Source organism: Pseudomonas chaetocerotis, assembly GCF_015712105.2.
GTDB classification, from domain to species: Bacteria; Pseudomonadota; Gammaproteobacteria; order Pseudomonadales; family Pseudomonadaceae; genus Aquipseudomonas; species Aquipseudomonas chaetocerotis.
On sequence record NZ_JACFYX020000001.1, the window covers coordinates 630,385 to 861,070 of the forward strand.

At 63.3% G+C, this 230,686-nt stretch carries 210 protein-coding genes, 1 pseudogene and 1 riboswitch (2 of these 212 running past the window's edge); of the genes and pseudogenes, 116 read left to right on the forward strand and 95 right to left on the reverse strand.

Going from position 1 to position 230,686, the window contains the following annotated elements; all coding sequences use genetic code 11:
- From H3221_RS02850 to H3221_RS02955, 22 genes are all read left to right on the forward strand, one after another.
- Positions 1-436, forward strand: the 3' portion of a protein-coding gene (locus H3221_RS02850) for a lysophospholipid acyltransferase family protein (RefSeq protein ID WP_196476345.1). 374 nt of this gene lie to the left of the window's left edge; the window shows 436 of its 810 coding nt (coding positions 375-810); its start codon lies off the left edge, out of view; it ends in the stop codon at positions 434-436.
- Entirely contained in the window at positions 417-677 is a 261-nt protein-coding gene (locus tag H3221_RS02855) for a phosphopantetheine-binding protein (protein ID WP_017678587.1), read from the forward strand. The genes H3221_RS02850 and H3221_RS02855 overlap by 20 nt, the downstream gene beginning before the upstream one ends.
- A gap of 11 nt (positions 678-688) precedes the next feature.
- On the forward strand, positions 689-955 hold the full coding sequence (locus H3221_RS02860) for an acyl carrier protein (RefSeq protein ID WP_192980248.1): 267 nt from the start codon (positions 689-691) through the stop codon (positions 953-955).
- A 4-nt stretch (positions 956-959) separates the two neighbouring features.
- Complete coding sequence (locus tag H3221_RS02865; protein WP_192980249.1) at positions 960-1,505, forward strand: COG4648 family protein; 546 nt, start codon at positions 960-962, stop codon at positions 1,503-1,505.
- Complete coding sequence (locus tag H3221_RS02870) at positions 1,502-3,166, forward strand: acyl-CoA synthetase family protein (RefSeq protein WP_196476346.1); 1,665 nt, start codon at positions 1,502-1,504, stop codon at positions 3,164-3,166. The genes H3221_RS02865 and H3221_RS02870 overlap by 4 nt, the downstream gene beginning before the upstream one ends.
- Positions 3,159-3,905: a glycosyltransferase family 2 protein gene (locus tag H3221_RS02875; protein WP_192980251.1), complete on the forward strand. Its 747-nt coding sequence runs from the start codon at positions 3,159-3,161 to the stop codon at positions 3,903-3,905. Before H3221_RS02870 ends, H3221_RS02875 begins: the two co-directional genes overlap by 8 nt.
- The gene (locus H3221_RS02880) at positions 3,902-4,849 is read left to right on the forward strand and encodes an LpxL/LpxP family acyltransferase (protein ID WP_397427944.1); all 948 of its coding nucleotides are present in this window, start codon (positions 3,902-3,904) and stop codon (positions 4,847-4,849) included. The genes H3221_RS02875 and H3221_RS02880 overlap by 4 nt, the downstream gene beginning before the upstream one ends.
- Positions 4,830-6,371 (forward strand): HAL/PAL/TAL family ammonia-lyase, encoded by a 1,542-nt coding sequence (locus tag H3221_RS02885; protein ID WP_196476348.1) that lies wholly within the window; start codon positions 4,830-4,832, stop codon positions 6,369-6,371. The genes H3221_RS02880 and H3221_RS02885 overlap by 20 nt, the downstream gene beginning before the upstream one ends.
- A gap of 83 nt (positions 6,372-6,454) precedes the next feature.
- Entirely contained in the window at positions 6,455-6,880 is a 426-nt protein-coding gene (locus H3221_RS02890; RefSeq protein WP_074913745.1) for an acyl-CoA thioesterase, read from the forward strand.
- 38 nt (positions 6,881-6,918) lie between these two features.
- Entirely contained in the window at positions 6,919-7,545 is a 627-nt protein-coding gene (locus tag H3221_RS02895) for an outer membrane lipoprotein carrier protein LolA (RefSeq protein ID WP_397427954.1), read from the forward strand.
- Positions 7,529-9,856, forward strand: a complete 2,328-nt coding sequence (locus tag H3221_RS02900; protein ID WP_196476349.1) for an MMPL family transporter — start codon at positions 7,529-7,531, stop codon at positions 9,854-9,856. The genes H3221_RS02895 and H3221_RS02900 overlap by 17 nt, the downstream gene beginning before the upstream one ends.
- Positions 9,853-11,001 (forward strand): cation:proton antiporter, encoded by a 1,149-nt coding sequence (locus tag H3221_RS02905; protein ID WP_196476350.1) that lies wholly within the window; start codon positions 9,853-9,855, stop codon positions 10,999-11,001. Before H3221_RS02900 ends, H3221_RS02905 begins: the two co-directional genes overlap by 4 nt.
- Positions 10,988-12,235, forward strand: a complete 1,248-nt coding sequence (locus H3221_RS02910; protein ID WP_160019135.1) for an NAD(P)/FAD-dependent oxidoreductase — start codon at positions 10,988-10,990, stop codon at positions 12,233-12,235. The genes H3221_RS02905 and H3221_RS02910 overlap by 14 nt, the downstream gene beginning before the upstream one ends.
- 12 nt (positions 12,236-12,247) lie before the next feature.
- Positions 12,248-12,967, forward strand: a complete 720-nt coding sequence (locus H3221_RS02915) for a class I SAM-dependent methyltransferase (protein ID WP_178094695.1) — start codon at positions 12,248-12,250, stop codon at positions 12,965-12,967.
- On the forward strand, positions 12,967-13,461 hold the full coding sequence (locus H3221_RS02920) for a hypothetical protein (RefSeq protein WP_196476351.1): 495 nt from the start codon (positions 12,967-12,969) through the stop codon (positions 13,459-13,461). The genes H3221_RS02915 and H3221_RS02920 overlap by 1 nt, the downstream gene beginning before the upstream one ends.
- Entirely contained in the window at positions 13,461-14,663 is a 1,203-nt protein-coding gene (locus H3221_RS02925; protein ID WP_196476352.1) for a beta-ketoacyl-[acyl-carrier-protein] synthase family protein, read from the forward strand. Before H3221_RS02920 ends, H3221_RS02925 begins: the two co-directional genes overlap by 1 nt.
- A complete protein-coding gene (locus H3221_RS02930) occupies positions 14,660-15,124 on the forward strand; it encodes an ApeP family dehydratase (RefSeq protein ID WP_196476353.1) in 465 nt (154 codons plus the stop codon). Before H3221_RS02925 ends, H3221_RS02930 begins: the two co-directional genes overlap by 4 nt.
- Positions 15,117-15,860 (forward strand): 3-oxoacyl-ACP reductase FabG, encoded by a 744-nt coding sequence (gene fabG / locus H3221_RS02935; protein WP_160019131.1) that lies wholly within the window; start codon positions 15,117-15,119, stop codon positions 15,858-15,860. The genes H3221_RS02930 and fabG overlap by 8 nt, the downstream gene beginning before the upstream one ends.
- Positions 15,860-17,086 (forward strand): beta-ketoacyl-ACP synthase, encoded by a 1,227-nt coding sequence (locus tag H3221_RS02940; protein ID WP_196476354.1) that lies wholly within the window; start codon positions 15,860-15,862, stop codon positions 17,084-17,086. The genes fabG and H3221_RS02940 overlap by 1 nt, the downstream gene beginning before the upstream one ends.
- 26 nt (positions 17,087-17,112) lie before the next feature.
- Positions 17,113-17,502: a hypothetical protein gene (locus H3221_RS02945; RefSeq protein WP_196476355.1), complete on the forward strand. Its 390-nt coding sequence runs from the start codon at positions 17,113-17,115 to the stop codon at positions 17,500-17,502.
- 101 nt (positions 17,503-17,603) lie between these two features.
- Entirely contained in the window at positions 17,604-18,044 is a 441-nt protein-coding gene (locus H3221_RS02950; RefSeq protein ID WP_074676402.1) for an excinuclease, read from the forward strand.
- Between the two features lie 65 nt (positions 18,045-18,109).
- Positions 18,110-18,703: an Sbal_3080 family lipoprotein gene (locus H3221_RS02955; RefSeq protein ID WP_196476356.1), complete on the forward strand. Its 594-nt coding sequence runs from the start codon at positions 18,110-18,112 to the stop codon at positions 18,701-18,703.
- A gap of 15 nt (positions 18,704-18,718) precedes the next feature.
- Here H3221_RS02955 and H3221_RS02960 read toward each other — a convergent pair whose 3' ends face one another.
- The gene (locus H3221_RS02960; RefSeq protein ID WP_196476357.1) at positions 18,719-19,273 is read right to left on the reverse strand and encodes a methyltransferase family protein; all 555 of its coding nucleotides are present in this window, start codon (positions 19,271-19,273) and stop codon (positions 18,719-18,721) included.
- Between the two features lie 63 nt (positions 19,274-19,336).
- On the opposite strand from H3221_RS02960, the gene H3221_RS02965 reads away from it, so the two are divergent.
- From H3221_RS02965 to H3221_RS02990, 6 genes are read left to right on the forward strand one after another with little or no spacing between them, the layout of a single operon-like run.
- A complete protein-coding gene (locus H3221_RS02965; RefSeq protein ID WP_196476358.1) occupies positions 19,337-19,741 on the forward strand; it encodes a hotdog family protein in 405 nt (134 codons plus the stop codon).
- Entirely contained in the window at positions 19,734-20,618 is an 885-nt protein-coding gene (locus H3221_RS02970; RefSeq protein WP_196476359.1) for an ABC transporter ATP-binding protein, read from the forward strand. The genes H3221_RS02965 and H3221_RS02970 overlap by 8 nt, the downstream gene beginning before the upstream one ends.
- A complete protein-coding gene (locus H3221_RS02975; RefSeq protein WP_192980262.1) occupies positions 20,615-21,805 on the forward strand; it encodes an ABC transporter permease in 1,191 nt (396 codons plus the stop codon). The genes H3221_RS02970 and H3221_RS02975 overlap by 4 nt, the downstream gene beginning before the upstream one ends.
- A complete protein-coding gene (locus tag H3221_RS02980; RefSeq protein WP_074676408.1) occupies positions 21,787-22,053 on the forward strand; it encodes an acyl carrier protein in 267 nt (88 codons plus the stop codon). The genes H3221_RS02975 and H3221_RS02980 overlap by 19 nt, the downstream gene beginning before the upstream one ends.
- Positions 22,050-23,159 (forward strand): beta-ketoacyl synthase N-terminal-like domain-containing protein, encoded by a 1,110-nt coding sequence (locus H3221_RS02985; protein ID WP_196476360.1) that lies wholly within the window; start codon positions 22,050-22,052, stop codon positions 23,157-23,159. Before H3221_RS02980 ends, H3221_RS02985 begins: the two co-directional genes overlap by 4 nt.
- On the forward strand, positions 23,156-23,707 hold the full coding sequence (locus tag H3221_RS02990; protein ID WP_196476361.1) for a hypothetical protein: 552 nt from the start codon (positions 23,156-23,158) through the stop codon (positions 23,705-23,707). The genes H3221_RS02985 and H3221_RS02990 overlap by 4 nt, the downstream gene beginning before the upstream one ends.
- Positions 23,708-23,968: 261 nt before the next feature.
- Here H3221_RS02990 and H3221_RS02995 read toward each other — a convergent pair whose 3' ends face one another.
- From H3221_RS02995 to H3221_RS03010, 4 genes are read right to left on the reverse strand one after another with little or no spacing between them, the layout of a single operon-like run.
- Positions 23,969-24,970, reverse strand: a complete 1,002-nt coding sequence (locus tag H3221_RS02995) for a BtrH N-terminal domain-containing protein (protein ID WP_196476821.1) — start codon at positions 24,968-24,970, stop codon at positions 23,969-23,971.
- A complete protein-coding gene (locus H3221_RS03000; protein ID WP_196476822.1) occupies positions 24,967-25,374 on the reverse strand; it encodes a hypothetical protein in 408 nt (135 codons plus the stop codon). Before H3221_RS03000 ends, H3221_RS02995 begins: the two co-directional genes overlap by 4 nt.
- Positions 25,364-26,521, reverse strand: coding sequence for a beta-ketoacyl-ACP synthase III (locus H3221_RS03005; RefSeq protein ID WP_196476823.1), 1,158 nt, complete (start codon positions 26,519-26,521; stop codon positions 25,364-25,366). Before H3221_RS03005 ends, H3221_RS03000 begins: the two co-directional genes overlap by 11 nt.
- Before the next feature lie 19 nt (positions 26,522-26,540).
- The gene (locus H3221_RS03010; protein ID WP_196476824.1) at positions 26,541-27,458 is read right to left on the reverse strand and encodes a dialkylrecorsinol condensing enzyme; all 918 of its coding nucleotides are present in this window, start codon (positions 27,456-27,458) and stop codon (positions 26,541-26,543) included.
- 83 nt (positions 27,459-27,541) lie between these two features.
- Here H3221_RS03010 and H3221_RS03015 point away from each other — a divergent pair, with 83 nt between their 5' ends.
- On the forward strand, positions 27,542-27,976 hold the full coding sequence (locus H3221_RS03015) for a DUF2141 domain-containing protein (RefSeq protein ID WP_196476825.1): 435 nt from the start codon (positions 27,542-27,544) through the stop codon (positions 27,974-27,976).
- 101 nt (positions 27,977-28,077) lie between these two features.
- On the opposite strand, the gene hemE is transcribed toward H3221_RS03015, so the two are convergent.
- From hemE to H3221_RS03040, 5 genes are all read right to left on the reverse strand, one after another.
- Complete coding sequence (gene hemE / locus H3221_RS03020; RefSeq protein ID WP_196476826.1) at positions 28,078-29,145, reverse strand: uroporphyrinogen decarboxylase; 1,068 nt, start codon at positions 29,143-29,145, stop codon at positions 28,078-28,080.
- 104 nt (positions 29,146-29,249) lie between these two features.
- Positions 29,250-29,690, reverse strand: a complete 441-nt coding sequence (cynS, locus tag H3221_RS03025; protein WP_196476827.1) for a cyanase — start codon at positions 29,688-29,690, stop codon at positions 29,250-29,252.
- Positions 29,683-30,591 carry an ABC transporter ATP-binding protein gene (locus H3221_RS03030; RefSeq protein ID WP_196476828.1) on the reverse strand — a complete coding sequence of 303 codons (909 nt, stop codon included), beginning with the start codon at positions 30,589-30,591 and terminating at the stop codon, positions 29,683-29,685. The genes cynS and H3221_RS03030 overlap by 8 nt, the downstream gene beginning before the upstream one ends.
- Before the next feature lie 4 nt (positions 30,592-30,595).
- A complete protein-coding gene (gene ntrB / locus H3221_RS03035; protein WP_196476829.1) occupies positions 30,596-31,432 on the reverse strand; it encodes a nitrate ABC transporter permease in 837 nt (278 codons plus the stop codon).
- Positions 31,432-32,799, reverse strand: a complete 1,368-nt coding sequence (locus tag H3221_RS03040) for a CmpA/NrtA family ABC transporter substrate-binding protein (protein ID WP_196476830.1) — start codon at positions 32,797-32,799, stop codon at positions 31,432-31,434. Before H3221_RS03040 ends, ntrB begins: the two co-directional genes overlap by 1 nt.
- Positions 32,800-33,067: 268 nt before the next feature.
- Here H3221_RS03040 and H3221_RS03045 point away from each other — a divergent pair, with 268 nt between their 5' ends.
- Entirely contained in the window at positions 33,068-34,999 is a 1,932-nt protein-coding gene (locus tag H3221_RS03045; RefSeq protein ID WP_196476831.1) for a sigma 54-interacting transcriptional regulator, read from the forward strand.
- Here H3221_RS03045 and H3221_RS03050 read toward each other — a convergent pair.
- The 10 genes from H3221_RS03050 to H3221_RS03095 form a co-directional block, all read right to left on the reverse strand.
- Positions 34,984-36,402: an FAD-dependent oxidoreductase gene (locus tag H3221_RS03050; protein WP_003246669.1), complete on the reverse strand. Its 1,419-nt coding sequence runs from the start codon at positions 36,400-36,402 to the stop codon at positions 34,984-34,986. The two genes, H3221_RS03045 and H3221_RS03050, sit on opposite strands and share 16 nt — an antisense overlap.
- 34 nt (positions 36,403-36,436) lie before the next feature.
- Positions 36,437-40,885, reverse strand: a complete 4,449-nt coding sequence (gene gltB / locus H3221_RS03055) for a glutamate synthase large subunit (RefSeq protein ID WP_196476832.1) — start codon at positions 40,883-40,885, stop codon at positions 36,437-36,439.
- A gap of 238 nt (positions 40,886-41,123) precedes the next feature.
- Positions 41,124-42,671: an SPOR domain-containing protein gene (locus H3221_RS03060; RefSeq protein WP_196476833.1), complete on the reverse strand. Its 1,548-nt coding sequence runs from the start codon at positions 42,669-42,671 to the stop codon at positions 41,124-41,126.
- Between the two features lie 10 nt (positions 42,672-42,681).
- Positions 42,682-43,785, reverse strand: coding sequence for a 3-dehydroquinate synthase (aroB, locus tag H3221_RS03065; RefSeq protein ID WP_192980275.1), 1,104 nt, complete (start codon positions 43,783-43,785; stop codon positions 42,682-42,684).
- Between the two features lie 51 nt (positions 43,786-43,836).
- A complete protein-coding gene (gene aroK / locus H3221_RS03070) occupies positions 43,837-44,355 on the reverse strand; it encodes a shikimate kinase AroK (RefSeq protein WP_026088727.1) in 519 nt (172 codons plus the stop codon).
- 5 nt (positions 44,356-44,360) lie between these two features.
- The gene (pilQ, locus tag H3221_RS03075) at positions 44,361-46,478 is read right to left on the reverse strand and encodes a type IV pilus secretin PilQ (RefSeq protein ID WP_196476834.1); all 2,118 of its coding nucleotides are present in this window, start codon (positions 46,476-46,478) and stop codon (positions 44,361-44,363) included.
- Positions 46,479-46,533: 55 nt separating this feature from the next.
- Positions 46,534-47,058 (reverse strand): type 4a pilus biogenesis lipoprotein PilP, encoded by a 525-nt coding sequence (gene pilP / locus H3221_RS03080; protein WP_017678542.1) that lies wholly within the window; start codon positions 47,056-47,058, stop codon positions 46,534-46,536.
- Positions 47,058-47,678, reverse strand: a complete 621-nt coding sequence (gene pilO / locus H3221_RS03085) for a type 4a pilus biogenesis protein PilO (protein ID WP_196476835.1) — start codon at positions 47,676-47,678, stop codon at positions 47,058-47,060. Before pilO ends, pilP begins: the two co-directional genes overlap by 1 nt.
- The gene (gene pilN, locus H3221_RS03090; RefSeq protein ID WP_196476836.1) at positions 47,675-48,247 is read right to left on the reverse strand and encodes a type 4a pilus biogenesis protein PilN; all 573 of its coding nucleotides are present in this window, start codon (positions 48,245-48,247) and stop codon (positions 47,675-47,677) included. The genes pilO and pilN overlap by 4 nt, the downstream gene beginning before the upstream one ends.
- A complete protein-coding gene (locus H3221_RS03095) occupies positions 48,247-49,311 on the reverse strand; it encodes a pilus assembly protein PilM (protein ID WP_017678539.1) in 1,065 nt (354 codons plus the stop codon). The genes pilN and H3221_RS03095 overlap by 1 nt, the downstream gene beginning before the upstream one ends.
- A 184-nt stretch (positions 49,312-49,495) precedes the next feature.
- Here H3221_RS03095 and H3221_RS03100 point away from each other — a divergent pair, with 184 nt between their 5' ends.
- Positions 49,496-51,904 carry a penicillin-binding protein 1A gene (locus H3221_RS03100; protein ID WP_397427955.1) on the forward strand — a complete coding sequence of 803 codons (2,409 nt, stop codon included), beginning with the start codon at positions 49,496-49,498 and terminating at the stop codon, positions 51,902-51,904.
- 90 nt (positions 51,905-51,994) lie between these two features.
- Here H3221_RS03100 and H3221_RS03105 read toward each other — a convergent pair whose 3' ends face one another.
- The 4 genes from H3221_RS03105 to rpmE form a co-directional block, all read right to left on the reverse strand.
- Complete coding sequence (locus tag H3221_RS03105) at positions 51,995-53,263, reverse strand: malic enzyme-like NAD(P)-binding protein (RefSeq protein WP_160019100.1); 1,269 nt, start codon at positions 53,261-53,263, stop codon at positions 51,995-51,997.
- A 104-nt stretch (positions 53,264-53,367) separates the two neighbouring features.
- Positions 53,368-54,804: a M48 family metalloprotease gene (locus H3221_RS03110; protein ID WP_196476838.1), complete on the reverse strand. Its 1,437-nt coding sequence runs from the start codon at positions 54,802-54,804 to the stop codon at positions 53,368-53,370.
- Positions 54,801-55,601, reverse strand: coding sequence for a thermonuclease family protein (locus tag H3221_RS03115; RefSeq protein ID WP_196476839.1), 801 nt, complete (start codon positions 55,599-55,601; stop codon positions 54,801-54,803). Before H3221_RS03115 ends, H3221_RS03110 begins: the two co-directional genes overlap by 4 nt.
- Positions 55,602-55,627: 26 nt before the next feature.
- The gene (gene rpmE, locus H3221_RS03120; protein WP_003459015.1) at positions 55,628-55,840 is read right to left on the reverse strand and encodes a 50S ribosomal protein L31; all 213 of its coding nucleotides are present in this window, start codon (positions 55,838-55,840) and stop codon (positions 55,628-55,630) included.
- 158 nt (positions 55,841-55,998) lie between these two features.
- Here rpmE and H3221_RS03125 point away from each other — a divergent pair, with 158 nt between their 5' ends.
- The 9 genes from H3221_RS03125 to phaC (H3221_RS03165) all read left to right on the forward strand — a co-directional run bounded on the left by H3221_RS03125 (position 55,999) and on the right by phaC (H3221_RS03165) (position 68,313).
- Positions 55,999-58,218: a primosomal protein N' gene (locus H3221_RS03125; protein WP_196476840.1), complete on the forward strand. Its 2,220-nt coding sequence runs from the start codon at positions 55,999-56,001 to the stop codon at positions 58,216-58,218.
- Positions 58,219-58,390: 172 nt separating this feature from the next.
- On the forward strand, positions 58,391-60,130 hold the full coding sequence (gene argS / locus H3221_RS03130) for an arginine--tRNA ligase (RefSeq protein ID WP_196476841.1): 1,740 nt from the start codon (positions 58,391-58,393) through the stop codon (positions 60,128-60,130).
- Positions 60,131-60,805, forward strand: coding sequence for an SPOR domain-containing protein (locus H3221_RS03135; protein ID WP_196476842.1), 675 nt, complete (start codon positions 60,131-60,133; stop codon positions 60,803-60,805).
- Between the two features lie 96 nt (positions 60,806-60,901).
- Positions 60,902-61,432 (forward strand): ATP-dependent protease subunit HslV, encoded by a 531-nt coding sequence (hslV, locus tag H3221_RS03140; protein WP_003459006.1) that lies wholly within the window; start codon positions 60,902-60,904, stop codon positions 61,430-61,432.
- Between the two features lie 225 nt (positions 61,433-61,657).
- Positions 61,658-62,998, forward strand: a complete 1,341-nt coding sequence (hslU, locus tag H3221_RS03145) for an HslU--HslV peptidase ATPase subunit (RefSeq protein WP_196476843.1) — start codon at positions 61,658-61,660, stop codon at positions 62,996-62,998.
- An 82-nt stretch (positions 62,999-63,080) separates the two neighbouring features.
- Complete coding sequence (locus H3221_RS03150) at positions 63,081-63,452, forward strand: gamma-butyrobetaine hydroxylase-like domain-containing protein (protein ID WP_196476844.1); 372 nt, start codon at positions 63,081-63,083, stop codon at positions 63,450-63,452.
- Between the two features lie 296 nt (positions 63,453-63,748).
- Positions 63,749-65,428, forward strand: coding sequence for a class II poly(R)-hydroxyalkanoic acid synthase (phaC, locus tag H3221_RS03155; protein WP_196476845.1), 1,680 nt, complete (start codon positions 63,749-63,751; stop codon positions 65,426-65,428).
- 141 nt (positions 65,429-65,569) lie between these two features.
- Positions 65,570-66,427, forward strand: coding sequence for a poly(3-hydroxyalkanoate) depolymerase (gene phaZ / locus H3221_RS03160; RefSeq protein ID WP_160019091.1), 858 nt, complete (start codon positions 65,570-65,572; stop codon positions 66,425-66,427).
- Positions 66,428-66,630: 203 nt separating this feature from the next.
- Complete coding sequence (gene phaC, locus H3221_RS03165; RefSeq protein ID WP_196476846.1) at positions 66,631-68,313, forward strand: class II poly(R)-hydroxyalkanoic acid synthase; 1,683 nt, start codon at positions 66,631-66,633, stop codon at positions 68,311-68,313.
- Positions 68,314-68,380: 67 nt separating this feature from the next.
- On the opposite strand, the gene H3221_RS03170 is transcribed toward phaC (H3221_RS03165), so the two are convergent.
- Positions 68,381-69,223: a helix-turn-helix transcriptional regulator gene (locus tag H3221_RS03170; protein WP_224490460.1), complete on the reverse strand. Its 843-nt coding sequence runs from the start codon at positions 69,221-69,223 to the stop codon at positions 68,381-68,383.
- 93 nt (positions 69,224-69,316) lie between these two features.
- Here H3221_RS03170 and H3221_RS03175 point away from each other — a divergent pair, with 93 nt between their 5' ends.
- Entirely contained in the window at positions 69,317-70,888 is a 1,572-nt protein-coding gene (locus tag H3221_RS03175; protein ID WP_196476847.1) for an MFS transporter, read from the forward strand.
- A 157-nt stretch (positions 70,889-71,045) separates the two neighbouring features.
- On the forward strand, positions 71,046-71,660 hold the full coding sequence (locus tag H3221_RS03180) for a TetR/AcrR family transcriptional regulator (protein ID WP_196476848.1): 615 nt from the start codon (positions 71,046-71,048) through the stop codon (positions 71,658-71,660).
- An 89-nt stretch (positions 71,661-71,749) separates the two neighbouring features.
- Here H3221_RS03180 and H3221_RS03185 read toward each other — a convergent pair whose 3' ends face one another.
- The 3 genes from H3221_RS03185 to H3221_RS03195 all read right to left on the reverse strand — a co-directional run bounded on the left by H3221_RS03185 (position 71,750) and on the right by H3221_RS03195 (position 73,520).
- Positions 71,750-72,604 (reverse strand): phasin family protein, encoded by an 855-nt coding sequence (locus tag H3221_RS03185; RefSeq protein WP_196476849.1) that lies wholly within the window; start codon positions 72,602-72,604, stop codon positions 71,750-71,752.
- Positions 72,605-72,614: 10 nt separating this feature from the next.
- Complete coding sequence (locus tag H3221_RS03190; protein WP_074676438.1) at positions 72,615-73,061, reverse strand: phasin family protein; 447 nt, start codon at positions 73,059-73,061, stop codon at positions 72,615-72,617.
- Positions 73,062-73,244: 183 nt separating this feature from the next.
- Entirely contained in the window at positions 73,245-73,520 is a 276-nt protein-coding gene (locus tag H3221_RS03195) for a polyhydroxyalkanoic acid system family protein (protein ID WP_017678522.1), read from the reverse strand.
- Between the two features lie 146 nt (positions 73,521-73,666).
- On the opposite strand from H3221_RS03195, the gene ubiE reads away from it, so the two are divergent.
- The 9 genes from ubiE to H3221_RS03240 all read left to right on the forward strand — a co-directional run bounded on the left by ubiE (position 73,667) and on the right by H3221_RS03240 (position 79,537).
- On the forward strand, positions 73,667-74,437 hold the full coding sequence (ubiE, locus tag H3221_RS03200) for a bifunctional demethylmenaquinone methyltransferase/2-methoxy-6-polyprenyl-1,4-benzoquinol methylase UbiE (protein ID WP_196476850.1): 771 nt from the start codon (positions 73,667-73,669) through the stop codon (positions 74,435-74,437).
- Positions 74,437-75,054 carry a ubiquinone biosynthesis accessory factor UbiJ gene (locus tag H3221_RS03205; protein WP_196476851.1) on the forward strand — a complete coding sequence of 206 codons (618 nt, stop codon included), beginning with the start codon at positions 74,437-74,439 and terminating at the stop codon, positions 75,052-75,054. The genes ubiE and H3221_RS03205 overlap by 1 nt, the downstream gene beginning before the upstream one ends.
- The gene (gene ubiB, locus H3221_RS03210) at positions 75,051-76,634 is read left to right on the forward strand and encodes a ubiquinone biosynthesis regulatory protein kinase UbiB (protein WP_224490461.1); all 1,584 of its coding nucleotides are present in this window, start codon (positions 75,051-75,053) and stop codon (positions 76,632-76,634) included. The genes H3221_RS03205 and ubiB overlap by 4 nt, the downstream gene beginning before the upstream one ends.
- Positions 76,635-76,707: 73 nt before the next feature.
- The gene (gene hisI, locus H3221_RS03215) at positions 76,708-77,106 is read left to right on the forward strand and encodes a phosphoribosyl-AMP cyclohydrolase (RefSeq protein WP_160019082.1); all 399 of its coding nucleotides are present in this window, start codon (positions 76,708-76,710) and stop codon (positions 77,104-77,106) included.
- A complete protein-coding gene (locus tag H3221_RS03220; protein WP_196475551.1) occupies positions 77,099-77,434 on the forward strand; it encodes a phosphoribosyl-ATP diphosphatase in 336 nt (111 codons plus the stop codon). Before hisI ends, H3221_RS03220 begins: the two co-directional genes overlap by 8 nt.
- Before the next feature lie 23 nt (positions 77,435-77,457).
- Positions 77,458-77,691 (forward strand): twin-arginine translocase TatA/TatE family subunit, encoded by a 234-nt coding sequence (tatA, locus tag H3221_RS03225; protein WP_011920744.1) that lies wholly within the window; start codon positions 77,458-77,460, stop codon positions 77,689-77,691.
- A gap of 3 nt (positions 77,692-77,694) precedes the next feature.
- Positions 77,695-78,039 carry a Sec-independent protein translocase protein TatB gene (gene tatB / locus H3221_RS03230; RefSeq protein WP_196475550.1) on the forward strand — a complete coding sequence of 115 codons (345 nt, stop codon included), beginning with the start codon at positions 77,695-77,697 and terminating at the stop codon, positions 78,037-78,039.
- The gene (gene tatC / locus H3221_RS03235; protein ID WP_196475549.1) at positions 78,036-78,830 is read left to right on the forward strand and encodes a twin-arginine translocase subunit TatC; all 795 of its coding nucleotides are present in this window, start codon (positions 78,036-78,038) and stop codon (positions 78,828-78,830) included. Before tatB ends, tatC begins: the two co-directional genes overlap by 4 nt.
- Positions 78,827-79,537 (forward strand): 16S rRNA (uracil(1498)-N(3))-methyltransferase, encoded by a 711-nt coding sequence (locus H3221_RS03240; protein WP_196475548.1) that lies wholly within the window; start codon positions 78,827-78,829, stop codon positions 79,535-79,537. Before tatC ends, H3221_RS03240 begins: the two co-directional genes overlap by 4 nt.
- Before the next feature lie 185 nt (positions 79,538-79,722).
- On the opposite strand, the gene dtd is transcribed toward H3221_RS03240, so the two are convergent.
- Together dtd and pip are read right to left on the reverse strand one after the other, a co-directional pair.
- Complete coding sequence (gene dtd / locus H3221_RS03245; protein WP_196475547.1) at positions 79,723-80,160, reverse strand: D-aminoacyl-tRNA deacylase; 438 nt, start codon at positions 80,158-80,160, stop codon at positions 79,723-79,725.
- On the reverse strand, positions 80,157-81,128 hold the full coding sequence (pip, locus tag H3221_RS03250; protein ID WP_196475546.1) for a prolyl aminopeptidase: 972 nt from the start codon (positions 81,126-81,128) through the stop codon (positions 80,157-80,159). Before pip ends, dtd begins: the two co-directional genes overlap by 4 nt.
- A gap of 78 nt (positions 81,129-81,206) precedes the next feature.
- Here pip and H3221_RS03255 point away from each other — a divergent pair, with 78 nt between their 5' ends.
- Positions 81,207-81,644 carry a hypothetical protein gene (locus H3221_RS03255; protein WP_196475545.1) on the forward strand — a complete coding sequence of 146 codons (438 nt, stop codon included), beginning with the start codon at positions 81,207-81,209 and terminating at the stop codon, positions 81,642-81,644.
- Between the two features lie 71 nt (positions 81,645-81,715).
- Here H3221_RS03255 and H3221_RS03260 read toward each other — a convergent pair whose 3' ends face one another.
- The 7 genes from H3221_RS03260 to H3221_RS03290 all read right to left on the reverse strand — a co-directional run bounded on the left by H3221_RS03260 (position 81,716) and on the right by H3221_RS03290 (position 91,040).
- Positions 81,716-82,258 (reverse strand): lipocalin family protein, encoded by a 543-nt coding sequence (locus H3221_RS03260; RefSeq protein WP_196475544.1) that lies wholly within the window; start codon positions 82,256-82,258, stop codon positions 81,716-81,718.
- Positions 82,259-82,270: 12 nt separating this feature from the next.
- Positions 82,271-82,522 carry an outer membrane protein assembly factor BamE domain-containing protein gene (gene bamE, locus H3221_RS03265; RefSeq protein WP_196475543.1) on the reverse strand — a complete coding sequence of 84 codons (252 nt, stop codon included), beginning with the start codon at positions 82,520-82,522 and terminating at the stop codon, positions 82,271-82,273.
- Positions 82,523-82,591: 69 nt separating this feature from the next.
- Entirely contained in the window at positions 82,592-83,191 is a 600-nt protein-coding gene (locus H3221_RS03270) for a DUF924 family protein (RefSeq protein ID WP_196475542.1), read from the reverse strand.
- Entirely contained in the window at positions 83,191-84,198 is a 1,008-nt protein-coding gene (locus H3221_RS03275; protein ID WP_192980300.1) for a class 1 fructose-bisphosphatase, read from the reverse strand. Before H3221_RS03275 ends, H3221_RS03270 begins: the two co-directional genes overlap by 1 nt.
- A 35-nt stretch (positions 84,199-84,233) precedes the next feature.
- Entirely contained in the window at positions 84,234-85,934 is a 1,701-nt protein-coding gene (locus H3221_RS03280) for a histidine kinase N-terminal 7TM domain-containing diguanylate cyclase (protein WP_196475541.1), read from the reverse strand.
- A 178-nt stretch (positions 85,935-86,112) separates the two neighbouring features.
- Complete coding sequence (locus tag H3221_RS03285; RefSeq protein ID WP_196475540.1) at positions 86,113-87,456, reverse strand: DUF3999 domain-containing protein; 1,344 nt, start codon at positions 87,454-87,456, stop codon at positions 86,113-86,115.
- On the reverse strand, positions 87,453-91,040 hold the full coding sequence (locus tag H3221_RS03290) for a DUF2339 domain-containing protein (protein WP_196475539.1): 3,588 nt from the start codon (positions 91,038-91,040) through the stop codon (positions 87,453-87,455). Before H3221_RS03290 ends, H3221_RS03285 begins: the two co-directional genes overlap by 4 nt.
- A 223-nt stretch (positions 91,041-91,263) precedes the next feature.
- On the opposite strand from H3221_RS03290, the gene H3221_RS03295 reads away from it, so the two are divergent.
- The gene (locus tag H3221_RS03295) at positions 91,264-91,659 is read left to right on the forward strand and encodes a YkgJ family cysteine cluster protein (protein WP_192980304.1); all 396 of its coding nucleotides are present in this window, start codon (positions 91,264-91,266) and stop codon (positions 91,657-91,659) included.
- A gap of 42 nt (positions 91,660-91,701) precedes the next feature.
- On the opposite strand, the gene H3221_RS03300 is transcribed toward H3221_RS03295, so the two are convergent.
- The 4 genes from H3221_RS03300 to choX all read right to left on the reverse strand — a co-directional run bounded on the left by H3221_RS03300 (position 91,702) and on the right by choX (position 95,331).
- Entirely contained in the window at positions 91,702-92,184 is a 483-nt protein-coding gene (locus tag H3221_RS03300; RefSeq protein ID WP_196475538.1) for a thioesterase family protein, read from the reverse strand.
- Positions 92,185-92,298: 114 nt separating this feature from the next.
- Positions 92,299-93,264 (reverse strand): L-carnitine dehydrogenase, encoded by a 966-nt coding sequence (locus H3221_RS03305; RefSeq protein ID WP_196475537.1) that lies wholly within the window; start codon positions 93,262-93,264, stop codon positions 92,299-92,301.
- A 148-nt stretch (positions 93,265-93,412) separates the two neighbouring features.
- Entirely contained in the window at positions 93,413-94,300 is an 888-nt protein-coding gene (locus H3221_RS03310; protein WP_196475536.1) for a BKACE family enzyme, read from the reverse strand.
- Positions 94,301-94,398: 98 nt separating this feature from the next.
- Positions 94,399-95,331, reverse strand: a complete 933-nt coding sequence (gene choX, locus H3221_RS03315; protein WP_196475535.1) for a choline ABC transporter substrate-binding protein — start codon at positions 95,329-95,331, stop codon at positions 94,399-94,401.
- A gap of 302 nt (positions 95,332-95,633) precedes the next feature.
- Between choX and H3221_RS03320 the strand changes: the two genes are divergently transcribed.
- From H3221_RS03320 to H3221_RS03355, 8 genes are all read left to right on the forward strand, one after another.
- Complete coding sequence (locus tag H3221_RS03320) at positions 95,634-96,581, forward strand: GlxA family transcriptional regulator (protein WP_196475534.1); 948 nt, start codon at positions 95,634-95,636, stop codon at positions 96,579-96,581.
- Between the two features lie 412 nt (positions 96,582-96,993).
- Positions 96,994-97,971: a dipeptidase gene (locus H3221_RS03325; RefSeq protein WP_196475533.1), complete on the forward strand. Its 978-nt coding sequence runs from the start codon at positions 96,994-96,996 to the stop codon at positions 97,969-97,971.
- A gap of 170 nt (positions 97,972-98,141) precedes the next feature.
- Positions 98,142-98,672: a DUF5943 domain-containing protein gene (locus H3221_RS03330; RefSeq protein WP_196475532.1), complete on the forward strand. Its 531-nt coding sequence runs from the start codon at positions 98,142-98,144 to the stop codon at positions 98,670-98,672.
- A gap of 74 nt (positions 98,673-98,746) precedes the next feature.
- Positions 98,747-100,807 (forward strand): dimethylglycine demethylation protein DgcA, encoded by a 2,061-nt coding sequence (gene dgcA, locus H3221_RS03335; RefSeq protein ID WP_196475531.1) that lies wholly within the window; start codon positions 98,747-98,749, stop codon positions 100,805-100,807.
- Positions 100,808-100,966: 159 nt separating this feature from the next.
- Positions 100,967-102,928: a dimethylglycine demethylation protein DgcB gene (dgcB, locus tag H3221_RS03340; protein WP_196475530.1), complete on the forward strand. Its 1,962-nt coding sequence runs from the start codon at positions 100,967-100,969 to the stop codon at positions 102,926-102,928.
- Positions 102,929-103,079: 151 nt separating this feature from the next.
- Complete coding sequence (gene etfA / locus H3221_RS03345) at positions 103,080-104,312, forward strand: electron transfer flavoprotein subunit alpha (protein WP_196475529.1); 1,233 nt, start codon at positions 103,080-103,082, stop codon at positions 104,310-104,312.
- A 62-nt stretch (positions 104,313-104,374) separates the two neighbouring features.
- On the forward strand, positions 104,375-105,163 hold the full coding sequence (gene etfB, locus H3221_RS03350; protein ID WP_196475528.1) for an electron transfer flavoprotein subunit beta: 789 nt from the start codon (positions 104,375-104,377) through the stop codon (positions 105,161-105,163).
- A gap of 54 nt (positions 105,164-105,217) precedes the next feature.
- Entirely contained in the window at positions 105,218-105,469 is a 252-nt protein-coding gene (locus H3221_RS03355) for a hypothetical protein (protein WP_196475527.1), read from the forward strand.
- Positions 105,470-105,619: 150 nt separating this feature from the next.
- On the opposite strand, the gene gbdR is transcribed toward H3221_RS03355, so the two are convergent.
- Positions 105,620-106,714, reverse strand: coding sequence for a choline metabolism transcriptional regulator GbdR (gbdR, locus tag H3221_RS03360; RefSeq protein ID WP_100547499.1), 1,095 nt, complete (start codon positions 106,712-106,714; stop codon positions 105,620-105,622).
- 637 nt (positions 106,715-107,351) lie between these two features.
- Between gbdR and H3221_RS03365 the strand changes: the two genes are divergently transcribed.
- The 8 genes from H3221_RS03365 (at position 107,352) to betA (ending at position 117,202) form a co-directional block, all read left to right on the forward strand.
- Positions 107,352-107,717, forward strand: coding sequence for a glycine betaine ABC transporter substrate-binding protein (locus tag H3221_RS03365; RefSeq protein ID WP_224490463.1), 366 nt, complete (start codon positions 107,352-107,354; stop codon positions 107,715-107,717).
- Between the two features lie 973 nt (positions 107,718-108,690).
- Positions 108,691-109,896 (forward strand): quaternary amine ABC transporter ATP-binding protein, encoded by a 1,206-nt coding sequence (locus H3221_RS03370; RefSeq protein WP_100547500.1) that lies wholly within the window; start codon positions 108,691-108,693, stop codon positions 109,894-109,896.
- Entirely contained in the window at positions 109,889-110,767 is an 879-nt protein-coding gene (locus H3221_RS03375) for an ABC transporter permease (protein WP_100547501.1), read from the forward strand. The genes H3221_RS03370 and H3221_RS03375 overlap by 8 nt, the downstream gene beginning before the upstream one ends.
- A 29-nt stretch (positions 110,768-110,796) precedes the next feature.
- A complete protein-coding gene (locus tag H3221_RS03380) occupies positions 110,797-111,741 on the forward strand; it encodes a choline ABC transporter substrate-binding protein (protein WP_074855226.1) in 945 nt (314 codons plus the stop codon).
- A gap of 208 nt (positions 111,742-111,949) precedes the next feature.
- Positions 111,950-112,801 carry a glycine betaine ABC transporter substrate-binding protein gene (locus H3221_RS03385; RefSeq protein WP_196475526.1) on the forward strand — a complete coding sequence of 284 codons (852 nt, stop codon included), beginning with the start codon at positions 111,950-111,952 and terminating at the stop codon, positions 112,799-112,801.
- Positions 112,802-112,985: 184 nt separating this feature from the next.
- Positions 112,986-113,582 carry a transcriptional regulator BetI gene (gene betI / locus H3221_RS03390; protein WP_196475525.1) on the forward strand — a complete coding sequence of 199 codons (597 nt, stop codon included), beginning with the start codon at positions 112,986-112,988 and terminating at the stop codon, positions 113,580-113,582.
- Between the two features lie 278 nt (positions 113,583-113,860).
- On the forward strand, positions 113,861-115,333 hold the full coding sequence (betB, locus tag H3221_RS03395; protein ID WP_196475524.1) for a betaine-aldehyde dehydrogenase: 1,473 nt from the start codon (positions 113,861-113,863) through the stop codon (positions 115,331-115,333).
- A 162-nt stretch (positions 115,334-115,495) separates the two neighbouring features.
- The gene (gene betA / locus H3221_RS03400; protein WP_196475523.1) at positions 115,496-117,202 is read left to right on the forward strand and encodes a choline dehydrogenase; all 1,707 of its coding nucleotides are present in this window, start codon (positions 115,496-115,498) and stop codon (positions 117,200-117,202) included.
- Here betA and torT read toward each other — a convergent pair.
- Entirely contained in the window at positions 117,191-118,210 is a 1,020-nt protein-coding gene (gene torT, locus H3221_RS03405; protein ID WP_196475522.1) for a TMAO reductase system periplasmic protein TorT, read from the reverse strand. The two genes, betA and torT, sit on opposite strands and share 12 nt — an antisense overlap.
- Positions 118,211-118,354: 144 nt before the next feature.
- On the opposite strand from torT, the gene mdtD reads away from it, so the two are divergent.
- From mdtD to H3221_RS03420, 3 genes are read left to right on the forward strand one after another with little or no spacing between them, the layout of a single operon-like run.
- Positions 118,355-119,776 (forward strand): multidrug transporter subunit MdtD, encoded by a 1,422-nt coding sequence (mdtD, locus tag H3221_RS03410; protein WP_196475521.1) that lies wholly within the window; start codon positions 118,355-118,357, stop codon positions 119,774-119,776.
- A 49-nt stretch (positions 119,777-119,825) separates the two neighbouring features.
- The gene (gene dbpA, locus H3221_RS03415) at positions 119,826-121,202 is read left to right on the forward strand and encodes an ATP-dependent RNA helicase DbpA (protein WP_196475520.1); all 1,377 of its coding nucleotides are present in this window, start codon (positions 119,826-119,828) and stop codon (positions 121,200-121,202) included.
- A gap of 41 nt (positions 121,203-121,243) precedes the next feature.
- Positions 121,244-122,479: a GGDEF domain-containing response regulator gene (locus H3221_RS03420; protein WP_196475519.1), complete on the forward strand. Its 1,236-nt coding sequence runs from the start codon at positions 121,244-121,246 to the stop codon at positions 122,477-122,479.
- Here the strand turns inward: H3221_RS03420 and H3221_RS03425 are convergent, their stop codons facing one another.
- On the reverse strand, positions 122,480-123,211 hold the full coding sequence (locus H3221_RS03425; protein ID WP_196475518.1) for a substrate-binding periplasmic protein: 732 nt from the start codon (positions 123,209-123,211) through the stop codon (positions 122,480-122,482). It lies immediately after the preceding gene.
- Between the two features lie 207 nt (positions 123,212-123,418).
- Here H3221_RS03425 and H3221_RS03430 point away from each other — a divergent pair, with 207 nt between their 5' ends.
- Together H3221_RS03430 and H3221_RS03435 are read left to right on the forward strand one after the other, a co-directional pair.
- Complete coding sequence (locus tag H3221_RS03430; RefSeq protein ID WP_196475517.1) at positions 123,419-124,603, forward strand: BaiN/RdsA family NAD(P)/FAD-dependent oxidoreductase; 1,185 nt, start codon at positions 123,419-123,421, stop codon at positions 124,601-124,603.
- Between the two features lie 112 nt (positions 124,604-124,715).
- On the forward strand, positions 124,716-126,530 hold the full coding sequence (locus H3221_RS03435; protein ID WP_196475516.1) for an SLC13 family permease: 1,815 nt from the start codon (positions 124,716-124,718) through the stop codon (positions 126,528-126,530).
- An 8-nt stretch (positions 126,531-126,538) separates the two neighbouring features.
- On the opposite strand, the gene H3221_RS03440 is transcribed toward H3221_RS03435, so the two are convergent.
- The 7 genes from H3221_RS03440 to H3221_RS03470 form a co-directional block, all read right to left on the reverse strand.
- Complete coding sequence (locus H3221_RS03440; protein WP_196475515.1) at positions 126,539-127,174, reverse strand: dioxygenase family protein; 636 nt, start codon at positions 127,172-127,174, stop codon at positions 126,539-126,541.
- A 46-nt stretch (positions 127,175-127,220) separates the two neighbouring features.
- A complete protein-coding gene (gene ald, locus H3221_RS03445; RefSeq protein WP_196475514.1) occupies positions 127,221-128,345 on the reverse strand; it encodes an alanine dehydrogenase in 1,125 nt (374 codons plus the stop codon).
- Between the two features lie 92 nt (positions 128,346-128,437).
- Complete coding sequence (locus tag H3221_RS03450; protein WP_196475513.1) at positions 128,438-129,121, reverse strand: glutathione S-transferase N-terminal domain-containing protein; 684 nt, start codon at positions 129,119-129,121, stop codon at positions 128,438-128,440.
- Complete coding sequence (locus H3221_RS03455; protein WP_196475512.1) at positions 129,118-129,819, reverse strand: glutathione S-transferase family protein; 702 nt, start codon at positions 129,817-129,819, stop codon at positions 129,118-129,120. Before H3221_RS03455 ends, H3221_RS03450 begins: the two co-directional genes overlap by 4 nt.
- A gap of 63 nt (positions 129,820-129,882) precedes the next feature.
- Positions 129,883-130,479, reverse strand: coding sequence for a TetR/AcrR family transcriptional regulator (locus tag H3221_RS03460; RefSeq protein WP_224490466.1), 597 nt, complete (start codon positions 130,477-130,479; stop codon positions 129,883-129,885).
- Between the two features lie 31 nt (positions 130,480-130,510).
- Positions 130,511-131,272, reverse strand: a complete 762-nt coding sequence (locus H3221_RS03465) for a slipin family protein (protein WP_196475511.1) — start codon at positions 131,270-131,272, stop codon at positions 130,511-130,513.
- Positions 131,272-132,717 carry an NfeD family protein gene (locus H3221_RS03470; RefSeq protein ID WP_224490468.1) on the reverse strand — a complete coding sequence of 482 codons (1,446 nt, stop codon included), beginning with the start codon at positions 132,715-132,717 and terminating at the stop codon, positions 131,272-131,274. The genes H3221_RS03465 and H3221_RS03470 overlap by 1 nt, the downstream gene beginning before the upstream one ends.
- A 217-nt stretch (positions 132,718-132,934) precedes the next feature.
- Here H3221_RS03470 and yccS point away from each other — a divergent pair, with 217 nt between their 5' ends.
- From yccS to H3221_RS03490, 4 genes are all read left to right on the forward strand, one after another.
- Positions 132,935-135,106 carry a YccS family putative transporter gene (gene yccS / locus H3221_RS03475; RefSeq protein ID WP_196475510.1) on the forward strand — a complete coding sequence of 724 codons (2,172 nt, stop codon included), beginning with the start codon at positions 132,935-132,937 and terminating at the stop codon, positions 135,104-135,106.
- A 57-nt stretch (positions 135,107-135,163) separates the two neighbouring features.
- Complete coding sequence (locus H3221_RS03480) at positions 135,164-136,963, forward strand: diguanylate cyclase (RefSeq protein ID WP_196475509.1); 1,800 nt, start codon at positions 135,164-135,166, stop codon at positions 136,961-136,963.
- A 52-nt stretch (positions 136,964-137,015) separates the two neighbouring features.
- Positions 137,016-137,498 carry a GreA/GreB family elongation factor gene (locus H3221_RS03485; RefSeq protein ID WP_196475508.1) on the forward strand — a complete coding sequence of 161 codons (483 nt, stop codon included), beginning with the start codon at positions 137,016-137,018 and terminating at the stop codon, positions 137,496-137,498.
- A gap of 65 nt (positions 137,499-137,563) precedes the next feature.
- Positions 137,564-137,797 carry a DUF2789 domain-containing protein gene (locus H3221_RS03490; protein ID WP_196475507.1) on the forward strand — a complete coding sequence of 78 codons (234 nt, stop codon included), beginning with the start codon at positions 137,564-137,566 and terminating at the stop codon, positions 137,795-137,797.
- A 65-nt stretch (positions 137,798-137,862) separates the two neighbouring features.
- Here the strand turns inward: H3221_RS03490 and H3221_RS03495 are convergent, their stop codons facing one another.
- Genes H3221_RS03495 through H3221_RS03505 form a run of 3 tightly spaced genes read right to left on the reverse strand, consistent with a single transcriptional unit; the run spans position 137,863 to position 139,993 of the window.
- Positions 137,863-138,363, reverse strand: coding sequence for a YgjP-like metallopeptidase domain-containing protein (locus H3221_RS03495; protein WP_178094749.1), 501 nt, complete (start codon positions 138,361-138,363; stop codon positions 137,863-137,865).
- 39 nt (positions 138,364-138,402) lie between these two features.
- Positions 138,403-139,503, reverse strand: coding sequence for a PQQ-dependent sugar dehydrogenase (locus tag H3221_RS03500; protein ID WP_196475506.1), 1,101 nt, complete (start codon positions 139,501-139,503; stop codon positions 138,403-138,405).
- Positions 139,504-139,516: 13 nt separating this feature from the next.
- A complete protein-coding gene (locus tag H3221_RS03505) occupies positions 139,517-139,993 on the reverse strand; it encodes a hypothetical protein (RefSeq protein WP_196475505.1) in 477 nt (158 codons plus the stop codon).
- Between the two features lie 364 nt (positions 139,994-140,357).
- On the opposite strand from H3221_RS03505, the gene H3221_RS03510 reads away from it, so the two are divergent.
- Positions 140,358-141,041, forward strand: a complete 684-nt coding sequence (locus tag H3221_RS03510; RefSeq protein WP_196475504.1) for a polysaccharide lyase family 7 protein — start codon at positions 140,358-140,360, stop codon at positions 141,039-141,041.
- An 89-nt stretch (positions 141,042-141,130) separates the two neighbouring features.
- Here the strand turns inward: H3221_RS03510 and fba are convergent, their stop codons facing one another.
- The 7 genes from fba to H3221_RS03545 form a co-directional block, all read right to left on the reverse strand.
- Entirely contained in the window at positions 141,131-142,195 is a 1,065-nt protein-coding gene (gene fba / locus H3221_RS03515; RefSeq protein ID WP_084341275.1) for a class II fructose-bisphosphate aldolase, read from the reverse strand.
- A 123-nt stretch (positions 142,196-142,318) separates the two neighbouring features.
- Positions 142,319-142,645, reverse strand: a complete 327-nt coding sequence (locus H3221_RS03520; RefSeq protein ID WP_196475503.1) for an MliC family protein — start codon at positions 142,643-142,645, stop codon at positions 142,319-142,321.
- Between the two features lie 12 nt (positions 142,646-142,657).
- Entirely contained in the window at positions 142,658-142,843 is a 186-nt protein-coding gene (locus tag H3221_RS03525; RefSeq protein ID WP_196475502.1) for a hypothetical protein, read from the reverse strand.
- Between the two features lie 103 nt (positions 142,844-142,946).
- Positions 142,947-144,107: a phosphoglycerate kinase gene (locus H3221_RS03530; RefSeq protein WP_196475501.1), complete on the reverse strand. Its 1,161-nt coding sequence runs from the start codon at positions 144,105-144,107 to the stop codon at positions 142,947-142,949.
- Positions 144,108-144,110: 3 nt separating this feature from the next.
- The gene (gene epd / locus H3221_RS03535; protein WP_196475500.1) at positions 144,111-145,178 is read right to left on the reverse strand and encodes an erythrose-4-phosphate dehydrogenase; all 1,068 of its coding nucleotides are present in this window, start codon (positions 145,176-145,178) and stop codon (positions 144,111-144,113) included.
- Positions 145,179-145,297: 119 nt separating this feature from the next.
- A complete protein-coding gene (gene tkt / locus H3221_RS03540; RefSeq protein ID WP_196475499.1) occupies positions 145,298-147,298 on the reverse strand; it encodes a transketolase in 2,001 nt (666 codons plus the stop codon).
- 109 nt (positions 147,299-147,407) lie between these two features.
- Positions 147,408-148,562, reverse strand: a complete 1,155-nt coding sequence (locus H3221_RS03545) for a TDT family transporter (RefSeq protein ID WP_196475498.1) — start codon at positions 148,560-148,562, stop codon at positions 147,408-147,410.
- A gap of 110 nt (positions 148,563-148,672) precedes the next feature.
- Between H3221_RS03545 and H3221_RS03550 the strand changes: the two genes are divergently transcribed.
- The 3 genes from H3221_RS03550 (at position 148,673) to metK (ending at position 151,820) form a co-directional block, all read left to right on the forward strand.
- Positions 148,673-149,554, forward strand: coding sequence for a LysR family transcriptional regulator (locus tag H3221_RS03550; protein WP_196475497.1), 882 nt, complete (start codon positions 148,673-148,675; stop codon positions 149,552-149,554).
- A 73-nt stretch (positions 149,555-149,627) separates the two neighbouring features.
- Positions 149,628-150,629, forward strand: coding sequence for an ArsR/SmtB family transcription factor (locus H3221_RS03555; protein WP_196475496.1), 1,002 nt, complete (start codon positions 149,628-149,630; stop codon positions 150,627-150,629).
- Positions 150,630-151,820, forward strand: a complete 1,191-nt coding sequence (gene metK, locus H3221_RS03560; RefSeq protein ID WP_160019017.1) for a methionine adenosyltransferase — start codon at positions 150,630-150,632, stop codon at positions 151,818-151,820.
- 62 nt (positions 151,821-151,882) lie between these two features.
- Here metK and H3221_RS03565 read toward each other — a convergent pair whose 3' ends face one another.
- Positions 151,883-152,194 carry a hypothetical protein gene (locus H3221_RS03565; protein ID WP_196475495.1) on the reverse strand — a complete coding sequence of 104 codons (312 nt, stop codon included), beginning with the start codon at positions 152,192-152,194 and terminating at the stop codon, positions 151,883-151,885.
- A 216-nt stretch (positions 152,195-152,410) separates the two neighbouring features.
- Between H3221_RS03565 and ligB the strand changes: the two genes are divergently transcribed.
- Together ligB and H3221_RS03575 are read left to right on the forward strand one after the other, a co-directional pair.
- Positions 152,411-154,102 (forward strand): NAD-dependent DNA ligase LigB, encoded by a 1,692-nt coding sequence (gene ligB, locus H3221_RS03570; protein WP_196475494.1) that lies wholly within the window; start codon positions 152,411-152,413, stop codon positions 154,100-154,102.
- A gap of 84 nt (positions 154,103-154,186) precedes the next feature.
- Positions 154,187-154,582, forward strand: coding sequence for a DUF1090 domain-containing protein (locus H3221_RS03575; protein ID WP_196475493.1), 396 nt, complete (start codon positions 154,187-154,189; stop codon positions 154,580-154,582).
- On the opposite strand, the gene H3221_RS03580 is transcribed toward H3221_RS03575, so the two are convergent.
- From H3221_RS03580 to H3221_RS03600, 6 genes and pseudogenes are all read right to left on the reverse strand, one after another.
- The gene (locus H3221_RS03580; RefSeq protein ID WP_196475492.1) at positions 154,576-155,025 is read right to left on the reverse strand and encodes a c-type cytochrome; all 450 of its coding nucleotides are present in this window, start codon (positions 155,023-155,025) and stop codon (positions 154,576-154,578) included. The genes H3221_RS03575 and H3221_RS03580 overlap by 7 nt on opposite strands.
- Before the next feature lie 111 nt (positions 155,026-155,136).
- Positions 155,137-156,000, reverse strand: coding sequence for a methyl-accepting chemotaxis protein (locus H3221_RS25750; RefSeq protein WP_397427956.1), 864 nt, complete (start codon positions 155,998-156,000; stop codon positions 155,137-155,139).
- Positions 155,995-156,726, reverse strand: a pseudogene (locus H3221_RS25755) (type IV pili methyl-accepting chemotaxis transducer N-terminal domain-containing protein); the annotation flags it as partial. The pseudogene H3221_RS25755 and the gene H3221_RS25750, both read right to left, overlap by 6 nt.
- A 180-nt stretch (positions 156,727-156,906) precedes the next feature.
- The gene (locus H3221_RS03590; protein WP_196475490.1) at positions 156,907-157,293 is read right to left on the reverse strand and encodes an MAPEG family protein; all 387 of its coding nucleotides are present in this window, start codon (positions 157,291-157,293) and stop codon (positions 156,907-156,909) included.
- A 97-nt stretch (positions 157,294-157,390) separates the two neighbouring features.
- The gene (locus H3221_RS03595) at positions 157,391-158,674 is read right to left on the reverse strand and encodes a Zn-dependent hydrolase (RefSeq protein WP_196475489.1); all 1,284 of its coding nucleotides are present in this window, start codon (positions 158,672-158,674) and stop codon (positions 157,391-157,393) included.
- A gap of 81 nt (positions 158,675-158,755) precedes the next feature.
- The gene (locus H3221_RS03600; protein ID WP_160019009.1) at positions 158,756-160,243 is read right to left on the reverse strand and encodes an NCS1 family nucleobase:cation symporter-1; all 1,488 of its coding nucleotides are present in this window, start codon (positions 160,241-160,243) and stop codon (positions 158,756-158,758) included.
- 576 nt (positions 160,244-160,819) lie between these two features.
- Between H3221_RS03600 and hydA the strand changes: the two genes are divergently transcribed.
- The 3 genes from hydA (at position 160,820) to preA (ending at position 165,113) form a co-directional block, all read left to right on the forward strand.
- Entirely contained in the window at positions 160,820-162,259 is a 1,440-nt protein-coding gene (hydA, locus tag H3221_RS03605; RefSeq protein WP_196475488.1) for a dihydropyrimidinase, read from the forward strand.
- A gap of 211 nt (positions 162,260-162,470) precedes the next feature.
- Complete coding sequence (locus H3221_RS03610; RefSeq protein WP_196475487.1) at positions 162,471-163,838, forward strand: NAD(P)-dependent oxidoreductase; 1,368 nt, start codon at positions 162,471-162,473, stop codon at positions 163,836-163,838.
- The gene (preA, locus tag H3221_RS03615) at positions 163,839-165,113 is read left to right on the forward strand and encodes an NAD-dependent dihydropyrimidine dehydrogenase subunit PreA (protein WP_196475486.1); all 1,275 of its coding nucleotides are present in this window, start codon (positions 163,839-163,841) and stop codon (positions 165,111-165,113) included.
- A 157-nt stretch (positions 165,114-165,270) separates the two neighbouring features.
- Here preA and H3221_RS03620 read toward each other — a convergent pair whose 3' ends face one another.
- Positions 165,271-165,891 (reverse strand): TetR/AcrR family transcriptional regulator, encoded by a 621-nt coding sequence (locus H3221_RS03620; protein WP_196475485.1) that lies wholly within the window; start codon positions 165,889-165,891, stop codon positions 165,271-165,273.
- 141 nt (positions 165,892-166,032) lie between these two features.
- Positions 166,033-166,124, forward strand: a riboswitch (S-adenosyl-L-homocysteine riboswitch).
- A 21-nt stretch (positions 166,125-166,145) separates the two neighbouring features.
- Between H3221_RS03620 and ahcY the strand changes: the two genes are divergently transcribed.
- The 5 genes from ahcY to H3221_RS03645 all read left to right on the forward strand — a co-directional run bounded on the left by ahcY (position 166,146) and on the right by H3221_RS03645 (position 172,832).
- The gene (gene ahcY, locus H3221_RS03625) at positions 166,146-167,540 is read left to right on the forward strand and encodes an adenosylhomocysteinase (RefSeq protein ID WP_196475484.1); all 1,395 of its coding nucleotides are present in this window, start codon (positions 166,146-166,148) and stop codon (positions 167,538-167,540) included.
- Between the two features lie 99 nt (positions 167,541-167,639).
- Positions 167,640-168,485, forward strand: a complete 846-nt coding sequence (metF, locus tag H3221_RS03630; RefSeq protein WP_196475483.1) for a methylenetetrahydrofolate reductase [NAD(P)H] — start codon at positions 167,640-167,642, stop codon at positions 168,483-168,485.
- Positions 168,486-168,567: 82 nt separating this feature from the next.
- Complete coding sequence (ppnN, locus tag H3221_RS03635; protein ID WP_196475482.1) at positions 168,568-169,941, forward strand: nucleotide 5'-monophosphate nucleosidase PpnN; 1,374 nt, start codon at positions 168,568-168,570, stop codon at positions 169,939-169,941.
- Between the two features lie 52 nt (positions 169,942-169,993).
- Entirely contained in the window at positions 169,994-170,752 is a 759-nt protein-coding gene (locus H3221_RS03640; RefSeq protein WP_196475481.1) for a substrate-binding periplasmic protein, read from the forward strand.
- 187 nt (positions 170,753-170,939) lie between these two features.
- Positions 170,940-172,832, forward strand: a complete 1,893-nt coding sequence (locus H3221_RS03645; RefSeq protein ID WP_196475480.1) for a DEAD/DEAH box helicase — start codon at positions 170,940-170,942, stop codon at positions 172,830-172,832.
- 111 nt (positions 172,833-172,943) lie between these two features.
- Here the strand turns inward: H3221_RS03645 and H3221_RS03650 are convergent, their stop codons facing one another.
- Together H3221_RS03650 and H3221_RS03655 are read right to left on the reverse strand one after the other, a co-directional pair.
- Entirely contained in the window at positions 172,944-173,519 is a 576-nt protein-coding gene (locus H3221_RS03650) for a YceI family protein (RefSeq protein WP_090336017.1), read from the reverse strand.
- Positions 173,520-173,578: 59 nt separating this feature from the next.
- The gene (locus H3221_RS03655) at positions 173,579-174,124 is read right to left on the reverse strand and encodes a cytochrome b (RefSeq protein WP_196475479.1); all 546 of its coding nucleotides are present in this window, start codon (positions 174,122-174,124) and stop codon (positions 173,579-173,581) included.
- Positions 174,125-174,380: 256 nt separating this feature from the next.
- Between H3221_RS03655 and H3221_RS03660 the strand changes: the two genes are divergently transcribed.
- The 3 genes from H3221_RS03660 to H3221_RS03670 all read left to right on the forward strand — a co-directional run bounded on the left by H3221_RS03660 (position 174,381) and on the right by H3221_RS03670 (position 178,327).
- Positions 174,381-175,784 (forward strand): adenosylmethionine--8-amino-7-oxononanoate transaminase, encoded by a 1,404-nt coding sequence (locus tag H3221_RS03660; RefSeq protein ID WP_196475478.1) that lies wholly within the window; start codon positions 174,381-174,383, stop codon positions 175,782-175,784.
- 129 nt (positions 175,785-175,913) lie between these two features.
- Positions 175,914-176,639: a 16S rRNA (uracil(1498)-N(3))-methyltransferase gene (locus H3221_RS03665; RefSeq protein ID WP_192980356.1), complete on the forward strand. Its 726-nt coding sequence runs from the start codon at positions 175,914-175,916 to the stop codon at positions 176,637-176,639.
- Positions 176,640-176,845: 206 nt separating this feature from the next.
- A complete protein-coding gene (locus H3221_RS03670) occupies positions 176,846-178,327 on the forward strand; it encodes an alanine/glycine:cation symporter family protein (RefSeq protein ID WP_196475477.1) in 1,482 nt (493 codons plus the stop codon).
- A 78-nt stretch (positions 178,328-178,405) separates the two neighbouring features.
- On the opposite strand, the gene H3221_RS03675 is transcribed toward H3221_RS03670, so the two are convergent.
- The 8 genes from H3221_RS03675 to pilG all read right to left on the reverse strand — a co-directional run bounded on the left by H3221_RS03675 (position 178,406) and on the right by pilG (position 191,813).
- Positions 178,406-178,876 (reverse strand): chemotaxis protein CheW, encoded by a 471-nt coding sequence (locus tag H3221_RS03675; RefSeq protein ID WP_075744938.1) that lies wholly within the window; start codon positions 178,874-178,876, stop codon positions 178,406-178,408.
- A 10-nt stretch (positions 178,877-178,886) separates the two neighbouring features.
- Positions 178,887-179,906, reverse strand: a complete 1,020-nt coding sequence (locus H3221_RS03680) for a chemotaxis protein CheB (protein WP_196475476.1) — start codon at positions 179,904-179,906, stop codon at positions 178,887-178,889.
- Positions 179,903-187,159 carry an Hpt domain-containing protein gene (locus H3221_RS03685; protein ID WP_196475475.1) on the reverse strand — a complete coding sequence of 2,419 codons (7,257 nt, stop codon included), beginning with the start codon at positions 187,157-187,159 and terminating at the stop codon, positions 179,903-179,905. The genes H3221_RS03680 and H3221_RS03685 overlap by 4 nt, the downstream gene beginning before the upstream one ends.
- Positions 187,160-187,184: 25 nt before the next feature.
- On the reverse strand, positions 187,185-188,045 hold the full coding sequence (locus H3221_RS03690) for a protein-glutamate O-methyltransferase (protein WP_160018992.1): 861 nt from the start codon (positions 188,043-188,045) through the stop codon (positions 187,185-187,187).
- 60 nt (positions 188,046-188,105) lie between these two features.
- Complete coding sequence (locus tag H3221_RS03695; protein ID WP_196475474.1) at positions 188,106-190,142, reverse strand: methyl-accepting chemotaxis protein; 2,037 nt, start codon at positions 190,140-190,142, stop codon at positions 188,106-188,108.
- Between the two features lie 272 nt (positions 190,143-190,414).
- Positions 190,415-190,948 (reverse strand): chemotaxis protein CheW, encoded by a 534-nt coding sequence (locus H3221_RS03700; protein ID WP_196475473.1) that lies wholly within the window; start codon positions 190,946-190,948, stop codon positions 190,415-190,417.
- Between the two features lie 45 nt (positions 190,949-190,993).
- A complete protein-coding gene (gene pilH / locus H3221_RS03705; protein ID WP_160018989.1) occupies positions 190,994-191,359 on the reverse strand; it encodes a twitching motility response regulator PilH in 366 nt (121 codons plus the stop codon).
- Positions 191,360-191,405: 46 nt separating this feature from the next.
- On the reverse strand, positions 191,406-191,813 hold the full coding sequence (gene pilG / locus H3221_RS03710; protein WP_017678433.1) for a twitching motility response regulator PilG: 408 nt from the start codon (positions 191,811-191,813) through the stop codon (positions 191,406-191,408).
- Positions 191,814-192,053: 240 nt separating this feature from the next.
- On the opposite strand from pilG, the gene gshB reads away from it, so the two are divergent.
- The 8 genes from gshB (at position 192,054) to H3221_RS03750 (ending at position 200,233) form a co-directional block, all read left to right on the forward strand.
- Complete coding sequence (gene gshB, locus H3221_RS03715) at positions 192,054-193,010, forward strand: glutathione synthase (protein WP_196475472.1); 957 nt, start codon at positions 192,054-192,056, stop codon at positions 193,008-193,010.
- A gap of 88 nt (positions 193,011-193,098) precedes the next feature.
- Positions 193,099-193,995, forward strand: a complete 897-nt coding sequence (locus H3221_RS03720; protein ID WP_196475471.1) for an energy transducer TonB — start codon at positions 193,099-193,101, stop codon at positions 193,993-193,995.
- A 188-nt stretch (positions 193,996-194,183) separates the two neighbouring features.
- A complete protein-coding gene (locus H3221_RS03725; protein ID WP_196475470.1) occupies positions 194,184-194,753 on the forward strand; it encodes a YqgE/AlgH family protein in 570 nt (189 codons plus the stop codon).
- Positions 194,750-195,187 (forward strand): Holliday junction resolvase RuvX, encoded by a 438-nt coding sequence (ruvX, locus tag H3221_RS03730; protein WP_196475554.1) that lies wholly within the window; start codon positions 194,750-194,752, stop codon positions 195,185-195,187. The genes H3221_RS03725 and ruvX overlap by 4 nt, the downstream gene beginning before the upstream one ends.
- Before the next feature lie 30 nt (positions 195,188-195,217).
- Positions 195,218-195,721: a bifunctional pyr operon transcriptional regulator/uracil phosphoribosyltransferase PyrR gene (gene pyrR, locus H3221_RS03735; protein WP_196475469.1), complete on the forward strand. Its 504-nt coding sequence runs from the start codon at positions 195,218-195,220 to the stop codon at positions 195,719-195,721.
- An 11-nt stretch (positions 195,722-195,732) separates the two neighbouring features.
- Entirely contained in the window at positions 195,733-196,740 is a 1,008-nt protein-coding gene (locus H3221_RS03740) for an aspartate carbamoyltransferase catalytic subunit (protein WP_196475468.1), read from the forward strand.
- A complete protein-coding gene (locus tag H3221_RS03745; RefSeq protein ID WP_196475467.1) occupies positions 196,740-198,011 on the forward strand; it encodes a dihydroorotase in 1,272 nt (423 codons plus the stop codon). Before H3221_RS03740 ends, H3221_RS03745 begins: the two co-directional genes overlap by 1 nt.
- A gap of 314 nt (positions 198,012-198,325) precedes the next feature.
- A complete protein-coding gene (locus tag H3221_RS03750) occupies positions 198,326-200,233 on the forward strand; it encodes a beta-ketoacyl synthase (protein WP_196475466.1) in 1,908 nt (635 codons plus the stop codon).
- Positions 200,234-200,291: 58 nt separating this feature from the next.
- Here H3221_RS03750 and cysQ read toward each other — a convergent pair whose 3' ends face one another.
- Together cysQ and nudE are read right to left on the reverse strand one after the other, a co-directional pair.
- Positions 200,292-201,116, reverse strand: coding sequence for a 3'(2'),5'-bisphosphate nucleotidase CysQ (cysQ, locus tag H3221_RS03755; RefSeq protein WP_196475465.1), 825 nt, complete (start codon positions 201,114-201,116; stop codon positions 200,292-200,294).
- A complete protein-coding gene (nudE, locus tag H3221_RS03760; RefSeq protein WP_196475464.1) occupies positions 201,113-201,679 on the reverse strand; it encodes an ADP compounds hydrolase NudE in 567 nt (188 codons plus the stop codon). The genes cysQ and nudE overlap by 4 nt, the downstream gene beginning before the upstream one ends.
- A gap of 109 nt (positions 201,680-201,788) precedes the next feature.
- On the opposite strand from nudE, the gene yrfG reads away from it, so the two are divergent.
- The 7 genes from yrfG (at position 201,789) to H3221_RS03795 (ending at position 208,493) form a co-directional block, all read left to right on the forward strand.
- Positions 201,789-202,460, forward strand: coding sequence for a GMP/IMP nucleotidase (gene yrfG / locus H3221_RS03765; RefSeq protein ID WP_196475463.1), 672 nt, complete (start codon positions 201,789-201,791; stop codon positions 202,458-202,460).
- Positions 202,460-203,083: a biosynthetic peptidoglycan transglycosylase gene (locus H3221_RS03770; RefSeq protein WP_196475462.1), complete on the forward strand. Its 624-nt coding sequence runs from the start codon at positions 202,460-202,462 to the stop codon at positions 203,081-203,083. Before yrfG ends, H3221_RS03770 begins: the two co-directional genes overlap by 1 nt.
- Positions 203,070-203,804: a hypothetical protein gene (locus H3221_RS03775; RefSeq protein WP_196475461.1), complete on the forward strand. Its 735-nt coding sequence runs from the start codon at positions 203,070-203,072 to the stop codon at positions 203,802-203,804. Before H3221_RS03770 ends, H3221_RS03775 begins: the two co-directional genes overlap by 14 nt.
- 19 nt (positions 203,805-203,823) lie before the next feature.
- A complete protein-coding gene (locus H3221_RS03780; RefSeq protein ID WP_045733798.1) occupies positions 203,824-204,711 on the forward strand; it encodes a LysR family transcriptional regulator in 888 nt (295 codons plus the stop codon).
- 97 nt (positions 204,712-204,808) lie between these two features.
- Positions 204,809-205,624, forward strand: a complete 816-nt coding sequence (gene fdhD, locus H3221_RS03785) for a formate dehydrogenase accessory sulfurtransferase FdhD (protein ID WP_196475460.1) — start codon at positions 204,809-204,811, stop codon at positions 205,622-205,624.
- Complete coding sequence (locus H3221_RS03790; RefSeq protein ID WP_196475459.1) at positions 205,621-207,960, forward strand: FdhF/YdeP family oxidoreductase; 2,340 nt, start codon at positions 205,621-205,623, stop codon at positions 207,958-207,960. The genes fdhD and H3221_RS03790 overlap by 4 nt, the downstream gene beginning before the upstream one ends.
- Positions 207,961-208,046: 86 nt before the next feature.
- Positions 208,047-208,493, forward strand: coding sequence for a glycine zipper domain-containing protein (locus H3221_RS03795; protein WP_196475458.1), 447 nt, complete (start codon positions 208,047-208,049; stop codon positions 208,491-208,493).
- Here H3221_RS03795 and H3221_RS03800 read toward each other — a convergent pair.
- From H3221_RS03800 to H3221_RS03825, 6 genes are all read right to left on the reverse strand, one after another.
- Positions 208,487-209,248 (reverse strand): DUF4824 family protein, encoded by a 762-nt coding sequence (locus tag H3221_RS03800; protein WP_196475457.1) that lies wholly within the window; start codon positions 209,246-209,248, stop codon positions 208,487-208,489. The two genes, H3221_RS03795 and H3221_RS03800, sit on opposite strands and share 7 nt — an antisense overlap.
- Positions 209,245-210,309 carry a DUF2157 domain-containing protein gene (locus H3221_RS03805; RefSeq protein WP_196475456.1) on the reverse strand — a complete coding sequence of 355 codons (1,065 nt, stop codon included), beginning with the start codon at positions 210,307-210,309 and terminating at the stop codon, positions 209,245-209,247. The genes H3221_RS03800 and H3221_RS03805 overlap by 4 nt, the downstream gene beginning before the upstream one ends.
- A 114-nt stretch (positions 210,310-210,423) precedes the next feature.
- Positions 210,424-210,858 carry an acyl-CoA thioesterase gene (locus tag H3221_RS03810; RefSeq protein WP_196475455.1) on the reverse strand — a complete coding sequence of 145 codons (435 nt, stop codon included), beginning with the start codon at positions 210,856-210,858 and terminating at the stop codon, positions 210,424-210,426.
- Positions 210,859-210,957: 99 nt separating this feature from the next.
- Positions 210,958-212,121, reverse strand: coding sequence for an iron-containing alcohol dehydrogenase (locus H3221_RS03815; protein ID WP_196475454.1), 1,164 nt, complete (start codon positions 212,119-212,121; stop codon positions 210,958-210,960).
- Positions 212,122-212,222: 101 nt separating this feature from the next.
- The gene (locus tag H3221_RS03820) at positions 212,223-214,013 is read right to left on the reverse strand and encodes an acyl-CoA dehydrogenase C-terminal domain-containing protein (RefSeq protein ID WP_196475453.1); all 1,791 of its coding nucleotides are present in this window, start codon (positions 214,011-214,013) and stop codon (positions 212,223-212,225) included.
- Complete coding sequence (locus tag H3221_RS03825; RefSeq protein ID WP_196475452.1) at positions 214,010-215,251, reverse strand: 3-hydroxyacyl-CoA dehydrogenase; 1,242 nt, start codon at positions 215,249-215,251, stop codon at positions 214,010-214,012. Before H3221_RS03825 ends, H3221_RS03820 begins: the two co-directional genes overlap by 4 nt.
- Before the next feature lie 98 nt (positions 215,252-215,349).
- Here H3221_RS03825 and H3221_RS03830 point away from each other — a divergent pair, with 98 nt between their 5' ends.
- On the forward strand, positions 215,350-216,252 hold the full coding sequence (locus H3221_RS03830) for a LysR family transcriptional regulator (protein WP_196475451.1): 903 nt from the start codon (positions 215,350-215,352) through the stop codon (positions 216,250-216,252).
- A gap of 83 nt (positions 216,253-216,335) precedes the next feature.
- Here H3221_RS03830 and H3221_RS03835 read toward each other — a convergent pair whose 3' ends face one another.
- The 4 genes from H3221_RS03835 to H3221_RS03850 all read right to left on the reverse strand — a co-directional run bounded on the left by H3221_RS03835 (position 216,336) and on the right by H3221_RS03850 (position 220,578).
- Complete coding sequence (locus H3221_RS03835) at positions 216,336-217,619, reverse strand: NTP/NDP exchange transporter (RefSeq protein WP_196475450.1); 1,284 nt, start codon at positions 217,617-217,619, stop codon at positions 216,336-216,338.
- A gap of 1 nt (position 217,620) precedes the next feature.
- Positions 217,621-218,541 carry an aldo/keto reductase gene (locus H3221_RS03840; RefSeq protein ID WP_196475449.1) on the reverse strand — a complete coding sequence of 307 codons (921 nt, stop codon included), beginning with the start codon at positions 218,539-218,541 and terminating at the stop codon, positions 217,621-217,623.
- A 236-nt stretch (positions 218,542-218,777) separates the two neighbouring features.
- Positions 218,778-218,945 carry a hypothetical protein gene (locus H3221_RS03845; protein WP_017678407.1) on the reverse strand — a complete coding sequence of 56 codons (168 nt, stop codon included), beginning with the start codon at positions 218,943-218,945 and terminating at the stop codon, positions 218,778-218,780.
- 145 nt (positions 218,946-219,090) lie between these two features.
- A complete protein-coding gene (locus H3221_RS03850; RefSeq protein ID WP_196475448.1) occupies positions 219,091-220,578 on the reverse strand; it encodes a flavin-containing monooxygenase in 1,488 nt (495 codons plus the stop codon).
- Between the two features lie 157 nt (positions 220,579-220,735).
- Between H3221_RS03850 and H3221_RS03855 the strand changes: the two genes are divergently transcribed.
- Genes H3221_RS03855 through H3221_RS03870 form a run of 4 tightly spaced genes read left to right on the forward strand, consistent with a single transcriptional unit; the run spans position 220,736 to position 224,171 of the window.
- Positions 220,736-221,875 carry an ABC transporter permease gene (locus tag H3221_RS03855; protein ID WP_196475447.1) on the forward strand — a complete coding sequence of 380 codons (1,140 nt, stop codon included), beginning with the start codon at positions 220,736-220,738 and terminating at the stop codon, positions 221,873-221,875.
- On the forward strand, positions 221,872-222,657 hold the full coding sequence (locus tag H3221_RS03860) for an ABC transporter ATP-binding protein (protein WP_196475446.1): 786 nt from the start codon (positions 221,872-221,874) through the stop codon (positions 222,655-222,657). The genes H3221_RS03855 and H3221_RS03860 overlap by 4 nt, the downstream gene beginning before the upstream one ends.
- Positions 222,658-223,575 carry an MlaD family protein gene (locus H3221_RS03865; RefSeq protein WP_196475445.1) on the forward strand — a complete coding sequence of 306 codons (918 nt, stop codon included), beginning with the start codon at positions 222,658-222,660 and terminating at the stop codon, positions 223,573-223,575. It begins immediately after the preceding gene.
- On the forward strand, positions 223,572-224,171 hold the full coding sequence (locus H3221_RS03870) for an ABC-type transport auxiliary lipoprotein family protein (protein WP_196475444.1): 600 nt from the start codon (positions 223,572-223,574) through the stop codon (positions 224,169-224,171). Before H3221_RS03865 ends, H3221_RS03870 begins: the two co-directional genes overlap by 4 nt.
- A gap of 141 nt (positions 224,172-224,312) precedes the next feature.
- Here H3221_RS03870 and H3221_RS03875 read toward each other — a convergent pair whose 3' ends face one another.
- The 3 genes from H3221_RS03875 to hslO form a co-directional block, all read right to left on the reverse strand.
- Positions 224,313-226,241 (reverse strand): RecQ family ATP-dependent DNA helicase, encoded by a 1,929-nt coding sequence (locus H3221_RS03875; protein WP_196475443.1) that lies wholly within the window; start codon positions 226,239-226,241, stop codon positions 224,313-224,315.
- A gap of 275 nt (positions 226,242-226,516) precedes the next feature.
- Positions 226,517-228,058, reverse strand: a complete 1,542-nt coding sequence (locus H3221_RS03880) for a phosphoenolpyruvate carboxykinase (RefSeq protein ID WP_196475442.1) — start codon at positions 228,056-228,058, stop codon at positions 226,517-226,519.
- 157 nt (positions 228,059-228,215) lie between these two features.
- Entirely contained in the window at positions 228,216-229,103 is an 888-nt protein-coding gene (gene hslO / locus H3221_RS03885) for an Hsp33 family molecular chaperone HslO (RefSeq protein ID WP_196475441.1), read from the reverse strand.
- Between the two features lie 216 nt (positions 229,104-229,319).
- On the opposite strand from hslO, the gene H3221_RS03890 reads away from it, so the two are divergent.
- Positions 229,320-230,114, forward strand: coding sequence for a phosphatase PAP2 family protein (locus tag H3221_RS03890; RefSeq protein ID WP_196475440.1), 795 nt, complete (start codon positions 229,320-229,322; stop codon positions 230,112-230,114).
- Between the two features lie 150 nt (positions 230,115-230,264).
- Here the strand turns inward: H3221_RS03890 and H3221_RS03895 are convergent, their stop codons facing one another.
- Positions 230,265-230,686, reverse strand: partial view of an RNA-binding S4 domain-containing protein gene (locus H3221_RS03895; protein ID WP_192980389.1) — the 3' portion only. It continues 10 nt past the right edge of the window; the window shows 422 of its 432 coding nt (coding positions 11-432); the start codon falls outside the window, past its right edge; it ends in the stop codon at positions 230,265-230,267.

Sequence of the window (230,686 nt, forward strand, 5' to 3'; positions counted from 1 at the left end):
GTGGGAAAACCCCTGCATGCGCGGGCCGATTCGTGCCGCCCGGTACATCAGCAACAGCGGCAGCATGGACATGCTCGACGAAGCTGCCGGTGCCCTGCAGAACGGCGAAACCCTCATCATTTTCCCCGAGGGCACCCGCACCGTACCCGGCACCAACCCGGAATTTCATCGTGGTGCCGCCGCGATTGCCGTGCGCGGCGCCAGTGTGGTGACCCCGGTGGTCATCAGCGTGACACCTACGACGCTGACCAAGGCCGAACCCTGGTACAGCATTCCATCGCGCCGCTTTCACTTTCGGCTGCGGGTCGGGGAGGATATCGACCCGCGGCAATTCACCGAGCAGGCGCCATTGCCGATTGCCTCGCGCAAGCTCAACGACCATCTGCACCAACACTTTATGAAGGAGCTCGCCTCAGATGAGCGATCTGCAACTTGAAATCAAGAACCTGATCATCGATGCCCTCGGCCTCGAGGACATGAGCGCCGATGACATTGGCGCGGAGCAGACTCTGTTTGGCGAAGGGCTCGGCCTGGACTCGGTGGACGCGCTCGAGCTGGGGCTGGCGATCCAGAAGCGCTTCGGCATCAAGATCGACGCTGAAGCCAAGGACACGCGCAAGCACTTCGCCAACGTCGCGAGCCTGGCTGCGTTCGTTTCCGCCCAGAAAGCTGCCTGAGGTTTTCACCGATGCAAAGCCGTGAAGAAATCTTCGTCACCCTGCGTAGCGCCCTGGTGGAGCTGTTCGAGCTGGATGCCGAGCGCGTGACCCTCGACGCCAGCCTGTATGAAGACCTGGAGATCGACAGCATCGATGCGGTCGACCTGATCGACCATATCAAGCGCCAGACCGGGCGCAAGCTCGCCGCTGAAGAGTTCAAGAGCGTGCGCAGCGTGGGCGACGTGGTCGAAGCCGTCTATCGCCTGATCAATGACACGCCTCAGGCCCAAGACTGACTCCATGGCTCGCCTGTTTGGCCTGCTCTTGCTGATAGCCGGCGTGCTCTATCCGTTCGCCGTCTATTACGGCCTGGAGCATTGGTCGCCACGTGTGTTCGCCGCATTGCTGGGCGGACTCTGGCTTGCCCGCGCACTGACGGCACGACGCCGACCGGGCGGCCTGTGGCTGGCCGTGGCGGCGTTGGTGTTCTGCCTGCTGCTCGGAGTCGCGAACGAACCGGCGCTGCTGCGCTGGTACCCGGTACTGCTCAACCTGATGCTGCTGGCGCTGTTTGGCCTCAGCCTGAAATTCGGCCCGCCACTGGTGGAACGCATGGCGCGCCTGCGTGAACCGGAGCTGCCGGACGTCGCCGTGCGCTACACGCGCACCGTCACCAAGGTCTGGGCGCTGTTCTTCCTCGGCAACACGCTCCTGCTGATGGCGCTGGCGATGTGGGCGCCGCTTTCCTGGTGGACGCTCTACACCGGATTCATCTCTTACGGCCTGATTGGCCTGTTGTTCGCTGGCGAATGGTTGATCCGCCAGCAGGTAAGGAAATACGAATGACCTGGCTGCCCATCACCGATCTGTTGCTGAAGGCTCAGCCCGAGCGTCAGGTTGCTCTGGAACCCGCGCTGCATCATCCAGAGCTGCGTGAGCGCGCCTTGCGCCTGGCCGCAGCCCTGCAGGCGCGCGGTGTACAACGCGTGGCGCTGTATCTGGAAGATGCTGCCGAGCTGGCCATCGCTCTGCTCGGCGCCTGGCGCGTCGGGGTGCAGGTACTGCTGCCCGCCGATGCCCAGACGCAAACCCGGCAGCGCCTGTCCGCCCAGATCGACCTGTGGCTGGACGACCTGAGCGAGCTGGATGCCGAGCCACTGCCTGGTGCACGCCTGCTGCCCGAGCATTGCCGCCTGACCCTGTGCACCTCGGGCTCCAGTGGCGAACCCAAGCTGATCGACAAGAGCCTTGCGCAACTGGCCAACGAGGTCGAAGCACTGGAGCGGTTGTGGGGCCAGAACCTCGGCCAGGCCAGCATCCTCGGCAGTGTCGCCTGCCAGCATATCTATGGCCTGCTGTTTCGCCTGCTGTGGCCACTGTGCGCAGGCCGCCCCCTGTACCGCCGCGCCGTGCCCTTCCCCGAGGATCTGCAGCGCATCAGCCTGGATCAGGGCGACTTTGCCTGGATAGCCAGCCCGGCCTTGCTCAAGCGCATGGGCGACAACCTCGACTGGTCGGCGCTGAGCCGCGTGAAACAGGTATTTTCCTCCGGCGGCGCGCTGCCCGGCGAAGCGGCCGAATCCCTGCACGAACGCCTGGGCCAGTGGCCGACGGAAATCTACGGCAGCTCGGAAACCGGCGGCATTGGCTGGCGTCAGGGCGATACGGCCTGGCAGCCGTTCCCAGGCGTCGAGCTGAGCCTCGATGAAACCGGCGCCCTGCGCATCGCTTCGCCGTACTTGCCAGCTGGGCATATCGAACAGAGCGCAGATGCCGCCGAGATCGGCACTGACGGCCGTTTCGTCCTGCGTGGGCGCCTCGACCGCATCGTCAAGCTGGAAGAGAAGCGCATCTCCCTGCCCATGCTCGAGCAGGCGCTGATGAGTCATGACTGGGTGACCGATGCCCGCCTTGGCGTGATTCAGGAAGGTCGAGCCTTCCTCGGTGCCGTGCTGGCCCTGAGCACGAACGGCGTGCATGCCCTGCGCAACCAGGGGCGTCGCACCGTCACCGAAACCCTGCGCCGGCACCTGGCCGAACATTGCGAGGCCATCGCCCTGCCGCGCCGCTGGCGCCTGCTCCTGGAGTTGCCCTACAGCAGCCAGGGCAAGCTGGCGCAGAGCCAGATCGACGCCCTGCTGGCCGCGCCACGTCCAACGCGGGTGGAGCCTCTCAGTAGCGAAGAACTCGACGGCGAATGGCTGCTGCAATTGCAGGTACCAGTGGATCTCGCCCACTTCACCGGCCATTTCCCGCAAACGCCGGTACTGCCGGGCGTGGTACAGGTCGACTGGGCCCAACAACTGGCCCGCCAGTTGATCGCACATCTGCCACCGCGCTTCGCCGGCATGGAAGTGCTGAAATTCCAGCAACTGGTGCGCCCCGGCGACACCCTGCAGTTGTCCCTGCGTTTCGATGCCGAACGCGGCAAGCTGTATTTCGCTTATCGCAATGGCGAGGCTGCCTGTTCTTCCGGGCGCATTCTGCTGGAGCAGGCCCATGGCTGAGCCAGGCTTCAATCCCTGCGCGGTGATCCCAGTGTATGACCACGAGCGGCCATTGCCCGGTGTGGTCGGGCAACTGCGCAGCGCCGGCTTGCCGTGCCTGCTGGTGGACGACGGCTCGAACGCAACCTGCGCTGCGGTAATCGACGAACTGGCGCAGCAGCCGAACATTCACCTGCTACGCCTGCCGAGCAACCAGGGCAAGGGCGGCGCAGTGATGGCCGGCCTGCGCGAAGCAGCGCGCCTCGGCTACAGCCATGCCCTGCAGGTAGACGCTGATGGTCAGCACGACCTGAGCACCCTGGATCAGTTCATCGCCGCCGCTCGCGCTCATCCGCAAACCTTGGTCTGTGGCTATCCGCAATACGATGCGAGCGTGCCCAGGTCGCGCCTTTACGCCCGCTACCTGACCCACGTCTGGGTCTGGATCAACTGCCTGTCATTGCAGATTCGCGACTCCATGTGCGGCTTTCGCATCTACCCGCTGCCGGCCACCCTGGCCCTGCTCGATACGGTGCAACTCGGTCGGCGCATGGATTTCGACACCGAGATACTGGTGCGCATGGCCTGGCGTGAACAACCGATGCACTGGCTGCCGACCCGCGTGCACTACCCGGCCGATGGCCTTTCGCATTTTCGCCTGTGGCACGACAACCTCCTGATCTCGGGCATGCATGCCCGGTTGTTCTTCGGCATGCTGCTGCGCGCGCCGAGGATTCTATGGCGCAGGCTGGTCGCATGAACGCTGCCGAGCACAACGACCACTGGGCACGGCAGAAGGAGCGCGGCAGTTTTCTGCTGATGCGCTTTACCGTCGTAGCGGCGCGCCTGCTTGGCCGTCGTCCCCTGGTGCCGCTGCTGTACCTGATCGTCTTGTATTTCTACATCTTCGGCCGCAGCGCGCGGACCAGCATCCATCAGTACCAGAACAACCTGGCGAGCTGGGGCGCACGTCCCGATCTGCGCCCGAGCCGCCGTTCGGTACTGCGTCAGTTCCTGGCATTCGCCGATAGTCTGCTGGACAAGCTCGATGTGTGGAACGGCCGCCTGCCTTTGCAGGAACTACAACTGGTCGACCCCGGCAACCTGCGCGACACGCTGCACGATGGCGGCCGTGGACGGCTGCTGGTAGGCGCCCACCTGGGCAACCTGGAGGTCTGTCGGGCACTGGCCGAACTCGGCGAGCGGGTACGCATGAACGTACTGGTGCACACCAAGCACGCCGAGCGCTTCAACCGCCTGCTGGGCGAATCCGGCGCCAGCCACCTGCGCCTGATTCAGGTCAGCGAACTGGACCCGGCGATCATGCTGCAACTGGCCGAGCGCCTGGAACGCGGCGAGTGGCTGGCTATCGCTGGGGACCGCGTGCCGCTGCATGGCGGACGCAATGTCACGGTCGACTTTCTTGGCCAACCCGCAGCATTCCCTCAAGGTCCCTGGCTGCTGGCAGGCCTGTTGCAATGCCCGGTCGGGCTGATGCACTGCCTGAAGATCGACGGGCGCTACCAGGTGCGCCTGGAACACTTTGCCGATGTGGTGAGCTGGAAGCGCAGCGAGCGCGACCAAGTGGTTCACAGCTGGGCACAACGTTACGCGCAGCGCCTGGGCGAACACTGCCTGGACGCACCGCTGCAATGGTTCAACTTCTACCCTTTCTGGAAGCGAGATGACGACATACCAGCCTGAGCCGGTGATCTTCGGCGAGCGCGCCCTGACCATCGAGAACATCGTAGCCCTGTCGCAGCGCCAGGCCCGCGCCCAGCTGCAGGATGATACCGCCTACCGGGAAAAGATCGCCAAGGGGGCACGCTTCCTCGACACCCTGCTGGACAAGGAAGGCGTGATCTACGGCGTGACCACCGGCTACGGCGACTCCTGCGTGGTAGCGGTGCCGCTGCATCAGGTCGAGGCGCTGCCCAAGCACCTGTTTACCTTCCACGGTTGCGGCCTGGGCAAACTGCTCGACGCGCCGAGCAGCCGCGCCGTTCTGGCTGCCCGACTGCAGTCGCTTTGCCACGGTGTTTCCGGCGTGCGCGTGGAACTGCTGGAGCGCATCCAGGCCTTCATCGATCACGACGTGCTGCCCCTGATCCCGGAAGAAGGCTCGGTCGGTGCCAGCGGCGATCTCACTCCGCTGTCCTACGTCGCCGCCACCCTCAGCGGTGAGCGCGACGTGCTGTACAAGGGCGAACGTCGCAGCGCCGCCGAGGTGCATGAAGAACTCGGCTGGACGCCGCTGACCCTGCGCCCGAAAGAAGCCCTGGCACTGATGAACGGCACCGCCGTGATGACCGCCCTGGCCTGCCTGGCCTATGCCCGCGCCGACTACCTGCTGAAGCTGGCGACGCGCATCACCGCGCTCAACGTGATCGCTCTGGAGGGCAACCCGGAGCACTTCGACGAGCGCCTGTTCGCCGCCAAGCCGCACCCGGGCCAGACCCAGGTCGCCGCCTGGATTCGTCAGGATCTGGCCGTCGAGGCGCCGCTGCCACCACTGCATCGCCTGCAGGATCGCTACTCGATCCGTTGTGCGCCGCACGTACTTGGCGTACTGGCCGACAGCCTGGGCCTGCTGCGTCAGTTCATCGAGATCGAACTCAATAGCGCCAACGACAACCCGTTGTTCGACGCCGAGACCGAGCGCACCCTGCACGGCGGCCACTTCTATGGCGGGCATATTGCCTTCGCCATGGACAGCCTGAAGAACCTGGTCGGCAACGTCGCCGACCTGCTCGACCGTCAGCTCGCCCTGCTAGTGGACTCTCGCTACAACCACGGCCTGCCGAGCAACCTGTCCGGCGCGCCGGCCGAAACGGCGATGATCAACCACGGTTTCAAGGCCGTGCAGATCGGCGCCAGCGCCTGGACCGCCGAAGCGCTGAAGAACACCATGCCGGCCAGCGTGTTCTCGCGCTCCACCGAATGCCATAACCAGGACAAGGTGAGCATGGGCACCATCGCCGCGCGCGATGCCCTGCGCAGCCTGGAACTGACCGAGCAGGTCGCTGCCGCCACGCTGCTGGCCGCCAACCAGGGCGTGTGGCTGCGCGAGCGCGCCGGCAAGCAGGACATCCCCGCGCCACTGGCTGCCATGCGCGAGCAGTTGGCCAACGACTTCCCGCCGGTGATCGAAGACCGCGCCCTTGAAGGCGAACTGCGCCTGTGCCTGGAACGCATCCGCACCCAGCACTGGAGGCTGTATGCCTGAGCCTGTTCTGGTGCGCATGGCGCACCCGATGCCCCACTACCAAGTAGGGTGCGCCATGCGCACCATCGGCTCAGGAGCAATCCATGCGTAAGTCAGGCGTCTTGCAGGCGGAAATCGAACTGCAGGTGCAGTTCTACGATGTCGACATGATGGAAATCGTCTGGCATGGCCATTACGTCAAATACTTCGAGCAGGCGCGCTGCGCCCTGCTCGACAAGCTCGACCACAACTACCGGCAGATGCGCGACTCCGGCTACGCCTGGCCGGTGATCGATCTGCAAGTGCGCTACGTGCGCGGCGCGCAATTCGGCCAGCGCATCATCGTGCGCGCCGATCTGGTGGAGTGGGAAAGCCGCCTGAAGATCAATTACCTGATCAGCGATGCCGAGACGGGCGAGCGCATGACCCGCGGCAGCACCGTGCAAGTCGCCGTGGAAATCGCCACGCGGGAAATGCAGTTCGCCTCACCACAGGTCTTCATCGATGCCGTGCAGAGGGCCATCGCGTGAACCGCCTGCTCAGCGCCGCCCTGGCTGGCGTAGCCCGGATGCAATCCGGGAAAAACCTCATTGCCAGGTGCATCGCCCGGATTATCTCCGGGCTACTGCTGGCGGGCCTTGCCCAGCAGGCCATGGCCTTCGACCTCGAGCAGCTCAGCGCACAACTCGGCGAGCCCGAGGTGGTGCGCGGCAGTTTCATCCAGGAAAAACACCTGCGCGCCCTGCCGCAACCGCTCACCAGCCGTGGCCACTTCGTCCTGGCCAAGGATCACGGCCTGCTCTGGCTGCTCGAACGCCCGCTGCAGCAGGATTATCGTATCGACGTCCAAGGCATCGCCCGACGCAGTGAGCAGGGTTGGCAGTTCGTCGCCCAGCAAAGCGCCACCGCTCAGCAGAATCGCCTGTTCCTCGCCGTGCTCAAGGGCGACAGCAGCGGCCTGCGTCAGGATTTCGAGCTCAGCCTGAGCGGCACAGCCGAGGCCTGGCAGCTCGATCTGACGCCTCGCAGCGTTCTGCTCAAGCAGGTCTTCAAGGCCATCGTCATCAATGGCGGTGAGCTGGTACAGCGCATCGAGCTACAGGAAACCCAGGGCGACAGCACCGTGCTGCGCCTTGAGGACAGTCAGGCCGATCAGTCCCTGAGCGATGCGGAGCAACATGACTTCCAGAGTTGAATACTGGGGTTCACGGCTGTTCCCGCTCGCCCTGCTTCTGCTCATTATCGTTGCAGCCTGGCAGTGGCGCGGCGGCGCGCCCATCACGGCCAACCTGCTGGAGCTGGTACCCAACGGCAAGCCGGACGCGCTCGAGCAGCAGGCCGTGCAACGCATGCAGGAGCCGCTCAACCGCGAGCTGCTGGTGCTGATCAGCCACCCGCAGCGCGAACAAGCCCTGGCGCTTGCAGCCGCACTGGGCACGCGCTGGCAGCAGCAGGCGCTGTTCGAGAAGGTACAGTGGGAGCCGCAAGCCGACCTGTCTGGCATACGTCAGCAATTGCAGGATCAGCGCCTGGCGCTGTTGCCGGCTGCCGACCGCCAATTGCTGATCGACAACCCGGCCGCCTTCGTCGAACGACGTGTTCAGGATCTGTTCGACCCCTTCCGCAGCCAGGGCGTGGTTGCCACCAACGATGACCTGCTCGGCCTCAGCACCCTGGTGGAGAAAGGCCTTCCCCACCACCACAATGTCCAGGTCGATCTCAGCGGCGCGCTGATCGCCGAAAGCGAGGGAATCACCTGGGCCCTGCTACGCGCCCGCACCAATGCCGACGCCTTCGACGGCAACCTGGCGCTGGCGGTGGACGATCTGGTCATTCAGGCCCGCGACGAGGTGCAGGCACGCGGCGGCCAATTGCTCGCCAGCAGCGGGTTGCTGTACTCCGCCCACGGCCAGCGCGAGGCCACACGCGAAATCAGCCTGATGGGCAGCATCGCCAGTGCCGGCGTCCTGTTGATGCTGCTGCTGGTGTTTCGCCGGGTACGCGTGTTGCTCGCCTTCATCCCCGCTGCCATTGGCGTATTCGCCGGGCTCACGGCTTGCGTCGCGGTGTTCGGCCACATCCACGTGATGACCCTGGTGCTGGGCGCCAGCCTGATCGGCGTGGCCATCGACTACCCCCTGCACCTGCTGTCGAAGAGCTGGACGCTGCAACCCTGGGATAGCTGGCGTGCCTTGCGCGCCACGCTGCTCGGTCTGAGTCTCGGTCTGCTGACCAACGTCATCGGCTATCTGGCCCTGGCCTTCACGCCGTTCCCGGCACTCAAGCAGGTAGCGATCTTTTCCGCAGCCGGCCTGCTCGGCGCCTACCTGAGCACCCTGTTCCTGCTGCCAACGCTGCTCGGCAAAGCCGAGATCCGCCCCTGGCAGCCGCCGCATGTCCTGGCACAGCGTCTGCTCGACTGGCGCGAAGCCTTGCTGCGTAAACTGCCCACACCCTGGCTGCTGTTGATCTTCGCCCTGTTCTGCGCTGGTGGCCTGCTGCAGCTCTCGCACGAGGACGACCTGCGCCAGTGGGCCAGCGTGCCGCCGCAATTGCTGGAGCAATCGAAAACCATCAGCCAGATCGTCGGCATGCAACCGACCAGTCAGTTCTTTCTGGTGCGCGGCGACGATGAAGAGCAATTGCTGCAACGCCAGCAGTCGTTGAGCCAGCGCCTGGACAGGCTGGTCGAGCAGGGTCAGTTGAAGAGCTATCTGGCGTTGAGCCAACTGATCGCGCCGGCCACACAGCAGGAAAAACTGCGTCAGGCCGTGGCACAACTCCCGAGCCACAGCACCGCACTCAGCGAACTGGGCATCCCCGCCGCTGCCATCGAACAGGAAGCACAACAGCTGCAAGCCCTGCCGACGCTGAGTATCGAGCAGGTGCTCGCCGCGCCGCTGAGTGAGCCCTGGCGACCACTCTGGCTGGGCAACGCCGATGACGACCGGGTCGCCGGGCTGATCAGCCTGCAAGGATTGACCGACAGCGACCTGCTCGACGCCCAGGCCGAAGGACTCGACGGGGTAAAACTGGTCGACCGTCTCGGCGAGCTCAATCGCCTGTTCGCCGCCACGCAAGTCAGCGCCGCCGAACTGAAGCTGGCCTCCTGCCTGCTGATCTTCGCCGTACTCTGCACCTTCTTCGGCGTACGCGGCGCCGCTCGCGTACTGGCGGTTTCTCTGTTGGCCGCGCTGGCCAGCCTGGCCAGTCTCGGCTGGCTTGGCCAGCCCTTGACCCTGTTCAGCCTGTTCGGTCTGCTGCTGGTCACCGCCATCGGCGTGGACTACGCCATCCTCATTCGCGAGCGGGTCGGCGGTGCGGCCACCAGCCTGCTCGGCACACTGCTGTCGGCGCTGACCACCTGGTTGTCGTTCGGCCTGCTGGCCGTTTCCAGTACACCTGCGGTGAGCAACTTCGGCCTGGCCATCAGCATCGGCCTGGCGTTCAGCTTCCTCCTCGCCCCCTGGGCGGGTGACGCACACGCAAAGGAAAAGCAGCCATGACGGTCGCCCTGTTCTGGTTGCTGGCCCTGGCCATCTATGCACTGGTCGCGGTCGTCGGCGGGCGCCGCTTGATTCCCATCGTCGGCCAGTTGCTGGTAGCGGCGCTGGTCATTCCTGCGCTGCTGTTGCTGTGGGCCGAGCCGCACTGGCAGTTGAGCGCCAACGAGCTGCTGGCGCCCGACTGGCTGAGTGTTGCCTATGGCCTGTGTTTCGCGCTGCTGCTCGGCTACATCCTCAGCGACGTGATCGACCTCGATGTCAGCCCGGCCTGCGTGAAGATCGCCCTGCCGAGTTTTCTCGTGCCCATGCTGGCGGGCCTGGTCTGTTCGCTCTGGCTACTGCCCGGCGAGCGCGGCTGGCTGAGCGCGGTGGGCATTGGCCTGCTGTTCTCCATCACCGCCATCCCGGTGCTCTATCTGTTTCTGCAGAGCGTCGGTTACCCGGCCGCCGACACCAAGCGTCTGCTGCATGCGGCAATCCTGATGGACTTCATGTGCTGGTGCCTGTTCGGCCTGGCCCAGGGCAGCAGCCAACCGGCGACGCTGCTCTGGCCGCTATTGGCGGCATTGCTGCCGCTGCTCGCGCGCGCGTTCAAGTGGCGCCACCCGTCGTGCTATAGCCTGCCGTTCTTCGCCCTGATGCTGCTGTTTCAACAGCTTGGACTGAATGCGCTGGTGTTCGGCATCGCCTACATGTTGTGTCTGGCCTATCTGAAGCAACCCTTCGTCCTGCCGTTGTCGCAGCGCCACTGGAAGCTGCTGATGAATGGTATCGCGGTCCCGCTGATTCTCACTTATGGCGTGCTGCGTGTGGATTTCCATGGCCTGGATCAACACATGTCCTGGCTGGTGATAGGTACCCTGCTGGCACTGCCGGTCATCAGTAAGGTGCTTGGCAGTTGGCTGGGCCTGCATTGGGCAGACCCGGCTGCGTCGGCGCGGATCAAGTGGCGTGAAAGCCTGCTGCTGAACATCCGTGGCCTGACCGAAATCGTGTTCCTAAACCTGCTCCTGCAGCTCCAGCTGATTGATTCAACGGTGTACTTCGGCCTGCTGCTGATGAGTCTGTTCTCTACTCTGTTGCCTGCCCTGCTGGGCCGGCACACCGTCAATCATGAAGCGAAAGCCCGCTATGAAATCTCCTGAACTCGAACAGCGTCAGATCGTCGTCATCGGTGCCGGCCCCTCCGGCGCCATCGCCGCCGCCATTCTCAAGCGCCAGGGCCATGACGTACTGGTGCTGGAGCGCCAGCGCTTCCCGCGTTTTTCCATCGGCGAGAGCCTGCTGTCGCATTGCCTGGACTTCGTCGAAGAGGCCGGCATGCTCGAAGCGGTTCAGGCCGCCGGTTTCCAGACCAAGCACGGCGCCGCATTCGCCTGGGGCGAGCGCTATACCAGCTTCGACTTTCGCGACAAGTTCACCGAGGGCAAGGGCTCGACCTATCAGGTGATCCGCGCCGACTTCGACAAGCTGCTGGCCGACGAGGCCGAGCGTCAGGGCGTAGAAATCCGCTACGAAGAGGAAATCTTCGCTGCCGACTTCAGCGGCGACTGCCCGCGCCTGTCGGTACGCCGCCTGGCCGACGGCCATGAATACCAAGTCGAGTGCGCCTTCGTCCTCGACGGCAGCGGTTATGGCCGCGTACTGCCGCGCCTGCTCGATCTCGACACGCCGTCGGCCTTCCCGGTCCGCCGCGCGGTGTTCACCCACATCGAGGACAACATCGATCCAGCCTCGGGTTTCAACCGCGAGATGATCCTCATCACCACTCACCCGACCCTGCGTGACGTGTGGTTCTGGACCATTCCATTCAGCAACGGCCGCTGCTCGCTGGGCGTGGTCGCCGCGGCCGAGCACTATCAGAACTCCCCGAAAGATCTCGATGCCTGCCTCAAGCAGTTCGTCGCCGAAACACCGTCGCTGAGCAAGGTGCTGGGTAACGCCGTGTGGGACACCCCGGCGCGCGAGATCAACGGTTACTCGGCCAACGTCAAGAGCCTGCACGGCCCGGGCTTCGCGCTGCTGGGCAACGCCGCCGAGTTCCTCGATCCGGTGTTCAGCTCGGGCGTGACCATCGCCATGCGCTCGGCGAGCATGGCCGCCGGGCTGCTGCATCGGCAATTGAACGGCGAAGCGGTGGACTGGGAAAACGAGTTCGCCATCCCGCTCAAACGCGGCGTCGATACCTTCCGCGTTTACGTCGAGGGCTGGTACGAGGGCTCCTTCCAGGACGTGATCTATTACGAGAACGCCTCCCCAGAAATTCGCCGCATGATCAGTTCGATCCTTGCCGGCTACGCCTGGGACGGTAAAAATCCCTATGTTTCTGAACCACGCCGGCGCCTGCGAGTACTCGCAGAGCTTTGCTCCCCAAACTGACAAGGATAGTCGATGAACGCCCTGCGCCCCGTCTCGCCCACCTACGTCGAAGAAACCCGCTTCGGCTTCTGGTTCCTGCAGAGCCATGTGTGGCAACACCATGTGTTGCGGGTCGCGATCAACGACCTGGTGCGCCTGACCGGCAGCCCGCTGCCGCAAGCACCCGTGCTGCTCGATGCCGGCTGCGGTCAGGGCCGTTCCTTCGGCCTGCTCAACGCCGCCTTCGCACCGACACGGATGATCGGTCTCGACGCCGACCCGCACAGCCTCGAGTGCTCGCGTCGCGAGGCCGAGCGCCTGGGCCTGGAGGTCGAACTGATCGCCAGCGACTGCGCCTCCATCGACCTGCCCGACGCCAGCGTCGACCTGCTGTTCTGCCATCAGACCCTGCACCATCTGGTGGAGCAGGAACAGGCGCTCGCCGAATTCTGGCGCGTGCTCAAGCCCGGTGGCCGACTGCTGCTGGCCGAGTCGACCAAGTTCTATATCGATACCTGGGTGATCCGCTGGCTGTTCCGCCATCCGATGCACGTGCAACGTAGCGCCGAGCAGTACCTGGACATGCTGCGTGCACAGGGCTTCCAATTCGACGATACCCGCGTTTCCTACCCCTACCTGTGGTGGAGCCGGGCCAAGGACTTCGGCCTGCTGGAACGTTGGGGCCTGATGCGGCCCAAGCCGGTCGGCCAACGCGACGAAACGCTGCTCAACGTGGTGGCGCGCAAACCGTGATGCCACGCATACTCCTGCTCGTCGCCAGCCTGCTGCTGGGCGCCTGCACCGCACGCACACCCGTGCCGCAAGTGGCCCCGGCACTGGTCGCGCCCTTGCCGCTCACCTTGCAGATCCGGCGTGAACAGGCGGACGCGCTTCAGGACTGGTTGCTGGTGATCCAGCAGGAAGGTTCGCTCCTGCGCTGGTCGCTGCTGGATCCGCTCGGCATTCCCCTGGCCCGCCAGCTGCTGGATGCCGGGAAGTGGCACAACGACGGCTTGCTGCCACCCAATAGCGAAGCGCGCGAGCTGTTCGCCACGCTGCTGTTCGCCCTGGCTCGCGCCGACGCACTGCATGCTTACCCGCCCGGCAGCTGGCAGCAGGTGAATGATGAGCGGCGCCGACTCGAGCCGGACTGGGTCATCGATTACCACGGCCCACTGGATTTCACCCTTGGCAAGACCGGTTTGAACTACCGGATACGCGTACTGAACCTGGAAGAAAGCGACTGATGCACCGTTCCCCCACTCCCGGCTACCTCAATGCACTCGGCCTGCTCTGCGCCCTCGGCGAAGGCAAGCAGGCCGTGGCCAATGCGCTGTTTGCCGGCGACGCGTCGGGCATGCGTGCCGAAGCGGGCTGGGTCAGCGACCGCAGCCTGACGGTAGGCGCCGTGCATGTCGATCTGCCCGACATGCCTGCAGGTTTCGAGGCATTCCACAGCCGCAACAACCAGTTGCTGCTGGCCGCTGCGCAGCAGATCGAGCCCGAGCTGCGCGCAGCCATCACCCGCTTTGGCGCGCAGCGCGTCGGCCTGGTGCTGGGCACCAGCACCTCGGGCATCCGTGAAGCGGGTGAGCATATCGCGCGTCACTTCAACGAAGGCGTGCTACCCGCCGAATACGACTACGCCCAACAGGAAATGGCTGCACCGGCCAACTTCCTCGCCGACTGGCTGGGCCTGACGGGCCCGGTGTACTGCCAGTCCACGGCCTGTACCTCCAGCGCCCGCGCCATGCTCAGCGCTCATCGCCTGCTCAGCCAGGGTATGTGCGATGCGGTGATCTGCGGTGGCGTCGACAGCCTGTGCCGCCTCACCCTGAATGGCTTCTCGTCGCTGGAAGCCGTCTGCGCCGAACCCTGCAATCCGTTCTCGGTGAACCGCCACGGCATCAATATCGGTGAGGCGGCGGCGTTGTTCCTGATGACCCGCGAGCATGGCCCCATCGCCTTCTTCGGCGGAGGCGCCACCTCGGACGCCCACCATATCTCCGCACCGCACCCGGAAGGTCTCGGCGCCCGAGCAGCCATGGAGAAGGCGCTGATCCAGGCCGGCGTCGGCGCCAGCGAAATCGACTATCTCAACCTGCACGGCACCGCTACCCGACATAACGACGTGATGGAGAGCAAGGCCGTGCACGCGCTGTTCCCCGACAGCCTGCCCTGCTCTTCGAGCAAACCCATGACCGGCCACACCCTGGGCGCTGCCGGCGCGCTGGAAGCGGCCTTCTGCTGGCTCACCCTGAGCGAATACAACCGCGACGGTCTGCTTCCGCCACACCTCTGGGATGGCCAGCACGACCCCGAACTGGCGCCCCTCGAGCTCGTCCAGCCTGGCGCACGCCTGGCCCGCGACAAGGGTCGCTACCTGATGAGCAACTCCTTCGCCTTCGGCGGCAACAATGTCGCGCTGATCCTGGGAGATGCGTCATGAGCCTGTGGCCAGTCGCCGAACTGGTACCCCATGCGGGCAACATGGTGCTGCTCGATGAAGTACTGAGCTGCGATAGCGAAGCGATCGAGGTACGCCTCACAGTGCGCCCCGGCGGCCTGCTCAGCGATGCTGACGGCAGCCTGCCGGCCTGGACCGGCATCGAGCTGATGGCACAGGCCATTGCCGCCTTTGCCGGTATCCAGGCCAAGCGAGCTGGTTTGCCGGTGGAGCTGGGCTTTCTCCTCGGCACCCGCAAGTACACCTGCAACGTCGAGAGCTTTCCGGCCGCAAGCGAATTGCGTATCCGCGCCCTGTGCTCGCTACAGGACGACAATGGCATGGGTGTGTTCGAATGCCACCTGCAAGGCCCCGGCATCCAGGCCGAAGCCCGCCTCAACGTGTTCCGCCCGCCGCAACCGGCGGTCTATCTACAAGAGCAGCAAGAACAATCCCATGACTGAAAGCACTTCTGCCGCCACCGTTCTGGTCACCGGCTCCAGCCGTGGTATCGGCCGCGCCATTGCATTGCGCCTGGCGCGCTCGGGCCATGACATCGTCCTGCACTGCCGCTCGCGCCGCGATGAGGCCGAAGCCGTGCAGGCGCAGATCGCCGAACTGGGTCGCCAGGCGCGCATCCTGCAATTCGACGTGTCCGACCGCGCAGCCTGCCGCGAGGCGCTGGAGGCCGATGTCGAGCAACACGGCGCCTACTATGGCGTGGTGTGCAACGCCGGCCTGACCCGCGATGGCGCCTTTCCGGCGCTGTCCGAGGACGACTGGGATCAGGTCATGCGTACCAACCTGGACGGTTTCTTCAACGTGCTGCACCCGCTGACCATGCCGATGATTCGTCGCCGCGCGCCAGGCCGCATCGTCTGCATCACCTCGGTATCGGGTCTGGTCGGCAACCGCGGTCAGGTCAACTACAGCGCGTCCAAGGCCGGCGTGATCGGCGCCGCCAAGGCCCTGGCGATCGAGCTGGCCAAGCGCAAGATCACCGTCAACTGCGTAGCGCCCGGCCTGATCGATACCGAGATCCTCGACGAGCTGGTACCGGTGGACGAGATTCTCAAGATGATCCCGGCCGCCCGTATGGGCACCCCCGAAGAGGTGGCCGGTGCGGTGAACTTTCTGATGTCCGACGAGGCGGCGTACATTACGCGCCAGGTTCTCGCGGTGAATGGTGGTTTGTGTTGATGAAACGTGTAGTCATCACCGGCATGGCCGGTATCACCTCGCTGGGCAGTGACTGGCCAACCATCTCGGCCGCGTTCAAGGCTGGCAAGAGTGGTATCCGCCGCATGGACGAATGGGACCGCTTCACCGAGCTGAACACCCGTCTGGGTGGGCCGGTGGACGATTTCGTCCAGCCCAAGCACTGGAACCGCAAGCAGACGCGCAGCATGGGCCGGGTGTCCAAGCTGGCCGTGTATGCCGCCGAACGCGCCCTGGAGCACGCCGGGCTGCTCGGCGACCCATGCATCGCCGACGGGCGCATGGGTGTAGCCTGTGGTTCGTCCACCGGCAGCACCGAGGAGGTCAAGGCCTTCGGCAACATGCTGCTGAACTCGGTGGCGGACGGCCTCAACGCCAATTCCTATATCCGCATGATGCCGCACACCACGGCGGCCAATATCAGCATCTTCTTCGGTCTCAAGGGCCGCCTGATCCCCACGTCCAGCGCCTGCACCAGTGGCAGCCAGGGCATCGGCTATGCCTACGAGGCGATCAAGTTCGGCCGCCTGAAGATGATGGTCGCCGGCGGCGCCGAAGAGCTGTGCCCCACCGAAGCCATGGTCTTCGACGCGCTCTACGCCACCAGCCTGAAAAACGACGCGCCGCACACCAGCCCGCGCCCCTACGACAGCGGCCGTGACGGCCTGGTGATCGGTGAAGGCGCCGGCATCCTGGTGCTCGAAGAGCTGGAGCACGCCCTCGCCCGTGGCGCCACCATCCATGCCGAGATCGTCGGCTTCGGCTGCAACTCCGACGGCCAGCACGCCACCAAGCCGGTGCAGGAAACCATGCGCGGGGCGATGCAACTGGCGCTGGACGACGCGGGCCTGGCGCCGGAGGCCATCGGTTACGTTAACGGCCACGGCACTGCCACCGAACAGGGCGACGTCGCCGAGACCCTGGCCACCAGCAGCCTGTTCGGCGCGCGGATGCCGATCAGCTCGCAGAAGAGCTACCTCGGCCATACCCTGGGCGCCTGCGGGGCGCTGGAGTCCTGGTTCAGCATCGAAATGATGAACTCGGACAGCTACGTCTACACCCTGAACCTGGACGAGATCGACCCGGCCTGCGGTGAGCTGGACTATCTGCGCGGCGAGTTCCGCCAGATGAGCCATGAGTACGTGATGAACAACAACTTCGCCTTTGGTGGCGTCAACACCTCGCTGATCTTCAAGCGCTGGCACTGACCTTCAACTGACAAGGAACAAGGATGATGTCTCATTTCACTCGATCTGCTCTGATCGTTGCGCTGCTGCTGGGCGTCGCAGCCTGTACGTCAAAACCGGTGATGAACATTGAGAACCGTACACCCACTTCGGCGGTCAGGAATGAGGATGATATGCGCCGCGCTATTCTCAGCGCCCTGCAAAACCGCCAGTGGACGGTCGAGCGTGCCGACCGGGGCAATATCATGGCGTTGATCCAGCGTCGCAGCCACCAGGCCGAGATCACCATTCCCTATAGCGTGTCAAGCTATTCGATCCGCTATCGCGACAGCCAGAACCTTGGCTACAAGAACGGCAAGATCCATCGCAATTACAACAACTGGATCCATAATCTGGATCGCAGCATCCAGCAGGAACTGAACAGGGCTTCCTTCTAGCAGGTGCCTGGTTGGTAACGGCCTGCTCATCAGTGCGACAGGCCCACGCGCAGCAGACGTTGAACGCGCTCTTACACACAGTGATATTCAAGGAGATACCCATGCAAGCCAAAATCTGGACCACTGCCGCTCTTCTCTCCGTCGCCCTGCTGCCCGGCCTCAGCCAGGCGCGCGACACCGCTCACTTCCTCGACTTCCAGTCGGTGGTCAACGAAGCCACCCAGGCCGGTCGTCTCGACGGTTCGGTGAAGTTCTACCTGAACAAGACTCCGGCTGGCGCACAGATCATCAACGCCAACGTCACCACCAGCCAGAAGACCAACGCTTTCAACAAGAGTGATGAAGAAGCCTGCAGCTGGGTTCTACAATCGGCCCTGATCAAACTGCAGAACGCCGCCAAGGCTGCCGGTGCCAACGCCGTGGTCGACCTGGCCAGCAACTACAAGAACAAGGAATACCGCGACGACAGCAAATACGAATGCCATGCCGGCGCCATCATGGCCGGTGTCGCGCTGAAGGCCAAATACGCCAAGGTGAAGTGACACCAGCGGCACTCACGCAAAGGCCGCCTTCGAGGTGGCCTTTTCACGCAAGGAAGCCCTCGCCCATGTCGAAACTACGCATAACCCTGCCCTTGCTCGCAGCGATAACCCTACTCAGCGGTTGCACTGCTACCCGGGTCACGCCACTAAAGGCGGCGGCCGACCAGATGTGTATCGAAGAGAACCCAAAAGTTCAGGTCAGCGACTTCGTGTCCGTACTGCAGGAAGGCTTCGCACGGCATGGAATCCAGACGCAGATCTACTCGAAGATTCCCAGAGCAGACTGCCCTTATGTGGTGACATACACCGCCCGCCGCTCCTGGGACATGGCGCCCTATCTGTCCACCGCCGAAATCACCATCCTTGGCCCCCGTCGTCAGACACTGGCCAAGGCCAACTATCACCTGCGCGGCAAAGGCGGTTTGTCGCTGATGAAATGGCAAGGCACCAAAAGCAAAATCGACCCGGTCATCGACGAGTTGCTGGCCAGCGCTCAGTTGAGCAGCACAATCCCACCTGCCACACAGGCCACCTCGACACCCGGGCCACGCAAAAGCCTGGATGAACGAGTGCGCGACCTGCAACAGCAGAACCTCGGCTATGAAGACTATCAGCGCGCCTATCGACAGTTGCTGCTGGAGCACCAGAGCGCGCAATAGCAACCCTGCGTGAGATCAGAGCACGAGCGGCACGAACATCCAGCTTCGCCCCATGTACTCGCGGTAGGCCTCGCCGAAATAGGCCAGGCACTCGCGCTCTTCGCAGCGCGCCGAACACCACAGCAGCGCACTGGAAAGCACAGCCAGCAGGACGATCAGCGCATCGATGCGCTTGAAAGCGATGCCCCAGGCCAGCAGCAGCAACGAGCAGTACATCGGATGGCGGATGTAGCGGAAGATACCGCCCGTCACCAGTCGCGACGTGCGCTCGAAGGCGAATAGCTCATCATCCTGGCGCTGCGTACCCGCCTGACCAAAACGGCGCATCTGGTACACGCCCGCAAACAGCACCGCCAGCGAAAGACTCAGTAGCCCCCAGGATATGCGCTGATGCAGTTCACCCCGGTCGCCAAACCAGGACGGCGCATTGAGCACCAGCATCAGCGCCATCGCCTCCCAGGCGAGGAATCGATAGAAGCCGTGACTGCGCGGATTGCCCAAGGTGCGCCAGGAAATGCCTACCAGCACTGCGCTGAGCATCACAAAAGCCGCCAACTGCCAGATTGTCACTGCATCCTCCCTCTATCCCTGCCTCTGTTACACTGCGTCACCCGTACGTACCGACCGCCTGCCATGGATCGCACCCAACTGCACACACTGCTGCCGCACCAGGGCGACGCGCTATGGCTGGATGCATTGGTCGATCATGACAGCCTCAATATCCGCGGCCTCAGTGCCTGGCATCACCTCGACAAGCTTGGCGAAAATGCCTCGCCGTGCCTGCTGTTCGAAGCCGCAGCCCAGCTTTGCGCCGCACATGGTGCCCTATACGGCGAAGCGGATGCCATCGAAATGGCCCTGGTCGGCAAACTTTCCCAGCTCCATCTGCACCCGGTCACACGCAGTGCAGAGCCACTGGTGGTGAGCGCCCAGCAGGAGGCGCTGAGCCCGGCCGGCGCCCTCTATGCCTTTGCCATCCATGCCGGCGCGCAACCGCTGCTGGACGGCAAACTGCTGCTGGTACTCGTCCGTGCTTGAACTAAGCAACGTCAGCTTTCGCTACCCAGGCGCAGACACTTCGGCGCTGCAAGGCATCGATCTGCAACTGGAGGAAGGTCAGTGCCTGGGCCTGCTCGGCAGCAACGGCGCCGGCAAAACCACACTGCTGGCCTTGCTCAGCGATACGCTGGCCCTGCAACAGGGCGAAATCCGCTGGCACGGCCCGCGCAGCCTGGGTCTGGTGCCGCAGCAGCTGGCGTTCTACGCCGAACTCACAGTGGCCGAGAACCTCGCCCTGTTCGCCGATCTCTATCGCCTGCAGGGCACCCAGCGCCGCCAGCGCCTGGAGCTGTGCATCGCCAGCAGTGCCCTGGAAGACAAGCTGCCGCGCCGAGCAGCGCGCCTGTCCGGTGGCGAGCAACGTCGCCTGAACTTCGCCATCGGCCTGCTCCAACCCGCGCGTCTGTACCTGTTCGACGAAGCCACAGTCGGCGTCGACGCCGGCAGCCGCCAGTTGCTGCTCGATGCCGTAGAGCGACTCGCTGCGCAAGGCCATGGGGTGATCTACACCAGTCACTATCTGGACGAAGTCGAGCGCGTGGCCGGGCGCATCCTGCTTCTTCATGAGGGTAAGGTGCGCCTCGATGTGGACAAGAATCAACTGCTCGATGCCGGCCACGGCCTGCTGCTGGAATGGCCGGAGCAGGTACCGGCCGGTTTTCAAGCGCTGCTTGACCAACTGCAGCTGAGCGCCGAGGCGCTGCCGGATGGTCTGCGCATCAGTAATCTGGATAGCCAGCAACTGCTCGCCATCACCCAGTACCTTGCCGCGCAGCCGACCCCACCGAGCCTGCTGCGCTTTGGCCGGCCATCACTGGAACAGCTCTACCTGAGCCTTAACGGAGGCCGCCTGTGAGCCCGTTGCTGGCGCTGGTGCGCAAGGAATGCCTGCTGCTGCTGCGCGACCCGCACGCGCTGGCCGTGCTGTTCATCATGCCGATCCTGTTTCTCGTGCTGATGGCCGCCGCGCTGTCCAACTACCTGCGCGACCAGCCGCCACCGCTGAGCGTGGTGCTGGAGGTGCCACGCAGCAGCGAGGCCAGCCAGTTCTTCCATGAGGCGCTGATGGCCCAGCTGCCAGGCAGCCTGCTGCTGGCCAGCAGCGATGAAGCACTGCCGCGAATCAGCCTTGCCAGCGACTTCTCCGAGACCCTGCTAAACATTCCCCACAAGGGTCCGGTACTGAGCTTTCCCGCGCGCTTCGACAGTCAGAGCCGTCAGCGCCTGCGCGCGGCGCTGAACATCGCCCTGGCGCAGACGCGCCTGCTCGCCTACCTCGAAGACAGCGAAGCGCTGCCAGCAGAGATGACGGCAGACGAACGCTGGCAACTTATCCGCCAGCGTACGCAGAGCGAAGTCGTTGAATTCCAGGTACTGGCCAGCGGCGAACTCAGCGGCAAGGCCAACGCCAGCCAGCTGAGCGTGCCAGCCTGGCTGATCTTCGGCATGTTCTTCGTCGCCCTGCCGATGGCCGGCGGCTTCCAGCGCGAACAACAGAGCGGCGCACTCCTTCGTTTTCGTGCGCTGGGCGTGAGCCCTGCCACCCTGGTTCTGAGCAAGTTGCTGCCCTACCTGGCGATCAATCTGCTGCAGTTCGCCCTGCTGCTGGCCATCGGCATCCATATCCTGCCGCTGCTCGGCCTGAGCGGCCTGAACCTGCCAGGCTCGCCACTGGCCTATGTACTGCTGGCCCTGAGCCTGAGCCTGGCGGCCTGCAGCCTGGGCCTGCTGCTGGCCGCACTGGCACGTAGCGGCGAACAGGCGTTGCTGCTGGGCGGTGGCCTCAATATCATCCTCGCCGCAATCGGCGGCATCATGGTGCCCAAGAGCGTGATGCCAGAAGCGATGAGCCAACTGGCGGAAATCTCGCCGATGAGCTGGGCACTGGACGCCTTCCTGACCCTGCTGGTGGGCCAGGGAACGCTTGCCGACATCGCCCCTGACTGTGCCCGTCTTCTGCTGTTCGCCATCCTGCTGGGCGGCACCGGGCTTTTCCTGTTCCGCAAACGAGTGCAGCAAACGCAATGGACGACACACTACTAGAACAAGAACTCAAGCAATTGCTGATCCGTGAGTGCGACAAGGAAGACGACATCGACTGGCAGAGCATCGCCGATGACGAGCCGCTGTTCGGTCAGCAAAGCCGCATCGCCATGGATAGCCTCGATGCCCTGCAGGTGTCCCTGGCGCTGCAGCAGCACTATGGCGTACGCATCGAAGGAGCCAAGGACGGACGGCGCATTCTCAACAGCATCGCCAGCATCGCGGCCTTCATCAGGCAGAAAAAGTGACGCCCATCTACCTCCAGCGCGGCGCCCTGCACAGCGCCCTTGGCGCCGACCTGCGCGCCGCTGGCGCGGCCCTTCAAGGCGGCCAGCGGCCTGTGTCCGGCTCGTTTCTGCTGCATGAGCTGCAGCAGCCGCGCCCCTATCTGGCAGTCGGCGGCTGCGCTGAAAACCGCCTGCAGCGCTGTGACCGACTGCTCGGCGAAACCCTGGGCGAACAGCCGGGGGGGCTGGATGACTGCCTGCTGATCATCGCCAGCACCAGCCTGGATATCGACGACCTCGAACAATTGATCGCCGCAGAAGGCGGTTTTCACCCGGAGCATTCGACCCCGCTCGACCGGCTGGCCGAAGACCTTCGCCAGCGGTGGGGCTTCGCCGACGCCTTCACCCTCAACACCGCCTGCACCAGCGCTGCCAATGGCCTGCTGTATGGAGCGCGAATGCTCGCGTCCGGCCTCTACGAACGCGTGCTGGTACTGGCCTTCGAGACGCCCAGCGCCATCGCCCAACAAGGCTTCGGTGCACTCGAGCTGATCAGCCCAAGTGGCGTCTACCGGCCCTTTCACCCGGAACGCGACGGCCTGATTCTCGGCGAAGCCTATGCCGCCACGCTGCTGGCAAAGGAGCCCGGCGACGCGCCACTGGCGAAGCTGCTCGGCGGTTTCAGCGCCTGCGACACCAGCAACCTGACCACCACCCGCGAAGACGGCAGCCATATCGACTGGGTAATGCGTGAAGCCCTGCGCAGTGCCGGTGTCGACATCGGACAGATCGGTTTGGTGAAACTGCACGGCACCGCCACCGGCGCCAATGACCGCGCCGAGAGCAATGGTGTGCGCCTGCTGTTCGGCGATGCGCTGCCACCGCTGTGTGTGCTCAAACCCTGGCTCGGCCATACCCTGGGCGCCTGCGGCCTCAGCGAAACCCTGCTGCTGGTGGAAAATCTAGCCAGCCTGCCAGGCGTGGACTATGCGGCCGAGGCGCTGCTGCCACTCATTGCCCAGCCGACCAGCATCGCGGCAGACAGCCTGCTGCTGGCCAACTTCTTCGGTTTCGGTGGTAACAATGCCAGCCTGATATTGCAGCGCTGCAAGGGAGACCAGGCATGAAGCCGGTCATCGCCGCGTGCAGCCTTCGCGGAGAGGCGCGCTGCTCCGACAAGGATCTCAAGGCCGCGCTGAGCCAGTGGCTGGCTACCCCGCCACGGCGCATCGACCGCATGATCCTGCAGGCACTGCTATGCAGCGCGCCACTCAAGGCGCGGGTACGTAGCGACTGCGGTCTCTATCTGGCCTCGCGTCACCCGGCACGCGCCACCATGGGCGCACTGCTCGATGCCGTGTGCGTCCACCAGCGCCAGCCCAAGCCCTTTGAGTTCGTCAACAGCGTCAGCAACGCTGCCGGCTTCCACGTCGCCGCTCAATTGGGGCTGGAGGGGCCAAACCTATTTATAGGAGCCGGGACGAATGTATGGAAACAGCTGCAAGCACTGGCTGCCCTGGATCTTTCCGATGGCGTAATCACCCAGGCGCTGCTGGTGGTGATCGACGAGAATGGCGATTTTCAGGCACAGGCGGTGTTGATCGAGGCGCCAACGAACGCACAGGATTTTGCCGAGCTGACAGCAGGCATCGAAGTGCTGCAGCTGCAGCTCTAATCTGGTTTGTTGGCGGCGTTGGTGGGCTGAAGCCCACCCTACGATTACGGAGCCGCATCTGCAGTTGTTCTGATGGTTCCCACGCTTCTGCGTGGGAACTAAGGCCAGAGCGCTCCGCGCCCGTTCTTGCTCAGGCGCTCGATAACGGACGCAGAGGCATTCCCACGCGAAGCGTGGGGAACGATCAGCTGACTGGCAGTTGTAGGGTGGGCCGGGCGGTGATCCGCTTCAGCCCACCACAACCAGCCTCTCAGAAAGCAATCAGCCCTTGCGCTTGGCCCAGGCACCCAGCTCTTTCATCAACACCCGCTCCTGCCCGGCGATACCTCGAAGCATCTCGGCGATCGGCCTGAAGTCCGGCGCCTCGCCCTTGCTGCGGCTGGCCCGCACACAGGCCGAGGCGAACTGGCGCCAGTCATCGCCCACCGCCGTCAGGCGCGACGAAGCCTCCTGCAGCCTGGCATCACCGATCTTCTCGCCGGCCTCCTGCAGGAAGCTGGCGTACATAAAACGAAAGCCTGCACCGCCAGTGCCGATCTCTTCCTGCATGCGCACGATATGAGTGAGGTACAGGCGGTTGTACTTGACCTGCGCCGGGTCGAGCGATTCGACGCATTTAGCCAGGTGCTGGATGCCACGAATGCCGATCCACGGCAGCGGCATGCCGTCGAGGATACGCGAGGTGGACAGCACGCTCTGGCGGATCAGGCGCTCCCAATCCTGATCCGGCGACACGTCGTCGAGGTAGTACATCAGGCCCTTGGCCGCCAGCGCGCCCTTGGCGAAGCGCGCCTTCTGCAGATCGGCGCTGGCGCAGCGCACCGGCTCCTCGAATACCGGATCGCTGAGCAGGTACTCGTCACCCTCGCGCCCATAGGCCAGCAGGTTGTGCGCGTTGAAATGAAAGCGCATCTCCGGTGGGAAATACGGCAGCCAGAACACCGAGCTCTGCAGGCCAGCCAGGCGACCGCTGTCGAGCACCGAATCCAATGCCGCCTGGCCCTGCTCGGGGCTGGAGAACGTGCGACTGCTCAGGCGCACCCCAAGGCGTTTGCTCAGAGTTTTGATCAGGTGGCGCGGCGGCATGCGATAGGCAATCAACGGCATACCACCGAGCTTGACGATCGGCAGATAGGCGAAGGCCAGACCCGATGCGAGGCCGAAAGCCATCGGCTCGCTCATGGGCAGGCCGGCGTGGGTCAGCAGACTGGCCATGACGCCACTTTCGCAGTGGGCGCTCTGGCGGTGTTCGAACGCAGTCATGGCAACTCTCTCTGGTAGCGACGCAACTCGTCGACGGTCAGGCCAAAGGCCTCGGCGTAGCGCGCCAGCAGCGAAGTGCTCAAGCGGCGATAGATGTTTGGACGGAAATGCCGACGCACGCGCCATTGCCACAGGCCGGTGATTTGCGACAGGGCCGATTCATCCATGCGGTAGCGGTACATCAGGCATTTCAGCGGTGACAGCTCGCCGCGCTGCCAAGCCTCTCTGGCCTCGGCCTCCTGGGCCTCGAGCTCGGCTACGGCGAGCAATGTGCTATAGGCCTCTGGCTCCCAGCCATCGCTTTGGGTCCCCTGGTAATGGCCGCTGGCATCCACTGCGTAAACCAGCTTGCTGTGGCCACCATAGGTGGAGCTGTGATCCTGGGGAACCTCATCAAGCTTCATCGCCGACCACCGTCAGGTGCATGAACGCACTGGAGAAACGCCCGCTCTCGGGCACGTAGCAAAGCAGCCGCTGGCCACTGCGCAAGCGACCACCATTGAACAGTTCTTCGAGGATGATGAAGATCGACGCCGCGCCGGTATTGCCCTTGCTGGTCAGGTTGGTGAACCAGCGCTCCATCGGGATCGGCAGGTCGACATTGGCCAGGCCCACGGCCAGCGGCTCGCGGAAGAACTCCGAGGAGTAGTGCGGCAGGAACCAGTCGATGTCCGCCACCCGCAGTTCGCGGCGCGCCATGATGCGGCGCAGCGCTTCGATCACGGTGTACTTGACGATGTTCTCGTTGAGCAGTTTGACGTTCTGCTTGATCGCCATCACCGACTGCTTCGCGCGCTCGTCGGCGTCGTAGCGGCTCCAGCCGCGCAGGGTGTCATCCTGCATGTCGGCACCGGCATACATGCAGGGCGGCATCTGATCGGCGAAGGAGTAGATATCAAGCCAGTCGATGCGCAGGCTCAGGCCTTTCTGATTGGGGCGATCCTGCAACAGCACGGCACCAGCACCATCGGAAAGCATCCAGCGCAGGAAATCCTTCTCGAAGGCGATCTCCGGGTGTTTTTCCAACTCGTCGACGCGGCTTTCGTATTCAGCGTTGAAGTTGCGTGCCTGCATCAGCGTCGAGGCGACCTCCGAGCCACAGGCCACGGCATGGCGACTCTCGCCACTGGCCACGCTCATCCAGGCGTATTTCAGCGCCGTCATCCCACACAGGCAGATACCTGCCGTGGTCACCACCTCGCAAGACGGGTTGCCCAACTCGCCATGCACCATCACGGCGTGCCCCGGCATCACCTGATCCGGCGACGAGGTGCTGGCCACCAGGCAGTCGAGCTGGTTCAGTTCGAAGCCGTCACCTTGTAAACCGCGAATGGCTTCGGCGCTGAGCTGTGCGTTGCTCATGCTCGGCTCGCCGGTATTCGGGTCGATCACGTAGTGACGCTGCTCAATACCATTGCGGCGCAGCACCAGTTTGCGCGCGCGCGATGGTTTGCCACCGACCATGCCGAGGCGCGTCTCCATCTGCTCGTTGCCCACAGGATCGTGCGGCAGGCAGGCGCTGATGCGATTGATGAATACGGGATGAGCCACTGCAATACCTCAGGTCACATCACTCGCCGGACGGGCCGGCAAAGTAGGCCTTCTCTCGCTGGATACGCGCCTTGAACAACGGAGCCAGCAACTTTTTCAACACCGCCGTGATCGGCACCACAGTCAGAATCAGGCAAATCAGGAACACGATGTACAGCACCAGCCCGGCGCCGCGTCGGCGGCTCTGCTGCGGGCCAAGCGCCGACAGCAGACGACTCCACAAGGTGAAACTGCGATTGCCGACCTTTTCGCTGGCGATCAGCTTTTCATCCACTTTCACCGCGCCCAGGCCAGCAAGCATCGGCGTCTCGATGGGTAGTTCGTCAGCAAGCAGCCGACGGGCCATAGCGTCGCCGAAGCGGCTGGCCGCCGCCAGTTCCCGCTCGTCGATACCGGCACGCGGCACCCAGCTGTAGGGCTTCTGCCGGCCGGTGAACATCCACAGCGGCGTAGCCAGGAAGCTGGCGGCCGTACCGCAGGCGTCGGTAAGCACCACGTTATCCACCAACTTCGCACCCAGCGTCTGCAGGCGTGCCTTGACCTTCTCTTGTGCCATGAGCCACATGTTGCGGCAACCAATCAGGGTCACCACTGGCGTGTTCTTCAGCAGATGGGCGGCGTCGGGCGAGGCGAGAAAGCTGGTGCACGGCAGCGAGGGCGAGAGAAACCAGACCTGATAGGCCAGAATCACCAGGTCGTAGCGCTTGTCGGCGTCTACAGCGAGCGGCAGCAACGGCTGCGGCTTCATCAGCACGGTTTCCGGGAAGATGCGGAAGAAGTCGAGAAATGGCCAGGGAAAGGGGAACGGCTCAGCCGGTTGCAGCGCCAAGAAGTCCACCTGGATGCCGCCACACTCGCGCAAGGGCGCACAGACCGATTGCGCCAAACGGTCTAATTGGCCAGTCTGAGAAAAGTGGACGACTAAAACATGACGCATTCGCGGCGCATTCCCTGCAAAATATGCAAATTATGCCACAGAGAATTCTTCAAACCGTAACCCGCCCGTGCCAACTTTGCCTATTGGTTCCGCTACTCGCTTGCCAGTCGCTCCGGGCAGGCGACCTGCTGATCGAAGTGGAAGGCGTACAGGATCGGGCAAACCTGTACCTGGCGCTGGTGCCAGCAGATCAGCAGGACTGGCAGCCCAGCCAGCGCGAACTTCAGGGTACGGAAACACCGCTGCGCCTGAGTGATCTCCCCCCAGGTCGCTATGCCGTGCAGGTGTTCCAGGACAGCAACGGTAACGGTCAACTGGATCTCAGCCCCCGAGGCATCCCGCTGGAGCCGGTGGGTTTTTCCGGAAATCCTGCGCTTTTCGGCGGCAAACCCACACCCAGCGAAAGCCTGTTCGAGCATGGCGATACGGACAGCATAATCGGCGTGCGCCTGATTCATCCGCGCAAGAAAAAGGAACGCGTGGCGCCAAGGGAAGCGCCAGGAAGGCCGCTGAAATAGCCGTCATTGTGCTTCGGTTGGCATCCTGATAGCACGCAGCACCGACGCTCCCGCCTTCGCGGGAGTGACAGGGAATGGGGTCTTGGCGTCCTGGAGACGCCTTATCGGTGATACTGCGCGGACAGCTCGTGCACGGCCTCGAAAAAGGCGCCCGCGTGGGCCGGGTCGACTTCCGGGGTGATGCCATGGCCGAGGTTGAACACATGGCCACTGCCAGCACCGTAGGCGTCCAGGATGCGCGCCACCTCGGCACGAATCGCCGCCGGCTTGGCATAGAGCACCGCCGGGTCCATGTTGCCTTGCAGGGCGACCTTGGCACCGACACGGGCGCGAGCGCTGCCGATGTCGCAGGTCCAGTCCAGACCCAGCGCTTCTGCGCCGGTGTCTGCCAGGGATTCGAGCCACAGGCCACCGCCCTTGGTGAACAGAATCACCGGTACACGGCGGCCATCATGCTCGCGAATCAGGCCATCGACGATCTTCTTCATGTAGGCCAGGGAGAATTCCTGATAGGCCGCCGCCGACAGCGCACCGCCCCAGGAATCGAAGATCTGCACCGCCTGCGCACCGGCAAGGATCTGGCCGTTCAGATAAGCGGTGACTGACTGCGCCAGCTTGTCGAGCAACGCATGCAAGGCTTGCGGGTTGTCGTAGAGCATCGCCTTGGTCTTGCGAAAATCCTTCGACGAACCGCCTTCGACCATGTAGGTGGCCAGCGTCCACGGACTGCCGGAGAAGCCGATCAGCGGCACACGGCCATTGAGTTCACGGCGGATGGTGCGCACGGCGTCCATCACATAGCCAAGATCCTTCTCCGGGTCCGGCACCGGCAGCGCCTCGATATCGGCCAGGTTGCTAACCACCTTCTTGAAGCGCGGGCCTTCGCCGGTCTCGAAGTACAGACCCTGCCCCATGGCATCGGGAATGGTGAGGATGTCGGAGAAGAGGATCGCCGCATCCAGTTGCGGGTAGCGATCCAGCGGCTGGATGGTGACCTCGCAGGCCAGCTCCGGGTTCTTCATCAGGCTCACGAAGTCGCCGGCCTTGGCCCGGGTCGCGCGGTATTCCGGCAGATAGCGGCCGGCCTGGCGCATCATCCAGATCGGCGTGACATCCACGGGTTGCTTGAGCAGGGCACGCAGGAAACGGTCGTTCTTCAGGGCGGTCATGGCGGCATCCGACGAAAAAAGTATGGGCATTTTCGCAGAGCGCATAACAAAAGGCACGGCGGGTGCCGTGCCTTTTGTCCATCGCGACGATATGCCGCGACGACTCACCAGCTGCGATAGGGCAGAAACTTGCCGTTGAGCACAATCTGTACACGGTCACCCTTGGGGTCGGCGACGCGGGAAATGTCCATGCTGAAGTCGATGGCGCTCATGATGCCGTCGCCGAACTCCTCGTGGATCAGCTCCTTGATGGTCTCACCGTAGACGTTGATCATCTCGTAAAAGCGGTAGATCAGCGGGTCGGTGGGGATGGCCTTGTCCCAATGTTTGTGCGGGAACGCCTGCAGCGCGGCGGAGACTTCCGCCGGCAATTCGAGCATCTCGCACAGGGCGTCGGCCTGCGCCTTGGCCATGCTGTTCATGCCCAGGCAGGCGGAGGTCGTCCATACCGGCGACATGCCGATGCCCTGGCCAAGCGCGGCCCAGTCCAGGCCCAGGCGCTCCTTGGCGGCGGTGATGGTGGTGCGCATCTGTTGCTTATCCATGGTGAAACTCCTTCACGGGGGTCAGAGGTACGACCCTGGCGGACGCTGCCGGCTCGTCCAGGGCGGGGTTGATATCGGGTGGGAAGCCTTGCTCGTCGGCCACGGTGCGGCCGCGCAGCTCGTGCGAGCGGTTCACCAGAAAGTCCACGAGGTGGTTGCGGATGCGGTAGTACGCCGGGTGGTGAATCACCTGGTCGCGCTGGCGCGGCCGTGGCAGGTCGATGCGCACCGACTCGGCGATGCGCGCCTGCGGGCCGTTGGTCATCAGCAGGATGCGATCGGAGAGCAGGATCGCCTCGTCGACGTCATGGGTGATCATGAACACCGTCTGCTTGGTGGCGCTCCAGATCTTGATCAGCTCGTCCTGGATCACCCCACGGGTCAGGGCGTCCAGTGCGCCAAAGGGCTCATCGAGCAACAGCAACTGCGGCTGAGTGGCGAAGGCGCGGGCAATGCTCACGCGCTGACGCATGCCGCCAGACAGCTGCGCCGGCTTGCGCGCCTCGGAGCCGCCCAGGCCGACCATTTCCAGGTACTTGCGGCTATGCGCGCGGCGCTGCTCCTTCGACCACTGCGGGAAACGCGCACGCACGCCGAACTCGACGTTCTCCAGCGCACTGAGCCAGGGCAGCAGGCTGTAGTTCTGGAACACCACGCCGCGCTCGAGGCTGGGCCCGGCGACTTCCTTGCCGGCCATTTCCAGCGTGCCTTCGCTGAAACTGTCGAGCCCGGCCAGAGCATTGAGAATGGTCGACTTGCCGCAGCCGGAGTGGCCGATGATGCAGACGAACTCGCCCTGGTCGAGACCGAAGCTGACGTCTTCGAAGACTGTCAGCGGCTCACTGCCGGGTTGCGGGAAGCGCTTGGCCAGGCGGCGGGCATCGAGAAAATAGCGGGACATGACATCACTCCTGGTAGCTGACGAGACGGGCGACGCTGCCCAGCAGAAGGTCGAGCAGCATGCCGACCACGCCGATCATCAGAATCGAGAAGATCACACTGGCCAGGTTGAGGTTGTTCCACTCGTTCCACACGTAGTAGCCAATGCCGGTGCCACCGACGAGCATCTCGGCGGCGACGATCACCAGCCAGGCGATGCCAACCGAGATGCGCATACCGGTAAGGATGGTCGGCATCGCCGCAGGCAGGATCACGCTGAACGCCGTGCGCAGCGGGCTCAGCTCATGGGTGCGAGCGACGTTGATCCAGTCGCGGCGTACGCCCGCCACTCCGAAGGCGGTGTTGAGCAGCATCGGCCACACCGAGCAGATGAAGATCACGAAGATCGCCGAAGTCTGCGAATCCTTGATCACGAACAGCGCCAGCGGCATCCAGGCCAGCGGCGAGATCGGCCGCAGGATCTGGATGAAGGGGTTGAGCGCGCGGTACATCAGCGGCGACATGCCGATGACGAAGCCGACCGGGATCGCCACCAGCGCCGCCAGCAGGTAGCCGGTCAGCACTCGGTACAGCGAATGCGCGAGCTGGATGCCGATGCCCTTGTCGTTCGGCCCGTTGTCATAGAACGGCTGGCTCAGCTCGGTGTAGGCATGCGCCAGCACCACCGAGGGCGGCGGCACGCGCGCCTCCTGCTCAGCCTCGCCCATGAGCAGAGCGTATTCGTCATCGGCACTGACTGCGGCGCTAGCGGGCACGCGGCAGAGCACCTCCCAGACCACCAGCAACAGAACCAGCAGCACAACGGAAAGAATCGCCGCGCGCAGGGAAATGGACGCTTTCATCACGACCTCCGCATGGCGAAGCTGGCCAGGTAACCGTCCGGATCGGCCGGGTCGAAAGGTTTGCCCATCACGCTGAAGGATTTGTAGGCATCGGCTGGTACCGGCAGGCCGAGGTCGTTCATCACCTTGCCGGCGTCGGCCGCGAGGAACACCCGTTCGGCAATGGAACGGTAATCGACATCCCCCTGCAGATAGCCCCAGCGCTTCATCTGGGTGAGGATCCACACGGCCATCGACTGCCAGGGGAACGGATCGAAGTCGATGCGCTGCGGCTCGTCATGGATGTTGCCCAGGCCATCGGCATAGCGTCCGCTGAGCACCTGCTGCACCACCGGCACCGGCTGGTTGAGGTAGTTGCGGGTGGAGATCGCCTCGGCCACCGCCTTGCGGTTCTCGGCCTTGGAGGAGTATTGCGTGGCATCGATCAGCGCATGCAGCAGTGCGCCGTAGGTGTTGGGGTTCTCGCTGGCGAAGCGCTGGCTGCAGGCGAAGGCGCAGCATGGATGGCCCGGCCACAGCTCCTTGGTCAGCAGGTGGATGAAACCGACCTTCTCCCACACCGCGCGCTGGTTGAACGGGTCCGGCGAGAGGAAGCCATCGAGGTTGCCGGCGCGCAGGTTGGCGACCATCTCCGGTGGCGGCACCACGCGAATCTGGATGTCGCGATCCGGGTCCAGGCCGTGCTCGGCGACGTAATAACGCAGCAGGAAGTTGTGCATCGAGTATTCGAACGGCACACCGAAGCGCATGCCTTTCCACAGCTTCGGATCGCGTTTGTCCTGGTGCTGCATGCCGAGCACGATGGCCTGGCCGTTGACGTTTTCCAGCGCCGGCATGACGAAGGGCGTCTGCGTCGAACCCAGCCCCAGGCTGATGGCCAGCGGCATCGGCGAGAGCATGTGCGAGGCGTCGTATTCGCCGGCCAGCGACTTGTCGCGCGCCACCGCCCAGCCGGCGGTCTTCACCGTTTCCACCTCCAGCCCGTATTTGGCGTAGAAGCCCATCGGCTCGGCCATGATGATCGGCGTGGCGCAGGTGATGGGCACGAAGCCGATCTTCAGCTTGGTCTTCTCCAACGGACCAAGGCTGTCCTTGACCGCCGCCTTGACCGCATCCAGCGGGATCAAGCTGCCCAGAATCGCCGCCGCGAGACCGCCACCGATCATTCCCATGAAACTGCGCCGGGAAAAATCGTTATGGCCGAACACACCGCGCACGATGGCGTTCTCAACCGCGCGATCGAGCATGGCCTCGCTGCTATCGGGCAGCGCAGCGGCGCTCGGCGTGCAGCGCTGGCAAGCACACCCGGCGGCATGGGAAAGCTCGCTGTCGGGGCTGAATGGATCGTCCAGGCTATTGACGCTCATCGTGATCACTCCTGCGATGGCCTGCCCCAGATTGGTGAGGCGGGCGCTGACTGGGCTGGGCCATTGCTGGCCGGTTCATGTCAGCTATTGCAGGAGCTGTACCAGCTCAAAAAACATAGTAAGCAATTGAAAAATAAAGACTTTAAATCTAAAACTTAAAAACGAAATATCGTCATTAACGATATTTCGTCAGCGTTAGAAACGATATTTCGTCAAATGGCACGGCCTTTGGATAACAAGACAAAAGCTCAATCCCGCGAGGCCCGAGATGCCCGAACCAAATGCCGCCAGCCAATTGCTGCTACAGCGCATGCAGAGCGCCAGCCTGGTCATCGACCCGACCCACGACCGTATCCTGCATGCCAATCCAGCCTGCTGCGCCCTGCTAGGCTGGCCGCAGGAAGAGCTGCTCACACTGCGCGCCAGCCGTCTCTGGGCGCATGACCTTGGAGCACTGGTTACCTTCACCGAGGAAGCGCAGGTGCGTGGCAATGCCTGGCGCGACGGCCTCGGACTGCTGCGCCGCGACGGCGAGCGCCTGGAGGTGGAAATCGATGGCAGCCGACTGGAGCATGATGGCACCACCCTGCTCGGCCTGCTGATCCAACAGCGCCGCCGCCTCGACGCCCTGCGCGGGCTCGCTGAAGCCGAGCGCTATCAACGTCAGGGTCTGCTCGAATGGCAGGGCGTGGAACGCATCTTCCGCCAGTTCGAGCGGCAGAATCAGCTGATCCTCGGCGCCGCAGGCGAGGGCATCTACGGCGTCAACCGTAATGGCGAGACCACCTTCGTCAACCCGGCGGCCGAGCGTATTCTCGGCTGGCGTGCCGACGACTTGATCGGCCACAACATTCACGACCTGATTCACCACCATCATCCCGACGGCAGCACCTACGACGGACACACTTGCCCGATCTACGCCGCCTTCAACGACGGCGAAGTGCATCAGGTGGCCGACGAGGTGTTCTGGAACAAGGACGGCAAGCCGATCCCGGTGGATTACACCAGCACGCCGCTGCGCGATGACGGCGAACTGGTCGGCGCCGTGGTGGTGTTTCGCGACATCAGCGAGCGCCTGGAAACCGAGCGCCGCCTGCGCCAGGCACTGAGCGAGGTTCAACAGCTCAAGCAACGCCTGGAGCTGGAGAATGCCTACCTGCAGGAGGAAATTCGTGGCGAGTACGCCCAGCACGACCTGGTCGGGCGCAGCGCCGCCATGCAGCAGGTAATCCACCAGATCGAACTGGTCGCCCCCACCGGCGCCAACGTACTGATCACCGGCGAGTCAGGCACCGGCAAGGAGCTGATCGCGCGCGCCATTCACGACAACAGCGGGCGCAGTCGCCGCCCGTTGATCCGGGTGAACTGCGCAGCGGTGCCGCGCGAACTGTTCGAGAGCGAATTCTTCGGCCATATCCGCGGCGCCTTCACCGGCGCGCTGAATGACCGCGTCGGGCGCTTCGAGCTGGCCGACGGCGGCACGCTGTTTCTCGACGAGGTCGGCGAAATTCCCCTGGAGCTGCAGAGCAAGTTGTTACGCGTGCTGCAGGAACAGCAGCTGGAACGGGTCGGCGACAACCGTACCCGCCAGGTGGATGTACGCGTGATCGCCGCCACCAACCGCGACCTGCGCCAGGAAGTACGCGCCGGCCGCTTCCGTGAAGACCTGTACTTTCGCCTCAACGTCTTCCCTATCGAGTCGGCGCCCCTGCGCCAGCGCCCGGAAGACATTCCGCCCCTGGCCCAGCACTTTCTCAGCCGCGCCTGTCGCCAGCTCAACCGCCCTGAGCCCAGCCTGCGCCTGGCCGACATCCAACGCCTGCAGGCCTATTCCTGGCCAGGCAACATTCGTGAGCTGGAGAACCTGATCGAGCGCGCGGTGATCATTTCACCCGGCACCCGGCTGCGCCTGGACTTGCCCAACGACAACGGCAACGACGTGCCGTCACAGCCACCAGTCGAACAGGAGGTGCGAATTTTCACTCAAGGCGAGCAACGCCGGCAGATGCGCGAAAACCTGATCGCGGCGCTGACGGCCTGCGCAGGCAGGATATCGGGGAAGGACGGCGCGGCGCGGTTGCTGGAGCTGAAGCCAACGACCCTGCGCTCACGCCTGGAGAGCTTCGCCATCGACCCGCGCGACTACCGACCGGGTAGGTCGCAGCCGCGCAGGTACGAGACGAATCAGACGCCGAGGTAGTCGAGGATGCCTTCGGCGGCGTTGCGGCCTTCGAAGATCGCCGTCACCACCAGGTCGGAACCACGCACCATGTCGCCACCGGCGAAGATCTTCGGGTTGCTGGTCTGGTGCTTGAACTGCGACTGCTCGGGCGCCACGACGCGGCCCTGGCTGTCGGTCTGGATCTCGAACTGCTCGAACCAGGGCGCCGGGCTCGGACGGAAACCGAAGGCGATCAGTACGGCTTCGGCCGGAATGATCTCCTCGGAGCCCGGGATCGGCTCGGGGCTGCGACGACCACGGGCATCTGGCTCACCGAGACGGGTCTCGACCACCTTGATGCCTTCCACCTTGTCTTCGCCAACGATGGCAATGGGCTGGCGGTTGAAGAGGAACTTCACGCCCTCTTCCTTGGCGTTCTTCACTTCCTTGCGCGAGCCCGGCATGTTCTCTTCGTCACGGCGGTAAGCGCAGGTCACGGCCTTGGCGCCCTGACGAATCGAGGTGCGGTTGCAGTCCATCGCGGTGTCGCCACCGCCCAGTACCACCACGCGCTTGCCCTTCATGTCGATGAAGTCCTCCGGCGACTTCTCGAAACCGAGGTTGCGGTTGACGTTGGCGATGAGGAAGTCCAGCGCGTCGTAGACGCCCGGCAGGTCCTCGCCCGGGAAGCCACCCTTCATGTAGGTGTAGGTGCCCATGCCCATGAATACGGCATCGAATTCGGCGAGCAACTCATCCATGCCGATGTCCTTGCCGATCTCGGTATTCAGGCGGAACTCGATGCCCATGCCGGTGAAGACTTCACGACGGCGGCTGAGCACGGTCTTTTCCAGCTTGAACTCGGGAATGCCGAAGGTTAGCAGGCCACCAATTTCCGGGTTCTTGTCGAACACCACCGGAGTCACACCGTTACGCACCAGCACGTCGGCACAGCCCAGGCCGGCCGGGCCGGCCCCGATCACCGCGACACGCTTGCCGGTCGGCTTGACCTTGGACATGTCCGGGCGCCAGCCCATGGCGAACGCCGTGTCAGTGATGTACTTCTCCACCGAACCGATGGTCACCGCGCCGAAGCCGTCATTGAGGGTGCAGGCACCTTCGCAGAGGCGATCCTGCGGGCACACGCGCCCGCACACTTCCGGCAGGGTGTTGGTCTGGTGACTCAGTTCGGCGGCGGCGAGGATATTGCCTTCCGAGACCAGCTTGAGCCAGTTGGGAATGAAGTTGTGCACCGGGCACTTCCACTCGCAATACGGGTTGCCGCAGCCCAGGCAGCGATGCGCCTGGTCTGCAGCTTGCGCCGGCTTGAAGTTGTCGTAGATTTCGACGAACTCCTTCTTGCGCTGACGCAGCAGTTTCTTCTTCGGGTCTTTGCGCCCGACTTCGATGAACTGGAAGTCGTTATTCAGACGTTCAGTCATTGCATTACCTCATCAAACCACTTCAGGCGCATTCTTATTGCGGGTTGGCACGGGTGCTGGACAGCAGAGACTTCAGGCTGGCCGCTTTCGGTTTCACCAGCCAGAACTTGCGCAGGTAATCGTCCAGGTTTTCCAGCAGGTTCTGACCCCACTCGCTGCCGGTTTCCTCGACGTACTCGGCGAGCACGCTTTCGAGGTGGCTGCGGTAGGCCTCCATCGCTTCGTTGTTGATGCGCTGGATTTCCACCAGTTCGTGGTTGACGCGGTCGTAGAAGCCGTTGTCCATGTCGAGCACATAGGCGAAGCCGCCGGTCATGCCCGAGCCGAAGTTGTAACCGGTCTTGCCCAGGACGCAGACGAAACCGCCGGTCATGTACTCGCAGCAGTGATCGCCAGTGCCTTCCACCACGGCATGGGCACCGGAGTTACGCACGGCGAAACGCTCGCCCGCAGTACCGGTAGCGAACAGCTTGCCGCCAGTGGCGCCATACAGGCAGGTGTTGCCGATGATGGCGCTGTCCTCGGTGGCGAACGGACTGCCGGCAGGCGGCGTGATGACGATCTTGCCTGCGGTCATGCCTTTGCCGACGTAGTCGTTGGCGTCGCCTTCCAGGCGCAGGTGCAGACCACCGGCGTTCCACACGCCGAAGCTCTGACCGGCAGTGCCCTTGAAGCGGAAGGTGATCGGCGCGCCGCTCATGCCCTGGTTGCCATGCACGCGCGCGATCTCGCCGGAAATGCGCGCACCGATGGAGCGGTCGCAGTTGCCGATGTTCAGCTCGAACTCACCACCGGTCTTGCCGGCGATGGCGTCCTTGGCCATTTCCACCATCTTCTCGGCCAGCAGGCCTTCGTCGAACGGCGGGTTCTTCGGCACCTGGCAGAACTGCGGCTTGTCAGCCGGGATATGCGCACTGGCCAGCAGCGGCGACAGATCCAGGTTGCCCTGTTTGGCGGTTTCGCCCGGCAGCATCTCGAGCAGGTCGGTACGCCCGATCAGCTCTTCCAGGCTGCGCACGCCCAGCTTGGCCAGCCACTCGCGGGTTTCCTCGGCGACGTAGGTGAAGAAATTCATCACCATCTCGACGGTGCCGATGAAGTGATCCTTGCGCAGCTTGTCGTTCTGCGTGGCCACGCCAGTGGCGCAGTTGTTCAGGTGGCAGATGCGCAGGTACTTGCAGCCCAGGGCAACCATCGGCGCGGTGCCGAAGCCGAAGCTCTCGGCGCCGAGGATGGCCGCCTTGATCACGTCCAAGCCGGTTTTCAGGCCACCGTCGGTCTGTACCCGCACCTTGCCGCGCAGGTCGTTGCCGCGCAGGGTCTGGTGAGTTTCGGCCAGGCCAAGTTCCCAGGGCGCGCCCGCATAGCGGATGGAGGTCAGTGGCGATGCGCCGGTACCACCGTCGTAACCGGAAATGGTGATCAGGTCGGCATAGGCCTTGGCCACGCCGGCGGCGATGGTGCCGACACCGGCTTCCGCCACCAGCTTGACCGACACCAGCGCCTTGGGGTTGACCTGCTTGAGGTCATAGATCAGCTGCGCCAGGTCCTCGATCGAGTAGATGTCGTGGTGCGGCGGCGGCGAGATCAGGGTCACGCCCGGCACCGCGTAGCGCAGCTTGGCGATCAGACCGTTGACCTTGCCACCCGGCAGTTGGCCGCCCTCGCCAGGCTTGGCGCCCTGGGCCACCTTGATCTGCAGCACTTCGGCGTTGACCAGGTATTCCGGGGTCACGCCAAAGCGGCCGGTGGCCACCTGCTTGATCTTCGAACTCTTGATGGTGCCGTAGCGGGCCGGGTCTTCGCCGCCCTCGCCGGAGTTGGAGCGACCACCGAGGCGGTTCATCGCCTCGGCCAGCGCTTCATGCGCCTCCGGCGAAAGCGCGCCAAGGGAGATGCCGGCAGCGTCGAAGCGCTTGAAGATCGACTGCAGCGGCTCGACTTCGTCCAGGGAAATCGGTGTGGCGGATTCCTTGACCTTGAGCAGGTCGCGAATCATCGACACCGGGCGGGTGTCGACCAGCTTCGAGTATTCCTTGTACTTCTCGTAGTTGCCCTGCTGCACGGCCTCCTGCAGCGTCCGCACCACGTCCGGGTTGTAGGCGTGGTACTCGCCGCCGTAGACGAACTTGAGCAGGCCGCCCTGCTGGATCGACTTGCGGTTGTTCCAGGCCTCCAGGGACAGCAGCTTCTGCTCGCTTTCGATGTCGACGAAACGCGCACCCTGGATACGGCTGGCCACGCCACGGAAGCACAGCTCGGTGACTTCGTCAGCCAGACCAACAGCCTCGAACAGTTGCGCACCGCGATAGGACGCGACCGTGGAAATGCCCATCTTCGACAGGATCTTCAGCAGGCCCTTGGAGATGCCCTTGCGGTAGTACTTGAACACTTCGTACAGATCGCCCAGCACTTCGCCGGTGCGGATCAGGTCGCCCAGCACTTCGTAAGCCAGGAACGGATAGACCGCCGAGGCGCCGAAACCCAGCAGCACAGCGTAGTGGTGCGGGTCACGGGCAGTGGCAGTTTCCACCAGGATGTTGCAGTCGCAGCGCAAGCCTTTCTCGGTCAGGCGGTGATGCACGGCGCCAGTGACCAGCGCGGCATGCGCCGGCAGCTTGCCCGGCGCGATGTGACGGTCGGTCAGCACCAGCAGCACCTTACCGGCACGCACGGCTTCCTCGGCCTGGTCGGCCATGTTGCGCACGGCCGCTTCCAGCCCCAGCGACTCGTCGTAGTTCATGTCGATGACATGACGGTCGAAGCCCGGGCGATCCAGGTTCATCAGCGCACGCCACTTGGCTGGCGAAATCACCGGGCTGCTGAGGATCACGCGAGTGGCGTGCTCCGGCGACTCGCTGAAGATGTTGCGCTCGGCGCCCAGGCAGATTTCCAGGGACATGACGATCGCTTCGCGCAGCGGGTCGATCGGCGGGTTGGTGACCTGCGCGAACTGCTGGCGGAAATAATCATATGGCGAACGCACGCGCTGGCTGAGCACTGCCATCGGCGTGTCGTCACCCATCGAGCCGACGGCTTCCTGGCCCTGCTCGCCGAGCGGGCGCAGCACCTGGTCACGCTCTTCGAAGGTGACCTGGAACATCTTCATGTACTGCTTGAGCTGATCCGGGTCGTAGAAGGCCGAACCGTGGTCGCGGTCTTCCAGCGTCGCCTTGATGCGCTGGGCATGCTTGCGCAGCCACAGTTTGTAAGGGTGGCGCGACTTCAGGCGGCTGTCGATGGACTCAGTGTCCAGCACTTGGCCAGTTTCGGTGTCGACGGCGAGGATCTGCCCCGGGCCGACACGCCCCTTGGCGATGACGTCCTCGGGCTGGTAATCCCACACGCCGATTTCCGACGCCAGAGTGATGTAGCCGTTCTTGGTGGTCACCCAACGCGCCGGGCGCAGACCGTTACGGTCGAGCAGGCACACGGCATGGCGACCATCGGTCAGCACCACGCCGGCCGGGCCATCCCAGGGCTCCATGTGCATCGAGTTGTATTCGTAGAACGCGCGCAGATCGGCGTCCATGGTCTCGACGTTCTGCCAGGCCGGCGGAATGATCATGCGCAGGCCGCGGAACAGGTCGATGCCGCCGGTGACCATCAGCTCGAGCATGTTGTCCATGCTTGAGGAGTCGGAACCGACACGGTTGACCAGCGGCCCCAGCTCGTCGAGATCAGGGATCAGCTCGTTGGCGAACTTGGTACGACGGGCCTGCGCCCAGTTGCGGTTGCCGGTGATGGTGTTGATCTCGCCGTTGTGCGCGAGATAACGGAACGGCTGCGCCAGCGGCCACTTCGGCAGTGTATTGGTGGAGAAGCGCTGGTGGAAAACCGCAATAGCGGTCTGCAGGCGCTCGTCACCCAGATCCGGGTAGAACTGCTGCAGGTCCGCCGGCATCATCAGGCCTTTGTAGATGATGGTCTTATGCGAGAAGCTGCAGATGTAGTGATCGCTGTCGTCGGCGTTGGCCACCGAGGAACGACGGCGGGCGCTGAACAGCTTGATGGCAAATTCCTGGTCGGACAGACCTTCGCCGCCGATGAACACCTGCTCGATCTGCGGCAGTCGCTCCAGCGCCAGCCTACCGAGCACGCTGGTGTCGATCGGCACCTTGCGCCAGCCCACCAGTTGCAGGCCGGCAGCCTGAATTTCGCGGTTCATGTTCTCGCGCGCAGCCTCGGCCTTGGCCGAGTCCTGATTGAAGAACACCATGCCCACGGCATATTGCGCAGGCAGTTCGACGCCGAATTGCTCCTGGGCAATGGCGCGCAGGAATTGATCGGGCTTCTGGATCAGCAGGCCACAGCCATCACCGGTCTTGCCGTCGGCGTTGATACCGCCGCGGTGAGTCATGCAGGTGAGGGCCTCAATAGCGGTATTGAGCAGGTGATGACTAGGCTCACCTTGCATGTGGGCGATCAAGCCGAAGCCGCAGTTATCCTTGAACTCATCAGGACGGTACAAACCTGCTTTCATAGGGGAAACTCTCACCAGGCTGCCTAGACCTCAGGCAAATTACTTTCTAATTCAATTGCTTAAACCCGAAAAGCGGGCACGGGCCAGCTTTGCATAGGCAAAAGGGAGGTCATTGTACATATCCACCCATGGCGTCACAAATTTTCGTGACGAGGGGGTGAATATTTATGTCGCAAAAACGAAGGATAAGACTGCAAGGTCGTGCTAACGACCAAGCAGTCATCTTGAGGCAAAGCGCTTAGCGGCTCATTTCCTGCTGGATGCTGCCCAGGGTGCGAGGCCAGGGCTTACCGGCCTGCAGCTTGGCAGGCAGGGTTTTCACGGCGGCCTGAGCGGCGTCGCGACTGGAGAAACTACCATAGGTCAGCACATACAGCGGCTGCCCCTGGTGGATCTTCTTGAAGTAACGGTATTCGCTACCGCCCTCACGCACCAGCGTCTGAATATTGGCCTCCGAACGCGACCCGACTACCTGCAAGGCATAGCGGGACGCCGGCTGCTGCGCGTACCAGCCACTCGTCGCTCCACCCGAAGGCGTAGCCTGAACGGGCGCAGGCTTGGGAACAGGGACCGGCGCTGGTGGTTTCGGAGCAACGGGCTCAGGCTGCTTGGCCGGTGCCGGTGCCGGTGCCGGTGCCGGTGCCGGTGCCGCAGCGATTGGCGCTGACGGCGGCGCAACTGTCGAGGGCTCAGGCGAAGCAGGCGGCTCGAAGTTATCCAACTCTTCGCCTGCTGCCTCAGCCAACGGCTGGCGAATAACGGCCTGCGACTCGCCCACCAATGGCAACGGCAGCGGCTGACTGGCACCCGCGAACTCGATAGCTGGCGCGCGACTTTCCGCAGCAGGCGTTTGCACCGGCTCCTCAGCTTTTACAGCTGGCGCGGAAGACTGCAAAGGTAGCGACGTGTTGCTGGCCACCGGCGCAGGCGGGGCAGATTCGCGCCCCTGCATGAACCAAGCAGCGGCGACACCCAACAACACGACAGCCAGCGCCAGCAGATGCTTCTTCGGCAGGGCAAAACCGCCGCCCGCGCCACGCCCAGCCGAGCGCTGCGCGAGCATCTGCTCGACCAGCAGCTCACGCGCCTCCTGATTGATTGCCCCAGGCCAACCCTGAGCGCGGACATGGATGTCCTCGATCTGCTCTTCGCTCAACAGATCAATACCCTGACCAGCCCCCTCGAGCCGCTGCGCCAGGTAGTCACGCGTTTCCTCTTCGGCGTACGGCTGAAGTTCGATCGCGTGATAACACTCTTCGCCACCTGCCAGCGCCTCCAGCCGCGCCAGCAGATCATGCTCGGCAAACAGGAAGATGTGCGGACGCCCCTCGGCATTACCCGCCGCAAGCGCCAGGACGCCCTTCAGTGCCGCGTCATCCAGTTGATCGGCGTCGTCGACCAACAGATAAACCTCCTGCCCGGTCAATGCCAACTGCCCAACCTGCGCCAGAATCGAACGCACATCGGCCTGAGCAATGGACAACCCCTGAGCGACCTGACGCAGCAGCGCCTCGCTACCCGTGACCCCCTGCGCAACGACAATGCTTTGCACTGCCTGCTTGTTGGTACTGGCGACCAATGCCTGACGCAGCAGAGTCTTACCACTACCTTCAGGACCAACCACTGCCAGCAACAGCTGGCTATAACGCGCAAGATGATGCAACTGCCCCAGCACCGGCTTTCTCTGTGCCGGGAAGAACTTGAAGCCAGGCACTCGTGGCGCAAAGGGGTCGTGACTGAACTGGTAATGCGCCAGGAAAGCTTCGTCAGCATGCAAACTGGTCATGGATCACTCTTCAAGAGTTGGACGACTGAGCCAGCGCTGCGTAATCGCTACGCAGCGTGGCGTCGAGAATTTCACGCGGGTAGTCGGCAGTCACTACAGCCTCACCCAAACGCTTGAGCAACACGAGACGCAGCTGACCATCGAGCACTTTCTTGTCCACCGCCATATGCTCGAGGAACTGCTCAGGCGTCATATCCCGCGGCGGTACCACTGGCAGCCCAGCAGCCTGCAACAGGCGCACACCTCGGTCTCGGTCCGCCGCTGATAGCCAGCCCAGACGATGGGACATCTCCAACGCCATCACCGTTCCAGCGGCAACGGCTTCGCCATGCAGCCAAACGCCATAACCCTGCTCGGTCTCGATGGCGTGCCCAAAAGTGTGGCCAAGATTGAGCGTGGCACGCACTCCCGACTCACGCTCATCCGCACCGACGACACGCGCCTTGGCCGCACAGGATCGCTCGATAGCCTCGGTAAGCGCCCGCTGATCGAGCACACGCAAGGCCGGCATATTCTGCTCCAGCCATGACAGGAAAGGCTCATCGCAGATCAGGCCATACTTGATGACCTCGGCAAGGCCAGCCGACAATTCACGAGCGGGCAAGGTATTCAGGCTGCTCGTATCGATCAGGACGGCCTTGGGCTGGTAGAAGGCGCCAACCATGTTCTTGCCCAGTGGATGATTGATGCCAGTCTTGCCGCCCACCGACGAATCGACTTGAGAAAGCAGGGTCGTCGGGACCTGGATGAAATCGACACCACGCTGGTAACAGGCCGCTGCAAAGCCCGCCATATCACCGATCACACCCCCACCAAGTGCCACGACAGTGGTGCGGCGGTCGTGTCGAGCACTCAGCAGACCATCGAAGATCAGTTGCAAGGTTTCCCAGTTCTTGAACGCCTCACCGTCAGGCAGCACTACAGAGGTGACGCTGTAGCCTTCGAGAGCCTGCTGCAGCGTTTGCAGATATAGCGGCGCGACGGTGTCGTTGGTCACGATCGCCACCTGCCGCCCTGCTATGTGCTGCGCGAGCAGTTCAGGGCGGGACAGCAGCCCCTGACCGATATAAATGGGATAGCTGCGTTCGGCGAGATCGACGCGAAGAGTCTGCATGAGGCCCCCAGAATAAAAAGGCCACTAGGATAGCGCAGTTCGCCCCGCGCTTTAACGGGGCGACAAGGCTTCCAGACGCGAGAGAATTTCCTGAACCACCATGCGCGGCGGCCGCTCGTCCGTCTCGATGATGATATCAGCGACCTCTCGATACAGAGGATCACGCATGGCCATCAGATCCCTGAGTACCTGAGCCGGATTGGCCGTGCGCAATAACGGACGATTGCGATCACGTGACGTGCGATCGATCTGCTGTTCCACCGAAGTATGCAGGTAGACGACTCGCCCGCCAGCATGCAGAGCCTGGCGATTCTCCGGGCGCATGACCGCTCCGCCGCCAGTCGCCAGCACAAGACCGTCCTGCATCGAAAGCTCGGCGATCACCGCCCGCTCCCGCTCACGAAAGCCCTGCTCACCCTCGACATCGAAGATCCAGGGTATATCGGCACCGGTACGCTGCTCGATCTCCTTGTCGGAGTCCTTGAAAGACAAACGCAGTTCTTTTGCAAGCAAACGCCCGATGGTGCTCTTTCCAGCTCCCATCGGGCCCACGAGGATTACATTCCGCACTTAGGTCATCGGTTCACGGCAATGGCTTGGTTGTTCATGATGCGCGGAGTGATGAAAACCAGCAACTCGGCTTTGTTGTCCCGAACGATGTCTCGACGGAACACACGCCCCACGAACGGCAGATCACCCAAAAATGGCACCTTCTCGACCGCACTGGTCTGAGTATTGGAGAACACGCCACCGATGACGATGGTTTCACCATCATTGACCAGTACCTTGGCGTTGACCTCGTTCTTGTTGAGCGGAGGGACACCGTTGACCAGATTCGCGAAATCAGGAGCATCTTTCGTGACCTTGACCTCCATGATGATCCGATTATCCGGGGTGATCTGCGGAGTGACCTCCAGAGCCAGCGCCGCCTCCTTGAATGACGTAGTGGTCGCGCCACTCGAACTGGCCTCCTGATAAGGAACTTCCTGCCCCTTCAGGATCTTTGCCGTTTCCTTGTCAGAGGTGACCACTTTCGGCTGGGAAACGATCTCGCCGTTACCGGTTTTTTCCATGGCAGACAGCTGAAGATCAAGAACGATGTTGCTACCCAAATAGCCTATGGCAATACCAGATGTGCTGTTCTGCACCCCCATGTCGACGAAGGGCAAGTTGGCAAGGCCATCGTCCACAGTGGTATTACCAATGGTGTCGGTGCCCAGGAACTTACGCTGCCCAGTGTCCTCATCGAAAATCTGCGCGCCGTCTTTACCACTGACGTCCCAGCGTCCATTACGCACCGACCCACCCCAGCGCACGCCAAGCGCCTTGTCATAATCGACGTTGGCTTCGACGATACGCGCCTCGATCATGACCTGCCTGACCGGGATATCGAGTTGAGCGACGATGCGACGCAACTCGTCCAGTCGCTCCTGAGTCTGGTACGCGATGATGCTGTTGGTACGGTCATCGACGGTGATGGAGCCACGGCTATCAGGCGTACCATCGGCACTGGTGACCGACTGAAAGAGCTTGGCCATGTCGGTGGCCTTGGCGTAGTTCACCTGGATCAGCTCGCGACGAAGGGGCGCCAGCTCAGCAATCTGCTTCTGCGACTCCAGTTCCTGACGTTCACGGGCAGCAATTTCGTCTGCCGGGGCCACCAGCAAGACGTTACCAACCTGGCGCTTATCCAGGCCCTTGGTCTTCAGTACCAGGTCCAGCGCCTGATCCCAGGGCACATTCTGCAGACGCAGAGTGATGTTGCCAGCAACAGTGTCACTCGCCACCAGGTTCAGGTCGGTAAAATCGGCAATCAACTGCAGGACGGAACGCACGTCGATGTCCTGAAAGTTGAGCGATAACTTCTCGCCGGTGTAGGCGAATCGCTCAGCATTGCGACGCTCGACATCATCCTGGCTGAGCGGCTTTACGCTCAGGGTCAGTTTGTTCTCCGTCTGATAAGCCAGGTAGTCGTACAAACCGACGGGCTCGATCACGATACTGGTCTTGTCTGCACTACCCGTGGCGCTGACGAACTGCACCGGCGTCGCGAAATCCTTCACATCCAGGCGTACGCGCAGGGATTCAGGCAGCTCAGTTTTGGCAAAGTCCAGACGAATCTTCCCACCCTGCTCCTGGATATCAGGGTTGATCGAAGCGTCGGAAAGCGTAATGACGATATTGCCCTCACCCTGCTCGCCACGCTGAAAATCGATGTTGCTGATTGCTTTCGGTTGCGGCCCGTAGGTTTTCTTGGGCGTAACCGCCGCCACGGATGCAGGCGTCGAGGCAGAGGAGCGCGCTGCAGCGGCAGAGGAATCGCCAACCAGGACATACAGGTCATTGCCCTCGACTCGGGTGCTGTATGGCGCCAGATTGGTGAGATTGACTATCAGACGGGTACGGTCCTTAGCCTCGACGATGGTGACACTGCGCGCATTGCCGACGCCCAGCTCACGATTCTTGGAACCCAGCTTGTTCGATACTCCCGGCAGGTCCAGAGCGATACGCGCAGGCTGCTCGATGGTATAGCCGCGAGGAGCCGTTACTGGCTCATCGAAGGAGAGCTTCAGCTCAACTCGATCGCCAGGCAAACTGGCGACATTCAAATCCTGAAGATTGGCCGCCAGTACCGCGGGCGACAGCAGCGCCGCCAGCAGAGCGACGCTAAGACGCGAAAGAGAGCTGTTCATTTTCGTATCCCGTATGGCAGACAGATTATTTATATTCATTTCTCACCCCGCCCCGTCAGGAGCGCTCCTTCAAGGAAAGGCTGCGTGGTCGCTCAAGCCAGCCACCTTCGCCATCTGGAACAATTTCCATCACATCGATCTTGGAGTCATCGATCACGAGAATCTTGCCGTGGTTACGTCCAAGAAAGTCGCCTACTTTTACACGATGAACACCGCCCGCACCGTTAACCAGAGCGAATAACTGGTGATCATTTCTCAGCGTGCCAACCATCTCGAACGTTTCAATGTTGAACCCTTCGAGGAATTGCTTGACACGGCTTTCATCAGGCTTGATCTCTGGCGCCCCTTTCTGACGAGTGACGACATCGATTTTGACCGGGGGCTGAAAAGGACTGCGCAAAGACGCCGCACGATAGGTGAAACTTTCATAAGGTTGAAAAGTTGGCAGCGGCTCGATAGCACCTTTGGGCTTTGCGCGCACTTCATCCATATAGATACGCAAATCGGAAAAGTCACCACCAACACCGCACCCGGCCAGAAGAGAGAACCCCGCAACCAGAACCAAACGAGAGAAACTCATCATTGAGCCCCCTTATCATTGTAGCGATAGGTCTTGGCCATGATCTGCATATTCAGGCGACTGGAACTTTCAGCACTGACGGGTGCCAACTGGAAGTCATGTAAGGTGACGATACGCGGCAGGCTGGCAACACCACTGACGAAGGTCGCAAGGTCGTGATAACCGCCGGTAACTTTGATCTGAATCGGTAATTCGATATAGAACTGCTGAGCCACTTCCGGCAACAGCTTGATCTCTTCAAACTCCAAGCCACTGCCCAAACCGGTACGGGTAATATCTTCCAGCAAACCCGGAACTTCGGTATCGCTTGGCAACTGACGCAAAAGAGCGCCAAAGGATACCTCCATCTCCTGCATCTGCTCCTTGTAGGCCTCAAGGTTCGCCGCCTGAAAAGCCTTGCTGGAGAATTGCTCCTTCAGCGTCACCTCTTCTCGCTGACGCTGCTCCAGCATGCTTTGCAAATCCTTGAGGTGAAAGTTGTAGCCCAACCCCAGAACGACAATAAACAGTAGCAGGCCGGCAATGAATTTGACGGCACCAGGCCACGCCCCGACATTGTTCAGGTCAAGGTCATTGATATCAATGCTGCGCAGGCTGTCCAGGGAATTCTTAATACTCATTGCACCCCCTCCGCTTTTTCCTGATCAGGCTGCGTCTGCTGGACCGTCAGCTGAAACACATTCGCCTGATCCAAAGCTCCTGCTGTAACAGCTTTGACCTCGGTCAGATTGGGAGCTGTCAACCACTCGGAACCATCCAGGTTACGCATCAGATTCGAGACGCGATTATTCGATTCAGCAGCACCGATGATGGCAATGCTCTTACCCGCCATTTTCACATCGGTGAAATACACACCGTCCGGCAGCGTTCTCACCAACTGGTCGAATACCCGACCGATAATGGGTCGATTACCCTGCAGATCCTGAATAATCTTCATGCGCTCCAACAATTGCTGGCGACGCGTTCTAAGCTCACTGATTTCCTTGATACGCGCATCGAGAACTGCGATCTCCTTCTTTATGAAGTCATTTCGCGCATTCTGATTACTGATCGCTGCACTGAGAAATTGATCACCCAGAAACACCAAACCAGCAGCCACAATGAGGACACCGACAAGGCTCACCAGAAACCGCTGCTTGCGTTCCTCACGCAGCTGTTCACGCCAGGGAAGTAGGTTAATCCGCGCCATCAGTCGAAACTCCTCATCGCCAGACCACAGGCAATCATCAGTGCCGGCGCATCGCTGGCCAGCGCACCGGCGTTGACCTTGCTGCTCAGCGCCATATCGGCAAAGGGATTGGCCACTAGCGTCTGCGTACCGATCTTCTGCTGGATCAGCCGATCGAGATCAGGAATGGACGCGGTGCCGCCAGCCAGGAGGATGTAGTCGACATCATTGAACTGCCCGGCGGCGAAGAAGAACTGCAGCGAACGCGAAACCTGCTGAACGACAGCTTCCTTGAACGGCTGCAAAACCTCACTGTCATAGTCATCTGGAAGACCGCCTTGCTTCTTGGCAAGACCAGCTTCCTCGACCGACAGCCCGTAGCGACGCTGGATTTCCTCGGTCAGCTGCTTGCCGCCGAAAAGCTGCTCGCGGGTGTAGATGGTGCGGCCATTGTGCAGAACACTGAGCGTGGTCATCGTCGCGCCAATGTCCACCACCGCGACGGTCAGCTCATCATGACCGCCACCCAACTGCGCTTCCAGCAGACCGTAGGCGCGCTCGAGGGCATATGCCTCGACGTCGACCACTTTCGCGGTAAGCCCGGCAAGCGCCAGGGCTGCCTCGCGAACCTCCACGTTCTCCTTGCGGCATGCAGCCAGCAGCACCTCGACCCGCTCGGGGTTACGTGGCGCCGGCCCCTGCACTTCGAAATCGATGGCGACTTCTTCCAACGGGTAGGGAATGTATTGATCAGCCTCGATCTTCAGCTGGTTTTCCAAGTCGTCCTCGGAAAGACCGGCTTCCATTTCGATGGTCTTGGTGATGACAGCCGAACCCGCCACAGCAACTGCAGCCGTCTTGACGCCGCTCTTGGCCTTGGCCAGCACGCGAGAGAGCGCCTGACCGACCCCCTCCAGCTCGGCGATGTTCTTCTCTACCACTGCGTTAGGTGGAAGCGGCTCGACTGAATAAGCCTCTACCTTGTAGCGGCTTCCCGAGCGACTCAGTTCGAGGAGCTTGACCGAAGTCGAGCTGATATCAATCCCCAGCAGCGTATTCGCTTTCTTAGTGAAGAGCCCTAGCACGACCGTTTTCCTATTGGCATCCGCGACTTACGGACTATTTATGTTTTTCCACATTAAATATCAGTCTTGACAGAAGCGCAAATGGCTCCCCGGGAAAAAAAACGCTTATAATGTGATCAGCTTTTCCCTTTTTGCCTCGACTCCTGCTTAACTCATTCTTTTACTTGGAATTCCGAACATTTTGATACGCCTGCTGAAGTTCATCTGGTGGTCTTGCGTTGCCGTTTTTTGTGGGCTGTTGCTCAGTTTCAGCGGCGCGTTTCTTTATCTTAGCCCGACCCTTCCGTCCGTCGAATCGCTGCGTCAGGTACAGCTACAGATTCCTCTGCGCGTCTACAGCAGCGACGCCAAGCTGATCGCCGAGTTCGGCGAGATGCGCCGCTCGCCCATTCGCTTCGACGAGATCCCCAAAGCATTCATCAGCGCCCTGCTGGCTGCTGAAGACGATAATTTCGCCAATCATTATGGCGTCGATGTGACCAGCCTGATGCGCGCTGCCACGCAATTATTGAAAAGCGGCCAGATTCAGAGCGGTGGTAGCACCATCACCATGCAAGTGGCGAAGAATTTCTTCCTCACCAGTGAGCGCAGCTTCTCACGCAAGGCGACCGAAATTCTCCTGGCGCTGCAGATCGAGCGCGAGCTGAGCAAGGACGAAATCCTCGAGCTCTACGTCAACAAGATCTACCTCGGCCACCGCGCCTATGGCATCGAAGCGGCCGCACAGGTGTACTACGGCAAATCGATCCGCGAGCTCAACCTGGCGCAGATGGCGATGATTGCCGGCCTGCCGAAAGCACCATCGCGCTACAACCCGCTGGTCAACCCGACACGAGCCAAGGAGCGCCGCGACTGGATTCTCGGCCGTCTTTACCGCCTCGGCCGCATCGACCAGGCCAGCTACGAGCAAGCACTGGCCGAAGAGGTCGACGCCCGTTATCACGTTCCAACTCCGGAACTGAGCGCTCCCTATATAGCCGAGATGGCGCGTGCGGAAATGGTCGGACGCTATGGAAGCGAGGCTTATACCGAAGGCTTCAATGTCACCACCACCGTACCCAGCCATCTGCAGGAAGCGGCCAATACCGCGCTACGTGACGGACTGATCGCCTACGACCAACGTCACGGCTACCGTGGCCCTGAGAGTCGCTTGCCGGGCATGGCCCGCGAAACTTGGCAGGCCGAGCTGGGCAAGTACCGCAGCATCGGCGGCCTGGAACCAGCGGTGGTTACCCAGGTCGAGAAAAGCGGCATCCTGGTATTGACCCGTAACGGTGAAGAGCAAGCTGTCTCGTGGGACAGCATGAAATGGGCACGCCCGTTCCTCAACACCAACAGCCTGGGGCCGCGACCACAGCAACCTGGCGATGTCGCCCAGGTCGGCGATATCGTTCGCGTGCAGCGCCAGGAAGATGGCAGCCTGCGTTTCACTCAGGTTCCAGCGGCGCAGAGCGCGCTGGTTTCCCTCGACCCATACAGCGGCGCCATTCAGTCGCTGGTCGGCGGCTTCTCATTCGACCAGAGCAACTACAACCGCGCAGTGCAGGCCAAGCGCCAGCCGGGCTCGAGCTTCAAGCCCTTCATCTATAGCGCGGCACTGGATAGCGGCTACACCGCAGCAACGCTGGTCAACGATGCACCAATCATCCTCTCCGACGATTACCTGTCGCAGAAATGGCGCCCGAAGAACGACAACAACACCTTCCTCGGCCCGATTCGGATGCGTGAAGCGCTGTACAAGTCGCGCAACCTGGTTTCCATCCGCCTGCTGCAGGACATGGGTATCGACCGCAGCCTTCGTTACATCGAGCGCTTCGGCTTCGAGCCACAAGATCTGCCGCGCAACCTGTCGCTGGCACTCGGTACCGCCAGCCTGACACCCATGGAAATTGCAGAGGGCTGGGCCACCTTCGCCAATGGTGGTTACAAGGTCGAGCCCTACCTGATCGAACGCATCGACGATCGCGATGGCAAACCGCTGTTCCGTGCCAACCCGGCACGCGTGCCAGGCAGCGCACCGACCGAGGAAAACGCCAGTCTCACCGTCAACGCAACCGATGAGTTGCCGCTGGAAGAACCCAAGGTCGCCGAGCAGATCATCGACGAACGTACCGCCTACATCATGACCAGCATGCTGCAGGACGTGATCAAGCGCGGTACCGGCCGACGCGCTCTCGCCCTTGGCCGCAATGACCTGGCGGGCAAGACCGGCACTACCAATGAGTCCAAGGACAGCTGGTTTTCCGGCTATAACGCCGATTACGTGACCACCGTCTGGGCAGGCTTCGACCAGCCCGAAAGCCTGGGCCGCCACGAGTACGGCGGTACTGTCGCGCTGCCGATCTGGATGAATTACATGGGCGCGGTACTCAAGGATCGCCCCAACCACCCACCCAAGGAACCCAAGGGCCTGCTGACGCTGCGAGTCGACCCGATCAGCGGCCGCGCTGCAGCACCAGGCACGCCGGACGCCTACTTTGAATTGTTCAAAAGCGAAGACTCGCCTCCTCCGATGAGCGAATTCGAACCTGGCATGGGCGCTCCTGGTAGCCCGCTGCCGGCCGACGAGATGGCGCCGATCGACTTGTTCTAGGGCTAGGCTCAGGCGACGGCACGCGTTGCCTCGAGCCGAATCACAGGCAATAAAAAACCCGCCGAAGCGGGTTTTTTAGTGCTCGGCTGATCAGCCGTTGAACACTTCATCCACCGACTTCAACGGATAGTGCTTCGGATACGGCAGAGTCGCCACACCGGATTCGATGGCAGCCTTGGCCACGGCATCGCAAACCACGGTGATCAGACGCTGATCCATCGGCTTCGGAATGATGTACTCACGACCGAACGACAGCGCGATACCACCGTAGGCGTCACAGACGTCCTGCGGTACCGGCAGCTTGGCCAGGTCGCGCAGTGCCAGCGCTGCGGCGATCTTCATCTCTTCGTTGATGCGGGTGGCGCGTACGTCCAGAGCACCGCGGAAGATGAAGGGGAAACCCAGAACGTTGTTGACCTGGTTCGGGTAGTCGGAACGACCAGTGGCCATGATCACGTCGTTGCGCGTCTCGTGCGCCAGCTCCGGCTTGATTTCCGGGTCAGGATTGGAGCAGGCGAAGACGATCGGGTTGGCCGCCATACGCTTGAGATCTTCCGGGCTCAGCAGGTTGGCGCCAGACAGACCGACGAACACATCTGCGCCGTCGAGCGCATCGGACAGGGTGCGACGATCGGTTTCATGGGCGAACACCGCCTTGTACTGGTTCAGATCATCGCGACCAGCGTGCACCACGCCCTTGCGGTCGATCATGAAGATGTTCTCGACCTTGGCGCCCATGCTCACCAGCAGCTTCATGCAGGAGATGGCGGCAGCACCGGCACCCAGGCAGACGATCTTCGCCTCTTCAAGGGTCTTGCCGGCGATTTCCAGGGCGTTGAGCATGCCGGCAGCGGTGACGATCGCGGTGCCATGCTGGTCATCGTGGAATACCGGGATGTCGCACTGCTCGATCAGCGCGCGCTCGATCTCGAAACATTCGGGGGCCTTGATATCTTCCAAGTTGATGCCGCCGAAGGTAATGGAGATGCGTTTTACGGTGTCGATGAAGGCCTGCGGGCTTTCCGAATCGACTTCGATATCGAACACATCGATACCAGCGAAACGCTTGAACAGCACGCCTTTACCTTCCATGACCGGCTTGGAGGCCAGCGGACCAAGGTTACCCAGGCCGAGGATGGCGGTGCCATCGGAAATAACGGCTACCAGGTTGCCTTTACCGGTGTAACGGTAGGCCAGCTCGGCATCACGAGCGATTTCGCGAACCGGCTCAGCGACACCCGGGCTGTAGGCCAGCGACAGGTCGCGGGCAGTAGCAGTGGCTTTGGTCAACTCGACGCTCAGCTTACCGGGGCGGGGCTGGGCGTGATATTCGAGAGCGGCAGTTTTTAGATCTGACATAGTGGCATTTCCGCTTTTGTTGGCTGTTGAACGGGCAGGCGGCCGAGGATACGCAAGTTGTATACACCTGCACAAGACCGTTCGGTCGCGATTGAGGCACCGCGCTAGCGCAGCGTTTTCAGCCACTGACCGGGGCGCGGCTCACCACTCGGATAGAGCCCGTTAAGCAGCCTCAGCTGCGCCTCGCCATCAACCGCCAACGGCGAATCCTTGGCCAAAGCAGAGATGCCCTGCCCCGTCTTGACCCGCACCAGACGCAAGCGCACTGGCTCGGCCAGCTTGCGCTCAGCCGTCTTGAGCGGCCGGTAACTGCGGATGACATCGAGGAAGCGCTGATCCTCGGTTTCCAGCGAGGCACGCCCCCGTAGCCCAGCCACGAACAGATAGGCATTGTCGTCTCGATAGATCACCGCAACGCGCCGCGCCGATTGGCCCTGCAACACCGCCGTATAGCCCTGCAGCGCACCAAGCCGCAACTCCTCGCCCGCCACCAGACGCTGATTGCCGGCACGCTTGCGCAGGAACTCGGCAGGCGAAAGACCTTTTTCCACCGCCTCCAGGGTCATTGCAATGAAGGCTTGCTCATCCGGGGTGTGGCCGATCAACACATCTGGGCGATTGACCAGTTGCCAGCCCTGCGGGTAGGTCAGGGCGAAGTCCAGCTCGCCGTGATAGAAATTGCGCCCACGGCGAATACCGCTGGCAGCCGAATCGCCGAACACCAGGCCGTCGAGCATCTGCAGGAAATTGTCACGCCCCACTTCCTGATTGCCGCCCACCAATGCACGCGCAGGGCCAATGACTTCCTGCAGACGCCGATCATTGTCCGGGTGCGTGTCGAACAAGCCGTGGTAGCCACCCGCTGCAGGTGCCTCGCCCCGCTTGGCAGCCTGCTCGCGAGCGAAGTCCTCCTGCCCCTTGAGCACCTTGACCACTTCGATCATCGCCTGCGGATCGTAGCCACCACGCGCCAGGTATTGCGCGCCCAGGCCATCAGCCTCCAGCTCCATGTCGCGCCCGTAGCCGCGCACGAAGGCATTGCCCATGGCACTGGTCAGATCCCCCACCGCTCCGACACCGGTACCGATGGCCGCAGCCTGACCGAGCAAGCCCCAGGCCGTGGACTGACTTTGCTGGCGCACGCTATGGCGCGCGGTCACGTGGCCGACCTCATGGCCCAGCACGGCCGCCAGCTCCGCCTCGGAGTTGAGGTAAGCGAGCAGCCCACGATGGATATAGATGTACCCCCCCGGCAGGGCGAAGGCGTTGACGTCCGGACTGTCCACCAGAGTGAAGACGTAGTTGAGCTGATTACGATGGCTGCTGCGCGCCACACGCTCACCCACGCGCTGGATATAGGCCTGCAGTTTGGCATCTTCGTAACGCGGGTATTGCTTGAGGATTTCCTGGTTGTAACGTGCGCCAAGATCCAGTTCCTGGCGCTCGCTCATCATCACGAAATCGGTGCGGCCCGTGGCGGGATTGACCGCACAACCCGCCAACCAGCCGCAGACAAGACACAGCGTCAATGCACGTATCATGGCAACACCTCCAGCATCGCCGAATGGGTAAGCGGCAGCATCCAGCGCGCCTGCCCGGATTTCAAGCCGCCGAGACTCTGACGATCGATGACCCAGCCCCGCGCCTCCACCCGTCGCCCTTCGAGCTGCTGCAACGCGCGCACGTCGAACTCGCCGAGCAGCTCTGGCGCCACGCGCAATACCCGACCGCCATCGAGATCGAGCCAGAGGCCACCGCGATTGCGTTGCACGCCTGCAACCCGCCCGCCGAGCAAGGCGAAGCCGCCACTCTTTAGTTGGCCAGCCGTCTTCACTTGCTCGGTGCGCCACACACCCAGACGCTGACGCCGTGCCTGGCGCTCCGCCTCTGCCTGACAACTCACGAGTGCGCTATTGGGCGCCACGGCGACCATGAACCCAAGGCCTTCACCCAGCAACTGCGCTTCCAGATTACGCCCCTGGCGGTCGTAGAGATGGGCCAGGGTACGCCCGTAGCGATCCTTGCGCTGCGCGCCGTAGAGCAGACCGACCCGACCATCGCTGGCATCGACCAGCGCCTGCAAGCGGCGCTTGGCCTGCACCGCATAAGGCTCGTCGCTACGCCCCTTGCGTCCCAGCTCGGGCGCGTTGATGCCGATCAGGCGGATGCTGCGCCCGTCAGCCAGGCGCACCGTGTCGCCATCGACCACCTGGCGCACCGCGACCTGCGCCAGATCGGCGCGCTGCGGGCAGAAGGCCTGGACCAGATCGGCGCCAAGCAGAGAAACGAAAAAGGCGCCCACCAGGGACGCCTTTTTCAGATTCACGGACAGGTGCATGGCACGTTCCGTAATCGTTCGGTCGCTTACTTGGCGCCGAATACGCCGAAGCGCTGCTTGAAGCGATCGATACGGCCGCCGGTGTCCAGCACTTTCTGCTTACCGGTGTAGAACGGGTGGCACTCGGAGCAAACGTCGAGGCTCAGGTTCTTGCCCAGGGTGGAGCGGGTCTTGATCACGTTACCGCAGGAGCAGGTAGCGTCGATTTCGACGTAGTTCGGATGGATATCGGCTTTCATCGTGCTTTCCTCGGGGTAGTCGTGCCGCCACCCGACCAATGTCAGGCACCGCACAGAAATAGGCCGCGCATCTTACCAGAGACGCAGACCGATGCAAGCCACGCAAGGCGCCGGTCGTCGCGTGTTAAGATCGCCGGCCTGTCAATGGAGCTTCTGGCTTGCCCAACCTGATCCTGCGCCTCGCCCTACCCTCGCCACTGCGCCGCCTGTTCGACTACCTCGCCCCCGCCGGCGTGTCGCGCAGCGCCTTGCAGCCCGGCGTACGCCTGCGCGTGCCTTTCGGCCGGCGCGAAATGATCGGTGTGCTGGTGGAGGTCGACAGTCAGAGCGACGTCCCCACCGACAAACTCAAGCCCGCCCTGGAACTGCTCGACGCCCGCCCACCGCTGCCAGCGTCGCTGTTCAAGCTGTGCCTGTGGACTGCGCAGTACTATCAGCACAGCCTTGGCGACACCCTGAGCTGGGCCCTGCCGGTATTGCTACGCCAGGGCGAGCCGGCCGAAACCCGCCAGGAGCGCTACTGGCTGGTCAATAAAGACGCCAGCGTCGACGACCCACGCCTGGCCCGCGCCCCACGCCAGCGCGACGCACTCAAGGCGCTGGCGCAACATCCACACGGCGTGGCCCACAGCCTGCTCAGCCAACTGCAACTCAACCGCGACAGCCTGCAGTTACTGCATGAGAAGGGACTGGTGCGGGTCGAGGTGCGCCGCACCCAGCCTCATGCCAAGCCGGCGCACTGGCTGGCACAACCGGAATTGCCGCTCAACGCAGAGCAGCGCGCAGCAGTGAATGCCGTGGCGTCGAACTGGGATCAGTTCAATGCCTTTCTGCTCGCTGGCGTCACCGGCAGCGGCAAGACCGAGGTCTATCTGCAACTGATCCACCAGTGCCTGGAGGCCGGCAAGCAGGCACTGGTACTGATCCCGGAGATCAACCTCGGTCCACAGACCTTCGACCGTTTTTCCCGCCGCTTCAACGCGCGCATCGCCTTGCTGCATTCGGCGGTGAATGATCGCGAGCGCCTGGATGCCTGGCTGGCCGCTCGCGACGGCGAGGCCGACATCATCATCGGTACGCGCTCGGCACTGTTCACGCCAATGAAGAACCCAGGACTGATCATCGTCGACGAAGAACACGACGCCTCCTATAAACAGCAGGAAGGCCTGCGCTACCACGCCCGCGACCTGGCGCTGGTTCGCGCCCGCCAGGAAGACGTGCCCATCGTGCTCGGTTCGGCGACGCCCTCGCTGGAAAGCCTGCACAACGCCCACAGCGGCCGCTACGCCCTGCTCAAGCTGACCCAGCGCGCTGGCGGCGCCAGCCAGCCACGCTTCCTGCGCCTTGACGTGAAGAGCCGGCCACTGGACTCGGGCATCTCCGGGCCAATGCAGCAGGCCATCGCCCAGACCCTGGCGGCCGGACAGCAGGTGCTGGTGTTTCTCAACCGCCGCGGCTTCGCCCCGACCCTGCTCTGCCACGACTGCGGCTGGCTGTCGGAATGTCCGCGCTGCGATGCGCGCATGACCGTGCACCAGCGCTACCAGGAACTGCGCTGCCATCACTGCGGGCATGTCGAGAAGCAACCGAGCAACTGCCCGAAATGCCAGCACGTCGATCTGCGCCCGGTCGGCGCCGGCACCGAGCGCGCCGAGGAGCGCCTGGCGGTGCTGTTTCCCGACTACCCGGTGCTGCGCATCGACCGCGACAGCACCTCGCGCAAGGGCGCGATGGACCGGCTGTTCGCCACCATCAACAAGGGCGAGCCGTGCATCCTGGTCGGCACCCAGATGCTCGCCAAGGGTCACCACTTCCCGCGGGTGACACTGGTGTCGATCCTCGACGCCGACGGCGGCCTGTTTTCGGCGGACTTTCGCGCCAGCGAGCGCATGGCGCAGTTGATCGTGCAGGTCGCCGGGCGCGCTGGTCGCGCCGAGGAACCGGGCAAAGTGATTATCCAGAGCCACCTGGCCGACCATCCGCTGCTGGTGCAACTGACCGAGCAAGGCTACTTCGCCTTCGCCGAACAGGCGCTGAGCGAACGGCGCAGTGCCGGTCTGCCACCGTTCTGCCACCTGGCATTGCTGCGCGCCGAAGCGCACAAGCCTGGCCAGGCCGAGAGTTTTCTCGATGAGGCCTGCAGCGAGGCCGAACATTTGCTGGGCGAACTGGGTCTGACCGGCATCGAACTGCTCGGACCGGTGCCCGCACCGATGGAACGCCGCGCCGGGCGCTTCCGCGCGCAACTGCTGCTGCAGGGCAATGCCCGCGCGCCACTGCACCGGCTGCTCAACCGCTGGTTGCATGCACTGGAACAAATACCCAGCGGTCGTGCGGTACGCTGGTCGCTGGATGTCGACCCGATCGACCTGTTTTGACGCACCAGCGCTTCGCCGAACTGTAGGGTGCGCTGTGCGCACCAGCTTCTCGATTCGTAACCAGGCAACCCTTGGTGCGCATAGAGCAACCTACAAGTTATGGCCTGCAGCCTGTCGCTACTTCTATAATGCGCAGTTTTCGATCAAAGCCCCAAGGCAACCCGAGCCGACCATGAAAGACAGCATTCGCCACCTGATCCAGCAAGCCCTCGACCGCCTGACCGCCGAAGGCGTGTTGCCTGCGGGCCTGACGCCGGCCATCCAGGTGGAGAACACCAAGGACAAGAGCCACGGCGACTTCGCCAGCAACATCGCCATGATGCTGGCCAAACCCGCCGGCATGAAGCCGCGCGACCTGGCCGAGAAGCTGATCGCAGCATTGCCAGCCGACGAGCAGATCACCAAGGTGGAAATCGCCGGCCCCGGCTTCCTCAATTTCTTCCAGAACAGCGATGCCCTGGCTCAACGCCTGGAAGCCGCGCTGGCTGACGCCAAGCTCGGCGTACACAAGAACGGTCCGGCGCAACGCGTGGTGGTCGACCTGTCCGCGCCCAACCTGGCCAAGGAAATGCACGTCGGCCACCTGCGCTCGACCATCATCGGCGACGGCGTGGCACGTGTACTGGAATTCCTCGGCGACACGGTGATCCGCCAGAACCATGTCGGCGACTGGGGCACCCAGTTCGGCATGCTGCTGGCCTACATGCAGGAGAACCCGGCCGCCGCCGAAAGCGAGCTGGCAGACCTGGAAGGTTTCTACCGCGCCGCCAAGAAGCGCTTCGACGAATCCCCTGAGTTCGCCGACCGCGCCCGCGAGCTGGTGGTGCAGCTGCAGGCCGGTGACGCCGAGTGCCTGCGCCTGTGGCACCGTTTCAACGACATTTCCCTGTCGCACTGCCAGGCGCTGTATGACCGTCTCGGCGTCAAGCTGAGCATGGCCGACGTCAGGGGCGAGAGTGCCTACAACGACGACCTGCCACAGGTAGTCGCCGACCTCACCGCCAAGGGCCTGCTGACCGAAGACAACGGCGCGCAGTGCGTATTCATGGACGAGTTCAAGAATGCCGAAGGCAACCCACTGCCGCTGATCGTGCAGAAGGCCGGCGGCGGCTACCTGTACGCCACCACGGACCTCGCTGCGACCCGCTACCGCGCTGGCATGCTCAAGGCCGACCGCGTGCTGTACTTCGTCGACCAGCGCCAGGCCTTGCACTTCCAGATGGTCTTCGCCTGCGCACGCCTGGCCGGTTTCGTACCTGCCAACATGGAAATGGAGCACATGGGCTTCGGCACCATGAACGGCCCGGACGGCCGCCCGTTCAAGACCCGCGACGGCGGCACCGTGAAGCTGGTGCACCTGCTCGACGAAGCCGAACAGCGCGCCTACAGCCTGGTCAAGGACAAGAACCCGGACCTGGCCGAAGACGAGCTGCGCAGAATCGCCCGCGTGGTGGGCATCGCTTCGGTGAAATACGCCGACCTGTCCAAGCACCGCAGCAGCGACTACAGCTTCAACTTCGACCTGATGCTCAGCTTCGAGGGCAACACCGCGCCCTACTTGCTGTACGCCTATACCCGCGTGGCCGGCGTGTTCCGCAAGTTGGGCAAGGGCGTGGACGAGATTGGCGGGCAGATCACCCTGGTCGCCGAACAGGAGCAAGCCCTGGCTGCCAAGCTGGCGCAGTTCAACGAACTGCTCGGCAACGTCGCCGACAAGGGTACGCCGCACATGCTCTGCAGCTATCTGTACGACCTCGCCGGCCTGTTCTCCAGCTTCTACGAAAACTGCCCGATCCTGAGTGCCGAGGACGAAGCCACGCGCGACAGCCGCCTGCGCCTGGCCGCCCTGACCGGTCGCACGCTCAAGCAAGGTCTGGAGCTGCTCGGCCTGGAAACTCTGGAGCGGATGTAAATGGCAGCGCGCAAGAAGCCGGCGCCGAAACGCGGCGCCAGTCGCTATCAGGCCCCGGCGAAGAAGCCCGTACCGGGCTGGATCTGGCTGGCTTGCGGCCTGGTGGTCGGCGGTTTCTTCATGTTCCTGTTCAGCCTCGAACCGGGCCGTGACGAGATCAAGCGCGACAAGGGCGAACAGGTGCGCAGCACCAAACCTGAGCCGAAGCCGACGCAACTCGAGCCATCCAGGCCCAAGTACGATTTCTACACCCTGCTGCCAGAGTCGGAAGTGATCCTGCCGCAAGCCCTGGAAGAAACGCCACCACCCGTGCCTGAGCAAAAGCCGGTCACCCCGGAAGAAGCTGCGAAGATCGACACTGCTCGCGCCGAAGCCGCGCTCAACGGTCAGGTGCCGCCGCCCCCACCACCCGTCCTGGCCAGCGCGCCGGTCACCACGCAGTTCTTCCTGCAGGCCGGCTCGTTCCGCAAACGCGATGACGCCGACGGCCTGCGCGCTCAGATCATCCTGCTCGGCCAGAACGTACGGGTGGAAACCGGCAAGGTGCGTGAGGAAACCTGGCACCGCGTCCTGGTCGGCCCCTTTGCCAGCCGCGAGCAACTGGCCAGCGCGCAGAAGACCCTGGCAGCCGGCGGCTTCAGCAACCTGCTGTTACAGCAGCGCCAGGTCCGCTGATCGCCGTTTGATCCGCCGCCGGTTGAAAAGCTGCGGCGGGCACCCCATCTGAGTTTCCATCCGGGCAAGTTCGCCCCGCAGCGTGGAGATTCACCCTTGACCACCATCGTTTCAGTGCGCCGCCACGGCAAGGTCGTGATGGCTGGCGACGGCCAGGTTTCCCTCGGCAACACCGTCATGAAGGGCAACGCCAAGAAGGTGCGCCGCCTCTACCACGGCCAGGTGCTGGCCGGCTTCGCTGGTGCCACCGCCGACGCCTTCACCCTGTTCGAACGTTTCGAAGGCCAACTGGAAAAACACCAGGGCCATCTGGTCCGCGCCGCCGTCGAGCTGGCCAAGGACTGGCGTACCGACCGCAGCCTGAGCCGCCTGGAAGCCATGCTGGCGGTAGCCAACAAGGACGCCTCGCTGATCATCACCGGCAACGGCGACGTCGTCGAACCCGAGGAAGGCCTGATCGCAATGGGCTCTGGCGGCAACTTCGCCCAGGCCGCCGCGCGCGCCCTGCTGATGAAGACCGACCTGTCCGCCCTTGAGGTAGCGCAGACCGCACTCGGCATCGCCGGCGACATCTGCGTGTTCACCAATCATCACCAGACGATAGAGGAACTGGACGCCCCCGAGTGAGGCCTATCTAAAAACTACCTGCGCTGTCATCGCCGCGTTGAAAACAGGCTGGAACGCCAGCCCGGTCAAATGCTCATTTACAAGAGTAAAGTCGACCGCGACTCCGACCGTTCCTCGCCTGTTTTTACGGGGCCGCCATCGGTATTGCGCTGAATGCATCGCCTACGTTTTTAGAGAGCCCCAAGCGTCCATTTTTTTCATAGATTCGATAGCGAGCCAAACTCCATGTCCATGACGCCCCGCGAGATCGTCCACGAACTCAACCGCCACATCATCGGCCAGGACGACGCCAAGCGCGCCGTGGCCATCGCCCTGCGCAACCGCTGGCGGCGCATGCAGCTGCCGGCCGAACTGCGCCAGGAAGTCACGCCGAAGAACATCCTGATGATCGGCCCCACCGGCGTCGGCAAGACCGAGATCGCCCGTCGTCTGGCCAAGCTGGCCAATGCGCCGTTCCTGAAAGTGGAAGCCACCAAGTTCACCGAGGTCGGCTATGTCGGCCGCGATGTCGAATCGATCATCCGCGACCTGGCCGATGCAGCGGTGAAAATGCTCCGTGAGCAGGAAATCACCAAGGTCCGCCATCGCGCCGAAGATGCGGCCGAGGAACGCATCCTCGACGCCCTGCTGCCACCCGCGCGCCAGGGCTTCGGCGACGAGCCGGTGCGCAGCGAGGATTCCAACACCCGTCAGCTGTTCCGCAAGCGCCTGCGCGAAGGTCAGTTGAACGACAAGGAAATCGACATCGAAGTGGCCGACTCGCCCATGGGCGTGGAGATCATGACCCCACCGGGCATGGAAGAAATGACCAACCAGCTGCAGAACCTGTTCTCCAGCATGGGCAAGGGCAAGAAGAAGAGCCGCAAGCTCAAGGTCGCCGACGCGCTGAAACTGGTGCGCGACGAGGAGGCCGCGCGCCTGGTCAACGAGGAAGAACTCAAGGCCCGCGCGCTGGAAGCCGTCGAGCAGCACGGCATCGTCTTCATCGACGAGATCGACAAGGTCGCCAAGCGCGGCAACACCGGCGGCGCCGATGTGTCGCGTGAAGGGGTGCAGCGCGATCTGCTGCCGTTGATCGAGGGCTGCACGGTCAACACCAAGCTGGGCATGGTCAAGACCGACCACATCCTGTTCATCACCAGTGGCGCCTTCCACCTGAGCAAACCCAGCGATCTGGTGCCCGAACTGCAGGGTCGCCTGCCGATTCGCGTCGAGCTCAAGGCGCTGAGCCCGCAGGACTTCGAGCGCATCCTCAGCGAGCCGCATGCCTCGCTCACCGAGCAGTACAGTGCACTGCTGCAGACCGAGGGTTTGAACATCGAGTTCGCCGAAGACGGCATCAAGCGTCTGGCCGAGATCGCCTGGCAGGTCAACGAGAAGACCGAAAACATCGGCGCCCGTCGCCTGCACACCCTGCTCGAGCGCCTGCTGGAGGAGGTATCCTTCAGTGCCGGCGACCTGGCGGGCCAGCAAAACGGCGAGGCTATCCGTATCGACGCGGCTTACGTCAACGGTCACCTCGGCGAGCTGGCACAGGACGAAGACCTGTCGCGTTATATTCTGTAAGCCCGTAGCCCGGATGAGATCCGGGGACGTTCACCACAGCGTCCCGGATTGCATCCGGGCTACATCGTTTCAGGAGCCGAGCATGCCCATCCCCAGCGCGATCAAACTGCACAAGGCATCGAAAACTCTGGAGCTGCGCTACGGCGAGCAGCGCTATCAGCTCAGCGCCGAGTTCCTGCGCGTGCATTCGCCCTCGGCCGAGGTGCAGGGACATGGCAAGCCGATTCTGCAGACCGGCAAACTCAACGTCGGCCTGGAGCGCATCGAACCGGCCGGCAACTATGCACTGAAACTGTGCTTCGACGACGGCCATGACAGCGGCCTGTTCACCTGGGAATACCTGCACGAACTGGCCACCCGTCATGACCAGCTCTGGGCCGACTATCTGGCGCAGCTCAGCGCCGCCGGGAAATCCCGCGACCCCAGCGAATCGGTCGTGCGCCTGATGCTCTGAGGTAATAGGAAAACCCTTGCCGCAGAGCGCTCGGCGCATCCGCCAACGACCACGTTAACGACAGTTAGGGCGAGTTTTCTAATCTATCGCGGCATACTCCTGCGCCATCGAGCAGCTTGCTTAACTTCACAAACTCGGGTAACCAAGGAACTGGCAGGTTCCCTGCATTTGGCAGTGCCAGGTGCAACGAAATACGCGGACTCGATCCGCCCCCGGTAACCCGAGCAGTACCTGGCCCTGTGTCGCCGTGCGCCCTCGCAGGCCGGTATTCGTCTCAGGACAATGGAGCGTCGTAGATGAGTGATAAGAATAACGAAGACCTGAAACGCCAGGCCTCGGAAAACACCCTGGGACTCAACCCGGTGATTGGTATCCGCGGCAAGGATCTCCTGACCTCTGCCCGCATGGTGCTCTCCCAGGCACTCAAGCAACCCTTCCACAGCGCCAAGCACGTCGCCCATTTCGGCCTCGAACTGAAGAACGTCATGCTCGGCCAGTCCGCGCTCAAGCCCGAAGAGGGTGACCGCCGTTTCGCCGACCCGGCCTGGAGCCAGAACCCGCTGTATCGCCGCTACCTGCAGACCTACCTGGCCTGGCGCAAGGAACTGCACGACTGGATCGAGCACAGCTCGCTGTCCGAGCAGGATGCCAGTCGCGGCCACTTCGTCATCAACCTGATGACCGAAGCCATGGCCCCATCCAACAGCATGGCCAACCCGGCCGCCGTCAAACGCTTCTTCGAAACCGGCGGCAAGAGCCTGCTCGACGGTCTATCGCATCTGGCCAAGGACATGGTGCACAACGGCGGCATGCCCAGCCAGGTGAACATGGAAGCCTTCGAGGTCGGCAAGAACCTGGCCACCACTGAGGGTGCCGTGGTGTTCCGCAACGACGTGCTGGAGCTGATCCAGTACAAGCCGATCACCGAAAGCGTGCACGAGCGTCCGCTACTGGTGGTGCCTCCGCAAATCAACAAGTTCTATGTATTCGACCTGTCGCCGGACAAGAGCCTGGCGCGCTTCCTGCTGCGCAGCCAGGTACAGACCTTCGTGGTCAGCTGGCGCAACCCGACCAAGGCGCAGCGCGAGTGGGGCCTGTCCACCTACATCGAGGCGCTCAAGGAAGCCATCGACGTGATCTGCGCCATCACCGGCAGCAAGGACGTCAACATGCTTGGCGCCTGTTCCGGCGGCTTGACCACCGCTTCCCTGCTCGGCCACTACGCTGCGCTTGGCCAGCAGAAGGTCAACGCCCTGACCCTGCTGGTCAGCGTGCTCGACACCCAGCTCGACACCCAGGTTGCCCTGTTCGCCGACGAGAAGACCCTGGAAGCCGCCAAGCGCCGCTCCTACCAGGCTGGCGTGCTGGAAGGCAGCGACATGGCCAAGGTATTCGCCTGGATGCGCCCCAACGACCTGATCTGGAACTACTGGGTCAACAACTACCTGCTCGGCAACGAGCCACCGGTGTTCGACATCCTTTACTGGAACAACGACACCACGCGGCTGCCGGCTGCACTGCACGGCGAGTTCATCGACATGTTCCAGACCAACCCACTGACCCGTCCGGGCGCGCTGGAAGTCTGCGGCACACCGATCGACCTGAAACAGGTCACCTGTGATTTCTTCGTCGTCGCCGGCACCACCGACCACATCACGCCGTGGGATTCCTGCTACAAGTCGGCGCACCTGTTCGGTGGCAAGTGCGAGTTCGTACTGTCCAACAGCGGCCACATCCAGAGCATTCTCAACCCGCCGGGCAACCCCAAGGCACGCTACATGACCAATAGTGAGATGCCGCTGGACCCGAAGGCCTGGCAAGAAAGCTCGACCAAGCACGCAGACTCCTGGTGGCTACATTGGCAGACGTGGCTGAGCGAACGCTCGGGCGCAACCAAGAATGCTCCACGGGCGCTGGGCAACAAGAAATTCCCGGCCGGCGAAGCCGCTCCGGGCACCTATGTACACGAACGCTGATTTTCAGTTTCAACCGCAGCGGCACCGGGAAGTGCCGCATGCCACGACGGTCTGACCGGCGTGGCACCAGGTAACCCCTGGTAACCCTGGAGGCGGCCCGGACGGCCCTCTCCAGCGCTCAACTCCACAGGGGCTGCGCCTATGCCGCAACCATTCGTATTCCGCACCATCGATCTCGATGGGCAGACCATCCGTACCGCGGTGCGGCCAGGCAACAGCCAGTTGGTGCCGCTGCTGATCTTCAACGGCATCGGCGCCAACCTGGAGCTGGTGATGCCCTTCGTCGCCGCCCTGGACCCGGAGCTGGAGATCATCGCCTTCGACGTACCCGGTGTCGGCGGCTCCTCCACCCCGGCTACGCCCTACCGCTTCCCTGGCCTGGCCAAGCTGGCGGCGCGCATGCTCGATTACCTCGACTACGGTCAGGTCAATGCCATCGGCGTGTCCTGGGGTGGCGCCCTGGCGCAACAGTTCGCGCATGATTATCCCGAGCGCTGCAAGAAGCTGATCCTCGCCGCCACCTCGGCCGGCGCGGTGATGGTGCCGGGCAAGCCCAAGGTGCTCTGGCGCATGGCCAGCCCGCGACGTTATGTGCAGCCGTCCTATGGCGTGCGCATCGCCCCGGACATCTACGGCGGTGCCTTCCGCCGTGATCCCAAGCTGGCCATGGCGCATGCCAGCAAGGTGCGCTCGGGCGGCAAGATGGGCTACTACTGGCAGTTGTTCGCCGGCCTCGGCTGGACCAGCATCCACTGGCTGCACAAGATCCGCCAACCGACCCTGGTGATGGCCGGCGACGACGACCCGCTGATTCCGCTGATCAACATGCGTCTGCTGGCCTGGCGCATTCCCAACGCCGAATTGCACGTGATCGACGACGGCCACCTGTTCCTGGTGACCCGCGCCGAAGCGGTGGCGCCGATCATCATGAAGTTTCTCGAGGAGGAACGGCACCGCGCGGTAATGCACCCGCAACCCGCGCCCGTACGCCAGCACTGATCGCACCAGCATGGTGCGCAATGTTCTGTGTGCTCGACAAAGGGGCCGTTCAAGGCCTCATGTTTTTCGACGCGGCGCTCTGGAATGCAGTTCCCGCGTGCCTGGTACAGGGCTTGCTGCACACTGTGCACAAGTACAAGGTGCGTGTCAGGCAGTCCGCGCCATGAAAGTCTCTAGACGGTTTGACGATGGAGTGTTGCCCCATGCGAGACAAGTCGAACCCGGCTTCACTGCCGGCACCTGCCAGTTTCATGAACGCCCAGAGCGCGGTGGTGGGCGTGCGCGGTCGCGATCTGTTGTCCACCATGCGCCTGCTGGCCGCCCAGGGCCTGAAGAATCCGGTGCGCAGCGGACGTCATCTGCTGGCCTTCGGCGGCCAGCTTGGCCGCGTGCTGCTCGGCGACACCCTGCACAAGGTCAATCCGCAGGACGCGCGTTTCGCTGATCCGACCTGGCACCTCAACCCTTTCTACCGGCGCAGCCTGCAGGCCTATCTGGCATGGCAGAAACAACTGGCTGCGTGGATCGACGACAGCGACCTGTCGGCCGATGACCGAGCCCGTGCGCGCTTTCTCGCATCGCTGATGAGCGACGCCCTGTCGCCCTCCAACAGCCCGCTCAACCCACAGGCGCTCAAGGAGCTGTTCAACACCGGAGGTAGCAGTGCATTCAAGGGGTTGCGCCACCTGCTCGACGACCTGCTGAACAACGACGGTCTGCCTAGCCAGGTCAGCAAACATGCCTTCGAGGTCGGCCGTAATCTGGCCTGCACGCCAGGCGCCGTGGTGTTTCGCAACGAGCTGCTGGAACTGATCCAGTACAGGCCGATGAGCGAGAAGCAGTACCTGCGCCCACTGCTGATCGTGCCGCCACAGATCAACAAGTACTACATATTCGACCTGTCCAACGACAAGAGCTTCGTCCAGTACGCGCTGAAGAACGGCCTGCAGACTTTCATGATCAGCTGGCGCAACCCCGACCCGCGCCACCGCGAATGGGGCCTGTCGAGCTATGTGCAAGCCGTCGAGGAGGCCGTCGATGCCTGCCGCGCCATCACCGGCAGCAAGGACGTCAATCTGCTCGGTGCCTGCGCCGGCGGCCTGACCATCGCCGCCATGCAAGGCCACCTGCAGGCACGCCGCCAACTACGCAAGATTTTCAGCGCCACTTACATGGTCAGCCTGCTCGATAGTCAGATCGACAGTCCGGCAATGCTCTTTGCCGACGAGGAAACCCTCGAGTCGGCCAAGCGCCGCTCCTACCAGCAAGGCGTGCTGGACGGTCGCGACATGGCCAGGGTATTCGCCTGGATGCGCCCCAACGACCTGATCTGGAACTACTGGGTCAACAACTACCTGCTCGGCAAGCAGCCGCCAGCCTTCGACATCCTCTACTGGAACAACGACAACACCCGCCTGCCTGCGGCGCTGCATGGCGACCTGATCGATTTCTTCAAGCACAACCCGCTCAGCCGTCCAGGTGCGCTGGAGGTCTGCGGTACGCCGGTGGATCTGGCCAAGGTCAACGTCGACAGCTTCAGCGTGGCCGGCATCAACGATCACATCACGCCCTGGGATGCGGTCTATCGCTCGACCCTGCTGCTTGGTGGCAACCGCCGTTTCATCCTGTCCAACAGCGGGCATATCCAGAGCATTCTCAACCCGCCGGGCAACCCCAAGGCCAACTATTACGAGAACACCAAGCTTACCTCCGACCCGCGCGCCTGGTATCACGACGCCCAACACCAGCAAGGCAGCTGGTGGCCCCAGTGGCTGGAGTGGATGCAGGCGCGCTCCGGCGAGCAACGGGAAACGCTGATGGCGCTGGGCAACCAGAACCATCCGCCGATGGAGGCCGCGCCCGGCACCTACGTGCATATCCGCTGAGCCCCCCAGCTCAGGAACAGCCCGTCACTGCCCAAGGCTTGGTGGCCCGCCTGGCGCTGTTGCCGCCCTATGACAGCACATCAGTTGCTGCCGATCCCGTCGCGGGCAGGCCGGCGGGAAAATAGACGACCATGCGTAGATGGCGATGCTCATCCACGGTAAGTATCTCGTGCTGGAATTCCAGGCGAAGCGGATCGTCGACGCCGCTGATAGTGCGCACTCCGCGACTGTATTCGCCCGCACCCGGCGTTTCCCACCAACGGCGAAAGTCCGCCGACAGCCTCTGCAACTCCTCAATCAGCGCCAGTATGGCCGGGTCGTCCCGCGGCGCCGCGGCAAGATCACAGCGAAAGTGCGACAGTAGGTGCTGCGCATCCTCGCGCCATTCTGGCAGGCGTTTGCGCAGGTCCGGGGCGGTGAAAACCATACGGATGAAGTTGCGCTCCGCCAGGGTCCTGCCGGCGAAGCCGAACAGCTGGTCTGCCGCCCCGTTCCAGGCGATGACGTCCCAGCGCAGGTTGATGACGTAGGCCGGCCGCGCAACCAAGTCGTCCATCAGTTGCTGAATCAGCGGGGTGACCGATGGCCACTGATGGACTTCGGCAGGTGGCGGACGACGATGCGCCAGCAGAAAGAGATGGCAGCACTCGGCGTCATCCAGCTTGAGGGCACGCGCGACGTTGAGCAGAAAGCTCTCGGACACACCAATGTCGCGCCCTTGCTCGAACCAGGTGTACCAGGTGAGGCCGACCCCGGCGAGAGCGGCCACTTCCTCGCGCCTGAGACCCGGGGTTCGCCGGCGACCGGTGGCGGGCAGGCCGACATCGGCAGGCCCGAGCTTGCGTCGATGGTAGAGCAAGAACTCGGAAAGCTCCTGGCGGGTACGGTCGAGGGTGCGAACGGGGGTCAAGGTATTGCCTCGAGTAATAGGATAAATTGCTAAATTGTAATACAAAAATAGCCTTCCAATAATGCCCTCTCCCATCATGGAGGAGAAGGCAACATGAGCCTCGACTGCAATCGAAACCTATCGCCGCCCCACTCGCCTGCCAGCCACGCAGCCACACCCCATGCAGGAGTCCGCGAGTGGCTGGGACTGGCAGTGCTGGCCTTACCCACCATGCTGCTCGGCCTCGATGTCACTCTTTTGTACCTGGCGCTTCCGGCCCTGGCAGCGGACCTCGACTCCAGCAGCACCCAGGCACTCTGGATCATGGATATCTACGGCTTCATGATTGCCGGTTTCCTGATCACCATGGGCACGCTGGGCGACCGTGTCGGCCGCCGACGGTTGCTGATGATAGGCGGCGCAGCGTTCGCCGGCGCTTCGCTGCTGGCGGCCTATTCCACCAGTGCCGAGATGTTGATCATCGCGCGCGCCGCCCTGGGCGTGGCCGGGGCTACCCTGATGCCTTCCACCCTGGCGTTGATCAGCAACATGTTCTCCGATGCTCGCCAGCGCGCCCAGGCTATCGGCGTGTGGGCAACCATGTTCGCGCTGGGCATGGCCGTGGGGCCACTGGTAGGCGGTGTGCTGCTGGAGCGTTTCTGGTGGGGCGCCTCGTTTCTCCTGGCGCTACCGGTGATTGCCCTGTTGCTGGCATTGGCCCCGGTACTGCTCCCGGAGTACCGCTCGGCGCACAGCGGCCACTTCGATCTACTCAGCGTTGCGCTATCGCTCGCTGCCATCCTGCCGGCGATCTACGGTGTGAAGGAACTCGGCAAGGTTGGCGTGGAACTCGGCCCCTTGCTGAGCATGGCTGCCGGGGTGTTTTTTGCAGTGCTGTTCGTCCATCGGCAGCTGCGCCTCGCCGAACCGTTTCTGGACATGGCACTGTTCGCCAGCCGTACATTCAGCGCCGCGCTGATCGTCCTGCTGGTCGGCCTGATAGCTGTCGGTGGCACCATGTTGCTGGTCACCCAGTATCTGCAGCTGGTACTGGGGCTCTCGCCTCTGGCCGCCGGTATATGGATGGCGCCACCGGCTCTGGCCATGGTTGCGGCCGGGATCGTGGCACCGCTAATCGCCCAGCACATCCGCCCGGGTCTGGTCGTCGCCGTAGCCCTGGCACTGTCAACACTCGGCTACCTGTTGCTCGCGCAAGTGCGGGACGCATCCGGCATCGGTCTGCTGGTGGGCGGCTTTGCCCTGGTCTACTTCGGCCTGGGCACCATCGCAGCACTGGGCACCGACCTGGTGGTGGGGGCAGCGCCAGCGGACAAGGCCGGCGCCGCCTCGGCGATGTCCGAGATGGTCCAGGAGCTGGGTGTAGCGCTGGGAGTGGCGACCCTCGGGAGCCTGGCCGCCACGGTCTATCGCCTGCGCATCCTCGAGCATATTCCCGCGGCGCTACCGCAAGAGCTTGCCAGGGCAGTCGGCGACAGCCTCTGGGCATCCTTGGCGGTGGCGCAGCACTTGCCCGCAGGCTTGCTCGAGCAAGCCAGGACCGCCTTCATCCAGGGCCTGAGCCTGTCTACCAGCCTCAGCGCTCTGGGTATCGCGATCCTGGCGATCCTCGCCGCGCTGGCGTTGCGGCATATCGGTACGATTGGCGCTCACGGCAAAGACACATGACGCACCTTCGCGAGTTCCAGCGGTGCGTCACTGCAGGGCGTTGGCCGAGCACACCGAACACAACGCCGCTGAGCCCAGGCACAGTAAACCAGGGGCTGGTCGAGGGCGCGCCGGACGGTTATCGTCACCGCTTTCGCGCCACAAACAAGAAGACCGGATGAAAACCCGCGAGCGCATTTTGCAAGCCGCCCTGCAGTTGTTCAACGAACAGGGCGAGCCCAACGTTTCTACCCTGGAGATTGCCAACGAGCTGGACATCAGCCCGGGCAATCTCTACTACCACTTCCATGGCAAGGAGCCGCTGGTACTGGAGCTGTTCGAACGCTTCCAGAGCGAGATGGCGCCTTTGCTCGACCCGCCCGCAGAAGCCCGACTGGATGTCGAAGACTACTGGCTGTTCCTGCACCTGATCGTCGAGCGACTGTCGCAGTACCGTTTTCTCTTTCAGGATCTGTCCAATCTGGCCGGGCGCCTGCCAAAACTGGCGCGCGGCATTCGCCACTGGCTGAACGCGCTGAAACGCACGCTGGCCTCCCTGCTTGCTCGCCTGATGGCCGACGGTCAAGTGAACAGCGGCACCCAGGCGCTCGGCCAACTGGTCGAGCAGATCACCCTGACGCTGCTGTTCTCCCTCGACTATCAGCGCATCCTCGACCAGGAAGGTGAAGTGCGCCTGGTGGTGTACCAGATCATGATGCTGGTGGCGCCACACCTGAACCACCCCTCACGCGGCACCGTGGAGCACCTCGCGCAGCGTTATCTGGAGGCCTGACACGCATCCTGGGTTGGTACGCATGACACCCCTGCGGCCTGAAACGAAAACGCCCGGCACTAGGCCGGGCGTTTTTGATCCTGAAACACTCAGGACGAAGTGGCTGGGGTTGCCGCAGTGGCAGCCGGAGCCGGTGCAGCGGCCGGGGTCGCAGCGGCGGCAGGCGCCGGAGCTGGTGCAGCTGGTTTCGGCGCGGCGGCCTTGGGCGCTGCCGGTTTCTTCGCAACCGGCTTCTTCGCGGCAGCAGGCTTGGCTGCTGGCTTAGCTGCAGGCTTGGCGGCCGCCGCTGGCTTGGCAGCGGGTTTCGCTGCGGCCTTGGCTGCCGGTTTCGCCGCAGATTTAGCTGGCGGCTTGGCGGCTGCAGGTTTCGCGGCGGCCGGTTTGGCAGCGGGCTTGGCTGCAGCTTTGGCAGCAGGCTTGGCGGCCGGCTTCGTAGCAGGTTTGGCAGCTGCTTTCGCAGCCGGCTTGGCGGCAGCCTTCACGGCAGGTTTGGCAGCAGGCTTGGCGACCGACTTGGCTGATACGCCAGTGATCTTCTCCAGCTGCTTGGTCAGGCTGTCGACCTTGTCATTCAACGCCTTGACCTCATTGCGGCTGGGTACCCCCAGACGCGAGATGGCATTGTTCAGACGCTTGTCAAAAGCCTCTTCCAGCTCACCCCACTTGCCGATCGCCTTGCCCCGGACTTCATCGACCTTGGACCTGGCAGAGCCAACCTTGGAGCCGACACCGGCTTTCACTGCATCGACCTGCTTGTCGACTTCGCTCTTGGCCTGCTTTTCAGCCTTCTCGCCGTCCTTGACCAGCGTGTCGAACAGCTTGGTGCCGTCCTTGCTGACCTTGGAATAAGCGCCCAAGCCTGCCAACCAGATCTGACGCGAGTATTTCTCGACCTCGCCGATCCAGGAGCTGGTCTGTTTCTCGGTTTTCTTCTTAACAGCCATCCTGATCTCCTTATTTGGTACGCGCGACATGCTCGAGCAACGCGCTCAGCTCATCCAGCTTAGCAGAGAGTGCTTCAACATCCTGCTTGGACGGAATGCCGATACGGTTCAGAGCGGAAGCCACACGAGTATCGAAAGCCTTCTCGATCTTGTCGAGTTGAACTTCGACCTTGCCTTTAACGCTGGTGACATTGCTGTTGACCGACTGCTTGACCGATTCGATCTGGCTGTTGGCGGCTTCTACCTGCTCGTCGACCAGCTTCTTGCCTTTGCTTTCGACGCCTTCACCGGTCTTGACCAGCTCCTTGAAGTATTCGGCCCCTTCGCTACCCGCCTTGGCGTAAGCGCCCAGGCCAGCGAGGTAGATCTTGCGGGCATAGCCCTTCACGTCGTCGAACAGACCGGCTTTGTCTTCGACAACGGCTTCTACTTTTTTCTTCACGGCAACTTTCGACATGGTGCACCTCACGCGCTTTTACAGTTAGCGGAAACGCCCACGGAATGCAGGCTTGGGTACACCCTATGGAGAAAAATTAGAAATCGCATACTAAGAGCGGCTGCAAGCTTCAGCGCGGTGGATCACGCCTCATCGATCCACCAACCTGGTGGATGTAAAAAGCGACATCCACCGCCTGCAGGCTCAGGCCAGCGACTTGTCCAATACCTGCTCGATTTCGCGCTGGATCATGCCGCCCATGGGCGACAGCAGCAGCCCTAGCTTGAGCTCGACACGCACGGTGTCCTCACCCACCGCGATGCTGCCGTCGGCACCGCTGCGCTTGAACTCCAGGGTGTCGCCGTTCCAGCGATAGCGCACGTCGTACTCGCTGGCCAGGCGTTCGGCCAGGCGCTCGGCTTTCTCCCGCGCGGCCTCGCGGCCAAGGGAATGGGATCGTTCGACACGAATGCGGGACATGACAGCTCCTCGATCAGACAGACGCCGCAGCACTGCGGCATGAAGTCACAGCACTCTAACAGCCCGCCAACCCACCTGGTACCCAGGCAAGACAAAGGCAGCAGGCGGCTTTAGAATGGACAGGTTTTTTACCTGGTGAGAGCGACATGAGCGATCCACGCAAGGCCCACGAGCAGGAACCCACCACCCACTTCGGTTTTCAGGATGTGCCGGAAAGCCAGAAGGCGGAGAAGGTAGCCGAAGTCTTCCACTCGGTGGCAGCCAAGTACGACCTGATGAACGACGTGCTGTCCGGTGGCCTGCATCGCCTGTGGAAGCGCTTCACCATCGAGCTGTCCGGCGTGCGCACCGGCAACCGCGTGCTGGACATCGCTGGCGGCACCGGAGACCTGACCCGCAAGTTCGCCAGCATCGTCGGCCCGACCGGCCAGGTGGTGCTGGCCGATATCAACGACTCCATGCTCAAGGTCGGTCGTGATCGTCTGCTGGACAAGGGCGTGGCCGGCAACGTGCAGTTCGTCCAGGCCGACGCCGAGAAGCTGCCGTTCCCCGACAACCATTTCGACGTGGTCACCATCGCCTTCGGCCTGCGCAACGTCACCCACAAGGAAGACGCCCTGCGCTCGATGCTGCGCGTGCTCAAACCCGGCGGGCGCCTGCTGGTGCTGGAGTTCTCCAAACCTGGCAACCCGCTGCTGGCCAAGGTCTACGACACCTACTCGTTCAGCTTCATGCCGCTGGCCGGCAAGTTGATCACAAACGATTCGGAAAGCTACCGCTACCTGGCCGAGTCGATCCGCATGCATCCGGATCAGGAAACGCTCAAGGCGATGATGATCGACGCCGGCTTTGAGCGCGTCACCTACCACAACATGACTGGCGGCATCGTCGCCCTGCATCGCGGCATCAAACCTTAATGCTCATCACGGGCCTGCTGGCAGGCGTCGAGACTGGCCTCAACCGCGTCCTGCGCCTAGACGGCACAGCCTTGCCGCGTCTGCAGGCACTCAGTGGCAAGGTCATCGCCGTGCAGTGCCAGAACCCGGTGCTGGAGTTGTTCATCCTGCCCAGCGGCGACGGCCTGCAACTCGCCGCACAGTGGCACGCCCCGGCCGACTGCACCCTGACGGCCCCCGCAGCCAGCCTGGCGCGACTGGCCCTGAGCCGCGACAAAACCGCCATCCTGCACCGCCCGGAAGTGTCGCTCGATGGCGACAGCGCGGTGCTGCTGCAACTGGCCGGCATCCTTCAGGATCTGGAGCTGGACTGGGAATACGAAATCTCTCGCTGGCTCGGCCCGGTGGCCACTACCCTGCTCGCCGGTCACCTGCGCAGCCGGGTCAATCTCGCCAGCCACGGCGCTGCCAGCCTCAAGCAGAATCTGGCCGATTACCTGGCCGAAGAATCACGCACGCTGGTGGGCCAGCGCGAAGCCGATGCGCGTTTCGCCGAGCTGGATCAACTCAAAATCGCCCTCGACCGCCTGGAAGCACGCATCGAGCGCCTCACTTCTGCCAATAAGTCCGACGCATGAAGCTGCTTGCCGTTCGCCGCCTGTTACGCATCCAGCGCGTAGTCATTCGCTATCAACTGGACAAGATGCTCCTCGAGCTACCGCTGCCGTTCTGGCTGCGCGCGCTGTCCTGCCTGCTGCCCTGGCGCTGGCTACCACGCAAGCCGCTGGAGCTGTCACGCGGCGCACGCCTGCGTCTGGCGCTCGAAGACCTGGGGCCGATCTTCATCAAGTTCGGCCAACTGCTGTCCACCCGCCGCGACCTGCTGCCACCGGATATCGCCGATGAGCTGGCGCGCCTGCAGGATCAGGTGCCGCCCTTTCCGGAAGATCAGGCCATCGCCCTGATCGAGCGCCAGCTGGGCGCCCCGGTGAGCGAGCTGTTTGCGCGTTTCGACAGCCAGCCGCTGGCCTCGGCCTCGGTAGCTCAGGTGCATGCCGCGCAGCTGAAAAGCGGTGAGCAGGTGGTGGTCAAGGTGGTGCGCCCCGGTCTCAAACCGGTCATCCGCCAGGACCTGGCCTGGTTGTTCCTGATCGCCCGCATCGCCGAAAAAGCCTCGGCTGATGCGCGCCGCCTGCGCCCGGTGGAAGTGGTCAGCGACTACGAGAAAACCATCTACGACGAACTCGACCTGCTGCGCGAAGCAGCGAACGCCAGTCAGTTGCGGCGTAACTTCGACGGCTCCCCCCTGCTCTACGTGCCGCAAGTGCACTGGGACCTGTGCCGCCACCAGGTGCTGGTGATGGAGCGCATCTACGGCATCCCGGTCACCGACCTGGCCACACTGGCCGACCAGCGTACCGACATGAAGCTGTTGGCCGAACGTGGTGTGGAGATCTTCTTCACTCAGGTGTTCCGCGACAGCTTCTTCCACGCCGACATGCACCCCGGCAACATCTTCGTCAGCCCCCGCACGCCCTGGAGCCCGCAGTACATCGCCATTGACTGCGGCATCATCGGCAGCCTCACCGACGAGGACCAGGATTACCTGGCGCGCAACCTGATCGCCTTCTTCAAGCGCGACTATCGCAAGGTCGCGCAATTGCACATCGACTCGGGCTGGGTCCCGGCCGACACCAAGGTCAACGAGTTCGAGGCGGCTATCCGCACCGTCTGCGAGCCGATCTTCGAGAGGCCACTGAAGGACATTTCCTTCGGCCAGTTGCTGCTGCGCCTGTTCCAGACCGCCCGGCGTTTCAATATGGAAGTGCAGCCACAACTGGTACTGCTGCAGAAGACCCTGCTCAACATCGAAGGCCTGGGCCGCCAGCTCTACCCCGATCTGGATCTGTGGAGCACCGCGCAGCCCTTCCTCGAACGCTGGATGCGTGAACGCATCAGTCCGCTGCATCTGCTGCGTAACCTGCAGCAACAAGCCGAGCAGGTGCCGCACCTGTCACAGATCGCCCGCGACACTCTGGAGCGTCTGCAACAGCCAGTACAGGTCCGGACCAGCACACCGCGCGACCACTGGACGCTGCGCCTGCTTGGTGCGGCACTGATCGGCGCCGGGGCCATGCAAGGCCTGGCCCCCCTGCTGGCCACCTGGCCAGCCTGGCTGATGGTCGGCGGCGGACTCTATCTGGTGCTGCGCCGATAGCCAGTTGGCTGCGGCACTGGCACACTTGGTGAATTCACGGGCCGCGACCCGGCGAAACAGACACGGAATACCGATGAACGATTGGCTCGATGAAATCCACTGGAACGAAGACGGCCTGGTGCCGGCCATCGCCCAGGACCACCAGAGCGGCCGCATCCTGATGATGGCCTGGATGAACCGCGAATCCCTCGCCCTCACCGCCCGCGAACAACGCGCCATCTACTGGTCGCGCTCGCGTGGCAAGCTATGGCGCAAGGGTGAGGAATCCGGCCATGTGCAAAAACTGCACGAGCTGCGGCTGGATTGCGACGCCGATGTCATCGTGCTGATGGTCGAACAGCTGGGCGGCATCGCTTGCCACACCGGTCGCGAAAGCTGCTTCTATCGGGTATACGAGAATGGCGGCTGGAAAACCGTCGACGCGGTGCTGAAAGATCCGCACGCCATCTATGCAGGACACAGCCATGAGTGACACCCTGAGTCGCCTGGCCGAGGTGCTGGAATCGCGCAAGGGCGCAGCAGCCGACACCTCCTACGTCGCCAGCCTGTATCACAAGGGTCTGAACAAGATTCTGGAAAAGGTCGGCGAGGAATCGGTGGAAACCATCCTCGCCGCCAAGGACGCCGCCGCCAGCGGTGACTGCAAGGACCTGATCTACGAAACCGCCGACCTGTGGTTCCATAGCCTGGTCATGCTCGCCGCCCTCGGCCAGCATCCCCAGGCTGTACTGGATGAACTGGATCGCCGTTTCGGCCTCTCCGGGCACGCGGAAAAAGCCGCGCGACCGCAATCCGAATAAACCTTCATTACGGAGTACATATCATGGGTTTTGGCGGTATCAGCATCTGGCAACTCCTGATCATCCTGCTCATCGTGGTCATGTTGTTCGGCACCAAGCGCCTGAAGAGCCTGGGTTCGGATCTGGGCGACGCGATCAAGGGCTTCCGTAAATCGATGGACAATGGCGAAGCCGAGAAACCGGCAGTCGAAGAGCCCAAGGGCCAGACCATCGACGCCCAGGCACGCAAGGTCGAAGAGCCAGCGAAGAAAGACTAAGCCATGTTCGACATCGGTTTTACCGAACTGCTGCTGGTCGGTCTGGTGGCCTTGGTGGTGCTCGGCCCTGAGCGCCTGCCAGGCGCCGTGCGTACGGCCAGCCTGTGGATCGGCCGGATCAAGCGCAGCTTCAACTCGATCAAGGCCGAGGTAGAGCGCGAGATCGGCGCAGACGAGATTCGCCGTCAGTTGCATAACGAGCGGATTCTCGAACTCGAGCGGGAAATGCAGGCGATGAAGCAGGACATTCTCGGCACCGGCAAAAGCGACGATCCGCCAGCTGAGAACAGCGCCAAACCGAATGCCGACACGGCCCCGAGTGTTCAGGACAAGAATCCCCAGCCATGAGCAATAACCCACAAGCCGACCAGGAAATGCCTCTGGTTTCGCACCTGGCCGAGCTGCGTACTCGCCTGTTGCGCTGCGTAGTGATCATCCTGCTGATCTTCGCCGGCCTGTTCTACTTCGCTCAGGATATCTACGCTCTGGTCGCTGCGCCGTTACGCGCCTATCTGCCAGAAGGCGCGACGATGATCGCCACAGGGGTCGCCTCGCCCTTCCTGACGCCCTTCAAGCTGACCCTGATGTGTGCGTTGTTTCTCGGCATGCCGGTGATCCTGCACCAGATCTGGGGTTTCATCGCGCCGGGGCTATACACCCATGAGCGGCGTATCGCGGTGCCGCTGCTGATTTCGAGTATTTTCCTGTTCTATGCCGGTATGGCCTTCGCCTACTTCGTGGTGTTCCCGATCATGTTCGGCTTCTTCGCCAGCGTGACCCCGGAAGGCGTGGCGATGATGACCGACATCGGTCAGTACCTGGATTTCGTCCTGACGCTGTTCTTCGCCTTTGGCGTGGCCTTCGAAATCCCTATCGCTACCTTCCTGGTTATCTGGGTCGGCATTGTCGATGTCGCCACCCTGCGCAAGAGCCGACCCTATGTGATAGTCGGTTGCTTCGTGGTCGGCATGGTGCTGACGCCGCCAGACGTGTTCTCGCAGACCCTGTTGGCCGTACCGATGTGGCTACTGTTCGAAACAGGCGTGCTGGCTGGCGCGCTGGTCAAGCGCACGCGCGATCAGGAACAGAGCGAAGAAGAAGCCAAGCCCGAAGACCAACCTCCCGCACCCCTGCCGTGAACCTGCTGCTGCTGGAGGACGCCGACTTCGTCGACGGCGATCGGGTACACCTCAGTGACAGGCGCCTGAAACATCTGCATGAAGTGCATCGCGCCGAAACCGGTGACCGCCTGCGCGTCGGTCATCTTGGCGGCCTGATGGGCGAAGGTCGACTGATTGCCCTGGATGCCGAACATGCCGAACTGCATGTCAGTCTCGACCAGCCGCCACCTGCCAAGCTACCGCTGACACTGATACTCGCCCTGCCCCGGCCAAAGATGCTCAAGCGCGTGCTGCAGACGGTCAGCGCCATGGGCGTAGCGCGCCTGGTATTGGTCAACAGCTACCGGGTGGAGAAGAGTTTCTGGCAGACACCGTTTCTCGGGGCCGAGGCGATTCGTGAGCAGCTGATCCTCGGGCTGGAACAGGCGCGGGACACGGTGCTGCCCGAAGTGAGCATAGAGAAGCGCTTCAAGCCCTTCGTCGAGGATCGCCTACCGGCCCTGGCGGCCGGCACGCTTGGCCTGACCGGCCACCCCGGTGATTACCCGGCCTGCCCGCGTGCCGTCGGGCAGCCGGTGACCCTGGCAATCGGTCCGGAAGGCGGCTGGATTCCCTACGAAGTCGAGCTGCTGCGCGAAGCCGCAGGCCTGCAACCGGTGCAGCTTGGCGAGCGCATTCTGCGGGTGGAGACGGCAGTGCCGGCGTTACTGGCCAGGCTGTTCTGATGCCTCCTTGGGCGGTGGACAAGCTTCGCGTTGTCCACCCTACGCACTGACTGGTAGTTGCGGCTAAAGCCTCTCCCGCAAGAACGTGGATGCGCCGGAGAAAGCAGGCATGCCACAACACTGTGGGAGGGGCTTCAGCCGCGATAGCCGTGAACACAGGACTGGCCGCGCCCTCAACGCCAGACTCACACCTCCAATAGGAAGGTAACCGGCCCGTCGTTGACCAGGTGCACCTGCATATTGGCGCCGAAGCGTCCGGTGGCGACCTGCGGATGCTGGGCCTTGGCCATTTCGACCAGCGCATCGAACAGCGCAGCGCCCTGGGCAGGTGGCGCGGCACTGGAGAAGCTGGGGCGCATACCGCTTTTGGTGTCGGCTGCCAGGGTGAATTGCGAGACCAGCAATAGCCCGCCTTGCACGTCCGTCAGCGAGCGGTTCATCTTGCCCGCTTCGTCGCTGAATACGCGGTAGTTCAACAACTTGTGCAAGGCACGGGACAGGCTGGCCTGATCGTCCTGCGGCTCGATGCCGACCAGCGCCAGCAGGCCCTGATCGACGCTGCCTACCACCTCACCCTCGACCTCCACCCTTGCTGCGCTGACGCGCTGGAGCAGCAGCTTCATGCATCCTCCGGCGGCAGGTCGAGCAGGCGCCGGGCCATCTGTTCGGCTGCGCGGATCAGCGCGTCGGTGATACCGGGTTCCGCTGCAGAGTGCCCGGCGTCACGGATGATCTGCAGCTCGCTGTTGGGCCAGGCCTGATGCAGCGCCCAGGCATTGTCCAGCGGGCAGATGGCATCGTAGCGGCCATGCACGATGATGCCCGGCAAGTGAGCGATCTTCGGTATGTCACGAAGCAGCTGGTTGGGTTCAAGGAAGGCATCGTTGACGAAGTAGTGGCACTCGATACGGGCAATGGACAGCGCCCGATGCGCCTCGCTGAAACGATCGACTACCTGGGTATTGGGACGCAGGGTGGCGGTGCGACCTTCCCAGGTCGACCAGGCCTTGGCCGCATGCATCTGGGCGATCTGGTCGGTGCCCGTCAGGCGTTTGTAGAAGGCCTGCATCAGGTCACCACGCTCCTCGACCGGGATGGGCGCCACGTAATCTTCCCAGTAATCGGGGAACAGACGACTGGCGCCCTCCTGATAGAACCAGCTGAACTCCTGCGGCCGGCACAGGAAAATGCCACGCAGGATCAGTCCATGCACGCGCTGCGGATGCGCCTGTGCATAGGCCAACGCCAGGGTCGAGCCCCAGGAGCCACCGAAGAGCACGAACTTGTCGATGCCCAGATGTTCGCGAATACGTTCGATATCGGCGATCAGCGCCTGGGTGGTGTTGTTCTCCAGGCTCGCGTGCGGCGTCGAACGACCGCAACCACGCTGGTCGAAGGTGACGATACGATACAGGGCGGGGTCGAAATAGCGGCGGCTGGCTGAATCGCAGCCTGCGCCAGGACCTCCATGAATGAACAGTACCGGCAACCCGTCCGCAGAGCCGCTCTCGTCGATGTACAGTACGTGCGGCTGCTCGACCGCCAGTTCGTGGCGAGCGTAGGGTTTGATCTCCGGGTACAAAGTCTGCATGGTTGGCTCCTGTTGGCTGGGCTACAACTGCCGTGTTCCACTCTGCCCGGCATCATAACCATGAAAAGGAAGTTCAGCATGTCGATGCGTCATCTGGCTTGGTCGCTGCTCATGTCCTTCACCCTCCTGCTCGCCGGCTGCGGCGGTCGCGACGACCCACAGGCAGCTCTGGAGGCGGCTGTTCAGCAGTTGCAGGACAACATCGAGGCCAAGAGCACCGGTGCGGTGCTGGAGCAGTTGCATGGCGACTTCCTGGCCCGCCAGGAACTCGACCGTGAGTGGGCCAAGCGCACCATGACCCTGCTTTTCCTGCGCCACAAGAACATCAAGGTCATCGCACTGGGCAAGAACAGCTGGATCGACGCGGCGATCAGCAGCAAGGGCTATACCGAAGCCCAGGTCGGCCTGAGTGGCGCCGAGGGGTTGATCCCCGACAGCGCGCGGCACTACTCGGTAAAGCTGGAATGGTGGCTCGACGGTGACGAATGGAAGCTGGCGCGCCTGGACTGGGAGTGACGACGTAGCCCGGATGCAATCCGGGATATCCAGGGCAGATATCCCCGGACTGCATCCGAGCTAGAGCTGGATCACTCGGCCTGGCGCCAGATCAGGTCGGACGTGACGTAGCCCTGCTCGCGCGCGACGCTGAGCAGCTTGTCGCGGGTTTCCTGATCCACCTCCGGGGTGCGTGACAGCAGCCACAGGTACTTGTGCTCCGGGTGACCGACCAGCGCCACGCGATAGTCCTCGTCGTGGTAGATCACCCAGTAGTCGCCCTTGATCGGCAGCAGCTTGCTGGCCCAATTGTCGAAGCGCACCCACAGCTTGTCGGTTTGCCCTTCGACCTGAGGCTCGGCCACACCCTTGGCCTCGATCCACTCACCGTCCCTGTCGCGACAGCGGTTGGTCACGTCGATGCGACCATCGTCACGCAGGCCGTAGTGTGCCTCCGATTGCACGCAGTGGCGCTGGAAGAACATGGGCAGACGTGCCAGTTCGTACCAGGTGCCCTGGTAGCGCTGCAGGTCGACCTGCATGGTCTGCGGTGGCGGTTTGGAGATGCTGCCGGTGCCAGAGTTGGCACAGCCCGCAAGGGCGAGAATGGCGCTGGCGATTAGGATCGAACGCATGGAAGCTCCTGTTTACTTGAGTCCCTTGCCGGAGAACAGCATGACCTTGTCCCCGGCGTACTGGACACTGATATAGGCCTTGTCGTCACCCCAGGTGCAGCTGCTCACCCCCAGTGCGCCCGCACACTCGCCCGGGGCACCGAGCAGGCTTTCCACTTCCTGCTTGCTCATGCCCGCCTTGAGCTTGGAATAGTTGTCCTGATTGACCTTGCTGCAGGCGGCGAGCAGACAACAGGCGAGCAACGCGACGATACGCATCGACATGGATGAAACTCCTGATGGGAAGGTGCCAGCAAGCTTGGCATAGCCGGCGATGACTTGCCCGCTTGGAGTTCAGAAACGCGAGCCGGGTTCCCGCAGGAAGGCTTGCTCTTCGTCAGTGGAGGTACGCCCCAGAATCACGTTGCGATGAGGAAAGCGACCGAAACGGGCAATCACCCGCTGATGACGCTCGGCGAAATCGAGGAAGCTGGCGAACAAAGGCCGCTCAGCGGCAGTGGCTTCGTTCAGCAGATCAGCAAACAGCTCGACCGCGCGGTCCTGCAACGACAGATCTTCCGCGTGCTCGAAGACCAGATAGGCAAAGACGCGCTGGATCGGCGTCAGCCTGCGATCCCAGCCACGATCCAGGCCACTACGCAATAGCGGCCGAGCCAGACTGTCGCCGGCAAAGGCCCGCGGCGTATCGCGAAAGATCATGCGCGGCAGCTGATCGAGCAGGATCAGCTGCGCCAGCCAGCCTTGCGGATCGTCCGCCCAGCCGTGCAGCTCGCCAGCCAGTGCCTGCTCGACCAGGGCGCCGAAGCGCACCTCGGCCTCACGATCCTGGCTGTCACGCTTGCCGAACCACAACCCATGGCGCGCGGCCGACACCTCGGTAGCGCTGCCGTCGGCACCGAACCACCAATCGAGCAGCGGTTGCCAGACGTGCATCAGCTGCGGTGGTAGGCGGTGATACGCAGCACTTCTTCCTTGGAGCCAAGGTAGACCGGCACGCGCTGGTGCAGGGAAGTGGGCTGGATATCGAGAATACGCTGGCTGCCGTCGGTGGCTGCACCACCGGCCTGTTCGATGATCATCGACATCGGGTTGGCCTCGTACATCAGACGCAGCTTGCCCGGCTTGTCCGGCTCACGGGCATCACGCGGGTACATGAACACGCCACCACGGGTAAGAATGCGGTGCACATCGGCCACCATCGAAGCGATCCAGCGCATGTTGTAGTTGCGCCCCAGCGGTCCGGTTTCACCGGCCAGCAACTCGGAGACATAGCGCTGTACCGGGGCTTCCCAGTGGCGCTGGTTGGACATGTTGATGGCGAATTCCTTGGTGGACTCCGGCACCTTGATGTTGTCATGGGTGAGCACGAAGCTGCCCAGCTCACGATCCAGGGTGAAGCCCTTCACGCCATCGCCAAGGGTCAGCATCAGCATGGTTTGCGGGCCATAGATGGCGTAGCCGGCCGCGACCTGCTGAGTACCCGGCTGGAGGAAGGCCTCTTCGCCCAGATCACCGGTTTCACCGTTACGTTCAGGGCTGCGCAGCACCGAGAAGATGGTGCCGACCGAGACGTTGACGTCGATATTGCTGGAGCCATCCAGCGGGTCGAATACCAAGAGATAAGCGCCTTTCGGATACTTGCCGGGGATCTGGTAGGCGTTGTCCATTTCCTCGGACGCCATGCCGGCCAGGTGACCGCCCCACTCGTTGGCTTCGAGCAGGATCTCGTTGGAGATCACGTCGAGTTTCTTCTGCACTTCGCCCTGCACGTTTTCGCTGTCCAGGCTGCCCAGCACGCCGCCAAGGGCGCCCTTGGAGACCTGGTGGCTGATCGCCTTACAGGCCCGCGCCACGACTTCGATAAGGAAGCGCAGGTCGGCCGGGGTATTGTGGCTGCGAGTCTGCTCGATCAGGTAGCGGCTCAGGGTGACGCGGGACATGGACGGCTCCGGAAAGGGGAAAAATCGCGCGCAGTTTAACCCGAGTCGCCGCGCAATGCTGCCTGCCGGGATGGATGGCTGAGATCGGCGCCTGCCAGCGGCCCGCAAACGCGATTGCGCCCGTCGCGCTTGGCCTGGTAAAGCGCAGCGTCAGCCGCCTGCAGCAGCTCATCGAGTGCCTGCCCCTGCTCAGGCCAATGGGCCAGGCCGGCAGACAGGGTCACACGCTGGTCGCCGCCACGGGTGGCGACATCCTGAGTCGCCAGTTGCGCGCAGATGCTTTGCAGACGTTCGCTGGCCTCGCGCGGATCGGCGCCCGGCAAGATCAGCAGAAACTCTTCGCCGCCGATACGAAACACCGCATCGGTGCTGCGCAGGTTATCCAGCAGGTGCTGCGCGACGGCCTTGAGTACGTCGTCGCCGACCAGGTGGCCGCATTCGTCGTTGAGGCGCTTGAAGTGATCGAGATCGATCAGGGCCAGCGCCAATGGCAGGTTCTCGCGCTGCGTCCTGGCCAGTTCGCGCTCGAAGAACTCATCCAGATAACGGCGGTTGTACAACCCGGTCAGCGGATCACACAAAGCCTGCTCGCGCAGTTGCTCGTGCAGGCTGGAGATGGTGCGCAGACGCTCCTCACTCAGCGCCAGCGCTTCAGCCAGCTTGAGTTCACTGAGGTGGCGCTGGGTCACGTCACGGATGTAGAGCATATGGCCCAGCAGGGTCGGACCATGGCGGCTGGCGCGCTGGATGGCGCGCACACGCACCTCGTAGTAGCGCGCGGCGCTGGTCAGCGTCAACGGCAGGTCCTGCTCGGAGCCCTTGTGCTCTTGCAGCAACTGCTGCAGATCGGCGCCGAAAACCGGCCAATGCCCCAACTCGGTGCCTTGCCATCCCGATTGCAGGCCTGCCAGTTTCAGTGCCGCCGGGTTGGCCTCGATCACACGCCCACGCGGGTCGATCACCAGCACCGGATCGAGCAAGGCTTCGAGCAGCAGATGACGGGCCACCGGCAACAGGTCGAACAGGCGCACCCCGACGATCAACCAGGAGAACGCCACCAGGGTGAATGCGAAACTGAAGGGCGTCGGGTCGAAGCCGAACAGCGTCCAGCCGACCCCCACATAACCGACATTGGCCACCCAGGGCACTGCGGTGACCAGCACGAAGCCCAGATAATGGCGGCGATGCAGTCCCTGGCTCAGCGCCGCGGCGCGCGTCACCACGCCCATGCAGAAGGCCATGAACAGGTAGACGTAGACGGCAGTCGCGTAGAACAGCGGGCCATGCTCGTAGCGCACCGGCGCACCCAGGCTGGCGTCGACCGGCGCACTACCGGCCCCGTAGAACAGACCATGCCAGGGGTTGCTCAGCGCCAGTCCCCAGACCAGCAGCGGCACCAGGCTCAACCCGAGGATGCTGCTGCGTGCCAGAGGCGCGCGCATGCTGTTGACGTATTGCCAGAGGAAGACGGCCCAGAACGTGGGCGTGGAAACGATGCCGGGCCAGGCCATGCTGGCCCAGAACATCTTGCAGTCGGCACTGAGGAAGGTCATTTCCAGCGCCGCAGCCACCATCCACCAGAGGCTGGCCAGATGCAGCAGGATGAAACTGTCACGTCCGGGAAAGTCGCGCTGGCGGGTCACCCAGTGCGCCAGCAGGATCACGCCGAGGCACACCAGCAGCGTCACCAGCACCGGCGCCGAGAAACTCCAGCCGGAAGCCATGCAGGCCTGCATCAGCGACGCCTCCGCATTCCCGACGAAGCAGTGCGTGAGTCGCATGCGCAAGCGACGCGAGGCGGCTGGACAATGACGCGAATCGAAATACGCAAGGGCCTTCCTGACCTTCCATGCTGGATTGGCGCGGGGTGCCTAAGATACTGCAAAAGCCCTGCCGCTTGTTGGTCCATGCCGCTCAGGCGTCTGGCGGGCGACGCAGCACACTGGCGGCCATCGCGGCCAGCAACCCAACGCCCACCAGCAGTACAGCCCAGAGTCCCCAACGCTGCCAGTCCTGACTGGGGCCGGCTTGGGATTCGACCGAAGCAGCAAGCGGCTCGGCCAACTCGGCACGACCAAGAATGGCGAGTCTTTCCGCTTGATAGCCGGGGATCAGGGTGTGCAGCGGCAATGCTGCCGACGGTGCATTCGGGTTACCCAGCGCCAGCCGATAAGGCGGCTCGCCACGGGCGAGAAATACCAACTGCGTCGCGCGGAGTGCGACCTGCATGCGCGGCATATCCCCGCCCAGGCCGCCGCCACGCGCATCCACCTGCATACGCAGCTGTCGCACTGGCCAACCGGGCAGCGTCAACGCATCGTTCACCACTTCGCGGCCGGCCTCGGGCAGGCGGTAGAGAACCCCGCTGACCAGCTGTCGCCAGGCGCCCTGATCACTGCTGCGCGCCTCGAAGCGCAGTGGCGCCAGCGTGTTGCTCTGTTCCAGCTCGACGCGCAGTCGCTCCAGAGGCAGGGACAGGGGCAACTGCCACTGATACTGCCCCTCAACACTGGTCTGCGCCGACAGGGGCTCTGACCACACCAGAGGCGCCGCCTGATGAGTCAGCCGCTGACTGCGCAGGGTAACGGCCTGCAGTTGCGGGGCCTGTAAGGGGTTGCTCCACAGCAGGCGCAGATAACGGGCACGCTGGCCGGGCAGTTCGACCCGGCGCTGATCGATGCGCTCGTCGGCGAAGCTCAGGCGCGCCATCTGCCCTTCCCCCCAACTGCGCCAGTGCTGCAGATCGTCACTGGCCTCGATACTGAAGCGCTGAAACCCGTCCTCTGCCCCGCTCCAGTCCAGGTTCAGACGCACCAACGGCGCGTCGATGGCACTGGCATCGAGCAACCAGCCCCGCAGTTGCTGCTCGCTTTCGGCCGGCGCCTCGCCGCGCAGCTCGATCAGCGTGCCAGTGGTGCTGCGCTCGACACGTAGCGCGGGCATTTCCTGGGCATCGACGCGGCCCCTCAACGGGAACCAACGCACGCCATGCTCCTGTTCCTGCTGCACGCTCTCGCTGCGACCCGGAATCAGCGCATAGGCCTGCATCTGGCCGTTGCTGTCGAATACGCGCAGATCACGCAAATCACCATGCCCGGCGGCGAGGTGAGCGGCGAAGGGCAACTCCAGGCGATACCAGGGGCCCTCGCCGGCGAGTTGCAGGGCAGCGCTGTGCCGATAGTCCTGAGGTTTCTCGCTGGCCTGGCTGAGCATACTCAGCGAGAGGCCCAGGAGCAGGCCCCAACGGATAAGGTTCATACGGCAGACTCCTGTTCGTCAGCAGCCCGTTCTTCGTCCTTGCGCGGCGGTAGCGGGGCGAAATAGCCCACCACCAACAGCAGCACACCGACGCCGATGAACGAGACGATGCGTTCCAGGCCGCCCCGGTTGCCCAGCTCGACGAAGAACAACTTGGCCACTACCAGGGCGATCAGTGCGGCGCCGACCAGCCACAGTTCACGACGCCCGCGCAAATGGCCGAACAGCATCAGCGCCAGGGCGATCAGCGTCCAGACGATGGACCAGCCAGCCTGCACCAGCATCGAGTCGAACAATGCCGACGTCTGCCAGGGCACGCCGCCCCAGTGGTGCACGGTACGCATCACCATCACCGTCAGCAGGGCGAACAGCGAAACACCTGCCACGCCCTGCACCACCGGCATCGCCCGCACCGGCGCCAGGCCGAAGCGCGGCAGGGCATCGCGCGCCCAGACGAACAGCGCGCCCAGGCACAGCAGCAAACCCAACTCCAGTGGGTTGAACAGCGGCAGATACGGCAGCGGATCACTGTCGCCGGCGCTATTGGCGTTGGCCAGCCAGAACCAGGCGAGCATCAATACGGCCAGGGGCGCCGCCGCCCACAGCCGGTACTCGCGCTCGAAGCTGGCCACCGGCCAGGGCAGGCGGCGACCCTGCGCCATCAACCATAGATAGGCGGTCGGCAGCAGCGCCCAACCCAGCCAGCGCCAGGCGTTGTAGTGATCGGACAGGCTCAGCAGCAGATAACGCAGCTCCAGCGCCAGCACGCCGAGCAGCAGCCAGCAACCGAGCACATGGGCGACGCTGACTGCTCTACGCGGCAGCAGATCGACCAGGGACCGCAGAATAAGCAGATGCACTGCGATCACGGCAGCCCAGCCCACCCAGCCGAAGTGCGCAGCTGGATGGTAGAAGGAATGCCAGGCATGGATCAGGATCAACCCTGCCACCGGCGCCAGCAGGCTGCACAGCGTGGCCAACTCGCTCCAGCGGGTGCGCAACGCCAGCAGCATCCAGATCAGAGCCGACAGCGCTGCCATTACCAGCAACACGCTGGCCTGCCTATCTACAGTCACGAAGCGCATCACTTCACAGGCCAGTGCCAGGGCCCACCAGGCGGCGCCCCAGGCCAGCAGCAACTGGCCCAGACGCTGCAGACTGACGCCATCGAGGCCGGTGTCCCGTCCGCTGCGCGCCAGGCTGTGCAGGCGCCAGGCGCCAACCTGCGCAGCCAGACCAAGTACGGCGGGCGTCCAGAAGCCCGTGTGCGCCAGCGGCGACAGGCCTTCGCCACTGATGCCCGACAGCAGTAACGGCCCGGCCGCGAGGAAAGCCAGGCCGGCGAATACCTGCAGCGTCAGGCTGAACAGGAAAGCCGCGCGCTGCCGCAGATACAGCGCCAGCCACAGAATCAGCAACCCCGTCCCGCCCCACACTGCCGCAGCCGCCACCCAGGGCAGCACGAACAGCACCGCCAGATTGATGAACACCAGCCCAACCAGCATGACCATCGACAATACGCCGAGCAGCCGACGGTTCTCGCGGATCTGCGGATCACGTGCCGCCAGCAGCATGCCGGCGATCAGCCCCAGACCGACCATCGACGCCGCCAGCAGGCCGAACCAACCGGTGCTGAAACCACCACGCCCGAACAGCGAATCCAGCGCCATCTGCCCGAGGAACAGCAAGCCGCCGAGCAACTGGATGGCGAAGGCGCTGTAGACGAAGCTTGGCGCGGCGATACGCAGGCCGACGAACAGGGTCGCCAGCCCGGCCAGCGCCCAGGCGATGGCCGTACCCGGCGCAGCGAACAGCAGCGGCGCAATCAGATAGATGAACGCCAACCCGGCCAGGCCCAGCCAAGGCAGCAGGCGATTCTCCCTGGCGTTCGCCGCTTCGGGCATCGAGCGCAATTGCCAGTAGCTGAACAGCAGCGCTACGCCGAGCATCAACGCGCCCAGGGGCGCACCGTCAAGCAGGCTGCCGTCGCCATGATCCAGACCACTGACGAACGCCAACGCCGCGCCCACCTGTAGCAACAACGCGAACGCACGCGCCAGCGGCCGCCCCTGACGCAGGCCCAACCAGAAGATGCCGGCGCCTTCCACGGCCCAGGCCGCTGCCGTCCAGCGCGCATCCAGGCCGAGCGGAATGGCCAGGCTGGCGAACACCACGCCGAGCGCCAGGCAGGTTTCCACCAGCAACAGTGCGCGGTCGCCAGCACGCGCCTTGAGCACCCGTACCAGCAGCAGATAGAACAGGCCCAGCCCCAGGGCGCTGAACGCCGCGGCGAACTCGATATGTCGAACCAATGCGACTTGCAGACCGAACCCGATCAGCGGCGGACCGAACAACGTGGTGGCATCGACGTAGTCGCCACGGCGCAGGGACCAACGCAGCAATTCGTCACGCGCCTCAGGCGCATCCGCTGCGTCGCGCAGGGTGCGGCGAGCGAAAAGCAGGCCGATGGCCACGTACATCAGGAAGAACAGGATCAGGAATGGCTGAGTGCTGCCCAGCAGTTCCGGCGTGTAGGAACGCAGCCCCCACGCGAAACCGATGCCGAAGGTGCCGACGAAGCCGATCAGGTTGAGCAGCCGCCAGGCCTTGAACCAGGCGATGGCGAAGATGCCGGCATTGAGCAGAGCGAAGTAGGAAAACAGCGCGACATGATTGCCGCTACCGGTGGAGGTGAGGATTGGCGCAGCGAAGCCGCCCAGCGCCGCAGCAGCCGCCAGGCCAAGCGCGTTCTGCTGCACGGCAAGGATGGCCGAGAACAGCGTCACCGCCACCAGCAGGCCGAGGGCCATGCCAGGGTCCAACAACGGATGCAGGCGCATGGCAGCGAACACCGTCAGATACAGCACGGCGATGCCGGTGCCCTGCAGCACCAGAGCATAGCTGCGGTTGCGCCGGCGCAGCCACCAGCCAAGGCCAAGCAACGCCAGTGCACTGGCCGCAACGCCCATGTAGCGCAGCTCCACCGGCACCTCGACACCTTCGGTGGCGTAACGCAGGAGGAAGGCCAGACCAAGGAACAGCAGCACCACGCCAACCCGCAGTACGGTGTTACCGCCAAACAACCAGGCCTTGGCGGCAGCGATACCACGCTCAATCAGATTCGGCTCGCGCGGTGGTTGCTCACGCCAGGGGCTTTGTTGTGGTGCCGGTTGGGGCTGGTGAGCGACCTGTGCGGCCAGTGGCGCAGGTTCATCGACAGGCTGCGATGTTTCGACGTCCGGCAGCGGATCAAGCGTCCAGTCCAGTTCGGGCTGCGGCTGCTGCGGCTCTTCAGCAACGGACGGCTCAGACACTGGGCTAGAGACGGGTTCGACAGGGACAGATTCCGGCTCGCCATGCTCGACCTTGACCAGGCGTTCGTGGATGGCGCGAGTTCCGCGATCAAAACGTTCAGCGAAGTCCTTGAGCTGCGCAGCCAATTGCGCGTTACGCGTCTCCAGACCCTGCAGACGTAGCGCCTGGCCCAGACTGAGGCCGATCAGACCGCCCAGAAGCGCACCCGTGACCGATTCGCTGGCGCCCACACCGAGCACCAAACCGACCAGCATGAAGATCCATTGCATGCGTTATGTCCCAACCTTGAGAAAGAGGTCGCCTCGCGTTCCTAGCAGGCCGCCCGAGACGAGCCACAGTATAGGAGTCGTCCCCAGAGAGACGACTGCCAAGCTGTTCACAGGCACAACGGAAAACGATCAGCCGCCAGCCGGTGCTTCACAAACGCCCCGCGCCCGCTATTATCGCCGCCCCCGTGACAGCAGCGGCGCAGACCGCACGATAGCCAAAACCATGATGAAGCCCCGCCTGATAGCCGCTGCAGAAATCGACCGCCTGGAAACCTGGGCCAAATACACCAGCGACATGTGCCACAGCTGCATGTCCACCTGCTGCACCATGCCGGTTGAGGTGCGCCTGAACGACCTGATCCGCCTGGAGCTGGTGGACGAGTTCGAGCGCAGCGAGCCGCCGAAGAATATCGCCAAGCGCTTGCAGAAGGACGGCATCGTCGAGCGCTTCAACCAGAAGTCGGGCATTTTCACCCTGATCCGCATGTCCAATAACGACTGCCTGTTCCTCGACCGCAAGACACGCCTGTGCACGGTCTACGAGAAGCGCCCGGACACCTGCCGCCACCACCCCAAGGTCGGTCCACGGCCTGGGTATTGCGCGTACAAGCCGAAGTAAGGCTGGTCACGCGGGCACTGGCTCTGGTGCACACAGCGCATTCTACGAAGCCCGGCGCAGGCCGATAACACGCCCGACGCAGGCTGGGCGTTGCAGGTTCTGCTGTTCGGCAGCCAGGTGCGCCACCCGCTCGGCCACCTGTTGGTCGAACAGCGCCGCACGGCCAACGGCACTGTCGATATTCATCAGCATCTGCTCGCTTTCCGCCAGGCTGGCGTCTTCGCCCGGCCGATAAAGGCCATGGTGGATATGCAGGCGCTTGGCGTCATGCGCCAGCAACTGAGTGCGTACCTCGACCTCTTCGCCCTCCTTCACCTCCGCCAGGAAGTTGAGATGGCACTCCAGGGTGTACAGGGAGTTCCCGGTGCGGGCGCGACCCGCTTCGTCGAGGCCCAGCACGTCCATCAGCGCATCGGTGGCGTGGCTGAAGATCAGCAAATAGAAGGCATCGCGCAGGTGGCCGTTGTAGTCGACCCAGTCGCGGGAGATAGTGGTTTGGTAGCTGGTCATCGGCTTGACTGGCATGCATGCGACTCCTGAAGTGCCCCTCTCCCCCAGCCCCTCCCCCGCAAGTGGGAGAGGGGAGCCAGACAGACGGTTGGCCGTAGGGTGCGCCGTGCGCACCGGGAATGACTCGGTTTACTCGGCGAACGCGAACCCATGCTTGGCCTTGGTCTGGCGGATCGCCTCCAGCACCGCCAGCAGGCAATCATCGCGATAGCGCTCCAGGGCATCCAGGCTGCGTTCGCCTTGCTGCTCGGCGGTGCCTTCGACCACGGCATCGATCAACCCTTCGGTCAGTTCCGGCGCCTCCAGATAGGTCCAGGGCAGCTTCAGCGCCGGGCCGAACTGAGCCATGAAGTGGCGCATGCCGGCCGGGCCGCCGGCCAGGGTGTAGGTCAGAAAGCTGCCCATGAACGACCAGCGCAGGCCGGCACCGAAGCGGATCGCATCGTCGATTTCGCCGGTAGTGGCCACCCCGTCGTTGACCAGGTGCAGCGCCTCGCGCCACAGCGCTTCGAGCAGGCGGTCGGCGATAAAGCCCGGCACTTCCTTGCGTACGTGCAGCGGGCGCATGCCCAGCGACTCGTACACCTTGATCGCTGCCTGCACCGCGTCGGGCGCCGTCTTCGCACCGCCCACCACTTCCACCAACGGCAGTAGATACACCGGATTGAACGGATGACCGACCACGCAGCGCTCAGGGTGCGCGGCGTCTGCATAGAACTCACTGGGCAACAGGCCCGAGGTGCTGGAACCGATCAGTACATCCGGACGTGCCGCAGCGCTGATCTGCGCGTGCAGCTCGCACTTGAGGTCGAGGCGTTCGGGCGCACTTTCCTGGATGAAATCGGCATCGCACACGCAGTCTTCGATGCTATCGACGAAACGCAGACGATTCAGCGAAGCGCCAGGTGCCAGGCCCTGCTTTTCCAGCGCCGGCCAGGCGTTGGCCAGACGCGTGCGCAGCGCAGCCTCGGCGCCAGGCGCCGGGTCCCAGGCGATCACGTCGAGGCCGTGGGCCAGGGCGCGGGCGATCCAGCCGGCGCCGATGACGCCGGTGCCAAGGGCGGCGAAGGTCTTGATATCGGTGACGAAGGTCATGGTTGAACTCCGGTAGCCCGGATGCAATCCGGGAAATTGGCGTTAGGGAATGCTCCCGGGTTGAATCCGGGCTACGGGACTGTCGCGGCTAAAGCCCCTCCCACAAGAGCAGCGCAAACCTGTGGGACGCGGCGGGCGGCGTTCCGCTTTAGTCGCGACGCTTGAGCTTCATCTTTTCCCGCCCTTCGGCCGGGCTCAGGGCACGGCCGCCGAGGCGTTCGATGATCTCGATGGCGCGTTCGACCAGTTGGCCGTTGCTCGCATGCACGCCACGGTCCAGCCAGATGTTGTCCTCCAGCCCTACCCGCACGTGGCCGCCGAGCAGCATGGCCTGGGCGACCATGGGCATCTGCATGCGACCGATACCGAAGCCGGCCCAGGTGATGCCCGGCGGCAGGTTGTCGGCCATGGCCTTCATGGTCGTGGTGTCGGCCGGCGCGCCCCAGGGAATGCCCAGGCACAGCTGGATCAGCGGGTCGTCCAGCAGCCCTTCCTTGATCATCTGCTTGGCAAACCACAGGTGGCCGGTATCGAAGATTTCCAGCTCGGCCTTCACGCCCAGCTCGGTGATGCGCTTGGCGCCGGCACGCAGTTGCGCCGGAGTGGAGACGTAGATGAAGTCACCGTCGCCGAAATTCAGGGTGCCGCAGTCCAGGGTGCAGATTTCCGGCAGCAACTCCTCGACATGCGCCAGGCGGGTGATCGGCCCGACCAGATCGGTACCGGCACCGAACTCCAGCGGCTGCTCGCCCCGGCCGATCTCCAGGTCGCCCCCCATGCCAGCGGTGAGGTTGATGATCACGTCGGTGTCGCTTTCGCGGATGCGCTCGACCAGCTCGCGGTACAGCGCCACGTCACGGCTTGGCTTGCCGGTCTGTGGGTCGCGCACATGGCAATGGGCGACGGTGGCGCCGGCCTTGGCCGCCTCGATGGCGGCGGCAGCGATCTCCTTGGGGGTGACCGGGATCGCCGGGTGCTTGCCGACGGTGTCGCCAGCGCCGGTCACCGCGCAGGTGACGATAACCTCGTAGTTCATTTTTGACTGTCCTTTCCAGGGGCGAACGAGTGCCGACGGCAGGGCCGCAGACGTTTTGCAAAAAGGGAATCGGCGCCGGCTCACCCGGCGCCCAGGTATCAGTTGCCGGCGACCAGCGCGGCGTTGGCGGGTTTGCCGTCCAGCGTGGTAACGCCCTCGAGCCAGGCCTCGACCACCTGCGGATTGGCCTTGATCCAGTCACGCGCTACCTGTGCAGGCTGCTTGCGATCCATGATCGGCTGCATCAGCTCGGCTTCCTGCGCACTGGTGAAGCGCAGGCTGGTCAGCAGACGGTTGGCGTTGGGGCAGCGTTCGGCGTAATCCGGCGCGGTAACGGTGGACACCGTGGCGGCACCGTCATTGGGGCCGAACACGTCCTCGGTGCCGGTGAGGTAGGTGATCTGCATCGACAGGTTCATCGGGTGCGGTTTCCAGCCGAAGAACACCACCGGTTTCTCGTTACGCGCCGCGCGGCCGACGGCAGCGAGCATGCCAGCCTCGCTGGACTCCACCAGCTTGAAACCGCCCAGGCCGAACTGGTTGGAGTCGATCATTTTCTGGATCGCCGTATTGGCGCCGGAGCCGGCCTCGATGCCGTAGATCTTGCTATCCAGCTCGTCCTTGAATTTAGCAATGTCGGCCAGGGTCTTGAGTCCCTTGTCAGCGGTGTAGCTGGGCACGGCGAGCACGGCCACGGCGTCATCCAGCGACGGCTCTGCCGCGACCTTGACCGCACCGGCATCGAGGAAGGGCTTGATGTTGTCGTCCATGATCGGCTTCCAGTAACCGAGGAATGCGTCGATCTGTCCCTTCTGGATACCGGCGAAAATGATCTGTTGCGACGCCTGGGTCTGCTTGGTTTCGTAGCCGAGGCCGTGCAGCAGTTCGCTGGCGACGGCAGTGGTGGCGACCACGTCGGTCCAGCCGACGGCGCCGATGCGAACATTCTTGCAACTGGCGTCGTCGGCCAGCAGGGAGGTACTGAACAGGCTCAGGGTGCAGCACGCGGCCAGCGCGGTAAGACCTTTCATCTGGGTGCTCCTCATCGTGTCACAGCGGTTCTATTTCGTTTTTCTAGAGGCCTGCCAGCGGACAGAACCCCCACCGTGCTCGGGGAATCTCGTCTCCCGATGAATGCACCTTACGCTTCGACTTCACGCCAAACTCACACTTGAGCGACTATTCATTGACCTATATCGACTTTCTGCTTGTATGAAAGCCATGCTGGCCCATTAATCTTTCGACATGCGCGTAGCCCGGATGCAATCCGGGAGTCCGACCCCGGATTGCATCCGGGCTACCTGCCACCTCCGATACCGGCGCCATGAGCTGTATGCCCCAGACCTTCTGCTTCCTGCTGCTACCCGGCTTTTCCATGATGGGCCTGATGTCCGCCATCGAGCCGCTGCGCGTGGCCAATCGCTTTCGCGGCGAGCTGTATCGCTGGCGCCTGCTCAGCCAGGACGGCAAAGCCGTGCAGGCCAGCAACGGCATGTCGCTCAACGTCGACGACAGCCTGGAACTGCCAGGGGAAAGTCGAGCACTGTTCGTGGTCGCCGGTTTCGAGCCGCTGGCCCATTACGACCACACTCTGGCGCATTGGCTGCAACGCCGCGAACCCGAGTTGGCCGTGCTCGGCGGTATCGACACCGGCAGCTTCGTGCTGGCCGAGGCCGGGCTGTTCCAGCATCAGCGTCTGACCCTGCACTGGGAAGCCATCGACGCCTTCCGTGAGCGCTACCCGGCGTTGCTGGTCACCCAGGAGCTGTTCGAGATCGATGGCAAACGCATCACCAGCGCCGGCGGCACCAGCAGCCTCGACCTGATGCTCGGCCTGATCGGTCAGGAACACGGCGAGCCGTTGGCGGTGCAGGTGTCCGAGCAGTTTGTGGTCAGCCGCATCCGCACCCGCCTGGACCACCAGCGCATGCAGGTGGCCAGCCGTTACGACCTGCACAACAAGAAGCTGGTGCGGGTGATCGGCGAGATGGAGCGCCAGTGCGAGCAGCCCCTGCCCAGCGAAGCGCTGGCTGAGCGGGTCGGCATCACCGTGCGTCAGCTGGAGCGCCTGTTCCGTCATCATCTGGCGACCACGCCGTCGGCCTTCTATCTGGGCCTGCGCCTGGACAAGGCGCGCCAGTTGCTTCGTCAGAGCGACCTCAGCGTGCTGGAGGTGAGCCTGGCGTGCGGCTTCGATTCGGCCTCGTACTTCTCGCGCTGCTACCGCAAGCGCTTCGCCGCCAGCCCCAGCCAGGATCGCCATGAGCGGCCAGGCAGCTAGCAGGCTGTTGAAAAACTACCTGCGTTGCCATTGCTGCGTTAAACACAGGCTGGAACGCCAGCCCGAGCTAGGCGCCCCCATCAAAATGCTCATCTACAACTCGTAAAGTCGAGCACGACTCCGATCGTTTTTCGCCTGTTTTTGCGGGGCCGCCATCGGTATTGCACTGGCTGCCTCGGCTCTGGCTTCCTACTTCGCGCTACCTCCTGCATCCATGCAGTCGTCGCCTGCGTTTTTCAACGACCTGCTACGCGGTAGGGGCGAAACCACGGCATATCCGTTCGCGACCTCGACTTGACGCTTTCGGCAAACCCCCAGTCGTTTTTGCACCGGGTCGCCCTGCCCCCCAGGGATAAGCTCTCCCCAAAGCGCCGACGACCGACTCGGCGCATACGTTTAGGGGACAAGCCTGATGAGCCCAGCCGAATTGCACGCCGACAGTATCGTCATCGACGGTCTGATCATCGCCAAGTGGAACCGCGACCTGTTCGAGGACATGCGCAGGGGCGGCTTGACCGCTGCCAACTGCACGGTGTCCGTGTGGGAAGGTTTCCAGGCCACGGTGAACAATATCGTTGCCAGCAACAATCTGATTCGCGACAACAGCGACCTGGTCATGCCGGTGCGCACCACCGCCGACATCCGCAAGGCCAAGGAGCAGGGCAAGACCGGCATCCTCTACGGTTTCCAGAACGCCCACGCCTTCGAGGACCAGATCGGCTACGTCGAGGTGTTCAAGCAGCTCGGCGTGGGCATCGTGCAGCTGTGCTACAACACCCAGAACCTGGTCGGCACCGGCTGCTACGAGCGCGACGGCGGCCTGTCCGGTTTCGGCCGCGAGATCGTCGCCGAGATGAACCGCGTCGGCATCATGTGCGACCTGTCCCACGTCGGCTCCCAGACCAGCGAGGAAGTCATCCTCGAATCGAAGAAACCGGTCTGCTACTCCCACTGCCTGCCTTCCGGCCTGAAAGAACACCCACGCAACAAGTCCGACGAAGAGTTGAAGTTCATCGCCAACCACGGCGGCTTCGTCGGCGTGACCATGTTCGCGCCGTTCCTGGCCAAGGGCATCGACTCGACCATCGACGACTACGCCGAAGCCATCGAGTACGTGATGAACCTGGTCGGCGAAGACGCCATCGGCATCGGCACCGACTTCACTCAGGGCCACGGCCAGGACTTCTTCGAGTACCTGACTCACGACAAGGGCTACGCCCGGCGCCTGACCAACTTCGGCAAGATCGTCAACCCGCTGGGCATCCGCACCGTGGGCGAGTTCCCCAATCTGACCGAAACGCTACTCAAGCGAGGCATGTCCGAGCGCGTGGTGCGCAAGGTCATGGGCGAGAACTGGGTGCGCGTATTGAAGGATGTCTGGGGCGAGTGAGCCTTTTTAACTGCCCCTCTCCCCCGGCCCCTCTCCCATAAATGGGAGAGGGGAGCAAAGCGGCCGGTATGCGTTTGAAGTCATGCATACACGGACAGCCCCCTCTCCCGCTTGCGGGAGAGGGTTGGGGAGAGGGCAAAAATACCAACGAATTCTGGAGCTGAAAACACATGGCCACCCACGCCCCCGAAATGCCCATCGCCGTCGACGACGAAACCGGCGTCTGGACCACAGACGCCCTGCCGATGCTCTACGTGCCGCGCCATTTCTTCGTCAACAACCACATGGGCATCGAGGAAGTGCTCGGCGCCGACAAGTACGCAGAGATCCTCTACAAGGCCGGCTACAAGTCCGCCTGGCACTGGTGCGAGAAGGAAGCCGAGTGCCACGGCATCTCGGGCGCTGCGGTGTTCGAGCACTACATGAAGCGCCTGTCGCAGCGCGGCTGGGGCCTGTTCGAAACTCAGAAGCTCGACCTGGAAACCGGCCATGCCGAGGTCAAGCTCAAGCATTCGGCGTTCGTTTACGTCTACGGCAAGGTGAACCGCAAGGTCGACTACATGTTCACCGGCTGGTTCTCCGGTGCGATCGACCAGATCCTCGCCGCCAAGGGCAGCCCGATCCGCACCGTTACCGTGCAGCAATACAGCGGCGCCGAAGAGGGCCACGACGACGGCCTGTTCGTCACCCGACCACTCTGAGTCACCCATAAGAAATCCGTGGGGGCGGCCAGCGCCTCCCACAACGCTAGAGCGCTTACCGTGAGGATGCCGTAATGGCCTTCGAAGCAATGTTCCAGCCGATCCAGATCGGCAAGCTGACCATCCGCAACCGTGTGCTCAGCACCGCGCACGCCGAGGTCTACGCCACCGACGGCGGCATGACCACCGAGCGCTACGTGAAGTACTACGAAGAGAAGGCCAAGGGCGGCATCGGCCTGGCCATCTGCGGCGGTTCCTCGGTGGTGGCCATCGACAGCCCGCAGCAGTGGTGGAGTTCGGTCAACCTGTCCACCGACCGCATCATCCCGCACTTCCAGAATCTCGCTGACGCCATGCACAAGCACGGCGCCAAGATCATGATCCAGATTACCCACATGGGCCGCCGCTCGCGCTGGGACGGTTTCCACTGGCCGACCCTGATGTCGCCGTCCGGCATCCGCGAGCCGGTGCACCGCGCCACCTGCAAGACCATCGAAGTCGAAGAGATCTGGCGGGTGATCGGCAACTACGCGCAGGCCGCACGCCGTGCCAAGGAAGGTGGCCTGGATGGCGTCGAGCTGTCCGCCGTGCACCAGCACATGATCGATCAGTTCTGGTCGCCGCGCGTCAACAAGCGTACCGACGAATGGGGCGGCACCTTCGAGGGCCGCATGAAGTTTGGCCTGGAAGTATTGAAGGCCGTGCGCGCCGAGGTCGGTGACGACTTCTGCGTCGGCATGCGCATCTGCGGCGACGAATTCCACCCGGACGGCCTGTCCCACGAGGACATGAAGCAGATTGCTGCCTATTACGATGCCACCGGCATGCTCGACTTCATCGGCGTCGTCGGCTCGGGCTGCGACACCCACAACACCCTGGCCAACGTCATTCCGAACATGAGCTACCCGCCCGAACCCTTCCTGCACCTGGCGGCCGGCATCAAGGAAGTGGTCAAGGTGCCAGTGCTGCACGCGCAGAACATCAAGGACCCGAACCAGGCCACGCGAATTCTCGAAGGCGGTTACGTGGACATGGTCGGCATGACCCGCGCGCACATCGCCGACCCGCACCTGATCGCCAAGATCAAGATGGGCCAGATCGACCAGATCAAGCAGTGCGTCGGCGCCAACTATTGCATCGACCGTCAGTACCAGGGTCTGGACGTGTTGTGCATTCAGAACGCCGCGACCAGCCGCGAATATATGGGCGTGCCGCACATCATCGAGAAGACCACCGGCGCCAAGCGCAAGGTGGTGATCGTCGGCGGCGGCCCGGCTGGCATGGAAGCAGCGCGCGTAGCCGCTGAGCGTGGTCACGACGTCACCCTGTTCGAAAAGCAGGAACAGCTGGGCGGACAGATCACCCTGGCATCGAAAGCACCGCAGCGTGACCAGATCGCTGGCATCACCCGCTGGTATCAACTGGAGCTGGCGCGTCTGGGGATCGACCTGCGCCTGGGCACTGGCGCCGACGCAGCGAGCATCCTCGACCTGCGTCCGGACATCGTGGTGCTGGCCAACGGCGGCCATCCGTTCCTCGAACAGAACGAGCACTGGGGTGCGGCCGATGGCCTGGTGGTGAGCAGTTGGGACGTGCTAGCGGGCAAGGTCGCACCGGGCAAGAACGTGCTGGTGTACGACACCATCTGCGAATTCACCGGCATGTCGGTGGCAGACTTCCTCGCCGACAAGGGTGCGCAGGTGGAGATCGTCACCGACGATATCAAGCCGGGCGTGGCCATCGGCGGCACCAGCTTCCCGACCTATTACCGCAGCCTGTACCCCAAGGAAGTGATCATGACCGGCGACATGATGCTGGAAAAGGTCTACCGCGAGGGCGACAAGCTGGTGGCCGTGCTGGAGAACGAATACACCGGCGCCAAGGAAGAGCGGGTGATCGACCAGGTGGTGGTGGAGAACGGCGTACGGCCGGACGAGTCGCTGTACTACGCGCTGAAGGAAGGCTCGCGCAACAAGGGCCAGATCGACGTCGAAGCACTGTTCGCGATCAAGCCGCAACCCTGTTTATCCGAGTCGGGCGAGGGCTACCTGCTATTTCGCATCGGCGACTGCGTGGCCCAGCGCAACACCCATGCGGCGATCTACGACGCCTTGCGCCTGTGCAAGGATTTCTGATGCTTGCCTCCCCTCTCCCTGCGGGAGAGGGGCCGGGGGTGAGGAATTGTTGGCGCGACTGGATTATCCCTCGCCGGACATCCCCCTCACCCCAGCCCTCTCCCAGAGGGAGAGGGGGCTGACCGGATCGCCTTGAGGTCCCCCTAAGGAGACCAACGAATGCTGAATACCCTACTCCCCATTCTGCTCTTCGCTGCGCTCAGCCTCGCTGTGCTGGGCGCGTTGAAGCGCTTCCTCATGTGGCGCCGTGGCCGACCATCGAAGGTCGACTGGCTTGGCGGTCTGCTGCAGATGCCGCGCCGCTATCTGGTGGACCTGCACCACGTGGTCGAGCGCGACACGTACATGTCCAGGACCCACGTGGCCACCGCCGGTGGCTTCGTTCTCGCGGCGGTGCTGGCCATCGTCGTGCACGGTTTCGGCCTGCACAACCGCATCCTCGGCTTCGCCCTGCTGGGCGCCACGGTGCTGATGTTCGTCGGTGCCCTGTTCGTCGCCAAGCGCCGCCTCGACCCACCGTCGCGCCTGTCAAAAGGCCCATGGATGCGTTTGCCGAAAAGTCTGCTGATGTTTGCCGCCAGCTTCTTTATCGCCACGCTGCCGGTGGCCGGTATCCTCCCCGAACACTTCGGTGGCTGGAGCCTGGCCGTCATCCTCGCCATCGGCGTGGCCTGGGGCGTGTCGGAGTTGTTCCTCGGCATGACCTGGGGCGGACCGATGAAACACGCCTTCGCCGGCGCCCTGCACCTGGCTTGGCACCGCCGTGCCGAGCGCTTCGGCGGCGGTCGTTCCACCGGCCTGAAAGCCCTGGATCTGGACGACCCGAAAGTCCCGCTGGGCGTGGAGAAACCCTCAGACTTCACCTGGAATCAGTTGCTCGGCTTCGACGCCTGCGTGCAGTGCGGCAAGTGCGAAGCCATGTGCCCGGCCTTTGCCGCCGGCCAGCCGCTGAACCCGAAGAAGCTGATTCAGGACATGGTCATCGGCCTGGCCGGTGGCAACGACGCCAAGTTCGCCGGCAGCCCTTACCCTGGCAAACAGCTCGGCGAACACAGCGGCGGCCCGCACCAACCCATCGTGTCGCTGCAAGGCAAGGCCCTGGTGGATGCCGACACGCTATGGTCGTGCACCACCTGCCGCGCCTGCGTCGAGGAATGCCCGATGATGATCGAGCACGTCGATGCCATCGTCGATATGCGCCGTCATCTGACCCTCGAGAAGGGGGCGACCCCGAACAAGGGTGCCGAGGTGCTGGACAACCTGATCGCCACCGACAACCCGGGCGGCTTCAATCCGGGTGGACGCCTGAACTGGGCGGCCGACCTGAACCTGCCACTGCTCGCCGACAAGGGTGAAACCGACGTGCTGTTCTGGGTCGGTGATGGCGCCTTCGACATGCGCAACCAGCGCACCCTGCGCGCTTTCGTGAAGATCCTCAAGGCTGCCGACGTCGACTTCGCCGTGCTCGGCCTGGAAGAGCGCGACAGCGGCGACGTAGCTCGCCGCCTGGGCGATGAAGCGACCTTCCAGCACCTGGCCAAACGCAACATTGCGACGATGGCCAAGTACCGCTTCAAGCGCATCGTCAGCTGCGACCCGCACAGCTTCCACGTACTGAAGAACGAATACGGCGCACTCGGCGGCAACTATCAGGTACTGCATCACAGCACCTTCATCGACGAACTGCTGCGCAAGGGCTCGCTGAATCTCGGCCAGAGCAAGGCCACCAGCGTGACCTACCACGACCCCTGCTACCTCGGCCGCTATAACGGCGAATACGAGGCACCGCGCGCCGTGCTCAAGGCCATCGGCATCGAGGTCAGGGAAATGGAGCGTTCGGGCTTTCGCTCGCGCTGCTGCGGTGGTGGTGGCGGCGCACCGATCACCGACATCCCCGGCAAGCAGCGCATCCCCGACATGCGCATGATCGACATCAAGGAAACCGGCGCCGAACTGGTGGCTGTTGGTTGCCCGCAATGCACCGCGATGCTCGAAGGCGTGGTCGCGCCGCGCCCGGAAATCAAGGACCTCGCCGAGCTGGTGGCCGAGGTGCTGATCGAAGCCACCGAGGTGGCGGCAAAAAAGCCAGCAGCCAGGCGTGAACTGGTAGAGGTGCAGTGATGCACTTGCCGAGCTACCACGGCTCCGCTTGCCTCGCCTCTCCCTCCGGGAGAGGCGCCGGGGGTGAGGGCCTTCACCCTGCCGCCCATTCCACCTTCACCCCAACCCTCTCCCAAAGGGAGAGGGTGCCGAACAGTTGGAGGCTCCAGAGATGAGCGACATCATCCGCCGCGACCCTCGCGCCGAGTGGATCGCCCGCAACCGCCTGCACCCGCTGCATGCAGCCATGCAGAGTCAGAAGCTAACCAGCTGGATGGGCCCCAACGGCATCATCCGCAAGAACCCGCACGCTATCGCCGCCGGTTTCGTCGGCCCGGCCGGGCTCAAGCGGATCGATCGCAGCGGCGCCCAGCACGGCACCGCCGGCAAGCGCAGCAGCGCCAGCGTCGAGGTGCAATTGCCACTGCATGTCATCGAGCAACCAGCCTTCCATATCTGCGTGGTACCGGACATGGTCGGCGGCCGCCTGTCCAGCCATGACAAGGACCTGCTCGGCCTGGCCCGCAAGCTGGCCGGTGACAGCGGTGCGGTGGTCGCCGTAGTGTTCGGCGAGGACAAGGAAAACGCATTCGACACGGCCGGTGTCGACCGCCTGCTGCGCGTCCAGGGCGACACCTTCGACGGCTATGCGCCGGAAGCCCGCGTGCTCGCCCTGAGCGCCATGGAAAGCCAACTGGCGCCACGTCACTGGCTGCTGCCCGACAGCCGCACCGGTGGCGGCGAGCTGGGTCGGCGCCTGGCCGCCAAGCTCGGTGAACGTCCGGCTACGCGCGTCTGGCAAGTCGCTGGCGAACAGGCCATCGGCCGTGCCGGCAGTGGCCAGCAGGACATCCAGCGCGCGCTGCCACGGCTGATTCTGGCCACCGCCGAATGCGCCGAGCCGGTCAGCGAAACCCGCCATGAAGCTCGTCCGCTGGAACTGGCTGAAAAGGTCGCCCACAGCCTGCCGCGCATCGCAGATCTCGGCCCGGTGGCCGTGGACCCGGCGCAAATCCCCATGGCCGAAGCCGAGTTCATCCTCTCCGGCGGCAACGGCGTGAAAGACTGGAATCTGTTCCACCAGGCCGCCGTCGCCATCGGCGCCACCGAAGGCGCTTCGCGCGTGGCGGTGGACGACGGCTTCATGCCGCGCAACCGCCAGGTCGGCGCCACCGGCACCTGGGTCACTGCCCGCGTCTACCTGGCCGTGGGTATCTCCGGCGCCATCCAGCACCTGCAGGGCATCGGTGCCTGCGACAAGGTGGTGGCGGTGAACATGGACCCTGGCTGCGACATGATCAAACGCGCCGACCTGTCGGTGATCGGCGATTCGGCGGCGATCCTTCAAGCCCTGATCGAACGCGTCGCTGCCTGGCGCCAGGAGGGCAAGCGTGATGCGGCGTAGCCCGGATGAAATCCGGGGCCACCACCATCTTTCCCGGATTGCATCCGGGCTACGAGGGAGCCATGACTGATCTGAATATCGTTACCCTGGTCTCGGTGGGTGCACATCCGACCTCGGGTCGGCCACGCCGCGCCGAGCAGGACGCCCGTGCGGTGGAACTCGGCCTGCGCCTGAGCGGACTCAACCTGGCCGGCTCAAACCTGCAAGTGCTGCATGCAGGCGACCCGCAAGCCGAAGCCCTGCGCGGCTACCTGGGCATGGGCCTGGAACAGCTCCATGTGCTGGAGCAGCCCGAAAGTGCCGATGCCCTGCCGCTGCTGGTCGACTATCTGCAAGGCAGTCGCACGCAGCTGGTACTCACCGGCAGCCAGGCGGAAACTGGCGAAGGCTCCGGCATGCTGCCGTTCCTGCTGGCCGAGCGCCTGGGCTGGCCGATGGTCGTCGGCCTGGCCGAAGTGGAGAAAGTCGAGAATGGCGTGGCCCAAGTGCTGCAAGCCCTGCCTCGCGGCCAGCGGCGTCGCCTCAAGGTGCGCCTGCCCTGCGTGGCCAGCGTCGACAACGCCGCCCCGGTAGCCCGCCAGAGTGCCTTCGGCCCGGCACGGCGCGGGCAGATCGAGGCCCATGAGGTGACCGTGGTGGACGACCCGTTGCTGGTCGAAGCCAGCCTGCAGCCGGCCAAACCAAGACCCAAGCGCCTCAAGGTGATCAAGGCGAAAACAGGGGCGCAGCGGATGAAGGCTGCTACGGCAAAAGCCAGTGGTGGTGGCGGTCAGGTGCTCAAGGATGTCTCGCCACAGGAAGGAGCAGAGGCTATCTTCAAGCTATTGATCGAAGAAGGGGTTCTGCGCTGACCGAAGGTGAAGACCCACTGCACAGCGCCTGCCTCGCCAAAAGGAGCCACGACCATGATGCATGCCGATCTGATCGACCAGGAAGACTTCCGTGAGCGCCTGATCGCGCTGGGCCTGAGTATTCCAGCAGGCGTAACGCCCGAGCAGGCGTGCGAGCTGGCCGTCAACGGCCTCAGCGCCGAGCGCGCCGTGGCCCTGCGTCATCTGGTGGAGGAATTGCTCGGCGGCAGCGCCACCCTGCTGCCCAATGTGCGCGAAGCCATCAGCCGGCATCTGCTGCCGGCCCTGGTGCCGAAGCCAGCCTGATTTCCTCATTGCGCACGGCGCACCCTGAGGACGGGCGCCATTGGGTATGGGTGTGCTATGAGCACCAATTTCTACAGAAGAACGGTGGGCCGAGCAGCTGATCATCCAAAACGGGGCGCCGCTGGCGCCCCGTTTTGATTGCGGCTCGACTCAGATCCGCACGCTAGCGAAGGTCGACTCGCCTTGCGCACGGTTGAGCGCCAGCACCGCGCTGGAGTTGACCTGATGCTCGGGAATCGGCAACAGCATCACCAGGTTGTTGCCCTGCTGACCGGCGCGTTCATCGCGCGGCGGAATGCCGAAGTACTCGCGGTAGCACTTGGAGAAATGCGGGGTGGAGACGAAACCACAGACCGAGGCCACTTCGATGATCGACATGCTGGTCTGCTTGAGCAGCTGCCGCGCGCGGATCAGGCGCAGCTTCAGGTAGTAGCGCGACGGCGAGCAGTGCAGGTACTTCTGGAACAGGCGCTCGAGCTGACGACGGGAGATGTCGACGAAGCAGGCCAGCTCGTCGAGGTCGATCGGCTCCTCCAGGTTGGCCTCCATCAGCGCGACGATTTCCTGCAGCTTCGGCTGGTTGCTGCCGAGCATGTGCTTGAGCGGCACGCGCTGGTGATCCTGCTCGTTGCGGATGCGCTCGTAGATGAACATTTCGGAGATGCCGGCGGCTAGTTCGCGACCGTGCTGCTGGCCAATCAGGTGCAGCATCATGTCCATCGGTGCGGTACCGCCGGAGGAGGTGTGGCGATTGCGGTCGATGGAGAACAGCCGGGTGGTGATGGCCGCACGCGGGAACGCTTCCTGCATCGAGGCCAGGCACTCCCAATGCACGCTGCAGTCGTAGCCATCGAGCAGACCGGCCTTGGCCAGCGCCCAGCTGCCGGTGCACACCGCACCGAGCAAGCGCCCCTGGCGCGCCTGTAGTTGCAGCCAACTGACATGTTCACGCTTGACGCTGTGCTGAATATCCACACCACCACAGACGATCACCGCATCCAACGCCGGAGCACTTTGCATGGTGGCGTCCGGAGTGATCTTCAAACCATCGCTGGCGCAGACAGGCAGGCCATCGTGAGTCAGGGTATGCCAGCGAAACAGTTCCTTGCCGGAAAGCTGGTTGGCCATGCGCAGGGGCTCTACCGCCGAGGCGAGGGAAATCAGGGTGAAGTTGTCCAGGAGCAGGAAGCCGATGGACTGGGCGACACGGTTCTGGGGTTGCGCCCCTTGGCTGAACTGCGACATTGATGGAACCCTCTCACGCTAAGCACGGTGTGAGCCCAATTGAAGTGGGCCTCTGTTTTATCCTGGCCAGGTTTGAAAACCGGGCGGCTATGCATCTCTACGCAAAGGCCATGCCTAAATTGATCAGGCGTTCAATAAAAAACGAACCATCAATGAATGGCGCGCTGGACGGGCTTCCTGACCCTGTTTTCAGAGTTTGCGAAATGCTCTAAAAGCCTCTTTCCACAAGGCTTTGAGCATTTTGGTAGCACGGACTGAGTGACCTGCTACGGCATCTCTGGCTGCCAGTAACGGACAGACGGTAACAAGATCGACCGACCGGTCACGCTTGATGGCATCGACGCCCGCAAGCGTCGCACCAAAAGCTCGCGAAACGCGGGCTTCTGCCAGAATCGCTGCACCAGCAAAGGTCAACGCTGGCCGGCGTGTCATCCGCCGGGACCTCCATGGAGAGATGCATCCTGATGAATCTGCAACGGGTTCGCGATGATCCAACTTTCGCCAGCGCACCCAGATACCCAACCGACTCACGCATATCCAATCGCGCCGCGGCGGCCGTCCGTGTCTGAGTCTTTTCTCGGCATGTCAGTGTGGCTTCTCCCCCGAAGAGCGGCCCACCTCCTTAACACCCGAGCAAATGGACACTCCCGGCTGGGAACCGCACCCGATGAACGAACGTCTGAAGATGAGCTATCTGGCCGGTGGCGATGAATATTTCGGTACCAATCACGGAGCGGCACAGGTCAACACGGAGGCACGCGGTGGGTTGAGCGAGCAGTGTCCCAACCTGGCTTGGCTTTTCCGCAATATGACCTTCACCATCAGCGCAGAAAACCAGTTGATGAGTGCCGTACTGGAAGACAATACCAACCGCCGCCGCGTGGCCAAGCAGTGGATCGAAGACAACCCGCAGATGATGACGACCTGGCTGGAAGGCGTGACCCGCTATCAAGGTGGCCCTGCCAGCAAGGCCCTCGACGTATCACTGACAGTAAATGACTGATAAATTCGACGAAATGGCCGAGAAAAACCAATAAAATGGCAAAAAATAAAGGTCGCCTCACCGTCCGGAAAGGCCGTCCCTCATCTCGCAGAGAATCACGCTCAGGCGCGCGACCTGCACCAGGCGCGACCAATCGGTCACATTGCGCCGCCTTTCGCTTTTCCAGCGATTTTCGGCACTACACCACCCTTCTCTGTAAATTTTTTTCAACATCGCCACAGCCCCCGCGCTACGCCGCCTGCGCCTCGCTTGAAGAGCTGAAAACCAGCACCGGCGCGGCTTTCAGCCTTGGCCAAGGGACGAAAAAGTCTGTTAAGGTTTTTAAAGCACGTTCTCGAAAGCGCTTCTCGATGCTTACATCGAGCGCTATTCGAAACGGCATCACGCAGTGCTTTCAGGAGCCCGGAAACGGCGAAAACATGGAAAAACACAGGGTGTGACGGGCCATGTCGTCGCCCAACACGTCAGGGTCGCAAACCGATAATTGCGCAGAGCCCAAGACTATATCGTTGAGTCAGCCGATGACGTCGCTGCCGCCTCCCAAGGGGAAAGGCAGACTGGGGCCCACCGCCCCGGACCGAAGAACATACAAGCGCTGGCCCACCATCGACAGGGCGCCAGCCCAACAAGAAATTTCGGATGTACGCATGCGCCAGGACGACGCATGAACCCCCAAGGGAATGGGCTTCGAAACACTGCCAGAGGGTTTGGAAAGCGGTTTGCAGCACGGCAAGACAGTGGTCACTCATCAACAGGTTGCAACGACGCTGCGGGCAGTTTTTGCCACCAGCCGCGTGCGCTGCAGCGTGCCCGAGCGCCACACTCGACGCCCACAGCGAAACGTTCGCCAACCTCGAAACTCAGCAAACACCCACACAGGTATCAGAGGCCTGACACAGCTGATCTACGCTTCGACGATGCGTGCCCAGCCGTGCCAGCGTGAACTGGATGCCGATTGAAGGGGAAACGTCCCATGCAGTCTGGAAAGATCGTGGTCGAACACCTGTACAAGGTGTTCGGCTCCAACCCACAAGAAGCCATCGACCTGCTCAAGGAAGGCTGGAGCAAGGAGAGGATTCTGGCCGAGAAAGGCGCCGTGATCGGCGTCAGCGATGTGTCGTTCAGTGTCGAAGAGGGCGAGATTTTCGTTCTCATGGGCCTGTCCGGCTCCGGCAAGTCCACCCTGATCCGTCTGATCAATCGCCTGGTCGAACCCAGCGCCGGTGATGTCTACATCGATGGCCAGAACGTGGCCAAGCTGCCGCAATCGCAACTGATCGACCTGCGCCGGCGCGACATGAGCATGGTCTTCCAGTCCTTCGCCCTGATGCCTTCGCGCAGCGTGCTGGACAACGCCGCCTTCGGTCTGGAAGTTGCCGGCACCGGCCGTAAGGAGCGCGAAAAGCGCGCCATGGAAGTGCTCAAGCAGGTCGGCCTGGACACCTTCGCCCACAAGTACCCGCACGAGCTCTCCGGCGGCATGCAGCAGCGCGTCGGCCTGGCCCGCGCGCTGACGGTGAACCCGTCGATGATCATCATGGACGAGGCCTTCTCCGCCCTCGACCCGCTCAAGCGCCGTGAGATGCAGGACGTGCTGCTGGAGCTGCAGAAGACCCACCGGCGCACCATCATCTTCGTCTCCCACGACATCGAAGAAGCCATGCGCATCGGTACCCGCATCGGCATCATGGAAGGCGGCAAGCTGATCCAGGTCGGCACCCCGCAGGAGCTGATCGAAAAGCCGGCCAACGAGTACGTGCGCAACTTCTTCGACACCGTCGACACCAGCCGCTACCTCACCGCCGGCCAGCTCAAGGCCGACAGCGTGCCGACCTATGTCTACAACGGCAAGGCGCCGGATGCGGCAGTGATCTGCAAGGACTTGCAGGCACTGGACAAGCACTACGCCTTCATCGTCGACGAGCAGAACAACTTCCAGGGCTCCATCAGCCTGGAAAAGATCGCCCTGATGGTCGACGGCGACGAACCCAGGCCACTCGAGGCAGATGCGCTCAAGCACGTGGTACCGGTACCCGAAGACATGCCGCTGGAACACGTCATCACGCGCCTGGTGGACAACGAAGGTCCGATCCCTGTGGTGGACGCCCAAGGCCACTACTGCGGCGCCATCAGCAAGGGCCGTCTGCTGACCCGACTGCAGGGGGAATCTCATGAGTGACAAGAAACTCGACCTGGGTAGCTGGGTCAACGACGTCGTCCAGCACCTGCTGGACAACTACAGCGGTGCCTTCGACAGCATCGGCAAAGTGGTCAGCGGCTTCTCCGAAGGCATCGAAGCTTTGCTGATGCTGCCGCCGGCCTGGCTGCTGATCGCCATCTTCGTCGCCCTCGGTCTGTGGCGCATCGGCGCACGTTTCGCAGTATTCACCGCAGTGGCCTTCATCCTCATCGTCATGACCGGCTTCTGGGAACAGACCGTGGTAACCCTGGGCCTGACCTTCTCCTCGACGCTGATCAGCCTGCTGCTGGGTATTCCGCTGGGCATCTGGGCCGCCAAGAGCGAGCGCGTGGCGACCATCATCCGGCCGATCCTCGACTTCATGCAGACCATGCCGGCGTTCGTCTACCTGATTCCGGCAGCCATGCTCTTTGGCCTCGGCCGCGTGCCCGGCATCATCGCCACGGTGATCTTCGCCATGCCGCCGGCGGTGCGCCTGACCAGCCTGGGCATTCGCCAGGTGAACAAGGAAATCGTCGAGGCCGGCCAGTCCTTCGGCTGCACCAGCCGCCAGCTGTTGTTCAAGGTACAACTGCCCAACGCCATGCCGTCGATCATGGCCGGGGTCAACCAGACCATCATGATGGCCCTGTCGATGGTGATCATCGCCTCGATGGTCGGCGCCGGTGGCCTGGGTAACGATGTGCTGGCGAGTATCCAGCGCCTGGACATCGGGCTAGGCTTCGAAAGCGGCATGGCCGTGGTGCTGCTGGCGATCATTCTCGACCGCATCACTGAAAGCTTCGGCACCAAGCAGACCGCCCGCGGCGGCATCTTTGCCTGGTTCAGCGGCAAGCTGCAGCGCCAGTAAACATTTTTTCACTTCACAGGGAACCGCAGATGAAAATGATCAAGACCACTGCCGCCATCGGCCTGCTGTCCTGCGCACTGATGCAGGGCGCCATGGCCGCAGAGCCGGCGAGCTGCAAGCAGGTGCGTTTCGCCGAGATTGGCTGGGCCGACATCGCCGCCACCACGGGTGTGGCCATGACTCTGGTCGAGGGTCTGGGCTATCAGCCGCGCAAGATCATGGCTTCGGTACCCATCGCCTTCACCGGCGTCAAGAGCGGCCAGGTCGATGTCTTCCTTGGCTATTGGGCGCCGTCAATGGACTCGGTGATCGAGCCGTTCCTCAAGGACGACGGCGTCAAGGTACTGCCCAAGGCCAACCTCGAAGGTGCCAAGTACACCCTGGCCGTGCCGACCTACGCGGCCGAGGCCGGCCTGAAGAGCTTTCAGGATATTGCCAAGTTCAAGGATCAGCTGGGCGGCAAGATCTATGGCATCGAGCCGGGTAACGACGGCAATCTGCTGATCGACGGCATGATCAAGAACAACCAGTTCGACCTCGGCGACTTCCGCATGGTCGAGTCCAGCGAAGCCGGCATGCTGGTGCAGGTATCGCGCGCCATCAAGAAGAAAGAGCCGGTGGTCTTCCTCGGCTGGGCGCCGCACCCGATGAATACCCAGCACGACATCACCTACCTGTCAGGCGGTGACGACGTGTTCGGCCCCGATTACGGCGCGGCCAAGGTTTACACCGTTGTGCCGCCGGATTACGAGGCACGCTGCGAGAACGTCGGCAAGCTGCTGAACAACCTGCAGTTCACCGTCGATATCGAAAGCCAACTGATGGAAAAGGTCCTGGAAAAGGAAAACCCGCAGAACGTCGCCAAGGAGTGGATCAAGGCCAACCCTGCGATCCTCGATCAGTGGCTGAGCGGCGTGACCACCTTTGACGGCCAGGACGGCGTTGCCGCCGTGAAGAAACACGTGGGGCTGTAACAAGCCACAACCTGATTCGGGCTCGAACCTCAGGGTTCGAGCCCGGAAACCTCCTCGTAAACCACTAGCGGCTGATTTCTGGCCGTGACGGGGAGGCTTTGCCCGCGAACCGGCAATCTGCTGCGCAACACGGATTCGCAAGGCCCGCAATGAGAACGAGCCAGTCAACGATCTTGCAACTGCCACTCACTGATGGAGCACAACAAACATGCGCGTAATCAAGCACCTCTGCCTCGGCGCTGCCGCCCTGGCCATCGGCATGGGCAGCGCCCTGGCCGCCGACAAGCCCACCCTGAAGATCGGCTACGTCAATGGCTGGGATGACAGCGTCGCCGTCACCCATGTCGCCGGTGAAATCCTGCAAAGCAAACTCGGCTACACGGTCGAACTGAAGCCGGTCGAACCCGCCATCATGTGGCAGGGCGTGGCCCGTGGGGACCTCGATGCCACCCTCTCCGCCTGGCTGCCGGCGACTCATGGCGAATACTTCGAGAAGCTCAAGGACAAGGTGGAAATCCTCGGCACCAATTACTCCGGCGCCAAGATCGGCCTGATCGTGCCGGACTACGTACAAGCCAAGAGTATCGAGGACCTGGAGAAATACGCCAAGGACTTCGACGGCAAGATCACCGGCATCGACGCTGGTGCCGGCGTGATGCGCCGCACCGAAGACGCCATCAAGGAATACAACCTGGCCAGCATCAAGCTGATGCCGAGCTCCGGTCCGGCCATGGCCACCGCCCTGACCCGCGCCGAGAAGGCGCAGAAGCCGATCGTGGTCACCGGCTGGATTCCGCACTGGATGTTCGCCAAGTGGAAACTGCGCTTCCTCGAAGATCCGAAGAAAGTCTTTGGTGACGACGAGCGCGTCGATACCGTGGCCAACCCGGAACTGAAGGGCAAGGCTGCCGACGCTGCCGCCTTCCTCAGCAAGATTTCCTGGAGCGGTGAAGAAGTCGGTGCAGTGATGCTGGCCATCCGCGAAGGCGCCAAGCCGGATCAGGCCGCCAAGGACTGGATCGCCAAGAACCCGGATCGCGTTGCGCAGTGGCTGAAGTAAGCCTTCCTCCAGTTACATCACAAAGCGGGCTTCGGCCCGCTTTGTCGCTTACTGTAGGGTGCACTGTGCGCACCGGGCTCCATCAGCGACAAGCCGGTGCGCACGGCGCACCCTACCCATGTAATTGATCGAACGATCAAAATCCGCCTAGACTCCAGCCCAACTTACCCCGCTGGAGATCCCCATGCCCAAGGTCGGCATGCAGCCCATTCGTCGTTCGCAGTTGATTGCTGCCACCCTGGAAGCCGTCGACCAGGTCGGTATGGCCGATGCCAGCATCGCCTATATCGCCCGCCTGGCCGGGGTATCCAATGGCATCATCAGTCACTACTTCAATGACAAGAACGGCCTGCTCGACGCCACCATGCGTCACCTGATGCAGGCGCTCAGCAATGCAGTGGGACAACGCCGTCGCGCATTGCGCGAGGACAGCCCGCGCGCGCACCTGAAAGCGATGATCGACGGCAACTTCGATGAAAGCCAGGTCAGCGGCCCGGCGATGAAAACCTGGCTGGCGTTCTGGGCCAGCAGCATGCACCAGCCGGCCCTGCGCCGCTTACAGCGGGTCAATGACCACCGCCTGTACTCCAATCTGTGCGGCCAGTTCCACCGCGCGCTGCCGCAGGATCAGGCACGCTTCGCGGCTCGCGGCCTGGCCTCACTGATCGATGGCCTGTGGCTGCGCGGCGCGCTTTCCGGCGAAGCCTTCGACACCGAACAGGCACGCCGCATTGCCTACGACTATCTCGACCTGCAGCTAAGCAAAGCCCACTGTCCTTAGGATGTCGCGGGGTCACCTTGGCTGTGCGCACCACCAAAGCGTCCCTAACAGTTTCGTAGGGTGCGCTGTGCGCACCGCGTACTACCCCTTTCTCTGGTCATTTGGATCGCTCGGTGCGCACGGCGCACCCTACGCCCTGTGGCTGGCAACAGCCTACCTCCACGTACCTGAAAAGCATGTCGCGTTTGGCTGCGTCCTGTCGCTTTTATTGATTGATCGTTCAATTTAAATAAAATAGGCTGTTCTCCAAGCAGATTGCCAAGTGCAGAGGACAGCCCATGCCCCGTTTCGCCGAACAGCAGCTCTACATCGGTGGTCAGTACGTCGCCGCCAGCAGTGGAGAAACCTTCGACAGCATCAACCCAGCCACCGGCGAGGTGCTGGCCAAGGTGCAACGCGCCAGCCAGGCGGACGTCGATCGCGCCGTGGCCAGCGCAGCCGAGGGGCAGAAGGTGTGGGCGGCGATGACTGCCATGCAGCGCTCGCGCATTCTGCGCAAGGCCGTGGACATCCTGCGTGCGCGCAACGATGAACTGGCCGAGCTGGAAACCCTCGACACCGGCAAGCCGCTGTCCGAAACCCGCTACGTCGACATCGTCACCGGTGCCGACGTGCTGGAGTACTACGCCGGCCTGATCCCGGCGATAGAGGGCGAGCAGATCCCGCTGCGCGAGACTTCCTTCATTTACACCCGCCGCGAGCCGCTGGGCGTGGTCGCCGGCATCGGCGCGTGGAACTACCCGATCCAGATCGCCCTGTGGAAATCCGCCCCGGCCCTCGCCGCCGGCAACGCGATGATCTTCAAACCCAGCGAAGTCACCTCGCTGACCGCGCTGAAACTGGCCGAGATCTACACCGAGGCCGGCCTCCCCGCCGGCGTGTTCAACGTGCTTACTGGCAGCGGTCGCGAAGTCGGCCAATGGCTGACCGAGCATCCAGGCATCGAGAAGATTTCCTTCACCGGCGGCACCGTCACCGGCAAGAAGGTGATGGCCAGCGCCTCCAGTTCCAGCCTCAAGGAAGTGACCATGGAGCTGGGCGGCAAATCGCCCCTGATCCTCTTCGAGGACGCCGACCTGGACCGCGCCGCCGACATCGCCGTGATGGCCAACTTCTACAGCTCCGGCCAGGTCTGCACCAACGGCACCCGCGTGTTCGTGCCGCGCATGCTGCAGGCGCGCTTCGAAGCCAAGGTGCTGGAGCGGGTGGGCCGTATCCGTCTCGGCGATCCGCTCAGCGACACCACTAACTTCGGCCCGCTAGTGAGCTACGCGCACATGGAAAGCGTGCTCGGCTACATCGAGCAAGGCCGCAGTGAGGGCGCACGCCTGCTGATCGGTGGTTCGCGCGTCACCGATGGCGACTATGCCAAGGGCGCCTACGTCGCCCCCACCGTATTTACCGACTGCCGGGACGACATGACCATCGTGCGCGAGGAAATCTTCGGCCCGGTGATGAGCATCCTCATCTACGACAGCGAAGAGGAAGTGATCCGCCGCGCCAACGACACCGACTATGGCCTGGCTGCCGGCGTGGTGACCCGCGACCTCAATCGCGCACACCGGGTGATCCACAAGCTGGAAGCCGGCATCTGCTGGATCAACACCTGGGGCGAGTCGCCGGCCGAAATGCCGGTGGGCGGCTACAAGCAGTCCGGTGTCGGCCGCGAGAACGGCCTGGTCACCCTTGGCCACTACACCCGCATCAAGTCGGTGCAGCTGGAAATGGGCGATTACACCTCGGTGTTCTGAACCCCATCGCAGCTTAGGAGCGGCGGGGCGGCGCACCGCTTCAGCCGCGAAGTCATCGCGGATAAATCCGCTCCTACAAAAAACCGCCGCCCCGTAGCCCGGATGCAATCCGGGAACAATCACCGCGTTTTCCCGGATCACAGCCGGGCAACAGGAGGAGCCATGACCCAGGAATTCGACTACATCATCATCGGCGCCGGTTCGGCCGGTAACGTCCTGGCCACCCGACTGACCGAAGACGCAGACGTCAGCGTGCTGCTGCTGGAAGCCGGTGGGCCGGACTATCGCCTCGACTTTCGTACCCAGATGCCCGCCGCCCTGGCTTTCCCGCTGCAGGGCCGGCGCTACAACTGGGCCTACGAGACCGACCCCGAGCCGCACATGAACAACCGCCGCATGGAATGCGGCCGCGGCAAGGGCCTGGGCGGCTCATCGCTGATCAACGGCATGTGCTACATCCGCGGCAACGCGTTGGACTTCGACAACTGGGCTACGGCCAAAGGCCTGGAAGACTGGAGCTATCTGGACTGCCTGCCGTACTTCCGCAAGGCAGAAACCCGCGACATCGGCCCCAACGATTACCACGGCGGTGACGGCCCGGTCAGCGTGACCACCCCCAAGGCCGGCAACAACCCGTTGTTCCACGCCATGGTCGAGGCCGGCGTGCAGGCCGGCTATCCGCGCACCGATGATCTCAACGGCTATCAGCAGGAAGGCTTCGGCCCGATGGACCGCACCGTGACCCCGGAAGGTCGCCGTGCCAGCACTGCGCGCGGCTACCTGGACCAGGCACGGACGCGGCCCAACCTGACCATCGTCACCCATGCAACCACCGACCGCATCCTGTTCGACGGCAAGCGTGCCAGCGGCGTCAACTATCTGATTGGCAACTCGAACAACGCCAACGAAGCCCGTGCCCGTCGTGAAGTGCTGCTGTGCGCCGGCGCCATCGCCTCACCGCAGATTCTGCAACGCTCAGGCGTCGGCCCCGCCGCGCTGCTGCGCGAGCTGGATATCCCGCTGGTACATGAACTGCCCGGCGTCGGCCAGAACCTGCAGGATCACCTGGAGATGTACCTGCAGTACGCCTGCACCGAACCAGTCTCGCTGTACCCGGCGCTCAAGCTGCTCAACCAGCCTGGCATCGGCGCACAATGGCTGTTCGCAGGCAACGGCATCGGCGCCAGCAACCAGTTCGAGGCCGGCGGTTTCATCCGCACACGCCCGGAGTTCGCCTGGCCCAACATCCAGTTCCACTTCCTGCCGGTGGCGATCAACTACAACGGCAGCAATGCGGTGAACGAGCACGGTTTCCAGGCGCACGTCGGCTCGATGCGCTCGCCCAGCCGCGGGCGCATTCAGCTCAAATCCAGGGACCCGCGCCAGCACCCGAGCATCCTCTTCAACTACATGAGCGCCGATCAGGACTGGCAGGAGTTTCGCGACGGCATACGCCTTACCCGCGAGATCATGGCGCAGCCAGCGCTCGATCCTTACCGTGGGCGTGAAATCAGCCCTGGCGCGCATGTGCAGAGCGACGCCGAGCTGGATGCCTTCATTCGCGAGCATGCGGAAACGGCTTTCCACCCATCCTGCTCGTGCAAGATGGGCGAGGACGACATGGCGGTAGTCGATGGTCAGGGCCGCGTGCATGGCCTACAGGGTTTGCGCGTGGTGGATGCGTCGATCATGCCGGAGATCATCACCGGCAACCTCAACGCCACCACCATCATGATCGCCGAGAAGATCGCGGATCGGATTCGCGGGCGCCAGCCATTGCCGCGCAGCAACGCGCCCTACTTCGTCGCGGGCGAACGCCCGGTGCGTGGTACGCCGCTGCGCAGCCAGCAAGACAGATTAGTCGGGTAATTCCTGGCGGATCATCCAGTGCCCCTCGGGCGGCATCAGCCGGCCGAGGTCGAAACGATCCAATGACGCAGCGTCGAGCATCTCGATCTGCGGGCTCACCAGCTGCGGCAGCTTTTCGCCCTGCAGACCACGAACGGCCAGATCCAACGCGATGCGTGCCTGAATCACCGGTGAATCGGTGGGTGCCGCCAGTACCTGGCCTTCGCGAATCTGCTCCAGCACCCGTTCGGTGGCATAGAACGACAACACCTGCGCTTCGGAGCCAATATTGCGCACCAGTTGCGCGGCAAAAGCAGCCGCTTCGGCATTGGCAATCAGGTAATCGAGACGTGGATGCTGCTTGAGCAGCTCACGCGTCAGCTGCGCCTGTCGGCTGCGATCAACTGGGGCATAACCACCATGGACCAGGGTTACCCGGGTTCCAGGCAAGGCATCACGCAGACCGCGCTCGGCATCCTGCACCCAGCCAGCATCGGCCGGGCCGGGTAGCCAGCCGACCTGAATCGGCCGCCCCTCGCTGACACGTACCAGATACTTGAGCGTGGCACGCGTCATGTCAGCGAAGTCGACCCGCGAATGCGCGCTGAGCCCCGGGCATTCCAGGCGATTGACCAGATCGATCACCGGTCGACCAGCCTTGATCTGCACGTCTGCCGCGTGGCACAGGTCATAGGTGTTGATGCTGGCCACGACGAACGCATCGGCGCCCTCGGCTACACAATGCTCGAACTGCTCCACTTGCACCTCGGCATACTCGTAACCACCGGCTTCGTAGATGCCCAGCCGCACGCCAAGACGCCTGGCTTCCTGATCCAGCCCCCAGGCCACGCCCCACCAGTAGCGGTCCTTGCCATGGGGCAGCAGCGCGCAGACGCGCCAGGGCTGGCTGGCCGCCGGCAAAGGTCGGTAATCCAGCATGCGGCCATCGGCACGTACAGGATAGGGGAACCACTCGGCCGCCAGCAGCGGCTGGCAGGCCAGCGAAAGCCACAGAGATAACCAGCGCATGACGCCGTCCTTAGCCCTTGCGGGGCGATGTGCCAGTAACCCCAGCGTAGCACCACCTCTGGCACCTGCTTGCACATCGGCAACCCGCAGTTGCCCGGGCTCGGCCTGCGGCCTAGAGTGGAGCGCACAGACCATGAGAACAGCATGACCAACCCCACCCTGCTCGACCCCAGAACCGCCCGCCTGCTGCCCTGGATAGTCGCCATCGCCTTCTTCATGCAGACGCTGGACGGCACTATCCTCAACACCGCATTACCGGCCATGGCCGCCGATCTCGGCGAAAATCCATTGCGCATGCAGTCGGTGGTGATCGCCTACATGCTCACCGTGGCCCTGCTGATCCCGGCCTCGGGCTGGATAGCCGACCGCTTCGGCACGCGGCGCATCTTCTTCGGCGCCATTGCCCTGTTCAGCCTCGGCTCGCTGCTCTGCGCGCTGTCGGAGTCGCTGAGCATGCTGATCGGTGCACGCGTCATCCAGGGGCTGGGCGGCGCACTGATGATGCCGGTCGGACGCCTGGTGGTGCTGCGCGCCTATCCGCGTTCGGAGCTGGTGCGGATCATGAGCTTCATTACCCTGCCCGGCCTGCTCGGCCCGCTGATCGGCCCGAGCCTCGGCGGCTGGCTGGTGGAGGTGGCCAGCTGGCACTGGATCTTCCTGATCAATCTGCCGGTGGGGCTACTCGGTTGCTGGGCAGTATGGCGTCACATGCCCGACCTGCGCGGCCCCGAGCGCAGCCGCTTCGATACCGTCGGCTTTCTGCTGTTCGGCGCGGCGATGCTGCTGATCACCGTGGCGCTGGAAGGGCTCGGCGAACTGCACCTGCCGACCATGCGCGTGGTGCTGCTGTTGCTCGGCGGCATGGCCTGCCTGGCCGCCTATTGGCTACGTGCCGGACGTATCGAACAGCCGCTGTTCTCACCCTCGCTGTTCCACACCCGCAGTTTCGCCGTGGGCATCATCGGCAACCTGTTCGCCCGCCTCGGCAGCGGCGCGCTGCCCTTCCTCACGCCGCTGCTGCTGCAATTGGCGATGGGCTATTCGCCGGCCCAGGCCGGCATGAGTCTGATTCCCCTGGCGCTGGCGGCCATGGCGGCCAAGCCGCTGGCCAGGCCGCTGATCGAGCGCCTCGGTTACCGCAACATCCTCACCAGCAACACCCTGCTGCTCGGCGCCCTGATCGCCAGTCTGGCCCTGGTCGATGCACAGACCTCGACCTTGCAGTTGATCATCCAGCTGAGCCTGATCGGTGCCTGCAATTCCCTGCAGTTCACCGCGATGAACACGGTAACGCTGATCGATCTGGACAACCGCGACGCCAGCAGCGGCAACAGCCTGCTGTCGGTAGTGGTGCAACTGGCGATGGGCCTTGGCGTTGCCTCGGCGGCGGCGCTGCTCAGCGGCTTCAGCCGTGAACTGGGTGGCAGTGATCATGTACTGCAGGCATTCCAGGCGACCTACCTGTGCGTTGGCTTGCTGTCGATGCTGGCGGCGGCGATCTTCCTGCAACTGGACACGAAAGATGGCCGTAGCGGGCGCAATATCGAGGTTTCAGCGGACGAATGAGCGGGCCTGCTACACTGCCGGCCTGTTTCTTCACCCCCGAGCTCTTGCCGTGACCGCTACTGCCTTCGCCAGCCTGCCCATTTCTGCCGCCATGCAGGCCAATCTCGCCGCCATCGGCTATGCCGAGATGACGCCCATCCAGGCCGCCAGCCTGCCGCTGATTCTCAAGGGCCGCGACCTGATCGCCCAGGCCAAGACCGGCAGCGGCAAGACCGCAGCCTTCGGCATAGGCCTGCTGCACCCGCTCAACCCGCGCTACTTCGGCTGCCAGGCCATGGTGCTGTGCCCAACGCGCGAACTGGCCGATCAGGTGGCCAAGGAGATCCGTCGCCTGGCCCGTGCTGCCGACAACATCAAGGTGCTCACCCTCTGCGGCGGCGTACCCTTCGGCCCGCAGATCGGCTCGCTGGAGCACGGTGCACACGTTATCGTCGGTACTCCGGGACGCGTGCAGGAGCACCTGCGCAAGGGCACACTGAAAGTCGATGGGCTCAATACCCTGGTACTCGACGAAGCCGACCGCATGCTCGACATGGGCTTCATCGACAGCATCAGCGAAATCATCGAGCAGACCCCGGCGCGCCGCCAGACCCTGCTGTTCTCCGCCACCTACCCGCCCGCCATCGAACAGCTTGCCGCGCGTTTTTTGCGTAGCCCGGAGCGGGTCGAAGTGGAGGCACAGCACGACGACGGGCAGATCGAGCAGCGCTTCTACGAAATAGCGCCGAGCCAGCGCATGGAAGCGGTCAGCACCCTGCTGCGGCATTTCCGCAAACAACCGACCGTGGCCTTCTGCGCCACGCGCCAACAGTGTGACGAACTGGCCGCACAGCTGGAGGCCGAGAAGATTTCTGCCGCCGCCCTGCATGGCGATCTGGAGCAGCGTGATCGCGATCAGATTCTCGCCCTGTTCGCCAATCGCAGCCTCAGCGTGCTGGTGGCCACCGACGTCGCGGCGCGTGGACTGGATATCGCCGGGCTGGAAATGGTGATCAACGTCGAGCTGTCGCGCGATGCCGAGGTGCATATCCACCGCATCGGCCGCAGTGGTCGCGCGGGCGAGAAAGGCCTGGCACTGAGCCTGGTGGCGCCCGCCGAAGCCGGTCGCGCCCAGGCCATCGAAACCCTGCAGGGCAAGGAACTGGCCTGGTACCCGCTGCCTGCAGCCAAGGCGACGGGTGAGCCGCTGCTGCCACCGATGCACACGATCTGCATCGGCGCCGGACGCAAGGATAAGCTACGCCCGGGCGATATCCTCGGTGCCCTGACCGGCGACGCCGGGCTGCCCGGTAGCCAGGTCGGCAAGATCGCCCTCTTCGACTACCAGGCCTATGTCGCAGTCGAACGCGACGTCGCCCGCCAGGCGCTACAGCGCCTCACCGAAGGCAAGATCAAAGGTAGAACGCTGCGTGTGCGTCTATTGTAAGGCTGATATAAAGAGTCAAACGGCCTGGGCCGGAGTCACCCATGCGCAATATTCTGGTCATTGAAGACAGTCCACTGGTACTGAAGATCCTCGAGCATCTGTTTCGTCAGGAAACCGATCTGGAGCCGATCTTCTGTGCGTCACTGGCAGAAGCGGAAGTCATGCTGGAGACCTCTGCGGCACTGTTCTTCGCTGCCATCGTCGACCTGCACCTGCCGGATGCGCCGGATGGCGAGAGCGTCGATCTGGTGATGCGCTATCACCTGCCATGCATCGTGCTCAGTGGCAGTTACAACGAACAGCGCCGCGACGAATTGCTGATGAAAGGCGTGGTCGACTACGTGCTCAAGGAGAGCCAGCACTCCTATGAGTACGCCTTCCGTCTGCTGCACCGGCTCGACCACAACAGCCATATCAAGATTCTCATCGCCGACGACTCCACGGCGCAGCGCCATTACATCCGCCATATCCTTGAGCCACACCACTATCAGATCATCGAGGCCAGCGACGGCAAGGAGACCCTGCGCCAGCTGGGCGAGCACCCGGATATCGACCTGCTGGTGCTGGACCATGCCATGCCCGGTGTCAGCGGTTTCGAGCTGGTCAAGCTGCTGCGACAGAAGCTGCGCCTCAATGACCTGATCATCATCGGCGTCTCCGCCGACCCGAAGGGGTCGCTCAGTGCGCAGTTCATCAAGCACGGTGCCGACGACTTCCTGCGCAAACCCTTCTGCCCTGAAGAACTGAACTGCCGGGTAATGTCGACCCTGGAGCGACGCGACCTGTTGCGCGCACTGAAAAAGGCCGCGCAGTTCGATGCCCTGACCGGCCTGAACAACCGCCGCGCCTTCTACGAGCAAGGCATGCAGATACTGCAGAAGGCACAACGGGAAAGTCGCGAGGTCAGCGTGGCGATGCTCGATCTCGACCACTTCAAGCAGATCAACGACGGCTTCGGTCATGCCAGCGGCGACAGCGCCCTGGTGGTGTTCGCCCGGGCGATGAGCAATACCTTTCCCGACATGCTGCTGGGCCGCCTGGGCGGTGAGGAATTTGCCCTACTTACACTGCATGGTGCGGATCATGTGGCTCAGGCGCTGGATAAACTGCGCCGACAGTGCGCCAGCCTGCACTACGCCGTCGGCGCACCCGCGCTATCGTTCAGCGCGGGCCTCTACCAGGGTGAACCCGAGGACCTGGAAAGCCTGCTGCACGAAGCCGACATTCGCCTGTACCGGGCCAAGCAACAGGGGCGTGCGCGCACCGTACTGGCCTGATCAGGGGCTGTGGCGCTGCAGCGTTGCGGCATAACTGCCGTCATCGCGCATGGCCTGAATCGCCGCATCGAAACGCCTGGCAATGTCGCGATGCTGCGCATGGCTACGGCGTATCAGGATATGCAGGCCGTTCTCGCTCAGGGGTAATGGCAGGAACTCCAGCTCATCGCGGATGGCGCTCAGCTTGCGCCCCAGCAGGTGGCGCGCCACCCACTCGTCCTCCAGCGCCAGTTGCACGCGCCCGGCATGCAGCATCCGCGCGGCGATCTCGAAACTGCCCACGCCGACCTTGAGCAATTGCGGATCGCTGTCGAACTCCCTGGAATAGGCATAGCCCCTGACCACCGCGATGCTGTGCGGATAGAGATCGGCCAGGGTCTCGAATTGAATATCGCTCCCCTTGCGCCGCATGAAGCGGATGCGGTTGACCAGATAAGGCTGGGAAAAATAGCCGTACTCGGTGCGATCGGCGCTGTACCAGGCGTTGATCAGCACATCGTGATCGCCACGCTTGAGCCCCAGCACCGCACGCTCCCAGGGCACCTCCACATAGCGGGTGGTGTAGCCGGCACGGGCCAGTGCCTGCTCCACCAGATCACTGGCCAGACCTTTGCCGGGCAGCCGTTGATCATTGAACGGCGGCCAGGGGTCGGCCACCAGGCGCAACAGCTCTGCCGAGGCCAGTACCGGCGACAGCAACAAGAGCAGTAACCAGGCACGCACTGCGAGCATGGGTGGCGATCCATCCGAAACGATCAGCTCTAGTGATAGCAGGCGCAACGCCACTCGTCACTGTCTCAAATTTGAAACATACAGGCGCACGCTCTACACAGCGTTACCCAGGCACTGGCAGAACCGGCGGCCCAGAGCGGCTTCGGGTAAACTTCAGCGGTTTACGCGCAGCGCTGGCTGCGTCAGCGATTCACCTGAGGACATTTCGTGTTGCAAACCGACGTACTGATCATCGGCGCAGGCGCCGCCGGCCTCATGTGCGCTGCCACTGCCGCCGCCCGTGGCCGCCGCGTGCTGGTGCTCGACCATGCCAACAAGGCCGGCAAGAAGATCCTCATGTCGGGTGGTGGCCGCTGCAACTTCACCAACCTGTACTGCGAGCCGAACAACTTCCTCTCCGGTAACCCGCACTTCTGCAAGTCCGCCCTGGCGCGCTTCACCCAGTGGGACTTCATCGGCCTGGTGGCCAAGCACGGCGTGCCCTACCACGAGAAGAAACTTGGCCAGCTGTTTTGCGACAACAAGTCCAGCGACATCCTCGAACTGCTGCTGGCCGAATGTGCCGAGGCCGGGGCACAGATTCGCCTGGACACGGCGGTACACACCATCGAAAAGACCGAAGGCGGCTTCCTGCTGCAAAGCGACCTCGGCGAAGTGGCCTGCCAGTCACTGGTGATCGCCAGCGGCGGGCTGTCGATCCCGACCCTCGGCGCCACCGGCTTCGGCTATCAGGTGGCCAGGCAATTCGGTCACGAGTTGCTGCCGACCCGTGCCGGCCTGGTGCCTTTCACCCTCACCGACCCGCAGCTCAAGACGCTGTGCACGGAGCTTTCCGGCACCTCGGTGGAAGACTGCCGGGTGAGTTGCAATGGCCAGAGTTTCGTCGAAAACATCCTCTTCACCCACCGTGGCCTGTCCGGCCCGGCGATCCTGCAGATCTCCTCTTACTGGCAGCCGGGCGATACCGTGCATATCGACCTGCTGCCGCATATCGATCTGCCCGAATGGCTGGCCACCCAGCAGCGCGAGCGTGGCAACAGCGAGCTGAAAACCCTGCTGGCCGAGCTGTTCACCAAGAAGATGGCGACCCTGCTGGTCGACAGCTGGTTCACCAACAAACCGCTCAAGCAGTACACGCCCGGCGAGCTCAAGACGATTGCCGAGCGCCTGTCCGACTGGCAATTGGTACCGGCTGGCACCGAAGGCTACCGCACTGCAGAAGTGACCCTGGGCGGGGTGAATACCGACGAGGTGTCATCCAAGACGCTGGAATCGCTCAAGGTGCCTGGCCTGTATTTCATCGGCGAAGTGCTCGACGTCACCGGCCACCTGGGCGGCTTCAACTTCCAGTGGGCCTGGGCGTCGGGCTACGCCGCCGCGCAATACGTCTGAGGCTGAAATATTGCGCCCCAGTCGACAGCGCAGCGGGAACTGCCGACGCGGCGCAGACTCTGCTATGAACAGCAGACCAGAAGTCTGCAAATAACAGGGACGGCACCGCCTCATGACGCTCGAACAAGGCCTGATTTTCGTCATTCTCGTTGCCAGCATGGGGTCGTTCATCTGGGGCCGCTGGCGCCATGACGTGGTAGCGCTGGGCGCGCTGCTGACCTGCGTGATCGTTGGCCTGGTACCCGAGCGCGAAGCCTTTGCAGGCTTCGGTCACCCAGCGGTGATCACCGTCGCCTGCGTGCTGGTACTCAGCCATGGTTTGCAGCGCACGGGGGCAGTCAGTCGACTGGCCCAACGACTGCTGCCCAGCGGCGCTGGCGTGCTGCTGTCCATCGCCGCATTGACCAGCCTGGGCGCGCTGCTTTCGGCATTCATGAACAACGTCGGCGCCCTCGCCCTGCTGATGCCCATCGCCCTGCAGATTTCTGCACGCCTGGAATTGCCGCCGGGGCGCGTGCTGATGCCGCTGGCCTTCGGCACCATCCTCGGCGGCATGACCACACTGATCGGCACCCCGCCGAACCTGATCGTCTCCAGCTTTCGCGCCCAGAATGGCAGCGGTCCCTTCGCCATGTTCGATTTCAGCCCGGTTGGTGTCGCCGTGGCAGTGGCCGGCGTGCTGTTCATCACCCTGCTCGGCTGGCGCTTGGTGCCCAAACGCGAAGTAGGTAACGCCGCCAGCTTCGACACTGGCCATTACCTGACCGAGGCGCGAGTCAAGGAAGGCGGCAAGGCCGAGGGCAAGACCCTGCGCGAGATCGAACAGTTGCTCGACGAGGCCGACGCCCAGGTGGTGGCCATGGTGCGCAACAAGCTGCGCCTGACCGCGCCCAACCCTCGGCGTGTACTGCAGGCCGACGACGTACTGGTGATCGAAGCGGAACCGGAGGAGCTGGGCGAGGTGCTCGGCCAGCTGGACCTGTTGCTGGAGGCCGAGCGCGAAGCCGAGGAAGCCGAGCAGCAGCAGCAGGCCAAGGACGGCGAAGCAGACAAGAAAGCCAGCAACGGTGAAGACCGTGCCATGCAGGAACTGCTGGTCAAGCCCGACTCGTCACTGATTGGCCGTTCTGCCAGCAGCACACGTTTGCGCAGCCGCTATTCCATCAACCTGCTGGCCATTTCCAGGCAGAGCCATCGCTCGATCAAGCGCCTGCGCTCGACCCTGATCCAGGGCGGTGACGTGTTGCTGATGCAGGGCAGCGCCGAGGATATCGGCGAGTTCGCCAGCGACTATGACTGCGTACCGTTGGCCGCACGCGCCATCAACATTCCCGATCCACGACAGGCCAACCTCGCGCTCGGCATCATGCTGCTGGCCATCGCTGCCGCCGCCTTCGGCCTGCTCTCGGCTGCGATTGCCTTCGCCAGCGGTGTACTGGCCTACATGCTGCTGCGTCTGGTGCCGCTGCGCGCCGTCTACGAGTCCATCGACTGGCCGGTGATCGTGTTGCTCGGGGCCTTGATCCCGGTGGCTGGTGCGATGTCCGCCTCGGGCGCGGCCGATCTGCTGGCACGCCTACTGATGGAGAACCTGGCACAGGGCAACGCCATCATCACTCTGACCCTGTTGCTGGTGGTGACCATGACCCTGTCGGATTTCATGAACAACGCGGCGACGGCAGCGGTGATGTGCCCCATCGCGCTGAGCGCCGCCAGCCAGCTCGGCGTCAGCCCGGACTCGCTGCTGATGGCCGTGGCTATCGGCGCCTCCTGCTCGTTCCTCACGCCCATTGGCCACCAGAACAACACCCTGATCCTCAGCCCCGGTGGTTTCCGTTTTGGCGACTACTGGCGCCTGGGCCTGCCACTGGAAATCCTCGTGGTGCTGATCAGTGTGCCCATGCTGCTGTGGATCTGGCCGTTGTAATCATCCACTCAAGCGTTCGGGGTGATGCCGAGCACCACGTCGAAGCGGGCAACCTGCTCGTCGGTCTGCCCGCTCACCGGCACGAAGGGCACGACCAACAGTTCGCGCAAGCGTGGGTCGCGGATCGCGTTGAGCAGGCCATCGCGCTGATTGAGCGGTTCGCCTTGGACATAGCACTGCGTCGTGAAACGCGGCAGGCCGGGCAGGGTCACTGCCAGATGGATATGCGGCGTGCGGCCGGGATAGGGCACCGGGCGAATGGTGCGAAAACGATAGCGCCCATCGGCTGCGGTGGTGAAACGGCCATAACCCTGGAATCCGGGATCGAGCCTCTGGCGGTCACCGCCGCGACTGTGCAGGTAGATACCGTTGACATCCACTTGCCAGATTTCCACCCGCGCCCCCGCCAGTGGTCGACCACCCGCATCGAGGATCGAGCCGTGCAGTTGCACGCGAATCCCGCGCGCCTCTGTGGCCTGGCCGTCGACTCGCACCAGGTCGTTGTCGTTATCCAGCGGTAGTTGGTCGGGGTAGAAGGGGCCGAGCGTCTGCCTTGGGGTCAGCAGGCGCTCGGCCAGCGCCAGTGCCGGGCTGGCCAGCAAAGCGCCGCCAGCGGCGAAGAGGAGATGGCGACGGCTGGACATGGTCTTTTCCTCCGCAGCGCGCAACCCAGGCGGCCGCCACGACACGCTATGACAGATGCTCCAGGACCCCGGCGGCCGATTGAAAAGGCAGGCCATGGGCCTCGGCCACGCTGCCGCAGGTGATTGCACCCCTGGCCACGTTGAGCCCATTCAGCAGATGCGGGTCGTCTTGCAAGGCGCGGCGAGTGCCCTTCTGGGCGAGCGCCACGACGAACGGCAGGGTGGCGTTGTTCAGTGCCAGGGTCGAGGTGCGCGCTACCGCGCCGGGCATATTGGCCACGCAATAGTGCACCACATCATCGACCACATAGGTGGGCTCGGCATGGGTCGTGGCGCGGGAAGTCTCGGCGCACCCACCCTGGTCGATGGCGACATCCACCAACACCGCACCGGCCTTCATCTGCCGCACCATGTCCGCGGTGACCAGCTTGGGCGCGGCAGCCCCGGGAATCAGCACCCCGCCAATCACCAGGTCGGCCGCCAGCACCTGCTCGCGCACCGCCGCGCGAGTGGAGTAGAGCGTGGTGATGCGATTGCCGTACTGGGCATCGAGCCGGCGCAGCGCGTCGACGCTCTTGTCCAGCACCGTGACATCGGCACCCAGGCCGACCGCCATGGCCAGGGCATGACTGCCGACCACGCCGCCGCCGAGAATCACCACCTTGCCCGGCGCCACGCCTGGTACGCCGCCCAACAACACGCCACGCCCGCCACGGGCCTTTTCCAGGCAGCCGGCACCAGCCTGGATCGACATGCGCCCGGCCACTTCCGACATCGGCGCCAGCAATGGCAACCGGCCCTGTGCATCGGACACCGTTTCATAGGCGATGCAGGTGGCACCGCCGGCCATCAGCTCTTCGGTCTGTGCCCGATCCGGCGCCAGGTGCAGGTAGGTGAACAGCGTGTGGTGGGCGCGCAACCTGGCCCGTTCCACCGCCAGAGGCTCCTTGACCTTGACGATCAACTGCCCCTGCTGGAACACCTCGCATGAATTCCTGGCGATCTGCGCGCCCGCCTCGAGGTAATCCTCGTCGGCGAAACCGACAGCGGCACCGGCATGAGTTTCGATCCAGACCTCATGGCCGAGTGCCGTCAGCTCGGCCACCGACTGTGGCGTGAGGCCGACTCGGTACTCGTGGTTCTTGATTTCCTTGGGTACGCCGATTCGCATAACCATCTCCAACCATTGCGGGCCAACAGTGTGAAGTCTAGGAAAGCGTGAGCCAGCTCACAGGAAAATCCTCGAGAAATTTCGTCCGTCCGTCACTGCCCGAACAACAGGCGCCGGGCCTCTGCGGTGAGCAAGGCTTGCGGATCGGCATTCACCTGTTCTACCAGCGCGTAGGCACGCTGTACTGCGGGGCGCGCATCGATACGTTCGAGCCAGGCGGCCATGTTGGGGAAGTCCTCCAGTTTCTGTTGCTGCATCTTCCACAGCTTGGCCCAGGGATAGATGGCCATGTCGGCGATGGAATAATCGTCCGCCACGTACTCGCGACCGGCCAGTTGACGGTCCAGCACACCGTAGAGGCGCGAGGTTTCCTTCACGTAGCGATCGATGGCATACGGAATCGGCTCCGGTGCGTAGCGCACGAAGTGATGGTTCTGCCCTGCCATCGGGCCAACGCCGCCCATCTGCCAGTACAGCCACTGCAACACGGTGAAACGCGCGCGTGTCTCGCGCGGCAGGAACTGCCCGCTCTTGTCGGCCAGGTATTCGAGAATCGCCCCGGATTCGAACAGGGCGATGGGCTCACCGCCATCGGCCGGCGCATGATCGACGATGGCCGGAATACGGTTGTTCGGCGCAATCTTGAGAAACTCCGGCGCGAACTGCTCGCCCTTGCCGATATGCACCGGGATGATGCGGTAGTCCAACCCGGCTTCCTCGAGAAAGATGCTGACCTTGTGGCCGTTGGGTGTGGTCCAGTAGTACAGGTCGATCATTGGTTTTCCTCCACGTGGATCGCGGCCCGCTTGACCGGGCCGTGAGTCGCTTCATACGTCTGCAGGATGCGCGCGAACCAGGCGCCCAGAGCCGAGTCGTCGGTCCAGGGCTGCGCGCCCAGGCACCAGGCCCAGAGCAGCATGCCGGCCAGCAGGTAATCGCAACCGCCAGGTGTCTGGCCGTCGAGGAAGGGCTGCTCACGCAGCCACATTTCCAGCGGTGCCACGCCTTCACGAAACAGCTGCTCACCGCCCTGCGGATCGGCGAACGCCTCCAGGCTCACGCCCAGCGCCTTCTCCCGGCTACTGCGGAAATAATCGCGGTCAGCCGGGTCGATCACCTGCCAGACCCGCGGAAGCAGAATCTTCAACAGCGGCACACGCACCATATTAAAGCTCAGGCGCTCGACCAGGCGGGCGCGCTGGGCAGCCAATGCATCACCGAGCAAGGGATGCTGCGGATAACGCTGATCCAGGTGAGTGAAGATCGCCAGGCTGTCATGCACCGTCTCACCGTCATCGATCAGCACCGGCACCAGCTTCTGCCCGGAAAAAGCGATCAACTCCTTGTCGGTGAAGCGTATCGGCCGGCTCTGCCAGTCCAGCCCCTTGTGCGCCAGCGCCAGACGTACGCGCCAGCAGTAGGGCGAGAACACCAGCTCAGGATCGGCACCGCATAACTCGAACAATTCCCGCATACCACCCCCATTCAAAACCAATCAGTCCAAAAATCAAGCGAACAAAACCCAGCACAGGACGGCTCAGGCGCAATCCAGGCTGGCCATCACCACTTCCACGGTGGCGCGGATCGAATCCGCCGGCACCGCAGATTTCACCTGGGTACGCAGCCCGCTCATCACACATTGCAGATAACTGGCGCGAGCCGCGAGGTCCTGAGCGCTCCTCAGCTCGCCGCAGGCCACGGCGCGTTCGAGCGCCTGCTCGAAGACCTGGCAGACACCCGCCGTGGCCTGTTGCAGAACTGGCACCAGCGCTGGCTCCGACAAGGAAAATTCATTGGCGACATTGACCAGCATGCAGCCACGCGGCACACCGTCAGGGCCGTCGTCTTCGAGCACACTGAGCAGTCGCTCGCGGATGAAAGCGAGCGGCGAGGTGCTGGCAGCAAGCTGTTCCAGCAACAAGGCACGACGCTGCGCTACGTAGCGGCTGAAGGCAGCGACGAACCAGGCCTGCTTGCTCGGGTATGTCTGATACAGGCTGCTCTTGGACAGCCCGGTGGCCGCCTGCAGGTCCTGCAGCGACGCGGCTTCATAACCGCGTTGCCAGAACAGCTGCATGGCGTTTTCCAGGGCACGGTCCGGGCAGAAGCTCTTGGGGCGTCCACGTGTCGTCATGCACGCAATTTAGAACTGATCGGTTCTAAATTCAAGCCTTGGGCTCCTTCAGATCGACGATGCCGCGCAACAACTCCACCGGTAGCGGAAAGACGATGGTCGAGCTCTTGTCACTGGCAATATTGCTCAGCGTCTGCATATAACGCAGCTGCATGGCGCCGGACTGGCGGCCGAGCATCTCGGCGGCCTGCATGAGTTTTTCCGAGGCCTGCAGCTCGCCTTCGGCGTGAATCACCTTGGCCCGCCGCTCGCGCTCGGCCTCGGCCTGCTTGGCGATGGCGCGGATCATCGACTCGTCGAGGTCGACGTGCTTGATCTCGACGTTGGCCACCTTGATGCCCCAGGCGTCGGTCTGCGCGTCGAGCACCTGCTGGATGTCGACGTTGAGTCGCTCGCGCTCGGCGAGCATCTCGTCCAGCTCGTGTTTGCCGAGCACTGCACGCAAGGTGGTCTGCGCCAGCTGGCTGGTGGCGACGTGGTAATCCTCGACCTGGATGATCGCCTTCTGCGCGTCGAGCACGCGGAAGTAGACCACCGCGTTGACCTTGACCGAGACGTTGTCGCGGGAGATCACATCCTGGGTCGGAACGTCCAGCACGATAGTGCGCAGGTCAACCCGCACCATCTGTTGCAGCCCGGGGATGACCAGCACCAGGCCCGGCCCCTTGACCCGCCAGAAACGGCCGAGCTGGAACACCACGCCACGCTCGTATTCGCGAAGGATGCGAAATGATGAGACGAGCAGTGCCAGGACGATGATTACCAACGACAGAAAACTCAGTTCGAAACCCATCAGAAACCTCCTTGGCGCGGCGGTTCATCCACCGCGCTGACCTGCAGATGCACGCCTTCGCGCGCCATGACGCGTACCTGCTGCCCAGGCCGCAGTGGAGCAGCGCCCTCCACCTGCCAACGCTCGCCCTGCAGCGCCACCCAACCGGCGCGCGGATCGTCGTCGCGCACTGCGGTTATGGCCACCAGGCTGCCGACCAGACCGCTGTCACCGGCCACCTGCTGACGCCGCCTGGCCCGAAGTGCCATACCGACTATGGCCAGGATCAGCGCGGCACTGATCAGCGCGAGGGTGAAGATCAGCGCCAGCGGGATACCGAAGCCCGGCACGTCGGTGTCGATCAGGATCAACCCGCCGAAGACGAACGCAACCACCCCGCCGATACCGAGCACACCGAAGCTGGGCAAGAAGGCCTCGGCGGTGATGAAGGCAATACCGAGCAGGATCAACGCGATCCCGGCGTAGTTCACCGGCAACAGCTGCAGGGCGTAGAGCGCGAGCACCAGGCTGATGCCACCGAGCACACCGCCGACGCCGCTACCGGGATTGGAAAACTCGAAGAACAGGCCGTAGACACCGATCATCATCAGGATCAGCGCCACGCTGGGGTTGGTGATCACCGCCAGCAGCCGGGTGCGCCAGTCCGGCGCATGGCTGATTAGCGGCGCACCGGCGGTGGCCAGGGTGACTTCGACGCCTGCGGCTTGCAGGGACTTGCCATCAAGCTGGCGCAGCAAATCGCTCAGGTCCCTGGCCAGATAGTCGATCACCTTCTGCTCCAGCGCCTCCTCGGCGGACAGGCTGACAGCCTCGCGCACCGCCTGTTCGGCCCACTCGGCATTGCGCCCGCGCATATTCGCCAGCCCGCGGATGTAGGCGGCCGCATCGTTGACCTGCTTGGCTGTCATGGCATCGGCCGGCATCTTGTCGGCTTCTCCCTTATTCTGCGCGTCCTCCTTGTCCTCGCCCGTCGGTTTGCTCGGCGCCGCCGGCATGCCAATGGCCACCGGCGTGGCTGCGCCGAGATTGGTGCCCGGCGCCATGGCGGCGACATGACTGGCGTAGAGGATATAGGTGCCGGCGCTGGCTGCCCTCGCGCCACCCGGGGCGACATAGCTGGCCACTGGAATCTGGCTGGCGAGAATCGCCTTGATGATGGCGCGCATGGAGGTATCCAGGCCGCCCGGCGTGTCGATTTCGATCACCACCAGTTGCGCACCCTCGTCCACCGCCTTGGCCAAGCCGCGCACCAGGTAGTCGGCACTGGCCGGGCCGATCACCCCGTCCACCTGCAGCTGCACCACCGCGCCCGGCGCCGCACTCGCCCCCACCGAACCGCAGAGGATCAGGGCACACAGACACAGACGCAACCAGCCAGGAAACACGTTCGACTCCCAGGCCCCGCAGTGATACCAGGCAGCTGGCGGAGGGCCTCTGTTGAGCATAGTTCATGCCTCCAGCGGCTCCCGCGACAGGACCGGCGGATGTGCTACAGGGGATGTACGGGTGCGCCAGCAGCTGCTCGCTGTAGAAGCAGACTTATCCGCGAGACGGATGATGAAATTGCAAAAGGCGCCAGGCCAAACAGATTGCCAGCAGACAGATACCCAGTGACTGGCCAGTTCCGGTAGTCTGCTCAGATCGTTTCCGACTCTACTTCCTATGCCCCGCCCTCGCCTTCGTCAATCACTGCGCCGCCTCTGGGCGCTGGACAAGTTCAGCGCCAGCCTGCGGGTATTCATCGCCCTGGCCGGAGCCCTGGCGCTGTGCGGGTGGCAGGGCTGGATGCATGGGCTGATCCCACTGTTTCTCGGCATCATCGCCAGCGCCCTGACCGAGACCGACGACAGCTGGCAAGGCCGCCTCGGCGCAGTGCTGGTCACCCTGGCCTGCTTCAGCGCGGCGGCCTATGCGGTGGAATTTCTCTTTCCCTATCCCTGGTTGTTCGTCATCGCCCTGGCCTTTTCCGCCTTTTGTCTGACCATGCTCGGCGCACTCGGTGAACGCTTCGCCACCCTGGGTTCCGGCACCCTGATCCTCGCGGTGTACAGCATGATCGGCGTCGAGCAGCGCGGCGGCGTCGCCGGCCTGTGGTTGGAACCGTTGCTGCTGGTGGCTGGTGCCGCCTGGTACGGCCTGCTGTCGGTGATCTGGCATGGCCTGTTCGCCCATCAGCCGGTACAGCTCGCCCTGGCCCGACTGTTTCGCGAACTGGGCAAGTACCTCAAGCTCAAGGCAGCGCTGTTCGAACCCGTGCGCCAACTGGATGTGGAGCAACGCCGTCTGGAGTTGGCCCAGCAGAATGGCCGCGTCGTCTCCGCACTCAACGCGGCCAAGGAGATCATCCTGCACCGGGTCGGAGGCGGTCGCCCAGGCCCCAAGGTCAATCGTTATCTGAAGCTGTACTTCCTTGCCCAGGACATCCACGAGCGCGCCAGCTCGTCGCACTACCCTTACAACGAACTGGCCGAAGCCTTCTTCCACAGCGATGTGCTGTTTCGCTGCCAGCGCCTGCTGCGTCTGCACGGCGAAGCCTGCCAGCGCCTGGGCAGTGCCATCGAGTTGCGCCAGCCGTTCGAATACCGCGAGCTGTGCAGCCAGGCTCTGGAAGACCTGCATGCCTCCCTCGACCACCTGCATCTGCAAAGCAACCCGGCCTGGCGCCGCCTGCTGCGCTCGCTCGGCGCACTGGCCGGCAACCTCGCCAGCCTCGACCTGCTGCTCGGCAGTGCCAGCAACCCCGACGCCCTGGCCGATGAGCAGGACAGCAGCCTGCTGGATCGCGAACCGCATTCGTTGCGCGAGGTCATCGAACGCATCGGCCAGCAACTGACACCCACCTCGCTGCTGTTTCGCCACTCGCTGCGCCTGTCCATTGCTCTGGCTGCCGGTTATGGCCTGCTGCACCTGATTCATCCGACCCAGGGCTACTGGATTCTGCTGACCACCCTGTTCGTCTGCCAGCCGAACTACGGCGCCACGCGTCTAAAGCTGGTGCAGCGCATCGTCGGCACCCTGATTGGCTTGGGGTTAGGCTGGGCATTGATCGATCTGTTCCCCGACCCACGCATCCAGGCCCTGTTTGCCGTGGTCGCCGGCGTCGCCTTCTTCGCCACACGCAGCACGCGCTACACCCTGGCCACGGCGGCGATCACCCTGCTGGTGCTGTTCTGCTTCAACCAGATCGGCGATGGCTACGGCCTGTTCCTGCCGCGCCTGGTCGACACCCTGCTCGGCGGCATGCTGGCCGGGCTGGCGGTGTTCCTGATCCTGCCGGACTGGCAGGGCCGTCGCCTGGGGCGCATGTTGGCCAGCACGCTGAGCTGCAACAGCGCCTACCTGCGGCAGATCATCGCCCAGTACGCACACGGCAAGCGTGACGACCTCGGCTACCGCCTGGCTCGACGTAACGCGCACAACGCCGATGCAGCGCTGTCCACCACCCTCGGCAACATGCTGATGGAGCCAGGGTACTTCCGTAAGGACGCCGACCTCGGTTTTCGCTTCCTGGTGCTGTCGCACACACTGCTCAGTTACCTCTCCGGGCTCGGCGCCCATCGTGGCGAGCAGTTGCCGCAGACGGCCCAGGCACAATTATTGGAACAGGCCGAAGCGCTGGCGAACAGCCTCGATGATATCGCCACCGGTCTGCGCGGCGAGCAGCCGTTGGCCATTCACAGCGACGAGGAACAGGCACTGGCGCAGAGCCTGGAGCAGATCGCCGACGACGTCGACGAGCGCCAGCGCCTGGTGCAGACGCAACTGGCGCTGATCTGCCGCCAGCTCGCGCCCCTGCGCACGCTGGCCGCGCATCTGCAGAAGGATCGCCACTAGCAGGCTCACGGGGCTTTCTGCCACTATCTAACGACGCCTAGTTCCCAGGCCTTGCCCATGCCAGCCAACCGACACACCACCCTCACCTACCTGGCCTCGCTGCCAGGTCTGCTGCTGGTGTGCAGCCTGCTGTTGGCGTGCCAGGTCACTCTCGCCAGCACGCGCCTGGACGACAGCAGCGCAGCACAGGATCTCTATGGACGGGTCGACTTTCTCGTCGATCCCCAGAGCGCGCTGAGCCTGGACGACGTTCGCGCTGTCGATGCCCCTTTTCAGCCCTCGATGAACCGCCGTGACCTCAGCTTCGGCTACGTGCCGGGAGTAATCTGGCTGCGCCTGGCGCTGCAATCGGATGCCCGGCAAACACGTGTCTGGCGCCTGGAACTGAATTACGCCTCGCTGGACGAGGTGCGCCTGTACGACATCGGCGCCGATGGCGTGCGCGAGTCGCGCAGCGGCGACACCGTGCCCTACGCGCAGCGCAGCGTCGGCCATCGCAACCCGGTATTCGAGATCGCGCTGCAGCCCGGCGAGCAACGCACGCTGTACCTGCGCGTCGACTCGCGCGGCAGCATGACCCTCAGCGGCACCCTGATGCCTGCGCGCGATTTCGAGCAGCATAGTCAGAATGGTTATCTGGTACATGCCATCTACTTCGGCGTGCTGATCGCACTGGGGCTTTACAACCTGCTGCTGTTTCTCGCCCTGCGCGAACGGCCTTTCCTAAACTATGTGCTGTTCATGTTCGCCTTCGCCCTCAGCGTGCTCTCGCTCAATGGTCTTGGCGCGCAGTATTTGTGGTCCGAAGCTGCGCCCTGGAGCAACCGCATGCTGCCGGTCAGCCTGACGTCGGCGGCGCTGCTGTCGGTGGTTTTTGCGCGCAGCTTTCTCGATACCCGCCAGTGGCTGCCGCGCTGGGACAAGGGCCTGCTGATGCTGTCCATCGCCATCGGCGTGGCCGTCTTGGCCAGTGTGCTGCTGCCGCTGCAGCGCGCGCTGCAGCTGATGTCGCTGACCGGCCTGATCGCCACCCTGACACTACTGCTCACCAGCTTCGTCTGCATTGGCTACCGGGTGCCCGGCGCCCGCCTGTTCGCCCTGGCCTGGCTGATGCTACTGACCGGCGCGGTGCTGCTGGCGCTACGCAACTTCGCCCTGATCCCGTCGAATTTTCTTACCCTGTACGCCATGCAGATCGGCTCGGGGCTGGAGATGATCCTGTTATCCTTTGCCCTGGCAGCACGTTTCAACGAACTCAAGCGCCAGCGCGAGGCCGCGCTGCAGCTCAACGAACAGATCCTCGCCAAGCGCGTCACCGAACGTACCCAGGCCTTGGAACAGGCCAATCAGCGCCTCAGTGAGCTGGCCCTGCAGGACCCACTGACCGGCCTGGCCAACCGTACCGCCCTGCAGCAACACCTGGAGCAGGCACTGGCGCGCAGCCTGCGGCGCAACGAACTACTGGCCGTGATGCTGATCGACCTGGACGGCTTCAAGCCGATCAACGACCAGCACGGCCATGGCTATGGCGACCTGGTACTGGCCGAAATAGCGCGGCGCCTGCGGCAGTACGTGCGCGATACCGATCTGCCTGCGCGCCTCGGCGGTGACGAGTTCGTGGTGATCTGCGAGAGCGTGCAATCAGCCGAACATGCGCACGACCTGGCCAAGCGCCTGCTGGAAGGACTGGACACGCCGATGCATCTGGAAGATCGTGCCGTACGCGTCGGCGCCAGCATCGGCATCGCCCTGAGCCGCGGCGCTGACGATGCCACCCTGCTGATTCGCCTGGCTGATGCCGCCATGTACCGAGCCAAGGCCGAAGGTCGCAACCGCGTACAACTGGCCACCCAATAGCTTTGAAGAGGGGCTGCCGCCCCTTTCACCAACCCGAATCCGAAAACGCACCATGAACAAGAATCTGCTGCTGCAAGACGTGCTCACCCATCTGCAGACCGACCTCGAACAGGCCAGCCTCGCAGCCCTGAGCGCCCACGAAGCGGCTACCCACGAAGAGAACGTCGCCGAGAACAAGTACGACACCCTGGGCCTGGAGGCCGCCTACCTGGCCAGTGGGCAGGCGCGTCGCGTCGAAGAGCTGCGCCAGACCCTGATCACCTGGCGCCAGTTGCGCCCGCGCCCCTTCGATATCGAGCAGGGCATCCAGCTCGGCGCGCTGGTGCAACTTGCGACCGAGGATGGTCACGAACACTGGCTGTTTCTTGGCCCCCCAGGTGCCAGCATGAAACTGCAACTGGCCGACCAGACCATCCAGGTACTAGGCCATACCGCACCGCTCGGGAAGCTGCTGCTCGGCAAGAAGCCCGGCGACGAGATAAGCCTGCCAGTAGGGAGCCGGCAACAGGTTTTCGAGGTGCTGACAGCCGCGTAAACGGAACTATCTGGGCTAGGGTTGGTAATGAGCGATGAACACCACGCCTTGCGAGAGCCCATACCATGGAAAACCCGACCCACAGCCTGCCAGCCCTGTTCAAGCAGCTCGGCCTGCCTGACGATGCCGCCAGCATCAGCGCCTTCATCAGTACCCACTCGCCGCTGCCAGCCACTTGCTCGCTGGCCGATGCGCCGTTCTGGAGCCCGGCGCAGGCCGCGCTGCTGCGCGAGGAAATTCTCGAAGACGCCGACTGGGCCGAGGTAGTCGATCAGCTCAACCTGCGCCTGCACAGCTAATACACCGGGGTGTCCCATCGGTGCGCACAGCACAACCTACGATGGAGCCAGCCGCACCCTGTGGTTCAGCCTGTGCCGGTCATTTCGCGCCAGGTCAGGTACATGCGCAGGTCGAACTCGATCTGCGCATAGCCCGGCAACATGTGATCGCACAGCTTGTAGAAAGCCTTGTTGTGATCGGCCTCCTTCAGGTGCGCGAGCTCATGCACCACGATCATCTGCAAGAAGGCCGGCGCCGCGTCGCGAAACAGCGAGGCGACGCGAATCTCCTTCTTAGCCTTGAGCTTGCCGCCCTGCACCCGCGAGATCGCCGTGTGCAGGCCGAGGGCGCGGTGGGTGAGGTCGAGGCGATTGTCGTAGAGCACCTTGTCGATGGCTGGTGCGTTCTTCAGGTGCTCCTGCTTGAGCGCCATCACGTAGCCGTAGAGCGCCTTGTCGCTCTGCACCTCATGCCGGCCCGGATAGCGCTGCGCCAGGTAGTCGCCCAACCGGTCATCGGCGATCAGTTGGCGAACCTGCTGCTGCAAGGCAACCGGATAACCCTGTAGATACTTCAACGATACGATTCCACATACATCAGGACCGCCAGTGTAACGGATGCCGCACTACTCGCTGGGCACCACACGCAGCAGGCGCCCCTGCGGGTTATCGGTGAGCAGATACAGCGCACCATCCGGCCCGCTGCGCACATCACGAATGCGCTCGCCCAGCTCCTCGAAGAGGATTTCCTCACCCGCCAGCATGCCGTCGCGCACGCGAATGCGTCGTACGCTGCGCTCGGCCAGGGTGGCGGCGAACAAGTCGCCCTGCCACTCGGGGAAACGCTCGCCGCGATACAGGGTCAGGCTCGACGGCGCCACCGAGGGCGTCCAGTGCAGCAATGGCGAGGTCAACCCCGGCAGCTCGGTGTAGGGGCTAACGCGCGCACCGGTGTAATCGATACCGAAGGTCGCCAGCGGCCAGCCGTAGTTGTTGCCGGCCTCGATCAGGTTGAGCTCGTCCCCTCCGCGCGGGCCATGCTCGTGGCTATACAGCCGATTGTGCTCGGCGTCGTAGAAGATGCCCTGGACGTTGCGGTGGCCGAGGCTGTAGATCTCCGGCGCAGCGCCTTCCTGCCCCACCAGCGGGTTGTCCTGCGGCACGCTGCCGTCGCGGTTCAGGCGCACGATCTTGCCCAGGTGGTTGGTCGGGTTCTGCGCCTGCTCGCGCCAGTCGAAGCCGTCGCCCAGGGTCAGCACCAGGGTCTTGTCGGCGAGAAAGGCGATACGCCCGCCGTAATGCGCGGCGCCAGCCTTGAGCGGCTGGGCGGTGAACAACACTTCGAAGTCGTGCAACTCGTCATCCACCAGGCGGGCGCGAGCCAGTCGCGTGTTGTTGGCCTCCAGCGAGCCGTGCGCATAGGTCAGGTACAGCCAGCGGTTGTCGCTGTAGTCGGGGTCCAGCGCCACTTCCATCAGCCCGGCCTGGGCAGCGATGAAGGCTTCGGGCAAACCCGCCACCGGCTCGGGATCGACGCTGCCATCGGCTTCGATGATGCGCAGCCGCCCGACACGCTCGGTCACCAGCATGCGCCCGTCCGGCAGGAAAGCCACGGCCCAGGGATTCTCCAGCCCCTTGCTGAAGGTTTCGATGCGGTAGTCCTGGGCCAGCAGCGGCGTGCTGACGAACAGGGCGCCGAGTATCAGCGCGCGGGTGCTTCTCAACATGGGCAACGCCTTGTCACAGAGAATCGGAGGAAGTCGGCTGCGTCCGGTAGCGCACTCGTCGGCCGAGCAGGGCGAACAGCAGCGCACCGACGCTACCGCAGGCCATCAGCCCGAGCGTGCCGAAAGGGCTACGGTCAGCGGCAATCAGAGTCGGCATCGGCGCCAGCGCATTGGCCAGTGCCAGCGCCGTCCAGATGGCTGCAGCGCCGGCCAGCACGAAGATCAGCCAACGCAGCAGCGGCATGCGCCGCGCCAGCCAGGTAGCCAGCGGCAGGGCAATGAGAAAACCCAGGGCACTGAGCAGAGCGAAGGTCGGGGCGAAGCCAAGCAGATCGAGGCAGGTTGTGCCGACGCGCACATCCAGCGGCATCGGCGCGCCGAGCGCCTGCAGCGCGGCGAGATTGGTCTGGGTCTGGAAGATCGAGGCGAGCAGCGAGGCCAGCAACACGGCAAGAAGGAAAGCGAGCAACAGACGTGGCTTGCTGGACATGGGTGGCAGGTTCCCGGAACGACAGTGCAGGGATTATGGCGTACCCCATCAGCCGTTATGCCCTGGGTGTTTTACAGGGTTTTACCTGCACCGAGCCGAGCGCAGCACGACAGGATTCCAGACTGGATCGAAACGCCACCGATCACGACCTTATATTGACGCCAACAATACGACGTACGGCCCTCTCGCTTTCCCACCGGCGGCCGTTACAACGCCTGCCACGAGCGCACTCGCTGCTCGCGACAGGCAGCCCTGCCGCCCTTCTAGCTCGCGCGTCACCGGCTGGAACGCCAAGTAAGCCGTTACTGACTCCTGGATGAGATGTGCCACCGACTGAAGTTTCCGTTTTTCAGGAGCGTTGAACATGATCGAACTCGCCATGTGGAATCTCAGCATTCCAGTCGGCGTCCCAGCGACCACCATCGAGACCCGCGTTCTGGCCGGTGGATATCAGGATCACTATTTCCAGTCCAAAGATGGCGCCATCTTCTTCTGGGCGCCGGTCAACGGCACCACCACCGAAAGCGCCAAGTACCCACGCAGCGAGCTGCGCGAAACCTATGCCGACGGCAGCCTGCGCAACTGGACCTACCCGGAGGCGGACCATTTCCTGCACGCCGGGCTGCAGATCAGCCAGGTTCCCTCCACCGGCAAGATCGTCATCGGCCAGATCCACGCTTATAAGAGCTCGATGCCGCTGCTCAAGCTGGAGTATCAGTACAAAGCCTATGCGCAAAGCGGCAACATCGTTGCCAAGGTACGTCTGAGCCCCGAGGCCGAGATTCAGACCGTTACCCTGGCGACTGGCATTGCCCTGAACCAGCGTTTTACCTATGTCGTGCACCTGACACCCAAAGGCACGCTGGTAATCAACCTCAACGCCAGCAAATGGGGCACCCGACTTGACTCGAGTTGGGCTCAGAAGCCGCTGTATTTCAAGGCCGGCGTTTATACCCAGGACAACACTGGCTACGAGACCGAGGCGGGCGCTGCACGCTTCGACAAGCTGCTTATCGAGCACCGCGCCCCGCTCAGCGCAACCCCCTGAAACCCGAACGCCAGGCATGAAAAAGCCGCGACGTTTGCACAGTCGCGGCTCTCGGCTGAACCAGGCGGCGGGCTTGCGCCCGCGCAGGCTCAGTTGACCTTGGCGTTCAACTCGCCACTGGCGTAGCGCTGGTACATGCCTTCCAGAGAAATCGGCTTGATCTTGGAGGCGTTGCCAGCGGTGCCGAAGGCTTCGTAGCGGGCGATGCAGATGTCGCGCATGGCAACGATGGTCTTGGCGAAGAACTTGCGCGGGTCGAACTCGCTCGGGTGCTCGGCCATCATGCGGCGGATGGCGCCCGTGGAAGCCAGACGCAGGTCGGTGTCGATATTGACCTTGCGCACGCCGTGCTTGATGCCTTCGACGATTTCTTCGACCGGCACACCGTAGGTTTCCTTGATGTCGCCGCCGAATTCGTTGATCACCTTCAGCCATTCCTGCGGAACGGAGGAAGAACCGTGCATCACCAGGTGGGTGTTGGGGATGCGCTTGTGGATTTCCTTGATGCGCTCGATGGAGAGCACGTCGCCGGTTGGCGGCTTGGTGAACTTGTAGGCGCCGTGACTGGTGCCGATGGCAATGGCCAGGGCATCGACCTGGGTGGCCTTGACGAAGGCAGCAGCTTCTTCCGGGTCGGTCAGCAGTTGACTGTGATCCAGCACGCCCTCGGCGCCGACGCCGTCTTCTTCACCGGCCATGCCGGTTTCCAGGCTACCCAGGCAACCCAACTCGCCTTCCACGGATACGCCACAGGCGTGTGCGAACGCAACGGTCTGCTGGGTCACACGCACGTTGTAGTCGTAGTCGGCCGGCGTCTTGCCGTCTTCCTTGAGCGAGCCGTCCATCATCACCGAGGAAAAACCCAGCTGGATGGAGCGCTGGCAGACGTCAGGGCTGGTGCCGTGATCCTGATGCATGCACACCGGGATGTGCGGGAACTCCTCGATGGCAGCCAGGATCAGGTGGCGCAGGAAAGGCGCGCCTGCGTACTTGCGGGCACCAGCGGAGGCCTGGACGATGACCGGCGAATCGGTCTTGTCGGCGGCTTCCATGATGGCGCGCATCTGCTCGAGGTTGTTGACGTTGAAGGCCGGCACGCCGTAGCCGAATTCGGCGGCGTGGTCGAGCATCTGGCGCATGCTGATAAGTGCCATGGTGTTTCTGTCTCCCGGTTTGGAGGTCGTTAATCGTGCAAGCCTGCCGCAGGGGCAGGCGTTGTTCAAGTTTCCTGAAGCTCGGGCATGCCCGCAGTTCTCGCCTCGGCGTCGCCGAGGATGTTACGGGGCCTTGCAGCCGCGGCCTATCAGGTCATCGGTCGCCGTCCAGTAGACCAGGCCTTCCTCACCCTTGGTGTGGAAGGACAAACGCCCGTCGCTGTACAACGCACCAGATCCTGCCGGCTCCTGAGTCAGACGGTAGACGATGTCGCCACCGCCCAGGCGCAGATCCACCTGGTCGACGCTGTCGTTGGCGAAGCGCCAGAGCACTTCGGTCTGGCTGTCGCATACCCAGCGATTCCATTGATCCGGTGCCGCTGGCTGACTGCTGCAGGCCACAAGCAACAGGGCGGCGGCAGCAAGCCCCGCCAGTCTGATTCCGATCATTGCTTCTCCTAGTCAGCAACGCTGTTCCGGTGCCGAACCCGTGGGCTGACCACTGCTCTGCTCGACCCGCTGATCATCCTGAGTGGTCGGGGTTTCGATCTGCGCCGGGCTGAACACCTCGCAGGCCGCTTCTCGACCACCGCCAGCGCAACCCGCCAGCAACATACCCATGACACTCAAGACGGCTAACTTGCCCATGACATGACTCCTTGTTCGATGATCCGGTTTTCTACAGACCACCCGTTCACGTCAGGGTTTAATCCGTCGCGGGTGAAGGACACGCCCTCACCCTGACCGGTGTTTATCGTGCGCGTTGCTCCAGCACTTCCACAGCTGGCAGCACCTTGCCTTCGACGAACTCGAGGAACGCGCCGCCGCCAGTGGAAATGTAGGAGATCTTGTCGGCTACGCCATATTTGTCGATGGCTGCCAGGGTATCGCCACCGCCAGCGATGGAGAACGCAGGACTTTCAGCGATGGCCAGTGCCAGGGCCTTGGTGCCGTTGCCGAACTGATCGAACTCGAACACACCGACCGGGCCGTTCCACAGGATAGTCTGCGAAGCCTTGAGCATCTCAGCGAACATCACCGCAGTCTGCGGGCCGATGTCGAGGATCATGTCGTCTTCAGCCACATCCTTGACCGCCTTGACGGTGGCTTCGGCATCCTCGGCGAAGGCCTTGGCGACCACCACGTCGACCGGCAGCGGTACGCTGACCTTGGCCGCAATGGCCTTGGCGGTCTCGACCAGATCGGCCTCGTACAGCGATTTGCCCACCGGCAGGCCGGCAGCAGCGAGGAAGGTGTTGGCGATGCCTCCACCGACGATCAGCGAGTCGCAGATATCAGCCAGGGAGTTGAGTACGTCCAGCTTGGTCGACACCTTGGAGCCGGCGACGATGGCCAGCATCGGCCGGGCCGGCTTGCCCAGCGCCTGGCCCAGGGCGTCCAGCTCGGCTGCCAGCAGCGGGCCGGCGCAGGCGACCTTGGCGAACTTCGCCACGCCATGAGTCGAACCCTGAGCGCGGTGAGCGGTACCGAAGGCGTCCATCACGAACACGTCGCACAGGGCAGCGTACTGCTGGGCCAGATCGTCGGTGTTCTTCTTCTCGCCCTTGTTGAAGCGTACGTTCTCCAGCAGCACCAGCTCGCCAGCCTTGACCTCGACACCGCCGAGGTAGTCCTTGACCAGCGGCACATCGCGGCCGAGCGCCTTGCTCAGGTAGGCGGCGACCGGTGCCAGGCTGTCTTCCTCGCTGTAGATGCCCTCTTCCGGGCGCCCCAGGTGCGAGCAGACCAGCACGGCCGCGCCCTTCTCCAGCGCCAGCTTGATGGTCGGCAAGGAGGCGAGGATACGCGCGTCGCTCTTGACCACACCGTCCTTCACCGGGACGTTGAGGTCTTCGCGGATCAACACCCGCTTACCAGCGAGGTCGAGGTCGGTCATCTTCAGAACGGTCATGGATCAGTCCTTCACAAAGGCTGGTTGTACGGAGGAAGTGGATACAGCGAGAAAATGTTCAGCGACATCGAGCATACGGTTGGCAAACCCCCACTCATTGTCGAACCAGGCCAGCAGGTTGACCAGGCGCGGGCCGGACACGCGGGTCTGGCTGCCGTCGACGATGGCCGAGTGCGGGTCGTGGTTGAAGTCGCAGCTGGCGTGCGGCAGTTCGGTATAGGCCAGCAGCCCCTTGAGCGGGCCGCTTTGTGCCGCCTGGCGCAGCACGCGGTTGATCTCTTCTGCAGACGTATCGCGCGCGGTCTGCAGGGTAATGTCCAGGCAGGAGACGTTGACCGTCGGCACACGGATGGCCTTGGCCTGGATACGCCCAGCCAGTTCCGGCAGCAAGCGCTCTATACCACGCGCCAGGCCGGTGGACACCGGGATCACCGACTGAAAGGCCGAGCGCGTGCGGCGCAGGTCTTCGTGGTGGTAGGCATCGATCACCGGTTGGTCGTTCATCGCCGAGTGGATGGTGGTAATGGAGACGTACTCCAGACCCACCACCTCATCGAGAAGTTTCAACAACGGCACGCCGCAGTTGGTGGTGCAGGATGCATTCGATACCAGCCGCTCGGCGCCGCTCAGGCACTGCTGATTGACTCCGTAGACCACGGTGGCATCGATATCCGCCTCGCTGGCCATCGGCTGCGACAGCAGTACGCGCGGCGCGCCGGCGTCGATGAAGCGTTGCGCCTGGTCACGGGTAACGTACTGGCCGGAGCACTCCAGCAGCAGATCGATATCCAACGCCGTCCAGTCGATGGCCTCGGGTTCGCTCTGGCGCAGCACCTTCACGCAATCGCCATTGATGTGCAGGCAGTCGCCATCGACCTTCACCTCGCCGGGAAAGCGCCCGTGGGTGGAGTCGAAGCGGGTCAGGTATTCGATGCTGGCCTGATCGGCCAGGTCGTTCAGCGCGACGATTTCCAGACTCGCCGAATTGCCACGCTCATGCAGCGCGCGCAGCACGCAACGGCCGATGCGGCCATAACCGTTGAGGGCGACACGATAGGGACGATTGGACATAGCATATCTCGGATGAACGTAGGGTGGATCGCGCTTTATTGATCCACCGGGCGGTGTAACGGTGGATCAACAGAGCGTCAGCTACGCGCCCTGATCCACCGCTACAGCGTCGTTCTCGCTCAGGCGTCCAGCAGTTCTTCGGCAGTGGCGACGATGTTGTCGACAGTGAAGCCGAAGTGCTCGAACAGTGCAGGAGCCGGGGCCGACTCACCGAAGCTGGTCATGCCGATGATGCGACCTTCCAGGCCCACGTACTTGTACCAGTAGTCGGCGTGCGAGGCCTCGATGGCAATGCGCGCACCGACTTGCAGTGGCAGCACGTCCTGCTTGTAGCCGGCGTCCTGGGCGTCGAACACGCTGGTGGAGGGCATCGACACCACGCGCACCTTGCGGCCGGCAGCGGTCAGCTTGTCGTAGGCCGCCACGGCCAGACCGACTTCCGAACCGGTGGCGATCAGAATCAGCTCCGGCTCGCCGCCGCTGTCTTTCAGTACGTAGCCACCGCGAGCGATATTAGCCAGTTGCTGGGCGTCGCGTGCTTGGTGCGGCAGATTCTGGCGGCTGAACACCAGGGCGCTCGGGCCGTCGGCGCGCTCGATGGCGTACTTCCAGGCCACGGCGGATTCCACGGCATCAGCCGGGCGCCAGGTATCGAGGTTCGGCGTGCCACGCAGGCTGGCCAGTTGCTCGATCGGCTGGTGGGTCGGGCCATCTTCGCCAAGACCGATGGAGTCGTGGGTGAACACGTACAGCACACGTTTCTTCATCAGCGCGGACATGCGCACGGCGTTGCGCGCGTATTCCATGAAGATCAGGAAGGTCGCACCGTACGGCACGAAACCGCCGTGCAGCGCGATGCCGTTCATGATGGCGCTCATGCCGAACTCGCGCACGCCGTAGAACATGTAGTTGCCGGAAGCGTCGTCAGCGGAGACGCCCTTGCAGCCCTTCCACAGGGTCAGGTTGGAGCCGGCCAGGTCGGCCGAACCGCCAAGGAATTCCGGCAGCAGCGGGCCGAAGGCATTCAGCGCGTTCTGGCTGGCCTTGCGGCTGGCGATGGTTTCACCCTTCTCGGCGACATCCTTGATGTAGGCAGCGGCCTTCTCGGCGAAATCGGCCGGCAGCTCACCGGCAATGCGGCGCTTGAACTCGGCGGCCAGTTCAGGATGGGCAGCGGCGTAGGCGGCAAACTTCTCGTTCCAGGCGGCTTCGGCGGCAGCACCAGCGACCTTGGCGTCCCACTCGGCGTAGATCTCGGCCGGGATTTCGAACGGACCGTGGTTCCAGCCCAGCGCGGCGCGGGTCAGGGCAATTTCGTCGTTGCCCAGCGGGGCACCGTGGCACTCTTCCTTGCCCTGCTTGTTCGGCGAACCGAAGCCGATGGTGGTCTTGCAGCAGATCAGGGTCGGCTGGTCCACGCTCTTGCGCGCGGTCTCGATGGCCATCTTGATCTCTTCGGCGTCATGGCCGTCGACGTTGCGGATCACCTGCCAGCCGTAGGCTTCGAAGCGCTTGGGCGTATCGTCGGTGAACCAGCCCTCGACTTCACCGTCGATGGAGATGCCATTGTCGTCGTAGAAGGCGATCAGCTTGCCCAGGCCCAGGGTACCGGCCAGCGAACAGACTTCATGACTGATGCCTTCCATCATGCAACCGTCACCGAGGAACACATAGGTGTTGTGGTCGACGATGTTGTGGCCTTCACGGTTGAACTGCGCGCCCAGCACCTTCTCGGCGATGGCGAAGCCGACGGCGTTGGCAATGCCCTGGCCGAGCGGGCCGGTGGTGGTCTCGACGCCCGGGGTGTAACCGTATTCCGGGTGGCCCGGAGTACGACTGTGCAGCTGGCGGAACTGCTTGAGGTCTTCGATGCCGAGGTCGTAGCCAGTCAGGTGCAGCAACGAATAGATCAGCATCGAGCCATGACCGTTGGACAGCACGAAGCGGTCACGATCAGCGAAGTTCGGGTTGCTGGGGTTGTGCTTGAGGTAGTCGCGCCACAGCACTTCGGCGATGTCCGCCATACCCATGGGGGCACCGGGGTGGCCGCTGTTGGCTTTCTGCACGGCATCCATGCTCAGGGCACGAATGGCATTGGCTCGCTCACGACGGCTGGGCATCGCTGAATCTCCTACGGGGGCTGCTTCTGAATGAAGGGGGCGAAAAAAGACGCCTATTTTCGCCCAGCCGGCCCCCATGGGGCAATGACAGATGGTCGTAGAGACCAAATCAGCCCGCCGGCTCGCTCAGAACGCTCACCGCCGGGCTGCCCGGTCCGCCCAGGCAGGGCGCCTGAAACAACTCGCCATGCCAGACGCCGGCGAGCGTGCGACTGAACACTAGCGTCCAGACCGCCGCCAGTTGCACCGCCAGCAGCAAACCGATGAAGGCGAAAAGACTCAAACCGGTCACGGCCTGCAGCTCGAAAGTGGCCAGGGCGAATACGCCCAGCGGAAAGGTGAAACCCCACCAACCGAGGTTGAACGGCATGTTGTCGCGGATGTAGTGGCGGGTGAACAGCGTGGCGATCACCAGCCACCACAGCCCCGCCCCCCACAGTGCCAGACCACCAATCAGACCGAGATCCCGCGCCAGCTCGGCGGCGCTGACCAGCGGTGTACCGGCAAAAGCCAGCGGCGCCGCCTGCCCCATGCTCAGAAGGCCCAGACAGCCGGTAGCCAGCGGCCCCAGCGGCAGCCAACTGGTGGCGGCAAAATCGGTATCCGGCAGTTTGTGCAAAGCCAGGCGCAGCAGCACCAGAGTGATCAGCGAGAACGCCAGCGACAGCGACAATCCCCACAGCACGAAACCGGCCACCAGCAGCTGTTGCGCCGCCTCGGTCGCCAGATGCGGCGCCAACGCCCCTGCCGTGCTGGCGGCGACCTCCGGTGCGACGATAGGTAGCAGCCAGACCGCAGTGAGCTTCTCCAGCGCATGATGCTGGCGGGTGAACATCAGATAAGGCACCAACAAGGCGCCGAGCAGCGCCAGCGCCGCGTCCAGCCACCACAGTGCATGGGCCAGCGCGTAGATCCCTTCGCCCCAGCGCGGCACACCGAACAGCAACAAGCCCTTGATCAGCACCGCCAAGCCCATGGGAATGGCACCCAGGAACATCGACTGCACCGGATGCAGCAGCATCGGCCAGATGGTTTCGCGAAACAGCGCCAGGCGCAGCAGAAACAAAATGCCGAACAAGGCAAACAGGCCGACCGCAACAAACCACAGCCCTTCGGCGAGTATCGACAATCCCGGCATATGCCAGGGCAGATGAGCGATCACCAGCGCCAGCACACCGGTGCCCATGGTCATGGCGAACCAGCTGGGGGTGAAATGACGAATGAAAGCCAGGGGCTCGGGTAAACGACTGAAGGGGCGCGGCATGAGTCGGGTGGTCCCGTGACATGAGTGATGGCGCAAGGGTAAGAATTGGCTTGCCATATGAAAAATACATATTCAGCATTCAATCCATACTTTTCCTTTATGCATAAATCATGAATCTCCATCACCTGAAGGTTTTTCTGGCCGTGGCAGAAGCCGGCAGCATCAGCGCCGGCGCCGAACGCCTGCACATCAGTCAGCCTGCCGTAACGCGGGAAATTCGCGATCTCGAAGCCAGCCTCGACCTGCGCCTGTTCGATCGCCAGCCACGCGGCGTGCAACTGACCGAAGGCGGCCTGCGCCTGCATGACTATGCGCGGCGCATCTTCGCTCTGGAGCGCGCTGCCGAACGCGACCTGCGCGATTTTGCCCAACTGGAGCAGGGCGAGTTGCATCTGGGCGCCAGCGCCACGCTCGGCGCCTACCTGCTGCCGCCACTCCTCACCCGCTTCTGCGCCCTGCATCCACAGATATTCGTCAGCCTGGAAGTAAGCAACACCGACGTCGTGACCCGGCAACTGGACGAAGGCCGCATCAGCCTGGGCTTCGTCGAAGGCCCGTTCGCACAGGCCGACTACGCGCATCACCTGTTGGCACGCGATGCCCTGCTTCCGGTGGCATCGCCGCTGCACCCGCTGGCCAGGGCCGAGCGCCTTGAGGCCCGCGACCTGCAGACGTACCCGCTGTACATGCGCGAACCCGGCTCAGGTGCTCGCGCCAGCATCGAGCATGCCTATCGCGACCACGGATTGGAGCCAGAGGCCGGCATGGCCATCGGCAGCACCGAGGCGCTCAAGCGCCTTCTCACCGACGGCAAGGGCATCGCCTGGCTGTCGCAGCGGGTGGTCGAACGTGAACTGGCCAGCGGCGAACTGCAGCGCTTGGCAGTGCAGGACCTGCAGATCGAGCGTGAACTGCATGTACTGTGGCGCCTCGGCACCAGCCTGAGCCCGGCCCCCGCAGCCTTTCTGCAGTTGAGCCAGGTTCCAGGCTAGACACGAAACCAATATCAAAACTTTTTGATATTGGTATTGCTGTATGAAAAATGACCGACTAGACTGCGCCACCATGACTCTGCGCGCACCCCAGTTGGAATTCGACCCCTACGACGAGCTCGCCGCCCTGTGCAAGGCCGGCGGGGATCCGCTGCGCCTGAGCGTGCTGCGCACCCTGAGCAACGATTCATTTGGCGTCCTGGAACTGGCGCAGATCTTCGCCATTGGTCAGTCAGGCATGAGCCATCACCTCAAGGTCCTGGCCCAGGCCGGCCTGGTGGCCACGCGTCGTGAAGGCAATGCGATCTTCTACCGCCGCGCCCTGCCCAATGGCCGCTTGCACGCCGCCCTGCTGGACGATATCGACGAACTGCCATTGCCCGGCGATGTGCAAACGCGCATTGCCGCCGTGCATCAGCAACGCGCCACCGTCAGCCGCGACTTTTTCGCGCGCATGGCCACCAGCTTCCAGGCCCAGCAGGATCTGATCGCAGGTTTACCGCAGTACCGCGACAGCCTGCTGTCCCTGCTCGATGCCCTGCATTTCAGCGCCGATGCCACGGCACTGGAAATTGGCCCCGGCGACGGCGCCTTCCTGCCCGAACTGGCGCGGCGCTTCGCCCAGGTCACCGCACTGGACAACAGCCCGGCGATGCTCGAACTGGCCAGCCAACGCTGCGCCGCCGAGGGCCTGGATAACGTCGAGCTGAAACTGGCCGATGCGCTGCAGGACGCGCAAGTCAAGGCCGATTGCGTGGTGCTGAACATGGTTCTGCACCACTTCGCCACGCCGGCCGAAGCCTTTCGCAAGCTGGCCGCCTTGGTCGCCCCCGGCGGCAGCCTGCTGCTCAGCGAACTGTGCAGCCACGACCAGAGCTGGGCGCGCGAAGCCTGCGGCGACCTGTGGCTCGGTTTCGAACAGGAAGACCTGGCGCGCTGGGCGACGGCCGCCGGCCTGACACCCGGCGAAAGCCTCTACATAGGCCTGAAAAACGGCTTTCAGATTCAATTACGGCACTTTGCCAAAACCGATGCGCACAGCGCCTTCAGCCTCCGGCAAGAAAGGAACCGATAGATGAGCGAATATTCCCTGTTTACCTCCGAGTCCGTGTCCGAAGGGCATCCGGACAAGATCGCCGACCAGATCTCCGATGCGGTGCTCGACGCCATCATCACCCAGGACAAACACGCCCGCGTGGCCGTGGAAACCCTGGTCAAGACGGGTGTGGCCATCGTTGCCGGTGAAGTCACCACCAGCGCCTGGGTCGACCTGGAGCAGATCGTTCGCGACGTGATCTGCGACATCGGCTACACCAGCTCCGACGTTGGCTTCGATGGCGCCACCTGCGGCGTGCTCAATATCATCGGCAAGCAGTCTCCGGACATCAACCAGGGCGTCGACCGCGCCAAGCCAGAAGATCAGGGTGCTGGCGACCAGGGCCTGATGTTCGGTTACGCCAGCAACGAAACCGACGTGCTGATGCCAGCGCCGATCTGCTTCTCGCACCGCCTGGTCGAGCGTCAGTCCGAAGCGCGCAAGTCCGGCCTGCTGCCGTGGCTGCGCCCGGACGCCAAATCCCAGGTCACCTGCCGTTACGAGAACGGCAAAGTCGTTGCCATCGACGCAGTGGTGCTGTCCACCCAGCACAACCCGGAAGTGAAATACGACGACCTGCGCGAAGGTGTGATGGAGCTGATCGTCAAGCACGTGCTGCCGGCCGAGCTGCTGCACAAGGACACCCAGTTCCACATCAACCCGACCGGCCAGTTCATCATCGGTGGCCCGGTGGGTGACTGCGGCCTGACCGGGCGCAAGATCATCGTCGACAGCTACGGCGGCATGGCCCGCCACGGCGGCGGCGCCTTCTCCGGCAAGGACCCGTCCAAGGTCGATCGCAGCGCTGCCTATGCAGGCCGCTACGTGGCCAAGAACATCGTCGCTGCCGGCCTGGCCGAGCGCTGCGAGATCCAGGTGTCCTACGCCATCGGCGTGGCCCAGCCGACCTCCATCTCGATCAACACCTTCGGCACCCACAAGATCGCCGAAGAGAAGATCATCAAACTGGTGCGTGACGTGTTCGACCTGCGCCCCTACGCCATCACCAAGATGCTCGACCTGCTGCACCCGATGTATCAGGACACCGCAGCTTACGGCCACTTCGGCCGCACGCCGCAATCCAAGATCGTCGGCGACGACAGCTTCACCACCTTTACTTGGGAACGCACCGACAAGGCTGCCGACCTGCGCGCCGCTGCCGGCCTGTAAGCCCCTGAAAATGAAAAAGCCCCGCCAGAGCGATCTGGCGGGGCTTTTTCGTGCCTGAGGGCTTATTTGCCGAACATCGAACTCAGGCCCTTGAGTGCATCCTTGGTGGCATTCAACTGATCAGGCGCAGCAGCCTGAGTGGAAGCGTCGGATTCAGCGCTGAGACGCTCACAGCCACCATCAAGCGAAGCCAGGGTTTCGCTGGCCTTGTCGTTGCCAGCCAGTGCCGCCAACTGCTTGATCTGAGCCAGACCGTCCTGATTGGCAGCCATCTGCTCCTGACATTTAGCCTGGATCGCGGCGACCTCGGCAGCATGAGCAGGCAGAGCGGCGAAGGCCAGAGCGGCGAAACAGGCAACGGAAACAATACGCATCGGTGAAGACCTCTGAGGGTTGAGGCCCGGCTGTCCATGCGCCCCCGCCGGGCAAATCCATTTGTTTGGGGGTAGAAAAGGTGCGCGAATCTATCACCCACACAGCCAGGTAACAAGAAAAAAACTAACAATATCCGTGACTTAGCTGCAGAGACTCAGCGAATACCCATACAGCCTGCTAGGCTCAGTGAATACCTTGAGCAAGGAAGCTCCGCGATGAAACCTGCCCTACTGCTACTACTCCTTCCGCTGGTCGCCCAGGCCACCCCTTGCCCCGACTGGCCCGCCAGTCGGGGCACGTCCGAACTTGCTGCACTCAGTCAGCAGATCGCCGAGTGGGACGACGCCTACCATAATCACGGAAGCTCGCCGGTGGCCGACGAAATCTACGACCAGGCACGCGAGCGCCTGCAAACCTGGCATCAGTGCTTTGCGACTGTCCGCACAGCATTGCCAGACCCACTGGCTGGCAGCACTGGAACGATCACGCACCCGGTGCCGCAGACCGGACTGCGCAAACTGAACGAAGCGGCCGTGTTCGAATGGGTCAACAAGCGCAGCGATCTGTGGGTTCAGCCCAAGGTCGACGGCGTCGCGGTCACCCTGGTCTACCGTGGCGGCGTACTGCAACAAGCCATCAGCCGTGGCGACGGGAGCCGCGGCCAGGACTGGACAGCCCGCGCGCGGCAACTGTCGGCCATTCCCGCGCGTCTGCAGAAGCCACTCGATGCCGTGCTGCAGGGCGAGCTTTACTGGCGCCTGGACAATCACATGCAGGGTCGCGACGGCGGTGCAGGCGCCCGTGGCAAGGTAGCTGGATCGATGGCGCGACAGACGTTCGATGAGCAGCAGGCCAATGCCATCGGCCTGTTCGTCTGGGACTGGCCGGACGGCCCGGCGAACATGCCCGAGCGCCTGCAAGCCCTGCAGGAGTTGGGTTTCAGCGACAGCCTGCGCTACACCCAGCCGCTCAAAAGCGCCGAGGATGCCCGCCGCTGGCGCCAGCACTGGTTCGATGAGCCGCTACCGTTCGCCAGCGACGGTGTGGTGCTACGCCAAGGCATACGGCCACCCGGAGAACGCTGGCGGGCAGAAGCGCCGCACTGGGCGGTCGCCTGGAAGTACCCGGTCAGCCAGGCACTGGCCGTGGTGCAGGCTGTGGAGTTCAACATCGGCCGCAGTGGTCGTATCACGCCGGTTCTGCGCCTGCAGCCGGTTGACCTCGACGAGCGGCGGATCAGCCGGATTGCCCTCGGCTCGCTGCAGATCTGGGAGAAACTGGACATACGCCCTGGTGATCAGGTTGCGATACACCTGGCCGGCCTGACCATTCCGCGTCTCGACCAGGTGATCTGGCGCAGCCCGGAGCGCGCAGTCGTGCACGCACCGGACCCCAATCGATACCACGCCCTGAGTTGCTGGCGCCTCAACGACGAATGTCAGCAACAGTTCCGGGCACGCTTGAACTGGCTCGCCGGCAAGCAGGGACTGAACCTGACCGGCGTAGGACCCGGCACCTGGAGTTCGCTATTGGCGGGGCAGAAACTGGATGGTCTGCTCGATTGGCTGGAACTCGATAGCGAACACCTGCAACAGCTGCCAGGTATCGGCCCACGACGCGCCTCACGGCTGCTGCAGGCCTTCGCCCAGGCCCGACAGCGCCCACTGCAACAATGGCTGCAGGCACTCGGCGCACCGCCTGGTTTCAAGCTCAGCGCGGAGGACGACTGGGCCACGCTACTGACTCGCAACCACGCCGAATGGATGCAGCAACCCGGCGTGAACCAGAAGAGTGCTGAGCGCCTGGTGGCGTTCTTCAGCCACCCGGAGGTTCAGCGCCTGGGCGAGCGTCTGCAGCAAGCCGGCACTGTCGGTTTCAGGCCGCAGGAAAATTCACCCCGCGGCTGACCCAGATCAGCCAATGGTCCAATCGGGTCGAACCTCGCGCAACAACCAGGGTCATTTCGAAGTAGCCCCTCACGAGGAGAGACCATGATTCGTCAAACCGCTTTGCTCGGCCTGCTGCTGGCCGCCAACCTGAACGCCGCACCGATTCTGGCCGCCGAAGGCGACAGCGGCTGCGCCGCCAAACGCCAGGTGCTCCAGGAGAAGATCGACGCAGCGCACAAGAGTGGCAACTCGCGAGAATTGGATGGACTGCAAAGAGCACTGGGCAATGTCGATGCCCATTGCGATGACGCTTCACTGCACAAGGAGCGCCTGGCCACCGTCAAGGAAGCCCGGGAGGAGGTGCAGGAGCGCGAGATGGATCTGCGCGAGGCCATGGGCAAGGGTGATCAGGAGAAGATCGCCAAGCGTCAGGCCAAACTGGCCGAGGCACGCGCCGAGCTGCAGCAGGCCGAAGCCGAAGCGCGCGCCGATCAGTAAGCGCGGAACGCCTTGTGGCATGCCTCGCAACTATCCTCGATGGTCTGCATCGCCGGCTCCAGCTCGGAGCGACGTAGCGGCGGTGTGGTCGCGGCCTGCACCAGCGCGGCGGTGGCCTGCTCCAGATCGCGTGCCATCGACTGGAACTGCTCCTGGCGCTGCCAGACTTCAGGGTTGGCCTTGCTGCGCTCGTCGTCGCGGACCTGTGGAAAGTGCTGCCAAGGCTCGCGCGACAGGCGCTCCAGCTTGCCGGCGCCAGTGATGAAAGCAGACTCGTCGTAGGGAATGCGGCCGCGCAGCATCCCACCGAGGTCTTCGCTGACCTTGAGCATCTCCTTGAACGCTGCCTGGCGCTTGCCCAACGGTGAATTGGGGTCGACCCCACCACAGGCGGCCAGGGCCAGGCAGACGCAGGTGAGCAGCAGGCGTTTCTTCAGGGGCATCGACACGACTTCCGGGCGACAAGGGGGCGCCAGTATCGCGGCTCGCCCCGGTCGGGCCAAGCGACCTCTTGTCACAACAGCTGTCGTTTGTATGTGTTGGTCAGCCAGGGTTCAGGTACGGAAGCGCCCCAGTTGGCTGTTGAGCTGTTGCACCTCGCCCTGAATCTGCGCACTGACTTGCACCACACTCTCGGTCTCGCCCTGGCTGCGCTCGGCCAGCCCGGAGATATGCGTTACCCGCTGGTCGATCTCCTGCGCCACCTGGCTCTGCTGTTCTGCGGCCGTGGCGATCTGCGCGTTCAGGGCATTGATGCCATCCACCGCACCGACGATGGTCTCCAGTGACTCGCTGGCCTGACGGATATGCTGAAGGTTGCCGTCGGCCAGAGCCGCGCTGCGCTGCATCGCCAGAACCGCATCGCGCGCACCACCCTGTAAACGCTGGATGATCGCCTGGATTTCGCCGGTCGATTGCTGGGTACGGCTGGCCAAGGTGCGCACCTCGTCGGCGACCACAGCAAAGCCACGCCCTGCCTCGCCGGCGCGCGCGGCCTCGATGGCTGCGTTGAGCGCCAGCAGGTTGGTCTGCTCGGCGATGCCGGTGATCACTTCGAGCACCTTGCCGACACCACCGGTTTCGGCCTCCAGGCGTTGTACCTGCTCGCCACTGCGCTGCAGCTGTTCCACCAGTTCGGCGATCTGCTCCGCACTGCGCTGCACCACTTGCTTGCCACTCTGCGCACAATCATCGGCACTGCGCGCCGACTCGGCAGCATGGGCAGCGTGACGCGCGACCTCGGCCACGGTGGCGCTCATCTCGTTCATCGCGGTGGCTACCTGATCGAGATCCTCGTACTGGCGCCGCACGCCATCGCCTGCCGATTGCGCGGCACCGACCACACTGCCGACATGCTCCCCGGTACGCTCACCGCTGCGCTTGACCTCCGCCAGCAAGCCACGCACCTGCTCCTGCATACGGTTGTAGCCCGCGAAGATGCGGCCGATCTCGTTGTCTCCCTGACGACCTTCAAGGCTACGTGTGAAGTCGCCGGAGCCGACTCGGGTCAGCGCCCCCTCCACTGCATTGAGGTTGTGCATCAGCGGGCGCAGGCCGAACTGGCGGCCCAGCACCACCAGCGCCAGAATGCCCAGCACGCAACCGAACGCCAGCCACATCTGGCGACGCTGGCTGCCTTCAGCGTGCGCGGCCATCAACCCGACGGCCTGGTTCATCTCGCGCAGCAGCTCGACCGACCGCTGCTCGAGGGCCTTGAGATCGACTGCCACATCGCCTGCAACCACACTCTGCAGTTGAGAACGAAAGCCCTGCCAGAGGCCACCGACCTTGTTCATCTGCGCCTGGACGCTGGGCTCGGCGATGGCGCTGATATTGCGCGCCGCGTTGCCACTCAACAGGTCGCGATGGGCGGCATCGAACTGCGCCATGGTGGCTTCCAGCGTCGCTGCAGGCAGAACGCCTTCGCGCAGCAACAGCGCCTCCTTGGTCATCTTCTGGCTGAGCATGCGCTGCGCGCCGGCGACATTGATGGTCTCCGGTGACACCGACATGCTCATGTACAGCGCCACCGAGGCGACCACCGCAAGCAGAAACATCAGCGCATAGGAAAACAGAAACTGCTGATTCAACGTGCGCAGGCCAATGGCACAGAGCAGTCGATCGAAAAAGGTGGTGGCGGACATGAGAGGCTCCCTGGCAGGCGGCGGGAATCCCCGCCAAATAACCGGGAACAAGCAAGAAAGTGGCCAACGGCCAGCCGCTCTACAGACTGATCACCTACATAAAACGCACCAGAGTGGCGCAATGACTGATAGGTCACGCGCCTTTTCAGCTCTTCCTTCAGAGTCGACAGCAAGCGTCGACTATGCGGACACCACGAACAACGCCGCGATCAGCCCCATCCCGGCGAACCACACCAGCGAGCGCACCGGACCCCAGTCAGCCAGATAGCAGATGAAATACAGCACGCGGCTGATGATGAAGGCCACGGCCAACTGGTCGAGCAGCCCCTGCTCGGCACCACCGGCCTGATGGGCAATGATCACCGCAGCGGCGAACGCCGGGGTCACCTCGAAGCCATTGAGTTGCGCGTTGTTGGCCCGCTTGCGCCAGCCGTCCAGGGTACTCAGGAACGCGCGCGGATCCTGATTGGCGCGCGGTCCGTAGCCGGGGCCAAGGAACTTGGCTGAAGCAGTACCCAGGTAGGGCAGAAATATGGCAATCAACACGCACCAGTAGGCAAGGGTCATGGAGGCTCCGCAGCTCGGTAATGGAGTGCGCAGCTTGTCCCGACCAGGAACGGGCGTCCATGACTGCCACCACCCAAGTCGATGGCGATTCGGCCAATCATGCCGCCAGCTTGCCCTCTGCCAGTGCCACGGAGGCAGCGAGCATGGCGCGCAGCAACACCGCGCAGCCGGCAGCCAGGTCCGCTGGCGCGGCGTTCTCGATTTCGTTGTGGCTGATACCACCCTCGCACGGCACGAAGATCATCCCGGCCGGCCCCAACTCGGCGAGGAAGATCGCGTCATGCCCGGCGCCGCTGACGATGTCCATATGCGATAACCCCAACCCGGCTGCCGCGCTGCGCACCGCCTCGACGCAGCCCAGGTCGAAATACAGCGGCGGGAAGTCCGCGGTCGGCGTCAGCTCGAAACTCAGGCCATGCTTGGCACAGGTTGCCTCGATCACCTGGCGCACCGCAGCAATCATCGAATCCAGCCGCGCCGGCTCCAGGTGACGGAAATCCAGGGTCATGCGTACCTCACCGGGAATCACATTGCGCGAACCGGGGTAGGCCTGCAGGCAGCCGACCGTGCCGCAAGCATGCGGTTGATGCTCCAGCGCCACCCGGTTGACCGCGGCGACCACGGCCGCAGCGCCGACCAGAGCATCCTTGCGCAAGTGCATCGGCGTGGGCCCGGCGTGGGCCTCGACGCCCTTGAGAGTGAGATCGAACCACTTCTGCCCGAGCGCGCCGAGCACCACGCCAATGGTCTTGCCCTGATCCTCGAGAATCGGCCCCTGCTCGATATGCGCCTCGAAATAGGCGCCCACCGCATGGCCGCTCACCGCCCGTGACCCGGCGTAGCCGATGGCGTTCAGCGCCTCGCCGACGCTGATGCCTTCGGCGTCGCGCTTGGCCAGGGTTTCCTCCAGGGTGAACTTCTCGGCGAACACCCCGGAGCCCATCATGCAGGGGGCGAAGCGCGAGCCTTCCTCGTTGGTCCACACCACCACTTCCAGCGGCGCTTCGGTCTGTATGCCCAGGTCGTTGAGAGTACGCAGCACCTCTACACCAGCCAGTACGCCGAAGCAGCCGTCGAACTTGCCGCCAGTGGGCTGGGTGTCGATATGGCTGCCGGTCATCACCGGCGCCAGAGCAGCGTTGCGTCCGGGACGTCGAGCGAAGATGTTGCCGACGCCATCGACCGTGACGGTGCAGCCAGCCTCCTCGCACCAGCGCACGAACAGGTCGCGCGCCTGGCGGTCGAGGTCAGTCAGGGCCAGGCGACAGACCCCTCCCTTGGCGGTGGCGCCGAGCTGCGCCAACTCCATCAGCGATTGCCACAGGCGGTCGCCGTTGACGTGCGGCTGGCTGGACTGCAGAACCTCGGTGGCAGTTTTCATGGTCATTTCCTCGGCCTCTCTGGTTGTCTGTGACGCGCCCGCGGCAGCGAGGCGCGTGTGCTGAATCACGCTGCTGTTGCCTTAAACCGGCGCCTTGGCCACCACCGGCTGTGCGCTACGCAAGCTGCACAAACCGAAGTAGATCAAGCCGCCCAGGAAGGAGCCGGTAAACCAGCCGTAGTCGTAGAACCAGCTGAAGGCGTTGCTGCCCAGCGACAGCAGGGTCAGCGCTACAGGTACGGCGAAGGCGGCGAAGCCGATCCAGTTCCACGCCGGGTAGACGTCATCGCGGTACAGCCCGGCCAGGTCCAGTTGCTGTTTCTTGATCAGGAAGTAGTCGACCACCATGATCCCGGCTATCGGCCCGAGCAGGCTGGAGTAACCCAGCAGCCAGTTGGAATACACGCTCTCCAGGCTCAGCTCTGAGACCAGCAGACCGAGCTTCTTCAACAGTTCGTGGCCCATCAGGCCGAGACCGATCAGGCCGGTGAGGATCACCGCCTTGGTGCGGTCGATCAGCTTGGGCGCGATGTTCTGGAAATCATTGGTCGGCGAAACGATGTTCGCCGCCGTGTTGGTCGACAGCGTGGCGACGATGATCAATGCCATGGCCAGAGCGACCCACCCGGGGCTCTGGATATGGCCGATCAGGCTGACCGGGTCGGCCACCGTCTGCCCCACCAGACCTTCCGAGGCGGCGGTCATCACCACGCCGAGAGCGGCGAAGAGGAACATGGTCAGCGGCAGACCGAAGATCTGCCCGAGAATCTGGTCCTTCTGGCTCTTCGCATAGCGGCTGAAGTCGGGGATATTCAACGACAGGGTAGCCCAGAAGCCGACCATGGCGGTCAGCCCGGCGAGAAAGTAACCGGTGACGCTGGCACCCTCGGGACGATTGGCCGGCTGCGCCAGCAGTTCGCTCATCGACACGTTGGGCAATGCCCACACCAGCAGACCGGCGCCAACCAACACCAGCAGCGGTGCGGACAGGGTTTCCAGCCACTTGATCGACTCGGCGCCGCGCAGCACGATCCACAGATTGAGTACCCAGAAGATCATGAAACCGATCACCTCGCCGGTGCCGCCGAGCGCCTTCCAGCTCTCGAAAATCGAACCCAGCAGCAGGTGGATCGCCAGGCCGCCGAACAGGGTCTGAATACCGAACCAGCCACAGGCCACCACGGCGCGAATCAGGCAGGGCACGTTGGAACCGAGTATGCCGAACGAGGAGCGCAACAATACCGGGAAGGGGATGCCGTACTTGGTGCCGGCAAAGGCGTTGAGTGTCAGCGGGATCAGCACGACCACGTTGGCCAGCAGGATCGCCAGCAGTGCCTCACCCACCGACAGACCGAAGTAGGCGGTGAGCACACCGCCCAGGGTGTAGGTGGGTACGCAAATCGACATGCCGACCCACAGCGCGGTGATGTGCCACTTGTTCCAGGTTCGCTGATGCACCTTGGTCGGGGCGATGTCATGGTTGTAGCGCGCGCTGTCGAGTACGTCGCTGCCAGCGTTCAGCTCATACAAGCCCTCCCGCTCGGTCACTTCCGATCTGCTCTGTTGCATGGGCCTCTCCAGTATTTTTCTGATTGTTAGCGCATCGGGCTAATTCGATGGCCGGAGTTCAGTAGCCGGCCAGCACGGGGGCAGCGCCACTCAATAAGCGTGCCGCATTCCCCGGCGGGGCCTGCATCCTGCCTGTTTGAACACATTAAGCATCTGATCTGAAAACGTTTTATCTGAACCCAAAGGCGCCGCCAGCACACGCCACCGACATCCTCTGGGCGGCTTGTCCTGTCAGTCAGGATTCAAACTGGTGCAAGCGATTTTTTTTCGCCGCCCGAGGCCGCGCAATGCCAAGACACAAGCGGCTGATTTTCCATGAGAAATCTTGACCATATTGTCATTCTGTCAAGTGCGTCAAAATGGTGAGAGCTCTCACCATTTTGGTGATTTTTAATTTTTATCCTTAATTTTCAAAAGCTTATATAAATAAAAACTGATCAAAAAATAATCTTGCCCAATCCGATTACTGCAACTAGATTCAGTTCTTGTCATTGCTGACAGGAATAGACATTGACCCTCGTCAGCACCAGAAAGCCAAGAGCCGACCTGCATCGGCCAGCCTGCGAGGAACCCACCATGTCGCTGTTGATCCGTGGCGCCACCCTGGTCACCCATGAGCAAAGCTACCGCGCCGATGTGCTGTGCGCAGACGGCCTGATCCAGGCCATTGGCGACAACCTCGACGCCCCCGCGGGCTGCCAGGTACTCGACGGCAGCGGCCAGTACCTGATGCCCGGCGGCATCGACCCGCACACCCATATGCAATTGCCCTTCATGGGTACGGTGGCCAGCGAGGACTTCTTCAGCGGTACCGCTGCAGGCCTGGCCGGTGGCACCACCTCGATCATCGACTTCGTGATTCCTAATCCGCAGCAATCCTTGCTGGACGCCTTCCACACCTGGCGCGACTGGGCGAAGAAATCCGCGTCTGACTACGGTTTCCACGTCGCCATCACCTGGTGGAGCGAGCAGGTCGCCGCCGAGATGGGCGAGCTGGTGACGGAGTTCGGGGTCAACAGCTTCAAGCACTTCATGGCCTACAAGAACGCCATCATGGCCGCCGACGACACCCTGGTGGCGAGCTTCGAGCGCTGCCTCGAACTGGGCGCAGTGCCCACCGTGCATGCGGAGAACGGCGAACTGGTCTATCACCTGCAGCAGAAGCTGCTCGCGCAGGGACTGACCGGTCCGGAAGCTCACCCGCTGTCGCGGCCCTCGCAGGTCGAAGGCGAAGCCGCCAGTCGCGCCATCCGCATCGCCGAGACCCTGGGTACACCGCTTTATCTGGTGCATGTCTCGACCCAGGAAGCCCTGGATGAAATCACCTACGCCCGCGCCAAGGGCCAGCCTGTGTACGGCGAGGTGCTCGCCGGCCACCTGCTGCTAGACGACAGCGTGTACCGCCACCCCGACTGGCAGACCGCTGCCGGCTATGTGATGAGTCCACCGTTCCGCCCGCGCGGCCATCAGCAGGCCCTGTGGCGCGGCCTGCAGTCGGGCAACCTGCACACCACCGCCACCGACCACTGCTGCTTCTGCGCCGAACAGAAAGCCGCCGGGCGCGATGACTTCAGCAAGATCCCCAACGGCACCGCCGGCATCGAGGACCGTATGGCGGTGCTCTGGGATGAAGGGGTGGGCAGCGGCAAGTTGTCGATCAATGACTTCGTCGCGCTGACCAGCACCAACACCGCGAAGATCTTCAACATTTACCCGCGCAAGGGCGCGCTGCAGGTCGGTGCCGATGCCGACCTGGTCCTATGGGACCCTCAAGGCACACGGACCATCTCGGCGAAAACCCATCACCAGCAGGTCGACTTCAACATCTTCGAAGGCAAGACCGTGCGCGGCGTACCCAGCCACACCATCAGCGCCGGCAAACTGGTCTGGGTCGATGGCGAGCTGCGCGCCGAACGTGGCGCCGGCCGCTATGTCGAGCGACCGGCCTACCCGGCGGTGTTCGACCTGCTTAGCAAACGAGCCGAGCACAGTCGGCCGGTTGCAGTCGAGCGCTGAGACAGAATCTGGGGCCGTGGGAGGGGCTTTAGCCGCGGAAGATGTTGAGGCTAGAGCCACTCGCGGCTAAAGCGGAACGCCGCCCGGCCCCTCCCACACAGCCCCGGCCGCCGCCGCAACCCATTCCGCCACACCGGCCCGCAGAGGCTGGACGGCCGCTTATCCGCTGTTAACTGCCGAATAAAAGCCACAAAACCGTGAGGCAATTACCGTGATAGACACCCTCAGCCATTTGCCGCGACCGGATGCCGGCACAGCCGAACTGGCCGATCGCTTCAGCGATCTGGCCCCGCCACTCACCGCTCGCCAAGCCGCCCTGGAAAGTTCGCGCTGCCTGTATTGCTACGACGCGCCCTGCGTCAACGCCTGCCCCAGCGAGATCGACATTCCCTCGTTCATCCGCAATATCAGCCACGAGAACATTCAGGGCGCGGCCGAGAAGATTCTCTCGGCCAATATCCTCGGTGGCAGCTGCGCCCGCGTCTGCCCGACGGAAATCCTCTGCCAGCAGGCCTGCGTGCGTAACAACGCCCAGGAATGCGCACCGGTGCTGATTGGCCTGTTGCAGCGCCATGCCATCGACAACGCGCAGTTCAGCGAGCACCCATTCCAGCGCGCCCCGGCCAGCGGCAAGCGCATCGCCGTGGTCGGCGCGGGGCCGGCGGGCTTGTCCTGCGCCCACCGCCTGGCCATGCACGGTCATGAAGTGGTGATCTTCGAGGCCCGCGAGAAAGCCGGCGGCCTCAACGAATACGGCATCGCCAAGTACAAGCTGGTGGATGACTTCGCCCAGCGCGAAGTGGAATTCCTTCTGCAGATCGGCGGCATCGAGATCCGCCACGGCCACAAACTGGGCGACGACCTCAGCCTCAGCGAGCTGCACCAGCAGTTCGACGCCGTGTTTCTCGGCATCGGCCTGGCCGCCAGCAAGCGCCTTGGCCTGCCGGGCGAAGAGGCGCCGGGCCTGCTCGCCGCCACCGACTACATCCGCGAACTGCGCCAGAGCGATGACCTGACCCAGTTGCCCGTGGCCGAGTGCTGCATCGTGCTCGGTGCCGGCAATACCGCCATCGACATGGCCGTGCAGATGAGCAAGCTCGGCGCCCGCGACGTCAATCTGGTCTATCGCCGCGGCTTCGAGGAAATGGGCGCCACCGAACATGAACAGGACATCGCCAAGGCCAACCAGGTACGCCTGCTGACCTGGGCACAACCGGATGCGGTGCTGCTCAACGAGCAGGGCCAGGTGCGCGGCATGCGCTTCGCCCGCACCCGCGTGGAGAACGGCCGGTTGCAGAGCACCGGGCAGACCTTCGAGCTGGCCGCCGACGCCATCTTCAGCGCCATCGGCCAGGCGTTTGACGGTTCAGCCCTGGGCGACCCGCTGGCCCGCGAACTGAAGCGTGAGGGCGAACGCATCTGGGTCGACGCCCAGCTGCAAACCAGCGTGCCCGGCATCTACGCTGGCGGCGACTGCACCGCCCTCGGCCAGGACCTCACCGTTCAGGCCGTGCAACACGGCAAGCTGGCCGCCGAGGCCATCCACTCTCACCTGCTGCTCAATGTGGAGGCCGCATAAATGGCCGATCTATCCATCGAATTCGCCGGCATCAAGGCACCCAACCCCTTCTGGCTGGCCAGCGCGCCGCCCACCGACAAGGCCTACAACGTGGTCCGCGCCTTCGAGGCCGGCTGGGGCGGCGTGGTCTGGAAGACCCTCGGCGAAGACCCGGCCGCGGTCAACGTGTCGTCGCGCTACTCGGCGCACTTCGGCGCTGACAGGAGCATCCTCGGGATCAATAACATCGAGCTGATCACCGACCGCTCGCTGGACATCAACCTGCGCGAAATCACCCAGGTGAAGAAGGACTGGCCGGACCGCGCACTGATCGTGTCCTTGATGGTGCCCTGCGTCGAGGAGTCCTGGAAAACCATCCTGCCGTTGGTGGAAGCCACCGGTTGCGACGGCATCGAGCTGAACTTCGGCTGCCCCCACGGCATGCCCGAGCGCGGCATGGGCGCAGCCGTCGGTCAGGTGCCGGAATACGTGGAGATGGTCACCCGCTGGTGCAAGACCTATTGCTCGCTGCCGGTGATCGTCAAACTGACGCCGAACATCACCGACATTCGCACCTCGGCACGCGCCGCCCATCGCGGCGGCGCCGATGCGGTGTCGCTGATCAACACCATCAACTCGATCACCAGCATCGACCTGGAGCGCATGGTCGCCCACCCCGTGGTCGGCACGCAGAGCACCCACGGCGGCTACTGTGGCTCCGCGGTCAAACCCATCGCCCTGAATATGGTCGCCGAGATCGCCCGCGACCCCGAAACCCGTGGCTTGCCGATCTGCGGCATCGGCGGCATCGGCAGCTGGCGCGACGCGGCGGAGTTCGTGGCGCTGGGCTGCGGCGCGGTGCAGGTATGCACGGCGGCCATGCTGCATGGTTTTCGCATCGTTGAGGAGATGAAGGACGGCCTGTCGCGCTGGATGGACAGTCAGGGCTACGCCAGCCTGCAAGATTTCTCCGGGCGCGCGGTGGGCAATACCACCGACTGGAAGTACCTGGACATCAACTACCAGGTGATCGCCAGGATCGACCAGAACGCCTGCATCGGTTGCGGCCGCTGCCATATCGCCTGCGAAGACACCTCACACCAGGCCATCGCCAGCCTGACCCAGGACGATGGCACGCATAAATACGAAGTGATCGACGCGGAATGCGTGGGCTGCAACCTGTGCCAGATCACCTGCCCAGTGGAGAACTGCATCGAGATGGTGCCCCAGGACAGCGGCAAGCCCTTCCTCGATTGGAACCACGACCCACGCAATCCCTATCGTGTAGCCAGTTGAAAATAACTCGCGACTGAAACGGATCGCCGCCCGCACCCTCCCACAAGAGCACTGCGCATCTGTGGGAGGGACCGGGCGGCGCAATGCTTTGGCCGACGGGGTGAGCCACGACAACGGCTGTGGGAGGAGCTTCAGCCGCGACAAGCAGTGACTGCGATCACGGCTCCAACCCGATCCCACGCAGGATCACCGCAGTGACTGTCTGCACCGCGCGCTCGAACTGTAACTCGGACAGCGCCTGGTGCTCGTTGAGCATGCTCACCTGATGACTGAAATCGGCATAGTGCTGGGTCGAAGCCCAGATCATGTAGAGCAAGGCAGACGGCTCGACGGCCAGGATGCGCTTGTCCTCGACCCATTTACGAATCTTCGCCTCTTTCATCTTCGCCCAGTCGTACAGGCCCTCGTCGAGAGTGACGCCGAGCACCGGCGCACCATGAATGATCTCGTTGGCCCAGACTTTCGAGCCATGCGGCCGACTGCGCGAGTGGTTCATCTTGGCGCGAATGTAGCTGCTCAGCACCACCCGCGGGTCATCGAACACCTCGAAGCACTGGGCATCCTGTTTCCAGACTTCGAGCAGATCGAGCAGCACGGCGCGGTACAGCTCGTCCTTGGTGCTGAAGTAATAGTGCAGGTTCGAACGCGGCAATTCGGCCAGTTCGGCGATATCGGCCATGGCAGTGCCGCCATAGCCTTTCTCGGCGAAGACCTTTTCGGCGGCCAGGAGAATCTTCTTGACGTTGCGACGGCGAATTTCGATTTTGTGGTTGGCCATGGCCGATCCGTTGCGACTAGACGTGCCAAGGCTACCACTGGCGATGCCGACGGAGCGACGGAAAGCCTTGGGCTGCACGCCGCACACAGCTATAATCCGCCAGCTTCAAACGACCGGCACAGCTCCGGTCGCTCCCGCCACCTGTCCGAGGGGCGCTGCAGCAGGCCGGTCGACACCGGTTTGTCAGGCTCGGATGGGGCGTTAACCATACGCATCAACGGCGCCCATTCGCAGACAACGAATGGAGAGCTTTCATGAGCGCTGCTTTTAACGATTTCAAGGTCGCCGACATTTCCCTGGCCGATTGGGGCCGCAAAGAGCTGATCATCGCCGAATCCGAGATGCCGGCACTGATGGGCCTGCGCCGCAAGTACGCCGCCAGCCAGCCGCTGAAAGGCGCGAAGATCCTCGGTTGCATCCACATGACCATCCAGACCGGCGTGCTGATCGAGACGCTGACCGCCCTGGGCGCCGAAGTACGCTGGTCCTCGTGCAACATCTTCTCCACCCAGGATCAGGCCGCTGCCGCCATCGCCGCTGCCGGCATCCCGGTGTTCGCCTGGAAGGGCGAGACCGAAGAAGAGTACGAGTGGTGCATCGAGCAGACCATCCTCAAGGACGGCAAGCCGTGGGACGCCAACATGGTGCTGGACGACGGCGGTGACCTGACCGAGATCCTGCACAAGAAATACCCGCAGATGCTCGAGCGCATCCACGGCGTCACCGAAGAGACCACCACTGGTGTGCACCGCCTGCTCGACATGCTCAAGGCCGGCACCCTGAAAGTCCCGGCGATCAACGTCAACGACGCCGTGACCAAGAGCAAGAACGACAACAAGTACGGCTGCCGCCACAGCCTCAACGACGCCATCAAGCGCGGCACCGACCACCTGCTGTCGGGCAAGCAGGCGCTGGTCATCGGCTACGGCGACGTAGGCAAGGGCTCGGCCCAGTCGCTGCGTCAGGAAGGCATGATCGTCAAGGTTTCCGAGATCGATCCGATCTGCGCCATGCAGGCCTGCATGGACGGCTTCGAGCTGGTTTCGCCCTACAAGAACGGCCTCAATGACGGCACCGAGGCCAGCGTCGATGCTGCGCTGCTGGGCAAGATCGACCTGATCGTTACCACCACCGGTAACGTCAACGTCTGTGATGCCGGCATGCTCAAGGCCCTGAAGAAGCGTGCCGTGGTGTGCAACATCGGCCACTTCGACAACGAGATCGACACCGCATTCATGCGCAAGAACTGGGCGTGGGAAGAGGTCAAGCCGCAGGTGCACAAGATCCACCGCACCGGTGCCGGTACCTTCGATCCGACCAACGACGACTACCTGATCCTGCTGGCCGAAGGTCGTCTGGTGAATCTGGGCAACGCCACTGGCCATCCGAGCCGGATCATGGACGGTTCGTTCGCCAACCAGGTGCTGGCGCAGATCTTCCTGTTCGAGCAGAAGTTCGCCGACCTCTCCGCCGAGAAGAAGGCCGAGCGCCTGACCGTCGAAGTACTGCCGAAGAAGCTCGACGAAGAAGTGGCGCTGGAAATGGTCAAAGGCTTCGGCGGCGTGGTCACCCAACTGACCAAGCAGCAGGCCGAGTACATCGGCGTGGCCGTGGAAGGCCCGTTCAAGCCGGACGCCTACCGCTACTAATGCGTAGGGTGGATAAGCCCATGGCTTATCCACCGCCGACCTCCCGCAAGGTGGATGGAAGAACGCCATCCACCCTACGTCTCCAAGGCTAGAAACCCTATGAGCCAAGAACGCCGCTACAGCTTCGAGTTCTTCCCTACCAAGACCGAAGCCGGGCATGAAAAACTGATGGACGTGGCGCGCCAGCTGGCGACCTACAACCCCGACTTCTTCTCCTGCACTTATGGCGCCGGCGGCTCGACACGCGACCGCACCCTCAACACCGTGCTGCAGCTCGATGGCGAGATCAAGGTGCCCACCGCCCCGCACCTGTCCTGCGTGGGTGACAGCAAGGCCGAACTGCGCGAGCTGCTGAATCTGTACAAGAATGCCGGCATCAAGCGCATCGTTGCCCTGCGTGGTGACCTGCCATCCGGCATGGGCATGGCCAGCGGCGAGCTGCGCTACGCCAATGAGCTGGTCGAGTTCATTCGCACCGAAACTGGTGATCACTTCCATATCGAAATCGCGGCCTACCCGGAGATGCATCCGCAGGCGCGCAACTTCGAGGACGATATCGCCAACTTCGTGCGCAAGGCAAAGGCCGGTGCCGACAGCGCCATCACCCAGTACTTCTTCAACGCCGACAGCTACTTCTACTTCGTCGAGCGCGTACAGAAACTGGGCGTGGATATTCCGGTGGTGCCGGGCATCATGCCGATCACCAACTACAGCAAGCTGGCGCGCTTCTCCGACGCCTGTGGCGCAGAAATCCCACGCTGGGTACGCAAGCAACTGGAAGCCTACGGTGACGACGCCGACAGCATTCGCGTCTTCGGCGAACAGGTCATCAGCGAGATGTGCGAACGCCTGCTGCAAGGCGGCGCGCCCGGCCTGCACTTCTACAGCATGAACCTGGCTGGCCCCAGCCTGGCCATCTGGAACAATCTCAAGCTGCCGCGTTAACAGGCTGCTTACTCACAGGCTGCCCACCTCGGGCAGCCTGCTCGCTTCACCCTCCCGCCTTGCCGCCGAAGGATCGCCCCTCATGCTCAAACGCACCAAGATCAACGCCTCTGTCAGCCCCAAGGGCAGCCTGGAAACTCTCTCGCAGCGCGAAGTACAGCAACTGCGCGAAACCGGCTCCGGCGGCGTTTATCGCCTGTTCCGCCAGTGCGCACTGGCGATCCTCAATACCGGCTCGCACAGCGACAACGCCAAGACCATCCTCGAGGCCTACCCGGACTTCGAAGTGAAGATTCACCAGCAGGATCGCGGCATCCGCCTGGAGTTGATCAACGCTCCGGCTGACGCCTTCGTCGATGGGGAGATGATTGCCAGCACCCGCGAGATGCTGTTCAGCGCCCTGCGCGACATCGTCTACACGCAGAGTGAGCTGGAGAACAAGCGCATCGACCTGGACAGCTCCGAAGGCATCACCGATTACGTCTTCCATCTGTTGCGCAACGCCCAGACCCTGCGCAGCGGCGTCGAACCGAAGATGGTGGTGTGCTGGGGCGGCCACTCGATCAGCACCGAGGAATACAAGTACACCAAGAAGGTCGGTCACGAACTCGGTCTGCGCGGCCTGGACATCTGCACCGGCTGCGGCCCGGGCGTGATGAAAGGGCCCATGAAGGGCGCCACCATCAGCCACGCCAAGCAGCGCAACCTCAAGGGCCGCTACCTGGGCCTGACCGAACCGGGCATCATCGCTGCCGAAGCGCCGAATCCGATCGTCAACGAGCTGGTCATCCTGCCGGACATCGAGAAGCGCCTGGAAGCCTTCGTCCGCGTCGGCCACGGCATCATCATTTTCCCCGGCGGCGCCGGCACTGCCGAAGAGTTCCTCTACCTGCTGGGCATCCTCACCCACCCGGACAACCAGGATCTGCCCTTCCCGGTCATCCTTACCGGCCCGAAGAGCGCCGGCCCGTACCTGCAGCAGTTGCATGATTTCATCGGGGCGACCCTCGGCGAGGCCGCTCAGCAGCGCTATCGCATGATCGTCAACGACCCGACCGAGGTCGCCCGTGAAATGGCCGTCGGCATCAAGGCCGTGCGCCAGTTCCGCCGCGAGCGAAACGACGCATTCCACTTCAACTGGTTGCTGAAGATCGACGAAAGCTTCCAGCACCCGTTCGAGCCGAGCCACGAAGCCATGGCCAGCCTCAACCTGACCCGTGAACAACCACTGCATCACCTGGCCGCCAACCTGCGTCGTGCGTTCTCCGGCATCGTCGCGGGCAACGTCAAGGAGAACGGCATCCGCCTGATCGAGGAGCACGGCCCCTACGAGATTCGCGGAGAAACCACCATCATGCGCCCGCTGGATCGCCTGCTGCAGGCCTTCGTCGAGCAGCACCGCATGAAGCTACCGGGTGGCAGTGCCTATGAGCCCTGCTATCGGGTAGTCGACTGAGGCTGCGCAAGACGCACTTTCAAGGCACCGGCAAAATCGATAATCTGGCGCGATGCCATTATTCCAGCGCCAGATTATCGCCATCCTCTTGCTATGCTGTTGCGCTTTCTCCGCACGCGGTGAAACGCTGCGCCTGGTCACGGATGCCTGGGCGCCCTACGTCTACGAGGAAAACGGCCAGGCCGCAGGCCTCGACTACGAGATCACCCGCGAGGTGCTACAGCGCCTGGGGGTCAAGCTGGACCTGCAATTTCTGCCCTGGAAGCGCTGCCTGCTGGAGCTGGAACTGGGCCATGCAGACGGCATCCTGGATATTTTCCATCTGCCCGAGCGCGAGGCGAGCATGCTCTTCGTCGAAGAGCCGCTGAGTGATGTCGAACTCGTGCTGTTCTACGCACGTAACCGCCCCTACCCCTATGAGAGCCTGGAAGACTTGCGTGACCTGGTGATCGGCATCTCACCGGGCTACTGGTACAACGACGAAACCTTCCGCAACTCGCCCTTGTTCAGTCGCGAAGAGGCTCCGACTCACGAGGCCAATCTGGGCAAGCTGATCCGCCATCGCGTCGATCTGGTCATCAACGACCGTCGCGCCGGCCTCTATCTGACCACTCAGCTGGGCTTGCAACCGCAGGTCGACTACAACCGCAAGGCAGTCGGCCATGACCGCATGTACCTCGCACTGCGCCACGACCCTGCCCTGGCACACCTGGCCAAAGACTTCGCTGACGAGCTGCGCCGCTTCAAGCGCGAGCCTGCCTACGCCCAATTGCAGCAGCGCTACGCCAACCCTGAACGACTCAAGCCGTGAACCAACCGACAGGCTGGTAGCTGCGCAAGGCCTCAGCTCTGTTATACTCGGGACTTCCCGCCAGGCTTGCGCCCGGATGCTAGCTCCCAGAAGCCAGCAGTACCGGACGGGATCACGCCCCCCACGTGTGATTCAAGCCAGGCTCTACACCCCCAGGGCCACGCCCTCACTTAGTACAGGATTGCTCATGTCCTTTGCCTCCCTCGGTCTCTCCGAGGCTCTAGTCCGTGCGGTCGAGTCCGCCGGCTACACCCAACCCACTCCGGTGCAACAGCGGGCCATTCCCGCCGTGTTGCAAGGTCGCGATCTCATGGTGGCGGCCCAGACGGGTACAGGTAAGACGGGCGGTTTCGCCCTGCCGATCCTCGAACGCCTGTTTCCGGGCGGTCATCCGGATCGCGAACAACGTCACGGCCCGAAACAACCTCGCGTGCTGGTGCTGACACCCACTCGCGAACTGGCCGCCCAGGTGCATGACAGCTTCAAGGTCTATGCCCGCGATTTGAAATTCGTCAGCGCCTGCATTTTCGGCGGCGTTGGCATGAACCCTCAGGTCCAGGCCCTGGCCAAGGGCGTCGACGTACTGGTGGCCTGCCCCGGTCGCCTGCTCGACCTGGCTAATCAGAAAGCCATCGACCTGTCTCATGTCGAAATCCTCGTGCTCGATGAAGCCGACCGCATGCTCGACATGGGCTTCATTCATGACGTCAAGAAGGTGCTGGCCAAACTTCCGACACAGCGCCAGAACCTGCTGTTCTCGGCGACCTTCTCCAAGGACATCACTGACCTCGCCGGCAAGCTGCTGCACAACCCCGAGCGCATCGAGGTCACGCCGCCAAACACCACGGTCGAGCGCATCGAACAGCGCGTGTTCCGCCTGGCTTCCAGCCACAAGCGCGCCCTGCTCGCCCACCTGATCACCCAGGGCGCCTGGGAACAGGTGCTGGTCTTCACCCGCACCAAGCACGGCGCCAACCGCCTGGCCGAGTACCTCGACAAGCATGGTCTGCCGGCTGCCGCGATCCATGGCAACAAGAGCCAGAACGCGCGCACCAAGGCCCTGGCCGATTTCAAGGCCAACCAGGTACGCATCCTGGTGGCCACCGATATCGCCGCACGCGGCCTGGATATCGACCAACTGCCGCACGTGGTCAACTTCGAGCTGCCCAACGTCGAGGAAGACTACGTCCACCGCATCGGCCGTACTGGCCGTGCTGGCCGTAGCGGCGAGGCCATCTCGCTGGTCGCTCCGGACGAAGAGAAGCTGCTGAAAAGCATCGAACGCATGACCAAGCAGAAGATCCCCGACGGCGACCTGCTGGGCTTCGATGCCAGCACCGTCGAGGCCGAGCGCCCGGAAACCCGCGAACCGCGCCAGCCGCGTGGGCAGAAGCCAGCCAAGGCGCAGAACGCCCAGGGCGGCGACAAGCCCAAGGGCGAGCGCAACAACGGTGGTCGCAGAGACAAGGGCAAGGACAGCGGCAAGGATCAGAAAGCCAAGCCGCAACAGCAAGGCCAGGGCCAGAATCGCCGTGGTCAGCAGCCTCGCAACCAGAGTCGTGGCGCTGCGCCGGCTGTTCCACCACTGCCTCCAGATCGCGACCCGGAAGAGTTCCTCGACGACGAAATCGATAATTTCGGCAATCGTGCCGATTACGTACCGGTGCAGAACAAGCCGCAAGGTCGCGGCCGTCGCACAGGCGGCGGGACGGCTGGCAATGGCGCCGCTCAGGGCCAAGGCCAGAGAGCCAACAGCAACAACAGGCAGCCCCGCAGCAACGCAGGCGGCAACCCAGGCACCCCCGGCAAGAATCGCCGTCAAGGTGGCCAGGGTGGTCAAGGCCGTAACGGCGGTGGTCGTGGCCGACCGGCGGACGGTCGTATCACCTCGCTGGATCGCGATGAGCTGCCACGCGCCGAAGCGGCCGTGCGCAACCCGCGCGAAAAGCAGCCCATCATCGTGCACAAGGGCTCGCGCCTGGATCGTTTCCCTAGCGCTGAGCAGCTCGACGAGCTGAGCAACAGCACTCGTCCACGCAGCGAGAAACCGGCGCTGCTGACGCGTAACCGCGAAGAGTAAGCTGCCCGCTAACGAAAACGCCGCCCATCGGGCGGCGTTTTTCATGGTGCGCTGGCGTGTCCGTTGCGCGGGGTGCGCCGTGCGCACCGATGACCCGCCTCGCCCCTTTTACTACTGACGAACACCTTCGACCGAAATGATCAGCTCGACGGTTTGCGAAGCCGGGCCGAGATCCATGGAAATGTCGAAGTCCTTCAGCGTCAGGGTGGTGGTGCCTTCGAAGCCAGCGCGATAGCCGCCCCACGGATCCTTGCCTTCACCGATGAACTTGGCAGCGATCACCACAGGTTTGGTCACGCCGTTCAGAGTCAGGTTGCCGGTCACGTCAGCAGTGCCTTCGCCAGTGGACTTGACCGAAGTGGATTCGAAGGTGGCAGTAGCGTGCTTGCTCGCATTGAGGAAGTCGGCACTGCGGATGTGCTTGTCACGCTCGGCGTGATTGGTGTCGACGCTGGCGGTCTTCAGGGTCACGTTGACCTTGCTCGCCTCGGGGTTGGCAGCATCGAAGCTGAACGTGCCGTCGAAGTCCTTGAAGGTGCCGTACAGCCAGCTGTAGCCCAGGTGGCTGATCTTGAAGTTGACGAAGGCGTGCTGGCCTTGCTTGTCGATGGCGTAATCAGCCGCCACGGCCTGGCCGCCGATAAGAGCGGAGCCCAGAACCAGTGCAGCGAGGGCATTCTTCAACATGGGTGTTCTCCTTGCGAGGTTGTCGATCTAGATGGGCATGAGCCCGGTTATGAATTGCTTCAGCGCCCAAACATCCGCAGCAGGGTGCTGTCGCGGTCGATGAAATGGTGTTTGAGAGCGGCCAGGCCATGCAGGCCGGCGAAAATCACCAGCCCCCAGGCCAGGTATTCGTGAATCGCCCCAGCAATGTCTTCCTGTTGCGCGATACCCGTCAGGGTCGCCGGCACACTGAACAAGCCAAACACCTCGATACCACGGCCATCGGCGGTGGAAATCAGGTAGCCGGAAATCATCACGCCGAACAGGCCCAGATAGAGGGCGCCATGCCCCAGCCTGGAGGCCAGGCGCGTGAGCCGGCCGTGACTGGCCAGGGCTGCCGGGGCCGGGCTGCACAAACGCCACAGAACCCGCAGCAGCATCACGGCGAACAGCAGGATGCCGATGCTCTTGTGCAGATCAGGCGCACTCTGACGCCACGGATCGTAGTAGCTGAGCCCCACCATCCAGAAGCCGAGGGCGAACAGGCCGAACACAGCCAAGGCCACCAGCCAATGCAGCACGACGCTGACCAGACCATAACGAGCAGAGGTATTACGCCATTGCATGGGAGCGTCCCTAATTCGGTTCCGGGCAAGATTAACGACAAATATATCGATTTAAAATGGAAAATTTCGCTACGAAACATCGAGAAATGCGATATCTCATTTCGGCTTACTTTTGCAAATCAGTTTAGTTCAACGCACCCGTTGCAGAGTTGATCGGCAGCAACATGGACTGTGCATTGCACCAGACCAGCGGCAACGAGCACGTCTCAGCGGTGGCTTCTGGTAGGCTGTGCCGCCGGACACTGGGAGATTCCTCATGAGCCTGAACGACCACTGGATGCAACGCGACCTCGACGTGTTGTGGCACCCCTGCACCCAGATGAAGGATCACGAACGCCTGCCGCTGGTGGCGATTCGCAAGGCCTCTGGTGTATGGCTGGAGGACTTCGACGGCAAGCGCTACCTGGACGCGGTCAGCTCCTGGTGGGTCAACGTGTTCGGCCACGCCAACCCGCGCATCAATGCGCGCATTCGCGATCAGTTGGACAGTCTCGAGCACGTGATGCTCGCCGGCTTCACCCACCAACCGGTCATCGAGCTATCCGAGCGCCTGGTGCAGATCACCCCGGCCGGCCTGAACAAGGTGTTTTACGCCGACAACGGTTCATCGGGCATCGAAGTGGCGCTGAAAATGAGCTTCCACTACTGGCTCAACAGCGGCCAGGCGAGTAAGAAGCGCTTCGTCACCCTGAGCAACAGCTACCACGGTGAAACGGTCGCAGCGATGTCGGTGGGCGACGTGTCGCTGTTCACCGACACCTATAAACCCCTGCTGCTGGACACCCTCAAGGTGCCCAGCCCAGACTGCTACCTGCGCGCGGAGGGCGTGAGCTGGGAAGCGCACTCACGCGCCATGTTCGCCCATATGGAACGGACGCTGGCCGAGCATCATCATGAGGTCGCAGCAGTGATCGTCGAGCCGCTGATCCAGGGCGCTGGCGGTATGCGCATGTATCACCCGGTCTACCTCAAACTGCTGCGCGAAGCCTGCAACCGCTACGGCGTGCACCTGATCCACGACGAGATCGCCGTCGGCTTCGGACGCACCGGCACGATGTTCGCCTGCGAGCAGGCCGGCATCACCCCGGATTTCCTGGTGCTGTCCAAGGCACTGACCGGTGGTTACCTGCCGATGGCCGCGGTACTGACCACCGATGAGGTCTACAGCGCGTTCTACGACGACTACGCCACCCTGCGCGCCTTCCTTCACTCGCACACCTACACCGGTAACCCGCTGGCCTGCGCCGCCGCGCTGGCGACCCTGGACATCTTCCGTGATGACAATGTGATCGAGCGCAACAAGGCCCTTGCTACGCACATGGCCAGTGCTACCGCGCACCTGGCCGAGCACCCGCATGTTGCCGAAGTGCGCCAGACCGGCATGGCCCTGGCCATTGAGATGGTGCAGGACAAAGCCAGCAAAACAGCCTACCCCTGGCAGGAGCGGCGTGGACTGCGCGTCTACCAGCACGCACTGGAGCGGGGTGCGCTGCTGCGCCCGTTGGGCAGCGTGGTGTATTTCCTGCCGCCCTACGTCATCACATCCGAGGAGATCGATTTCCTCGCCGATGTGGCCAGCGAAGGCATCGATATCGCCACACGCGAATCAGTCAGCGTGGCGGTGGATAACCGTTTTCCCGATCATCGCGATCCAGGTTGAGCGAGCCAATAGCGAAACCCGGTGCGCACGGCGCACCCTACGGCAAGGGCAGCGCTTTTCCGTAGGGTGCGCTGCGCGCACCGGCGCTTTAAACTCGCCGCTTCGAACTTGCCGCCTGTAGCTGTCTTTATGCGCCTATCCCGTTTTTTCATCGATGCCCCACTCTCCCTCGGCCAACACGACCTACCCGAGGCGCAGGCCCATTACATCGGCCGCGTGCTGCGCCACGCGGCGGGTGACGCCGTGCAGTTGTTCGACGGCAGTGGCCAGGAATACCTCGGCGAGCTGATCGAAGTGGGCAAGAAAAGCGTACGCGTCGAACTGCGCGAAGCCATCGCTGGACTCAGCGAATCCCCTTTGCGCATTCATCTCGGCCAAGGCCTGTCGCGCGGCGAACGCATGGACTGGGCCATCCAGAAAGCGACCGAACTGGGCGCTAACGAGATCACCCCGATCATCTCGGCTCGCTGCGAGGTGCGCCTGAAGGACGAACGCACCGACAAGCGCATGGCACATTGGCGCCAGGTGGCGATCAGTGCCTGCGAACAATGCGGCCGCTCGGTGCTTCCGGTGATCAACCCGCCGCTGGAACTGGCCGCCTGGTTGCAAAGGACCGAAGCGGACCTGAAGCTGGTGCTGCACCCTGTCGCAGCGCCCCTGCAAAGCCACGAAAAACCGAACAGCCTGGCCTTTCTGATCGGTCCGGAAGGCGGTTTGAGCGATGCCGAAGTGGATCAGGCTAAAGTCTCTGGCTTTCATGCAGCCCGCCTCGGCCCCCGCGTTCTACGCACGGAAACGGCTCCCGTGGTGGCGCTGAGCGTCGCCCAACAGCTCTGGGGCGACCTCCAGGCGTAAAATGTCGCCTTGCCGTAACAAAATGTGACCTCAAGAGATTGCAAGACCGACAGTCTTTGTCATGCTCTGCGCGCCGCTCGCGCGACCCGCTCACCAGCAATCCGCGCGCGGCCGAGGCCGACGCCCCGCAGCGTCGTCCCTCTTCCAATAACAAACAACGGGCTTCGGCCCCGCCCAAAAGGCGGCCGCATGCCCAGGAGCATTGCATGAACGAACTGGTCTCGACCCTAAACGGTCTGGTCTGGAGCCCGGCGCTGATCTATCTATGTCTTGGCGTTGGTCTCTACTTCTCCCTGCGCGGCCGCTTTCTCCAGGTTCGCCACTTCAAAGAAATGATTCGCCTGATGTTCACCGGCAAGACCGATGAGCACGGCATCACCTCCTTCCAGGCCCTGACCATGACCCTCGCCGGTCGCGTCGGTACCGGCAACATTGCCGGCGTGGCTACCGCCATCACCTTCGGTGGTCCGGGTGCCGTGTTCTGGATGTGGATGGTGGCCTTCCTGGGTGCCAGCTCGGCATTCGTCGAGTCCACCCTCGGCCAGGTGTACAAGGAAAAGCTCAACGGTGAATACCGCGGCGGCCCGGCCTTCTACATCGAGCGCGGCCTGGGTCTGAAGTGGTACGCCTGGCTGTTCGCCATCGTTACCGTGTTCGCCTGCGGCCTGTTGCTGCCAGGCGTACAGGCCAACTCCATCGCCTCCAGCGTCAACACCGCCTTCGGTATCGACCCGAACGTCACTGCCGCTGTACTGGCCGTGCTGATCGGTCTGATCATCTTCGGCGGCGTCAAGCGTATCGCCCACTTCACCCAGGTGGTCGTACCGTTCATGGCGCTGGGCTACATCCTGGTGGCGATGGTCATCATCCTGCTGAACATCGAGAAGCTGCCGGAAGTCATCGCACTGATCGTCAAGAGCGCATTCGGCCTCGAGGCCGGTTTCGGCGCCATCGTCGGTATGGCCATCCAGTGGGGCGTCAAGCGCGGTGTCTACTCCAACGAAGCTGGCCAGGGTACTGGTCCGCACGCTTCGTCGGCCGCCGCTGTCAGCCATCCGGCCAAGCAGGGCCTGGTTCAGGGCTTCTCGGTCTACATCGACACCCTGTTCGTCTGCTCGGCGACTGCCTTCATGCTGCTGATCACTGGTCAGTACAACGTGCAGGCCCCGGATGGCAGCGCGCTGTTCACCGGTATCGCTGGCGTAGCCGCAGGTCCGGGCTACGTGCAGACCGCGATGGAGAACATGATGCCCGGCTTCGGTAACGCCTTCGTTGCCATTGCCCTGTTCTTCTTCGCCTTCACCACCATCCTGGCGTACTACTACATCGCCGAAACCAACATTGCCTACATCAACCGCAAGGTGAAACGTCCCATCCTCACCCTGCTGCTGAAGTTCGGCATCATCGCGGCTACCGTGTACGGCACCGTGCACACCGCCACCTTCGCCTGGGACCTGGGTGATCTCGGCGTCGGCCTGATGGCCTGGCTGAACATCATCGCCATCCTGCTCATGCACAAGGTCGCCTACAAGTGCCTGAAGGACTACGAGCAGCAGCTGGACGAGGGCAAGGACCCGGTCTTCCACCCGGAAAAGCTCGGCATCAAGAATGCCGACTACTGGAGCACCAGCACCTCGGAAGAGAACCTGACTGCCGAGAAGGGCGAGGCGCAGCAACCGCAGCGCTGATAGCCGCACAGCAGTAACGAAAAAGCCCCGGCCAGTGCCGGGGCTTTTTCATGGGCGACGCGGTCGCGCCGGGTCGGTTCAGATCAGGCCAGCATCGGCGAGCAGTTGCTCCAGTGCAGCCAGATCAGGAATACGCACCACCTCCTCACCGACGCGCGCTGCACCCAGCTCCAGGGGCGCCAGCTCGACATCGGCGCCTTGCAGCTCGCTACCGACCTTCAGCGAGCGCGGAATACCCTGCACCAGCAGCGCGATGAACTTGACCTTGGGGCGACCGCCCAGGGCATTGATCACCGCAACACGGGCACCACTGGCGACATGCGCCTGGCCGCCACTGGCCGCCTCGAAGGAGAGCAGCGGCAAGCGCAGGTCACGCCAGGCGATCTGGCCGAGAAACCAGTCAGGGGTGCCTTCAGTGACCTGCGGAGCGCGATAGGGAATTAGCTCCGCCACCGCCACGTTGGGCAGCAACAGGGTGCGGTCGGCCAGAGGCACCAGCAAGCCGGTAAGACTGGCGGCGCTGTTCTGGGTGGCGACGGCTTGGCTCATTGAAACGTCCTCAACTGCAATGTTCGGCGAGGTGATTGACCAGGGCCACGGCGAGCTCACGCGGATCGGCACTGAAGCTGCTGTACCCCCCCTCGCGCAGGCTGTCGGGCATGCTCGGACTGGCGCAGCTGTCAGCGCGCTGAGTCCAGATCACGCCACCCTGGCGTTTGACGTAGGCGGCGGCGGCGCTGCCATCGCTGCCCATGCCGCTGAACGCGATCACGCCGCACTCGGCGCCGAACTGCTGCGCCAGGTTGAGCATCATCTGATCGATGGAAGGACTGTAGGGCTCGGGCCAGCCGCGTTCGGCGATCTGCATCGCACCGTCTTCGGCAAAGCCCAGCTCGTTGCTGATCGGCACCACCACCACTTCACCGCAACGCACCGGATCGCCCTGGCGCACCGGATTGACATGCCACTGACTGTGTCGGCCGACCGCCTGCGGCAGCGCGGCCTCGAAGCTGGCGTCGATATGCTGGGCGTAGATGAACCCGATAGGCAGACCACCTGGCAAGGCATCGAGGAAGGCCTTGACTGCCGCCGGCCCCCCCAGCGAAGCGGCCAGCAGCCATACCTGACGGGCCGGCTCGCCAGCTTTCAGCGGCGTGTTGGCCAGTGCTTGCGGCAGCTCCAGACGCACCGGACGCTGTGCTTCGTCGAGCAGTGCCTGCAAACTCGGCCCGACTGCCTGGGTCGGATCGCCGACCAGGCGCTTGAGCTTGCCAAACAGGCTGCGCTCCCAACGCGGGTAGTTCTCCGAGTGGCGCTCGGGGGCATGTCCCTCGCCGAACAACACCGGGGCGCTGACGCGCTCGAGCAGGCTGTCGACCAGCGGAGAATCTTCCGACTGGGCCAGATCCACCAACCACAGGTCGGTCTCGCAAGCTGCCAACTGCTCCTCGTCGAGCCGCGCCGGGTCGCTGTTGAGCACCACCTGATAACCACCACCCGCCAATGCCTGCTGTAACACATGACGCTGCAGTGAGGTGTCGGCGATTACTGCGATACGCGCGGAGGTTTTGTCTGTCATGTCCGTTTGACCCGATGGCTATCCACCAACTGAGCGATGGTGTCGAGCAGCAAGGATTCCTGATAGGGCTTGCCGAGATACTGATTGACGCCGATGGACATGGCACGCTCGCGGTGCTTCTCACCGGTACGCGACGTGATCATGATGATCGGCAGATCCTTGAGGCGCTCGTCGTGACGCACCAGCGTGGCCACCTCGAAGCCGTCCATGCGCGGCATTTCGATGTCCAGCAGCATGATGTCAGGCTTGTGATCCTGCAACTGGGCGATGGCATCGACCCCATCCTTGGCGGTAACCACGTTCATGCCATTACGCTCAAGCAGACGGCTGGTGACCTTGCGCACGGTGACCGAATCGTCCACCACCATGACCAGCGGCGGCCGGTCGGCCTCGACCTCTTCATTGGCCGCAGCCTGACGGGAAGCCAGGCGCGGCATCAGCTGATTCTGCAGATGTGCATGCAACACACGAATGGTCGCCAGCAGATCGAGAATCACCACCACGCGACCGTCACCGAGGATCGTCGCACCAGAGATCCCGTGCACCCCGGCGAACTGCGGGCCGAGACTCTTGACCACGATCTCGCGCGAACCGGCCAGGCTGTCTACCTGCACCGCCACGGCGTGCTCGCTGGAACGCACCAGAATCACCGGTAGCGGCAGGCTCTGGCCCACCAGTTTGGGCTGCTGACCGTTGTTCAGCAGATCGCCCAGGTACTTCAGTTCGTAGGCCTGTCCGGCGTACTCGAAGCGCGGTGCATCGGGCGCGTAGTAGGCCTCCAGCTCGAACGGCGAGACCCGCACGATACCTTCGATGGTATTCAGCGGGATGGCGTAGAGGTCTTCGCCGGAGTACACCATCAGTGCACGGTTGACCGACACGGTGAACGGCAGGCGAATGGTGAAGCGCGTACCCTGACCCAGCGTCGAGTCGATGCTCATCGAGCCGCCAAGCTGCTTGACCTCGGAATGCACCACGTCCATGCCGACACCACGACCGGAAATCTGCGTAACCTTCTCGGCAGTGGAAAAACCCGCCTCGAGGATGAACTGCAGGATTTCGTGATCACTCAGATCGCTGTCGGCGTCCATCAGCCCGCGCTCGATAGCCTTGCGCCGCACGGCCTCCAGACGAATACCACCGCCGTCATCGTCCAGGGTAAGAACGATGTCGCCGCCCTCACGACCGAGATTGAGACGAATGGTGCCGGTTTCCGGCTTGCCGACATCGCGGCGCACGGCTGTGGGCTCGATGCCGTGATCGACGGCGTTACGCAGCATATGCTCCAGAGGCGCGACGATGCGCTCGAGCACGGTACGGTCCATTTCCCCCTCGGCGTTGCCAACGACGAACTCCACCTGCTTGCCCAGCTCGCCGGCCACCTGACGCACGATGCGGCGCAGACGCGGTACCAGACGATCGAACGGCACCATGCGGGTGCGCATCAGACCTTCCTGCAGCTCGGTGTTGACCCGCGCCTGTTGCAACAGCAGGGTCTCGGCGTCGCGGTTCTTCGCCGCCAGGGTTTCCTTCAGATCGAGCAAGTCGGAGGCAGACTCGAACAGCGCACGGGACAGCTGTTGCAGCTGCGAGTGGCGGTCCATCTCCAGCGGGTCGAAATCTTCATAACCGGCGCGCTCGGCCTCGGCCTGATAGCGACTGAGGATCTGCGCCTGGGTCTCGGTATCGAGACGGCGCAGTTGGTCACGCACGCGGTCGATGGTCGCTTCCATCTCGCTCAGGGTGAAGCCGACATCGCTCACCTGCTGCTCGACACGGCCACGGAAGATCGATGTTTCACCGGCCAGGTTGACCAGACCCTCGAGTAGCTCGGCTGGCACCTTGACCAGCTCCTGTGGCGCGCGACGGGATGCCGCCTCCAGCGCTGCCTCCTGCGCACGCTGGACGAACGGCAACACCTTCGGCGCCTGCAACTGGCTCGGCACGTCACTGGCAGCGATGATCGGGTTGAGCAGATTGCTCACAGGCGCTGCCGCTGGCTCAGCCTCGGCCACCACCGGCTCATCGCCGAGGCTGGCACTGAGGCGCTGGCGCAGCACGTCGAGCTCATTCTGCAGCCCTTCGAAACCGGACTGCACGTCGAGCAGCAGACTCTCCGGCCAGGGTGCACCCTGCTGCAGCGCCTCGCTGAGGTGCTGCTCCAGGTCATGGCTCAGATCGCCCAGGCGCTTCTGCCCAGCCAGGCGTGCGCCGCCCTTGAGGGTGTGCAGCGTGCGCAACATCTCGTCGATGGCGCGGGCATCATCAGGTTGTTCTTCCCAACGCCCAATCGCTGCCTCCATCGCTTCGAGCAGGTCATCGCCTTCTTCGAGGAAGATATCGAGGATGTCACTGTCAGCCTCTTCGGCTTCGTCGCTCTCGACCACGGCCCTGAGCTGGACCGCCGACGGGATGCTCAGCTGCTCGTCAGGACTGGCGCGAAAGCGCTTGATCGTCTCGATCAGGGCATGGCCCTGCGGCACTGCTCGTTTACCACGCACAGCTTCGAGCATCTCGGCCAGGCGGTCATGGCAGGCCTGCAGCAGAGCGAACAACTCCTGGCTGGCTCGCAGGCGACCGCCACCGAGATCTTCGTAAAGGAACTCCAGCTCGTGGGCCAGATCGCCGATCTCGCGAATTTCGGCCATGCGCGCACCACCCTTGAGGGTGTGCAGGTCACGCTGCAGAGCTTCCAGCTCCAGGCTGTTGTCGACATCGCCCATCCAACGCTGCAGAGCAGCGCCAGCACTGTCGATGATATCGAAACCTTCCTCGAGGAAGATTTCCACCAATTCGGGATCGCGCTCTTCATGCCAGTTGGCCAGCGTCGCGCCTTGTGGCTCTGGCTCGACAATAGCCTCAGCCTGAGCTGGCAGTTCGTCTTCGGGCAATACCAGCTCGACTTCGTCGATCAGAGGCAACTCTGTCTCAGGCTCTGCCGGTGGCGCTTCGTCGAGCAGGATTTCGTCTTCGACCAGCGTCAGAGAAGGCAGCTCGACGCTATCCGGCTCAACCGCTTCGGTCGGCTCGACGAGATCATCGTCCAGCGCCGGATCAACCTGAGCGACAGCGGCCGACAGGCTCTGCGGCGTACCGCCCTGGCGGAAATGACGAATTGCCTGAATCAGGTCGTCACCAGAAACCAGCGGCTGGCGGGCCTGCAACTGATCGAGCATCTGTGCCAGGCGATCATGGCTTTGCTGCAGCAGGTTGCCCAGCGCCGGCGAATAGTTGTAACGGCGGTCGACCAAGCCCTCGTAGAGCGACTCCAGTTCGTGGCCAAGATCACCAATCGGGCGAATCGCGGCCATGCGTGCACCGCCCTTGAGGGTGTGCAGATCGCGCTGCAGCGACGACAACGGCATGGTGTTGTCAGGCTCACCGAGCCAGCGCTCCAGCGCCTGACCGGCGCTGTCGAGAATATCCACAGCCTCTTCGAGGAAGATCTCGACCATTTCTTCATCGAGGTCGGAGTCGACAGGGGTGAAACCCAGCTCGGCCTCGGTCTGCTGCTCCAGACCAGCGGCCTCGACGATTTCCGGCTCGACGGGCGACTCTTGCCACTGCAGCGGATCTGCCTCGGCTTGCTCCAGCTCGGCAGTGGCCTGGTCCAGCTCGATGATTTCCAGCCCCTCGGCGCCAGGCGCCAGCAAGGCCAGGGTATGCGGATCGATGGCTTCGCTCAGCAGGTCACGCAGCGCCTGTACGCGCTCGGGTTGCGGGCTGACCTGCAAGGCAGCAGCGACCTGATCCATCATGCCGATCAGCACTTCGTGGGCCTTTTCCGCCTCGTCGAAGAAGCGTTCGCTGACGGCCAGACTGCCTTCCTCGACAGCGCCATAGAGATCCAGCAGGGCTTCGCAGAGTTCGTCGATCTGCGGCAGCTCGGCCATTTCAGCGCCACGACCGAGCGTGGTCAGCTCTTCCAGCAGCGCAGACAGCTCCTGACGCTCGGACGGATGCTCGCGCCATTTACGCAGCAGGTCCTCGGCATCCAGCAAGATGTCCATACCCTCGGCGAGGAAGATGCTGATCATCTGTGGATCGCGGCTTTCGCCGCTCTGTGCCATCCGCTCGTCTTCGGCGTTTGCGAGATGCTCCTGATGCAGGGCCTGCACACGGGCAAGAAATGCCTCGGCGCCAGGAATAGGTGCCAGAGGCTGACTCTCGAGGTTGTCGAGACCGATACGGAATACACCCTCGGCGCTGCTCAACAACTCGGCGGCCGCCAGATCCACCTGGATCAGGTTGGTCTTGAACTCCTTGACCAGCTTCTCCAGCGGCGCAGCGATTTCCGCCACCGGCAGGATGCCGGCCATATAGGCACTGCCTTTGAGGGTGTGCAGAGCGCGCTGCAGGTCGTCGGTGACTGGCTGCGGCAGCTCCTGCGCGCAATCGGCGAGAAAGCCCACCAGAGTATCCAGATGGGTTTCCGCCTCGTTACGGAAGATTTCCAGCAACTGGGGGTCCAGGGGCTCGCCGTCGAGAAACTCGCCATCGAGCGGTTGGTCGGTGACCGACTCGACCTGCTCGACGACCTCGGTAGCGTCGTCAACGCCCGCGGGCTCGGCTACCTGCTGGGTGGCCGGGGCGTCAGATTTTGGGGGCGTCAGTCCCTTGGCCAGGGCATGCGCGGTGGCCGCCAGCAGATCGACATCATCGCGCTGACGCTGAGCCTTGGCGGCGAATTCATCGACCAGCGCCGGCATCAGCGCCACTACATCGAGCACAACCTGCTGCACCGGTGCGTTTGGCTCGATGCTGCGATCCAGCACGCGATTGAGCAGGTTCTCGATGGACCAGCCCAGTTCGCCAATGATCAGCGCGCGAACCATGCGGCCGCTGCCCTTGAGCGTGTGGAAGGCTCGACGCACTTCGATCAGGGCGTCCTTGTTCTCGGTATCGGCCTGCCACTGCGGCAGGTATTCGCCGATAGTTTCCAGCACCTCACCGACTTCTTCGATAAAGACTTCCAGCAACTCTTCATCCACCGGCTCTTCATCGGCAGGCGGCGGCAACAGGCTCGGAGGTACATCGGCGGCAGGCGGATTGATAGCCTGTACCGGAGCGGCCATCACGTCAGCCATTGACAGCGGCTTCTCTGCCACTGGCTCCTCGACCTGGATTTGCGGCGCGCTGGGCAGCTCGACTTCCGGCAGCTCCAGATCGGCCAGTTCCAACTCGTCCCACTGGTTAGCTTCGGCCAGTTGCTCCAGGCTCAGTTCTTCGAGTTCCAACGCCGGCTCATCTTGGGCGTCGAACAATGGCGCAGCAATGATCTCTTCACTCTGCACAGCGGGCAGCTCTTCGAGCTCGCCCAGCTCGAAGGTGAAGGTCTCGGCACTCTCGTTCACTGTCGGCAAGTCAGGCTCGACGTCCGCCAGTTCCAGCTCGGCAACGACTTCGTCAGGTACATCGACCGAATCGAAGGTCAGCGGCTCGACCTCGGCGAGGGGCTCCTCGAGCTGTTCGTCCTCGGCGCCCAGCAGTTCGATTTCCTGCAGCGGGTCGGCCAGCGGCGCCAGGCTTTCCTCCGGCGGATCGACGCGGTCGAGAATCGACGGCTTTTCCTTGAGCGGATAACCCAGTGCTTCCAGGCTCTCCTCGGCGACGTCGAGAATCAGGTCACCCTGCGTGCCATGGTCCTCGGCCAGACGCTCGAGGTAATACTCGACGCTGGTGATGGCATCAGCCAGGGTGTCCAGGCTCTGCCAGTTGGGCACGGCCTTGCGTGCCAGCAACTGCTCCTGAATGTAGCGGTTGCAAGCATTGAGCAGATCGGCGGCGCGCTGCAGCGGAATCATCGCCAGGCCACCACGAACCTGGGTCAGCAGGCCAGGGACACGTGCCAGGTGTTCGTGATTCCATTGCGAGGCGATGAACTCGATGATCGCGTCCTTGGCTTGCTCCAGACCGTTGCGCGCCTCTTTGATCACCACCTGATGAATCTGCGCCACATCGGTGGTGGGCAGGTGGCTCTGCTCGTTCTTGCTGTCATCGCTCGGCCCGACCATGCCGGCCAGTGTCGCCTCGACGTAGAGCAACGCACCAGCCACATCCATCAGCACAGCATCGTTGGGCTCGCGCTGGCCGAGGGACAGGCCGTGAATGACGTCGATCTGGTCGAGAATGACCTTGCGCGGCTGGCCGAAACCGAGCACTGCCAGGGTATCGGCGATCTGCTTGAGCGGCGCCAGCAGGGCGTCCAGCTCACTGGGTTGACTGCGATCACTGCGCACGAACAGGTCCAGGCTGTCCTTGACCCGCACCAACTCTTCGCAGAGAGCTGCCACCACAGAACGCATGGCATCGCGGTCAGGACCGGCCAGACGGGCACGCTCCTCATCCACCACTTCGTTATCGGGCAGTGCTTCGTCGAGACGATACTGCTCCTTCAGCGCGCGAATACGCGGCGATTGCGCCGGCGCCTTGGCTACGTAGAACAACAGGTTCTTGGTCAGCTCATCGGCAGCGGGCTGATTGATACCATCGGCCCCCTGCTCGACCAGGCGCTTGAGCTCCTTGTCGACCTGACGCAGCAAAGTGCGCACCGAGGTACCGTTGACCACGCTGCCGTTGGCCAGACCTTCGACCATGCCGGAAGCGATCTGCCACAGGCCGCCCAGCGGGGCGTCCTTGCACAGCGTTTCCAGACGGGCGAAAACACGTGCCATGTAACCGAGATTGGTTGCCAGATCCTGATTGCGGATCACGCCGACAAGGGCCATTTGCAGCATCTGCCGCAGTTTGCGCAGCAGCACCGGAAGCTCGGCAGTACGCAGCCTCGCCAGGCTATCGGACGGTAGCGCCGGCAGACGCGCGGACATGTCCGGGGAGAACAGGCTGGTTTCCGACAGCAGCTTTTCGCCACGGGCGGCACGTAGATCGTTGAGCAGAGGCAGCACGACCATGGGCAGGTCGCGACGAGCGGTCTGGATACGGTCGAGGTACACCGGCAGTTGCAGGATGGCCTGCATCAGCACTTCCAGGGCTTCGCCCTGGTTGGCCACGCGACCTTCCATCAGCGCCTTGGCCAACTGTTCCATTTCCTCGGCAAGCAGAGCAGCGCCGTAGAACTCGACCATCTGCAAGGTGCCGTGAACCTGGTGCACGTAGGTCAGGCAGAAGCGCATGCGCGTAGGGTCCTGCGGGTTCTCGACGAACGCCTCCAGGGCTTGCCGCGCCTGCTTCAGGGTTTCCCCGATCTCGCCTTTAACCCACTCCAGGGCGACATAATCATGCCGATCACCCATAGCCACTCCACTCATAAACTTGGCCTTATCCCTTGCGGGTAAACGCCAGAACTCGCTCGTCGGCCACCGGCACCAGTTGCGGGTGCTGCCAACCGGCTACCTCGCCCACACCCACGACCAGCAGGCCACCCGGCGCCAGGCTTTCGGCCAGGCGATTGAGGATGTCGCGGCGACGCCAGCGGCGGAAATAGATCAGCAAGTTCTGACAGAAAATCACATCCATGCCGGACATCGGCGCCTTGGCCAGTTCCAACACATTGAGCTTGGCGCAGCACACACGTGCTGCCAGGCTCGGTACCACCTTGAAGCGTCCATCGGCCTGTGCGAGAAAATAGCGCTCGCGCAGCTCGTCATTCACCTGCTCCAGGCGCCGTGCCGAGTAGCACGCCTCGCGTGCCTTACCCAGTGCGCCCTGGCTGATATCCGTACCGGTCACCGCGAAATGCTCGGGCAACTCGCTGCCTTGAAGAACCTCCGCCGCCTGAATCGCCAGCGAATAAGGCTCCTCACCACTGGAGCAACCCACGCTCCACAATTCCCAGGGCTTGCCCAGGCCAGCCGCCAGACGCTCCTGCAGATACTGCGAGAGCACCTCGAAGGAAGGCAGGTGACGGAAGAAGCGGGTTTCCTGCACGGTCAGACGATCCAGCAGGGTCGACCACTCCACCGCGCCACGCGGACCATCGGTGACCTGACGGTAATAGCTGGCGTAATCCGTGACGCCCAGTTCGCGCATGCGCGCACTCAGGTTGGTCTGCAAAAAAGCGCGCCGCTGCTCGCTGATCACCACACCGGTACGCGCTTCGAGCAGCGTCTGCCAGTCGTGAAAATCGGCTTGCGACATATCGGCCACCGGGCGCAATGCCCAAACGCCCGCTGACTGCATACCTTCGCCCTGAGTCATGGCTGTGTAGCGAAGGCTGCCGCCAGCCTCCGCACTCCTTTATCAGGCGTCTGGCAGGGTGAAGCCGGACACCGACTTGCGCATCTCGCTGGCCATCTTGGCCAGGTTACCAATGCTCTTGGCGGTGGCGGTGGTACCCGAGGACGTCTGCGAAGTGATCTCCTGGATCACGTTCATGGTGTTGGAAATGTGGCCGGCTGAAGAGGCCTGCTGACGGGCGGCGTTGGAAATGTTCTGGATGAGGGCCGCGAGGGTTTTCGATACCTTCTCGATCTCTTCCAGTGCCACACCGGCGTCCTGCGCCAGGCGAGCACCGCGCACCACTTCGGAAGTCGTCTGCTCCATGGAGATAACGGCTTCGTTGGTGTCGGTCTGAATGGTTTTTACCAGCGCCTCGATCTGCTTGGTCGCCGCCGAAGAACGTTCTGCGAGGCGTTGTACCTCGTCCGCTACCACGGCGAAGCCGCGGCCCGCATCACCAGCCATGGAGGCCTGGATCGCAGCGTTCAGTGCGAGGATGTTGGTCTGGTCGGCAATGTCGTTGATCAGGCTAACGATGTCACCGATCTCCTGGGACGATTCACCGAGGCGTTTGATCCGCTTCGAGGTGTCCTGGATCTGCTCACGGATGTTATCCATGCCGGTGATTGTGTTGTGTACGACTTCGTTGCCCTTGTTGGCGATGGCTACGGAACGTTCCGCTACCGCGGAGGATTCCGAGGCGTTCGCCGATACCTGGTCAATCGACACGGCCATCTCGTTGATCGCTGCGGAGGCGCCAGCAATTTCCTGCGCCTGGTGCTCGGACGCTTCGGCCAGGTGCATCGCCGTGGCCTGGGTTTCCTGGGCAGCACCGGCTACCTGAACGGCGGTCAGGTTGATGGTGGCTACCAGATCACGCAGCTGGTCGATGGAGTAGTTGATGGAGTCGGCGATGGCACCGGTAAAGTCTTCGGTTACCGTCGCGGCCACGGTCAGGTCACCGTCTGCGAGGTCGGCGATTTCGTCGAGCAGACGCAGAATCGCCGCCTGGTTACGTTCGTTCTTCTCGGCAGTCTCGGCCAGACGACGGTTGGTCTCACGCACCATCACCAAACCGATGAGGATGATCGAGCCCAGTGCCAGAGCGCCCAGCACGTAACCGAACAGTGTGTTGATCGCACGGCCCGAGGCCAGGTCTTCGAAGCCGCCAGCCAGCTCGGAGGCTTTGTCCAGCAGGGTCTGCGACACGGTGAAGATGGAGTTCGCCGACTCACGCACCTGGAACAGTTCCGGCGAGGTCTCGAGAATCTCGTCCACCGAGCCGGATACGAATTCGAACAGTTCGGAAATCTCGGCCAGACGCTCGAGGGCTTCCTCGTCGGTTACCTGGCTGATTTCCATCGCTGCGTTGCCCTCGAGCATCGCCGCCAGTACACGACCAAACAGGCTGGCGTCACGACCGAACATGTCGGCGGCCTGCACCGAGTCTTCGTCACCCGCCAGCACCTTGTTCACCGAACCGAGGATACGTTCGGCCAGCAACGATTGACGCTGGGCCACAGAAACCTGGGCAGCCGGTGCACCGCTTTCCAGCAGGATGTCGACCACTTCCTCGTACTCGACCTGCAGCTGCGGGATGGTTTCCGCCAGGGTGGCGGCTACCTGGTGCAGCGACAGTACCGTCTGCTCACTGGCGAGAATGGAGTCGGTGTTTTGCCGCAGGCTGTCCCAGTCCTGCTGGACCGCAGCCATCTGTGCCTGTACCGACTCGGGTGCCGGCGGCAAACCGCTGCTGGCATCGCCATCGGTCAGGTAGCCCCAGCGCTGCTGGAAGTCGTTGCGCGCATCACGCAACAGGCCGAAGGCTTCGGCAGTACCTGCCGCCGCTTCCGTGGCGTTCTTGGCGATACGCTGGGACAGTACGCGCAGTTCACCGGAGTGACTGATGTACTCGGTATCGTAGTTGGATTGAGTGTTGATGTAGGCGAAGTTCGCGAACAACAGCACGATGGAAACGATGAGCACGACGAACAGTGACGCGATCAGCGTGCTGCTGCGTGCCCCGACCAACAAATTACCTGCATTGAATTTTTTCATTTTCTGGCCCCCGCCTGGACCGACCGCACTACGGTTCCCATGTAACGCCAAAGGGTCGGAAGAACCGACCCAACCGAAAATCTGCAGGTTCTTTGGAAACCACCTGCATTGGCAAAACTGCGTCCAAAGCGACCTCGAAATGCTCATTTACAGCCGTAAATTACGCTTTTCGAGGTCGCTTTCACCCTGCCTTGCCTGCCTCGACTCGGACTTCCTGCTTTGCCCTATCCTCTGCATCCATGCAGTCGTTGCCTGTACATTTGAACGGCTTGCTAATACGCGACGTCGAGAAAGCCCTGATCGGCAGCCAGCGCATGAGGGCTGAACACCAACCAGGGTTGTTCTCGTTGAAAGACTCCGTGGATAAACGGCGCAATGCTCGCCTCGAGAGGCGGCAGTTGTTCTGAAAATGCATCCACCGGAAAATGTTGCATACCGAAAACCTCGTCGACCGTAAGGCCGGCGAAGATTTCCTGGTGGTCGACCACCAGCACTCGCCGCAGCTTGCGCAGCGGCGACAGTTCATTACCGAAGAACCCGCACAGGTCCATGATCGGCAGCAGGCGGCCACGCACGTTGGCCACCCCTTTGACCCAACCCTTCACACCCGGCAGCAGGGTGTAGCGCGGCTCGTGCAGCACCTCTCCCACTTCCCCCATCGGCGCGACGAAGAATCGCTCGCCCATGCGAAAGCCGATACCGCTCCAACTCTGTACCGCCGCCTGTTGCGACGGCAGGCCAGCCGCCAAGACCCGGCAACGCTGATCAATCTCAAGGAGAATCTGGAAAGGAGTCTGCACGGACATGCCAGCCTTGGCCTTCTTTTTATCTAGTAAGCGGACAGCACGGCATCAGCCGGCCAGTACCGCATTGAGAGTCTTCAGCAAGGTTTCTTCGTCGATCGGCTTGGTCAGGTAATCCTTGGCGCCCTGGCGCTTGCCCCAGACCTTGTCGGTTTCCTGATCCTTGGTGGTGACGATGATCACCGGAATATGGCTGGTCTCGGCGTCCTTGGTCAGTTGACGGGTCGCCTGAAAGCCATTGAGGCCTGGCATGACGATATCCATCAGCACCGCGTCGGGTTTTTCCTGGCGAGCCAGAGCCACGCCATCGGCGCCGTTTTCCGCCTTCAGTACCTGATGCCCATGTTTTTCCAGCATGGCGGTCAACTTGTACATCTCGGTCGGGGAGTCATCAACAATCAGAATTCGAGCCATGGTGTTTCCCAATACAGAAGTGGCGTGCGGCGGTCAGGCCGGAACGTCAGGAGGCTTGTTCCACTGGGGTGAAGTCGGGCACGTGCGCCTTGATGGCACCGAGCAACTCTTCCTTGCTGAAAGGCTTGGTCAGGTACTGATCGGAACCGACGATACGCCCCTTGGCCTTGTCGAACAGACCGTCCTTGGAGGACAGCATGATCACTGGCGTGGACTTGAAAGCACTGTTGTTCTTGATCAGGGCACAGGTCTGATACCCATCGAGACGCGGCATCATGATGTCGACAAAGATAATGCTGGGATGCGTGTCGGCAATCTTGGCCAGGGCATCGAAGCCATCGACCGCAGTGATGACATCACAACCCACTTTTTTCAGCAGAGTTTCAGCGGTGCGACGAATCGTTTTCGAATCGTCGATCACCATCACTTTCAAACCCTCGGTATGCTGTTCCATGTTCGCCCTACCATCGCCTCGGTGAGTCGTTATATTCGTGTTATCAGTATGCCTGAGGCCCAGTCTTCGATGGGGCTTGACCCAATCGTCGGGCCTTTTTAGCACACTCTCCAGATGCAATCTATAAGCCTGCCGGGCAGCTCCGCCCTTGACCACGCAGCCCGGCCGGCGCCACCCTGACAGCCATCGTTCGGCGCGGCCAACCCGGCCTTCGCCCTTATCTCACGGAGTTTACCCCCCATGAGCCTTCGTCTCGGGATCGTCATGGATCCTATTGCCAGCATCTCCTTCAAGAAGGACAGCTCGCTGGCCATGTTGCTGGCCGCTCAAGCACGCGGCTGGTCGCTGTTCTACATGGAGCAGCAGGATCTCTATCAGGTTCGCGGCCAGGCCCGTGCCCGCCTGCGTTCTCTGGAAGTGTTCAACGATCCACAGCGCTGGTTCACCCTTGGTGCGGAACAGGACACGCCGCTCGCCGAGCTGGACGTGATCCTGATGCGCAAGGACCCGCCCTTCGATAACGAATTCGTCTACTCCACCTACCTGCTCGAGCAGGCGGAGCGCGACGGCGTACTGGTAGTCAATCGGCCGCAGAGTCTGCGCGACTGCAATGAAAAGTTCTTCGCCACCCAGTTTCCCCAATACACACCAGCGACTCTGGTAAGCCGGCGTCCCGACATTGTGCGCCAGTTTGCCCATGAGCACCGTGACATCATTCTCAAACCCCTTGATGGCATGGGCGGATCGCAGATATTTCGCCACCGCGAAGGCGACCCGAATCTCTCGGTGATTCTGGAAACCCTGACCCTGCACGGCCACCAGCAGATCATGGCGCAGGCCTACCTGCCGGCGATCAAGGACGGCGACAAACGCATCCTGATGATCGACGGGGAACCGGTAGCCTACTGCCTGGCGCGCATTCCGGCGGCCGGAGAGACCCGCGGAAACCTGGCTGCAGGAGGTCGTGGCGAGGCGCGACCGCTGACCGAACGTGATCGCGAAATTGCTACGGCAGTCGGCCCTACGCTACGCGAAAAGGGACTGATCTTCGTCGGGCTCGATGTGATTGGTGATCATCTGACGGAAATCAATGTCACCAGCCCGACCTGTATCCGTGAGATAGATGCCGCGTTCGACACCCGCATCGGAGAACAGCTTATGGACTGCATTGCACGCAAACGCGGCTTAAAAGCTTGACGCAGGTGGCAGCCTGGCGCCCGCAACTTGCAGGCGCCTACTGCTACCCGGCAGACTGCGCGACATTCGAAAGCAGACCCGATACGCGATGAACGCAGCCGCCTCCCCACCGACCACCTCCTCCGCCAACGCCCGACCGGCGGACCGCCTGGGATTCACCCTGTTTCTCGCGGCAGCGCTGCACGCGGCGCTGATCCTCGGCGTCGGCTTCACCCTGGAGTCGCCGCCGGAAATCAGCAAGACGCTGGAAATCACGCTGTCCACCTTCAAGAGTGAAGAGAAGCCCAAGGAAGCGGACTTCCTGGCGCAGGACAACCAGCAGGGCAGCGGCACGCTGGAACACGCCGCAGCACCCAAAACTACCGAGCAGGCACCCTTCCAGGACAGCGAGGTGCGCAAGGTCACACCACCCGCCACCCCGCAACAGCCCGCCACCAGGCAGGAAGCGCCCAAGGCCGCGGTTGCCACGCGCGCGCCGCAGCAGCAGAAAACCCCGGTCAAACGCGAAGAGACCAAACCGGTTCCGCAGACCCGGCCTGCCCCCGTGTTCGACTCTGCTCAGCTGTCAGCCGAGATCGCCAGCCTGGAAGCCGAACTGGCCCAGGAAGTTCAGCAGTACGCCAAGCGTCCGAAGATCCACCGACTCAATGCCGCCTCGACCATGCGCGACAAGGGTGCCTGGTACAAGGACGAATGGCGCAAGAAGGTCGAACGCATCGGCAACCTCAATTACCCCGACGATGCCCGTCGTCAACGTATATACGGCAGCCTGCGCCTCCTGGTATCGATCAACCGTGATGGCTCGCTGTATGAGGTACAGGTGCTGGAATCTTCCGGCCATGCCGTGCTCGACCAGGCCGCACAACGCATCGTGCGCCTGGCAGCGCCCTATGCGCCCTTCACCGGCGACCTGACCGACATCGACCGCCTTGAAATCATCCGCACCTGGCGCTTCGAGCGCGGTGACCGACTATCGAGCAACTAACCCGGCAACGTCGCTTTTTACCGTAGCCCGGCTGAAATCCGGGAGTTTCACCACCGCTCCCGGATTTCAGCCGGGCTACGGATTGGGCAGTGCGCACGGCGCACCCTAAGGGATGACGCACCACCAGCAGTCATCCACCCACGTCTTGCGGCTTGTAGCCTGAAGCTTGTGGCTCCAAACTAGGTGTCATGAAGAAATCAGCCCCCACCTCGCTCAAGCACCACTTCCTGATTGCCATGCCGCACATGGCCGATCCGCACTTTGCACAGACCGTCACCTACCTGGTCGAACACAACGAGCAGGGCGCAATGGGCCTGGTGATCAACAAGCCGAACGGCCTGAACCTTGCGGATGTGCTCGAACAGCTGCGTCCTGACGAAGAGCCTGCTGCACTGTGCCACAGCCTGCCGATCTTCGCGGGCGGCCCAGTGCAGACTGATCGCGGCTTCGTCCTGCACCCCGCCGGCCCGCAGTACCAGGCAACCCTGGAGTTGGGCGAACTGGGCCTCTCCACTTCGCAGGACGTATTGTTCGCCATCGCCGACGGCAGCGGCCCTGATCGCTACCTGATCACCCTCGGCTACGCCGGCTGGGATGCCGGGCAACTGGAGGCTGAACTGGCCGACAACGCCTGGCTGACCTGCCCCGCCGACAGCAGCATTCTGTTCGACCTGCCATTCGATCAACGCCTGAATGCCGCAGCCGCACGCCTGGGGATCAACCTCAGCCTGCTGACCTCGCAGGTCGGGCACGCCTGATGAGCGACAAGCCACTGCGCCTGCTGCTGGGCTTCGACTATGGCACCAAGCAGATCGGCGTCGCCGTCGGCCAGGTGATCACCGGCCAGGCGCGCGAACTGTGCGTGCTCAAGGCGCAGAACGGCGTGCCGGACTGGAGCCGTGTCGAGGCGCTGCTCAAGGAGTGGCAACCAGACGCACTAGTCGTTGGCTTGCCGCTGAACATGGACGGCACGCCAAGCGAGATGAGCGCCCGCGCCGAGAAATTTGCCCGCCGCCTCAATGGCCGTTTCAACCTGCCGGCCTATACCCACGATGAACGCCTGACCACCTTCGAAGCCAAGGGCCAACGCCTGCGCGAAGGCCAGAGCGGCGGTTATCGCGAGCGCCCGGTCGACGCCATTGCCGCAGCCCTGCTACTACAGGGCTGGCTAGAGGAAAACTGTCCGGGCTGAGCGACTCGGCCCGCATCAAGGAGTTTTGCCATGCTACCGAACCCCAACGATCTGCTGCCGGCCATGGCCAGCGCCCTGACTCAACACCTGAATCAGCGCCAGATCAGCGAGCCGCGCTTCATCGGCATCCGCACCGGCGGCGTCTGGGTCGCTCAAGCCCTGCTGCAAGCACTGGGGCGCGATGACGCACTGGGCATTCTCGACGTGTCCTTCTACCGCGACGACTTCACCCAGAACGGCCTGCATCCTCAAGTGCAACCCTCCGAACTGCCGTTCGAGATCGAAAGCCAGCACCTGGTGCTGATCGACGATGTGCTGATGAGCGGGCGCACCATTCGCGCCGCACTGAACGAACTGTTCGATTACGGCCGCCCGGCCAGCGTGACCCTGGTCAGCCTGCTCGACCTGGGCGCCCATGAGCTGCCGATCCGCCCTGACGTGGTCGGTGCCACCCTGTCGCTGGCAGCCAACGAGCGGGTAAAATTGTCTGGCCCCACACCGCTGACCCTCGAACTCCAGACGCTCGCCAACTGAGACTCTCCGCGATGACGCCACTCGCCGCCAAGCGCCCGCTGCAACTGAACGACCAAGGTCAGCTGCGCCACTTCCTCTCACTCGACGGCCTGCCCCGCGAGCTGTTGACCGAAATTCTCGACACCGCCGACTCCTTCCTCGAAGTCGGCGCACGCGCGGTGAAGAAAGTCCCGCTGCTGCGCGGCAAGACCGTGTGCAATGTGTTCTTCGAGAACTCCACGCGCACCCGCACCACCTTCGAGCTGGCCGCCCAGCGCCTGTCAGCCGACGTCATCAGCCTCAACGTCTCGACCAGCTCCACCAGCAAGGGCGAGACGCTGTTCGACACCCTGCGCAACCTCGAAGCCATGGCCGCCGACATCTTCGTCGTGCGCCATGCCGACTCCGGCGCCGCGCACTTCATTGCCGAGCACGTGTGCCCTAACCTGGCGATCATCAACGGCGGCGACGGCCGTCACGCGCACCCGACCCAGGGCATGCTCGACATGCTCACCATTCGCCGACACAAGGGCGACTTCGAGAGTCTCTCGGTGGCCATCGTCGGCGACATCCTGCACTCACGGGTGGCGCGCTCGAACATGTTGGCGCTGAAGACCCTGGGCTGCCCTGACATTCGCGTCATTGCGCCGAAGACCCTGCTGCCCATCGGCCTAGAGGAAAGCTATGGCGTGCGCGTGTTCAGCGATGCCAACGAGGGCCTCAAGGACGTCGACGTCGTGATCATGCTGCGCCTGCAGCGCGAGCGCATGCAGGGCGGCCTGCTGCCCAGCGAGGGCGAGTTCTACCGCCTGTTCGGGCTGACAGAGCAACGTCTCAAGCTGGCCAAGCCCGATGCCCTGGTGATGCACCCGGGCCCGATCAACCGCGGCGTGGAGATCGAGTCGGCGGTGGCCGACGGCCCGCAGTCGGTGATCCTCAACCAGGTCACCTACGGCATCGCCATCCGCATGGCGGTGCTGTCGATGGCCATGAGCGGGCAGAATGCCCAACGTCAACTCAACGCCGAGGAGGCCAACTGATGCGTACTGCAATCCTCGGCGCTCGCGTGATCGACCCGGCCAGCGGCCTGGATCAGGTCACCGACCTCTATATAGATGGGGGCAAACTGGTCGCCACTGGCCAGGCGCCCACTGGCTTCGTCAGCGACAAGCGCCTCGACGCCCAGGGCCTGATCGCTGCGCCCGGCCTGGTCGACCTGTCGGTAGCCCTGCGCGAGCCCGGCTATAGCCGCAAGGGCAGCATCGCCACGGAAACCCTGGCCGCAGCGGCCGGCGGTGTCACCAGCCTGTGCTGCCCGCCCTTCACCAAACCGGTACTGGATACCTCGGCCGTGGCCGAGCTCATCCTCGACCGCGCGCGTGAAGCCGGGCACACCAAGGTCTTCCCCATTGGCGCACTGAGCAAAGGCCTGGCGGGCGAGCAGCTCGCCGAACTGGTCGCCCTGCGCGACGCCGGTTGCGTGGCCTTCGGCAACGGCCTGGACAACTTCCGCAGCAGCCGCACCCTGCGCCGCGCTCTGGAATATGCAGCCACCTTCGACCTGCAGGTAATCTTCCACTCGCAGGACGCCGATCTGGCCGAAGGCGGCCTGGCCCACGAAGGTCCGACAGCCAGCTTCCTTGGCCTGGCCGGCATCCCGGAAACCGCCGAAACCGTGGCCCTGGCCCGCGACCTGCTGCTGGTTGAACAGAGCGGCGTACGCGCGCACTTCAGCCAGATCACCAGCGCCCGTGGCGCCGAGCTGATCGCCGCCGCCCAGGCCCGTGGCCTGCCGGTGACTGCCGATGTGGCGCTATACCAGCTGATCCTGACCGACGAGGCGTTGATCGACTTCTCCAGCCTCTATCACGTGCAACCGCCACTGCGCTCGCAGGCCGACCGTGATGGCCTGCGCGAAGCGGTGAAAGCCGGAGTCATCAGCGCCATCGCCAGCCACCACCAGCCACACGAGCGCGATGCCAAGCTGGCGCCTTTCGCCGCGACCGAGCCGGGCATCAGCAGCGTGCAGTTGCTGTTGCCGCTGGCCCTTAGCCTGGTGCATGACGGCCTGCTCGATCTGCCGACGCTGCTGGCGCGCCTGACCAATGGCCCGGCCGCCGCACTGCGCCTGCCGGCTGGCTCGCTGCGCGTCGGCGGCGCTGCCGATATCGTGCTGTTCGATGCAGGGGCCTCGACCGTCGCCGGTGAGCAGTGGTACTCCAAGGGCAGCAACTGTCCCTTCCTCGGCCATTGTCTGCCCGGTGCGGTGCGCTACACGCTGGTCGACGGCCATATCAGCTACCAGGGCTGAGCCGACACAAGCCCGCCAGCCGGCGGGCTTGCCAGCAGGGTGTCGCGGGGCCGCCTAGGCCATGCGCACCAGCCTTCAGAAAACAGCGGTGCGCATGACGCACCCTACCCCAGTCCATTGCCCCGCTAACGCCCCGCCCATCCGCGGCACACCTCACTCTCGCCACGACATTGGACGAATGAGTGACTCGACGGTCATGATCCACGTCAGGTTAGGCAGCCGAAATTTTCCAAACGCCACCGCCCTATGACCCCGCTCGCGCCCTGAGGCGCCGGCCTGGCGTCGCGCTGGCCTTGTTCAGGAGCTTTTGATTTATGTCGCGCTTACCTGTGATCGTGGGTTTTGGGGGTTACAACGCAGCCGGGCGCAGCTCCTTCCACCATGGCTTCCGTCGCACCGTGCAAGAGTCGCTGGCCCCCCAGGCTCGCCAGGAAACCCTGGCCGGGCTGGCGCAGATGATGAAGCTGGTGCGTGTGGTCGATGGCCAGTACCAGGATCAGGACGGCCAGGCACTGAGCCTCGCCGACATCGAAAGCCGCTACGCCAAGGAAATCCTGGCTGGCACCCTGGTGCGGCGTATCGAGAAGCAACACCTGGACCCGGACGCTGCCCACTGGCAGAAGAACATCAGCGTCGCCCCCGCCGATGGCGCCAACCTGAGCTTCATCACCCAGCGCAAACAACTGCCCGAGCCGCTGCCGGCCAACTGGTCGCTAGAAGAACTCGAAGGCAATGAAGTACGCGTCACCCTGCACAATAGCTGCGAATTCAAGGTCGACAGCTACCGCCCGCTGGCGGTGAAATCCGCCGGTCAGCTGCCCACCGGCTTCGAGCCGAGTGAGCTGTACAACGCACGATTCCACCCGCGCGGCCTGACCATGACCGTGGTCGGTGTCACCGACGCCCTGCGTTCGGTGGGCATCGACTGGCAGCGCATCGTTCAACATGTCGCACCAGACGAGATCGCCGTGTTCGCCAGCTGCATCATGAGCCAGCTCGACGAGAACGGCTTCGGTGGCATGATGCAGTCGCGCCTGAAGGGCGGCCGCGTCACCGCCAAGCAACTGGCTCTGGGCCTGAACACCATGCCGGCCGATTTCATCAACGCCTACGTGCTTGGCAGCGTCGGCACCACCGGCAGCATCACCGGCGCCTGCGCCACCTTCCTCTACAACCTGCAGAAGGGCATCGAGCAGATCACCTCGGGCAAGGCACGTGTGGTGATCGTCGGCAGCAGCGAAGCGCCGATCAACCAGGAGTGCATCGAGGGTTACGGCGCCATGGGCGCCCTGGCCACCGAAGAAGGCCTGCGCCAGATCGAGGGCAAGAGCGACGTGGATTTCCGCCGCGCCAGCCGCCCGTTCGGCGACAACTGCGGTTTCACCCTGGCCGAAGCCTGCCAGTTCGTGGTGCTGATGGACGACGAGCTGGCACTGGAACTGGGCGCCGACATCCACGGCGCCGTGCCAGACGTGTTCATCAACGCCGATGGTTTCAAGAAGTCCATTTCCGCCCCCGGCCCGGGCAACTACCTGACCGTGGCCAAGGCCGTGGCCAGCGCCGTGCAACTGCTCGGCCTGGACGCCGTGCGCAGCCGCAGCTTCGTCCATGCCCACGGTTCCAGCACGCCGGCCAACCGCGTCACCGAGTCGGAGATTCTCGACCGAGTCGCGGCGGCCTTCGGCATCGAACAATGGCCGATCACGGCGGTGAAGGCCTTCGTTGGCCACTCCCTGGCCACCGCCAGCGGCGACCAGGTGATCGCTGCCCTCGGCGCCTTCAAGTACGGCATCGTGCCAGGCATCAAGACCATCGACGCAGTCGCCGGCGACGTACACCAGGATCACCTGAGCCTGTCCACCGAAGACCGTAAGGTGGGTGAGCAGGCGCTGGACGTGGCCTTCATCAACTCCAAGGGTTTCGGCGGCAACAACGCCAGCGCCCTGGTGCTGGCCCCGCACGTCACCGAACGCATGCTGCGCAAGCGTCATGGCCAGGCCGCTTTCGACGCCTACCTGGCACGCCGTGAAGGCACCCGTGCCGCCGCTGCCGCCTACGACAGCCAGGCGCTGCAGGGCAAGCTGGACATCATCTACAACTTCGGCAACGACATGATCGACGACCAGGCGATCTCCATCACCACCGAAGAAGTGAAGGTGCCGGGCTTCGACCAGCCGCTGGTGTTCAAGAAGGACGAGCGCTACAGCGATATGCTCGATTGAGCCTGTTGCCTTGCAGGGCGGGTGCAACCCGCCAATGTCGCGGCGGGTTTCATCCGCCCTACGATTGAAGCGCCCGCGCCAGCTCGATCAGCTCGCCACGCCACGGTGCAGCGGCCGGCAAGGCCAAAAACGATGGGTTGAGGAAGGATTCGCGCGCCTCGTAGGTGAGCACTTCTCCGCTCAGATTCAGCACCTCGCCACCGGCGCCTTCCAGCACGCCCTGCGCGGCGGCGGTATCCCACTGCGAGGTGGGCGCCAGACGCGGATAGCAGTCGGCATTGCCTTCAGCCAGCAGGCAGAACTTCAGCGAACTGCCGATATTGGCCAACGCCGGCTCACCAAAACGGGCAACCAACCCCGCCAGCAAGGTTTCCTGCGCCGGGCTTGAATGACGCTTGCTGGCCACCAGGGTGAAGCCCTGCACGGGCGCAAGCCGCACGCTGATCGACTGCTCCTCGCCCGGCACCTCGCTGCGCCAGGCCCCGATGCCCGCGCCGCCGTAATAGCAGCGCCCGCTGGCGGGAATGCCAACCACGCCAAAGACCACACGGCCACGCTCGATCAGGGCGACGTTGACGGTGAACTCATCGGAACCGGCGATGAACTCCTTGGTGCCATCAAGCGGATCGACCAGCCACCAACGCGTCCAGGCAGCGCGCTCGGCCAGCGGGATATCGGCGGCCTCTTCCGACAGCACCGGCACCTCCGGCGCCAGCGCCTGCAGGCCATCGAGCAGGATATGGTGCGCGGCCAGGTCGGCAGCGGTCACCGGCGAGGCATCGGCCTTCTCCGTCACCGCCACACCGCTGCGCCAGTAAGGCAGGGTCGCTGCGCCAGCCGCGCGTACCAGCTCGATCACTTGAGGAATAAAAGGATGACTCACGGACGGAACTCCCCGCGCTGAGTCAGCAGATCACGCACCAGGTAGAGCGCCGCAAGCGCACGCCCTTCGCTGAACTGCTCGTGCTGCACCAGGCTAGACAACTCGCGCAGGCTGATGCGGTCGACCCGCATCGGCTCGGGTTCATCACCCGGCAGGCGTTCCTCGTACAGATTGCGCGCGAGCACCACCTGGATCTTCTGGCTCATGTAACCGGGCGACAGGCTCAGCTCGGTGATGTACTCCAGTTCGTGCGCGCCAAAACCGGCTTCCTCCTTGAGCTCGCGATTGGCCGCCACCAGCACGTCTTCACCTGGCTCGATCAGCCCCTTGGGCAACGACAGCTGATAGTCGTCGGTGCCGCCGCAATACTCCTCGATCAGCACCGCGTGCTCGGCGTCGAGCATCGCGACCACCATCACCGCGCCATAACCGGAGCCGCTGCCAACCAGTCGCTCATAGGTGCGCTCCGTGCCGTTGGAGAAGCGCAACTGCACTTCCTCGACACGAAACAGACGGCTGCTGGCGACGATTTCGCGGGCGAGGACCGTGGGTTTTTGGCGCATGAGGCAACTCCTTGGCGGGACCGAGCGGGTTATCATACAGCGGCTTTTCACATTATCCCTGACCGAGATTGCATCAAGGCTAAACCATCGCCTCAACTGAGACGCGCGTATGCACGCACTGCACTGGCATCAGATCGACACCGTCCTGCTGGATATGGACGGCACCCTGCTCGATCTGCATTTCGACAACCACTTCTGGCTCACCCACCTGCCGCAGCGCTACGCCGAGCACCATGGCGTCAGCCTGGCGTTGGCCCAGGCCGAACTGCTGCCACTGTTTCGCCAGCATGCCGGTACGCTGAACTGGTACTGCACCGATTTCTGGAGCCGCGAGCTGAAGTTGTCGATTCGCGAGCTCAAACGCGAGATCGCTCATCTGATCGCCCTGCGCCCCGATGCCGAACACTTTCTGCGCGCCCTGCGCGAAGCCGGCAAGCGCGTGGTGCTGATCACTAACGCGCACCGCGATTCACTGTCGCTGAAGATGGAGCGCGTCGAGCTGGCGCCCTGGTTCGAGCGCCTGATCAGCTCCCATGACTACGGCTTCCCCAAGGAGGACCAACAGTTCTGGTTCGCCCTGCGCCAGGACGTCGACTTCGACCCCGCGCGCAGCCTGTTCATCGACGACAGCCTGCCGATCCTGCGCAGCGCCGGCCAGTTCGGTGTCGCCCATTTGCTTGCCGTGCGCCAGCCAGACAGCCAGGCCGGACCGAAAGACACCGAGGAATTCGCCGCGGTGGATAGTTACGCCAAGCTAGCAAAAGATATAACGGCCAGATAATGCGCACACTAATTTCATTAATAGGAAAAATATTTCTAAGGGATGAAATATACTCCACAAAGAAAGCCATAACAGAAATAATACATAGCAAAAACTACCTTATGGCCCAAAATGAACTACTGCTTTCTGCTTTAATAGCAGGCGAAGATAGACGATACCTCAAACATGCAGGTTACGACCCAATAGCAATCGTGAGAGCCATTCGAAACAAAATACTCCACAACAGAACAGAAGGGGCAAGCACGATAGAACAACAACTGACCAGAACCATAACAGGAAAATACGAAAGGACAGCAACCAGAAAAATAAAGGAAATAATTATTTCATGCGCGCTCAGCGCCACATTCAAAAAACAAGAAATTGCATATTGCTATATTTCGACAGCCTATTACGGCTGGGGCATGAACAACATACAACAAGCCTACTCAAGACTAAAATTAAACAACTCCTCTCTAACGCAGTTACAAGCAGCAAAACTAATTGCAAGATTACGCTACCCAGAACCTCAAAAACCGCAAAAATCGCGAAAGCAAAAAATCCTGTTACGGGCGCGATACATCATGGACTTACAAAAAAACCACTCAACCAAGGAAGACCTGGGGATTAATAATGCAGCCATTTAATACAACTGCAATAAGCAGCGATCACTTCTTTAGCTATTTAACACCTTACGACTTCATTGAACTTGCAGAAAAGCTCAACTCAGATGAGTTGAAGTCGTTAGTAAGATCGAGATTCCTTGAGAACATACCCTTCTCTTTCAAACACAAACCTTTAATATATGAAACAATGAGAGCGTGGGTTGCCAGAGAAATCAAAATAAACCCATCCGAAATCGTCGTCATAGGCAGTGCAAAGCTAGGATTTTCTCCAACAGCCCACCCTAACTTTGGAAAAAAGTTTGGGGACGACTCCGATCTAGATCTAACTGCAATATCAGAAAAACTCTTCAACGAATTAAACAACGATCTCGAAACCTGGATTAATGATATAAAGTCCGCAAGAATCACCCCCCGCAACACAACAGAAAATAATCATTGGCAATCTAGCCAAATTACATTACCAAAGAATGCAAGAGAAGGCTTTCTAGATCCATATAAGATCCCCAACAGATACACGACCGCACAACTAATAAATCAAAAAATGTGGGCACTCAATGAAAGACTTAAAGCTTCAGACCCAGACTTAAATTTCAAAAAATGCAGCATGCGCGTATATAAAAACTGGGATGCATTCACAAAACAACTAATGACAAATTTGAACTACGCGCTAAGCACGTTACCAAATCAGCATAAGACACTATTATTAGCTCGCGAAAATACCGAAAAGCCAAACCTAGCCTAAAAAATGGGCAATCATAATCATGGACATAAAGCAGCTGAAATTTCTCGTCGCCCTCGACGAGACCCGCCACTTCGGTCAGGCCGCCGCACGCTGCCACGTGACCCAGCCGACGCTGTCCATGCGCCTGCGCCAACTGGAGGACGAACTGGGCCTGGAACTGGTGCGCCGCGGGCAGCGTTTCGAGGGTTTCAGCGCCGAAGGTGAGCGTATCCTGGCCTGGGCGCGCAGCCTGCTGGCGGCGCAGGACGGCCTGCTCGCCGAGGCTGCCGCCTGCCGTGGGCACCTGGTCGGCACCTTGCGCCTGGGCGTGGTGCCGCTGGCCAGTTTCGACCCGATGCGCCTGATCAGCCTGTTCGCCGAGCGTCACCCCGGGCTGCGCTTTCAGCTGCATGCGCTGAGCAGCGATCAGATTCTCGAGGGACTGGTACGTAATCAGCTCGACCTTGGCCTGTCCTATCTCGACCGACTCGACCGCGAGCACTTCGCCAGCCTGGAGTTGGCCGAAGCACGCATGGGTCTGCTCTACGATCAGCGTCACTTCCACTTCGTCAGCAGCAGCCTGCGCTGGGAGCAGTTGGCCAACCTGCCCCTGGGCCTGCTCTCCACGGGTATGCACTTTCGCCAGTCCATCGATCACAGTTTCCGTGCTCGCGGCCTTAGCCCACAGGTGCGCCTGGAAGCCGACGCCGTGCACCACCTGACTCAAGCGGTCAGCGCCGGTCTGTGCTGCAGCGTCATGCCGTTGCCGGCCGACGGTGCTCCGACCGACGGTCACCTGCGCCTTCTACCCATCGAGGAGGCTCATACCCTGGCACCTCAGGGCCTGATCATGCGGCGTAGCGCCCCTGCCTCACCGCTCGCGCAAGCGTGCTTCGAAGAGGCACGTGAGTGGCTGGCGGACGCTTGATAGATTTGCTCGATCAACACATCAAAGCCAACGATTAGACGCTCCCCGCTCATGGGCCTAGGCTTGGCTGTGTCAATCTGTCACAGAGCGCGCCTCGATGGCCAAGCCAGCCGCCCAGTCGCACATCGCCAGTGCCTACACCTACGCCGAACTCGGTGACGGTCGTGCGCAGCACGCCGCACTGGCGGAAGAATGTGCCCTGGCAATCAGCTACAACGACCTGAACCAGGCCGTGATGATGGTTTCCCCCCATCATCTGGAAGACTTTGCCGTCGGCTTCAGTCTCGGTAACGACCTGATCAAGTCCATCGACGACATCTATGACATCCAGTTGCGCGGCCTCGGTGACAGTCGCGAAGCACGCCTGCAGGTCAGCAGCAGAGCCTTCTGGGCGCTCAAGCAGCAACGCCGGCAAATGGCCGGCACCAGTGGCTGTGGCCTGTGCGGTGTGGATGCTCTGGAACAGGCGCTACCGGCCCTGCCTGCCCTGCCCGGCGCTGCGTTGCCGCCGCTCGAACACCTGACTGGCCTGCGCGAACGCATCGCTGACAAGCAACAACTGGCACGCCACAGCGGCGCGTTGCATGCCGCCCTGTTCATCGACGCCAGCGGCGAGATTCGTCTGTGCCGCGAAGACATCGGTCGCCACAACGCCCTGGACAAGCTGATCGGCGCCATCGCCCGCGAGCGCCTCGACACCCATGGCGGCTTCGCCCTGGTCACCAGTCGCTGCAGCCTGGAGCTGCTGCACAAGGCGGTACGTGCCGGTATCGGCACGCTGGTGAGCCTGTCCGCGCCCACCGCCCTGACCGTGGACTGGGCGCGGCGCCACCGCCTCAACCTGATCCACCTGCCCCATCACAGCACGCCGCGGGTCTACAGCCCCGCGCCTGACGAAGAAGAACGACCATGAGCCTGCAACCCGTCAATCCCCGTTACAAGCCCTACAGCGGCCCTGCTGCCGGTTGGGGCGCGCTGAACGCCGTCACCCGTTTCTGGCTGGACAGCAAACAACCGTTCAAGAACCTGCGCGCGCTGCTCAAGACCAACCAGAACGGCGGCTTCGACTGCCCCGGCTGCGCCTGGGGCGATTCGCCCGAAGACGGTCACATCAAGTTCTGCGAGAACGGTGCCAAGGCGGTCAACTGGGAGGCCACCAAGCGCCGCGTCGATGCGTCCTTCTTCGCCCGCTACACGGTCAGCCAACTGCGTGAGCAGAGTGACTACTGGCTCGAGTACCAGGGTCGCCTGACGCATCCGATGCGCTACGACGCCAGTACCGATCGCTACGTGCAGACCAGTTGGGATGACGCCTTCGCCCTGATCGCCCGGCACCTCAAGGCTCTGCCGAACCCGGACCATGCCGAGTTCTATACCTCCGGCCGGGCCAGCAACGAGGCTGCCTTCCTCTACCAGTTGTTCGTGCGCGCCTATGGCACCAACAACTTCCCCGACTGCTCGAACATGTGCCACGAGGCCAGCGGTGTCGCCCTGGGCCAAAGCGTGGGAATCGGCAAGGGCAGCGTGACCTTCAACGATTTCGAGCATGCCGACGCCATTTTCGTGCTGGGTCAGAACCCTGGTACCAATCACCCACGCATGCTCGAGCCGCTGCGTGAAGCGGTCAAACGCGGCGCCCAGGTGGTCTGCTTCAACCCGCTCAAGGAACGTGGCCTGGAGCGCTTCCAGCATCCGCAACACGCGCTGGAGATGCTCACCAACGGTTCCGAGCCGCTGAATACGGCTTTCTTCCGTCCGGCGCTGGGCGGCGACATGGCCGCCCTGCGCGGCATCGCCAAGTTCCTCCTGCAGTGGGAGCGCGAGGCGCAGGCCAATGGCGAACCGGCCGTGTTCGACCATGCGTTCATCGCCGAGCACACCGACGGCGTCGAGGCTTATCTGCAGTTGCTCGACGCTTGCAGTTGGGAGGCGCTGGAGGCTCAGTCCGGTCTCAGCCTGCAGGAAATCGAACAGGCCGCCCGCATGTACCGCCGCGCCGAGCGCGTGATCATCTGCTGGGCCATGGGCATCACCCAGCACCACCACTCAGTGGCCACCATCCAGGAAATCGTCAACCTGCAACTACTGCGCGGCAACCTCGGCCGCCCCGGCGCCGGCCTGTGCCCGGTGCGCGGCCACAGCAACGTGCAAGGCGACCGCACCATGGGCATCAATGACCGCCCGCCGGTCACGCTGCTTGATGCCCTGGAAAAACGCTTCCAGTTCAAGGTGCCACGCGAGAACGGCCACAATACGGTCGAGGCGATCAACGCCATGATCGACGGCCAGGCCAAGGTATTCATCGGCCTCGGCGGCAACTTCGCCCAGGCCACGCCGGACAGCCCGCGCACGCACAAGGCGCTGCAGAGCTGCGACCTCACCGTGCAGATCAGCACCAAGCTCAACCGCAGCCACCTCACCGTCGGTCGTGATGCGCTGATCCTGCCGTGCCTCGGGCGTACCGACATCGACCACCAGGCCGGCGGCCCGCAGGCGGTGACGGTGGAAGACTCGTTCAGCATGATCCACGCCTCCTACGGCCAGCTCGAACCGCTTGCCGGCAGCGAGATGCGCTCGGAGCCGGCCATCGTCGCCGGCATCGCCAAGGCCACACTGGGCAACCACCCGGTGGACTGGGACGCACTGATCGCTGACTACGACCGCATCCGCGAACTGATCGCCGATACCATTCCCGGCTTCCACGACTTCAACCAGCGTGTCGCCCACCCCGGCGGTTTCTACCTCGGCAACTCGGCGGGCGCGCGGCAGTGGAAAACCGCATCCGGCAAGGCCAACTTCAAGGCCAATGCCCTGCTTGCCGACCTGCTGCCATCGCAGGTGCGCGAAAGCGGTGAAACGCCGGATCTGATCCTGCAGACCCTGCGCTCGCACGACCAGTACAACACCACGGTTTATGGCCTCGACGACCGCTACCGGGGCGTGCGCGGCCAGCGTGACGTGCTCTTCGCCAACGAGGCGGACATCCTCCGCCTGGGCTTCAAGCCCGGGCAGAAGGTGGACATCCGCTCGCTGTGGAACGATGGCATCGAACGTCGCGTCAGCGGCTTCACTCTGCTCGCCTTCGACATCCCGGCCGGCCAGGCCGCTGCCTACTTTCCCGAGGCCAACCCGCTGGTGCCGCTGGAAAGCGCCGGCGTCGGCAGCAGCACACCGACCAGCAAGTTCGTCGCCATTCGTCTGCAGGCGGCCAGCGGCGGCAACCTGCTGGGTAGTAGCGCAGCGAGCTGACAGGCGGCCAGGAACCTCCTGCGCAGATCACCGGTCAATGGCGTAACGCTCGCCATTGACCGGCGAATCCTGTGATCGAGGTGTCCATGAAGTCTCTGCAATTCTTCTTTCTTTCCCTTGGCCTGAGCAGCGGCGGCTTCGCCTTTGCCGGCAGTACCGAAGCCGGTTTGGGTGGTGCCCTGGGCGGCGCAGTAGGCGCGATGGTTGGCCAGCAGGTCGGCGGCAACACCGGCGCGGCGGTCGGTGCCGGTCTCGGCGGCGCGGCCGGCAGCATGGTCGGTGCCGACCGTCGCAGCCGTACCGAAGCCGCCATTGGCGGCGCGCTGGGCGCAGCCGGCGGCAACGTCGTTGGTCAGCAGGTCGGTGGTAACACCGGCGGCGTGGTCGGTGCTGCAGTCGGCGGCGGCGCCGGTGGCGCGCTGGGCAACTACATGGGCAATGCCAGCTACGACGACGATCGTCGCGGCAAGCATCACCGCCACTACCATGGCAAGAAACACAAGAAGCACCACAAGCACTGGCGCCATCACTGACGGATGCTGAGCACCCAGGGTTCATGGCGACGACCGAAGGCGACTTCGACCTGTGCCTTGAACCCTGTTTGCTCATGGCCACGCGCCCAGCCACGCGCTTGCTCGCGATAAGCATGAGGAACGCTCAGGCGGTCGTTCTGCAGGCGAATGGTCGCGCCATAACCGGCCTCGGTACCGTGGCGGTAAGGCTCGATGCTTCCGGCCAGTAATACCTGGTGCTGTCTATTCGGCCAGCGCTGACGCAGCACCTGCGCATCCACCCCCGCATCCACCAGCATCAGACGGCTGGCTTGCTGCTCGACGAATTGCAGGCGGCGCTGGCGATCATCACGCTCTTGCCGCAACACCTCACTCTGGGGCTCGGCCTGCAACTCGTGCTCAGCAGCGGCCAATGCCTGACGGGCCTGCTCTACCTGACTGCGGTAAAGCGCCCCCTCCAGCTCCAGCACCAACCAGACGTCACGTGCCGGCTGCCGGCTAAGGGTGTCGGTGGCAGAGAATCCCAACTCGCTCAGCTTGGCCTCGTCCAGCCAGGGCAACTGCCAGCCATCACCAGGGCGCTGCCAGCTCAGTTGCAGGCGCAGCACGCCGTCGCCCTCACCGCGCAACCAGCCACCGTAGTCACGTTGCAGCTCGCGCTCGCTAAGCAGTAGTTGCGCCTCGGGTTCGCCGCTGCGGTTGTACCAGACGCCGCCCAGGGCAACGGCATTGCTCAACAGCACCACGCCGAGAGCAAGCCACGCTGATCGCTTCATTGCACACCTCCCGGAGCGCTGCGCCGCCAGCGTTGCAGCATCACCAGCAGCAGCACAGCGATCAGCCCGAGCAGGAGGAAGAACAGGTAACGCGGCAGCAACTGCCACCACCAGTCGAACAGCTTGGCGAATAGCATGATCAATGCGAAGACCAGACCTGTGTTGACCACCTCACTCCAGCCGCGGCGAATGCCCAGCCATACGGTCGACCCAGCCAGTACGAAGCCGAGCGTCTGGTAGAACGCCTCGATCCAGCCCGTCGGCCAGGCGAGGTAGCTGCCGCCGCCCCAATAGGACAGGACCAGAACCGGGCCTAGCAGGTAGAGCAACCCTACCACTCGGTAGCAGGCGGCGAACCCCGCATAACGCCGCTGATCGAGCCATTGCGGCACCAGCAGCAGCGCAGCCAGTGGCAAGAACAGCTCCGGTCGTTCGCCCAGCGACCACCAGTGCCAGCCCGCCCAATCCCCCAGGCGAGCCGCGACGAACAGGCCGAAGCACAGCAACGCCACCACCAGCAGCAGCCGCTGGCGGCACTGGTAAGCCAATAACAGCGCCAACGCACCCCAAGGCAGCAGGGCTTTGTCGGACGGGGTGATATTGAAGATCTGCCCAAGCATCGACAGGTTCAGCACGAAACAGACGAACGCCAGCACGGCGGCCAGCTTGGCGTAATAGCCAGAGGTGTCGCGGGCCTGCAGCCAGAAGCACAGCAGCAGACTGCCGAGGCTGCTGCCGACGAGAATGGCGACCTGAGCGGCAGCATCGAACAGCCCCCAGAACTGGTAGAACAGGAAAAACAGCCCGGCCGACAGCGCCAGCGCACCGAACAGCGAGGCCAGGCGCATGCCCAGCGACAGCTGGCGCGCACGCGCATCGGCGTCGATATCCAGCGCCTGGCGAAAGTGAGCCAGCAACTGGCGATGGTGATCGGTGACGGCCTGTTCCTGTGCCTCGCTCAGCTGCAGCACTTGCTCCTGGCGCAGCTCGGCCAGCTCCTCGCGGAAGGCGGCGATGCGAGCGGCGCGTCGCTGCGCCTGCTCACGTTCAAGATCGGACATGGGCACTCTCTGGCGGATAATTGCCCACAGCCTAGCAGGCCGCGGCAGGAGGTGCGCACGGCGCACCCCACCCAGTGACCGTAGCCAGCGTGAGGTGCGCCGTGTGCACTGCGTTCAATCCGCCAGCAATGCCGCCATCGCCGCACGCAAGGCCTCAGGTATCGCTACGGGACGATTGCTCGCACGATCCACGAACACGTGGACGAAACGCCCAGCGGCGCAGGCCTGCTCCTCGCCGGTCTTGAAGATCGCCAGCTCGTACTGCACCGAACTATTGCCCAGCTTGCCGACGCGCAGCCCCACTTCGATGGCATCAGGGAAGGCGATGGAGGCGAAGTAGTCGCAGCTTGAGCTGACCACGAAGCCGACCACTTCCCCGCCATGGATATCCAGACCGCCCTCGGCGATCAGGTAGGCGTTCACCGCGCTGTCGAAGTAGCTGTAGTAGGTCACGTTGTTGACGTGGCCGTAGAGGTCATTGTCGTGCCAGCGCGTGGTGATCGGCTGGAAGTGGCGGTAGTCGCCACGTAGATGTTGGGGTTGGCTCATCGATGATCCTTGGAGTGGCTTCGGTGCGCACGGCGCCCCCTACTGAAAGGATGGCGCCGGCCCGGTTGGATGCGCCATGCGCACCAATCGCGATAAATATCAGTAGGCTGCCTGATAAATGGCCAGGGCCTGCTGCTCGTTCATCTCGCGCGGATTGTTCACCAGCAGGCGCTGCTGCAGCATGGCGTCCGCCGCCAGCGTCGGCAACATCGCCTCGCTTACGCCGGCATCGCGAAGCCGCGTCGGCAGGCCGCTGCGCTGGCTGAAGCCGGCCAGCGCTGCGATCAATTGTTCGGTCTGCGCCGCCGCGCTGCCCGCGCGCAGACGCTCACCCAGCACCAACGGCGCCAGTTCGGCGTACAGCGGCGCCGCTGCCGGTGCGTTGAATGCCAGCACCTGCGGCAGCACCAGGGCATTGGACAACCCATGGGGAATATGGAAATGCCCGCCCAGCGGGTAGGCCAGGGCATGCACCGCCGCCACGGGCGCATTGGCGAAGGCCTGCCCGGCCAGGCAGGCGCCGAGCAACATGGCCTGGCGTGCCTCGCGGTTGCTGCCGTTTTTCACCACCTCGTCGAGATTGGCTGCCAGCAGGCGCAGCGCCTCGCGTGCCAGCAGGTCGGAAAGCGGATTTTTCTTCAGCGCGCTGGTATAGGCCTCGATGGCATGCACCATGGCATCGATCCCGGTGGCAGCAGTCACCGCCGCCGGCAGGCCGAGGGTCAGATCGGCGTCGAGCAGGGCCAGATCCGGCAGCAGCAGGGGCGAGACCACACCCATCTTGGTGGTCTCGCCGGTGGTCACGATGGCGATAGGCGTCACCTCGGAGCCGGTGCCGGCCGTGGTCGGCACCTGAATCAGCGGCAGGCGCCGACCGCGCACGTTACCCACACCGTAGATCTCGCTCAGCGCCTGGGCGCAGTCTGGATGCGCCAGCAGAGCCACCAGCTTGGCCACGTCCATCGAGCTACCACCACCGAAGCCGACCACCAGCTCAGCTTGCAACTCACGAGCCTGAGCCACGGCAGCCAGCACCACGACCTCTGGCGGGTCGGCCAGCACCTGGTCGAACACCTGCACACTCATGCCGGCACGAGCGAAGCCCGGCAGCAGCGGTTCGAGCAGACCCAGGCGGGTTATGCCCGGGTCAGTGACGATCAGCACGCGCCGGGCGCCGCGCTCATGGCAGAGTTCGGCCAGACGCAGGCTGGCGCCGGATTCGCAGATAATCTGCGCGGCGGTGGCGAAGCTGAATGGGTGCATGGGGTGCTCCTCTTGTTGTCTGGTTGGGTTCGGTGCGCACGGCGCACCCTACGTAACGCGCTGAAACCCATAGGGTGCACCGCGCGCACCAATGACCTTTGCTAGAACGCGAAGCTCTCCTCGTCCATGGCCATCAAACAATCCGCCCCGCCCAGCAAGGCTTCGCGGTGTGCACTGGCGCGCGGCAGCACACGGCGCAGATAGAAGTCGGCGCTGTGCAGCTTGGCCCGGTAGAACGCCGCCTCGCCGCTACCCGCCTCCAGCGCATCCTGAGCCCGCGCCGCGGCTTGCAGCCAGAAACCGGCGAGCAGCACATGAGCCGAGTACTGGAGAAAATCCACCGAAGTGGCACCGATCTCCTGCGGGTCGCGCTGACAGGCGGCGATCACGGCACTGCTCAGCTCACGCCATTCACCGAGACGCGCCTGCACGACGGTCGCCATTTCCTTCAGCGCCGAGCGCGTGGCCTGGTCATCGCACAACGCACTGAACTCGGCCTGCAGCGCAGACAGTTCGGCGCCACCATCGCCCAGCAATTTACGGCGGATATAGTCCAGCGCCTGGATACCATTGGTACCTTCGTAAAGCTGGGTGATGCGGCTGTCGCGCATCAACTGCTCCATGCCCCACTCGCGGATGAATCCGTGCCCGCCAAAGACCTGCACACCATGGCTGGCCACTTCCTGGCCCATGTCGGTGAAGAACGCCTTGACGATAGGGATCAGCAGCGCCGCGCGCTTGCCGGCCGCCTTGCGTGCCTCGGCCGACTCGGCGCCATGCTCCAGGTCGAGCAGGCGCGCGGTGTAGGCGGCGAGCATGCGGCTGCCCTCGACCAGGGTCTTCTGAGTCAACAGCATGCGTCGCACGTCGGGATGATTGATGATCGGATCGGCTGCCTTGTCCGGCGCCTGCACGCCCGCCAGACCACGTGACTGCAGGCGCTCACGGGCATAACGCAGCGCGCCCTGGAAGGCCACCTCGCCTATCCCCAAGCCCTGCAAGCCGACCTGAAAGCGCGCGTCGTTCATCATGGTGAACATGCAGGCCAGGCCCTGATTGGCCTCGCCTACCAACCAGCCGGTGGCGCCGTCGAAGTTCATCACGCAGGTGGAGGCACCCTTGATGCCCATCTTGTGCTCGATAGCGCCACACGACAGCGTGTTGCGTTCACCCGGTGTGCCGTCGGCGGCAGCGATAAATTTCGGCACCAGCAGCAATGAAATGCCCTTCACGCCAGCAGGTGCATCCGGCAGGCGCGCCAACACCAGGTGGACGATGTTTTCCGACAGATCCTGTTCGCCACCGCTGATGAAGATCTTGCTGCCGCTGACCTTGTAGCTGCCATCGACCTGCGGCTCGGCGCGGGTACGCAGCAACGCCAGGTCGGTACCGGCCTGCGGCTCGGTCAGACACATGGTGCCGGTCCACTGACCGCTGACCAGCTTGCCCAGGTACTGCTGCTTCAGCGTTTCGCTGCCGTGCTTGTGCAGCGCGAGCACGGCGCCCTCGGTCAGCCCGGAGTAGACGCGGAAGGATAGCGAGGCGCCCATCAGCATTTCGTGGAAGGCAAAGGCCACCAGCTGCGGGAAGCCCTGACCGCCATAATCCACCGGCCCGGTCATGCTCGCCCAGCCGTTGTCCACGTATTGCCGGTAGGCCTCGGCAAAGCCCTTGGGCGTGCTGACCTGGCCATTTTCCAGGTGGCAGCCCTCCTCATCGCTGTTGCGATTGAGCGGCGCGACCTCACCTGCGGCGAAGGCCGCAGCCTCCTCCAGCACGCCGTCGATCAGCTCGCGATCCAGGCCGTTACCCAGACGCTCGCAGTGGCCGGCAGCGTCGAACAGTTCGTGCAGGACGAAGCGCATATCGCGCAATGGCGCCTGGTAGCTCATACCCGACCCTCCTGTACGTTGCTGAAATACTTGTTCTCGGCAGCCAGCCGCTCGATCAGCGCCGCCGGTTGCCAATGCGCGCCGAAGCGCTCGGTCAGTTGCAGCAGACGCTGGTGAATCGCAGCGACACCCTCGCCGTCGGCCCAGCTCATCGGGCCGCCACGCTCGGCGGGAAAGCCGTAACCGTTGAGATAGACCAGATCGATGTCGTGGCTAGTGGCGGCGATGTTCTCCTCGAGAATCTTCGCCCCCTCGTTGACCAGTGCCAGCATGCAGCGCTCGAGAATTTCCTCGTTGCCGATCTCACGGCGGGTGAAGCCCAGGCGTTCCGATTGCATCTGCACCAGCCCGTCGACGACCGGATCATGCTCGGCCTGGCGACTTCCCGGCGTGTAACGGTAATAACCCTTGCCGCTCTTCTGGCCAAAGCGACCCAACTCGCACAGACGGTTATCCACCTGCACCGCCGGATCATCCTGGCCCCGGCCGGACAGTTCGCGGGCGCGCCATTCGAGGTCGATGCCGACCACGTCGTACATGCGAAACGGCCCCATGGCGAAGCCGAAGCCCTGCAGCGCCGCGTCCACCTGATGCGGCCAGGCGCCTTCGAGCAGCAGCATGCGCGCCTCGCGCACGTAGGTGTGCAGCATGCGGTTGCCGATAAAGCCGTGGCAGTTGCCGGCCACCACCGCCACCTTGCCCATGCGCGCGCCCAGCGCCTGAGCGGCCTGCAGCACGGCTGGTGCGGTCTTGCCGCCGCGGACGATCTCCAGCAGTTTCATGATGTGCGCCGGGCTGAAGAAGTGCAGGCCTAGCACCGATTCTGGCCGCTTGGTGACCGCAGCGATAGCGTCGACATCCAGCGCCGAGGTATTGCTGGCGAGAATCGCACCGGGCTTCAGCACCACGTCCAGCTCACGGAAGATGCTTTGTTTGAGCTCGAGATTCTCGTACACCGCCTCGATAACCAGGTCAGCGTCGGCCAGCGCCGCGTAGCCGTCCACCGCCTCGATACGTGCGCGCCGCGCGGCGGCCTCGGCCGCATCGATACGGCCCTTGGCGACATTGTGCGCCCAGGTTTCCTCAGCCATCGCCAGGCCCTGCTCGACCATCTGCGGGTTGTTATCCAACCACAGCACCTGCAGGCCGGCATTGGCCAGGCTGATGACAATACCGCGGCCCATGGTGCCGGCGCCGATCACGGCGGCACAGCGAAGCGGCGAGACGGTTTTATTCATTGTTGTTCCTCTCGTGCACAAACAGAAAAGCTTGGGTCACGATAAGCAAGCCGCTACTATTTTTGAAATTTAGTCTTGTGATACGACGTATTCAGTAGATGAATTTCAGCAACTTCGACCTCAACCTGCTGCGTGTACTGGACGCCCTGCTACGCGAGCAGAACGTCTCGCGCGCCGCCGAACACCTGGCGCTGAGCCAGCCGGCGGTAAGTAATGCGCTCAATCGCCTGCGCGTACTGCTCGACGACCCGCTGTTGGTGCGCGTCGGCCGGCGCATGCAGCCAACGCCGCGGGCATTGGCACTGGAGGCGCCGATCCGCAGCGCGCTGCGTCAGCTGGAGCAGAGCCTGAGCGCCGGCGAGGCCTTCGAGCCGGGCGAAAGCCGCCAGCGCTTTCGCATTGCCGTTACCGACTACGTCGAGCTGGTGTGCATGCCACGCCTGCTCGATCGTCTGAGCCAGAAGGCACCGGGCATCGGCATCGACATTCGCCACCTCAGCCCCAGCCTGCCAATGGAGGCGCTGGACAAGGGCGAACTGGATCTGGTGCTGGGCCGTTTCGACGAGATGCCAGCGCGTTTCGCCCGCCGTCACTGGATGAGCGAGACGCTCAAACTGGCGGTTCGCCGCGAGCACCCTCTGCTGCGCCAGGGCAATCTGGATCTGGAGACGTTCCTGCGCCTGCGTCACCTCTGGGTACACGGCGGGCAGACCCGCGGCATGGTCGATCAATGGCTGGGGGAACAGGGTCTATCGCGGCAGATCCTCTACACCACGCCGAACTACCTGCAGGCCGCGCATATCGTCGCCGGCAGCGAGCTGGCGGCGGTGCTGCCCACCGCCCTGGCCCGGCATTTCGCCACGCTGCTGCCGCTGCAGTTGTTCGATCTGCCCTTCACCCTCGGGCCCTTCCACCTCGAAGTGGTCAGCCTGGCGCAGCGCCAGCGCGATGCCGCGCTGCAATGGTTGATCGAGGAGATCGTCGCAGCGGCCAACCCGTAGGGTGTCGCGGGGCCGCCACAAGCCGTGCGCACCGGCCATTCTTCAATCTACGGGTGGTGCAATGTCGGTGCGCACTGCACAGCCTACCTCTCGACTTGGCGATCGGCGCGGCCACCCAGGTACCAGCCGAGCACACCCCATAACGCGGCGCAGAGCGCACCGACCATGGCCACCAGCCAGGCGCCGTGGCCAAGCATGTCCAGCCCGGCCTTGGCCCAGCCGCTGAGTGCATCGCCGCCGCGATAGACCACGGTGTCGATGAAGTTCTTCGCCTTGTACTTGCTCTCGGCATCGAGCGAGGCGAAGAGCATTTCCCGCCCCGGTCGGACGAAGGCATATTCACCGATGCGTCGGACGATCATCAGCCCCGCCAGCATGGTGAAGGTAGGGGTCAGCGCCAGGCCGACAAAGCCCAGACAGACCAACGCCGGAACCAGCGACAGCAGCACGCGTACGCCGAGCTTCTGCGCCACCCGACCGGTGATGAATACCTGAGTCGCCAGCGCACCGGCCTGCACGATGAAATCAATCACACCGAACACCTTCACCTGCGCGGCGCGATCCGGAAACAGCTCGGCGACCAGGCGCGCCTGCTCGAAGTAGAGAAAGGTGCTCACCGAAGTGAGTAGCAGAACGAAAGCGCCGATACCCAGCAGGTAACGCGAACCGAGCATACGCGTCAGCCCGCTGAACGGATTGCCCGGTACCGGCCTGCGCGGGCTCTCGCTGGGTACCGCCCCAGCTCGTCCGGCGCCCTGCCGCTCGCGCCAGCCCATCAGGTAACGCTTGAGCGCCATGGCTGCACCGAGCAGCACAGCGGCCATCAGCATCAACCCGGACTCGCCAACGGCGCCGATCAGAACAGCACTCAAAAGTGGCCCGCACAACCCACCGACGCTGGCGCCAGCCGCAATGAAGGCGAACAGCCTCCGCGCCTGGGCGCCGTCGAACACATCGGCCATCAGGCTCCAGGCCACCGAGACGACGAACAGGTTGTAGACCGAGATCCATACGTAGAACACCCGCGCCAGCCACACGCTGTCGTGATCGATGCGAAACAGCAGCACGAAGACCAGCAGATTGAGGCAGAAAAAGCCGTAAACCCAGTCGATGAAGTGAATGCGCGGAACTTTCGAATTGAGCCAGGCGAACAGCGGCACCGCCAGCAGCATCACGACGAAGGTAGCGGTGAACAGCCACTGCAGGTTGTTCACCCCGCCGGTGATGCCCATCGCCTCGCGGATGGGCCGCAGCATGAAGTAGCCGGCGAACAGGCAGAAGAACAGGGCGAAGCCAGCCAGAACGGCCGCCAGCTCCTCACCTTCGGCATTGATCGCCCGTGCCAGGCGCCGGGTCAGCGCCTGCATCTCAGGCGAACAACTCGATGATGCGCTGGCGCTGCGCCGCGTCAGGCAGGCGGCCCTGACCGGCGAGGATGTTGTCGGCCATGTAACGCGGATTGGAGGTGGCCGGAATCACCGCTGTCACCGCCGGATTGGCGAGAATGAACTTGAGCATCAGTTGAGCCCAGGAGGTGACGTCCAGCTCCACCGCTGCCCAGTCCGGCAGGTTCTTTCCCTTTACTCGGTCGAACAATGCCGCGCGCTGGAAGGGCCGATTGATCAGCACCGCGATGCCCTTGTCGGCGCAGAAGGGCAACAGCTCGCGCTCGGCGTTGCGCTCGCCGATGGAGTAGTTGAACTGGACAAAATCCACCGGCTCTTGGCGCAGTACCTCGAGCAGGCGCTCATGGGCGGAATCCAGATAGTGCGTCACGCCGATGTAGCGTACCCGGCCCTGTTCTTTCAGCTCGCGCAGCAGACCCAGTTGAGTGCGGGTGTCCTGCAGGTTGTGCACTTGCATCAGGTCGATGGTGTCGGTCTTGAGCGCGGCGAAGCTGGCCTCGACCTGCCGCTCACCTGCCGCGCGCCCGGAGGAGGACACCTTACTGGCCAGGAACAGTTTCTTGCGCATGTCGTCTTCTGCGGCCAATGCACCACACACGGCCTCGGCTCGCCCGTAGCTGGGCGCGGTATCCACCAGACTGGCGCCACCATTGACCAGCGTCTGCAGCACCTCGCGCAAGGGCTGTAGCGCCTCATCGGTCATCGCCACATCATGGGTGCGCGACGTACCCAGTCCGATCACCGGCAGCAGTTCACCACTACTGGGAATCGCCCGACTCAGCAAAGTGCCGGAAGCGAGGGCGGATGACGGCAACCAGGGCATCAGGGCAGCTAACGCCGCCAGGCTGGCGCTACCGTGCAGGAATCGACGACGACTGGGCATGACGTGGCTCCTCTGACAGTGACCGGTTGGTTATAGGCACTGACCACGCTCAGACCAAGACGTTACATCCGTTGCCGATCAGGTATCGGGGAAAGAAAGCATGCCGGTGAAATGCCTGCAGCCCGGCTATGGCGGGGGAAAGAGGGGAAATACGGCAGGCTGCGGACGCAATATCCGGTAACCAAAAACGCCGCTGCGCCAGGCGGGATAACGACGCAGCGGTCGGGAAAGAGTGATCAGGCCGCGCGCGTGGCGGACTCGCTGATCAGCATGCCGTGGGACACCAGATAGCAGCGGCTGCCATTGCGCAGCGTCATGGGGCTGCGACTGGCGATCACCCAGCCTTTGCTCAACAACTGCTCGATGTGCTCCCGCAGTGCGGGCAGGTGGCGCTGTTCCTTCATGGCCGACTCCTCATGTGATGGATGACGTTGCACCCACTGGTTCATCCGTGACTCAGATCTCAAAATGGTAGTGGCGCAATGCCAGGAAAGAAAGCGGCGCGATTGTGCAACTTTTTGTAGGACATTCGCTATAGCCAACACTGGATCAGGACTGCGCCAACACGCTTTTATGCTCGCCCTGAGGGGCGGAAAACACCAGATAATCGTCCTCGAGATTGCCGTAACGCAGCTGCGCCAGATCGAAGAGATAGTTCTGATGCAGCTTCCAGGGCACCCGATCACCCTGCGCCGGCAACAGGTGTGAAGCCCGCTCGATATAGCCCGACTGCAGATCGAGAAACGGTTCCGGCCGCGCCCGACCGTCGGTGTCACGCGGGGTTACCTGCCGCATGCCGATGGCGTCCACGTGGCGGATCAGGCGACAGAAGTACTCGCTGGAGAGATCGGCCTTGAGCGTCCAGCTGGCATTGGTGTAGCCCATCACCACCGCCAGATTGGGTAGGTCACGTAGCATGATGCCGCGATAGCCCATGCTCTTCGGTGCCTCGAAAGGCGCACCATCGACACTCACGGCGATGCCACCGAACAACTGCAACTGCAGACCGGTGGCGCTGACGATCACGTCAGCAGCCAGCTCCTCGCCGCTTTTCAGGCGGATGCCCTGAGCGGTGAAACGCTCGATCTCGTCGGTCACCACCTGCGCCTTGCCCTGGCGCAGCACGCGAAACAGATCACCGTCAGGCACCGCACAGACGCGTTGGTCCCAGGGCTTGTAGCGGGGGCTGAAATGGCGCAGATCGACCCGTTCGCCCAGTTGCCGCCGCACCAGCCCAAGCAGGACCCGCCGCACCAGATTCGGAAAGCGCTTGGCCAGTTTGTAGAAGACCAGTTGCAGGGTCACGTTGCGCCCGCGCGCCAGGCGATACACCCAGGTCTCCGGCAATACTCGCCGCAGCGCGTTGGACAGCGCATCGCGCTGCGGCAGGTTGATCACGTAGCTGGGCGAACGCTGCAGCATGATGACCTGCGCCGCGCGCTCGGCCAGTGCCGGTACCAGGGTCACAGCGGTGGCGCCGCTGCCGATCACCAGGATGCGCTTGCCGCTGTAATCGAAGCCTTCAGGCCACAACTGCGGATGAATGAACGCGCCCCGGTAATCCTCGCGGCCAACGAAATCGGGTGTGTAGCCGGCCTCGTAGCGGTAGTAGCCAGTGCACATCATCAGGAACTGACAGCTCAGACGCAGCGGTTCGTGCTCGTCGCCGCGCTGCACCAGCAACTGCCAGGTGGCGCTGGCACTGCACCAATCCGCTTTGAGCACCTTGTGCCGATATCGAATCAACCCCTCGACGCCATGTTCACGTGCGGTTTCCTCGATGTAGCGGCGGATCGACGGGCCATCGGCAATGGCCTGTGGGTCGCTCCAGGGTTTGAAGTTGTAGCCGAGGGTGTACATGTCCGAGTCGGAGCGAATACCCGGATAACGAAACAGGTCCCATGTACCACCGAGCGCCTCTCGGCCCTCTAGAATGGCCAAGCGCTTGCCCGCACAGTGGCGCTGCAGATGGCAGGCGGCGCCGACACCGGACAGGCCGGCACCGATGATCAGGACATCAAGATATTCCACGGACATGGCGCACGCTCACGAAATTCGGGCAATGAGCATCACCTTAGTCGATGCGCTCGTCATTCGATCTTTAATGTGGCCGAACGGCTTGTGTACCGTGCCGTCGACACAGTCTGAGCACCGCGGCTGGCCTGGCGGGTCCCGTCAGCGCTAAGCTGTCGCCATGACCACGCCATACCTGACCCCGCTCCAGACCAGCAGCACGGATGCCGCCAGCGGCCTGCGCATCGGTGGCGACTGGACGCTGGCCCATTACAGCCGACTCGAACCTCAGGTCCTGGCCCTGCGCGAACGCCTACATGGCCAGGAAAGCATCGACCTCGCCGAGCTGGCCGCGCTGGATACTGCCGGCGCTGCGCTGCTGGTGGATCTGCTGGGCAGCGAACGTCTGCGCCAACTCGCGCAACAGGTCACCCTGAGCACCGAGCGCCGCGCCCTGTTGCTGGCAGTGGCAGACGCCATGGCAGGCACTGCGCAGGTGCAGGAACACCCCACGCCCTCGGCTCTGCGCGAGGTACTCGGGCATATCGGCGAAGTGGTCGAAAGCCTTTGGTGCCAGGGCCGTGCGCTGCTCGGCTTCATGGGGCTGACCCTGACCAGCATGCTGGCGATACTGGTACGCCCAGCACGTTGGCGTCTGACCTCACTGGCAGTCCATCTGGAACAATGCGGGCTCAACGCCGTACCCATCGTCGCGCTACTGACCTTCCTGGTCGGCGCCGTGGTGGCCTTTCTCGGCGCCACCATCCTCGCCGACTTTGGTGCCAGCATCTACACAGTGAATCTGGTCGCTTTTTCCTTCCTGCGCGAATTCGGCGTGCTGCTCACCGCCATTCTCATGGCCGGCCGCACAGCCAGCGCCTTCACCGCACAGATCGGCTCGATGAAGGCCAACGAGGAAATCGATGCCATTCGCACCCTCGGCCTGAGCCCGATCGAACTGCTGGTGCTGCCGCGGGTGTTCGCCATGCTCATCGCCCTGCCGATCCTGACCTTCATCGCCATGCTCAGTGGCATGCTCGGCGGCGCGCTGGTCTGTGCGCTGAGCCTGGACATCTCGCCGACCATGTACCTGTCGATCCTGCAGGACAGCGACTTGCTGCAGCACTTCCTCGTTGGCCTGCTCAAGGCGCCGATCTTTGCGTTCCTGATCGCCCTGATCGGCTGCCTGGAAGGCTTCAAGGTCAGCGGCAGCGCACAATCGGTGGGCGAGCACACCACCTCGGCGGTGGTGCAGTCGATCTTCGTGGTCATCCTGCTCGACGCCCTGGCGGCATTGTTCCTGATGGAGATGGGCTGGTGAGTCAGGCAACCGTCATCGAGGTACGCGACCTGTGCAACCAGTTCGGCACGCAGGTGGTGCATCAGCATCTGGACTTCGACCTCTATCGTGGCGAAATCCTCGGCGTGGTCGGCGGCTCGGGCACCGGCAAGTCCGTGTTGCTGCGCAGCATCGTCGGCCTGCGCCAACCCAATGCCGGCACCGTGCGGGTGTTCGGCGAAGAGTTGCTGAGCCTGCCAGCCGAGCGGCGCTCGCAGCTGGAGCGGCGCTTCGGCGTGCTGTACCAGCGCGGCGCACTGTTCTCCTCGCTGACGGTCAGTGAGAACATCGCTCTGCCACTGATCGAGCACGCCGGTCTGACGCGTGCAGCAGCCGAACGCCTGGCCAGAGTCAAGATCGCCCTCGCCGGCCTGCCGCAGGATGCCGCCGACAAATACCCCAGCTCGTTGTCCGGCGGCATGGTCAAGCGCGCGGCACTGGCCCGCGCCCTGGCACTGGACCCGGACATCCTGTTTCTCGACGAGCCCACCGCCGGCCTCGACCCGATTGGCGCGGCGGCCTTCGACCAGTTGATCCGCACCCTCAGCGACAGCCTGGGCCTGAGTGTATTTCTGGTCACTCATGACCTGGATACGCTCTACAGCATCTGCGACCGGGTCGCGGTGCTGGCGCAGAAGAAGGTGCTGGTGGCCGACCGCCTGGACGTGGTGGCCGCCACCAACGATGCCTGGATTCAGGAATATTTTCACGGCCCGCGTGGACGCGCAGCCGCACAGACCGCTGCGGCGGCAGGGAGTCAATGAATGGAACCCAGAGCCCATCACGTGCTCATCGGCTTATTCACCGTACTCACGGTGAGCGCTGCGCTGCTGTTCGGCCTCTGGCTGAACAAGAGCGGGGCCGATCGTGCTGTCACCGACTACGAAGTGATCTTCAACGAAGCGGTCACCGGGCTGTCGCAGGGCAGCGCCGTTCAATACAGCGGCATCAAGGTCGGTGACGTGATCAGCCTTGGCCTAGATCCCGACGATCCGCGTACCGTGCGGGCGCGCATCCGCATCGTCGGCAACACACCCATCAAGCAGGACACCCGCGCCCGCCTGGCGATCACCGGCATCACCGGCCTGGCAGTGATCCAGCTGTACAGCGGCAGTCCGGAAAGCCCGCCGCTCAAGGGCAAGGATGGCGAGCCGGGGATCATCATCGCCGACCGCTCACCACTGTCGCGGCTGATGGCCAACGGCGAAGACCTGGTGCTCAACATCACTCGCCTGCTCCACCGCGCAAACCGCATGCTCTCGCGCGAGAACGCCGAGCGCGTATCACGCACCCTGGAGAATCTGGAGCAAGCCACCGCCGGCATCGCCGACCAGCGTGACGAGCTGGGCGAAGCGCTGCGCCAGACCAGTGCCGCCACCCGTGAAGCAGCCGCATTGATGCAGAACGCCAATCAACTGCTCGACAACCAGGGTAGCCAGGTGCTGGAAAGCGCCGAACGCCTGATGGTCTCGCTGGAGCGCAGCAGCCGCACCATCGAGGAGTTGCTACAGAGCAACCGCAGCGCGCTGGACAATGGCATGCAGGGCGTCGGCGAGCTCGGCCCCGCCATCAGCGAACTGCGCGACACCCTCGGTGCCCTGCGCGGCTTCTCCCGTCGCCTGGAGCAGGACCCCACCGGCTACCTGCTGCGTAACGACAGCATCAAGGAGTTCCAACCATGAAGCGCCTGTCCCTGCTGCTGGCCGCCGGCCTGCTCGGCGCCTGCTCGATCCTGCCGCAGAGCGAACCATTGGATATCTACCTGCTGCCGGGCGCCGCCCTGCCGGCGCAAAACCAGCGTGTTGACTGGTCACTGCGGGTGAACAGCCCGGTCAGCAACCAGTTGCTCGATGGCACGCGCATCGTCGTGCTGCCCGAGCCGGGTCGGGTCAACACCTATCAGGGGGTGCGCTGGAGCGAGCGCACGCCGCAGTTGCTGCGCGGTCGCCTGCTCGATGCCTTCCACGACGACGGGCGGATTCAGGCGCTGAGCAACGAGGAGCAGCGCCTGCAGGCCGATCTGGAACTGGTCAGCGACCTGCGCAGCTTCCATAGCCAGTATCGCGACGGCATCCCCGAGGCGCTGATCCTGCTCGATGCACGCCTGGTCGATGCACGCGACCAGCGTATCCTCGCCAGCCGCCGCTTCAGCGTCAGCCAACCGGCGGGTGATACCTCGGTTGCCTCCGTGGTGGTTGCGTTCGGCCAGGCGGGGGATCGATTGTCCCGCGAGCTGGTGGACTGGACGCTGGCCGAAGGGCAACGCGCTACCCCGTAGGGTGTGGTGGGCCGCCTGGGCTGTACGCACCAGGCACTTCACAGGTGATCATCGGTGCGCGCGGCGCACCCTACACAACTGGCGAGAACCGTGCGCACCAATGCCTTGCGCGCAATCCCTGATGCGCACGCCTAGGCACCCCTACGCGAACGACGCCGCCAACCAACCGCGCACCTCGGCGTAGGGGTACTCCTCCAGCGCAGCGAAACCGGCCAGCTGGCGTGCCTTGAGCTTGGTGAACAGCGGCGTGGGCACGCCGCAGAGAAAGCGCGTCAGGCACTCGCGGCTCGGCCTGTGGCCCGCGTGCTGCTGGTGCTTCTCGACGAAGGCGGCGCACAGCGCCTGTGCATCGCGGCCTTGCAGAGAGGGCAATTCGGGCGGTTGTGGCAAAGTGGCGACCTGTCTCCGACACACCGAACAGTGCCCACAGCGCTCGGGCGCCTGCTCATCGCCGAAATACAGCGCCAGGCGCCGACTCAGGCATTCGCGGCTCTCGAACAGCGCGAGCATGGCCTGGATACGGGCGATCTCGCTGGCTTCATGGGCGCGGAAGTGCGCGTGCAGATCATTGGCCAGGGCTTCGACCTCGAAGCCGCCATCGATCACGGCGTAGACCTCGGTCATCTGCTTGCTTTCCAGCTCCAGCCAGCCCTTCTCCTGGAAGTAATCCAGCGCCTTGACCACCCGCGCGCGCTCGGCGCCATGGTCGCGATACAGCACATCGAAATCCAGGGTGCTCCAGGTCCGCGCGCGGCGCGAGCTGGCCAGGATGGCCTCGACGAACTGACGCCGCTCGCCCTCGAACTGCGCCAGCAACGCCGCGTCGTCCAGCAACAGCTTGAAGCGGTATTCGGCGAAGTAGGCGTAGCGCGGCGCGATGATGCCGCGCAGTTCAAGCTGCACCAGCAGGGTCTTGAGCGGCAGCGCGCGGATATTGCTCAGCTCCGACAGTTGCCCGAGCATCAGCTCCCATTGCCCGCCCGTGCCGACCGCACGCAGATCGTCGAGCACGGCACGAATCCCTTCGAGCTCCGGGGTATCGCCATAGACGAAGTTCTCCAGCACGCTGAGCCCATCGCGGCTGGCCAGCACCAGGCAGTCCGAAGCCTGGCCGTCACGGCCGGCGCGACCGATCTCCTGGCTGTAGTTTTCCACCGACTTGGGTAGGTCGAAGTGCACCACGTTGCGAATGTCGCGCTTGTCGATGCCCATGCCGAAGGCGATGGTGGCGACGATGCACTCCAGCTCGCCGGCCATGAAGCGCCGCTGGATCGACTCGCATGCCTCATGCGCCATGCCGGCGTGGTAGGCGCTGACCGCCAGACCGTCTCGCGCCAGGCGCTCGGCGACCTGCTCGGAGGTCTTCTGCTGGGTGACGTAGACGATGCTCGCCTGGCCGCGGCGCGGCGCCAGCCATTGCTGCAGGCGCTGCGCCTTGGCGCCGCCAGGCACCGGCTCGACCAGCAGATTGAGGTTGGGCCGATAGAAGCCAGTGGTGACCACGTCTGCTTCGGCAATGGCGAATTTTTCGCGCATGTCGGCAATCACCTTGGGCGTCGCCGTGGCAGTGAGCAGCAGCACCTGACCGATGCCGAACTGACGCTGGTAGTCGGGCAGTTTGAGGTAGTCCGGGCGAAAGTTGTGGCCCCACTCGGAAATGCAGTGCGCCTCGTCGACCACCAACAGGGAAATCGGCACCTGAGCGATGAAATGGCGAAAGCGCTCGTTCTTCAGGCGCTCCACCGAGATCATCAGGATCTTCAGCTCCCCGCTGCGCGCGCGATTCATCACCTCGGCGGCCTGCTCGCGGCTCTGCGCCGAATCGATGCTCGCCGCCGCAATGCCATGGGCATGCAGGAAGGCCAGTTGGTCCTGCATCAGCGCCAGCAGCGGCGAAATGACCACTGTCAGGTGTGGCAGGTGCAGGGCCGGCAACTGGTAGCACAGGGACTTGCCGGAGCCGGTGGGGAAGATCGCCGCCGCCGAACGACCGGCGAGCACGGCGCTGATCACCGCTTCCTGACCGGGACGCAGGTGATCGAAACCGAAGACACGTTTGAGGGTGGACATGCGCTGTCACTCCATTGACCGCCGAATGGCCCATGACCATAACGCGGTTCGGTAGGGTGCGCCATGCGCACCACCGTATTGCCAGCCGGTGCGCACGGCGCACCCTACCCTGGAAATGACAAAGTATGTAGTCCGGATGAAATCCGGGAAGTCTCGCAGGGCGGGTGCAAACCGCCAGTCTGGCCATGGCGGGTTTCACCCGCCCTACGGCGCACTTGGCCTTCATAAATGACAAAGCCGCCCGCAGGCGGCTTTGTCAGAGAGCGCAGCTCAGCTTACAGCTGCGGACCGGCGTTCTTGATGGCGTCGCTGACATCGAACTTCTGGAAGTTGTCGATGAACAGCTTGGCCAGGCCCTTGGCGGCTTCGTCGTAGGCATTCTTGTCAGCCCAGGTGTTGCGCGGGTTGAGCAGGTTGGTCTCGACGCCCGGAACCGACTTGGGCACATCCAGGTTGATGATCGGCAGGTGCTCGGTCTCGGCACCGATCAGAGCGCCGCTCTGGATGGCGGCGATCACACCACGGGTGGTGGGGATGTTGAAACGCTTGCCGACGCCGTAGCCGCCACCGGTCCAGCCGGTATTGACCAGGTAGACCTTGGAGCCGAAGGCATTGATGCGCTTGATCAGCAGCTCGGCGTAAACGCCGGCCGGACGCGGGAAGAACGGTGCACCGAAGCAGGTGGAGAAGGTCGACTTGATGCCGCCGCCCGAACCCATTTCAGTGGAGCCGACCAGCGCGGTGTAGCCGGACAGGAAGTGGTAGGCCGCCTGCTCATTGTTGAGGATCGACACCGGCGGCAATACACCGGTCAGGTCGCAGGTCAGGAAAATCACGGCGTTCGGCTCGCCGCCCAGGTTCTTCTCGCTGCGCTTCTCGACGTACTCCAGCGGGTAGGCGGCGCGGCTGTTCTGGGTCAGGCTGTCATCGGCGTAATCGGGAACACGCTGCTCGTCGAGCACGACGTTTTCCAGAACGGTACCGAACTGGATGGCTTTCCAGATCACCGGCTCGTTCTTCTCGGACAGGTCGATGCACTTGGCGTAGCAACCACCTTCGACGTTGAACACCACACCTTCGCCCCAGCCGTGCTCGTCGTCACCGATCAGGTAACGCGACTCGTCGGCGGACAGGGTGGTCTTGCCGGTACCGGACAGGCCGAAGAACAGGGTGACATCGCCTTCTTCGCCGATGTTGGCGGCGCAGTGCATCGGCAGCACGTCTTTTTCCGGCAGCAGGAAGTTCTGCACGGAGAACATGGCTTTCTTCATTTCACCGGCGTAGCGCATGCCGGCGATCAGTACTTTCTTGGCGGCAAAATTGATGATCACACAGCCGTCGGAGTTGGTGCCGTCACGCTCAGGCACGCACTCGAAGTTGGCGACGTTGAGGATCTGCCACTCGGCCTTGCCAGCCTGGTTGTAAGTGCTCGGGTTGATGAACAGCTGACGGCCGAACAGGTTCTGCCAGGCGGTCGCGGTGGTCATCTTGACCGGCAGGTAATGCTCTTCGGCAGAACCGACGTGAACGTGGGAGACGAAGTGCTCCTGCGCGTCGTTGAACGCGGCGACGCGATCCCACAGGGCGTCGAACTTGTCGGCCGGGAACGGACGGTTGATGGCACCCCAGGCGATCTGCGCCTCGGTGCTCGGCTCCTGAACGATGAAGCGATCAGCCGGCGAGCGGCCAGTGCGATGACCAGTACGTACGACCAGCGCGCCATTGGCGGCCAGTTCCCCTTCACCACGGCGAATGGCTTCTTCGACCAGTTGCGCGGCGCTGATGTCGGTGTACACGGCGTTGTTGGCTTGCGTCATGAGGGTCCCCGTCGGCCACTGGCCGAGTCTTCCGAACGTTGTGTAGTGCAGGGGCAACTGCACTACACGGTAAAAAAGTCGCGGGAGTATGCCAGAAAAGCGAACTGCTTGGCATCCTCCGATCTGATAGAGAACGGCTATCGTTCAGAAAAGTTCATCAATGTCGTGTATGCGACGGTGCCTCGCTGCCAGCGCCGGCGAACAGCTGGGCGATATCGGCAGCGTCGAATGCATAACGCTCGTTGCAGAACTGGCAATCGATCACCACGCTGCCACCCTGCTCGGCCAGCAGCAGTTCAGCGTCAGCCTGGCCAAGGCTGGCCAGGGCGCTGGCAGAACGCTCACGCGAGCAGCTGCAGCGAAACTGCAGCGGCTGCTCGTCGAACAGACGCACATTCTCTTCATGATAAAGGCGATGCAGCAGGGTCTGATTGTCCAGACCAAGCAGCTCTTCAGCGGTCAGGGTGTCGGCCAGAGTCAGCACATGGTTCCAGCTCTCGGCGCGTGCCTCGGCCTCTATCTGGTGGTGCGCCGGCAGCTGTTGCAACAGCAGACCGCGAGCACGCTGGCCGTCGGCCTTGAGCCAGAAGCGCGTCGGCAGTTGCTCGGAGCTGGCGAAGTAGTTGGACAGACACTCGGCCAGGTCGACGCCATCCAGGTCGACGATACCCTGGTAGCGCTGGCCCCGAGCCGGATCGATGGTGATCGCCAGCACGCCAGTGGGCATCAGACTTTGCAGGTCGGCATCGGCGCCGATCTGCTCGGCTTCATAGCGGGCGATACCACGCAGTTCACGCGCGCTGGAGCATTCCACCATCAACAGCGACAGCGGGCCTTCGGAGCGAGCCTGCAGTACCAGCAGACCATCGAACTTGAGGGTGCCAACCAGCAGGGCCGCGGCGGCCATCATCTCGCCGAGCAGTTGCGCCACTGGCTGCGGGTAGGCGTGCTTGGCCAGCACATGGGCGTAACTTTCGCGCAACGCGACCATTTCGCCCCGCACGTCGGTGTCGTCGAAGAGAAAACGTTGACTGAAGTCGTTCATGGCGGCTAGCCCAGAGTCTGTAAAAAGGCTGGCGATTTTATGCACAAACGCCATCACAACCAAGGCCCGACCGTCATGTGCGCCTGCTCACACAGCACAAGCCAGGCCCTGAACCTCGACTGAACGAGCGCTCGGCGGCCCTTGCACTGCCGCGCGCACTGCCTATCATCCGCGCGCCTGGAGTTGGCCTGTCATAAAACTGCAAAGGGAATTCCCATGTCGAGCACGTTCATCAATCGCCACTGGCACCCACGCGCCATGCTGGTCTGCCATGTCGTGGCCATCGCGCTGCTCGTCAGTTGGCTGTGGGAGCCCACACGCGAGTTGTGGGACGCCTTCGATCTGTGGCTGTTCAAGCTGCTCAACGAGCCTGTACACGCCGCCGGCCTGTGGGCCAAGATCTGGGCAATCGGCAGCATGCGCCCGGTGGACTTGGGCGTCGGCGTGGTGATGCTGGCGGTCATGCTCAAGGCCGATCTGGTATTCACCGGGCCTCAGGTACGCCGGGCCCTGTTCGCCTTTCTGGTCGCCCTGACGGTGATGCTGCTGATGCGTGTGCTGTTTTCCGATCTGGTCGAGCACATGGGCTGGCAGCACGCCAGTCCTTCGCTAGTGGTAGAAGGCAGCGCCCGCCTGACCGAAATGTTCCCCGCCTGGGAAGAGCGCTGGAACCTCAAGGACAGCGCCAGTCGCAGCTTTCCCGGTGATCACGCCTCGGTGCTGCTGATCTGGGCCTACTTCATGAGTTTCTTCGCTCGTGGCTGGCGCCTGCTGCTGGTCTGGGCAATTGCCCTGATCGGCATACTGCCGCGTCTGGTGGCCGGCGCCCACTGGGGGGCGGATGCCTTCGTCGGCGGCGTGTTCCTCAGCCTGCTGGCTCTGGCCTGGGGTTGCTACACCCCACTCGGCCATCACGCCAGCGAATGGCTGGAGAAGATCACCCTGCCAATCACCTCGCGCCTGGCCAAGGTGCCACTGCTGGGCCGCCTGAGCATCGTCAGCGGACGCTGAACGAGGTCGCCCGGATGCTATCCGGGAATGTTCGGTGTGATTTCCCGGATTTCATCCGGGCTACAGCCGCCAACCGTAGGGTGCGCCGTGCGCACCAACACCGGTCGGCGAAGTTTCGGTGCGCACAGCACAGCCTGCGGCGAGGTAACGCTATTCGTCCTCATCCGCCCAGGGGTGGCGCAGGCCACCTTCCTGCTGTTCATTGAACTGATGGATCTGCCGCCGCTGCTTCTTGCTCGGCCGGCCGTCGGTCTGCATCCCCACGGCGCCAGCCTTACGCATCGCCGCAGCTTGCTCGCGGCGAGCAATACTTTCTTCCGTTTCGCGATACAGCAGTTGCGCCTCGGGCGCGCCACGGCGGACGCTGGATAATGCCAGCACGACCACGGTGCGTTCGTCGAAGCCGGTGCGCAGCACGTATTCGTCGCCAATCTTCGGTTCCTTGCCCGGCTTGCAGCGCTCGCCACGATGATGAACCTTGCCACCCTCTATAGCGGCCTTGCACAGGGCGCGCGTCTTGAAGAAGCGTGCCGCCCACAGCCATTTGTCCAGGCGGATCTTGTCGTCGTCTT

Bases quoted from the DNA above. Each gene is read 5' to 3' on its own strand.
- H3221_RS03270 (WP_196475542.1), bottom strand. From the start codon at position 83,191: ATGCACGTCTGGCAACCGCTGCTCGATTGGTGGTTCGGTGCCGACGGC.
- H3221_RS03365 (WP_224490463.1), top strand. From the start codon at position 107,352: ATGGACACTCCCGGCTGGGAACCGCACCCGATGAACGAACGTCTGAAG.
- H3221_RS03375 (WP_100547501.1), top strand. From the start codon at position 109,889: ATGAGTGACAAGAAACTCGACCTGGGTAGCTGGGTCAACGACGTCGTC.
- hisI (WP_160019082.1), top strand. From the start codon at position 76,708: ATGAACGATTGGCTCGATGAAATCCACTGGAACGAAGACGGCCTGGTG.
- etfB (WP_196475528.1), top strand. From the start codon at position 104,375: ATGACTGATCTGAATATCGTTACCCTGGTCTCGGTGGGTGCACATCCG.
- argS (WP_196476841.1), top strand. From the start codon at position 58,391: ATGAAAGACAGCATTCGCCACCTGATCCAGCAAGCCCTCGACCGCCTG.
- H3221_RS02875 (WP_192980251.1), top strand. From the start codon at position 3,159: ATGGCTGAGCCAGGCTTCAATCCCTGCGCGGTGATCCCAGTGTATGAC.
- H3221_RS03680 (WP_196475476.1), bottom strand. From the start codon at position 179,906: ATGACAGACAAAACCTCCGCGCGTATCGCAGTAATCGCCGACACCTCA.
- ald (WP_196475514.1), bottom strand. From the start codon at position 128,345: ATGCGAATCGGCGTACCCAAGGAAATCAAGAACCACGAGTACCGAGTC.
- H3221_RS03695 (WP_196475474.1), bottom strand. From the start codon at position 190,142: ATGAAAAAATTCAATGCAGGTAATTTGTTGGTCGGGGCACGCAGCAGC.
- H3221_RS03450 (WP_196475513.1), bottom strand. From the start codon at position 129,121: ATGATCGACCTGTACTACTGGACCACACCCAACGGCCACAAGGTCAGC.
- H3221_RS03295 (WP_192980304.1), top strand. From the start codon at position 91,264: ATGATGAAGCCCCGCCTGATAGCCGCTGCAGAAATCGACCGCCTGGAA.
- H3221_RS03045 (WP_196476831.1), top strand. From the start codon at position 33,068: ATGCCCGAACCAAATGCCGCCAGCCAATTGCTGCTACAGCGCATGCAG.
- H3221_RS03655 (WP_196475479.1), bottom strand. From the start codon at position 174,124: ATGCAATGGCGTAATACCTCTGCTCGTTATGGTCTGGTCAGCGTCGTG.
- H3221_RS02895 (WP_397427954.1), top strand. From the start codon at position 6,919: ATGCAATCCGGGAAAAACCTCATTGCCAGGTGCATCGCCCGGATTATC.
- gbdR (WP_100547499.1), bottom strand. From the start codon at position 106,714: ATGTCGCAGTTCAGCCAAGGGGCGCAACCCCAGAACCGTGTCGCCCAG.
- ahcY (WP_196475484.1), top strand. From the start codon at position 166,146: ATGAGCGCTGCTTTTAACGATTTCAAGGTCGCCGACATTTCCCTGGCC.
- H3221_RS03500 (WP_196475506.1), bottom strand. From the start codon at position 139,503: ATGTTGAGAAGCACCCGCGCGCTGATACTCGGCGCCCTGTTCGTCAGC.
- fba (WP_084341275.1), bottom strand. From the start codon at position 142,195: ATGGCACTTATCAGCATGCGCCAGATGCTCGACCACGCCGCCGAATTC.
- H3221_RS03490 (WP_196475507.1), top strand. From the start codon at position 137,564: ATGGAAAACCCGACCCACAGCCTGCCAGCCCTGTTCAAGCAGCTCGGC.
- H3221_RS02865 (WP_192980249.1), top strand. From the start codon at position 960: ATGGCTCGCCTGTTTGGCCTGCTCTTGCTGATAGCCGGCGTGCTCTAT.
- ligB (WP_196475494.1), top strand. From the start codon at position 152,411: ATGAAACCTGCCCTACTGCTACTACTCCTTCCGCTGGTCGCCCAGGCC.
- H3221_RS03575 (WP_196475493.1), top strand. From the start codon at position 154,187: ATGATTCGTCAAACCGCTTTGCTCGGCCTGCTGCTGGCCGCCAACCTG.
- H3221_RS02955 (WP_196476356.1), top strand. From the start codon at position 18,110: ATGTCGAAACTACGCATAACCCTGCCCTTGCTCGCAGCGATAACCCTA.
- H3221_RS03435 (WP_196475516.1), top strand. From the start codon at position 124,716: ATGACGCTCGAACAAGGCCTGATTTTCGTCATTCTCGTTGCCAGCATG.
- H3221_RS03720 (WP_196475471.1), top strand. From the start codon at position 193,099: ATGAACGCAGCCGCCTCCCCACCGACCACCTCCTCCGCCAACGCCCGA.
- hslU (WP_196476843.1), top strand. From the start codon at position 61,658: ATGTCCATGACGCCCCGCGAGATCGTCCACGAACTCAACCGCCACATC.
- H3221_RS03520 (WP_196475503.1), bottom strand. From the start codon at position 142,645: ATGATCGGAATCAGACTGGCGGGGCTTGCTGCCGCCGCCCTGTTGCTT.
- torT (WP_196475522.1), bottom strand. From the start codon at position 118,210: ATGCGCTGGTTATCTCTGTGGCTTTCGCTGGCCTGCCAGCCGCTGCTG.
- H3221_RS03000 (WP_196476822.1), bottom strand. From the start codon at position 25,374: ATGAAGCTTGATGAGGTTCCCCAGGATCACAGCTCCACCTATGGTGGC.
- dgcB (WP_196475530.1), top strand. From the start codon at position 100,967: ATGCTGAATACCCTACTCCCCATTCTGCTCTTCGCTGCGCTCAGCCTC.
- H3221_RS02965 (WP_196476358.1), top strand. From the start codon at position 19,337: ATGGATCGCACCCAACTGCACACACTGCTGCCGCACCAGGGCGACGCG.
- tatA (WP_011920744.1), top strand. From the start codon at position 77,458: ATGGGTTTTGGCGGTATCAGCATCTGGCAACTCCTGATCATCCTGCTC.
- H3221_RS02870 (WP_196476346.1), top strand. From the start codon at position 1,502: ATGACCTGGCTGCCCATCACCGATCTGTTGCTGAAGGCTCAGCCCGAG.
- nudE (WP_196475464.1), bottom strand. From the start codon at position 201,679: ATGCGCCAAAAACCCACGGTCCTCGCCCGCGAAATCGTCGCCAGCAGC.
- hemE (WP_196476826.1), bottom strand. From the start codon at position 29,145: ATGACCGCCCTGAAGAACGACCGTTTCCTGCGTGCCCTGCTCAAGCAA.
- H3221_RS03565 (WP_196475495.1), bottom strand. From the start codon at position 152,194: ATGCGTATTGTTTCCGTTGCCTGTTTCGCCGCTCTGGCCTTCGCCGCT.
- H3221_RS03455 (WP_196475512.1), bottom strand. From the start codon at position 129,819: ATGCGGGAATTGTTCGAGTTATGCGGTGCCGATCCTGAGCTGGTGTTC.
- H3221_RS03485 (WP_196475508.1), top strand. From the start codon at position 137,016: ATGAACAAGAATCTGCTGCTGCAAGACGTGCTCACCCATCTGCAGACC.
- H3221_RS03150 (WP_196476844.1), top strand. From the start codon at position 63,081: ATGCCCATCCCCAGCGCGATCAAACTGCACAAGGCATCGAAAACTCTG.
- gshB (WP_196475472.1), top strand. From the start codon at position 192,054: ATGAGCCTTCGTCTCGGGATCGTCATGGATCCTATTGCCAGCATCTCC.
- pilH (WP_160018989.1), bottom strand. From the start codon at position 191,359: ATGGCTCGAATTCTGATTGTTGATGACTCCCCGACCGAGATGTACAAG.
- H3221_RS02945 (WP_196476355.1), top strand. From the start codon at position 17,113: ATGTCTCATTTCACTCGATCTGCTCTGATCGTTGCGCTGCTGCTGGGC.
- phaZ (WP_160019091.1), top strand. From the start codon at position 65,570: ATGCCGCAACCATTCGTATTCCGCACCATCGATCTCGATGGGCAGACC.
- H3221_RS02905 (WP_196476350.1), top strand. From the start codon at position 9,853: ATGACGGTCGCCCTGTTCTGGTTGCTGGCCCTGGCCATCTATGCACTG.
- H3221_RS03640 (WP_196475481.1), top strand. From the start codon at position 169,994: ATGCCATTATTCCAGCGCCAGATTATCGCCATCCTCTTGCTATGCTGT.
- yrfG (WP_196475463.1), top strand. From the start codon at position 201,789: ATGCACGCACTGCACTGGCATCAGATCGACACCGTCCTGCTGGATATG.
- H3221_RS03180 (WP_196476848.1), top strand. From the start codon at position 71,046: ATGAAAACCCGCGAGCGCATTTTGCAAGCCGCCCTGCAGTTGTTCAAC.
- H3221_RS03310 (WP_196475536.1), bottom strand. From the start codon at position 94,300: ATGAACTACGAGGTTATCGTCACCTGCGCGGTGACCGGCGCTGGCGAC.
- H3221_RS03650 (WP_090336017.1), bottom strand. From the start codon at position 173,519: ATGTTGAAGAATGCCCTCGCTGCACTGGTTCTGGGCTCCGCTCTTATC.
- H3221_RS03545 (WP_196475498.1), bottom strand. From the start codon at position 148,562: ATGCCGCGCCCCTTCAGTCGTTTACCCGAGCCCCTGGCTTTCATTCGT.
- H3221_RS03850 (WP_196475448.1), bottom strand. From the start codon at position 220,578: ATGTCCGTGGAATATCTTGATGTCCTGATCATCGGTGCCGGCCTGTCC.
- cynS (WP_196476827.1), bottom strand. From the start codon at position 29,690: ATGGATAAGCAACAGATGCGCACCACCATCACCGCCGCCAAGGAGCGC.
- H3221_RS03800 (WP_196475457.1), bottom strand. From the start codon at position 209,248: ATGAAGCGATCAGCGTGGCTTGCTCTCGGCGTGGTGCTGTTGAGCAAT.
- H3221_RS02860 (WP_192980248.1), top strand. From the start codon at position 689: ATGCAAAGCCGTGAAGAAATCTTCGTCACCCTGCGTAGCGCCCTGGTG.
- H3221_RS03465 (WP_196475511.1), bottom strand. From the start codon at position 131,272: ATGGGTTTCGAACTGAGTTTTCTGTCGTTGGTAATCATCGTCCTGGCA.
- H3221_RS02915 (WP_178094695.1), top strand. From the start codon at position 12,248: ATGAACGCCCTGCGCCCCGTCTCGCCCACCTACGTCGAAGAAACCCGC.
- H3221_RS03320 (WP_196475534.1), top strand. From the start codon at position 95,634: ATGCCCCAGACCTTCTGCTTCCTGCTGCTACCCGGCTTTTCCATGATG.
- H3221_RS03305 (WP_196475537.1), bottom strand. From the start codon at position 93,264: ATGACCTTCGTCACCGATATCAAGACCTTCGCCGCCCTTGGCACCGGC.
- H3221_RS03530 (WP_196475501.1), bottom strand. From the start codon at position 144,107: ATGACCGTTCTGAAGATGACCGACCTCGACCTCGCTGGTAAGCGGGTG.
- H3221_RS03835 (WP_196475450.1), bottom strand. From the start codon at position 217,619: ATGCAGGCGCTGACCCGGCGCCTGGCACGGGCGATCAATGCCGAAGGT.
- H3221_RS03285 (WP_196475540.1), bottom strand. From the start codon at position 87,456: ATGAACCTTATCCGTTGGGGCCTGCTCCTGGGCCTCTCGCTGAGTATG.
- H3221_RS02930 (WP_196476353.1), top strand. From the start codon at position 14,660: ATGAGCCTGTGGCCAGTCGCCGAACTGGTACCCCATGCGGGCAACATG.
- H3221_RS03830 (WP_196475451.1), top strand. From the start codon at position 215,350: ATGAATTTCAGCAACTTCGACCTCAACCTGCTGCGTGTACTGGACGCC.
- phaC (WP_196476845.1), top strand. From the start codon at position 63,749: ATGAGTGATAAGAATAACGAAGACCTGAAACGCCAGGCCTCGGAAAAC.
- H3221_RS03300 (WP_196475538.1), bottom strand. From the start codon at position 92,184: ATGCCAGTCAAGCCGATGACCAGCTACCAAACCACTATCTCCCGCGAC.
- H3221_RS03810 (WP_196475455.1), bottom strand. From the start codon at position 210,858: ATGAGCCAACCCCAACATCTACGTGGCGACTACCGCCACTTCCAGCCG.
- H3221_RS03595 (WP_196475489.1), bottom strand. From the start codon at position 158,674: ATGAAAACTGCCACCGAGGTTCTGCAGTCCAGCCAGCCGCACGTCAAC.
- H3221_RS03550 (WP_196475497.1), top strand. From the start codon at position 148,673: ATGAATCTCCATCACCTGAAGGTTTTTCTGGCCGTGGCAGAAGCCGGC.
- H3221_RS03330 (WP_196475532.1), top strand. From the start codon at position 98,142: ATGGCCACCCACGCCCCCGAAATGCCCATCGCCGTCGACGACGAAACC.
- H3221_RS03815 (WP_196475454.1), bottom strand. From the start codon at position 212,121: ATGCACCCATTCAGCTTCGCCACCGCCGCGCAGATTATCTGCGAATCC.
- H3221_RS03325 (WP_196475533.1), top strand. From the start codon at position 96,994: ATGAGCCCAGCCGAATTGCACGCCGACAGTATCGTCATCGACGGTCTG.
- H3221_RS03280 (WP_196475541.1), bottom strand. From the start codon at position 85,934: ATGCAGGCCTGCATGGCTTCCGGCTGGAGTTTCTCGGCGCCGGTGCTG.
- betA (WP_196475523.1), top strand. From the start codon at position 115,496: ATGACCCAGGAATTCGACTACATCATCATCGGCGCCGGTTCGGCCGGT.
- H3221_RS03480 (WP_196475509.1), top strand. From the start codon at position 135,164: ATGCCAGCCAACCGACACACCACCCTCACCTACCTGGCCTCGCTGCCA.
- H3221_RS03840 (WP_196475449.1), bottom strand. From the start codon at position 218,541: ATGCCCAGTCGTCGTCGATTCCTGCACGGTAGCGCCAGCCTGGCGGCG.
- H3221_RS03690 (WP_160018992.1), bottom strand. From the start codon at position 188,045: ATGCAGTCAGCGGGCGTTTGGGCATTGCGCCCGGTGGCCGATATGTCG.
- pilQ (WP_196476834.1), bottom strand. From the start codon at position 46,478: ATGAACAGCTCTCTTTCGCGTCTTAGCGTCGCTCTGCTGGCGGCGCTG.
- bamE (WP_196475543.1), bottom strand. From the start codon at position 82,522: ATGTCGATGCGTATCGTCGCGTTGCTCGCCTGTTGTCTGCTCGCCGCC.
- tatB (WP_196475550.1), top strand. From the start codon at position 77,695: ATGTTCGACATCGGTTTTACCGAACTGCTGCTGGTCGGTCTGGTGGCC.
- gltB (WP_196476832.1), bottom strand. From the start codon at position 40,885: ATGAAAGCAGGTTTGTACCGTCCTGATGAGTTCAAGGATAACTGCGGC.
- H3221_RS03105 (WP_160019100.1), bottom strand. From the start codon at position 53,263: ATGTCAGATCTAAAAACTGCCGCTCTCGAATATCACGCCCAGCCCCGC.
- fdhD (WP_196475460.1), top strand. From the start codon at position 204,809: ATGGCCAAGCCAGCCGCCCAGTCGCACATCGCCAGTGCCTACACCTAC.
- H3221_RS03795 (WP_196475458.1), top strand. From the start codon at position 208,047: ATGAAGTCTCTGCAATTCTTCTTTCTTTCCCTTGGCCTGAGCAGCGGC.
- H3221_RS02880 (WP_397427944.1), top strand. From the start codon at position 3,902: ATGAACGCTGCCGAGCACAACGACCACTGGGCACGGCAGAAGGAGCGC.
- mdtD (WP_196475521.1), top strand. From the start codon at position 118,355: ATGACCAACCCCACCCTGCTCGACCCCAGAACCGCCCGCCTGCTGCCC.
- H3221_RS03805 (WP_196475456.1), bottom strand. From the start codon at position 210,309: ATGTCCGATCTTGAACGTGAGCAGGCGCAGCGACGCGCCGCTCGCATC.
- tatC (WP_196475549.1), top strand. From the start codon at position 78,036: ATGAGCAATAACCCACAAGCCGACCAGGAAATGCCTCTGGTTTCGCAC.
- H3221_RS03770 (WP_196475462.1), top strand. From the start codon at position 202,460: ATGCGCACACTAATTTCATTAATAGGAAAAATATTTCTAAGGGATGAA.
- H3221_RS03775 (WP_196475461.1), top strand. From the start codon at position 203,070: ATGCAGCCATTTAATACAACTGCAATAAGCAGCGATCACTTCTTTAGC.
- H3221_RS03440 (WP_196475515.1), bottom strand. From the start codon at position 127,174: ATGTCCAGCCGTCGCCATCTCCTCTTCGCCGCTGGCGGCGCTTTGCTG.
- H3221_RS03660 (WP_196475478.1), top strand. From the start codon at position 174,381: ATGAGCCTGAACGACCACTGGATGCAACGCGACCTCGACGTGTTGTGG.
- choX (WP_196475535.1), bottom strand. From the start codon at position 95,331: ATGAAAGGTCTTACCGCGCTGGCCGCGTGCTGCACCCTGAGCCTGTTC.
- H3221_RS03185 (WP_196476849.1), bottom strand. From the start codon at position 72,604: ATGGCTGTTAAGAAGAAAACCGAGAAACAGACCAGCTCCTGGATCGGC.
- H3221_RS03580 (WP_196475492.1), bottom strand. From the start codon at position 155,025: ATGCCCCTGAAGAAACGCCTGCTGCTCACCTGCGTCTGCCTGGCCCTG.
- H3221_RS03665 (WP_192980356.1), top strand. From the start codon at position 175,914: ATGCGCCTATCCCGTTTTTTCATCGATGCCCCACTCTCCCTCGGCCAA.
- H3221_RS02900 (WP_196476349.1), top strand. From the start codon at position 7,529: ATGACTTCCAGAGTTGAATACTGGGGTTCACGGCTGTTCCCGCTCGCC.
- H3221_RS03645 (WP_196475480.1), top strand. From the start codon at position 170,940: ATGTCCTTTGCCTCCCTCGGTCTCTCCGAGGCTCTAGTCCGTGCGGTC.
- hydA (WP_196475488.1), top strand. From the start codon at position 160,820: ATGTCGCTGTTGATCCGTGGCGCCACCCTGGTCACCCATGAGCAAAGC.
- H3221_RS03260 (WP_196475544.1), bottom strand. From the start codon at position 82,258: ATGCGTTCGATCCTAATCGCCAGCGCCATTCTCGCCCTTGCGGGCTGT.
- H3221_RS03855 (WP_196475447.1), top strand. From the start codon at position 220,736: ATGACCACGCCATACCTGACCCCGCTCCAGACCAGCAGCACGGATGCC.
- H3221_RS03115 (WP_196476839.1), bottom strand. From the start codon at position 55,601: ATGCACCTGTCCGTGAATCTGAAAAAGGCGTCCCTGGTGGGCGCCTTT.
- H3221_RS03220 (WP_196475551.1), top strand. From the start codon at position 77,099: ATGAGTGACACCCTGAGTCGCCTGGCCGAGGTGCTGGAATCGCGCAAG.
- H3221_RS03825 (WP_196475452.1), bottom strand. From the start codon at position 215,251: ATGAATAAAACCGTCTCGCCGCTTCGCTGTGCCGCCGTGATCGGCGCC.
- ubiB (WP_224490461.1), top strand. From the start codon at position 75,051: ATGAAGCTGCTTGCCGTTCGCCGCCTGTTACGCATCCAGCGCGTAGTC.
- dgcA (WP_196475531.1), top strand. From the start codon at position 98,747: ATGGCCTTCGAAGCAATGTTCCAGCCGATCCAGATCGGCAAGCTGACC.
- H3221_RS03750 (WP_196475466.1), top strand. From the start codon at position 198,326: ATGTCGCGCTTACCTGTGATCGTGGGTTTTGGGGGTTACAACGCAGCC.
- H3221_RS03275 (WP_192980300.1), bottom strand. From the start codon at position 84,198: ATGTCCCGCGTCACCCTGAGCCGCTACCTGATCGAGCAGACTCGCAGC.
- H3221_RS02980 (WP_074676408.1), top strand. From the start codon at position 21,787: ATGGACGACACACTACTAGAACAAGAACTCAAGCAATTGCTGATCCGT.
- fabG (WP_160019131.1), top strand. From the start codon at position 15,117: ATGACTGAAAGCACTTCTGCCGCCACCGTTCTGGTCACCGGCTCCAGC.
- H3221_RS03030 (WP_196476828.1), bottom strand. From the start codon at position 30,591: ATGTCCCGCTATTTTCTCGATGCCCGCCGCCTGGCCAAGCGCTTCCCG.
- H3221_RS03050 (WP_003246669.1), bottom strand. From the start codon at position 36,402: ATGACTGAACGTCTGAATAACGACTTCCAGTTCATCGAAGTCGGGCGC.
- H3221_RS03620 (WP_196475485.1), bottom strand. From the start codon at position 165,891: ATGGCCAACCACAAAATCGAAATTCGCCGTCGCAACGTCAAGAAGATT.
- H3221_RS03510 (WP_196475504.1), top strand. From the start codon at position 140,358: ATGATCGAACTCGCCATGTGGAATCTCAGCATTCCAGTCGGCGTCCCA.
- H3221_RS03460 (WP_224490466.1), bottom strand. From the start codon at position 130,479: ATGACGACACGTGGACGCCCCAAGAGCTTCTGCCCGGACCGTGCCCTG.
- H3221_RS03845 (WP_017678407.1), bottom strand. From the start codon at position 218,945: ATGAAGGAACAGCGCCACCTGCCCGCACTGCGGGAGCACATCGAGCAG.
- ntrB (WP_196476829.1), bottom strand. From the start codon at position 31,432: ATGAAAGCGTCCATTTCCCTGCGCGCGGCGATTCTTTCCGTTGTGCTG.
- pilO (WP_196476835.1), bottom strand. From the start codon at position 47,678: ATGAGTATTAAGAATTCCCTGGACAGCCTGCGCAGCATTGATATCAAT.
- H3221_RS03040 (WP_196476830.1), bottom strand. From the start codon at position 32,799: ATGAGCGTCAATAGCCTGGACGATCCATTCAGCCCCGACAGCGAGCTT.
- H3221_RS03060 (WP_196476833.1), bottom strand. From the start codon at position 42,671: ATGACCAGTTTGCATGCTGACGAAGCTTTCCTGGCGCATTACCAGTTC.
- H3221_RS03505 (WP_196475505.1), bottom strand. From the start codon at position 139,993: ATGTCCAGCAAGCCACGTCTGTTGCTCGCTTTCCTTCTTGCCGTGTTG.
- H3221_RS03190 (WP_074676438.1), bottom strand. From the start codon at position 73,061: ATGTCGAAAGTTGCCGTGAAGAAAAAAGTAGAAGCCGTTGTCGAAGAC.
- H3221_RS02920 (WP_196476351.1), top strand. From the start codon at position 12,967: ATGCCACGCATACTCCTGCTCGTCGCCAGCCTGCTGCTGGGCGCCTGC.
- H3221_RS02890 (WP_074913745.1), top strand. From the start codon at position 6,455: ATGCGTAAGTCAGGCGTCTTGCAGGCGGAAATCGAACTGCAGGTGCAG.
- H3221_RS03470 (WP_224490468.1), bottom strand. From the start codon at position 132,717: ATGCTCAACAGAGGCCCTCCGCCAGCTGCCTGGTATCACTGCGGGGCC.
- H3221_RS02910 (WP_160019135.1), top strand. From the start codon at position 10,988: ATGAAATCTCCTGAACTCGAACAGCGTCAGATCGTCGTCATCGGTGCC.
- betI (WP_196475525.1), top strand. From the start codon at position 112,986: ATGCCCAAGGTCGGCATGCAGCCCATTCGTCGTTCGCAGTTGATTGCT.
- aroB (WP_192980275.1), bottom strand. From the start codon at position 43,785: ATGCAGACTCTTCGCGTCGATCTCGCCGAACGCAGCTATCCCATTTAT.
- H3221_RS03600 (WP_160019009.1), bottom strand. From the start codon at position 160,243: ATGCAACAGAGCAGATCGGAAGTGACCGAGCGGGAGGGCTTGTATGAG.
- H3221_RS03675 (WP_075744938.1), bottom strand. From the start codon at position 178,876: ATGAGCCAAGCCGTCGCCACCCAGAACAGCGCCGCCAGTCTTACCGGC.
- H3221_RS03870 (WP_196475444.1), top strand. From the start codon at position 223,572: ATGAAGCGCCTGTCCCTGCTGCTGGCCGCCGGCCTGCTCGGCGCCTGC.
- ppnN (WP_196475482.1), top strand. From the start codon at position 168,568: ATGCTCAAACGCACCAAGATCAACGCCTCTGTCAGCCCCAAGGGCAGC.
- pilG (WP_017678433.1), bottom strand. From the start codon at position 191,813: ATGGAACAGCATACCGAGGGTTTGAAAGTGATGGTGATCGACGATTCG.
- yccS (WP_196475510.1), top strand. From the start codon at position 132,935: ATGCCCCGCCCTCGCCTTCGTCAATCACTGCGCCGCCTCTGGGCGCTG.
- etfA (WP_196475529.1), top strand. From the start codon at position 103,080: ATGAGCGACATCATCCGCCGCGACCCTCGCGCCGAGTGGATCGCCCGC.
- pilP (WP_017678542.1), bottom strand. From the start codon at position 47,058: ATGAGTTTCTCTCGTTTGGTTCTGGTTGCGGGGTTCTCTCTTCTGGCC.
- H3221_RS03385 (WP_196475526.1), top strand. From the start codon at position 111,950: ATGCGCGTAATCAAGCACCTCTGCCTCGGCGCTGCCGCCCTGGCCATC.
- H3221_RS03725 (WP_196475470.1), top strand. From the start codon at position 194,184: ATGAAGAAATCAGCCCCCACCTCGCTCAAGCACCACTTCCTGATTGCC.
- H3221_RS02855 (WP_017678587.1), top strand. From the start codon at position 417: ATGAGCGATCTGCAACTTGAAATCAAGAACCTGATCATCGATGCCCTC.
- hslO (WP_196475441.1), bottom strand. From the start codon at position 229,103: ATGAACGACTTCAGTCAACGTTTTCTCTTCGACGACACCGACGTGCGG.
- H3221_RS03255 (WP_196475545.1), top strand. From the start codon at position 81,207: ATGTCGATGCGTCATCTGGCTTGGTCGCTGCTCATGTCCTTCACCCTC.
- H3221_RS03780 (WP_045733798.1), top strand. From the start codon at position 203,824: ATGGACATAAAGCAGCTGAAATTTCTCGTCGCCCTCGACGAGACCCGC.
- epd (WP_196475500.1), bottom strand. From the start codon at position 145,178: ATGTCCAATCGTCCCTATCGTGTCGCCCTCAACGGTTATGGCCGCATC.
- H3221_RS03135 (WP_196476842.1), top strand. From the start codon at position 60,131: ATGGCAGCGCGCAAGAAGCCGGCGCCGAAACGCGGCGCCAGTCGCTAT.
- H3221_RS02950 (WP_074676402.1), top strand. From the start codon at position 17,604: ATGCAAGCCAAAATCTGGACCACTGCCGCTCTTCTCTCCGTCGCCCTG.
- H3221_RS03175 (WP_196476847.1), top strand. From the start codon at position 69,317: ATGAGCCTCGACTGCAATCGAAACCTATCGCCGCCCCACTCGCCTGCC.
- H3221_RS02995 (WP_196476821.1), bottom strand. From the start codon at position 24,970: ATGACTGCGTTCGAACACCGCCAGAGCGCCCACTGCGAAAGTGGCGTC.
- H3221_RS03555 (WP_196475496.1), top strand. From the start codon at position 149,628: ATGACTCTGCGCGCACCCCAGTTGGAATTCGACCCCTACGACGAGCTC.
- pip (WP_196475546.1), bottom strand. From the start codon at position 81,128: ATGCAGACTTTGTACCCGGAGATCAAACCCTACGCTCGCCACGAACTG.
- H3221_RS03865 (WP_196475445.1), top strand. From the start codon at position 222,658: ATGGAACCCAGAGCCCATCACGTGCTCATCGGCTTATTCACCGTACTC.
- H3221_RS03420 (WP_196475519.1), top strand. From the start codon at position 121,244: ATGCGCAATATTCTGGTCATTGAAGACAGTCCACTGGTACTGAAGATC.
- dtd (WP_196475547.1), bottom strand. From the start codon at position 80,160: ATGAAGCTGCTGCTCCAGCGCGTCAGCGCAGCAAGGGTGGAGGTCGAG.
- pilN (WP_196476836.1), bottom strand. From the start codon at position 48,247: ATGGCGCGGATTAACCTACTTCCCTGGCGTGAACAGCTGCGTGAGGAA.
- H3221_RS03370 (WP_100547500.1), top strand. From the start codon at position 108,691: ATGCAGTCTGGAAAGATCGTGGTCGAACACCTGTACAAGGTGTTCGGC.
- H3221_RS03700 (WP_196475473.1), bottom strand. From the start codon at position 190,948: ATGTCCGTGCAGACTCCTTTCCAGATTCTCCTTGAGATTGATCAGCGT.
- ubiE (WP_196476850.1), top strand. From the start codon at position 73,667: ATGAGCGATCCACGCAAGGCCCACGAGCAGGAACCCACCACCCACTTC.
- H3221_RS03685 (WP_196475475.1), bottom strand. From the start codon at position 187,159: ATGGGTGATCGGCATGATTATGTCGCCCTGGAGTGGGTTAAAGGCGAG.
- H3221_RS25750 (WP_397427956.1), bottom strand. From the start codon at position 156,000: ATGCAGGAGCAGGTGCGTGGCTTGCTGGCGGAGGTCAAGCGCAGCGGT.
- H3221_RS02885 (WP_196476348.1), top strand. From the start codon at position 4,830: ATGACGACATACCAGCCTGAGCCGGTGATCTTCGGCGAGCGCGCCCTG.
- H3221_RS03875 (WP_196475443.1), bottom strand. From the start codon at position 226,241: ATGTCCACCCTCAAACGTGTCTTCGGTTTCGATCACCTGCGTCCCGGT.
- metK (WP_160019017.1), top strand. From the start codon at position 150,630: ATGAGCGAATATTCCCTGTTTACCTCCGAGTCCGTGTCCGAAGGGCAT.
- betB (WP_196475524.1), top strand. From the start codon at position 113,861: ATGCCCCGTTTCGCCGAACAGCAGCTCTACATCGGTGGTCAGTACGTC.
- H3221_RS03110 (WP_196476838.1), bottom strand. From the start codon at position 54,804: ATGATACGTGCATTGACGCTGTGTCTTGTCTGCGGCTGGTTGGCGGGT.
- rpmE (WP_003459015.1), bottom strand. From the start codon at position 55,840: ATGAAAGCCGATATCCATCCGAACTACGTCGAAATCGACGCTACCTGC.
- H3221_RS03195 (WP_017678522.1), bottom strand. From the start codon at position 73,520: ATGTCCCGCATTCGTGTCGAACGATCCCATTCCCTTGGCCGCGAGGCC.
- H3221_RS03355 (WP_196475527.1), top strand. From the start codon at position 105,218: ATGATGCATGCCGATCTGATCGACCAGGAAGACTTCCGTGAGCGCCTG.
- H3221_RS02940 (WP_196476354.1), top strand. From the start codon at position 15,860: ATGAAACGTGTAGTCATCACCGGCATGGCCGGTATCACCTCGCTGGGC.
- H3221_RS03890 (WP_196475440.1), top strand. From the start codon at position 229,320: ATGTCGAGCACGTTCATCAATCGCCACTGGCACCCACGCGCCATGCTG.
- H3221_RS03590 (WP_196475490.1), bottom strand. From the start codon at position 157,293: ATGACCCTTGCCTACTGGTGCGTGTTGATTGCCATATTTCTGCCCTAC.
- metF (WP_196475483.1), top strand. From the start codon at position 167,640: ATGAGCCAAGAACGCCGCTACAGCTTCGAGTTCTTCCCTACCAAGACC.
- tkt (WP_196475499.1), bottom strand. From the start codon at position 147,298: ATGCCCAGCCGTCGTGAGCGAGCCAATGCCATTCGTGCCCTGAGCATG.
- pyrR (WP_196475469.1), top strand. From the start codon at position 195,218: ATGCTACCGAACCCCAACGATCTGCTGCCGGCCATGGCCAGCGCCCTG.
- H3221_RS03820 (WP_196475453.1), bottom strand. From the start codon at position 214,013: ATGAGCTACCAGGCGCCATTGCGCGATATGCGCTTCGTCCTGCACGAA.
- H3221_RS03380 (WP_074855226.1), top strand. From the start codon at position 110,797: ATGAAAATGATCAAGACCACTGCCGCCATCGGCCTGCTGTCCTGCGCA.
- phaC (WP_196476846.1), top strand. From the start codon at position 66,631: ATGCGAGACAAGTCGAACCCGGCTTCACTGCCGGCACCTGCCAGTTTC.
- H3221_RS03670 (WP_196475477.1), top strand. From the start codon at position 176,846: ATGAACGAACTGGTCTCGACCCTAAACGGTCTGGTCTGGAGCCCGGCG.
- H3221_RS02925 (WP_196476352.1), top strand. From the start codon at position 13,461: ATGCACCGTTCCCCCACTCCCGGCTACCTCAATGCACTCGGCCTGCTC.
- H3221_RS03525 (WP_196475502.1), bottom strand. From the start codon at position 142,843: ATGGGCAAGTTAGCCGTCTTGAGTGTCATGGGTATGTTGCTGGCGGGT.
- H3221_RS03745 (WP_196475467.1), top strand. From the start codon at position 196,740: ATGCGTACTGCAATCCTCGGCGCTCGCGTGATCGACCCGGCCAGCGGC.
- H3221_RS03880 (WP_196475442.1), bottom strand. From the start codon at position 228,058: ATGACGCAAGCCAACAACGCCGTGTACACCGACATCAGCGCCGCGCAA.
- H3221_RS02990 (WP_196476361.1), top strand. From the start codon at position 23,156: ATGAAGCCGGTCATCGCCGCGTGCAGCCTTCGCGGAGAGGCGCGCTGC.
- H3221_RS03790 (WP_196475459.1), top strand. From the start codon at position 205,621: ATGAGCCTGCAACCCGTCAATCCCCGTTACAAGCCCTACAGCGGCCCT.
- H3221_RS03290 (WP_196475539.1), bottom strand. From the start codon at position 91,040: ATGCAATGGATCTTCATGCTGGTCGGTTTGGTGCTCGGTGTGGGCGCC.
- H3221_RS03425 (WP_196475518.1), bottom strand. From the start codon at position 123,211: ATGCTCGCAGTGCGTGCCTGGTTACTGCTCTTGTTGCTGTCGCCGGTA.
- preA (WP_196475486.1), top strand. From the start codon at position 163,839: ATGGCCGATCTATCCATCGAATTCGCCGGCATCAAGGCACCCAACCCC.
- H3221_RS03010 (WP_196476824.1), bottom strand. From the start codon at position 27,458: ATGCGTCATGTTTTAGTCGTCCACTTTTCTCAGACTGGCCAATTAGAC.
- H3221_RS03740 (WP_196475468.1), top strand. From the start codon at position 195,733: ATGACGCCACTCGCCGCCAAGCGCCCGCTGCAACTGAACGACCAAGGT.
- H3221_RS03205 (WP_196476851.1), top strand. From the start codon at position 74,437: ATGCTCATCACGGGCCTGCTGGCAGGCGTCGAGACTGGCCTCAACCGC.